Raw genomic sequence first — 214935 nt, 5'->3', positions numbered from 1 at the left:
CGCCGGCAAGGTGATCCACGCCATCCTTGACAACTACGCCACCCACAAGCACCCAAAGGTCCGGCAGTGGTTGGCTGATCATCCGCGCTGGGTCTTCCACTTCACGCCGACATCGGCGTCCTGGATCAACGCCGTCGAGGGCTTCTTCTCGGCCATCACACGCAGGCGCATCCGCCGCGGCGTCTTTCAGTCAGTCCCCGACCTGCAGGACGCCATCACCCATTACATCCGCGACCACAACAAGAAGGCCAAGCCATTCGCCTGGACCAGGCCTGCCGACACCATCCTCGGCACGCTGGCCAGGCTTCCTGCACCTTCCGTTTGAGTCGGTGCACTAGGGGAGGAACCCTTTCCGGAACGGGATGAACGTCCTCAACGAAACCCGCCCCGCAATGCCTGCCGCCAGCCGCGGCCCGGCACTGCGGCGCCGGTGGGTCCGCCGGCTGCGCTGGCCGGCGCTGGTCCTGGCCCTGCTGCTTTTGGCGCTTGGGGTGAATTGGTGGCTGCTGGTCGGGCGCTGGCTTGAATCGACCGACAACGCCTATCTCCAGGGCGATATCGCCATCCTCGCCCCACGGATCGAGGGCCATGTCGCCGCCATCCTGGTCACCGACAACCAGCGCGTCGTTGCCGGCCAGGCGCTGATCGAGCTGGACCAGGGCCTCTGGCGCGCTCGGCAGGCCGAGGCGGAGGCGACGCTCGCCGAGGCGACCGCCGGCATGGTGACGCTGCGCCAGCAGCTCGCCCAGCAGCGCGCCCAAATCGAGAATGCCGAGGCCCAGCTCGAGCAGGCCCGGGCCGAGCAGACCCGCGCCCTGGCTGAGGCCCGCCGTGCCGGGGCTCTCGTCGGCGCCGGCTGGACCAGCCGCCAGGCGAATGAACGTGCCGTCGCCGACCAGCGCAAGGCCGATTCCGCCGTCGCCGCCGCTCTTGCTCAGCTGAGCGTTGCCCATCAGCAGCTCGATGTGCTGGAGGCGATGCAGGTGCAACAGCAGGCCCGCCGCGACCAAGCTGCGGCAGCCGTCGAGCGTGCCCGGATCGACCTCGGCAACACCGTCATCCGCGCGCCCTTCGACGGCATCGTCGGCAACCGCGCGGCGCAGCTCGGGCAGTTCGTCCGCACCGGCCAGCAGCTCATCGCCGTCGCGCCGCCGCCGGAGCGGCAATGGGTGAATGCGAATTTCAAGGAAACGCAACTCCCGCGCTTCCGGCCGGGTCAGCCGGTACGGCTGACGGTCGATGCCATCCCCGGCCTCGAATTGCAGGCGCATGTCGAAAGCCTCGCCCCCGCCACCGGCGCGCTGTTCAGCCTGTTGCCGCCGGAGAATGCGACGGGCAATTTCACCAAGATCGTGCAGCGCGTGCCCGTCCGCCTTGCCCTCGATCCGGCCGAGGCGGCGCAGCTCGCCCTGTTGCGACCTGGCCTCTCCGTCGCCGCCGAGGTGGATACCCGACCCGATCCATCGGCGCCGCGCGGCGTCTGGTCGGCCGCCGCCGCCCGCTGGGGCGCCTGGCGCGTCGCGCCATGAGCAGCGGCCCGAGCCTCCGCCACCGCATCGGCTTCGGCGCCACGGTGGTCGGCCTTTTCATGGCGATCCTCGATATCCAGATCGTCTCTGCCTCCATCGCCGAAGTGCAGGCGGGACTCGCTGCCGCGCCGGACGAAGCGAGCTGGATCCAGAGCAGCTACCTCATCGCCGAGATCGTGATGATCCCGCTCTCGGGCTTCCTCTCCCGTGCCCTCTCCAGCCGAGTGCTGTTCACGCTGTCCTGCGCCGGCTTCACCCTCTTCTCCGGCGCCTGCGCCTTGGCCGATACGCTGCCCGCCATGGTCGTCGCCCGCGCGCTGCAAGGCTTCGTCGGCGGGGCGATGATCCCCGTCTGCTTCTCCACCAGCTTCCTGCTCTATCCTGGCGCCGAGCGGGTGAAGATCAGCGTGCTGATCAGCCTCACCGCGACCTTGGCGCCCACCATCGGCCCGAGCCTTGGCGGCTGGCTGACCCAGGCGCTGTCCTGGCATTGGCTCTTCCTCATCAACCTGCCGATCGGCACCGCCGTCGCCGTGACCGCCTGGCTCACACTCGACATCGACCGGCCGGAGCCCGGTCTGCTCGCCCGCTTCGACTGGTGGGGCCTGCTTTTCATGGCGAGCTTCCTCGGCTCCGCCGAATACGTGATGGAGGAGGGGCCGCGCTGGGGCTGGTTCGACGATGAGGAGATCACCCATCTCGCCCTGCTCTGCGGCCTCTGCGGCGCGCTCTTCCTCTGGCGTGCCTTCACCCGCACCGAGCCGATCATCCAGCTCCGCGCCTTCCGCAACCGCAACTTCCTGATGGGCTGCCTGCTGAGCTGCATCGTCGGCGTCGGGCTTTACGGCCTCGTCTATGTCCTGCCGCTCTTCTGCGCACGCGTCCGCGGCTACGACTCGATGCAGATCGGCGAGACGCTCTTCATAACCGGCCTCTGCATGTTCCTCTCGGCGCCGATCGCCGGGCGGCTGGCGAAGCTCATGGACCTGCGGCTGCTGCTGGTGCTCGGCATGCTGCTCTTCATCGCCTCATGCCTCTGGATCGCACAACTCACCAATCTCAGCGGCTTCTGGGAGATGGCGGTGCCGCTCGGCCTGCGCGGCACGGCGATGATCTTCATGTTCATGCCGATCAACCAGATCGCCTTCGGCACACTGCCGCCGGCCGAGATCAAAAACGCCGCAGCGCTCTACAACCTGATGCGAAACCTCGGCGGTGCGCTTGGCCTCGCGGCGATCAACACCATCGTCACCTGGCGCGGTTCCGCGCATCGCCAGCACCTGGCGGAGCAGGTGAGCTGGGCGCGGCCCAACGTCCCCGCCTGGCTCGACAACCTCGCCGCTCGCATCACACTGGCCCAGCCGGAGCTCCCGGCCGAGCTTGCCGCGTTGAAGCGTCTGCAAGGGCTCATGCAACGCGAGGCGCTGGTGCTCGCCTATAACGACGTGCTGGTCCTGATGGCGATGCTCTTCCTCCTCGCCATCCCCTGCGTCGCCATCGTAGCGAAGCCTCGGGTGGCGCCGAGTGGAGGGCATTGAGCCCTACCGCATCCGCAGCGGATTCCGCAGCAGCAGCCCGGCGCCTCGGAGAGCGATGCCGAGATGCAGCGCTTCCGGCATTGCCGCGTAGGCGGCCGCCGGCGGCAGGTAGCGCAGCAGCAGCCCGAGCGCCTGGCTGCGGCAGCCGCGCTGGGCGAGCGCCATGGCCAGCAGCAGCTCCGCCTCGCTCGGCGTCGCCCGTGGACAGAGCGGGCAGGCAATGCCGGGCATCCCGTTCGCGCTCACCGCCCGCATCAGCGCATCGAGCGGCCGCAGCGCCGCCATCGCATCCTCGGCGATGAAGGGCAGCCGCATCGCCGCGAGGGTCGGGGTGCCGGTGCGGGCAGCTAGTGCCCAACGACGCATGCCCTCCAGCAGCAGCGCCTCGGCTGGTGGCAATTCGGCGGTCTCGGTATCGGCCCAAGGCCAGGCGGGAAGGCCATGTGTCGCCATTTCGCTCTCTCCGACGCAGGAGGTAAAGCTATCGCAACTGAGAACCATTCGCAAATAAGGATTGCTGTTTACCCTAACGTGCCCGCCGGCGCAGCGGGGCAGGCGCCGTCGCCTCCGGCTCCTCGGTTTCCAGCCGTTCCGCCGCCGGTCGCCAGACGGCATCCCAGCGACCCGGCCGCCCGGCGCGGCAACGCAGAAGCTCGAGGCGCCAGCGCGGATCACCGAGCCCGGCGCTGCCGCCACCGACTCGCCAGCGCGTCGCCATGCCCGACTCGCCCACATCCTGTCGCATCAGCAGGCCAAGCCCGCCCCCCGTCGCAGCCACCTGCTGCAGCCGGCGCGCCGCCATCGGTTCCACCGAGTCGAGGCACAGGACGGCGGCCGCGATGCCGGAGCTGGCGAGGCCTTCCTCCATCGCCCAGAGCGCATCCTCCGGCCGCGCGGCCCGCACCAACAGCAGGTCGGCAGGCGAAAGGCCGAAGCGGCCGAGCCCGGACGGAAAGCCCTCCGCCGCGATCCAGAGCAGGCTGCCGCCCGCCACCGCCGCGGCCCGCGCCAGCAGCAATGTGCAGAACTCCGCCGCCGCCTCTGGCTCCTGCGCCAGCACCTCATGCAGCGCCGCCCAGGGCAGTCCGCCTCCCGGCAGTGCCGCATCGATAGCAGGGCAGAGCGCGAGGCCGCCGGCCGGGCTTTCGGCCCGTCCGGGCCGCGCCGCCAGCGCCGCGCGCAGGGCCAGGCGGTCGAGCCGGGGAAGGGGGGTGTCGTCCTGGGAATGGGTCATGTTGGGTTCGTCTTATGTTCCTGCGCGGATGCCCCCTCGGTCAATCTCCAACTGCCCGATGCGGAATCGCAATGTCGCCAGCCCCTCTTGAATCAAACCCCGGGCCGCGCGCAGATCAGCCCAACGCCAGGAGACGGAATTGCCATGAGCCCCACGCCGCCCGCCCGAATGACGGCCCGAACCGTGGACGGCCTTGCCGGCGCCATCGGCAACACGCCCCTCATCCGTCTCGGCCGTGCCAGCGCGGCAACGGGCTGCGAGATCCTTGGCAAGGCGGAATTCATGCAGCCCGGCGGCAGCGTGAAGGACCGCGCCGGTCTCGGCATCATCGAGGATGCGGAACGCCGTGGCCAGCTTATCCCCGGCGAGCCCGGCATCGTGGTCGAGGGCACCGCCGGCAATACCGGCATCGGCCTGACCCTCGTCGCCAATGCCCGCGGCTACCGCTCGATCATCGTCGTGCCGGAGACGCAGGCGAAGGAGAAGCTCGACTTCCTCCGCATGATCGGCGCCGATCTCCGCCTGATTCCGCCGAAGCCCTATCGCGACCCCGGGCACTACGTGCACACCTCGCGCCGCATCGCGGAGGAGCTGGCCGCCGAGGGTAAGCGCGTGGTCTGGGCCAACCAGTTCGGCAACCTCGCCAATGCCGCGGCGCATGAGGAAACGACAGGTCCCGAGATCTGGGAACAGACCGGCGGCCGCATCGACGCCTTCACCTGCGCCTGCGGCACCGGCGGCACGCTGGCCGGTGTCGCCCGCGCGCTGAAGGCGAAGAAGCCGGACATCCGCATCGTCCTCGCCGACCCGATGGGAAGCGGCCTTTACAGCTGGGTGAAGACCGGCGAGGTGAAGGCCGAGGGCAACTCGATCACCGAGGGCATCGGCCAGGCCTCGACCGTGCCAGGCAACCTGGAGCAGGGACGCTCCCTCATCGACGATGCTGTACAGGTGACCGACCCGGTGGCGCTGGAGCAGGTCTATGACCTGCAACTCCGTGAAGGCATCTCGGTTGGCGGTTCCGCCGGCATCAATGTCGCGGCAGCGATCGCGGTCGCGCGGCAGATGGGGCCGGGTCACACCATCGTCACTATCCTTTGCGATGGTGGAGCGCGCTATCAAAGCAAGATCTTCAACCCGGCGTTCTTGCGCGAGCGCGGCCTGCCGGTGCCAACCTGGCTCGAATAGGGGCAGACCATGGAACTCCTCGACCTCGCTCGCACCATCCGGGCGCGTGACCCGGCCCGCCCGACCTGGATCGAGGCCGTGACCTGCTATGCCGGGCTGCATGCGGTGCTGTTCCATCGCCTCGCCCATCGGTTCTACCGCATGGGCTTGCGCACGATGGCGCGCGCCGTGTCGCACACCAACCGCTTCATCACCGGCATCGAAATCCATCCCGGCGCCACAATCGGCAAGCGGCTCTTCATCGACCACGGCATGGGCGTCGTCATTGGCGAGACGGCGGAGATCGGCGACGACGTACTGATCTATCACGGCGTCACGCTCGGTGGCCTGTCCGGCCAGCCAGGCAAGCGCCATCCGACCATCGGCAACGGCGTGGCGATCGGCGCCGGTGCGCAGGTACTCGGCCCCATCCGCATCGGCGACAATGCCCGCATCGGCGCCAATGCCGTCGTCGTGGCCGAGGTCCCGGCTGGCGAGACGGTGGTCGGCATTCCCGCCCGCCCGCCGCAGGAACACCGCATCCTCGCGCCTCGCCGCGCGCCGAGCCCCGGCTACGGGCTGCTCGACGCCCCTTGCGACCCGGTGGGGGAGGAACTGGCCGAGCTGCGCGCCGAGGTTGCCATGCTGCGGAACGAGATGGCCATGCTGCGGGGCCAGCAGCGGCAGCTGAACGTGCCCGCCGCCGAATGAGGCGCGATCGCCGGAGGCTGGAACCGGCGGCGTGGCGTCCTATCTCCTCTCCCGCAACAAGGAGAGGAGAGAGTTCATGGCCAGCATCCACCGCAGCGCCAGCGCGCATTGGCAGGGCACCGGCAAGGAAGGCACTGGCAGCCTCACCACCCAGTCGGGCGTGCTGAAGGACAGCCAGTACGGCTTCAAGACCCGCTTCGAGAACGGCCCCGGCACCAACCCGGAGGAGCTGATCGCCGCCGCCCATGCCGGCTGCTTCACCATGGCGCTGGCCTTCCAGCTCTCTGGCGCCGGGCACGAGCCGCAGGCGCTCGATACCTCAGCCAAGGTCTCGCTCGAGCAGGAAGGCGCCGGCTGGAAGATCGCCGCGGTGGCGCTGACGCTGAAGGCCAAGGTTCCTGGCCTGTCTCAGGAGGAGTTCCAGAAGCTTGCCGACGCCGCCAAGGCCGGCTGCCCGGTCTCCAAGGTGCTGAACGCCAGCATCACCCTCGACGCCACTCTGGAATCCTAGGCTACACTCCCCGTCAATGACGGGGAGGATTCCATGACCGAGACAGGCGCACGCGCCCGGCGCAACACCATTGGCGACGCGCTGGGGCGTGCGGCGGGCCGTTTCCGCGACCGCCAGGCACTCCGCTATGCCGATCGCGCCTGGAGCTATGCAAGCCTGGACCAGGCCGCCTCCCGCATCGGCCGCTGCCTGCTGGCCTCAGGCCTCGCGCCGGGCGACCGCGTCGTCGCCTATGGTCGCAATTCCGATGCCTATCTGCTGCTCTGGCTCGGCTGCGCTCGGGCCGGGCTCGTGCATGTGCCGATCAACTTCGCCCTGACGCTGAAGGAGGTCGAGTACGTCCTCCGCCAGTCCGGCGCCGCGCTGCTGCTGCACCAGCCAGCGCTGGCCGCCACCGCCGAGGCCGCCCGCGCCGCCGTGCCGCAGGTCCGCGGCGGCACCATCGATGCCGGGGAGGGGCCACTCGACATCCTCGCCGCCGCACTCGACGCACGCTGGGACCGGGACGAGCCGCTGGGCGAGGCGGTGCTGGACGAGGATCTGGTCCAGATCATGTACACCTCCGGCACCACCGGCGCCCCGAAGGGCGCGATGATGTCGCATCGCGGCCTGCTCGCCGAGTACGCCAGCTGCATCATCGAGCTGGAAATGCAGCGCGACGACCGCTCGCTCGCCGCGCTGCCGCTCTATCACACGGCGCAGATGCACGCCTTCACTATGCCGCAGCTCCTCGCTGGCATCCCGACCCTGCTAATCGACGCCCCCGTCGCCGCCACCTGCCTCGAGCTGATCGAGCGCGAGCGCATAACCGCCTTCTTTGCCCCGCCGACGGTCTGGATCACGCTGCTGCAGCACCCGGATTTCGGTGCCCGCGATCTTTCCTGTCTTCGCAAGGTCTATTACGGCGCTAGCATCATGCCCGTGCCCGTGCTGCAGGAGCTGCGTGCCCGCCTCCCCGGCTCACGCCCCTACAACTGCTACGGCCAGACCGAGATCGCCCCGCTGGCGACCGTCCTCCGCCCGGAGGAGCACGAGGCCCGCCCCGGCTCCATCGGCCGCCCCGTGCTCAACGTCGACACCCGCGTCGTCGACCCGGACATGCGTGACGTAGCCCCCGGCGAGCGTGGCGAGGTCGTGCACCGCTCGCCGCAGCTCCTGCTCGGCTACTGGAACATGCCGGAGGAGACGGCGCGCGCCTTCGAGGGCGGCTGGTTCCACAGCGGCGACGTGGCGACCATCGACGAGGAGGGCTACCTAGCCATCGTTGACCGCACCAAGGACCTCATCAACACGGGTGGAGTGCTGGTGGCGAGCCGCGAGGTGGAGGAGGCTCTCTTCACCCATCCTGCCGTCGCCGAGGTCGCCGTCATCGCGGTGCCCGACCCGAAATGGATCGAGGCCGTCGCCGCCGTCGTCGTCCCGCGTGCCGATGCCCCGCCCGACATCGAGGCCGTGCTGCTCGCCCATGCGCGCGGGCTGCTTGCCCCCTACAAGCTTCCGAAGCGCATCATCATCGCCGAGTCGCTGCCGAAGAACACCGCCGGCAAGCTTCTGAAGCGCGAGCTGCGGCAGATGCATGCCGGCACGGCGAGCGGCGCCCTCGGCGCAGGGTGACGCGCGCGCGCGGCCTCGCTATGGTCGCGCGCCACGAGAGGGGACGGAGACCAGGGCATGACGCAGGCAAGGCGAACCGAGGCGCGGCTCGGCGGGCATATCCTGGCTGATGCGCTGGTGGCACAAGGCGTCAGCCACGCCTTCTGCGTGCCCGGCGAGAGCTATCTCGACCTGCTCGACGGGCTCTATGCCCAGCGCAACCGCATCCAGCTCGTCACCTGCCGGTTCGAGGCCGGTGCCGTCCATATGGCAGAAGCCTATGGCAAGCTGACTGGCAAGCCCGGCGTCGCCATCGTCACCCGTGGCCCGGGCGCCTGCCATGCCGCGATCGGCGTGCATGTCGCCTTCCAGGATTCGACGCCGCTGGTGCTGCTGATCGGCCAGATTCCCTTCGAGGAGACCGACCGGGAGAGCTTCCAGGAGGTCGATTACCGAAAGATGTTCGCGCCCCTCGCCAAGTGGGTCACGCAGATTGACGACGCCGCGCGAATCCCGGAGCTGATGGCCCATGCCTTCGATGTCGCCACCTCAGGCCGCCCCGGCCCGGTGGTGGTGGCGATTTCCGAGGAAATGCAGAAGGAGATGGTGGCGGTGCCCGATATCGGCCCCGCCCAGGTCGCCCCTGCGCATCCCTCGCCCGCCGCGATGGAGCGAATGATGGCGATGTTGGCTGGCGCGAAGCGCCCGCTCGCCGTGCTCGGCGGTGGCGGCGGCTGGACGCCGGAAGGCCGCGCCGACATCCGCGACTTCCTTCGCGCCAACGACATCCCCGTCGCGGTCAGCTTCCGCCGCCAGGGCCTCTATGACAACACGCTGCCGAATTTCGTCGGCGACCTCGGCGTCGGCGCCGATGCGACGCTGGTGGCGAAGGCGAAGGAAAGCGATCTCTTCCTCGCCATCGGCACCCGCATCGGCGAAACCGTCTCGCAGGGCTACACCCTCTTCGACATGGCCGGCGGCACGCCGATCATCCATGCCTACCCCGACCAGTCGGAGATCGGCCGCGTCTATCGCCCGGCGCTCGGCATCACCACGGACATGAACGCCTTCGCCGCCGCCGCCAAGGCCATGCCGCCCGTCGCCAGCCCGGCCTGGTCGGGCTGGCGCGCCGAGCTTCGCGCGGCGCGAGAGGCACAAGCCGAGCCCGGCGAGTACGAGGGCCCGCTCAACCTCGCCGTCGCGCTCCAGGCGCTGGAGAAGGCACTGCCGCCCGACACCATCTTCACCACCGATGCCGGCAATTTCGCCACTTGGCCGACGCGCTTCATGCATGTCTCGGAAGGCCAGGACTTCCTCGGCCCGACCAACGGTGCAATGGGCTACAGCGTGCCGGCCGCGATCGGCGCCAAAATCGTCCATCCGGGGCGGACGGTGATCTCCTTCGTCGGCGATGGCGGCTTCCTGATGACGGGCCAGGAGATCGCCACCGCCTTCCACCACTCGGTTAACCCGATCATCCTGGTCTTCAATAACCAGATGTACGGCACGATCCGCATGCACCAGGAGCGGCACTACCCGGGCCGCGTCTCCGCCACCACGCTGACCAACCCGGACTTCGCGAAATTCATCGAAAGCTTCGGCGGCCATGGCGAGGTGGTGGAGGCAACGGAAGAGCTGGTGCCCGCCGTCCAGCGCGCCATCGCCTCTGGCAAGCCGGCAGTGATCGAGGTGCGGACCAATCCGGAGCAGGTGACCAACCGCTCGACCATCGCCCAGCTCCGCGAGCAGGCGCGCAAGGCGGCGGCGAAGGCGCCCGCGGCGCAACCGGCGCGAGTGCCGGCGCCGCGGCGCGTCGGGCCGCGGACACGGTAAGGCGGTGGGGGCTTACCGCCCCACCGCATAACCCTGCATGCCTCGCGGGTTGGCACCCGCGAGGATTTGGCCATCCGCCTCGAGCCGCGCGCCGGTGAGCCGCCCTTCGGACCATTCGCCGCCCATCTCGGCGGCATGGCCGCGGGCCGTCAGCTCATCGAGCACCGCCGACGCGTAGCGCCCCTCCAGCACCAGCTTCCCCGGCCGGGCGCCACGGGGCCAGAAGCTGCTGATCCAGTGCTCGCTATGGAAGCTCGGCAGGTCGATCGCCTGCTGGATGCCGAAGCCATGGTCGAGCATCCGCGCCAGCATGATCGGCTGCCACTGGTCCTGCTGCTCGCCTCCAGGTGTGCCGAAGCTCATCCAGGGCTTGCCCTCGCGCAGCACCAGGCTCGGCGAGAGCGTCGTCCGCGGCCGCTTGCCGGGCTGGAGCCCATTCGGCAGCGTCTCGTCGAGCCAGAACATCTGGCAGCGCGAGCCGAGGCAGAAGCCGAGGCCGGGGATCGCCGGCGAACTCTGCAGCCATCCTGCCGAAGGCGTCGCGCTGACGAAATTACCCCATTGGTCGATCGCGTCGATATGGCAGGTATCCCCGCCCGAAGCGCCGAGGCGGGAGACGGTCGGTTCGCCCGTGCCCGCTGCCATGGTCAGCGCCCCGGCACGCTGCACCGCCGCCGCGTAATCCGTTCGCGGCGTCCTGCCATCCGGCGAGCCCGGCCGGAACTCGTTGTTCGCCTCACGCCCGATCAGCGTCCGTCGCGCCGAATTGTACTCCGCAGACAGCAGCGTCCCCATCGGCACATCGGTGAAATCGGGATCGCCGTAGAAGGCCTCGCGGTCGGCGAAGGCCAGCTTCATGGCCTCGGCAACGGTATGGACGAACTCCACGCCGACCGGGTCCATCCCCGCCACGTCGAACCCTTCGAGCAGGGCAAGGGTCTGCAACATCGCCGGACCCTGACTCCATGGGCCGCATTTCAGCACCGTATGCCCGCGATACTGGCCGGCGAGCGGCTGCTCCACGCTCGCCCGCCACCCGGCCATGTCCTGCCCCGTCAGCAACGCGTGATGCCGCCGGCCGGAGGTGTCGAGGGCGGCGAACTCACGGCCGAAGCGGTCGATCGCCTCGGCGACGAAGCCGCCATACCAGATGTTCCGCGCCGCCTCGATCTGCCCCTCGCGGTCGCTGCTCGCCGCCTCCGCCTCGCGTACCACCCGAGCATAGGTCTCGGCCAGTTCCGGGTTGGTGTAGAGCCCGCCAGGCGTGATCCCCCTCAGCCACAGCGCGGCCGAGGTCTTCCACTCGGCCTCGAAGAGCGGCCGCACCGTCTCGATCGTCGCGCAGATGCGCCCGACCACATGCGCCCCGCGCGCCGCATAGCCGATGGCATAGTCCAGCACGTCGCGCAGCCGCCAGGTGCCGTGGTCTCGCAGCATCAGCGCCCAGGCATCGAAGGCGCCGGGGATGGGCGCGCAGAGGAAGCCCGTCCCCGGCACGATATCGAGGCCCAACTCGTCCTTCAACTTGCCGACCGTCATAGCCGCCGGCGCCGGACCCTGGCCGCAGATCACCTGCTGCGCGCCGAGCTTCGCGCTGTGCAGGATGATGGGACAGTCGCCTCCTGGCCCATTCAGATGCGGCTCGACGATCTGCAGGGTGAAGCCCGCGGCGCAGGCGGCGTCGAAGGCATTGCCGCCCCGCTCCAGCACGGACATCCCGACCTGCGAGGCGATCCAATGCGTGGTGGCGACGGCGCCGAAGGTGCCGGCGATCTCGGGCCGCGTCGTGAACATGCTGTGGCGCTCTCCCTGGGCCATTGTGTGACGGCGAATGGACAGGCAGAGAAGGCCCGATCGGTCTGGAAGGCAAGCATGCTGGTCGGTGTGGTTGGGCCCTCCGGGGCGGGCAAGGACACGCTGATGGCGGGCGCCCGCACCGTCCTCGCCGGTGACCCGCGCTTCCACTTCATCCAGCGCAGCATCACCCGCCCCGCCGAGGCCGGCGGCGAGACTCACCGTCCGCTGAACCGCGCCGAATTCGAGGCCGAGCGCGCCGCCGGCCGCTTCGCCCTCTGGTGGGAGGCGCATGGGCTGCTTTACGGCATCCCGGCCCTGTTGCCGCCCGGCGTGGCGGTCGCCAACCTCTCCCGCACCGTCCTCGCCGAGGCCGCGCGGCGCATGCCCCTGCTGGTGCTGGAGATCACCGCCCCGCCGGCGGTACTGGCCGCCCGCCTTGCCGCCCGCGGCCGGGAGACGGAGGCTGACATCGCCGCTCGCCTCGCTCGGGAGGCCCCGCTGCCGCCCGGCCTCGATGTGGTCCGGGTGATGAATGAGGGCCCGGTGGAGCAAGGCATCACCCGGGTGGTGGCGGCCCTCCGCGCTATCCCCTGAGGGGCAGCCGCTCGGCGATCAGGAAGGGCGCGCCGGCTTTCGCCTGGGTGAACAGGCTGATGGCGCCGACCCGCCGCGGCATCGCCGGCGCCTCGCCGAGAAATTCCGTCACCACCGGCCGCACCACCGCCATCTCCTCGGCCGAGAGCCGCCGGCTGAGAGTGATGTGGAAACGCCACTCCTCCATGACGTACGGGTAGCCGTACCGCCCCAGCAGCGCCTCCTGCCGCGCACTCAGCCGGGCCCGCCGCCGCTTCGCCAGCTCTGCCTCGTCGGACGGCGCCCGGCAGGGCTCCAGCGCCTCCACGCAGGCATCGGCGAGGGGCCGAAGGGCAGGGCAGGGCGCCGTCTCCCGCAGCGCCAGGAACCCATCCAGATTCTCGACCGCGAGCGGCGGAAGGTCGAAGGGCGCGGTCCGCGCCGCAAGCGCCTCCGCCGCGGCGACCGCCTCCGCCCAGCTGACCCGCAGGCGGAAAGGCGGCTTCAGCGTCGCATGCAGGCCGTAGCCCCGCGCATCCCTGGTGACCTCGGCGATGTCGAGCCCAGGCAGCGCCGGTTGCGGGACCGGCGCCCCCGTCTCCGCATCTCGCCCGAGCCAAGCGGAGCCGAGCTGGTGCAGCGGGTCATCCGTCTCCGGCGCCCAGTAGAGGGCCAGGCGCGCCTCTGGCATCGGCTCGCCGATCATGCGACGCGCTCTCCCCCGCGCCAGACGGCGCGGACCACCGGCAGCCCCTCTACCGCCCGCACCCGCACCAGATCGGCCCGCAGCCCTGCCGCCAGCCGCCCCCGGTCCCTCAGCCGCGCCATGCATGCCGGCCCGTCGGTGATGGTGGCGACAGCCTGGGGAAGGGAGATGCCAGTGGTCGCGGCCGCAATCCACGCCGCCTCCACCATCGCCGCCGGCACATAGTCGCTGGCCAGCGCATCGACCGCACCCGCACGAATAAGGTCAGCCGCTGCTACATTGCCGGAATGGCTGCCGCCGCGGACGATGTTCGGCGCCCCGGCGATCACCGTCACGCCAAGCTCCCGTGCCGCGCAGGCTGCCTCCATCGTCACCGGAAACTCGCTGATGCGGATGCCGTCATCCGCATTGCGCGCCATCTCCGCCACGTCGTCATCGTCATGGCTGGCGAGCGGCAGGTCGCGATGGGCGATGCGGTCCAGCAGCCAGCGCCGCTGCGGCTCGCGCAGCCGGGCACGGCGCTCCAGCAACTCGGCGATGCGCGCATCCACCTCGGCATCGCTCATCTGCTTCTGCCGCTGCCGCATCGCACGGTAGCGGGGGATGTCCCGGTACTGGCCGACGCCTGGCGAGTGGTCCATCAGGCTGACCATGGCAACGAGGGGATGGTCGGCGACGCTCTCCACCGCCGGTACCATGTCGGTCGCCGGCAGCTCGCAGCGGAGATGCAGGAGATGCTCCGCCTTCAGCAGGCCGGTCGGCACCAGCGCGGCGAGGTCGGCGACACCCTCGTAGAAGGTCTGCACCCGCCCTGGATCGAAGCCGAGATCGCCGAGGCAGAGCGCGTCGAAGACGGTAGTGACGCCCGCCGCCGCGCATTGTGCATCGTGAGCCAGCAGGGCGGAGCGGCTTGGCCAGCGCGCATTCGCCCGCGGCTGCACCTGGCGCTCGAGGTTATCGGTATGGAGATCGACCACGCCGGGGATGATGTGTTCGCCGCCGCAATCCACCGCCCCCGCAAGGCTGCTGCTCCCCGGCTGCACATCGGCGATCAGCCCGTCGCGCAGCACCAGCGTGCCGGGCACCACATCCTCCGGCAGGACGAGCAGGGCATGGGTGAGGATGGTCTCGGACATCAAGCAGCGACCGGCATGGGCAGGACCTCGAACAATCGGTCCGCGACTTGGTCGCGCACCTCGGTGTCATGGAAGATGCCGATGACCGCAGTGCCCGCTTGCTTGGCAGCACGGATCAGCCCGACCACCACCGCACGGTTGCCGGCATCGAGGCTCGCCGTCGGCTCGTCGAGCAGCAGCACCGGGTAGCCGGGGACGAAGCCCCGCGCCAGGTTCACCCGCTGCTGCTCGCCCCCGGAGAAGGTCGCCGGCGGCAGCCCATGCAGCCGCGCCGGCAGGTTGAGCCGCGCCAGCAGTTCCGCCGCCCGCGCCCGCGCCGCCTCGCGCGCCACGCCCCGCGCCATCAGCGGCTCGGCGACGATGTCGAGCGTCGGCACGCGCGGGATGACGCGGAGGAACTGGCTGACATAGCCGAGCGTCTCGCACCGCACCTCGCGCACCAGACGCGCATCGGCCGCTGCGAGATCGACCTCCGCCCCACGGTGGCGGATGAGGATGCGCCCCGTCCCCGCACCGTAATTGCCGTAGAGCAGCCGCATCAGCGTCGACTTGCCGGCGCCGGAGGGCCCGGCGAGGGCCACGCATTCCCCCGCCGCCACTGCCATTTCGACACTCTCCAGCACAGGAATGCGAAGCCCGCCTTGGAGATGCAGGGTGAAGGACTTGCCGAGCCCTTCAGTGCGGATTGCCGCGCTCATGCCGCCAGCACCGAGGCGACGAGCAGCTGGGTATACTCATGCTGCGGGTCGTCGAGTACCCGGTCGGTCAGCCCCTGCTCCACCACCTGCCCCCGCCGCATGACCAGCAGCCGATGCGCCAGCAGCCGCGCTGCTGCTATGTCATGCGTCACGATCACCACGGAGAGGCCGAGATCGGCGACCAGCGCCCGGACCATATCGAGCAGCTTCGCCTGCACCGAGACATCGAGGCCCCCCGTTGGCTCGTCCATGAAGACCAGCCGCGGCCGTGTCACCAAAGTGCGCGCGATCTGCAGTCGCTGCTGCATGCCGCCCGAGAAGAGCGCCGGCATGCCGTCGATCCGTGCCGGATCGATCTCGACCCGCCGCAGCCACTCCGCTGCTTCGGCACGGATACTGCCGTAATTCCGCGCCCCCACCGCCATCAGCCGCTCGCCGATATTGCCGCCCGCCGAGACGCGCATGCGCAGCCCGTCGCGCGGATTTTGGTGGACGAAGCCCCAATCCGTCCGGTGCAGTCGGCGCAGCGCCGCTTCCTTCATTTCATGGAGGACATGAAATCCGCCCTCCGGGTCGCGGTAGCGGACCTCGCCCGCTTCCGGCCGCATCATGCCGGAGAGCACGCGCAGCAGCGTCGTCTTGCCCGAGCCTGACTCGCCGACGATGGCGACAACTTCGCCGGGAAAAATCTCGAGCGCCACGCCATCCAGCGCCGGCACCGCCCCGAAGCGGAGCGCCAGCCCCTCGGCTTCCAGCAGCGCACTCATTCCGCCGCCTCCCGCTGCGTCTGGCGCGTGGCGCAGTAGTCGGTATCGGAGCAGACGAACATCCGTCCGCCCTTGTCGTCCACGACGACCTCATCGAGATAGCTCTCCCGGCTGCCGCAGAGCGCGCAGGGCGCATCCGCCCGCGCCGGCCGGAAAGGATGGTCCTCGAAATCGAGGCTCTTCACCGCGGTATAGGGCGGCACCGCATAAATCCGCTTCTCCCGCCCTGCGCCGAAGAGCTGCAGGGCCGGCATCCGGTCCATCTTCGGGTTGTCGAAGGCGGGGATCGGCGAGGGCGACATCAGGTAGCGCCCACCGACCAGCACCGGGTAGTTGTAGCTCATCGCCACATGGCCATGGCGGGCGATGTCCTCGTAAAGCTTCACATGCATCAGTCCGTAATCGGCCAGCGCATGCATCCGCTTCGTCTCGGAGACGCGCGGCTCCAGCCGGAAGAGCGGCTCCGGCATCGGCACCTGGTAGACCAGGATCTGCCCCTCGCGCAGCCGCGTCTCCGGGATGCGATGCCGCGTCTGGATGATCGTCGCCTCGCCCGTCCGCTCCGTCGTCTCCACCCCCGCCACCTTGGCGAAGAAGCGCCGGATGGAGACGGCATTGGTCGTGTCGTCCGCCCCCTGGTCGATCACCTTCAACCGGTCGCCGGCGCCGATGACGCTGGCCGTGACGGCGATGCCGCCCGTCCCCCAGCCATAGGGCAGCGGCATCTCCCGCGCGCCGAAGGGCACCTGATGGCCCGGGACCGCTACGGCCTTCAGCAAGGCGCGGCGAATCATCCGCTTGGTGTTTTCGTCGAGATAGCCGAAATTATAGCCGAGCGCTGTCATTCGCCTCCGGCCTCCCGCCGCAGCAGCCGGATCTTCTCCAGCTCGCTCTGGAAATCGACATAATGCGGCAGCTTCAGATGCTCGACGAAGCCCGTCGCCTCCACATTGTCGCAGTGGTACAGCACGAATTCCTGGTCCTGCGCCGGTGCCTCCACCGGCTCGCCGAGCTCCGCCGCGCGCAGCGCCCGGTCGACCAGCGCCATCGTCATCGCTTTCCGCTCGCCCTGGCCGAAGACCAGCCCGTAGCCGCGGGTGAATTGCGGCGGCTCTGTCTTAGAGCCGGCGAACTGGTTCACCATCTGGCATTCCGTGACGGTGATCTCGCCGAGATCGATCGGGAAGCCGAGCTCCGGCGGCTCGAACTCCACCATCACCGCCCCCATGCGAATCTCGCCGACGAAGGGATGCGCGTTGCCGTAGCCGCGCTGCGTCGAGTAGCCGAGCGACAGCAGGAAGCCCTCGTCGCCCCGCGCCAGCGCCTGCAGCCGCAGCGGCCGCTCGGCCGGGAAGTCAAGCGGCTCCCGCGTCAGGTCGCGTGGCTCCGCCTCGGAGGGCTGCTCCGGGGCCATCAGCCCTTCCTGTGCCAGCAACCCCGTCACCCGTGGCATCGAGAGCTCACCGGCCGGAGCCTCCGGCGCCGACGCCGGCACGCCGCCCTCGGCGGCCAGGGCGAAGTCCAGCAGCCGGTGCGTGTAGTCGAAGGTGGGCCCCAGCACCTGCCCTCCCGGCAACTCCTTGTAGGTCGCGCTGATCCGCCGCCTGACGCGCATCGCCTCGGTCTCGACTGGCAGGCTCGCACCGAAGCGGGGCAGGGTGGTGCGATAGGCCCGCAGCAGGAAGGCTGCCTCGATCAGGTCGCCCCGCGCCTGCTTGATGGCGAGCGCGGCGAGCCCCCGGTCATGGCAGGCCCCCTCCGCCATCACCCGGTCCACGGCGAGGCCAAGCTGCGCCTCAATCTGGGCGAGGCTCAGCTCCGGCAGCGCCGGATCGCCTCGCCTCTCCTCGGCTAGCCAGGCATGCGCCGCCTCGATCGCCCGCTCGCCTCCCTTGACCGCCACATAGGCCATCAGCCGGCTCCCTCGATACGCGTGGTGCGTGGCAGCGCCGCCAGCCTGTCCCCGGCGCAGAGCACCAGGTCGATCCCGCGCGGAAACCGCCTCCCGTTGGCTGCCCAGGCTGCGAGGAAGCCGCCAGGCAAGCCCTCGACCGACAGGCGATGCTCCGTCCCGATGCCAGGCCCGGTGAGCCGCCAGCCCCGTCCCGTCTCCAGCCCCGCCACCTGCAGGATGAGCGTCGCCGAACGGTGCGGCTCCTCCTCGGTCCCGGCGTCCAGCGCTGCCAGCTCCGGCATCGCGCCCGCCGCCAGCAGGAAGCCCGCCGCCCCCGGCTCCGCTACCAGCGGGCAGCCGGCATGGAAGCGCAACCACTCCTCCGCCCCGGGTCCCGCATCCATCCAGACCGGCGTCTCCGCATCCGCCAGCGTCAGCAGCACCGCCGCTGCCGCCGGGGCCAGCGGCGCCGGCGCCTGCGGCAGGGCGGCGACGCGTTGGATCCGTCCAGGCCGCGCCATCGCCTCGAGCAGCGCCCGGAACCAGGCCTGCGCATCCGGCACCGGATCGGCGAAACCGGGGGTCAGGCCGCTCATCGCATCGTCGCCATGGTGAAGAACTCCACCCGCGTCGCCGCCGCCTTCGCCGCCTCGCGCGCGGCCCTGGCGGCCTGCGCCTCCGCCAGCGGCTCGATCACCACCGCCAGCAGCGCCTTGTGCCTGGCCGGGTCCTGCAGTGCCGCATCGATCACCGCCGCCAGCTCCGCCTGCCGGGCATCCCGGCCGGCAACATAGGCATGGCCGACTGGTCCATCCGCCAGCCGAACGCTGCACCGCGTCACCGTCATCTCGCCGAGATTGAACGGCGCACCATCGCCACCTTGCCGGCCGCGCGTCATCACCAGTCCGGTCTCCGGCCCGCGCAGCCTGACATGGCGGGGCAGGGCAGGGGCCTCCGCCAGCCGGGCCGCTATGGCATCCGCATCGGCACGCGCCAGCACGCCCATCCAGCGGCGCCGCGCCGCCTGCATCATCATTGCGTCATCGGACATAGGAAAAATCATAAAGTCTAGACAACTGGACGTCTACCTACCTATTGTGCTTGTAACATTACATGCCGGACAGGGCCCATGGTTGAAACTTCAATGAACAAGACAGCCACCCTCGCTCGCGGCCAGGGCGTCGCCCTCTGGCGCCAGATCGCCGGCACGATGGAACGCGAGATTGCCAGCGGCAACCTCGCGCCCGGCTCCCGCCTGCCGACCGAGGCGGAGCTCTCCGCCCGCTTCGCCGTCAACCGGCACACCGTCCGCCGCGCCATGGAGGAGCTGGAAAGCCGCGGCCTCGTCCGCATCGAGCAGGGCCGCGGCAGCTTCATCGCCGAGGATGTGCTCGACTACCCGGTCGGCTCTCGCACCCGCTTCTCGGAAACCATCCGCCGGCAGAACCGCGAGCCCCAGGGCCGCATCCTCCGCATCGAGGAACTGCCTGCCGAGGCGCATATCGCCGAGCAGCTCCGGCTCCGCCGTGGTCGCCCCGTGGTCCTCGCCGAACGGCTGAGCTTGGTCGATGGCCGCCCCATCGCCATCGGCACCCACTGGTTTTCGGCCGTCCGCTTCCCCGGCATCGCCACCCTGCTCGCCGAGGAGGCCTCCATCACCCGCGTCCTGGCCCGCCTTGGCATCGCCGATTACCGCCGCGAGGCCACCCGCATCACCGCCCGCATGCCGACGCCGGAAGAGGCCATGCTGCTTGAGCAATCCCGCAACCGCCCCGTGCTGGTGACCGAGGCGTTGAATGTCGACCCCGAGGGCCAGCCGGTCGAGGTCAGCTTCGGCTGCTACGCCTCTGGCCGCGTGCAGATCGTAGCGGAAAGCTGACATGACCGGCTGGCACATCACCGGCGGCGATGTGCTGCGCGGCGCCACCCTCGCCGCCGGCGACCTCGCCTTGGCCGGCGAGGCGATCGCCGCCACCCCGCTTCCCGGCGCCCGCCGCCTCGACGCCACCGGCCTCCTCGTACTCCCGGGCCTCGTCGACATCCATGGCGATGCGCATGAACGCAGCCTGCAACCACGGCCTGGCATCAACTTCCCGCCGGCCCTCGCATTGCGCGACACCGTCGCCCAGCTGCTCGCCTCCGGCATCACCACCGCCTTCCTCGGCGTGACCTTGTCCTGGGAGCCAGGCCTCCGCTCCCTCGCCATGTGGCGGGCCCTCATGGCCGCGCTGGACGGAGCCGGTGCGCTTCCTCTCGACCTCCGCATCCATTGCCGCTTCGAAGCCGATAATCTCTATGCAGTCGACGACGTCCTGGCCGGCATCGCGGCGGGCCGCATCCACCTGCTCGGCTTCAACGACCACACGCCCGCCATCCTTGAAAAGCTCGGCAACGCCAAGGACTTGGCGAAGTATGCCGGCCGCGCCGGTCTCACCCCCGAGGAATTTCATGCCTTGATCGAACGCATCGCCGCCCGCCGCGGCGAGATCCCGGCCGCCCGCGCCCGCCTCGCCGCGGCCGCTGCCGGCATCCCGATGCTGAGCCATGACGACGCAACGCTGGAGGACCGCGCCCTCTACCGCGCCCTCGGTGCCCGCCTCTGCGAATTTCCGATGGCCGAGGCCGTCGCCGCCGATGCCCGCGCTCATGGTGAGGCGGTGGTGATGGGTGCCCCCAACGTCGTCCGCGGCGGCAGCCATCTCGGTTGGGCCAGCGCTGCCCCGCTTGTCGAGCGCGGCCTGGTGACGATCCTTGCCAGCGATTACCACTGGCCTGCCCTGCTCGAAGCCCCTTTCGCCATGGCCCGCCGCGGTAAGCTGAGCCTCGCCGAGGCTTGGCCCCTCGTCTCCGCCAACCCGGCCACGGCGGCCGGCCTGACCGACCGCGGCGCGCTGCATCCGGGCATGCGCGGCGATGTCGTCGTGATCGATCCCGCCGGGCCGCGCGTCCTGGCCTGCTTCGTCGCGGGCGAGGCAGCGCTTCTCACCGGCGATGCTATCGCGCGTCTCCGCCAGGGTTGAGGAGGGCTTTGCCCTCCTCAAGCGATCGTAAAGCGCTCGAAGCCCTTGGATCAGGCCGTGATGCCCTTCCAGTCGACGCCGCTCTCAAAGGCAGCTGCGGCGCGGTAGATCGTGCCCTCGTCATACATCTTGCCGACCAGCATCAGCCCGATCGGCAGCCCATCAGCCAGCCCGCACGGCACCGACATGGCCGGGTGATGCGTGCAGTCGAAAGGCGCGGTATTGGGCAGCACCTCGAAGGCGCGCTGGATGATCTCGCTGGTCGGCGCATCGGCCACCGGCAGCGGCGTCGCCGCCATCGGCAGCGTCGGCATCGCCAGCAGATCGTATTGCGTCAGCACCGAGTCATAGGCCGCCCGCAAGCGCCGAACTAGGTTCTGCGCCTTGGCGTAGTAATGCCCGCGATGCCGTGTCACCATGTAATGCCCGAGCAGCATGGTGTTCTTCAGCGTCTCCGACAGCTCATCCGCCCGCCCGCGCCAATTGCTGTGCGCATCGAGCAGCGAGTTGACATAGAGCCCCTGCCAATTGAAGCCGAAGCCGTTGCCATGCATCATCTGCACGGTCGCCCCTTCGGCCGTCACCGGCAGCCAGATCGCAGCCCCCAGCCGATGCATCGGCAGCGAGACCTTCTCCACCGTCGCGCCGAGCCCGCGCAGCCGCTCTGCGGCCTCGCGCACCAACGCGTCGTTCTTCTCCTGCGATTGCGGGTGGCCGAAGCCTTCCTCGATCAGCGCCATCTTCATCCCTGCGATGCCGCCCCGCATCAGGTCGCGATAGGCCGGCACGGGTGCTGTATTGTACTGCCTGGGGTCGAGCCCGTCCGGCCCCGCCAGTACCTCCAGCAGCAGCGCATTGTCCTCGACCGTCGCCGTCATCGGCCCGGTATGGTCGATGGTCAGCTCGATCGGCATGATGCCCGTATAGGGCACCAGCCCATGCGTCGGCTTCATCCCATAGATGCCGCAGAACGAGGCCGGCATGCGGATCGACCCGCCCTGGTCGCCGCCGAGCGCCATCGGCACCTCGCCCGCCGCCACGACGGCCGCGCTGCCGGAGGAGGAGCCACCCGCCGAGTACCCCATGCGGTGCGGATTATGCACCGGCGCCGGCGCGCTGGTATGACTGCCGCCAGAGAAGCAGAAATACTCGCAGACCGTCTTGCCGGCGATGGTTCCGCCCGCATCGAGGATGCGCGTGACGACCGTCGCATCGACATCCGGCACATAGCCCTCGAGCGTCGAGGCGCCATTCATCATCGGCACGCCGGCAAGGCAGATATTGTCCTTCAGCGCGATGGTCTTGCCCTTGAGCTTGCCCGAAGACGCGCCTTCCACCGTGCTCTTCACATACCAGGCGCCGTAAGGATTCTCCTCGGCGGCCGGCCGCTTGCCCGGCGTCCTCGGCCACTTCACCTCCGGCAACTCGTCCGTCATCTGGTCGACGATGTTGTAGGCGGCAATGCTGCCTTCGAGGCTGGCGCGATGCTGCGTCAGCTCGCTCTCGGTCATGCTCATCCCGAGTTCCTCGGCAACCTTGCGCAGTTCCTCGGTGCTCGGCAGCCTCAGCGTTCCCAGCGGCATGGTCGCTCTCCTCCAGTTCAGGCGCTCGTGCCCACGAATTCCTGCACGAGGGCAGGGTCGCCGAGCGCGGCGGGCGGGATTTCCCGCGTAATGCGGCCGCGTTGGATCAGCAGGATGCGGTCCGCCAGGGCCTCGATGAAGTCGAGATTCTGCTCGACCAGCAGCACGGAGAGCCCGCGCCGCCGCAGCGCATGGATGCGCTCCACGATCGCCGCGTTGATGGAGGGCTGGATGCCCTCCGTCGGCTCGTCGAGCAGCAGCAGCCTCGGCCGTCCGCAAAGCGCCCGCGCCAGCGCCAGCAATTGCTGCTCGCCACCCGAGAGCGCACCGCCCGGCCGGTCGAGCAGTCGCCGCAACTCGGGGAACTCCTCCAGCACTTCCGCGACGACATCGCCATCCTTGCCGCCCTTGGCGACGACGGCGAAGCGCAGGTTGTCGAGGACGGAGAGGGAAGGGAAAATCTGCCGCCCCTGCGGGACATAACCGAGCCCGCGCCGCCCCCGCTCATGCGGCGGCAGGTGCTGGATGTCTCGCCCGTCGAGCAGGATGCGCCCGCCCTTGCAGGGCAGCAGGCCCATGATGGCGCGCAGCAGCGTCGTCTTGCCCATGCCGTTATGGCCCAGTATGCCGACGCAGCTCCCCGCCTCGACACCGAGGGTCGTTCCATGCAGCACGCCGATGCGTCCATAGCCGGCGACGAGGCTCTCGACCCGCATCATGCCGGCACCACGACCTGCGGCGTCGGCGGCCGCCCGAGATAGACGTCATGCACGCGCGGATCGGCGAGCACCTTGGCGGCGCAATCCTCGACCAGCACCCGCCCCTGATGAAAAACTGTGATGCCGCTGGCGATCGCCCGAATGAACTGCATGTCATGCTCGACGACGATGACGGCATGGTCACGATTCATCTCGCGGATCAGTGCGGCCGTGCCCGCCGTTTCCTCCGCGCTCATCCCCGCCGTCGGCTCGTCGAGGATGATGAGGTCCGGCTCCGGTGCCACAACCGTCGCCAGCTCGACGAGCTGCCGCTGCCCATGCGCCAGCAGTCCGACCAGCGCGCCGGAAAGCGCGCCGATGCCGAGACGTTCCAGCGCCGCCATCGCCCGCCGCCGCGCCTCCCGCTCCCCGTGCTTCCGCCGCACCGCGAGCGTCACGCCCTCAATGGCGGTAAGCCCGTCGAAGAGCGACGGAACTTGTGTCTTGATGCCGATGCCGAGCCGCGCGATCGCATGCGGCTCAAGACCGGTGATATCCCGCCCCCGCCAAAGGATGCGCCCAGCCGTCGGCCGGTACTGCCCGGTAAGGCAGCGGAAGAAGGTGCTCTTCCCCGCCCCGTTCGGCCCGATCAGGCAGCGCAGCTCCCGCTCCGACACGGCAAGGCTGACATTGTCGACAGCCACGACGCCGCCGAAGCGCATCGTCAGCCCCTCGGTTGCCAGCAAGGCGGTCATGGCGCGCGCCGCCGCAGCAGCGTGGCCATGGTCGGCTGCAAGCCGCGTGGAATGGCAAGCACCGCCACCACCAGCACCAGTCCGAGAATGAGGTTCGGATTGACCTCCGGCAGCGTTCCCGCCCAGGCCGTTAGCGCCTGCAGCAGCATCGCGCCGATGATCGGCCCGAGCAACGTCCCCACGCCCCCCACCATCACCCAGATGATCACTTGCCCCGAATAGGCCAGCGAGAACATGGTAGGGCTGACGAAGACGCAATTGGCGAAGAGCATCCCTGCCAGCCCCGCCATCAGACCGCCGATGGCGAAGATCGCCAGCTTGTGGAGCCGCACGTTGTAGCCCAGCAGCGCCGCCCGCAGCTCGTTCTCGCGGATGGCGGTCACGACCCGGCCGAAATGGCTTCTGAGGATCAGCTTGCAGGCCGCATAGCACCCCGCAAGACAGGCCACCGCGATGACGAAGATCTGCTCCGGCGTCAGCGCCGTCCCCGGGTCGCCCGGCATGTTGAGCGGCGGAGTCGAAGGGATGCCGTTGAACCCGCCGAGCGGCGCCGCGCCGATCCGCCACTCCTCGCCCGCCGTCGAATTGATGAAGTTGAACAGGATCAGCGTCACCGTCAGGGTGATGACCCCCATATAGACATCACTGACCTTGCCATAGAACATCACATAGCCCAGCGCCGCCGCTGCCAGCATTGGCACGCCAAGCGCGATGGGGATGGCATAGGTGGTGTCCGGCAGGTTCAACGCCGCCACGGCATAGGCGTAGCCCCCCAGCCCGAAGAAGGCGGCCTGTCCGAAGCAGAGGATGCCGCCGAACCCCCAGACGAGCGCAAGGCTCAAGGCCAGAAGAGCCATGGCGACATAAACCGTCGCATTGATGATGGCGAAGAGCTCCAGCACCTGCGGCAGCCACCAGGCGGCGACCCCCCCTGCCAGCAGCGCCAGCACCGCCTGGAGGAGCGTGCGACGATCCTCCATCACAGCGATCGCCGGAAGAAGCGCCCGGTGATGCCCTGCGGCAGCAGCCGCAGCAGCAAGATGGCGACGGCGAGCATCAGCACCTCGCCCAGCACCGGTGTCGTGACGAAGGTGCCGAGCGTGTTGACGCTGCCGAGCAGGCCAGCTGCCGAACTCGTCCCCGCCAGCATCGCGGCACCTCCGGTAATGACAGTGATGAAGCTTCGCGCGATATAGGCTGTGCCCATGGTGGGTACCACGCCCGACATTGGCGCGATCAGCGCCCCCGCCAGCCCCGACACCGCCGCGCCTGCCGCGAAGGACAGCGCATAGACTCGCTCCGTCGGCACGCCGAGCGCCGCCGCCATGCCGGCATTCTGCATCGTGCCCCGCGCGATCAACCCGGCCGGCGTGAAGCGCAGCACCGCCCAGACCGCGGCGAGCAGCACCATCGTCGCCGCGATCAGGAACAATCCATAGCCCGAGGTGCTGTAGGCCCCGATCTGGACGCTGCCGAGCGGCGCCGAGAAGCCCGCGACGGTATTGCCGAAGATCATCGTCACCGCCCCGATCAGCGCCAGCGACAGGCCCCATGTCGCCAGCATCGTATCCACCATCCGCCCGTAGAGCCGCCTGATCACCAGCCGCTCGACCACGACGCCGAACAGCCCGACGCAAAGCGGCGCCACCACCAGCATCGCCACCCAAAGATTGATCCCCGCCTGCACCGCGAGGATCGCGCTATAGGCGCCAAGCATCAGGAATTCGCCATGCGCCAGGTTGATCACCCGCATCATGCCGAAGACGATGGCGAGGCCGAGGCTGATGAGCAGCAGCGTGGCGATGCCGCTCAGCGCCTGGATCCCGGTGGCGAGGACGAGATCCATGGCTAGATCCTGACGTCCACCACCACCTGGCGATTGGCATTCGGCTCCTTCTGCAGGTCGCAGACCGATTGCGTATCGGCGGGCGGCGAGTTGGGGAAATGCTGCAGCACGTTGAAGCCGCGATTCTTCACCTCGGCCACATAGACATCGAGCGTGACGTGGTTGGTCTTCGGGTCGAGCATCGTCCGGCCCGGGGGGCCATCGACGCTGATGCCCGATCCCAGCGCCTCGATCACCTTCATCCGGTCGGTCGTGCCGGCGCGCTTCACGCCCTCCGCCCAGAGCCTCATTCCGGTATAGCTCCGCATGGCGAGTTCCGCCCCGAGATAAGGGGTGTTGGCGCCGAGCTTCGCCCGGAACTTCTCGAGGAAAGCCTTGTTCGCCGCGTTATCGACCTCCTGGAAATACGAGAAGGCGCAGACGATCCCATCACCCTCCTCGGGCGAAAGGAGCAGGCTCTCATTGCCGCCGCCGAAGGTGGTCGATGCCATCGGGATGCGGCTCTTCATGCCCGCCGCCGCCCACTGGCGGTAGAAGGAGACATGCGCCCCGCCGACGAGCGCAGAGACCACCATGTCTGGCTTCGCCGCCTGTATCTTCTGGATCGCCGGACCGAAATTGGTGACGTCGAGCGGGAAGAAGTCGACCGCCACCGCATCCCCGCCGCCATCGCGGAAGTACTTGGTCACTCATTTGCTGGTGATCTGACCATAATTGTAGTCGGCGGCGACAATATAGACCTTTTTGCCCCATTTCTGCATGATGTGCGGCACCAGCCGCTGCACATTCTGCGCCGGCGTCGAGCCGGTGCAGAAGCAGTTCCGGTCGCAGACTCCGCCCTCATACTGCGTGTTGTAGAAGTAGAGTGTGTTGTAGCGCTTCAGCACCGGGCGTATCGCCTCGCGCGAAGCCGATGTGATACCCGCATGCACAACTGCGGCCCTGTCCCGCGTCGCCGCCTGAGTGGCGAACTGCGTATAAAGCTGGATGTTGGACTGCGGATCGTAGTTAATCACCTGCACCGGCCGCCCCAGCAGTCCGCCTGCGGCATTGATCTCATCGGCCGCGAAGTCGATGCAGGCAATCATCGGCTTGCCGTAGATGTCGAGCCCGCCCGAGGCGTCGTGGATGCTCACCACCTTGATCGGATCGGCACCGAGTGCCGCATGGCGGAAGACGAGCGGCGCCGCGAGCCCCCCGGCCGCGGCGATGAGGGTCCTGCGCTGCATTTGTCTGTCTCCCTGGTCCCGCATCAAAGGTATTGCTTGGCGAGCAGCATGTGCACGCCCTTGTTGCCATCGACGGTCTGCGTCACCCGTAGGTCACCGATCAGCGAGCAGAGCATGTAGGCTTGGTTGCGGCTGAGGTTGGTGCGGGCGCAGATCTCCCGCACCATCTCGCGTACCGCCTGCTTCGCCGCATCGTCGAGATCCTCGTCGAGCCCGATCGAGATCAGGTGCGTCGCCGTCTCCGCGAAGGGCATCTTCAGGCTCAGATCCTTCCGCACCGTCAGCCGGAAGCTGCCCTTCAGCCCGGTCTCCAGCGCGGTGATGCAGACCTCGCCATCGCCCTGCACGCCATGCCCGTCGCCAGCGTAGAAGAGCGCGCCCTCGTTGAAGACCGGCAGATAAAGCGTCGTCCCCGCCTTCAGCTCCTTGTTGTCCATGTTGCCGCCGAAGGCGCGCGGCACGTTGGTGGAGCAGCACCCCCATTCCGGCGGCGGCGCCACGCCGATGACGCCGAAGAAAGGATCAAGCGGCAACTCCATCCCCCAGGGCAGGCGGCAGGTGCCGCGCGCCCTGTCGATGCGAGGATGGATTGTCTCGTACTCGGTGAATTCGTCGGGCAGCGTGCCGAGCAGCGGCATGATGGAGACGAAGCCCCAATCCATCCACGGCTCGGCCGAAAGGATGTCGACCTGCAGCACATCGCCCTGCGCTGCGCCGCGGACGAAGACGGGCCGGTTGACGAAATGCGCTCCCGGCCCCTGTGCCAGCCCCCCGACGGCGGCACGATAGGCCTCCGGCACCAGTGCCGCATCGGGCGGAAAAGCGGGCGTGCCGCCGGCCGGCACGGCGGTGATCGTCACCACATCGCCGGAGTCGACGGTCAGCGCCGGCGGTGTCGCCGCATCGAGCGAGCCCCAGATCAGCGCCTCGGGCGTCGCAGGAATTTCGTGTTGGGCAGGCATGGCGCAAACCTCGTGATGCCTGCGCCTAGCGACGTCAGGCCGACGGTGTCAGCCGGTGCTGCATTTCTTCTCCCACCACGATCATGGCTAAGCTCGACACGCCGCGCAAGCTACTCCGGCCCGCTCCAGGTGAAGCGTTGGAGGTCCAGTGCACAGAGCCCCGTCACCTGCCAATGCGCGGCATAGGCCCGCACCTGTGCCAGGTATCGCGGGTCATCCGGGATCGCATCGGGCCAGAAAGGCGGGTTGAAGGTGGAGATGCCGTTGATCGTCGGCACACGCCGCACCGCCGCCACCAGCATCGCCTCGGTATTGTGGTTGTAGACATTGGCGACCTCCTCGCCGAAGCGGCTCTCCCTCCGCGCCGCCGAGACGTAGAAGGCGTGGCATTCCGGCGGCGCCGGCGGCACCGCTGCCAGCCGCCCCGCTTCCAGCGGCCGGTCGAGGAAGAGCGGCGCGTAGCCATTCGCCTCCTCCGCCAGCAGCAGCCCGCAGAGCAGCGCCACGGTCAGCCGCGGCAGCCGTCGCGCCTCCGCTGAGAGCACCGTCATCGCCAACAGGATGACGGGCAGGGTGAGAAAAATCTGATAGCGCGCCACCACCCGCGCCGCCTTCGCCCCCGGCACGAGGCGGTAGACCAGCGACCACCCCGTCACGCCGCCCAGCTGCAGGCTGAGCGCCCAGGTCACCAGCACCGCGATGGCGAGCGCACGCAGCATGGCCACGCGCCCCGGCGGCGCCTCGCCCCCGCCGCGCCAGAGCCAGAGCAGCGAGGCTGCGAAGATCAGCAGCAGCAGCGGCGGCATCCCCGTCATCAGCTCCGACCAGAAGGGGAAGCCGGGCCGGAAGACACCGTTCATCGCCCGCACCAGCCAGCCCCAGAGATAGTTCGCCTCGCCCACATGGATAATGTCGAGCGGGGAGGGGACGTGCCTCAGCACATCGGCCCAAGGGTGCATCCCCGTCTCCGCCGCCTTCGGCAGGTAGAGCGAAAGGAAGGGGATTTCCGCGACTACGGCCAGCAGGCCGATGGCCGCCAACGGCAAGGCCTGCGTCCGCATGGCTCCGAGCAGCCGCCGCCGCGCCGGCCGCCCCGCCACCACCAGCCAAGCCAGCAGCATCACGCCGCCGCACCAAGCGAAGTACCAAGCCATGTAGAAGCCGGTCATCAGGCAGGCCGCGAAGCCCAGCGCGAATCCCGCCCCCCAGCCCAGCAGCGCGCCCCGCCGCCCTTCCAGCAATGCCACGACCGCCCCATGCAGCAGCAGCGCCAGGACCGGCACCAGCCCTACGCTGAACAGCTGAGCGTGGCTGCCACGGATGTAGAGGTTGTTGCTGATGGTGAAGAGCGCCGCCCCAAGCAGCGCCCAGCCAAAGGGCAGCCCGATCGCCCGCCGCCCGAGCGCATAAGCGCCGAGGAAGCCGATCAGCCTCAAGGTCATGTTGACCAGCTCGCCGCCGAGGAAGAGGTCCACCCCCGCCGCCCGGAACCCCGCCTGCAACAGGCCGAAGACGAGATAGCCGTCATTGTAGCCGAGCGTCCCCGGAACCGGAAAGAAGTAGTCCGTCCGGTCCCAGGCCGAGCGTCCCGCCAGAACATTGACCCAATGCTCGAGGATCGAGAGCTCGATCACCGCATCATGCCGGTCGCCCACCAGCAGGGTGAAGCCGTCGCCGATCTGATTTCGGAAGAAGAACCCCACCGACAGCAGCGCGACGAGGCCGATCGCCAGCCCCCGCCTCATCGCACCAGCCTCGCCTGCCAGAGGCAGAGTAGCGGCGTCACCACCAGCTCCATGCCGAGCGCCGCCAGCATCGGCCACCCCGGCACCCCGCGGACGGCCAGGCCGAAGAGGCGCCCAAGCCCGCCCAGCACGACGATCGCCGTCAGCAGCCGGAACCGTCCCGCATGCCGCGCCGGATCGCCGAGCGTGCTCCAGAACCCGAGCCCGATGCCGAGCAGTAACCCGGAGAGATAGCGGAGATGGCTGTCCTCATCCGCCCCCGACTCGGCTCCGAGCATCGCGGGTCCCGTCAGCATTCCACCGAGCCCTGCCAGCACCGGCACCAGCCCGCCCACCGCCACGGCGAGCCGGAACCAGCCCGTCCCGCTCACAGGTAGCGCCCGCGTTCCAAGATCTCGAGCGTATACTCCTTGTAGGTCATACCCAGCTCCTCGGCCCGCGCGAGCCGGCGGAGCGCGATCTCGCGCGGCGGCGTCTTCCAGGCCCGCTTGTGGGCCCGGCGCCAGACATAGCCGCGCCAGCTTTCCTCGGGATCGAGCGGCGGGCCGCCATTATGGCCGATGCGGGGGATGTCCATGCACCACCGATAGGGCGGGGCAGGGGGGATCGGCAAGGGAGAGGGGAAGGATGGCTCCGGCGGTTGGATTCGAACCAACGACCAACGGATTAACAGTCCGCTGCGCTACCGCTGCGCCACGCCGGATCAGCCAGTGGGCGGCGCCTATAGCAGGGCACCGCTGATGATGAAAGCCCCCACGAGACAAGAGCTGGAGGTCCGGGGCGGAATTGAACCGCCGTAGCAGGTTTTGCAGACCTGTGCCTGACCACTCGGCCACCGGACCGCCGAGGCAAGCCCCGTGCGCCGCGCCTCTTTGAGGCCACAGAGGCGTCAGGTCAAGCGTGCGCCGCAACACGCCCGCTTGGCGTCGAGGGGAGGCGCCCCCTATAACCCCCTCCGGCCGCAAGGACCGTCCCGGCGGGCGAGCCTTGGCGGCGGCTGGAGATTGCGCCTCATGGACTATGCGGATGCGCGCAAGCGCATGGTGGACGGACAGCTTCGCCCCAACAAGGTGACCGATCCCCGCCTGCTCGAAGCGATGCGCGACCTGCCGCGCGAGCGCTTCCTTCCCCGTGCAGCCACGGCCCGGGCCTATACCGATGAGGACATCCCGCTCCCCGGCGGTCGGGCGATGATCGAGCCGATGGTGCTGGCCCGGTTGATCCAACTCGCCGCGGTGCGGCCCGGCGACCGCGCCCTCGTGGCCGGCGCCGGCACCGGCTATGGCGCCGCCGTGCTGGCCCGGATCGGCGCCCGCGTCACCGCCCTCGAGGCCGATGCGCCATTGCTCGAGATCGCCCGCGCCGCTCTGCCGTCCTGCCTGCCGGCCGGCGCGGTGCGGCTGGAGGCGAGCGATCCCACCCAGGGCTTCGCCGCCGCTGCGCCCTATGACATCGTGCTGATCGAGGGTGAGATTCCGGAGGTTCCACCGGTTTTCACCGAGCAGCTGGCCGAAGGCGGTCGCCTGGTCGCCGTCATCGGCATCGGCCGCCGGCAGGGCAAGGCGGTGCTGGGGCAGAAGCTCGGCGGCAGCGTCAGCACCGTCACCGCCTTCGACTGCGCGACGGCTCCCCTGCCGGCCTTCGCCCGCCGCCCCGGCTTCGTCTTCTGAAGCGCGGCGTCCTCGCAACAAAAGCGTGGATGCTGTAGGACCTTGTTAATATAGCTCCGCAAGGATCAGCTTACGATGAAGTGGACTCGCCCCTTTCCGGTGCTGACCGCCGCCCTGCTCGCCCCGGCCGCCCTGGTCGCGCTGGCGCCGCAGGCCGGGGCGCAGACCTTGGCGGATGCCCTGGCCCAGGCCTATGCCAACAACCCGGCGCTACTCGCTGCCCGAGCCCAACTCCGGGCAGTGGACGAGAACGTTCCCCAGGCCCTCGCCGGATGGCGGCCGACGGTCTCCATCGCCAACAGCTTCGGCTATTCCGACGGCCGTGTCCGCGCCCTGACCACAGCGCTCGATCCGAACACCGGCGGCCCGCGCCAGGTCGGCGTCAGCACCCATAACGACCGGACGATCGCCACCAACACCGTCACCATCACCCAGCCGATTTTTCGCGGCGGCCGCACCGTCGCCTCTACCCGGCGGGCGGAGAACCAGGTGCTTGCCCAGCGCGCCCGCCTGCTGGCGACCGAGCAGCAGGTGATGCAGGACACGGTGACGGCCTATGTCGGCGTCATCCGCGACCAGGAGCTGCTGCGCCTCAACATCAACAACGAGCAGGTGCTGACCGAGCAGCTGCGAGCGACCAATGAGCGCTTCCGCGTCGGCGAGATCACCCGCACCGACGTCGCCCAGGCTGAATCGCGCCTCGCCGGCGCCCGCTCGCAGCGTGCACAGGCTGAGGGCAACCTCCAGATCTCACGCGCCACCTTCCAGCGCCTGGTCGGCCTGCCGCCCGGCACGCTGGTTGCGCCGCAGCCGCTCCGCGTGCCGCTCCGCACCGGCCAGGAGGTGGCCCAGGCCGCGGCCGCCAACAACCCGAACGTCGTCGCCGCCCTTTTTGACGAGGCCGGGGCGCGGGACAACGTCAACATCCAGACCTCCGCCCTCGCGCCAACGCTCAGTGTCAGCACCCAGGCCGGGCGGAACGACAACAACCTCACCAACCACACCCGCCAGACCTTCGCCCAGGTGACGGCCAACCTCACCGTGCCGCTCTACCAGGGCGGCGCGGAGTACGCGGCCGTCCGCCAGGCCCGGCAGAGCCAGCAGCAGGCCCGGCAGACGGTGGACGACCAGCGCCGCACCGCGGTCCAGCAGGCGACCCAGGCCTGGGAGCAGCTGCAGAGCTCGCGGGCCCAGGTCGAGAGCGTCCGCGCCCAGATCCGCGCCGCCGAGATCGCCCTCGACGGCGTCCAGCGCGAGGCGATCGTCGGCAGCCGCACCACCCTCGACGTGCTGAACGCCGAGCAGGAACTGCTGAACGCCCGCACCAGCTTGGTCCAGGCCCTCGCAACCGTCGTCCAGCAATCCTACGCGCTGGCCGCGACCATCGGCCGTCTGACCGCGAGCGATCTCGGCCTCGCCGTCGATCTCTACGACATGCGCGCCTACTACAACGAGGTGCGCAACCGCTGGATCGGCCTCGGCGACTATTCCGGCGTGGCGGAGCGCCGCTGATGGCCGAGGAGCGGCCGGCTCAGCCGGGGGGCGCCCCCGCCGACCCGAGCATGGAGGATATTCTCGCCTCCATCCGCCGCATCCTGAACGAGGACGAACCCGGCGCGGCCTCGGCTCCGGCCGCGTCATCCTCCGCCGAACCGCTGACCCTGACCGAGGAGATGCTGGTGCAGGAGCCCGCTGCTGCCGCGCCAGCTCCGCCACCGGAACCGGGTTCCGCGCCGAAGCCTGAGCCGGAGGCGCTGCCCCGGCCCGTGCTCGCCGTGCCCCCCGAACCAGAACCCGAGCCTGCCCCCGAACCCCCGCCGCCGGCCGAGGCGTTGATTGCCCCCACCGTCGCCGCCGCCGCCACCGCCGCCATCGGCACCCTGATCCGCGCCGTCTCCCAGGACCGCGGCGCCGCCGTCACCCGCGGCGGCCCGAGCATTGAGGATGTGGTGCGGGAGGAACTGCGCCCCCTGCTGAAGGACTGGCTCGACCAGCACCTTCCCGCCCTGGTCGAGCGCCTGGTCCGCGCCGAGATCGAGCGCGTCGTCGGCCGCGCCCTGGGCTGATCCGCCTCGCCCCTTGACGGCGCCCGTCCGGCAGGGGACGGATGCGCCCATGCTGGACAAGACCCTCACCCCGGGCAGCTTCGAAACCCGCCTCTATGAAGGCTGGGAGAGCTCGGGCGCCTTCGCCTGCGACCCTGCCTCGGCCGCCACGCCCTTCACCATCATGATCCCGCCGCCGAACGTCACCGGCAGCCTTCACATGGGTCATGCGCTGACCTTCACCATTCAGGACACGCTGGTCCGCTGGCGTCGGATGCAGGGGCGGGACGCGCTTTGGCAGCCCGGCACCGACCATGCCGGCATTGCCACGCAGATGGTGGTCGAGCGCCTGCTGGCGACCGAGGGCAACCAGAACCGGCGCAGCATGGGCCGCGCCGCCTTCCTCGACCGCGTATGGCAATGGAAGGCGGAGAGCGGCGGCACCATCACCAAGCAGCTCCGCCGCCTCGGAGCCAGCCTCGACTGGCCGCGCGAACGTTTCACCATGGATGAGGGCCTCTCCAAGGCTGTCCGCGAGGTCTTCGTCACCCTGCACCGCCAGGGGCTGATCTACCGCGACCGTCGCCTGGTGAATTGGGACCCGAAGCTGCAGACGGCGATCTCCGACCTCGAGGTGGAGAGCCGCGAGGTGAAGGGCAGCCTCTGGCACATCCGCTACCCCGTCGAGGGCGGCGGCGAGATCGTGGTGGCGACGACCCGGCCCGAGACGATGCTCGGCGACACCGCCGTCGCCGTCCATCCGGGGGATGCGCGCTTTGCTGCCCTCGTCGGCAAGCAGGTGATCCTGCCGCTGACGGGCCGCCGCATCCCCGTCGTCGCCGATGAGTACTCCGACCCGGAGAAGGGCACCGGCGCGGTGAAGATCACCCCCGCGCACGACTTCAACGACTTCGAGGTCGGCCGTCGGCACGCGCTGCCGATGCCCTCCGTCCTCGATGCCGAGGCGCGGATCGACCTCGCCGAGCTCCGCCCCGACCTCACCGCCGAGGCCGACCTCGCCTTCCTCGACACGCTGCAGGGCATGGACCGCTTCGCCGCCCGCAAGGCCATCGTGGCAAAGCTGGAGGAGCTCGAACTCCTCGTCCAGGTCGAGCCGCACACCCACCAGGTCCCGCATGGCGACCGCGGCGGCGTCCCGCTCGAGCCGCGCCTCACCATCCAGTGGTATGCCGACGCCGCAACCCTGGCGAAGCCCGCCATCGAGGCGGTCGAGACCGGCCGCACCCAATTCGTGCCGAAGCAATGGGAGAACACCTTCTTCGCCTGGATGCGCGACATCCAGCCCTGGTGCGTCTCCCGCCAGCTCTGGTGGGGCCACCAGATCCCCGCCTGGTACGCACCCGACGGCACAGTCTTCGTCGAGAAGACCGAGGAGGAGGCGAAGGCCGCCGCCCGCGCGAAGTACGGCGAGGACGTCCCGCTGGAGCGCGACCCGGACGTGCTCGACACCTGGTTCAGCAGCGCCCTCTGGCCCTTCTCGACGCTGGGCTGGCCCGACAAGACGCCCGAGCTCGCCCGCTACTACCCTGGCGACGTGCTGGTGACAGGCTTCGACATCATCTTCTTCTGGGTCGCCCGGATGATGATGATGGGCATCCACTTCATGGGCGATGTCCCCTTCCGCCACGTCTACATCCATGGCCTCGTCCGCGACGAGAAGGGCCAGAAGATGTCGAAGTCGAAGGGGAACGTCATGGACCCCCTGGAGCTGATCGACGCCTATGGCGCCGACGCCCTCCGCTTCACCATATGCGCGCTGACCGGCCCGGGCCGCGACGTGAAGCTCGGCCGCAAGCGCGTCGAGGACTATCGCAGCTTCGCCACCAAGCTGTGGAACGCCGCCCGCTTCTGCGAGATGAACGGCATCGCTCCTCAGTCCGGCTGGCACCCGGCCGAGGCGCGCATGCCGCTCGCCCGCTGGATCCTCGACGCCGCCAACACCGCTGTGGCGGAAGCGGATACGGCTCTCGAAGCCTACCGCTTCGACGACTACGCCGCCGCCTGTTACCGCTTCGTCTGGGGCAGCTTCTGCGACTGGTTCCTGGAGTTCGCCAAGCCCGTCTTCAACGGCCCGGACGGGCCCGAGAAGGACGAGGTGAAGGGCGCCGCGCAACACGTCCTCGGCCTGATCCTCCGCCTCCTCCACCCGGCGATGCCCTTCGTCACGGAGGAACTGTGGGACCGCTTCGGCTACGGCGCGGAATGCAGCCTGATCCGCGCCCCCTGGCCCGAAGCAGTGCCCGTCGCCGAGGCCGCCTCCGCCCGCGAGGAGCTGGATTGGATCGTCCGCCTCATCTCCGAGCTCCGCGCCGTCCGCGCCGAGGTGAACATCGCCCCCTCCATCACCACGCCACTGCTGGTGAAGGACGCCGCGCCGGAGAACCTGGCCCGCGCAGATCGCTGGATCGAGGCCGTCCGCCGCCTCGGCCGCGTCACCGAGATCGTGCCGCTCGCGGGCGAGGTGCCCAAGGGCGTCGCCCAGACCGTGCTCGGCGAGGCGACGCTGATCCTGCCGCTCGCCGGCATCATCGACCTCGCCGCCGAACGCGCCCGCCTTGCCAAGGACCGCGCCAAGGCCGAGGCCGAGGCGCGGAAGGTGGAAGCGAAGCTCGCCAACGCCGATTTCGTCGCCCGCGCCAAGGAGGAGGTGGTCGAGGAGAACCGCGAGCGCCTGGCCAATTTCCAGGCCGAGATGGCCCGCCTCGACGCAGCGATGGCCCGCATCGGCGACTAGACCCTTTCCTCGGGCGTTGGGGCCGCGGAGGGGCATCCAGCCCCTCCGGGAAGGGGACAAGTCGCATGGCCAGGATGGATCACGATCGCGGCGGCGCGATGCCGCTGCTTGCCGCCGGGCTGCTGGCGGGGGCGGCCGGCGTCGCCGCCATGACGCTCGGCGAGAAGCTGGAGCAGGCGGTGACCGGCCGCCCGAATTCTTTCGTGCCCGGCCACACGCTCGAACGCCTGCTCGGCCGCCCTGCGCGCCCGGACCGCGAGCGGCAAGGCCTCAACTGGGCGATGCATTGGGGCCAGGGCATCCTGCTCGGCATGGTCCGCGCCGTGATGGCGCGGGGCGGCGTCGGCGGCCCCTTCGGCTCCTTCCTCTTCCTCAACCTGCGCCTGCTGAACGACCAGAGCCTGGAGAACGCCACCGGCATCGGCGCGCCGCCCTGGACCTGGCCGCGCGACGAGCAGGTGGTCGACCTGCTGCACAAGGCCGTCTACGCCTTCGCCACCGGCGCCGTCGCCGACCGGCTGGTGACGGGGCGGGCCTCGCCGGGGACGGGCCTTGCCGAGCCGGAGGGCTGGCATCGCGCCGACCATGCTGCGCGTTCGGCCGCCCTGCGCCGGGCCGCCTGAGCGGACATTCCGCCCGTAGGCCATGATCGCCGGCCGCGCTGCGGCGTTCGCTCCCCATCAGGGGAGACACCGCATGCCGGCCCAACGCCTGCCACTCGCCATCGGCGTCCTCGGCTTCGCCCTGGGCGGGTTCTTCGACGGCATCCTGCTGCACCAGGTGCTTCAATGGCACCATTTCCTCAGCCTCGTCGGCGGTGAGGCTCTGCGCGACACCCGCACGCAGATTCTTTGGGACGGACTGTTCCACGTCGCCGTCTATGCCATCGCGCTGCTCGGTCTCTTCCTGCTCTGGCGGGCCCGGTCGGGGCTCGGCGAGACGCGGGGGATGCGCCTGTTCGGCTGGGCGCTGCTCGGCTTCGGCATCTGGCAGCTGGTCGATGTGGTCGGCTTCCATTGGATCGTCGGCATCCACCGCATCCGGGTGGATGTGCCGAACCCGCTGGCATGGGATATCGGCTGGCTTGCCGTCATCGGCCTCCCGCCGCTGTTGGCGGGCGCGTGGCTGCTGCGGCGCGGCGATGCGGGGCCGCCCGGCCGGGGCGGGCTGCGGGTCGCGGCGATGCTCTCTCTGGCCGTCATCGGCGCGGCGCCCGTGGCGGCGCTGCCGCCCACCGATGCCACCACGGCCCTGGTCCTGTTCCGGCCGGGTATCGGCCTCGCCGGCGCCGCCGAGGCCGTCGCGGCCGCCGATGGGCGCCTCGTCTGGGCCGATGCCTCGGGCGAGCTGGTCGCTGTCGACCTGGGCGAGGCCGGCAGCGCCTGGACGCTCTACCGCCGCGGCGCGATGCTGGTCGGCACCGGCCTGCCGGTGGCGAACTGCCTCGGCTGGTCCCGAATCTGACGGGCGCCATCTCCGCTTGCCTTATCCCGAGACTTTGCGACCCTCACGGCCAGAACCGGAGGATACGCCATGACCGAATGGGACAAGTCGAAGCTCCCGAGCCGCCACACCACGGTCGGCCCCGAGCGCGCGCCCCATCGCAGCTACTACTACGCGATGGGCCTCACCGAAGCCGAGATCGCCCAGCCCTTCGTCGGTGTCGCCACCTGCTGGAACGAGGCCGCGCCTTGCAATATCGACCTCCACCGCCAGGCGCAGAGTGTGAAGCAAGGGGTGAAGGTCGGCGGCGGCACGCCGCGCGAGTTCACCACCATCACCGTCACCGACGGCATCGCCATGGGCCATCAGGGGATGAAGTCCTCGCTCGCCTCGCGCGACGCCATCGCCGACACGGTGGAGCTGACGGTGCGCGGCCACTGCTATGACGCGCTGGTGGGGCTGGCCGGCTGCGACAAGTCGCTTCCAGGGATGATGATGGCGATGCTCCGCCTGAACATCCCGAGCGTCTTCATGTATGGCGGCTCCATCCTCCCCGGCACCTACAAGGGCCGCGACGTCACGGTGGTCGACGTCTTCGAGGCGGTCGGCCAGCACGCCGCCGGCAACCTTTCGGAGGAGGAGCTGCACGAGCTGGAATGCGTCGCCTGCCCCTCCGCCGGCGCCTGCGGCGGCCAGTTCACCGCCAACACCATGGCGACCGTCTCCGAGGCAATCGGCCTCGCGCTCCCCGGCTCCGCCGGCACACCCGCCCCCTTCGAGGAGCGCGACCGCTGGGCCGCGGAGTCGGGCCGGGCGGTGATGGAGCTGGTCCGCCACAACCTCCGCCCGCGCGACATCGTCACGCTGAAGTCACTGGAGAATGCCGCTGTCATCGTCGGCGCGACGGGCGGCAGCACCAACGCGGGCCTCCACCTGCCCGCCATCGCGCATGAGGCCGACCTCCGCTTCACCATGGACGACGTCGTCGCCATCATGCGCCGCACACCCTACATCGCCGACCTCAAGCCGGGCGGGAAATACGTCGCCTATGATGTCCACAAGGTCGGCGGCATCCCTGTCATCATCAAGGCGCTGCTCGAGGCCGGCCTGCTGCATGGGGACTGCATGACCGTCACCGGCCGGACGCTCGCCGAGAACCACGAGAGCGTCGTCTTCCCCACCGGTCAGGACGTCATCTACCCGGTGAGCCAAGCGCTCTCGCCGACCGGCGGCGTCGTCGGCTTGAAGGGCAACCTCGCCCCGGACGGCGCCATCGTGAAGGTCGCGGGGATGAAAACCCTTCGCTTCGAGGGCACTGCCCTCTGCTTCGACAGCGAGGAGGAGGCCTTCCAGGCCGTCGAGCAGCGCGCCTACAAGCCGGGCGACGTTATCGTCATCCGCTACGAGGGGCCGAAGGGCGGGCCCGGCATGCGCGAGATGCTCTCCACCACCGCCGCCATCTACGGCCAGGGCATGGGCGAAAGCGTGGCGCTGATCACCGATGGCCGCTTCAGCGGCGCCACCCGCGGCTTCTGCATCGGCCATGTCGGGCCCGAGGCGGCGGTTGGCGGCCCCATCGCCCTTCTGCGCAATGGCGACCGCATCGTCATCGACGCCGAGAATGGAACGATCGACATGCTGGTCGAGGAAGCGGAACTCACCCGCCGCCGTGCCGAGTGGAAGCCTCGCCCGACCGACTACAACTCGGGCGCCCTGTGGAAATACGCCCAGCTCGTCGGCCCGGCCCATCTCGGCGCCGTCACCCATCCGGGCGGCGCGGCCGAGACGCATTGCTACGCCGACCAATAGCGCGTGAGCCGGCCGGTGAAGCCCAGGCCTGGCAGGGGTTTCATCGGTCATGCCTCGCTTTCGTCACAGAGCCCGGGTTTCTATCGGCACCCGTCACGAGGAGTGATCGCGATGAAACGCTTCCTGCTGCCGCTGCTCCTGCTGCCGGCGCTCACCCTGCTCTCCGGCTGCGTCGTCGCGCCGGCCCGGCCCTATTATGGTCGGCCCTATTACGCGCCGCCCCCGCCCCCGCCTGCTGTTTATTACGGCCGCCCCTACGGCTATGGCCATGGCTGGCGCCGCTGGTGAGAAAGGGCAGGGGACGCTGACCCGCCGGCGCTCAATCCACCCTCGCTCTCCGGCGGCTGGCGGTAGAAGCGCCTACCGCAACTCGACCCAAACCGGCGCATGATCGCTTGGCTGGTCCTCCGACCGGGCGACCGTATCCACGCCACACCCCGTCAGCCGCTCCGCCAGCTCCGGGCTGAGCAGCGCATGGTCGATCCGCAGCCCGCGGTTCATGTTGAAGGCCGGCCCGTAATCCCAATAGGTGAAGGGCGCATCCCCCGGATGCAGCGCCCGCAGCGCATCCGTCATCCCGATATGGGTGAGGGCCCTGAACCGCGCTCGGCTCTCGGGATGCACCAACGCATCCGTCGCCGGCAGCGCCCCGGGCGAGAGGTCCGCCTCGGTCGGGCAGACGTTGAAGTCACCCAGCACCGCCACCGGCACGAATACATCGAGCCTTGCCGCCACCCAGTCCCGCAGCCGCTCCATCCAGCGCAACTTGTACTGGAAGCCGGCCTCGCCGCCCGAATTCCCGTTCGGCAGGTAGATTCCCGCCGCCTCCATTCCCGCCGCGCGGACCGAGACGAAGCGGGCATGATCATCCTCCGCCTCGCCCGGCAGCGCGTCCCCCGTCACCTCGAATTCGATGCGCCCGAGCACCGCGACGCCATTTCGCCCGCCCGGCTGCCCGATCGCCTGGATGCGATACCCGCTCCCCTCGAATTCCGCAGCCGGGAATTCCTCCGTCTTGCACTTCAGTTCCTGAAGGAAGAGCAGATCCGGCTGATGCCGCTCGAGGAAGCGCCGCACATGCGGCGCCCGGCGGCGGATCGAGTTCACGTTGAAACTGGCGAGGCGAAGCATGGCCCCACCATCGCCGGAAGCGGATCGCTTGGTAAGAGGGAAGCGGCCCTTACCCGACCGCGAAGCTGACGCCGCAGCCGCAACCCGAGACCGCCTGGGGATTGCGCACGACGAAATGCGCCCCGATCAGCGAATCGTTCCAATCCAGCTCCGATCCCGCCAGCAGGTCGAGCGAGACGCCGTCGATGAAGACCCGCACGCCGCCGGCCTCCACCACTAGGTCGTCCTCCGCAGCCGCATCCTCCAGCGCGAAACCGTACTGGAAGCCTGAGCACCCACCGGCACTCACCGAGACGCGGAGTCCTGCCTCCGGCCGTCCCTCACGGCGCGCGATCTCCGCCACCTCGGCGGCGGCGCGGGGGGTCACACGGAAACGGGGCAGGTCGGCACCATCGGGCATGGCAGTATCTCGATCAGCTTCGGCAGCCAAGATAGGGTCGCCGCAGCCTGATTTCCAACCTCGCCTCCGCCCATGCTAGGCAGCGCCATGCCGTCCGAACCCCGCGCTCCTTGGGCCGTCGATCCCCGCCACTCCCGCGGCCGGCTGCATCCCGAGCCCGCCGATGCCCGCTCCCCCTGGCAGCGCGACCGCGATCGCATCATCCACACCGGCGCCTTCCGCCGCCTGCAATACAAGACGCAGGTCTTCATTTTCCATGAAGGCGACTACTTCCGCACCCGCCTGACCCACAGCATCGAAGTCGCCCAGATCGCCCGCAGCCTGGCCCGTCGCCTCCGCCTCGACGAGGATCTGGCCGAGGCCCTGGCGCTCGCCCACGACCTCGGCCACCCGCCCTTCGGCCATGCCGGGGAGGAGGCGCTCGACAGCCAGATGCGCCCCTATGGCGGCTTCGACCACAATGCCCAGTCGCTGAAGGTCGTCACCACCCTCGAGGCCCGCTACGCCAGCTTCGACGGCCTCAACCTGTCCTGGGAGACGCTGGAAGGCCTCGCCAAGCACAACGGGCCGCTACGCCGCCCCTCGGCCTTCATCGCCGAGTACGACCGCCGCCACCCCCTCGACCTGCTGACCCATGCCTCCGCCGAGGCCCAGGTCGCCGCCCTCTCCGACGACATCGCCTACAACAACCACGACCTCGATGACGGCATCCGCGCCCGCATCCTCACCGTCGAGGAGATCGCTTCTCTTCCCCTGGTCGGCGACGCCTATCGCGAGGTGCTCGCCCTCCACCCCGGCATCGCCCGCGACCGGCTCGTGACCGAGACCGTCCGCCGGGTCATCAACCTGATGATCCAGGACGTGGTGGAGGAGGCCAGCCGCCGCATCGCCGCCCTGGCCCCGCAAAGCGCCGACGACATCCGCGCCGCGGCCGAACCGGTGATCGCCTTCTCCCGCCCCATGGCCGAGGCGAACCAGGTCATCCGCGACTTCCTCTTCACCCGCCTCTACCGCCACTGGCGGGTCAACCGGGCGATGCAGAAGTCGAAGCGGGTCAGCCAGCTCCTGTTCCAGCTCCTCCACGGCGGCCCTCAGATGCTCCCCGACGACTGGAGGGCGAGGGCAGGGGAGGCTGGCAGCCCGACCTGCGCCCGCGTCGTCTGCGACTATATCGCCGGCATGACCGACCGCTACGCGCTGGAAGAGCACCGCCGCCTGACGGACCCGAATATCCCCGGGTAACGCCGGTGTTTCCACCCAGGGCCATCGCGGGCTAAACCGCAGCGCAGCATGACCAGCACCGATATCTTCGCGGCCCTCCGCGCCCGCGCCATCGCCGCCCTGCAGGACCTCCTGCCCGAGCTGCCCGCCGAGGCCTTCGCCAAGGTGCAGATGGAGCCGCCGCGCGACCCGACGCATGGCGACATGGCGACCAATGCCGCCCTCGTCGTCGCCAAGCCCGCCCGCCAGCCTCCGCCGAAGCTCGCCGCCGCCCTGGCCGAGCGCCTCTCTGCCCTGCCCGAGGTCGAATCCGCCGCCCCCGCCGGCCCCGGCTTCGTCAACCTCCGCCTGCGCGAGTCCTTCCTCCGCGCCCAGCTCCCGGTGATCCTCGAGGCCGCCGAGGCCTATGGCGACAGCGCAATCGGCGCCGGCCGCAAGGTCGATGTCGAATACGTCTCCGCCAACCCGACCGGCCCCATGCATGTCGGCCATTGCCGCGGCGCCGTGGTGGGCGATGCGCTCGCCAACCTGCTCGACAAGGCCGGCTGGGCGGTGACGAAGGAGTACTACATCAACGATGCCGGGGCGCAGGTGCAGGCCCTCGCCTGGGCCGCCTACTGGCGTTACCTGCAGGCCCTCGGCACGATGCTGACCGAGGAGGAATACGCGGCGAACATCCCTGGCGGCCTGCAATACCGCGGTGAATACCTCATCCCCGTCGGCGAGGCGCTGAAGGCCCGCTACGGCGACGCCCTCGCCCCCGGCGCCCTCCCGGCCGACCCAGCGCTCTGGCTCGACACCGTCCGCCCCTTCACCGTCGAGGCGATGATGGCCGAGATCCGCCAGGACCTCGCCGCCCTCGGCGTCCGCCACGACGTCTTCATCAGCGAGGCGGAACTGGTCCGCGCCGGCGTCGCCGACCGCGCCATCGCAACGCTCGCCGAGCGCGGCCTGGTCTATGAAGGCGTCCTCGAACCCCCCAAGGGCAAGACCCCCGACGACTGGGAACCCCGCCCTCAGACCCTCTTCGCCTCCACCCGCTTCGGCGACGACGTGGACCGCCCGCTCCGCAAGTCGGACGGCAGCAACACCTATTTCGCCAACGACATCGGCAACCACGCGGACAAGCTGGCCCGCGGCTTCGATGAACTCGTGCATATCTGGGGCGCCGACCATGGCGGCTACGTCAAGCGGATGCAGGCCGCCGTCTCGGCCCTCTCGGCAGACCGCCCGGTCCCGCTCGACGTGGTGCTGACCCAGATCGTCAAGGTGATGAAGGGAGGCGAGCCGGTGCGGATGAGCAAGCGCGCCGGCACCTATGTGACGCTGGCCGACCTGATCGAGGAGGTCGGACGCGACGCCGTCCGCTTCACCATGCTGACCCGCAAGGCCGACGCGCAGATGGAATTCGACCTTGACAAGGTCGTCGAGCAGTCGCGCGAGAATCCGGTCTTCTACGTGCAGTACGCCCATGCCCGCTGCCGCAGCGTCCTCCGCAGCGCCGGCGACCCCGCGGACCTCGCCGAGGCCCCGCTCGATTCGCTGGCCGATCAGGCCGAACTGGCCCTGATCCGCCGCCTCGCCGCCTGGCCGCGCACCGTGGAATCCGCGGCGCTGGCCCGCGAGCCGCACCGCATCGCCTTCTTTCTCCATGACTTGGCCGGCGATTTTCACGTATTGTGGAACAGGGGACGAGAGGACACGACCCTCCGCTTCATCCGGGGGGATGAGCCGGAGGCGACGCGGGCGAGGCTCGCGCTGGTTGCCGCAACGGCGACGGTCATCCGCTCGGGCCTCAGGGTGATGGGGGTCACGCCCGTCGAGGAGATGCGGTGAGCGATATCACGGTTCCATCCTGGCGCGCCCGGCCGGCCGAGCCGGGTCCTAGTTGGCGCATGCTGGCGGTCGCCGGCGGGCTGCTCGGCACCCTGGCGGTGGGCGGCGCGGCCTATTGGGGCATCTCCCGTATGGGGCCCCGGGTTGTGCCGACCATCGAGGCGGATACGCGCCCGGTGAAGATCAAGCCGGACGCCCCCGGGGGCCTCGTCGTGCCGAACCAGGACCAGCTGGTGCTGGAGCCGCCCTCGGTCCGCCGTGCCGCAGAGCGCAACGTGACAGCATCCTCCCGCCTCGACCGCGGCCCGGAGAGCCCGGCGCTCGACCTGCTCCGCCAGCAGGCTGCCCCGCCGGCGCCCGCGCCCCAGGCTGCCGCACCCGAGCCGGCCCCGCCACCTGTCGCTCTCGCCCCGGTGCCGGCGCCAGCCCCGGTCGTTGCCGCACCGGTGGCGCCGCCCAGCCCGCCGCGCCCGCTGCCCGTCGCCGCCCCGGCCAACCCTGCTATCGCCCCGGCCGCCAATGGCCGGGCGATGGTCCAGCTTGCCGCCCTCAGCTCCGAGGAATCCGCGCGTGGCGAGTGGGAGCGCCTGCAGCAGCGCATCCCCGAACTGGCTGCCTTCCAACCGGTGATCTCCCGCTTCGACCGCGACGGGAAGCCGCCGCTCTACCGCCTCCGCGCCGGCGGCCTCGCCAATGCCGCGGCTGCCCGCGCTCTTTGCGCCGCGGTGCAGGCCAAGGCCGCGCCCTGCAACCCGGTCGGGGGCTGAACCCGGAATGACCCGGCCGCGCGCCGCCATCATCGGCCTCTCCGGCCATGCGCTGAGCGAGGAGGAACGGGCGCTGCTGCGCGCCACGCCCCCGCTCGGCGTAATCCTCTTTGCCCGCAACATCGCCGACCCCGCGCAGTTGCGCGCCCTCACCGCCTCCATCCGTGAGGAGCTGGGCGAATCCGCCCCCATCCTGGTCGACCAGGAGGGCGGCCGCGTCGCCCGCCTCCGCGCCCCGCACTGGCCCGACTTCCCGCCCGCCGCCCGCTTCGAGGGTGCTCCGGACGAGGCCGCCCGCGCCAATGCCGCGCTCCACGGCCTGATCTGCCGCGAGGCCGGCTTCGACGTGGTCTGCGCCCCGGTCCTCGACCTGCGGATGCCTGGCGCCCATGGCATCATCGGCGACCGCGCCTTCAGCGACGACCCGGAGGAGGTCGCCCGCCTCGGCCTCGCCTGGGCCGAAGGCCTCCAGCAGGCCGGCTGCATCCCCGTGGTAAAGCACATCCCCGGCCACGGCCGCGCCATGGTCGACAGCCATTACGAGCTGCCCCGCGTCACCGCCCCGCGCGAGATGCTGGTCGAGGATTGCGGCCCCTTCGCCGCCCTGGCCGACATCGCTGCCTGGGCCATGACCGCGCATATCGTCTATGAGGAGCTGGACCCGGAGCGCCCGGCAACCCTCTCGCCGCTGGTCATTGGCCAGGTGATCCGCCGCGCCATCGGCTTCCAGGGCGTGCTGGTCAGCGACGACCTTTGCATGAAGGCGCTGGAAGGCGAGCCCGGCGAGCTCGCCGCAGCCGCGATCGCCGCCGGCTGCGACATCGTCCTCCACTGCAACGGCGTGCTGGAGGACAGCGCCGCCGTCCTTGCCGGCTGCCCCACCCTTCCGGAACAGGCAGAGGTGCGGCTAGCCGAGACCCGCACCCGGGTGCTGGCCGCCCGCCAGGCGCTCGACCCCGCCAGCCTGCTCGCCCTCCGGGACGCTCGGCTCGTGGCCGCCGCGTGACCGAGGGCTTCGGCTGGCTGCCGGAGCTGGTGGCCGCGGTGCTCGCCTCGGTCCTGGCGATCACCTTGCACGAGGCGGCGCATGGCTATGCCGCGCTCGCCCTCGGCGATCCGACGGCGAAGCTGGCCGGCCGTCTCAGCCTCAACCCGATCCGCCATGTGGACCCGGTCGGCACGGTGCTGGTACCCGGCATATTGCTGCTCGGCCAGTTGCTGACCATCGGCCGGGTCGAGTTCATGTTCGGCTGGGCCAAGCCGGTGCCGGTGAATATTTGGGCGCTGCGCCACCCGCGGCAGGGGATGATGTTGGTCGCCGCCGCTGGCCCCTTGATGAATTTCGCCCTGGCGATCATCGCCGGCCTGCTGGTCCACCCGCTGGTCGCGCTCGACGGCACGGCGCCGCGCGACCTGCTCTTCGCCGGCCTCCGCTTCGTCCAGTACGCAATCCTCGCCAACCTGGTCCTCGGCCTGTTCAACCTGCTGCCCATCCCGCCGCTCGATGGCGGGCGGATCGTCGCCGGCCTGCTGCCGCGGGCGCTGGCGCTGCCCTATATGCGACTGGAGCGCTGGGGCATCCTCATCGTGCTCATCGCTGTCTTCCTGCTGCCGCGAATCGCGGAAGGCTACGACCCGGTCGGCTGGGCACTCCGCAACGTCATCGCCCAGGCCTTCGACCTCGTGCTGCTGGTCACGGGCAATGGGGGAGGGGGCGAATGACCCAGCCGGTCCTGCATCTCCGCCTCGACGGCTTCGAGGGGCCGCTTGACCTACTGCTCGACCTGGCGCGGGCGCAGAAGGTCGATCTCGAGAAGATTTCCATCATCGCCCTCGTGGACCAGTTCCTCGCCGTGCTGGAGCAGGCCCGCCGCGTCCGCCTCGAACTGGCGGCCGACTGGCTGGTGATGGCCGCCTGGCTCGCCTGGCTGAAGTCCCGCCTGCTGGTCCCACCCGACCCAACCGAGGAGGTCGATGCCGAGGCCCTCGCCGCCGCGCTGACCGACCGCCTCGCCGAGCTGGAGCGCATGCGCCTCGCCGCCGCCTGGTTGACCAATCGCGGCCAGCTCGGCCGCGAGGTCTTCGCCCGCGGCGCCGCCGAGCAGCTCCGCATCGAGGACCGCAGCGGCCTCCATGCCGACCTGCCTGCCCTGCTCCAGGCCTATGCCGCCGCCCGTCGCCGGGCGCTCGCCCGCCGCCCCTACACGCCGAAGCACCGCAAGCTCTGGACGGTGCAGGATGCGCTGGCCCGGCTCGGCCGGCTGATCGGCGCGCTGCCGGACTGGGCGGTGCTGCACCGCTTCCTACCCGAAGGCCTGACCGACCCGGTCGAGCAGCGCGCCGCGCTGGCCAGCACCCTCATCGCCGCGCTCGAGACCGCCCGCGGCGGCGCCATCGAGCTGCAGCAGGACCGCGCCTTCGGCCCCATCCTGGTCCGCCGCACCGCCCCGACCGAAGCGATCCCCGATGTCCGAGCTGCCTGAGCCCGCCGAACCCTTGGCCGAAGCCCTGCTCGAAACCACCGCCGAGCCTGTTGTGGAGGCGGACCCGGCCCTCTTCGCACATGCGCTGCGCATCGCCGAGGCGCTGATCTTCGCCAGCGACCGCCCTGTCGCGCCTGCCCGGCTGGCTCATGCCCTGCCACTTGGCATCGACCCCCGTGCCGTCATCACCGCGTTGATGGCGACAACCGCCGGCCGTCCGGTCGAGCTGGTCGAGGTCGCCGGCGGCGTCGCCTTCCGCACAGCGCCCGACCTGGCGCCGGCCATCACCAAGGTGGTCGAGGTCCCCCGTCGCCTGCCGCGCGTGGCGATGGAAACCCTCGCCATCATCGCCTACCACCAACCCGCGACCCGCGCCGAGATCGAGGAGATCCGCGGCGCCTCTCTCTCGCAATCGACGCTCGAAGCCTTGCTGGAGATGGGCCTCATCGCCCCGCGCGGCCGCAAGGAGGTCCCCGGCCGCCCGAGCCTCTGGGGCACCACCCCGCGCTTCCTCGAGCAATTCGGCCTGAAGGCGCTGACCGACCTGCCGCGCCGCGAGGAATTGGTGAACGAGCCGGCCTCGCCGCACTCGGCATGAGTCTCCGCCTCAGCGGCATCCGCCACGCCTATGGGGCAAGCGAGATCCTCCGCGGCATCGACCTCGAAGTCGCCGCCGGCGAGATTCTCTGCCTGCTTGGCCCCTCGGGTGACGGAAAGACGACGCTGCTCCGCCTCGTCGCTGGCCTCGAGCCGCTCCAGGCCGGCCGCATCGAGCTGGATGGCACCACGCTTGCCGAGCCAGGCCGAGAGCTGCCGCCCGAGGCCCGGCGGGTCGGCTTCGTCTTCCAGGACTACGCCCTCTTCCCCCACCTGACCGTCGCCGGCAACGTCGCCTTCGGCCTCGGCGCCACCCCGCGCGGCGAGCGCGCCTGGCAGGTGGCCGAGGCCCTGGCCCGGGTCGGGCTGGAGGCGATGGCCAACGCCTACCCCCACACCCTTTCCGGCGGCCAGCAGCAGCGCGTCGCGCTGGCGCGGGCGCTCGCCCCCCGTCCACGCGCCCTGCTGCTCGACGAGGCCTTCGCCAGCCTCGACGCGAGGCTCCGCGAGCAGGTGCGCGACGACACGCTGCATGTCCTGCAATCCGCCGGCATCCCCGCCCTCATCGTCACCCATGACGCGGAGGAGGCGATGTTCCTCGCCGACCGCATCGCCCTCATGCAGGAGGGGAGGGTGGCCCAGCTCGGCACGCCGCAGGAGCTTTATCTCCATCCCGCCAGCCCCTTCGTCGCCACCTTCCTCGGCGAGGTGAACCGCCTGCCTGCCCGAATCCGTGCTGGCGAGGCAAGGACCGTCCTCGGCCCGCTTCCCTGCCCCCTACCCGACGGCCCGGCCGAGCTTCTCCTTCGCCCGGAAGGCCTCCGCCTCGGCGGCGCCGAGGGCCCCGTCGCCCGCGTCGAGGCCTGCCGCCTGCTGGGCGCCACCAGCCTCGCCCATCTCACCCTGCCCGACGGGGCCGGAGGGACGCTGCATCTTCATGCCCGGCTGCCGCCCGGCCTGCCGCTCCGACGTGGAGAGGAGGTGAAGCTGGCGTTGGATCCCGAACGCGCCTTCGTATTTCCGACCCCCGCTCCCTAGATTGGCGCAGGCAGACTATCCTGCTAACGGAGGCGGCCCGCGCGACGAGGCGGAGCCGGAGACACGATGTTTGATCTAGCCTGGTCCGAGATTGCCCTGATCGGCGTGGTGGCGCTCGTCGTCATCGGCCCGAAGGACCTGCCCGAGGCCATCCGCGGCGTCGCCCGCGGCATCTCCAAGCTGCGCCGCATGGCCAGCGAGTTCCAGGGCCAGGCCGACGAGCTGGTGCGCGAGGCCAATCTCGACGAGGTGCGGCAGTCGATCAACGAGATCCGCCGCTTCAACGTCCGCGACGAATTCACGAAGGCGGTGGACAAGGACGGCACGATCCGCAAGACCTTCACCGAGGACCCGCTGAAGCCGAGCTACTCCCCGCCGCCCGAGCCCACGCCCGCGCCGGCCGCCGAGAGCTTCGGTCCGCCACCCCCGCCCGCAGCCGAGCCGCCACGCCCGGCAGCACCGGCCTTCATCCCGCCAAGCGCCGTGCCCGCCCCGACCGTGGCCGCCGCGCCGCCGGCCGCCCCCGCCTTCGTGCCGCCGGCCGAGCCGGCCCCGCCCCAACCGACCAAACAGAGCTGAGCACCCACGCCCGTGCCGCGCGACCCGGACGATACCATCGACGACAAGCCGATGCCGCTGCTCGACCACCTGATGGAGCTGCGCACGCGGCTTCTCTGGTCGGTCGGCGCCTTCGCCATCGCCTTCGCCATCTGCTACTACTTCTCCGCGCAGATCTACGGCTTCCTCGCCCGGCCGCTGGCCGACATCCTGCAGAGCCAGGGCGGCGGCGAGCGGCGGATGATCTTCACCGCCCTCTACGAGGCCTTCTTCACCTACCTGAAGGTCGCCTTCTTCGGTGCCGTCTTCTTCAGCTTCCCGATCTGGGCGACGCAGCTCTGGCTCTTCGTCGCCCCCGGCCTCTACCGCAGCGAGAAACGGGCGATCACGCCCTTCCTCGTCGCCTCGCCCTTTCTCTTCGTGATGGGCGCGGCGCTGGCCTACTACTTCATCTTCCCGCTCGCCTGGCACTTCTTTATCACCTTCGAGACGCCGCCCGGCGACGGCGCGTTGCCGATCCAGCTCGAGGCCAAGGTCAGCGAATACCTCTCGCTGGTCATGCAGATGATCCTCGCCTTCGGCATCGCCTTCCAGCTGCCGGTGCTGCTGACGCTGCTGTGCCGCGTCGGCATCCTGAGCGTCGAGACGCTGAGGAAGGGCCGCCGCTACGCCATCGTCGGCATGTTCGTGTTCGCCGCCGTGATCACTCCGCCCGACGTCATCAGCCAGATCGGCCTCGCCGTGCCTATGATCGCCCTTTACGAGATCTCGATCCTCGCCGCGACCTGGATGGGGCGGAAGAAGGACGGCGGGACGAAGACCTGACCCATGCATGACATCCGCGCCCTCCGCGCCGACCCGGCCGGGTTCGACGCCGCCATGGCCCGCCGCGGCCTCGCACCTCTCAGTGCGGAGCTGCTCGCGCTAGATGCCGCCCGCCGCGAGGACGTGACGCGCCAGCAGGAGGCGCTGACCCGCCGCAACGAGCTGGCGAAGCAGATCGGCATGCGGAAGCGCAAGGGCGAGGACACGGCGGCGCTTGAGGACGAGGCCCGCGAGCTCCGTCAATTTCTTGAAGCCTTCGAGACCCGGCGCTTCGAGATCGACGACCGGCTCGCGACGCTTCCCAATATCCTCGACGCGGACGTCCCGGATGGCCGCGACGAGTCGGACAACGTCGTCCTGCACCAGCATGGTGAGCCGCCCCGACCGAACTTCGCTCCGAAGCAGCATTTCGAGCTCGGCGAAGCCCTAGGCCTGATGGATTTCGCCGCTGCCACCAAGCTGGCCGGCGCCCGCTTCACCGTCCTCCGCGGCGCGCTCGCCCGGCTCGAGCGCGCCCTCGGCCAGTGGATGCTGACCCTCCACGCGACGGAGCACGGCTACACCGAGACCTCCGTGCCCTATCTCGTCAACCCGGCCAGCATGTACGGCACCGGCCAGCTGCCGAAGTTCGAGGAAGACCTCTTCAAGACCACGGACGGCCGCTACCTCATCCCGACCGCCGAGGTGCCGCTGACCAACCTGGTCCGCGACGAGATTGTCCCCGAAGCCGCGCTGCCCTTCCGCTATACCGCCCTCTCGCCAAGCTTCCGCTCCGAGGCCGGCAGCGCCGGGCGCGACACGCGGGGGATGCTCCGCCAGCACCAGTTCCACAAGGTCGAGATGGTCTCCGTCACCCGCCCCGAGGACAGCGCCGAGGAGCACGAGCGGATGACGCGCTGCGCCGAGCGGGTGCTGACGGAGCTTGGCCTCACCTGGCGCCGCATCGTGCTCTGCGCCGGCGATACCGGCTTCGGCGCGGCGAAGACCTATGACCTCGAGGTCTGGTTACCGGGGCAGGGGGCGTGGCGGGAGATTTCCTCCTGCTCCAACTGCCGCGACTTCCAGGCCCGGCGGATGAATGCCCGCATGAAGCCCACCGAGGGCAAGGGCAATGTCTTCCTGCACACGCTGAACGGCAGCGGCGTCGCCGTCGGCCGCGCCTTGATCGCGGTGATGGAGACCCACCAGCAAGCGGATGGTAGCATCTTGATCCCAGAGGTCTTACGCCCCTGGATGAGCGGCCAGGACCGCATCGCCTGACTCAAGGTTTCCAAAGGCCCTTCGGTCTTTGGTGGGTGGAGTTTGAGGAGGGCAAAGCCCTCCTCAACCTTCAGGCAGCCACCCCCATTCTTCCCGCCAGATCCTGGATGAACTGCCAGGCCACCCGTCCCGACCGCCCGCCGCGCGTCACCGACCACTCATTGGCCTGCCGCCTGATCTCCTCCTCGCCGACCTCAAGGCCGAGCGCCCGCGCATAGCCTTCGACCATGGCGAAGTAGGTCGGCTGGTCGCAATTGTGGAAGCCGAGCCACAGCCCGAAGCGGTCGCTGAGCGAGACCTTCTCCTCCACCGCTTCGCCCGGGTTGATGGCGGTGCTGCGCTCGTTCTCGATCATGTCGCGCGACATCAGGTGGCGCCGGTTGCTGGTCGCGTAGAACAGCACATTCGCCGGCCGCCCCTCGATCCCGCCATCGAGCACGCTCTTCAGCGCCTTGTAGTCGGCATCCTCTCGCTCGAAGGACAGGTCGTCGCAGAAGACCAGGCAGCGCCGCGCCTGCCCGCGCAGGATGTTGAGCAGCGCCGGCAGGCTACGGATATCCTCCCGCTGGATTTCGATCAGAGCGAGGCTTCCCGCACGCTCGGCCAGCGCCGCGGCATGGGCCGCCTTCACCAGCGATGACTTCCCCATCCCCCGCGCGCCCCACAGCATCACGTTGTTGGCCGGGAAGCCGCGGGCGAAGCGCAGCGTGTTCTCGAGCAGGATGCCCTTCTGCCGGTCGACGCCCTGCAGCAGCCCGATCTCGACCCGCGCCACCTTCGGCACCGGCGTCAGCCGCGCCACCGGCTCCGGATGCCATACGAAGGCATCCGCCCCGTCCAGCGAGGGCGCGGGCGGCGGCGGCGGTGCCAGGCGCTCCAGCGCTTCAGCGATGCGGGTCAGCAGGGCGGTGTCCATGGAGTGTTCCAGTACGGGGGAGGCTTGACGGGCGGGGGGCGAAAGCTAGTTTGCGCCCGCCGTCTACGGCAAGCCGGCCCAATAAGGAATTCGCCCGGGATGCTGATCTCCCCCGCCTACGCCCAGGACGCCGCCGGCGGCGCCGCCGCGCTCGTCACCCAGCTCGCGCCGCTGCTGCTGATCTTCGGCGTCTTCTACTTCCTGCTGATCCGTCCGCAGCAGAAGAAGCAGCGCGAGCACCGCGCCTTGCTCGCCTCGCTCAAGCGCGGCGACCGCGTGCTGACCGCGGGCGGCATCATCGCCAAGGTGGTCACCGTGAAGGAAGGCGTGGACGAGGTGGAGGTGGAGATCGCTCCCAATGTCCGCGTCAGCGTGCTGCGCCAGACCATCGGCGACGTGCTGAAGCCGATCGGAGCCGAGACCAAGGCGTGATCCCGCGCCGGGCACTGGCGGCGCTGCTGCTGCCGGTGCCGGCCCTGGCCGCCGAGCCCGATGCCCGCCGCGCCCTCGGCGGCACGCTGGTCCAGCTTGCCGCTGAACCCGCCGTGTCCATGCCGCTGCGCGGCGCCGCGCGTGGCCGCCAGCAATCGGTCTATGAGGGGCTGCGCCTGCCCGGTCCCCCGGTCGCCATGGTCGCCGAACGCTGGCTGGTCGGCTGGGGCAGGGAGGGCGATCGCGGCCTTTTCCTCGCCTTCGATTGGCAGGCCGAGCAGCTTTTCCTCCTGCTGTTGGTCGATGGCGGCCCGGTCCACCTCGCCCCAGGCCGCCAAGCCCGCTGGCCCGAGGCGCTGGCCGAACCCTTCGCCCGCTTCGCCCCCGGCCTCGCCCGCCATCCGGTATTCGCGGAATAGAGGAACCGTCCCGCGCCCTCGGCAGAGGTCAGGCCGGTCCTATCTTGGCATGATCCGATAACAACCGAGGAGCCACCGATGTCCGATCCCAAGACCCTGCTGCAGATGGCAGGCGCCGCGCTCGCCCCACCGAGCCTTGCCGATGCCGTGCTCGTCGTAGTCGACGCCCAGGGCGAGTACCGCACCGGCAAGCTGCCACTGGAGGGGATCGAGCCGGCGCTGGAGCGCCTCGCTACCCTCCTGCATGCGGCCCGCGCCGCCGGCACGCCGGTCATCCACATCGCGCACAAGGGCCGCCCCGGCAGCCTCTTTGACCGCGAGGCGGAAGGCGGCGCGATCGTGGCGGAGGCCGCGCCGCAGTCCGGCGAGCAGGTGATCGAGAAGCCCCTGCCGAACGCCTTCGCCCAGACCGGCCTCGGCGAGGCGCTGGCCGCGCTTGGCCGCAAGGAACTGGTCCTTGCCGGCTTCCAGACACATATGTGCATCAGCAGTACCGCCCGCGCGGCGCTCGACCTCGGCTACCGGGTGACGATCGCGGGCGATGCCGCGGCGACCCGCGCCCTGCCGGATCCGCTCGGCGGCCCCGCCCTCAGCGGCGCCGAGATCCACCGCATCGCGCTCGCCGAGCTGGCGGACCGCTTCGCCGTGGTGGTGCCGGTCTCAGCCCTGCGCTGAGACCGGGTCCCTTCCGAAGCCTCAGGCGCTCTGGCCGGACTTCAGGCCGCCATTCTTCAGCAGCGTCTCCACGACTTCCCAATCGACCAGCTTGTTGAGGAAGTTGTCGAGGTAGTTCGGGCGCACGTTGCGGAAGTCGAGATAGTAGGCGTGCTCCCACACATCGACGCCGAGGATCGGGGTGCCCTCGCCGGTAGCGACCGGGTTGGAGCCGTTCGGCGTCTTCGTCACCTTCAGCTTGCCGTCGGCGCCGACGATCAGCCAGGCCCAGCCGGAGCCGAACTGCGTCACACCGGCCTGCTTGAAGGCCTCCTTGAACTGCGCGAGGCCGCCGAGATCCTGGTCGATCTTCGCCGCCAGCGTCCCCGGCAGCTTGTCTCCGCCACCCTTCGGCGACATCACCTGCCAGAACAGGATGTGGTTCCAGTGCTGCCCCGCCTGGTTGAGCACCGGCAGCCCGTCGGCCCCGGCCTTGCCCGCCTCGGCGACGATGTCCTCGAGCGACTTGCCGGCGAGGCCCTTGCTCTCGATCAGCCCGTTGAGCGCGGTGACATAGGCGTTGTGGTGCTTGCCATGATGCAGCTCGAGCGTCTCCTGGCACATGCCCTGGGCGGCGAGCGCGCTGGTGTCGTATGGCAGCGGCGGCAGGCTGAAGGCCATTGGATCTCTCCCGTTATGGTGGGTACGGCACCCGGTAGGTCCGGGAGCTAGGTCGAGAGCTAGGCGGCGGCTTCCCGCCCGTCAAGCAAGCGGGCATGAAGCCTGTGATGCCCAGCACGCTCTCCCCGATTGGCGCCTTCGCCCGCGCGCATGACCCCGACCGCTTCCTCTGCGCGCTCTTCGCGCCGCCGGACCGGCGCGAGGCGCTCTTCACCCTGATCGCCTACAACCACGAGCTCGCCCGCGCCCGCGAGGCCGCCCGCACCCCGATGATCGCGCTGATCCGCCTGCAATGGTGGCGCGACGCGGTGGAGGAGGCGGCGACCGGCAAGCCCCCCCGCCGCCACGAGGTCGCCGAGCCCCTGCACGCCGCCATCGCCGCCGGCCTGCTCGATCCGCCCGATCTCCAGGCCATGGCCGATGCCCGCGAGGCCGAGGCGGAGGAGGAAGGCATCCCGACCGAGTCCGCCTTTGCCGCCTATCTGCGCGCCAGCGCCGGCGGCTTCGCTGTCGCCGCCGGCCGCCTGCTCGGCGCCGCCGGCCCGGCGCTCGCCGCCTTGCAGGAGGCCGGCGCCGCCTATGGCCTTGCCGGCATCCTCCGCAGCACCGTCAGCCTGGCCGGCCAGGGCCGGTGCCTCCTGCCCGCCGACCGCCTCGCCGCTGCGGGCCTTAGCGCCGAAGCGGTCATTGCCGAGCCCGCCACCGCCGCCCCCGTCATCGCCGGCCTGGCGGGGCAGGGGCTCGACAGGGCCCGCAGCCTCCGTCCCCGCCCGCCCCGCGGCGCCATCGCCGCCGCCCTGCCACTGGTGCTCGCCCGCCGCGACCTCCGCCGCCTCGCCCGCGGCCGGCCCATCCCGCCGACCCGCGGCCTCTCCGACCGCCTCGCCGTCACCGCCGGCGGCCTGCTCGGCCGCGTCTGAGTCATCGCCCGCCGAGCGCCACCAGGGTGAAGTCGTCCGCCGGCAAGAAGGCCTCCACCGCCAGCTCCGAGAGCAGGATGTCGCGCGGCGTGCCGAAGACCATGGTCGTGCTGAGGAAGCTGAGCACCCCCGCCTCCGTCGCCAGCTGGAAGGGCACCGCGATGCCAGCCTCTTCGCCCGCCCGCCGGTCCGAACTCGGCGAGGGATAGGAGATCAGCTCCTCCAGCAAAGCCGAAAGCACCGGGTCTGCCGTCTCCGCCACCTGCCGCCGGAGCCGCAGGAGCAGATGCGCCCGCCATTCCGGCAGGTTGGCGATCCGCGGCGCCAGCCCCCGCTCATGCAGGCTGAGCCGCAGCACGTTGACGGGCGGCTTCAGCAGCACTGCATCGCAGCCCGCCAGCAGCGGCCCGACCGCCGCATTCGCCGCCAGCAGGGTCCAGTGCCGGTCGATGGCGACGGCGGGGAAGGGTGCATGCCCCGCCAGCACCCGCTCCACCATCGCCCGCACCGGGCCGAGCGCCGGGTCCTCATAGCCCCGCTCCGGAAAGACCGGGGCGAAGCCCGCCGCCAGTAGCAGCAGGTTCCGCTCGCGCAGCGGCATGTCGAGCTGCTCGGCGAGGCGCAGCACCATCTCCCTGCTCGGCCTGGCCCGGCCGGTCTCGATGAAGCTCAGATGCCGCGCCGAGATCTCCGCATCCAGCGCCAAGTCGAGCTGGCTGCGCCGCCGCACCTGCCGCCACTCCTTCAGCATCCGCCCGAAATTCTCCATGCCGCCGAGGCTAGCGAGCCGCCCGCCGCGCCGCCATGACCTCCGAGGTAAGGCGGAAACAAGGCCGTGCTGCCTCGAAACCAGCACCGCCCCGCCGCGCTCCGGCCATACCTCCGGCCGTTCATGTGACGCAGGAGGAAGGCCCGTCCCCCAACCGCCATTCCTCCAGGGAGGTCGCCATGACCCGCCGGCTGATGAAGATCCTCGCCCTGCTGACCGTCACCGCCAGCCTCGGCGGCTGCGTCGCCTATACGGGCGGCTACGGCCACCGCCAGAGCGGTTACGGCTATGGCTATGGTGGCTCGCCCCGTTATGCCTATGGCGGCGGCTACAGCCGCGGCTACTACGGTGGCAGCTACCGTGGAGGCTACGGCAGCGGATATGGCAGAGGCTACGGTGGTGGCTATCGCAATGGATACGGCGGCGGCTACGGCTGGCGCTGAGGCGCCGCCCTCCTGGTTTCCCGGATCGTAGCGCGAAGCAGCTCGGTCATGCGCCGGACGGAGGTTCACCGCATCAGTGGACGCCCGCCCCGCCGCCGCCCAGACTGGCCGCACTGCCAGGAGGGACCCGGATGCGCCTCGTCGCCGCGCTACTCGTCGCCATGAGCCTTGCGATGCCTGCCAAGGCCCAGGCCTGGGCGACCAGCTGGGCCGCTTCCGTTCAGGGCCCCTATCCGACCGGCAACCCCTCCGCCCAGCCGGACCAGCGATTCGCTTTCCCTGACCCTGCCCGCGGCGCTAGCGACCAGACCCTCCGCCTCATCCTCCGCCCGAGCCTCTGGGGGAGGGAGGTCCGCCTGCGCTTCTCCAACGCCTTCGGTACCCGCCCGCTGACGCTGGACGGCGTGAGTATTGGCCTGCAACTCGGCGGCGCCGCGCTGGTCCCCGGCAGCAACCAGCCGGTCCGTTTCGCTGGCCGCGAAGCCCTCACCCTGCCCCCTGGCGAGAGCGCCTGGAGCGACCCCGTCACCCTGGCCTTCGTGCCCGAGACCGGGCCTGGGACCATGCAGGGCCGCAAGCTCGCCGTCAGCCTGCATGTCGCCGGCGAGAGCGGGCCGATGACCTGGCACGCCAAGGCGCTGCAGACCTCCTACGCGACGCCGCCCGGCGTCGGTTCGCTCGGCCATGAGGAAGGCGAGGGGGCCTTCCCCTTCAGCACGACGAGCTGGTTCTTCCTCGACGCGCTCGATGTCCGCGCCCCCGCCGGCACGCCCGTCGTGGTCTGCTTCGGCGACAGCATCACCGACGGCACCGCCAGCACCCTCAATGGCGACGACCGCTGGCCCGACATCCTCAACCGCCGCCTCGTCGCCCGCTTCGGCAACCGCGCCGCCGTGGTCAATGCCGGCATTGGCGGCAACCAGGTCGCCGGCCCCGCCGAATACTCGCCACAGAAACCCTTCCCCGGCGGCCCCGCCGCCGGCCAGCGGCTGGAGCGCGACGTGCTGACCCTCTCAGGCGTCACCACGGTGATCTGGCTGGAGGGCATCAACGATTTCAGCCGCAATGGCAATGCGAGCGTGGAGACGGTGCAGGCCGCAATACGCGACACCGTCGCCCGAATCCGCGCCCGCCTGCCGGGCGTTCGGGTGATCGGTGCAACGTTGACCCCTGCTCTCAGTACCGAGGGCCAGCCGCACGGCTTCCGCGAGCAGGACGAGAAGCGGCGCGCGCTGAACGAGTTCATCCGCCGCAGCGGGCTCTTCGACGCGGTCATCGACTTCGACGCCGCGACGCTCGACCCGGCGACCGGCGGCATCCGCCCGGAAATGGTGCCTGAGAGCACTACGGGTGGCCCCGGGGACCGCCTCCACCCCAACCGCGCCGGCTACCTGGCGATGGCCAACAGCATCGACCTCGGAGCGCTGCTGCCCGCCCTGCGCTGACGGGCGCTACGCTTGCCGCTCGGGGATGGCGACCACCAGCCCATCCAGCGCCGAGGTCACCGCGATCTGGCAGCAGAGCCGCCGCCCCTCCGGCACGCGGCCGACCTTGTCCTCGATCATATCCCGCTCATCCGGTGAGGCCTCCGGCAGCCGCCCGCGCCACGCCTCCGCCACATCGATCATGCAGGTCGCGCAGGCGAGCTGCCCGCCGCATTCCGCCGGCATGCCGGGCAGGTCGTGGCGGATCGCCAGATGCATTACCGTCGGCGCATCCCCCGCCTCCAGCGTCTCGGCACGCCCATCGGGTAGGAGGAAGGTGATCTGCGGCATTCGGGCCTCCTTGGCGCTCCCCGGCAGAGGGTGCAACCTGCCGGCCGGACCCTGGGGAGGAAAACCAGCATGGCCTACGCGCCCTTCGACCTGACAGGCAAGGTGGCGCTCGTCACCGGCGGCAATGGCGGCATCGGCCTCGGCTTGGCCGAGGCGCTGGCCCAGGCCGGCGCCGACATCGCCATCTGGGGCACCAACGAGGCGAAGAACGAGGCCGCCCGCGCCCGCCTCGCCGCCACCGGCCGCCGCGTCCTCGCGCTCCGCTGCGATGTCGGCGAGGAGGCCGAGGTAGAGGCCGCCTTCGCCGAGACGCTGGCGCAACTCGGCCGCGTCGATGGCTGCTTCGCCAATGCCGGCATCTCCGGCGGCCGCTCCGGCCCCTTCATTGAGCGCACAAAGGAGCAGTGGGACCGGGTGATCCGCGTCAACCTCACCGGCGCCTTCCTCACCTTCCGCGCCGCCGTCCGCCACATGCGCGCCCGCGCCGAATCGGGCGACAAGGGCGGCGTCCTGGTCGGCACCGCCTCGCTCGCCGCTATCGAGGGCGCGGCCCGCAACGAGCATTACGGCGCATCGAAGGGCGGCATGGTCTCGATGATCCGCGCCCTCGCGGTGGAGCAGGCCCGCCACGGCATCCGCGCCCACGCCATCCTCCCTGGCTGGATCGAGACGGACATGACCGCCCGCTCCGTCGCCGACCCGAAATTTGCCGGCAATGTCCTGCCCCGCGTGCCGATGCGCCGCTGGGGTACGGGCGAGGATTTCGGCGGCGTCGGCGTCTATTTGATGAGCGCCGCCAGCGCCTTCCACACCGGCGACAGCTTCGTCATCGACGGCGGTTACTCGATCTTCTAGGGAGACCTCGCATGCCCCGCCGCTTCATCGACATCTCCGTCCCGCTGAAGGCGGGCATCCGCTCCGACCCGCCGGAGATGCTGCCGAAGATCGAGTATGTCGATCACCACATGTCCGCCCCGCACATGGCGGCCTATATGGGCGTCCCCGTCTCCGCCCTGCCGAATGGCGAATACGCGGCCGTGGAGCGCGTCGACATCAGCACCCATAACGGCACGCATCTCGACGCGCCCTACCACTACTTCTCGCGGATGAATGAGCGCCTGGTGCCCGGCGGCGAACCCTCCTGGCGCATCGACGAGGTGCCGCTGGAATGGTGCTTCAACTCCGCCGTGAAGCTCGACTTCCGCCACATGGAGGACGGCTATGTCGTCCAGCCCGGCGATGTCGAGGCCGAGCTGAAGCGCATCGGCCATGAGCTGCGGCCGCTCGAGATCGTCGTCGTCAACACCGCCGCCGGCCTGCGCTATGGCGAGGAGGACTACATCGACCGCGGCTGTGGCATGGGCAAGGCGGCGACGCTCTGGCTGCTGGAGCGCGGCATTCGCCTCGTTGGCACCGATGCCTGGTCCTGGGATGCCCCCTTCAGCCACACGAAGCGCAAGATCGCCGAGGGCGGCGATGCCTCGCTGATCTGGGAAGGCCACCGCGCTGGCCGCGAGATCGGCTACTCGCATCTCGAGAAGTTGCACAACCTGGAAAGCCTGCCATCGGACGGCTTCCAGGTCGTCTGCTTCCCAGTCAAGGTCCATCGCGGCTCCGCCGGCTGGACCCGCGCCGTCGCCATCATCGACGACTAGCTAGAGGACGGCGATACACTCGATTTCCAGCAGGAAATTGGGCCGCGGCAGCGAGTAGACGATCGCTGTGGTCCGTGCCGGGTACTTCCCGTCCAGGAAGTGCGCGGCATAGATCCGGTTCATCTCGGCGAAGTCCTCGCGCCGGGTCAGCAGCACGTTGACCTTCGCCACGCGGTCCCATCCCGCTCCCACGACGGCCAGGATGGCGGTGATGTTCGCCATGGTTTGCGTCATCTGTGCGGTGAAGTCGCCGACTGCCAGCGTCCCATCCGCCGCATAGGCCGGGATGCCGGAGACGAAGAGCAGATTGCCGACCTTCACCGCCGGCGAGAGCGGTGCGGGCACCTTGTGCTGCCCCTCGGGAAAGATGTGCTCGAGCGGTTCCATCCTCTTACTCCACCTTGATTCCGTTGGCGCGGACCACCTCCGCATAGGTCTTGGTATAGCGCAGGATCTCCTCGCCGAACTGCGCCCCGGGCCGGGCCAGCACGGTGAAGCCCAACTCCTCCAGCCGCCCCTTCACCTCCGGTCGGTTCAACGCCTCGATCCAGGCGGTTTCCAGCCGCGCCCGTGCCGGCGCCGGCACATCGGCGCGCAGGATCAGCCCGAACCAGCTGTCGGAGAGCACCAGCGGGAATCCGAGCTCCGCCATCGTCGGCACATCGGGCAGCTCCTTCACGCGCGCCTCGGCCGAGATGGCGACGGCCCGCATCTGCCCGAGCTGCGCCGGCTGGATCACGTCCGGCAGGTTGGCGAACATGAATTGCAGCCGGTTGCCGATCAGGTCCGTCATCGCCTGCGGCGCGCCGTTATAGGGCACATGCGTCGCATTCAGCCGCGCCGCCTCGCGGAATTGCTCGCCGCCCAGATGGTTCGAGGTGCCGATGCCATAGGAGCCGAAAGCGAGGCCCGGCCCGGGCTTCCGCCCCGCCTCAAGGAAGCCGTCGAAGTTCCGCGCGACAGAGGGATGCACCACCAGCACATGCGGCACCACGGTCGCCATCACCAGCGGCGCGAAATCCGTCAGCGGCTTGTAGGGCATGCTCGGCCGGAGCGTGACATTCGCCGCGAAGCTATTGGCGATCATGATCATTGTGTGGCCATCGGGGGCCGAACGCGCCACCTCCTGCGTGCCGATCACCGTCGCTCCGCCCGGCCGGTGCTCGATCACCACCGGCTGGCCGAGAGATTGCGTGAGGAGGTTCTGCACGATGCGCACCACCGGATCCATCGTCCCGCCCGGCGTGAAGGGGATGATCACCCGCACCGGCTGGCTCGGCGCCCAGCCCTGCGCCCGCGCGGGCACGAGGGCAGGGGCGGCGAGCAACGCGGCGAGCGCGGCGCGGCGCGTCGGGGCGAAGGCGGTCATCGATGGTTCTCCTGCGGCAGGGCGCCGATGGTCGCGGCTGCCCCAGGCCCCGGCAAGGCCGCGGCATCGGGGAAACCGTCGCCACGAGACAGCGCCTGCACAAGCGGCAGGCAGGCGCCATGCCGCACCGCCACCGGCATGACCGATGCCGTCGCCCCGCGCCACATCGGCCCTGCGCCGCCCGGTTGCGCGCCCCCCGCTCCGGCGCCAGCATGCCGCGACGCAACCGGGGACCATCATGCCGCAGATCGACGCCGACCGCTTCCTCCGCGACCTCAAAGAACTTCGCCGGATCGGCGCCTACAAGACCGGCGTCCACCGCCCGACCTATTCGCCGCAGGACATGGAGAGCCGGCGCTGGCTGATGGAGCGCATGGCGGAGATCGGCCTGGAGCCGAGCATCGACGGCATCGGCAATGTCTACGGCCGCCATCGCAGCCCGGGGCCCCATCTTCTCGCCGGCAGCCATATCGAGAGCCAGAACCAGGCCGGCTGGCTCGACGGCGCGCTTGGCGTCATGGCGGCGCTCGCCTTGGCCCGCGCCGGCCTACCCGTCGACGTCGCTGCCTTCGCCGATGAGGAGGGGCATTTCGAGGGCGGCTTCCTCGGCAGCAAGTCGATCATCGGCGCCCTGCCTGAGGAGGAGATCGACCGCAGCCGCAGCCGCAATGACGGCACGCCGCTACGCGAGGCGCTGGCCGCCGCCGGCCTCGCCGGCAAGCCGCGCATGCAGCTCGAGCCCGGCCGCCACAAGGGCTTCTTCGAGATGCATATCGAGCAGGGCACGCAGCTCGAGCGCGCCGGCCGCCGCGCCGGCGTGGTCACCGGCATCGTCGCCATCTGGCAGTGGCGCATCACCATCGAGGGCATGCAGGACCATGCCGGCGGCACCACCATGGCCGAGCGCCGCGACGCCGGCCTCACCGCCGTGCGCCTGCTTTCGATGATCGACCGGGAGATGCCCAAGGCCTGCGGCGCACGCAGCACCTGGACCACCGGCCGCATCTCGGTCGAGCCCGGCGCGCCGAGCATCATCCCCGGCCGCGCCGACATCCTCTTCCAGTTCCGCGACATCGACGTGGCGACGCTCGATCGCATGGAAGCCTGCCTCCGCGCCTGCGTGCAGGAGAGCAACTGCCGTGAGCGCTGCGAGGCGATGCTGACCAACATCAGCAAGTCGCTCCCCGCCCCCTGCGACACCGCGATGATGGCCGCCCTCGACTCCGCGGCGGAGCGCCACGCCCCCGGCCTCTGGCAGCGCATGCCGAGCGGCGCTGGCCATGACGCGCAATACATCGCCCGCGTCATGCCCGTCTCGATGCTATTCACCCCCTCCATCGGCGGCATCAGCCACCACTGGGCGGAGGACACCAAGGAGGAGGACCTGGCGCTCTGCTGCCAGATCCTCGCCGACGCCGCGGAAACCTACCTGAAGGGTTAGCCCATCAGCGACACATGGGCGGCAACGATCCCCCAGCCATCCTCGGGAAAGCGCACCCATGTCTGGCTCTGCCGCCCTCGCTTCCCCGCCCGGATGAATTCCGTATTGGCCACGGCGAAGTCGTGCCCGAAGGTGGTGATCACCGTATTCTCCAGCTCCCGCGCCAGCCCGACCGGCGAGCGCCCGCTACGGAAGGCCGCGATCGCCTCCCAGCCATAGAGGCACTCCGCCGGCCCGTAGCGCAGCGTCCGACCGTCGCGGCGGAACAGCGCCTGCAGCACCGGTACGTCGTTGGTGACGAGCGCCCGCTCATACTCGGCGAAGGCCGCCCGCATCTCGGCCAGCACCTCCGGCAGATCGACCTCCATCACGCCCCCTCCTTACCTTTGAGATAGGCCCGCCACCCACCCGTCGCCGAGATATCCGGCATTCCCGCGACACCCGCCGCCTCGCAGAGGAAGCCGAGCGGCCGCGACCCGTCCGCCATCTCCACCCGCCCGAAGCCGAGCGGCGGCGGAATCTCGGCGAGGAACGGCCCCACCGAAGCGGCCGGCACCGCCCAGACCTCACCCGCCACCGCGACGCCACCTTCGCCGACCCGCACCATCCCTGGCCGTCCGCCGAGATCGTGCAGCCGATAGACCGTCGCCGTCCGCGCCTTGCCGAGGAACCGCCCGCCATGTCGGAGCAGCTGCGGATTGAGCGGCAGCCCCGCCATATGCGCCCCAATCGCCAGCAGCGGCAATTCGTCGGAGGTGAGGGCAGGGGGCTCCGGCGCCGCCGGTACCGCCCCGCCCAGCGCCCCGAGCCCAACCCCCGCCGAGGCGTGCAGCCCGGCCCCCAGCCCCGCCAGCCGCGCCTCGGAAAAGGCCGGCCCCACCAGCGTCACGCCGAAGGGCCGCCCGTCGCCGCGGAACCCCGCTGGCACCGCCAGCGCCGCGAGGTCGCAAATATTGACGAAGTTGGTATAGGTCCCGAGCCGGCTGTTCGCCGCCACCGGCTCCGCCGCGAGGTCGGCAAGCGTCGGCACCCCCGGCGCCGTCGGCAGCACCAGCGCATCCACCCGGGCGAAGAGCAGCCTCGCCAACCGCTTGGCCTCGGCGGCGGCGTGGAAATCCTCCCAGGCATCGACGGTCAGCTTGCCGAGCCCCGCTTCCAGGATACTCCGCGTCACCGGATGCACGCTCCCCGGCCGCTCGACGAGGAAGCCCCGCAGCGCCGCCGTCCGCTCCGCCACCCAAGCCCCGTCATAGAGCCGCTGCGCGATGGCGAGGAAGGGCGCGATATCCACCCTCTCCACCGTTCCGGCCCGTGCCAGCGCCGCCTCATAGAGCGCCGCATCATCCGCCGTATCGAAGACCAGCTGCCCCGGCAGTGGCGCCGCCAGCAGCCAGGCCGGCTGGGCCGCCGGAGCCGTCCGCCAGCCGAGCGGGGCCGGGCGTCCATACCGGTCCCCCTCCGCCACCCCCGCCATCACCTCGAGCACGGCAGCGGCATCCGCGACCGTCAGCGCGAAAACCGAGACGCAATCCAACGACCGGCAAGCCGGCACGACCCCCATGGTCGGCACCAGCCCGAGGCTCGGCTTCAACCCGACGATGTTGCAGGCCATGGCAGGCACCCGCCCCGACCCGGCCGTATCCGTCCCCAGCGAGAAGGCCGCGATCCCCGCCGCTACCGCCGCCGCCGAGCCGGAAGACGAACCACCCGGGATGCACTCCGCCGCCACCGGGTTGCGCGGCGTGCCATGCGGGCTCCGCGTCCCGTTCAGCCCCGTAGCGAACTGGTCGAGATTGACCTTCCCCAGCAGCACCGCACCCGCTGCCAGCAGCCGCGCCACCGCCGGCGCATCCGCCTCCGGCACATAGGCGAAATCCGGGCAGGCCGCCGTCGTCGGCAGCCCGGCGCAGTCGATATTGTCCTTCACCACGAAAGGCAGGCCGAAGAGCGGCCGCCCGCGCGGCCCCTCCGCCGCCAGCGCCTTCGCCCGCGCCAGCACCTCCTCGTCGGACACCCGCGCCAGGAACAGCGCCGGATCGTCCCACGCCGCGATCCGCGCGAGCGCCGCCTCCGTCACCGCCACCGGGCTGCCGCCCTGCGCGAAGAAGCCCGCCAGCGCCGCGAAGGTGAAAGCCGCCGGCACCATCAGCCGAACCTCAGCAGCTCGTCCGCCGCCCGTAGCAACTCCCCATCCGGCGCCTTCAGCGCCTCTAGGATGCGGAAGTGATCCGCCCCGCTCACCGGGATCAGCGCCCCCGGTGCATGCGCCTCGGCCCGCAGCTTGTGGAACGCCCGCGACTGCCGCCGCAGCTCCGGCAGCTCGCCGGTGCCATAGGCGATGGCGAGCGGCTTCCGCACCACCGGCAGCCGCATCGGCGATAGCGAGGCCAGCTCCGCCTCGGTCAGCCCGAGCTTCTCGTCGAGCTCGGTATCCCGGATCGGCGCCAGCTCAAAGATGCCGGAGATGGCGAGCCCCGCCGAGACCCGCGGATGGTCGAGTGCCATCGCCGTCAGATGCCCGCCTGCCGACCAGCCCGAGACCACGACCTTCCCCGCGATCCCATGCTCCCTCCCATGCAGGGCGAGCCAGTCCAACGAAGCCCTGATCTCACCCACGATCTGCGTCAGCGAGGCCTCCGGTCCCAGCGTGTGGCCCGGCAACGCCGCCGACCACCCGCGCTCCAGCGCCCCCGCCATGAAGGCACAGAAATCCTCCCGCCGGTTCCGCTGCCAATAGCCGCCATGGATGAAAACGAGGCAGGGCGCCGATGCCTCCTTCGCGGGGAAGAGATCCCACGCTGTCCGCTCCGTCGCCCCGTAGCCCAGGTCGAGATGCCCGGCGCGCGCCGCGCGGAACGGCGCCGCCTCGGCATTCCGCGCCGCGATCAGCGCCGGGCTGTCCTTCACCGCCGTGCTGTTGTCATAGGCCGCGCTGCGCTCGGCCTTGCTGGCGCCGGCCCAGAAGGGCGGCAGCGGATCATATGCCATGGCGGGAACCCCTAATGATGACTGCCGAGCAGCCCCGAAAGATGCCGCCTGAGCGCGTTGAACTCCACCCCCGTCGGGTCGCGCGGCCTGGGCAGGGCGATGCGCTCATCGGCGATGATCCGCCCCGGTCCCGGCGACATCACCACCACCCGGTCGGCGAGGATGATCGCCTCCTCGATCGCATGGGTGACGAAGATGATGCTGAGCTTCGCGCGCGCCCAAATCTCCAGCAGATCCTCCTGCAGCCGCTCGCGCGTCATCGCATCCAACGCACCGAAGGGCTCGTCCATCAGCACCACCTCTGCATCGTTGGCGAGCACCCGGGCGATGGCGACCCGCTGCTTCATGCCCCCAGAGAGCTGGTGCGGATAGGCTTCCGCGAAGCGCGTCAGCCCCACCATCTCGACGAAGCGCCTGGCGATCGCCGCCGCCTCCGCCTTCGGCCGCCCGCGCGCCACCGGCCCGAAGGCGATGTTCTGGCTCACCGTCAGCCAGGGAAAGAGCCCGTAATCCTGGAACACCATTCCCCGGTCCGGCCCCGGCCCACTCACCGGCTTGCCCCACATGAGCAAGGCGCCGCTGCTCACTGTCTCGAACCCCGCGATCATCCGCAGCAGGGTCGATTTCCCGCAGCCGGACGGCCCGATCAGGCAGATGAATTCTCCCTTGCCGATGCGCAGCGTCGCATCCGAGAGCGCCGTGATCGTCTCTGCCCCGAAGGCGAAGCGCTTGTCGACATGCTGGATGTCGAGGATCGGCAGCACCGTCCCCGTCGCCGCCGGCCGCTCCAGCACCTCACCCATGTTGCGGACTCCAGCGCAGCAGCCGACGCCCGAGCAGCTGCACCGCCCGGTCGGAGAGGAACCCCAGCACCCCGATCGTCACCATCCCAGAGATGACGATCTCCGTCCGCGAGAGCTGCCGCGCCTCCATGATGATGGCGCCGAGCCCCGTCTGCACCCCCGTCATCTCGCCGACGACGATCACCACCCAGGCAAACCCCAGCCCCAACCTGAGCCCCGTGAAGATCGAGGGGAGGGAGGCCGGCAGTACCACCTTCCAGAACACCGCCTGCCGCCCGACGCCGAGCATCGCCGCCGCCTCGAACAGCCGCCCCTCGACGCTCCTCACGCCGAAGACCGTATTCAGCAGGAACGGATAGAAGGCGCCGAGGAAGACCAGGAAGAAGGCGCTGCGCGGCCCGATGCCGAAGACGATCATGGCCAGCGGCAGCCAGGCGGTGACCGGGATCGGCCGCAGGATCTGCAAGGACGGGTCGAGCAGGTCCCGCACCACCGCGATGCGCCCGATCAGCATCCCCATCGGCAGCGCGACGAGCGCGGCCAGCGCGAAGCCGCCATAGACCCGCCCGAGGCTCGCCATCGCATGGGTCCACAGCGTCGCCGAATAGAGGTCGTCCCAGACCCCGCCGAAGGCGAGGTCCCACCACTGCACCGCGACGTCGGCCGGCGGCGGGATCAGGTGATAGCCCGGCCCGCTCGTCGCCACATGCCAGGCGAGCAGGCCGAGCACCGGCGCCGCCACCGCCAGCAGTGCTTGGCGCGAGGCGGTGGCGCGCACCGCCAGCGCCGTCATGCCGCAGACTTCGCCAGCTCGTCCGAGAACCTCGCGTCGAAGAAGGTGCCGAAATCCGGCAGCGCGCGGATCTGCTTCAGGCTCAGCATCTGCTCGGCATAAGTCTTCGCCCGCACCACCATCTCGGGGGTCATCTGCCAGTTCAGCTCGACATTCGGCAGGCTGACCTCCAACGCATCCCGCCGCATCCCAAGCTTCGCCACCGCAGTCTCGATGGTGACGCCGCGGTTGGCCATGCCGAATTCGCTCGCCTGCCGGTGCACCTTCAGCATGGCCCGCACGAGGTCCGGCCGCTGCGCGACGGTCTCGGGATGCGTGGCAAAGATCATGTTCAGCGAGCCCATCGGCGTCGAATAAGGATACTCGACGATCTTCCCGACGCCCGAGGAAATGGAGACACCCGGTCCCGGTTCCGCCCCGACATAGGCATCGACATCGCCACGGGCCAGCGCGATCGGCATCTCGGAGAAGGAGACCCGCACCGACTGCACGTCGCGGATCGTCATCCCCTCCATCCTGAGCCGCTCGAGGATGAAGACCTCCTGCGTCGAACCCGGCCAGATGCCGACGCGCTTGCCGCGCAGGTCGCGCAGCGTCTCGATCTCGGCCTCCTTCTTCGCCACCACTGCCATGACCCGGTCGCAGCAGGAGCCGATCACCGTCACCGGCTCCCGCGCCGCCGCGCCGAGGATGCCGGCGGCGATGCCGAAGGCACCGAAATCCACAGATTTGGTCACGACCGCATTCTTGCCCTCGGTCGGACTCTCGAAGGGGATCACCTCGATCTTCATCCCCGCCGGCTGAAACCGCTCATAGAGATAGGGCGCGATGGAATGGATCAGCCGCAGCGCCCCCATCCTCACCGTGACGCCCTGCGCGTGCAGGGCAGGTGCGGCGAGGGCGGCGGAGGCGGCGCCAAGCAGCGCGCGGCGGGCGATGGGCATGGAAGCGATCCTCCAGGAGCGGGACGTTTCGCCTGCCCATGCAACGCCCATGCCGCACCTGTGAGGCGCTTCCGTCCCGCTAACTTCCCTGCGCTGCCGCCGAAAGCGGCATCCCGCTCACCCCGCGCGCAACTCCCGGATCGGCCGCCCCGCCAGGAAGGCCTCCACCGCCTCGACGGCGCCGAGGAAGTACTGCGCGTAATTCTCCTCGGTGACGTAGCCCAGGTGCGGCGTCAGCACGGTATTGGGCGCCGCCAGCAGCGGATGCCCCGGTGGCAGCGGCTCCCGGTCGAAGACGTCGATGCCCGCCCCCGCGATTTGCCCGTCCTGCAAGGCGGTGATCAGCGCCTCCTGCTCGATCAGCGGCCCCCGGCTGGTATTGACGATGAAGGCCGAGCGCTTCATCCGCCCCAGCTCCTCCGCCCCGACGATCCCCCGCGACCGGTCCGACAGGATGAGGTGCAGGCTCACCACATCCGCCTCCTCCATCAGCTGCGCCTTCCCGACCAGCCGCGCCCCCGCCGCCTCGGCCTTCTCGGCGGTGAGGTTCTGGCTCCAGGCGATCACCTCCATCCCGAAGGCCTGCCCCACCTTGGCGACCCGGCTGCCGAGATTGCCGAGCCCCATCACCCCCAGCACCTTCCCTTCGAAGGTCGAGCCGATGCTCCCCCCCGGCGCGATCTGCCAACCACCCGAGCGCAGCGAGGCCTGCTGCTCCGGGATGCGCCGCATGAGCGAAAGGATCAGCCCCCAGGTCAGATCGACGGTCGGATGCCCGAAGCTCGGCGTGCCGCAGACCGTCACCCCGCGCTCAGCCGCCGCCTCCAGATCGACGCTCCGGTTCCGCGCCCCGGTGGTGATCAGCAGCCGCAGATTCGGCAGCCGCTCCAGCAGCGCCCGCGGGAAGGGCGTGCGCTCGCGCATGATGAGGATGGCGTCGAAGGGCAGCAGCCGCGCCACCAGCGCCTCCATCTCGGTGACGGTATCCCGGAACACCTCGATCGTCAGCGCCTCGGGCAATCGGTCCCAGGGCCCACGCGTCAGCGCCACGCCCTGATAGTCGTCGAGGATGGCAAGGCGGCTCAATCCAGGCATCACGCGTCTTCCTTATCCTTGGGCAGCAGCAGCCGCGTCGCGGCCTCGCGCAGCCGGGCGGGAAGGGGCACGCTCCGCCCCTGCTCGGCCCGTGCCACATAGACATGGACGAAATGCGCCTCCGCACTCGCCCGCTCCTCCGCATTGCGGAAGATGCCGACCTCGTAGCGGATGGAGCTGGTCCCGAGCCGCCCGCACCGCACCCCGCAGGTCACGGAATCGGGGAAGGCGATCGGCGCGAAGTAGCGGCAGCCGGTATCCACCACCAGCCCGACCTCGCTGCTGGCCTTCAGGTCGAGCACCCCCTGCTCGATCAGGAACTGCGCCACCGCCGTATCGACCCAGCTGTAATAGGTGACGTTGTTCACATGGCCATAGACGTCGTTGTCCATCCAGCGGGTCGGGATGGCGATGAACCAGCGGTAGTCGGCACGGGTGCCGATGGGCGGCCGGCTCACGCCGCGGCCCCGCCGAGTCGGCAGGCATGGATGAGGGCAGAAGGCGGCACGTCACGCTCCCCGGTTGCCCCGGCATTATGAACCGGCCAGCCGCCACGCCAATCCGGGACGCTTCGGCGTATTCGGGCTTCGCCCCTCGCCGCCGCGCCGCTATAGGTGAGGAACCGCAACCCCCCACGCCGCAGCCAGGTCCGAGAGCGCCTTGAGCAGCCAGACGCTTCCAGAAGCCTTCCGCCTCCGGGCCGGCAATTTCAACCTGCTCGTCCTGCGCCTGCTGGACCCGCGGCCGGAAGCCGTGCTGCCCGCGCTCGGCGACCAATTCCGCCGCGCCCCAGGCTTCCTCCGCTTCGCCCCCATCGTCATCGGCCTTGCCGATCTCGAGGCGGCGCCGGAGGAGGTGGATTTCCGCGGCCTCGTCGAGGGCCTCCACAAGCTGGAGATCGTGCCCATCGGCACCTCCGGCGGCAGCCAGGCGATGAAGCAGGCGGCGCAGCACGCAGGCCTTCCCCCCCTCCGCGCCGTCGGCGCCGAGGCCGAGCCGGCCCCGCCGCCCGAGGCCATCCCCGTGCCGCCCGCCGCGGCCGCGACGGAGGCCGCCCCACGCCCCGACTTCTCCGGCTCCGGCCGCGCCGCCATGCTGGTGGCGGAGCCCGTCCGCTCCGGTCAGCGCATCTATGCGCAGGGCGCCGACCTCATCGTCACCGCGACCGTGAATGCCGGTGCGGAGATCATTGCCGACGGCAACATACATGTATACGGAGCACTCCGCGGCCGCGCCGTTGCCGGCGCCGCGGACGATGCCACGGCGCGGATCTTCGCGCTGAATTTCGACCCGGAGCTCGTCGCCATCGCCGGCTTCTACGCGGTGCGCGAGGGGCTCGGCGACGCGCCCATCGGCAAGCCGACGCAAGTGCGGCTGGAGGGCGAGGAGATGCGGTTCGCACCGCTCGGGTGATGGGATGAGAATGGGGATGAGGGGGATGCGTCCATGGCGCAAGTGATCGTTGTCACCTCCGGCAAGGGAGGCGTCGGCAAGACCACGACCAGCGCCGCCGTCGCCACCGGCCTCGCGCAGCGGGGCAAGAAGACGGTGGTGATCGATTTCGACGTCGGCCTGCGAAACCTCGACCTCATCATGGGCGTCGAGCGGCGCGTGGTCTTCGACATCGTCAACGTCATCCAGGGCGAGGCCCGCCTCAACCAGGCGCTGATCCGCGACAAGCGCGTTGACACCCTGGCGATCCTCCCCGCCAGCCAGACCCGCGACAAGGACGCGCTGACCCGCGAGGGCGTCTCGACCATTATCGAGGAGCTCTCGGCCGACTTCGACTACATCCTGTGCGACAGCCCCGCCGGCATCGAGAAGGGCGCCCTCCTCGCCCTCTACTTCGCCGACCAGGCGATCGTCGTCACCAACCCCGAGGTCTCCTCGGTCCGCGACAGCGACCGCATCCTCGGCGTGCTGCAGTCGAAGTCGAAGCGCGCCGAGGAGAAGAAGGACAAGGTGAAGGAGCACCTCCTCGTCACCCGCTACGACCCCAACCGGGTCGAGCGCGGCGAGATGCTGAAGCTTGAGGATGTGCGCGAGATCCTCGCCATCCCCCTGCTCGGCGTCATCCCCGAGAACGAGAGCGTGCTGAAGGCCTCCAACACCGGCACGCCGGTCATCATGGATACCGAGAGCGTCGCCGGCCAGGCCTACAAGGACGCGGTCGGCCGCTTCCTCGGCGAGGACCTGCCGCACCGCTTCCTCGAGCCGGCCAAGAAGCCCGGCCTGTTCCAGCGCCTGTTCGGGGGGAGGGCCGCCTGATGAGCTGGCTCGATTATTTCCGCGCCACCCGCAAGGAAGAGGCGCCTCCCAGCGCCTCCGCCGCCAAGGAACGCCTGCAAATCGTGCTCGCCCATGAGCGCATCGGCCGGACGCGCGAGGATTTCCTGCCGAAGCTCCAGCAGGAGCTGGTTGCGGTCGTCGCCCGCTACGTGGCGATCGACCCGGGCAAGGTGAAGCTCGACCTCGACCGCGGCGGCGACATGTCGACGCTCGCCATCGAGATCGAGCTGCCCGCACCTTCGCCCGGCCGCCAGGCCGCCGCGAGCTGACAACGGACCTGGCGCAGCTAGCGCGCCAGGTAGAGCATCACATCCCCACCGGACATCGCCTCGGCGGGCGTGCAGTCTTGCGCCTCGCCCCGGGCCGTCAGCCGCCGCAGCCTGAACTGCCCCGCCAGCCGCCCAAGGAAATCCGCCGGCGCCGCCGACCGCACCGGGTTGAAGCAGAGCAGCACCTGCACCGCCGGATTGGCCTCGATTACCCCCTGCATCCCGGCGAAGGCTGCCTCCTCCGCGCCGCAGAGATCGAGCTTCACCACATCCGGCTTCACCCTGCCATGCCGGTCGAGCGCCCGCGTCGCCACCATCGCAATCCCCGGGCCACGCACCATACCGGGCCCGCCCCCGCCGCCCGCTAGCTCCTCCGGCAGCAGATGCGCATTCATCGGGCTGCCCTCCGGCAGGACGAAGCGCATCACCCGCCCCGATTCGGGCCCGGCCAGCGCCACCTCCTCCACCTGCGACCGCCCTTCCATGCCGTTGAGCGCGAGATTCCGCCGCAGCAGTACCGCCGAGCGCGGATGCGGCTCAAAGGCGAGGACCTTGCCCGCCGGTCCCACCAATTCCGCCGCCAGCAGGCTGAAATAGCCGTAGCAGGCCCCGCCATCGACGAAGACCTGCCCAGGCTTCAGGCGCTCGGCCAGGAAGCGCGTCGTCCACCACTCCCAGAACCCGTCCACGGCAAGATGCGGCGCATGGGTGAAGTCACCCGCATCGACCAGCATCTTATGCCGCCCGAGCGTGCGGCAAAGCAGCGTCTCCCCCGCCATCGGCACCGCCTGGGCCAGGGCACGCACCGCCGCCTCCGCCGGCCCGGCCGGTCCCGCGAGCCGCGCCACGGGCACCAGCCTCCGCCGCGGCCGCAGCCACTCCGCGACCCGAAGGAGAGGGGAATTCGAGGGGGCGGCAGTCTGGCCCTGCGACATGCGTATTCTCCGGTGACGCGCTTCGCGCCGCGCGCCCTCATGTAAAGGAGATCACGCGGCCGTGGGAACGCGTCTCGCACCCCCTGGCGCCCTATCCGTCCCTGCGTGATACCTTCGCCGCATGCCGACCCTTCCCGCCTTCGCCCCCGCCGTCGACTTCGCCCTGTCGCACGAATCCCCCTGGCCGCGGGACATCCGCGCCCATCTCGAGGTCGGCTTCTTCGAGCCGCCGCCGGCCAACGCCATCATCGGCCCCGTCGCCCCGCGCGGTGCCCCCAACGGGTTGATCCTTTACAACGGCCGCCGCGTCGCCGAATGGGGCGACACGCAGCGCGTCGACATGACCTTCTCGGTAGCGAAGTCCTACCTCGCCCTTCTCGCCGGCCTCGCCCATGGCGACGGCCTCATCCCCGACCTCGACGCGCCCGTTCGTGCCCTGGTCGATGACGGCGGCTTCGACAGCCCGCAGAACGCCGCCATCACCTGGCGCCACCTGCTGACCAACACCTCCGAATGGGAGGGTACGCTCTTCGGCAAGTCCGACCTCATCGACCGCGGCCGCAACCTCGGCGTGGAAGGGCAGGGGAAGAAGGGCTTAGCTCGCCCCCTTCACAAGCCCGGCGAATACTGGGAATACAACGACGTCCGGGTGAACCGCCTGTCGCTTGCCCTCCTTCGCCTCTTCCGCCGCCCCCTGCCGGAGGTCTTCGCCGAGCGCATCACGCGCCCGATCGGCGCCTCGCAGGACTGGCGCTGGCTCGGCTACGAGACCTCCTGGGTCGATATCGAGGGCCGCCGCATCCAGAGCGTCTCCGGCGGCGGCCATTGGGGCGGCGGCGTTTTCATCCATGCCGAGGACCAGGCGCTCATCGGCCAACTCACCCTGCAGGACGGCGTCTGGGACGGCCGCCGCCTGCTGCCCGAGGGCTGGGTTGCCCAATGCGCCACGCCCTGCGCCCTCAACCCGCATTACGGCCTGCTCTGGTGGCTGAACACCGGCCGCACCCGCTGGCCATCGGCCAGCGCGCGGAGCTGGTGCTTCTCCGGCGCCGGCGGCAACGTCACCTGGGTCGATCCGGATGCCGGGATCACCGCGGTGCTGCGCTGGGTGGATCAGACACAGCTCGATGGGTTCATGAAGGCGACCTTGGCCGCTGTCGCTTGAGGGGGTGTCGCCCCCTCAAACTCCCCTGCCAAGGACCGAGAGCTCCTTGGAACCCTTGGGTTCTGATCAGTACCGGTGATACCCGCCACGGCGCGCCATGCGCTCAGGGCTTCGGCTGCACCGCATACCGCCCCGGCCCGATCCAGGCGAGCAGCAGGAAGCCGCCGCACATCGAGAGGTTCTTAAAGAAGCTGAAGATCTGGCCCATCTGCGCCGGCCCCTCGAACTCCCAGAACCGATGCGCGATGACGCTGGTCCCGAGCGTGTAGAGGATCAGCCCGAAAGCCGCCCAGCGCGTCCACAGCCCGAGGATGACAAGCAGCGGGAACACAGTCTCCGCCAGCACCGCAACTATGCCGCCGAGATAGGGCAGTGGCGCTCCCTGCTGCGTCAACATCCCGACGATGCCTGGCCACCCCATGATCTTGAAATAGGCGCTGATCGGAAACAGCACGACCATCGCGATGCGCCCGACGAGCAGTACGGCATCGAGGTCGCCGCTCCGCGCGGTGACTGGGCTGGTGGTGGCGGACATGCGAGACTCCGTTGCAAGGACCGGCGAAGCTACCGGCACCCTCGCACCCGCCACAAGCGCTACCTCGGCGGCGACACCGCATGCTCCCGGAGGCTCGCGCCCGTCGCCGGATCGACCTCGCGCAGCAGCACGTCGTAGCTCCAGAGGTTCGCCAAGTGCCGCAGCACCTGCCGCGCCTCCTGCTCCTCCAGCAGCCGGCCGTCCTGCACCCGGTGTTCGAGGATCAGCCGCCGGTCGCCCGACAGATCGACATCCACCACCTGGATATCCGGATCCATCCAGGCTGGGTCGTACTGCTTCGCCAGCGCCCGCCGCAGCCGCCGGTAGCCGCGCTCGTCATGCATCGCATCGACCCGCAGCACCGGCTGTGCCGCATCGTCCTTCAGGTGGAAGAACTTCATCTTCCGCATGAGGTGCGGGCTGAGGAATTGCAGGATGAAGCTCTCGTCGCGAAACTCGGACCAGCCGTAGCGCAAGGTCGGCATCGGGTCCCCGCTGCCGGCGAAATCGGGGAACCACTCGCGGTCCTCCTCGGTCGGCTCGCGGCAGATGCGCTCGATATCCTCCATCATGGCGAAGCCGAGCGCATATGGGTTGATCCCCGAATAGCGCGGATCGTCGAAATCCGGCTGCATGATGACGCTGGTATGCGAATGCAGCGCCTCCAGCAGCGCCCCGTCGCTCAACCGTCCCTCCGCATGCAGCGTGTTGAGGATGCGGTGGTGCACATAAGTCGCGCACCCCTCGTTCATCATCTTGGTCTGCCGCTGCGGATGAAAATACTGTGCCACGTTGCGGACTATTCGGATCACCTCGCGCTGCCAGGGCGCCAGCCGCGGTGCCGACTTCTCAAGGAAGTAGAGGACGTTCTCCTGCGGCAGCTGCAGCATCGCCCGCCGCTTCTCGACCTCGTCGGCGCCGATCGCCTGGCTCGCCCGCTCCGGCAGCGTGCTCCACAACACGTTGTACATCCGCTCGTCATGCGCCCGGCGCTCCCGCACCCGCTGCTCCTCGGAGCGCAGGTCGATGGTCCGGCGGTGATGCCGGTGCACGCCGTAATTCATCAGCGCATGCGCCGAGTCGAGCACCCGCTCGACCGCGATCTCGCCGTACTTGTCCTCGCACTCCGCGATATAGCCTTTGGCAAATTCGAGGTAGTCGAGGATGCCCTTCGCATCCGTCCACTCGCGGAAGATGCGGTTGTTCTTGAAGAAGTGGTTATGCCCGAAAGCCGCATGCGCGATCACCAGCGCCTGCAAGGTCGCGGTGTTCTCCTCCATCACATAGGAGAGGCAGGGGTCGGAGTTGATGACGATTTCATAGGCGAGCCCACGCAGGCCCTTGCGGTACAGCGCCTCGTGCTGGGCGAATTGCTTACCGAAGGACCAGTGCCGGTAGAATAGCGGCAGGCCCGTGCTGGCATAGGCATCCAGCATCTGCTCCGCGCTGATGATCTCGATCCGGTTCGGGTAGAAGTCCAGCCCGAGGTCGCGGACCGCCACCTCCTCGCAGGCATCGTGGATGCGCATGAGCGTGGAGAAGTCCCAGTCCGCCCCCTCATAAAGGAGGCCGGGCGTGGATACGGGCGCGTTCATGCCTTCGCCTCCTCAAGCAATCCGCGCTTGGCGAAGAGCTCGCGGAAAACGGGGAAGATGTCCCGCCGGTTGCGCACCTTCTTCATCGCCATCGGCGCGCCGGCGCTGACCAGCTGCTCATAGGTCCGCCACAGATCGGTCGGACCCCGCGGGAAGCCCGGCATGCCATGCTCGCCGTCGCGCCCGACCTCGATATAGGCATAGTACTGGCAGGCCGGCAGGACCTCGTCGATCAGCAGCCGCGCCGTGCGCTGGCTGTCGCCCGCGGCATTGTCGCCATCCGAGGCCTGCGCGGCGTAGATGTTCCAATCCGTCGGCGGATAGCGGTCGGCGACCACCTTCCGCATCTCCTCCAAAGCGGTGGACACCAAGGTCCCACCTGTCTCCCGGCTATGGAAGAAGGTCTGCTCATCCACCTCCGCCGCCTCATGCGTATGGCGGATGAAGACGATGTCCACATGCTTGTAGCGCCGCTGCAGGAAGATATAGAGCAGCGTGTAGAAGCGCTTCGCCAGGTCCTTCATGTCCTCGGTCATGCTGCCCGAGACATCCATCAGGCAGAACATGACGGCCCGCGCCACCGGACGGGGGACCGGCTCGAAGCGCCGGTAGCGCACGTCGATCGGGTCGATCCAGGGGATGCGCTGGCTGCGCTTCAGCTGCACCGCCAGCTCCGCCTTCAGCGCGGCGATGCGCTCCTCGCTGCCCGGCTGGCCTTCCAGCTCGGCGATCTCCGCCTCCAGCGCCGCCACCGCCTCCGGCTTTGGCCGCTTCAATGCAATGCGCCGCGACAGGCTGTTCCGCATGGTGCGCGCCAGGGAAAGGTTCGACGGCGTCCCCGCCACCGAATACCCCGCTCGGTGCCAGGCCGGGTCCGCCCCCTCAACCAGCCGCCGCTTGGCGAGGTCGGGCAGTTCCAGGTCGTCGAGGAAGAGCGAAAGAAACTCCTCCCGCGTGAGTACGAAGCGGAAGGCATCCTCCCCCCCGCCCTCGGGCGAGCCCTCGGACCCGCCCCCGCCGCCGCCACCCTGCGGCCGCTGGATTTCGTCCCCTTCGCGGTACTCCTTGTTGCCGGGCAGCACATGGTCGCGCATGCCACCCGACCCGTGATGGAAGCTCGGCTCGCGGATACCATGGAGGGGTATCGAGACCTCGCCCCCCTCATCGGCGCTGCGGATATCCCGCTTCGCCGAGGCATCCCGCACCGCCTCCTGCACCAGTGATTTCGCCCGCCGCAGGAAGCGCTGGCGGTTGGGCAGGCTACGGCCGCTTGGGTTCAGGCGGCGGTCCAGGATCTGCATCGAGCAGGCGCCTCGCGGTCCAGTTCTGGGTCAGCCGGCCTGCTTCACGCGCATGTACCATTCAACAAGCCGGCGGACCTGTCTTTCGGTATAACCCCGGGAGACCATGCGTTGCACGAACTCCCCGTGCTTCTTCTCGCTCTCCCCGTCCTTCTTGGAGCCGAAGGAGATCACCGGCAGCAAGTCCTCCACCTGGCTGAACATGCGCCGCTCGATCACCTCACGGATCTTCTCGTAGGAGGTCCAGGAGGGGTTCCGCCCGCCCCGATTGGCCCGCGCCCGAAGGGCGAATTTCACCACTTCGTTGCGGAAGTCCTTCGGGTTGGCGATGCCGGCCGGCTTCTCGATCTTGGTGAGCTCCTGGTTCAGCAGCTCCCGGTTCATCATCTGGCCGGTATCCGGGTCCTTGAAGTCCATGTCCTCGACCCAGGCATCCGCATAGGCGACGTAGCGGTCGAAGAGGTTCTGGCCGTAGTCGTTATACGACTCGAGATAGGCCTTCTGGATCTCGTTGCCGATGAACTCGGCGTAGCGCGGCGCAAGCTCCCCCTTGATGAACTCCAGGTAGCGCTTCTCCGTCTCGTCCGGCAGCTGCTCGCGCCGGATCGTCTGCTCCAGCACATACATCAGGTGGACGGGGTCGGCCGCGATCTCGGTCGTGTCGTAGTTGAAGGCCGCCGCCAGCACCTTGAAGGCGAAGCGGGTCGAGGCCCCCTCCATGCCCTCATCGGGCCCGGCCGCATCCCGGTACTCCTGCAGGTTCTTCGCCCGCGGGTCCGTCTCCTTCAGCGACTCGCCGTCATAGACCCGCATTTTGGCGTAGACGTTGGAGTTCTCGTGCTTCTTCAGGCGCGAGAGCACCGTGAACCGCGCCAGCATCTCCAAGGTGGCCGGGGCGCAGGGCGAGGCCGAGAGCTCCGATGAGGAGACCAGCTTCTCGTAGATCTTCTGCTCTTCAGTCACCCGCAGGCAGTAGGGCACCTTGATGACGTAGATGCGGTCGATGAAGGCTTCGTTGTTCTTGTTGTTCTTAAAACTTTGCCATTCCGACTCGTTGCTATGGGCCAGGATGATGCCCTGGAAGGGCAGGGCGCCGATATTCTCGGTGCCGATGTAGTTGCCCTCCTGCGTCGCCGTCAGCAACGGGTGGAGCATCTTGATCGGCGCCTTGAACATCTCGACGAATTCCAAGACGCCCTGGTTCGCCCGGTTCAACCCGCCCGAGAAGCTGTAGGCATCCGGATCGTTCTGTCCGAACATCTCGAGCTTCCGGATATCCACCTTGCCGACCAGTGAGGAGATGTCCTGGTTGTTCTCGTCGCCGGGCTCGGTTTTGGCGATAGCGATCTGCCTGAGGCGCGAGGGCCTGACCTTCACCACCCGGAACTGTGAGATGTCTCCGCCGAAGGCATCCAGCCGCTTCAGCGCCCACGGACTCATCAGCCCAGTCAGCCGCCGCCGGGGGATGCCGTATCGGTCCTCCAGCATCGGCCCCATCCGCTCCGGGTCAAACAGCCCGAGCGGGCTCTCGAAGACCGGGCTCATCTCGTCGCCCGCCTTCAGCACGTAGATCGGCTCCGCCTCCATCAGCGCCTTCAGGCGCTCGGCGAGCGAGGACTTGCCGCCCCCCACCGGACCCAGCAGGTAGAGGATCTGCTTCCTTTCCTCCAACCCCTGGGCGGCATGACGGAAGAAGCCGACGATCCGCTCGATCGTCTCCTCCATCCCATAGAATTCCGAGAAGGCCGGGTAGACGCGGATAGTCCGGTTTAGGAAGATCCGCCCGAGCCGCACATCCTTCGCGGTATCCACGACAGTCGGCTCGCCGATCGCCTTAAGGATACGTTCGGGGGCACTCGCATAGAATCCCGAATCCTTCCGGCAGCCTTCCAAATACTCCGAGATGGACATGTCTGTTTCGCGCCGGGATTCATAGGCCCGGGCATAATCGGCGAAGATGTCCTGCATGCTGTTCATCGGCCGCCCCTGCAAGCGCTGCCAGTTAGATGGCAACGCAGACAGTGTGCGGAATGGGGGCGTCGAGTGCGGTAAACTTTTATTGCTGCGGCGCACCGCGCCGCTGTAGACTGCAAATCACGGGAAGGGGAGGGCAGGGCCCCCACCGCTCAGCACGCATTGCCTGCCGGCACCGCCAAGTCAAACCCGACAGTTGGAACCAAGCTGGCAAATCGCCGTAGATGGTCGGGTCTGTGACACTTCATGACAGGATGCCCCTGCCATGAAGTCACGTTTCATTAAGCTTTACCCGCCGCCGGCAACATTTCGATACCGAGGCGCCTTATGGCAATAACCACGGCCCGGGGCGTGCCAGGTGCCTCAGCGCGAGTGTCAGAGACCACCTAGCAATCCCCGCGCCATTTGCTAGTCCTCCGCGTTTGCTGGCACGCCGCAGGTCACCCCACCATCGATGATCATGCTCTGCCCGGTCATGAAGCTCCCCGCCGGCGAGGCGAGGAACACCGCCGCCCCCGCGATCTCGTCCGGCTCGCCGATCCGCTTCAGCGGCGTATCCCGCGTCCGCTTCTTGTAGTTGACCGGGTCCTCCCACAGCGCCCGCGCGAAATCAGTCCGCACCAGCCCAGGCGCGATGCAGTTGACGCGGATATTCTTCGGCCCCCATTCGCAGGCTAGGTTCCGTGCCAGCTGCAGGTCCGCCGCCTTGGTGATCGCATAGGTGCCGAGATTGACCGAACCCCGGTACCCACCGATCGAGGAGATGATGACGATCGCCCCGCCCCCGCGCGCCTCCATGCTCGGGATGCACATGTGCGACAGCCACATGTTCGACTTGATGTTGGTCGCCATCATCTTGTCGAAGACCTCGTCGGGGATGCCCATGGCTGGCCCGAAATGCGGGTTGATCGCCGCGTTGCAGACCAGGATATCGACCCCGCCCCAGCGCGCGATGGTCTCGTCCGCCAGCGCCTGCAGCTCCGGCTTGCGGCCGATATTGCAGGCCATGGCCACCGCCTCGCCGCCCTTGGCCTTGATGCCGTCCACCACGACCTGACAGGCATCGAGCTTGCGGGAGGAGACGACGACCTTCGCCCCATGCTCCGCAATCCGCTCGGCGATGGCCCGGCCGATGCCGCGCGACCCGCCGGTGACGATGGCGACCTTGCCGCTGAGGTCGAAGAGCGATGATCCGGGCATAGCTGTTCCTCCTGGGTTGTTGGAGGCGAGTGTCCCTGCCGCTTTCGCTATGCGTCAACCGCCCTTGAGGGTGCATCGAAGGCAATGCTTCCGATCCCCTCGCACCGCCCCCGGATCCTTCGAGTTAAACCATTGGTTTCCAATGACCTTCTGGCCTTTGGTGAGAAGGGCTCGGGAGGGGCAACGCCCCTCCCGAAAGCTGCTACAACCACCGCCAACGTCACCGAGGAGCCCCCGATGCCCGACGACCTCCCCATCGCCATCCCCCTCGACGGCGCCTCCAACCTCCGCGACCTCGGCGGCTGGCAGATGGCCGATGGCCGCCGCCTCCGCCTCGGCCACCTCTACCGCTCCGCCACCCTCGCCCACCTCACCGAGCGCGACGTGGAAACGATCGCCGGCCTCGGCCTCCGCACCGTCTGCGACCTCCGCGGCGTCGAGGAAGCCGCCCACCGCCCCTCCCGCCTGCCCGCGGGCGCCGAGCGCATCCACCTCCCCATCGAGCCGACCGTCGGCGCCTCGCTCGCCGACCTCATGCAGCGCGAGCTGAGCACCGGCGAGGATGTGGTCGACCTCCTCCGCCGCGCCTATCTCGACTACGGCACCCGCTTCATCGGCGCCTATCGCGGCCTCTTCGACCTGCTGCTCCAGCCGGAGCGCCACGCGCTGCTCTTCCACTGCTCCGCCGGCAAGGACCGCACCGGCCTCGCCGCCGCGCTGATCCTCACCGCCCTCGGCGCCAGCCGCGAGACGGTGATGGAGGACTACCGCGCCACCGACCGCATCTGGCGCCGCGACCTGGCCCTGCCGCCCGGCACGCCGAAGCCCCTGGCCGACGCCCTCTACGCCACCCATCCCGAGCTGCTGGAAGCCGCCCTGGACGCCGCCGTGGAGGCCCATGGCGGCGCCATGCCCCTGCTGCTGGAGCGCGGCCTCAGCCTCACCGCCCCACGCCTGGAGCGCCTCCGCGACCTGCTGCTGGAATGATCACGGCATGTAGCCGCCCCCGTTCACATGATAGACCTGCCCGGTAATCCAGGACGCTCCGAGCGAAGCCAAGAAGACGGCCATGTCGGCGATATCCTCAGGCCGCCCCAGACGCCCGAGCGGCAGCGCCGCCCCCATCGCCCGCACTTCCTCATCCGTATTGCCGTAGCGCGGCTGCGCCGTATCGGTCAGCCCCGGCGCGATCGCATTCACCCGGATGCCATGCGGCGCCAGCGCCAGCGCCATGGAGCGGGTGATGCCCACCACGCCGTTCTTCGTCGCGCTGTAATGCACCCCGACCGGCGTTCCCCGAACCGCGGAGGAGGCCAGGTTGACGATGCACCCCTTCACGCCTCCCGCCACCATCGCCCTGGCCGCCGCCTGCGCACAGAACACGCTGCCCTTCAGGTTGACGGCGAAGACCTGATCCCACTGGCTTTCCCCCATCTCGAGGAATTCGACCCGCGGAAAGATCCCCGCATTGTTGACCAGCACCTCGACCGTCCCGAGCGCCGCCGAGGCCGCCTCGACCAGCGCCGCGCAGGCCCTGGCCCCTGCGCCGACATCCCCCTGGACCAGCGCCGCCTTGCGCCCTGCCGCCCGCACGCCCTCGGCTACGGCCTCCGCCGCCTCCCGGTCATCGAGCCAGTTGATGGCGACGTCATGCCCCGCCGCCGCAAGGGCTAGGGCGCAAGCTCGCCCGATCCCCTGCTGCGCACCCGTCACCAATGCCACCATCTCCCCATCCTCCACCGATGCTGCGCCGCACTATGCGGCCAGCTTCACCGGCTGAGTAGGGCGCGATACCGCTCCAGCATCTGCCCGCCCTCGCTCCCGGCGCGGCCGAGCCATTCCCGCGTCTGCACCTCGCCGATGGCGCGGAGCTGCTGCTGCATCGCCGGCGCCACGCTGGCCACCTGCACGTCATGGCTCCGCAGCTTGCCGACCATCTCCACCTCCGCCTCGCGCGAATACTCGGCCCCGCGCGCCTCCGCCCGCTTCGCCGCCTCCATTACCGCCGCCCGCTGCGCCGCATCGAGCGTGGCCAGCGCCCGGCTATTCGCAAAGACCGCGTTCCGCGGCCGCATCCCGCCCACATCGGTGAAGTTGCGGGCGAAGTCCCAGGCGCTCGCATCCACCCCCGTCTGCGCCGAGGTGAAGAGCACGTTGACCACGTTGGTGGCAAAGGCCTGCGGGATCTCCGGTACCTGCACGGTGACGGGCTGCGCCCCCAGCAGCTCGGCGAAGCGGAAGGTCAGGTTGTTGAAGGCCCGCATCCGCGTCCCCTTCAGCGCCTCGACGGATTGCAGCGGCTCCCGCGTGTAGAAACCCTGTCCGGTCCAGTTGACCATGTAGAGCAGCGTCAGCCCCTGCCGCTCGAAGCGCGCGCGGATATAGGGCTCGGTCGCCCGGTGCAGCGCCCCCGCCGCCTCGACGGTATCGGCGAGGAACGGCACGCTATCCACCTCGAAGAACGGGTCCTCGTTGCCATAGGCCGAGAGCAGGATCTCGCCGAGTTGCACCTGCCCGGTCTGCACCCCGCGCTTGATCTGCGGCATCGCCAGCAGCGTCCCGTTGTGATGCGCCTGCACCGCCAGCCGCCCGCCCGTCCCCTGCTCGATATCGGCCAGGAAGGCGCGGACGTTGCGCGTATGGAAATTCGCCTCCGCATAAGGTGTCGCCATCACCCAGCGCGTCTGCGCCAGGGCGGGTGGAACCAGGGCCGATGATGCGAACAGGCCAAGCGCTGCGCCCGCGAGCGCGCTGAACAGGCTCTTCATGATGACGTTCTCCCTTCGCCGCCTATGCCGCGGCCTCGGAACGAAAGCTGTCCCGGCGCGGCCACTCCTGGCAAGGGGGCCTGGACCGCGCCGCCGCTCGGTGTAGCCTGCCGGGATGACCGTTCTCCCCGAGACCCCGAGCTTCCGCCTCGACGGCCGCCGTGCCCTCGTCACCGGCGCCGGCCGCGGCATCGGCCTCGCCGCCGCCGCCGCGCTGGCCGGGGCAGGGGCCTCGGTGACGCTCGCCGCCCGCACCGGCGATGAGGTCGAGGCCGCCGCCGAGGCTATCCGCGCCTGCGGCGGCCAGGCCGAGGCGCTGGTGCTCGACATCGCCGACACCGCCGCCGTCCAGGCCGCCATCGCCGCGCGCCCCGCCTTCCACGCCTTCGTTAACAATGCCGGCACCTCCCGCCACGCTCCCTTCCTCGAGGTAACCGAGGCCGATTTCGACACCGTGCTGGCGCTGAACCTCCGCGGCTGCTTCTTCGCGGCACAGGCCGTCGCCCGCCGCATGGCCGAGGAGCGCATCCCCGGTTCCATCATCAACATCTCCTCGCAGATGGGCCATGTCGGCGGCCCCAACCGCAGCGTCTATTGCGCCAGCAAATGGGCGATGGAGGGCTGGACCAAGGCGATGGCGATCGAGCTCGCCCCCCTCGGGATTCGCGCCAACACCATCGGCCCCACCTTCATCGAGACGCCGATGACGAAGCCCTTCTTCGAGCGCCCCGAATTTGCCGATTGGGTCCTCAGCAAGATCAAGCTCGGCCGCCTCGGCCAGGTGCAGGATCTGATGGGTCCCGTCGTCTTCCTCGCCTCCGACGCCTCGGCCCTGATGACGGGCTCGGCGATGCTCATCGATGGCGGCTGGACCGCCGAGTAAGGAAACACGTCCATGGCTCGCTGGCTCAAGCAAAGCATCTCCGCCGCTGACAAGGCCGATGCGGATACCAAGGTCCGCGGCATCGTCGAGGGCCTGCTCGCCGACATCGCGCAGCGCGGCGACGCCGCCGTCCGCGAGTACTCGGTAAAGTTCGACGGCTGGGACCGCGCCGACTACCGCCTGACCGATGCCGAGATAGAGGAGTGCCTCTCCCAGCTCACCGGCCAGGACCTCGAGGACATCCGCTTCGCCCAGGCCCAGGTCCGCAACTTCGCCGAGCACCAGAAAGCGGCGCTGAAGGACATCGAGGTCGAAACCCTCCCCGGCGTCGTCCTCGGCCACAAGAACATCCCGGTGAATTCGGTCGGCTGCTACGTCCCCGGCGGCAAGTACCCGCTACTCGCCTCCGCCCATATGTCGGTGGTGACGGCGAAGGTCGCCGGCGTCCCCCGCATCGTCACCTGCGCCCCGCCCTACAAGGGCAAGCCGGCGCCCGCCATCGTCGCCGCCCAGCACCTGGCCGGCGCCGACGTGATCTACTGCCTCGGCGGCGTCCAGGCCGTCGGCGCCATGGCGCTGGGGACGGAGAGCATCCCCGCCGTCGACATGCTGGTCGGCCCCGGAAACGCCTTCGTCGCCGAGGCCAAGCGCCAGCTCTTCGGCCGCGTCGGCATCGACCTCTTCGCCGGCCCGACCGAGACCCTCGTCATCGCCGACGAAACCGTCGATGCCGAGCTCTGCGCGACGGACCTCCTCGGCCAGGCCGAGCACGGCCCCACCAGCCCCGCCATCCTGCTGACCGACTCCGAGAAGCTCGCCCGCGAGACCATCGCCGAGGTCGAGCGCCTACTCACCATCCTCCCGACCGCCGAGATCGCCCGGCAGTCCTGGCGCGACTACGGCGAGGTCATCGTCTGCGACAGCCTCGACGAGATGGTGCGCGAGGCCGACCGCATTGCCTCCGAGCACGTGCAGGTGATGACCCGCGATGACGACCACTTCCTGCGCCACATGACCAATTACGGCGCCCTATTCCTCGGCCCCCGCACCAACGTCTCCTATGGCGACAAGGTCATCGGCACCAACCACACGCTGCCGACGCAGAAGGCGGCGCGCTACACCGGCGGCCTCTGGGTCGGGAAGTTCCTGAAGACGGTCACCTACCAGCGCGTGCTGACCGACGAGGCCAGCGCCATGATCGGCGAGGCCTGCTCCCGCCTCTGCATGCTCGAAGGCTTCGCCGGCCATGCCGAGCAGGCCAATATCCGAGTTCGCCGCTATGGCGGCCGCAACATCCCCTACGCCACGGCGGCTGAGAAGCGCTGATGGCCCTCGACCTCCTCCTCCGCAACGCCCGCCTGCCCGACGGCACCGCCACCGATATCGGCGTGAAGGACGGCCTCATCGCCGCCCTCGCGCCGAACCTCGCGGCCGATGTGGCAGAGGTGATCGACTGCGCCGGCCGCCTCGTCTCCCCCGGCTTCGTTGAGACCCACATCCATCTCGACAAGACCTGCACCATCGACCGCTGCGCCTGCGAGACCGCCCGCTTCCCGCATCACGCGATGGAACGCACCAGCGCGATCAAGCACACTTTCACCGTTGAGGACGTGACCGACCGCGCCCGCCGCACGTTGGAGAAGTGCATCGGTCACGGCACCACGCTGATGCGCACCCATGCCGAGGTGGACCCGAAGGTCGGCCTGCGCGGGTTTGAGGGCGTCAAGGCCCTGGTCGACGAGTACAAATGGGCCATCGACATCGAGATCTGCGTGATGCCGCAGGAGGGCCTGCTCAACAACCCCGGCACCGACGAGCTGATGGTGGCCGCGCTCCGCAACGGCGCCCGCGTCGTCGGCGCCGCCCCCAGTTACGACACCGACCCCGCCGGCCAGATCCGCCGTGTCTTCGAGCTGGCCCGCGAGTACGACGCCGATATCGATATGCATGTCGACAGCGGCTCCTCCGCCGCCCATCTCGACACCCGCCTAGTCTGCGACCTGACTGAGCAATACGGCTGGGGCGGCCGCGTCGCCTGCGGCCACCTGACCAAGCTCTCGGTCATGCCCCTGCCGGAGCTGGACGCGATGGCGAAGCGCATGGCCGATGCCGGCGTCGCGCTCACCGTCCTCCCCGCCACCGACGTCTATCTCGGCGGTCGCGACAAGGACCACCGCATCGAGCGCAGCGTGGCCGACGCCAACCGCCTGCACCGCCTCGGCGTCACCTGCTCCATCTCCTCCAACAACATCCTGAACGCCTTCACCCCGATGGGCGACGGCCAGCTCATTCGCATGGCGAACCTTTACGCCAACGTTACCCAGCACGCGATGCCGGACGACCTGCGCGAGACCTGGTCCATGTTCACCACCGAGTCAGCCAGGCTGATGCGCCGCCGCGACTACGGCATCACGGTCGGCAACCCGGCCGACCTCACACTGATCGACGCCCCAGACCCCGTCGCCGCGATCCGCGAGGTCGCCCCCGTCCTCGCCGCCTTCAAGCGCGGCCGCCGCAGCGCCACGCGCCAGCCCGTCACGCTGCACCGCCCCCCTCTACATTGGCCGGAGTGAGCCGCATGTCCAGCATCACCGACCGCCGCCAGCGCTTCCGCGCCGTCCTCGCCGGCCCGGCCTGCATCCATCCCGGCTCCGTCTTCGACCCGATGTCGGCCCGCATCGCCGAGGATCTCGGCTTCGAGGTTGGCATGTATGCCGGCTCCACCGCCTCGCTCACCGTGCTCGGCGCCCCCGACCTCATCGTGCTGACGCTCAGCGAATTCGCCCAGCAGGCCCGCCGCATCTGCCGCGCCGTCCGCACCCTGCCGGTGCTGGTCGATGCCGACCACGGCTACGGCAACGCGCTGAACGCCATGCGCACGGTGGAGGAGCTGGAGAATGCCGGCGTCGCCGCCATGACGCTCGAGGACACTGTCCTCCCCCGCCCCCATGGCGATGGCCGCGTCACGCTCATCTCCCTGGAAGAGGGCCTCGGCAAGGTCCGCGCCGCGCTCGCCGCCCGCGACGACCCCTCCTTCGTCATCGTCGCCCGCAGCGGCGTCGTCTCCGTCAACGGCGTGGAGGACGCCGTCGCCCGCACCAAGGCCTATACCGCGAGCGGCGCCGACGCCCTCTTCTATACGGGGATCAAGACCCGCGCCGAACTGGACGCCGTCGCCGCCGTCGCCACCCTGCCCATCATCATCGGCGGCATCGAGGGCACCGAGCTGAAGGACCGCGACTACCTCGCCGCCCGCGGCGTCCGCATCGCACTCCAGGGCCACCAGCCCATCATGGCCGCCCAACAAGCCGTCTACGCCACGCTGAAGGCGCTCCGCGAGGGCGTACAGCCCGCCGACCTGCAAGGCGTGCCAGGCGCCGACTTCATGGGCCGCGTCACCCGCGACGCCGATTACAAGCGCTGGACCAAGGAGTTCCTGGGGGGCTGAGCCCGCCACCCCCGTCCTGCCCTGCCGCCTGACCCACGCCTTCGGAGGAAAACGACAATGTCCCAACCGGAAGACAGCCCCTTCCAGACGCTGCATGAATTCGTCAAGGAGGCGAAGGGCCGCCTCAGCCCCGGCAACTGGGACTACCTCGTCGGCGCCACCGAGACCGAGACGACGATGATGCGCAACCGCGCCGCCATCGACAGCCTCGCCTTCCGCCCCCGCGTCCTGCGCGACGTCTCCAAGATCGACTTCTCCGGCCGCTTCCTCGGAAAGCCCATCACCCTGCCGGTGATGCTCGCCCCGGTCGGCGGCCTCGAGAATTTCGACCCGGAGGGCGGCGCCCCCGCCGGCCGCGCGGCAGGCGACTACGGCGTCCCCATCATGGTCTCCTCCGTCTCCATGCCTGGCCTCGAGCCGATGGCCCAGGCGGGGCAGGGGCCCAAGGTCTTCCAGCTCTATGTCCGCGGCGACTGGAACTGGATCGAGGAGGTCAGCCAGCGCGCCATCGGCGCCGGCTACGACGCCTTCTGCATGACGGTCGACACGGCGATCTACAGCCGGCGCGAGCGCGACATCGCCAAGCGCTTCGTCAAGCCCTGGCGCGTCCGCGCCACCGGCCAGCACTTCCAGGCCGCTTTGAACTGGGACGACGTGAAGCGCTGGAAGGACCGCTTCCCCGACACGCCGCTCGCCCTCAAGGGCATCGCCACCGCCGAGGATGCGCTGCTCGCCGTCGAGCACGGCGTCGAGGTGGTCTATGTCTCGAACCATGGCGGCCGCCAGCTCGACCATGGCCGCGGCTCCCTCGACGTCCTGCCCGAGGTGGTGAAGGCGGTCGGCGGCCGCGCCAAGGTCTGGGTCGATGGCGGCTTCGTCCGTGGCACCGACATCGTGAAGGCCATCATCCTCGGCGCCGAGCTGGTCGGCATGGGCCGGATGTACTGCTACGCCCTCGCGGCGGCCGGCGAGGCCGGCGTCGCCCGCATGTTCCGCATCCTGCAGGACGAGGTGCATGGCGTGCTCGGCCTGCTCGGCGTGACGAGCTTCGGCCAGCTCGACGGCAGCTACCTGCACCCCGTCGCACCGGTCGTGCAGCCGCACGTCCACAGCGCCTTCCCGCTGACCAACCTCACCGACCCGGGCTACCGCTAGACCCCGGCCGCATACCCATCCCGCTGCGGATCGGCTCCGCCCTCTGCGGTGCCGTCCCAGACGGCGATGCCATGCACCCCGGCGAAGGCGTAGCTCTGGTAGCTCCGCTTCGTCGCATAGCCCATCGCCCGCAACGCCCGCTCCGTCGCGCGCGGAATGCGGTTCGACAGGTCGATCGTCTCGCTCGTTGCCGAGAAGCGCGGCGCCATCACCGCCTCCTGCATCCCCATGCCCCAGTCGAGCAGGTTGAGCAGCACCTGCGCGACGGCGACGGTAATCCAGGCTCCGCCCGGCGCCCCGAGCGTCACGACCGGCTTCCCCTCCCGCAGCACGATCGTCGGCGTCATGGAGGAATACCGTCGCTTCCCCGGCGCGATGGAGCCCGCCCGCCCCGGCCGCGGGTCCATCCAGTTCATCGCCCCGTTCAGCATGAACCCCATCCCCGGCACGATGAGGCCCGAGGGTACGGCGAGAGTATGCGTCATCGACACCATCATCCCCTCCGCATCGACGCAGGAGACATGCGTGGTGTTCGGCGCGTCGCTCCCCGCGCGGGTGAGGCTCGCCCGCTCCCCCCGCCGGATGCGCGCCGCACACGCATCGGCATACCCGTCCGACAGCAGCCGCCCGACCGGCACATCCTGGAAGGCCGGGTCGCAGACATGCGCCTCCTTGTCGATGCCCGCGATCTTCATCGCCTCCGCCACCACCGCGACGTAGTCCGGCGTGTTGTGCCCAAGCGCCACGAGGTCGAAGCGCTCCAGGATCCGCAGCATCTCGCCGACGACGACGCCCCCCGCCGGCGGCTCCGGCAGCGCCAGCTCATACCCGCGATAGGGCACGCGCAGCGGCGCCCCCTCCGCCACTCGGAAGCCGTCGAGGTCCCCGGCGTCGATCAGCCCGCCCCGCGCCTCCATCGCCGCGACGATCGCCCGCGCGATCCGCCCCCGGTAGAACTCCTCCGCCCCACCCTCGGCCAGCACCCGGAGCGTCGCCGCCAGCTCCGGGTTGCGCACCACCTCGCCGAGCCGCTTCGGCGTCCCGTCCTCCCGCAGGTAGAGCCGCCGCCCATCCTCGGTGTAGCCAAGCTTCTCCGGATAGCTCATCCGCCCATAGGGCCGCTCGTCGAGGGTGAACATCGCCTGCACATGCGGCCGGATGATCCACCCCTCCTCGGCGAAGCCGATCGCCGCCTCGAACAGGCTGGCCCAGTCCTTCCGCCCGAGCCGCGCATGCGCCTCGGCGAAGACCCGCACCGCCCCCGGCACGGTGACGGCCTGCGCTCCGCACTCGTTCTCATACCCCCGCACGCGATAGCCGAACCCGTCCGGGCACTCGCCGAGGAAATGCTCCGCCCACATGTCCGGGCGTGCCGCCGCCGGGCAGGTCCCCAGCCCGTTGAGCACCGTATGCGTCCCGCTGGCCGGGTCGAAGACCTGCAAGGTGGCGATTCCGCCGATGCCGCACATCATCGGATCGACGACGCCCTGGGTGATCGCGCAGGCCAGCGCCGCATCCAGCGCATTGCCGCCCGCCGCCAGCATCGCCGCACCCGCCTCCACCGCCTCCGGCTGCGGCGCGACGACCATCGCGCGCGGGGAGGGGAGTCGCCGCTCCGGCCGCGTCACTTCGCCGCTCTCGGCCGGTCCCACCAGCTGCATCCTCCAGGCATTGGGGTGTGGTTCCCTGCCAGCATCCGCTGCCTGCGGTCAGCAAGGCGGAAGGCGATCTGCGCTCCGCTCCGCTCCTCCATCCGGCTCGCCTCGATCCCGACATAGCCGAGCGCCCGCACGCCCATGCTTTCCTCCCATGCCTGTTCCCGCAGCATCGCGCCGATGCCGCCTCCCGTCACATGAAACCTGCCTCGCGCTTCGTCCCATGCCACGGGATCATGTGCCGTCCGGCGTCCAGTATTGGGACGACACTACATCCATGAGGAGACAGAAGTATTCGCCCGGAAACAACCCTCACATCCTGGGCAAATATCCATTATCGACTCGGATTCCCCAAGACTTACGCCGATCATTAGCGTGGCTCAAAGAAAAGGATGGTCACCATGCGCCATGCGATATTCGGCCTCGCCCTGGCCGCGCTCCCGCTTGTCCTGAGTCTCCCTGCCGCCGCCGACAATGATGAGCCGGATATCGGCCTACCCCAGCCACCGCGCCACGAATGCCGCCCGCTCTACACCACGACACCCGCGCCCATCGGCCCCGCCAGCGCCGACCCGGAGCAGGCGACCGAAGGCTTGGTCCTGGTCGGCACGGTCTGCACCCCCGCACGCTGAGCCCGGCCCCGTGCGTGACTTCCTGCTGGCCTATCTGGCGATCCTGGTCACGCCCGGCCCAAACCTCCTGGTGATCGCCGGCGTCGCCGCGCTGCACGGAGCGCGCGGCGCCCTGCCGGCCTGCCTTGGCATCGCCCTCGGCGCCGGCACGCTGAACGCGGCCCTGGCGGCGACCCTGCAGGGCGCCCCTGCCGCCCCCGGCTGGGCCGCAGCCGGCCGCCTGGCCGCGGCCGCCCTGCTGCTCTGGGCCGCCCTCGCCATCGCCCGCAGCCGCCTACCCGAGACCGGCCATCGCATCGGCGGGGCCGAATTCACCGCCGGCTTCTGCGCCGCCGCCACCAACCCGATAACCGCCGCCTTCTTCGCTGCGCAATTCCTCGGCCCGCTCGCCCTGCTGGACGCCAAGGTGCCCCTGGTGCCGCTCGCGGTGACGGCGACCGCCCTCGCCACCTCCCTCGGGCTCGCCATCCTGCTGGCGAGGCCAGCCTGCCAGCGTCTAGCCCTTGCTTGGCACCGCCCCATCCGCCTCGCGGTCACCGCGACGCTGGTGGCGATGGCCGCCTCGGTCCTCGCCTCACTCTGAAGCCCGACAAATCCTGCCAGAGCGAACGCCGATCGGCCGAAGCCTTCGGATCGAAGGAATTCGCCCGACCGAACAGCTGGTCGAGATTCCTTGGGCGCGCCTCGGGGAACGCCATGCCGTCGCCGCCCGATACGAGAAGACTGCCCGTTCTTCTTCGCGGCGACGGTGCGTTGGCTCAAGGCCGCCAGAGGGAGAACTCCGTGCCGAAATCGGTCGTGACCAGGGCCTGGCAACGCGACGGTTCCGCCCGGCAGTCCGGGCCCGGGACGGCCGCGATCCGCCCATCCCGGCGGGCCTCGAAGACCAGCGGCACGGGGGGCTCCGACATCTTCGCGTAGGACAGCTCGACCTGGAAGCGGATGGAGTCGAAACGGTTCGGATCTGCATAGAAGATGAGGTCGCGGGGGACGGCCTCGCCGGGGTTGAGCGCCGACCGCTCGCTCGGCAGCGCAGTGGCGCCTTCGAACAGTACCCCGTGGCGCAGGATCACCTCGCCGCCCTCGGGCTCGTCGTAATACCTGGCCTGGGCGATCGTGCTGGACCCGGGAAGCTGCTCGGGCATCGCGCCCGCCGCGGAGGGCTCGCCGAAACGCGTCCTGACGCCCACCACGTTGTAGGTGAGGCCCAGGACGCGCACCTCGGCCTGGCCGACATTGGTCCTGGTGACAGTCGAGCGGATGGCGACGAGGTCCCCCCTCTGGCCGACCCTCTCCAGCGTGCTCGTGACGGACACGCTCGGTGGCGCGAGGCCCGGCGCAATCTTGGCCTCGTAGATGAAGGTGTAGACGCCCCAGGCGCCGGCCAGCACGATGGCGAGCGTCTGGACGGCGCTGTTGAGCGTCTCCATGTCGAACCTCGACCCGGTGGGTTCGTGCCCGGCCTCCTTGCTCATCAGGCATCCTCACGCGCATGACCGACCTGTAATCGCGTCGTGAGCGCCTTGGTTTATCCTGGCAACGCCGGATCCTCCGGCCGGAAGCCCACGATCACCGGATCGCGGCTCACGCTCTCGCTTGCCGCCTTCGCATGTCCGGACGGGACGTCCGAGTTGATCTCGTCGCTTCGCGCCCTGCAGTCGGGAAATGCCATGGGGATCGCCAAGTCTTTCGGCATTTCGACTGCTGTCCGACCGAGGGAATGATCCCACCTGATCGGCATCTCCCGTCCAGAAGGGAGTTCAAATAACAGTACGCACCAGTATTCGCCCGGCCCTTCATCGGTGTGAGCTTGGAATTGCCTGAACTGCAACCGGAACGGGCCCGTGAAGCCGGCTGCGCCGGTTCGCGGGCCGCTGCATTCCTCACCGCCATGGCTGGGCGCGTCAGGCCAGCGCCTTCGATGCTTTCTCGAAGGTCCCCTTGCTCAGCTTCGGCACCGCCAGCACCCGCCCCAGCTCCTGCCGCATCAGCGCCGCCCGCTGCGGCGCCTGCCGCCGCCACTGCCCAAGCGGCCCCACCATCCGCGCCGCGATCGAGCCGTTGATCGGGTCGAGCGCGATCACCGCATCCGCCAGGAACCGGTACCCCTCGCCATCCTCACGGTGAAAATGCAGCGGATTCCCCGAGGCGAAGGCTCCGATCAGCGACCGCGCCCGGTTCGGGTTGCGCAGGTCGAAATCCGCATGCCCGTAGAGCGCCCGAACCGCCGCCATCGTATCCGCTCGCGAGGACATCGCCTGGATCGAGAACCACTTGTCGAGCACCAGGTCGTCGCCTCGCCAGCGCGCATGGAAATCCGCAAGCGGCTCCTCCCGCGCGGGTCCCTCCGCATCCGCTAGCAACGAGAGCGCCGCCAGCCGATCCGTCATGTTCCCCGCCTCGCGGTATTGCGCTTCGGCCAGCCCGACATCCCCCGCCGCCACGAGATAGGCGAGGCAGGCATTGCGCAGCGCCCGCCGCCCGATGCTCCGCCCGTCTACGCGGTACTCGCCCGCCTCCGCTAGCCCGTCATAGGCCTCGCGCAGCGCATCGCCGCAGCGCCGCCCGATCTCCCGCCGCAGATGCTCGCGCACCGCATGCACCGCCGCCGGCTCGGCGACCTCCATCTGGTCGGCGAGGAAGCCCTCGCCCGGCAGCGCCAGCGCCTCGGCGGCGAAGGCCGGGTCCGCTTCCGCCCCGCGCAGCGTGTTGCGCACCGCCTCCTCCAGCGCCGCATCGAAGCCGAGCGCCTCGCCACGCAGCTGCGCCGCCACCATCCCGAGCATCAGCCCCGCGGCATATTGCTGCCCGCTCTCCCATCGGACGAAGGGGTCCGTGTCGTGCACGGCGAGGAAGCGCAGCCGCTCCGGCGCGACACCCTTCAGCTTCACCGGCGCCGAGAAGCCCCGCAGCAGGGAAGGGACCGGCGGCCCCTCCACATCCTCGAAGACGAAGCTCTGCTCGCCCTGTTCGAGCAGCACCACCCGCGTCCCCGGCTTCGCCTCGTTCTCCCCGGCCATCCGCGTCGCCACCTCGCGCCCGCCAGCATCGAGCAGCCCCATGGCGACTGGAACGGGCACCGGATGCTTCTCCGCCTGCCCCGGCGTCGCCGGCAAGCTCTGGCGCAGGGTCAGCACCCAGCGCCGCGCCTCCGCGTCATAGCGATCCTCGGCGACGAGCTCCGGCGTTCCCGCCTGGTCGTACCAGCCCATGAAGGAGGACAGGTCGATGCCCGACGCCTCCTGCATCGCCGCGACGAAATCCTCGATCGTCACCGCCTGGTTATCGCAACGCGATATGTAGAGATCCATCCCCCGGCGGAAGGCCGCCGCCCCGATCCGCGTATGGATCAGCCGCACCACCTCCGCGCCCTTCTGGTAGACGGTCGGCGTGTAGAAATTGTCGATCTCGATATAGCTGTCCGGCCGCACCGGGTGCGCCATCGGCCCCGCATCCTCCGGGAACTGCGCCGCCCGGAGCCCCCGCACGTCGCGGATGCGCTTCACCGCCCGGCTGCCCTGGTCGGCGCTGAACTCCTGGTCGCGGAAGACCGTCAGCCCCTCCTTTAGCGAGAGCTGGAACCAGTCCCGGCAGGTGACGCGGTTGCCTGTCCAGTTGTGGAAATACTCGTGTGCGATGACCGTCTCGATGCCCTGGTAGTCCCCATCCGTCGCAGTCTCCGGCCGCGCGAGAACATACTTGGTGTTGAAGACGTTGAGCCCCTTGTTCTCCATCGCCCCCATGTTGAAGTCGGAGACGGCGGCGATGTTGAACACGTCGAGGTCATACTCGAGCCCGAACACCTCCTCGTCCCAGCGCATCGAGCGGATGAGGCTGTCCATCGCATGCCCGCAGCGATCCTCGTCGCCCCGCCGCACCCAGATATTGAGCGCCACCTCCCGCCCCGACTGCGTGGTGAAGCGGTCGCTCACCGCTACCAGCTCCCCCGCGACCAAGGCGAAGAGGTAGCTCGGCTTCGGATGCGGGTCGTCCCACCGCACCCAATGCGTCCCGTCCCCGCCATCCCCCGCGCCCGCCGGATTGCCGTTCGAGAGCAGCACCGGACAGCGCGTCTTGTCGCCATGGATGGTGACGCTGTACCGCGCCATCACATCCGGCCGGTCGGGGAAGAAGGTGATCCGCCGGAACCCCTCCGCCTCGCACTGCGTGTAGAAATTCCCCCCCGAGGTATAGAGCCCCGACAACTCGGTATTCTTCTCCGGCGCGATCCGCACCAGCGTCTCCAGCACGCCCCGGTCGGGCGCATCGCCGATGGTCAGCGACCCGTCCCCGCCGAGCCTCGCCCGCCCCTCCGCCAGTGCCACCCCGTCGAGCCTCGCGTCCAGCAGCGCCAGCCCGTCGCCGTCGAGCCGGAACTCCCCCGGCCCGTTCCGCCGGAAGGCCAGCCGCGCCCGCACCAGCGTCGCCGCCGGATTCAGCCGGAATTCCAGCTCGACCGTATCGATGAGGAAGGCCGGCGGCCGGTAATCGGCCCGGCGGGTCGTCTGCGGAGCGCTATCGGGCATGGTTCTGGTCTAACTCCATCGCGGTGGGTCAGCAGATCGGGTCTACCCACGCACAATGCGAGAGGCGCGCCGCCGCACCCTTACTCCACGCGGATCTTGTTCGCCTCGATCACCTGCCGGAACTGCTCCCGATGCGTCTTCAGGAAGGCGGTGAATTCGGCCGTTCCCCGCGGCTCCGGCTGGAAGCCGATGGCGGCGAGGCGCCCGCGCACCTCATCCGTCCCCATCGCCCTCTCCGTCTCCTGCGCCAGCCTGGCGACGATCTCCGGTGGCGTCCCCGCCGGCATCATGTACCCGCCGAAGGCCCCGACATCGAAGCCCGCCGCCTCCGGGACGCTGCCGAGCGGCGCGATGCCCGGCGCCAGCGCGCTCCCCGCCCCGAGGGTGATGCCGAGCGCCCGCAGCGCCCCCTGCTTCACCAGCGGCCCCGTCGCCGCCAGCGTGTCGATGGCGAAATCCACCTGCCCCGCCACCACCGAGGTCAGCGCCGGCCCGCTCCCCTGGAAGGGCACATGCACCGTATCCATCAGCCCGGTCCTGCTCAGGAACATCAGGGTGATGAGATGCGCCGCCGCCCCGGTGCCGGATGAGGCATAGGTGAACTTCCCTGGATTGGCCTTCACCACGCGGATGAACTCCGCCGTATCCTTCGCCGGAAAGTTGTTCGTCACCGTCAGCAGATAGGGCGAGATGCCGATCATCGCGACCGGCGCGAAATCCTTCTCGGGGTCGTAGGGCGTCCGCTGCACCAGCGGCGCCGTGGTGATCGGCCCGGTCGAGGCGGCGAGGATGGTGTAGCCATCGGGCGGCGCCTTGGCGACCGCATCCGTCCCGATCATCCCGCCCGCGCCCGCCTTGTTGTCCGGCACGATGGTCTGCCCCCACTGCGCCGCGACCTGCTGCGCCGCCACGCGCGCCATCAGGTCCGTCGCCTGGCCCGGCGGCCAGGGCACGATCAGCCGCACCGGGCGGGAAGGGTAGGGGCCCTGCGACTGGGCTAGGCCAAGGCGCGGCGCGGCAAGCCCCGCACCGGCAAGCAGAAGGCTACGACGATCCACGGCAACGCTTCCCCGTTTTTGTTTTGTGAGGCGAGCATAAGTCCATCTGCGCGACTGGGCCACCTGCCAAAACATGCCGGTGGCCAGTGCGCTTCCGGATCATGCATCTCCCGCCTTCAGCGCCCCGGGATCGCAGGCGACGTATCGCAACTTGCAAAAAAGCACGATCGGTCGTATCACTGCACCATGAAATCGCAGGCGACCCGCGTCACCCTCCTCCACCACGGCCTGCGCGCGCTCAGCCTCGACGGCCTGTCAGGCGTGACCCTCGGTCGGCTTGCCGAGGCAGCCAGCCTCTCCAAGAGCGGCTTATTCGCCCATTTCCGCTCGAAGGAGCAGCTCGAACTCGCGTTGCTCGACGAAGCCGCGCGTCTGGCCCGCGCGCATGTGGTCGAGCCGGCGATGCAGGCGCCGGATGGCCTGCCCCGGCTCCGTGCCGTCGTGGAGCGCTGGCTCGGCTGGGCACCGCGCGCCGGCCTGCCCGGAGGCTGTCCCGTGGCCGCCGCCCTGTTCGAGCTGGACGACAGCACGGGCAGGGTGCGCGAACATGTGGCCGCGCTGGAGTGCGAGTGGCGCGGTCTTCTCCGCTCCCTCGTCGCCTCCGCCGTCGCGCAGGGGCAGCTGCACGCGGAGACGGAGGTGGAGCAGTTCGTTTGGGAGCTCTGCGGCATCTATCTCAGCCATCATGCCTCCGCCCGGTTCCTGCGCGATCCCGCGGCCGATGCGCGGGCTCACCAGGCCTTCGATGCCTTGCTGCGCCGCGCCGCGCCTGTCATCCGGGGCCTCCCGCAGTGAGCCGCAATGAGGCGATCCAGGCGGCGGAGCTGGCGCAGCTTCGGCGGCTGCGCCTGGCGGCGCTGGTGGAAGGGGTAACGCTCGTCCTCCTCCTGCTCATCGCGGTACCGGCGAAGCACCTGTTCGGCCTGGCTGCGGCGACGAAGGTGATGGGGCCGGTGCACGGCCTCGCCTTCGTCGGTTATGCTTGGATGCTTCTCGCCACCGTGGCCGGCGGCTCCTGGCGCCCGGGCGAGATCCTGCGCCTGATGGCGGCCGCCTTCGTGCCCTTCGGTGCCATCCTCAGCACCGGGCTGCTGCAGCGGAAGGAAGCGGCGCTGGCTGCGGCCGGCCGCAACCAGGTATGATGGACCCGACCTGGCTGAAGGCGCTGCACGTCGCGGCGGTGCTCGTCTTCGCCGGCGGACTGCTGGCACAGTCGCTCGCGGTCGCGGCTGCGTCGCAGGGCGGCGTCAGCCCCGGCCTCCTCGCCCGGTTGCGGCTGTGGGATCTGCGCGTCACCGTCCCGGCACTGCTGGCCGTCTGGGCCCTCGGTATCGCTGCGGCGCTCGGTAGCGGCTGGTTCGGGGCAGGCTGGCTGTCGGCCAAGCTGCTGCCAGTCGTCGCGCTCACCGGCCTGCATGGGGTGCAGGCCGGCGCGCTCCGCCGGGTGGCGCTCGGGGCGTGCGAACCCCACCGCAGCCTCGCCTGGGCCCCAGTGGCGGTGGTCCTGTCCTTCGCCGCTATCGCGTTGCTGGCCGTCGCCAAGCCATTCTGAGGGCCACGGCTCATGGCCCCGCCGAAGCGGGCCGTCAGTCCACCCGCATCGCGGCGCGCCGCACCACGGGTGCCCAGCGCGCCCGGTCCTCCGCGAAGAACCGCGCGAATTCCTCCGGGCTCGCGCTCGGCTCCACCTCCAGCCCGCCCTCCACCAGCCGCCGCCGGATCTCCGGATCCATGAGCGCCGCATTCAGCGCCCCATGCAGCCTGAGGATGCGCTCCGGCGCCGTCCCGCCCGTCGCCAGCAGCCCGAACCAGGTCGCCGCCTCGATCCCGGGGAAGCCCTGCTCTCCCGTCGTCGCCAGCTCCGGCATGGCGCTGCTCCGCTGCCGCCCGGCGATCGCCAGCGCCCGCACCGCCCCCGACCGGATATGCGGCTGCAACGGCGCCAGCGCATTGGTGAAGACCTGCACCCGCCCGGCGATGAGGTCGTTGAGCGCCGGCCCCGTCCCGCGATAGGGGATATGCTCCATCGGCACGTCGAGCACCTGCGCGATCATCGCCCCCGCCGCATGCCCGGTGCTCCCCACACCGGGCGAGGCATAGGACAAAGGCGGCGCCGCCCCCCGCGCCACCGCCTGCAACTCGCGCAGGTCGCGCGCCGCGACCGAAGGGTGCACGACGACAACATTCGGCCCCACCCCCATCAGCCCGACCGGCGCGAAGGCGGTGGCGACGTCATAAGGCACCCGCGCTTGCACCAGGCTGGTGATGGTGAGGCTCCCGCTCCCGCCGAGGACCAGCGTGTACCCATCCGGCGCCGCCTTGGCGACGGCCTCCGCGCCCAGCATCCCGCCCGCCCCGCCGCGGTTCTCAATGACGACCGGCTGCCCGAGCCTTGCCGCCATCCCCTCGCTGACGAGCCGCCCGACGATGTCGTTCGTCCCACCCGGCGGCCAGGGAATCACCAGCCGGATCGGCCGCTCGGGGAAGGGGCCTTCCGCGCGTGCAAGCCCGGGCGCCGCCAGCAGCCCCGCGACCAGCGCGCGCCTCCGCACAGGCCCGGTCGCCCGATTCACGGCTGCGGTGCCCGGTCTCACCTGCGCCCTTCGCCGATCGGGCTCAGTAGACGACCACCGAGCGGATGCTCTCCCCCCGCTCCATCAGCTCGAAGCCATGGTTGATCTGCTCGAGCGGCATGGTGTGGGTGATGAGGCTGTCGATGTCGATCTTCCCCTCCATGTACCAATCGACGATCTTCGGCACATCCGTCCGCCCCCGCGCCCCGCCGAAAGCCGTCCCTCGCCAGTTCCGCCCGGTGACGAGCTGGAAGGGCCGCGTGCTGATCTCCTCGCCCGCGCCCGCGACGCCGATGATGATGCTCTCCCCCCAGCCGCGATGCGTGCATTCCAGCGCCTGCCGCATCACCTTGGTGTTGCCGATGCACTCGAAGGAGAAGTCGGCACCGCCCCCCGTCAGGTCGACGATCGCTTGCACCACCTTGTCCGCGCCGATCTCGCTCGGGTTGATGAAATGCGTCATGCCAAACCTGCGCGCCATCGCCTCCCGCGCCGGGTTGAGGTCGATGCCGATGATCTTGTCGGCGCCCACCATCCGCGCGCCTTGCAGCACATTGAGCCCGATGCCGCCCAGCCCGAAGACCGCGACATTCGCCCCCGGCCAGACCTTGGCGGTGTTGATGACCGCGCCCACGCCCGTCGTCACGCCGCAGCCGATGTAGCAGATCTTGTCGAAGGGCGCGTCTTCCCGGATTTTTGCGAGCGCGATCTCCGGCAGGACGGTGAAGTTCGCGAAGGTGCTGCACCCCATGTAGTGCATCACCTGCGTCCCCTCGCAGGAGAAGCGGCTCGTACCGTCCGGCATGACACCCTTGCCCTGCGTCGCCCGGATCGCCGTGCAGAGGTTGCTCCGCTGGCTGAGGCAGGTTTTGCACTGCCGACATTCCGGCGTGTAGAGCGGGATGACATGGTCGCCCGGCTTCAGGCCGGTGACGCCGGCACCCACCTCGCGCACGATCCCCGCCCCCTCATGCCCAAGGATCGCCGGGAACAGCCCCTCCGGGTCCCGCCCGCTCAGCGTGTACTGGTCGGTATGGCAGAGCCCCGTCGCCATGACCTCGACGAGCACCTCGCCCTGCTTCGGCCCACCGATCTCGATCGTCTCGATGCTCAGCGGCTTCCCTGCCGCCCAGGCCACCGCCGCACGCGTCTTCATCAGCCTGTCCCCCTGCCGGTCTAGGCGGCACTCTGCCGCCACTCCCGGCAGGGGTCCAGAACCAGGCTCTAGTCCTTCAGCTCGGCCGGCACCTTGCCGCCATTCGCGGCGAGCTTCTGCATGACCTGCTTGTGCAGCCAGATATTCATCGCGGCGGAATCGCCCGTATCCCCGGTATAGTTGAGCTCCTTCGCCAGCTCCTTCCGGTTCTCGAGGCTGCTGTCCAGCTCCAGCAGCTTCATCAGGTCGACGATCGAATGCCGCCAGTCGAGCTTCTGCCGCTGCTGCGAGGCCAGCCCGTCGAGGATGCCCGTCACGTCGATCGGCGCCGGGCTCGCCGCCCCGGCCGATGTTGCCCCTGGGGCGGGCACGTCATCCGCCGGCCCCGGCGACTGCGCCGGCGCCGCGGCCTCCGCGGCGGGCGCCGCCTGAGCATGCCCCTTCAGCTTGTCGAGAATGCGACCGAACCAACTCATGCGGATGACCTCCTTGATGACCGAGGCCCCAACGATCCGCGCCCCATCCGGTTCACCGGACACGCAAGGTCACGGCCGCACCCCGCGCCCGATCCGCCCCGGCTCCCGCAACCTCTCGGCATAATTGGCGAAGTCGCAGAGCAGCCGCCGCGTCTGGCGCGGATCGATGATCTCCTCCGCCCAGAACGCTTCCGCCGTCCTGAGCGGACTTCGCAGCTTCTGCAGCCGCCCTTCAATCTCCGCCAGCTTCGCCGCCGGATCGTCGGCCGCCTCGATATCCGCCCGGTAGGCCGCCTCGATCCCCCCCTCCAGCGGCAGTGACCCCCAGCGCGCCGAGGGCCAGGCATAGCGCACCGAGAACCGCCCCGCCGGCTGATGGATCGCCCCCGCCACGCCGAAGGCGTTGCGCAGGATCACCGTGCACCACGGCACCCGGCTCTGGTTGATCGCCGCCATCGCGCGCACGCCCCAGCGGATCGTCGCCCGCTGCTCCGCCTCCAGCCCGATCATAAAGCCCGGACAGTCCATCAGATGCACGACCGGCAGATGGAAGGTGTCGGCCAGATCGACGAAGCGGATGATCTTGGCGCAGGCATCCGCCGTCCACGACCCCGCATAGAACATCGGATCGCCCGCGATCACCGCCACCGGCAAGCCGTTGAGCCGGGCGAGGGCCGTCACCACCGACCGCCCGAAATACCGCCCCATCTCGAAGACGCTGCCCTTGTCGAGCATGCCCTCGATCAACGGCCTGATCCGGTAGGTCTTGCGGATCTCCCGCGGGATAACCGAGAGCCATGCCTCTTCAACGCGCGCCGGATCGTCCTCGCACGCCTCCCGCACCGGCAGCTCATGCACCGAACTCGGCAGGTAGCTGAGGAACCGCCGCGCCGCCGCGAAGGCCTCCTCCTCGCTGTCGACCGCATGATCGACCGCCCCCGCCCGCGTTTGCGTCTCCCACCCCCCCAGCTCCTGCTTGGTGAACTGGCGAGGCCCCAGCGCATTCACCACCGGCGGCCCGGCGACGAACATCGCCGAGCTCTTGGTCATCACCGAGAAATGCGTCGCCGCCAGCCGCGCCGCCCCGAGCCCCGCGACGGAGCCCAGCCCCAGCCCCACCACCGGCACGAGCGAGAGGTTGTCACCCGTCAGGTGATACATCTGCTCGCCCCCGATCCCACCTGGCAGGTTCGCCCGTCCCGTGGTCTCGATGGTCTTGACCGACCCGCCGCCGCCCGAGCCCTCGATGATCCGGATGATCGGCAGCCGCAGCTCGCGGGCCATCCGCTCCGCCATGATCGGCTTCTCGCGGATCGTCGCATCCGCGCTGCCGCCCCGCACGGTGAAGTCGTCGCCGACCACCACCACCGGCCGCCCATCCACCTTTCCCCGCCCCATCACGCAATTGGACGGCGTGAACTCCTCCAGCTCTCCATCCGCACCGTACCGGGCCTTCCCCGCAATCGCCCCCACCTCATGGAAGCTCCCGGCATCCAGCATCCCGTCCACCCGCTCCCGCACCGTGAGCCGGCCCCCGGCATGCTGCCGCGCCACCTTCTCCGGCCCGCCCATTGCGCGCGCCATCGCCTCGCGCCGGGCGAGGTCCTCCAGCTCCGGCTGCCAGCTCATCCGTCCCTCCATGCCTTTCCCCGGATGCTAGCCGCGCCTATCTTCCCCGTGGAGAGGAACGGAGCACTTTCATGGCCGAGACGCTGGACGCCTGCATCGTGGGCTGGGCCCATACCCCCTTCGGCAAGCTGGAGGAGCCGGATATCGAGAGCCTGCTCGCCCGCGTCGGCCGCGCCGCCATCGAGGATGCCGGCATATCGCCCGCCGAGATCGATGCCGGCTTCCTCGGCGTCTTCGGCGAGGGCTTCACCAACCAGGGCTTCCCCAGCTCGCTGGTCCTCCAGTCCATCCCCGAGCTACGCTTCAAGCCGATCACCCGCTACGAGAACGCCTGCGCCACCGGCAGCGCCGCCATCCACGGCGCCCTCGACTTCCTTGCGGCGAAACGCGGCCGCTTCGCCCTCGTCCTCGGCGCCGAGAAGATGACCGCGACGCCCGGCCCGCAGGTCGGCGAGATCCTGCTGAACGCGAGCTACCGCAAGACCGAGCAGGACATCCGCGGCGGCTTCGCAGGCGTCTTCGGGCGCATCGCCGAGGCCTATTTCCAGCGCCATGGCGACCAGTCCGACGCCCTCGCCGCCATCGCCGCGAAGAACCACAAGAACGGCGTCGACAACCCCTGGGCGCAGATGCGCAAGGACCTCGGCTACGCCTTCTGCCGCGCGGAGTCGGACAAGAACCCCTTTGTCGCCCCGCCGCTGAAGCGCACCGATTGCAGCCTCGTCTCCGACGGCGCCGCGGCCATGATCATCACCGACAGCGAGACGGCGAAGTCGATGCAGAAGGCCGTTCGCTTCCGCGCCGCCGTGCAGGTGAACGACTACCTGCCCATCGCCGCCCGCGACATCATCCGTTTCGAGGGCCCGCGCGAGGCCTGGTCCCGCGCCCTCGACCAGGCCGGGCTCGGCGCCGCGACCGACCTCTCCTTCGTCGAGACGCATGACTGCTTCACCATCGCCGAGCTTCTCGAGTATGAGGCGATGGGCCTGACGCCGGAAGGGCAGGGGTCCCGCGCCATCCTCGAGGGCTGGACGGCGGCCGACGGCAAGCTCCCCGTCAATCGCTCCGGCGGCCTGAAGGCCAAGGGCCACCCGATCGGCGCCACCGGCGTCTCCATGCACGTCCTCACCGCCATGCAGCTCACCGGCACGGCCGGCGACCTGCAGCTGCCGAAGGCCGATATCGGCGGCGTCTTCAACATGGGCGGCGCCGCGGTCGCCAACTACGTCTCCATCCTCGAACGCGCCTGAGGATGGAAGCGGAAGACCCTATCCTCTGGGTCTACGTCACCGCGGCCGATGCGGAGGAAGCCCGCCGCATCGGCCGGACGCTGGTGGAGGAGCGCCTGGCCGCCTGCGCCAACCTCCTCCCCGGCCATGTCGCCATCTACCGCTGGGAAGGCGAGGTGAAGGAAGACCCCGAGTCAGCCTTCATTCTCAAGACCACCGCCAGCCGCTTCGAGGCGCTGCGCGCCCGCATCCGCCACCTCCACAGCTACGACCTGCCCGCCATTCTCGCCTTGCCGGCCACCACGGGCGATGCCGACTTCTTCGCCTGGATCAGGCAGCAGGCGGCCGGCTGAGCCTCAAAGCCGCCCCAGCAACTCCGTCTTCTTCGCCTGGAATTCCGCTTCGGTCAGCACACCCTGCCGATGCAGCTCCGCCAGCCGCCGGATCAGCAGGATCGGATCGCCCCCGGCCGATGCGGCGGGCGAAGCCTCCGCCGGCGCCGGACCGAGGGAAGGGCCCTGGCCAGGGGACGGAGCCAGGCCGAACGCCGGGGCAGGGACCTTGTCGCCTCCTACCTCCCGCAGGCCCTCCAGCCTGACCTCCCCCCTGTCGCCGCTAAAGGCCAGCACCTGCCCCGAGCCCTGCTGCTGCGACACCCCGCTGATCCGGTGCTCCCCGGTATCGAAGAGCCGCACCCGCCCCTCCTGCCGCACCGCCAGCCGCCGCGCCGCCGGGAAGAGGGCATAGCCCATCCCGTTCTGCGTCCCGCTCGCCGCCGGGCTGCCCAATTCCCCTGGCCACCACCTGCCCTGCACATCCGCCGGCGCTGCCGCCTCGGTAAAGACTGCCTCCGCCCCCCGCAGCACCGCCGCCAGGTCCCGGCACAGCGCATCCACCCGCGCCTTGAGCGCTTGGTTGAACATGTCGCCGACCATCACCATCCCGCCCTGCGACCACTGCCCCATGCCGCCCAGGTCCGGATGGCTGAACTGCGCCATGGTCCCGCCGCCCGCCGCCAGCGCATGCAGCAGCACCAGCGCCGCCTCCTGGCCGACGCCATGCCGCGCCGCGATCGCCGCCACCTGCCGCTCCCCGGCCCCGGTCAATTCCCGCATCGCCATCGCTCCATCCATGGCCCCGAGCCCTGCCAGAACCTTTCCCCGGCGAACAGTCACGTCCCAGCGGCGTTACGACCCTGATCCCCCCGGAGTGCCGCATGCCCCGCTGGACCCGCCTCGCCGACCCCGCCACCGATGCCGAGCTGCTCCCCGCCTGGTTCGTCCAGCGCATGCTCGGCGCGACGAAGGGCCATTTCGGCCTGCTGCTGACGACCGGCGACGTGCTGCGCGTGGCCGGCCTCCGCGCCGCCCATATCGCCGAGGACGGCACCATCCTGCTCGACCTGTTGCTCGACCATGCCGGCGTGCCGAGCCTCGCCGATGTCGCCTGGCAGTCGAAGCACTATCTTGGCGCCCCGGTCCCCGGCGCGGTGGAGGCGACGGTGAACCTCTCCCAGGTCGTCTGCGCCGTCGAGTTCACCGCCGAATCCACCCTCTCCGACAAGGTGGTCGAGCTGCGCCAGGCCGCCGAGGAAGTCGTCGAGCGCCAGGAAGTCGCATGAAGGCGGCGGGGCAGGGGTGCCGAGCCATCCTTGCTCTTCGCCAACTGTTTCCGTTATGTTCCGAATTGCCGAAGGCCGCAGCCGCAGCCAGTGGCCGGGAGGCGCCTAAAACCCTCAAATCTTAAAAATCTACCAAGGATGAATGCTGCAAGATCAACCGCTTGCGCTGCTATCCTCACCCATGACACCCGTCGATTTGAAGCGGCTTAAAGCCCTTCAACCCGGCACCAGCACCATCGCCGCCGCCTGCGCCGCAATCCCTTCCCCCCGCCCGGTGAAGCCGAGCCGCTCGGTCGTCGTCGCCTTCACGCCGACGATCCCTGGATCGACGCGCATGAGCTCCGCCAGCCGCGCCTGCATCGCCTCGCGATGCGGCCCGATCTTTGGCCGCTCGCAGAGGATCGTCACATCCACATTGGCGATGACGCCGCCCCGCGCCGCCACCCGCCCCGCGGCATGGCGGAGGAATTGCGCGCTGTCCGCGTCCTTCCACCGCATCTCGGAGGGCGGGAACCACCGCCCGATATCGCCCTCTGCCAGCGCCCCATAGATCGCGTCGCACAAGGCATGGATGCCGACATCCGCATCCGAATGCCCCTCCAGCCCGAACTCACAGGGCACGACCACGCCGCAGAGCACCATCTTCCGCCCCACTTCGGTCCGGTGCACGTCGAAACCGGTGCCGACCCGCGGCACCAGCCGCGCCTGCACCTGGCCCGCTACCCGCTCCAGATCCTCGGGGAAGGTGATCTTCACATTCGTCTCCGATCCCGCCACCAGCACCACCCTCTCGCCCGCGATCTCCAGCAGCTGCGCATCGTCCGTCGCCTCGCCACCCGCCGCCCGATGTGCCGCTAGCAAGGCCCCGAACCGGAACCCCTGCGGCGTCTGCGCCCGATACAGCCCCGCCCGCGCCACCGTCTCGAGGATGACGGCGCCGTCGCCCCGCTTCAGCGTATCCGCCACCGGCTGGGCCGGAATCGCCCCCGGCGCACTCTTCAATGCCTCAAGAACGGAAGGAATGGTCCCCCTCGGCACCACCGGCCGCGCCGCGTCATGCACCAGCACCACCTCGGGCCCCCGTCCGGCCAGCGCCTCCAGCCCGGCGCGGACGCTCGCCTGCCGCGTCGCCCCGCCTACCACCGCGGGCAGCACCGGCAACCCGTCGAGCAGCGCCGCGATTCGCGCCTCCTCCCCGGCGGCACAGACCGGCAGCAGGATATCGACCAGCCCCTCCGCCAGCAGCGCCTCCGCGGCATGGCGGATGACGGGGCGCCCCAGCAAGGGCAGATATTGCTTGGGCGCGGCGGCGCCGAAGCGCGTGCCGCTGCCGGCGGTCATCAGGAGGGCGGCGATGCTCATCGCCCGCTTCTAGCCCATAACGCTGTCGCGGCAAAAATTGGTACGTTTCTCGGCGAAGTGCCCCGGCAGGCGTTGCCGAAACAGGGCAGTTCCCCTAGTTTGCCCAAATCATGAGCATGACCATGCCCGACTCCCAGGCCCATTCGGCGGCGAATGCCCCTGAATCGGGCGGTTTGCCCCCCATCATGGTGGGTGATGTCCGCATCGACACGCCCATTTACCTCGCCCCCATGTCCGGCGTGACGGACCTGCCCTTCCGCCGCCTCGCCCGCCGCCTCGGCACGGGCATGGTGGTGAGTGAGATGATCGCCTCCCAGGCCATGGTCCGGGAGAACCGGCAGACGCTGAAGATGGCCGAGGTGGATGGCTTCGGCGCCCCCTCCGCCGTCCAGCTGGCCGGCTGCGAGCCCTCGGTCATGGCCGAGGCCGCCCGCCTCGCCGCCGACCGCGGCGCCGCCATCATCGACATCAATTTCGGCTGCCCGGTGAAGAAGGTCGCGCTCGGCCAGCAGGCCGGCAGCGCCCTGATGCGCGACGAGACCCGCGCCGCCGCCATCCTCGAGGCGGTGGTGAAGGCGGTCACGGTCCCCGTCACCCTCAAGATGCGCATGGGCTGGGACCACAGCTCGCTCAATGCTCCGAAGCTCGCCCGCATCGCCGAGGCCTGCGGCATCCGGCTGGTGACCATCCACGGCCGCACCCGCCAGATGCTCTACACCGGCAAAGCTGACTGGGCTTTCATCCGCGGGGTGAAGGAGGCCGTCTCCATCCCCGTCCTTGCCAATGGCGACATCCTGACCCCCGAGCACGCCGCCGAGGCCCTCCGCCTCTCCGGCGCCGATGGGGTGATGATCGGCCGCGGCTGCTATGGCCGCCCCTGGCTCCCCCGTCAGGTGGCCGAGTACCTCCGCACCGGCGAGACGCCGGCCGAGCCCAGCCTCGCCGAGCAGCTCGCCATCCTCCTGGAGCATTACGCGGACATGCTCTCGCACCATGGCACCCAGACCGGCCTCCGCCTCGCCCGCAAGCACATCGCCTGGTATTCCAAGGGCCTGCCGGGCTCGGCCGATTTCCGCTCGCAGGTCAACCAGGTGGAGACAGCGGAGGAGGTGATCCGGCTGATCGAGGGCTTCTACCAGCCCCTGCTCGATCTCGGGCTGGAGGCCGCCCGCGCCCGCTTCCACGCCCAGGGCCAAGGCGACGGCACGGAGCGGATCGCCGCATGAACAGCCTCGCCACCCGCGCCCGGGTCATGCCCCTGCCGGCCCGCAGCACACCGCTGCCGGACTCTGCCGCCATCCTCGCCGCCTTGCCGATGCCGGCCGTGGTGATCGATGCCGAGGACCGCTTCCGCTACGCCAACCCGGCGGCCGAGCTGTTCTTTCAGCTCTCCTTCGGCTCGCTCGCCGTGCTCCGCCTCGGCGACCTGCTGCCGCCCGACAGCCGGCTCTTCGCCCTGCTCGCCCAGGTCCGCCAGCATGAGGCGCCGGTCTCCGACCACGATCTGACGCTTGACAGCCCCCGCCTCAACCGCCGCGGCGTCGCCGCCCATGGCGCCCCGCTGCCGGAGATGCCCGGCGCCGTCGTCCTGACCCTGCAGGACGGCTCGACCGCACAGATGATGAACCGCCAGCTGAACTTCCTGGGCGCCGCCCGCGGCGCCTCCGCCATGGCGGAGATGCTCGCCCATGAGGTGAAGAACCCGCTGTCGGGCATCCGCGGCGCCGCGCAGCTCCTCGAACAGGGCGCCTCCGAGCCCGACCGCGAGCTCTGCCTGCTCATCCAGGACGAGGCCGACCGAATCCGCAACCTGGTCGACCGGATGGACATGTTCTCCGACCACCCTGTGGAGCTGGCCCCGGTCAACATCCATCAGGTGCTCGACCATGTGCGGCGCGTGGCGCAGACGGGCTTCGCTGCGCATCTCCGTATCGTCGAGGATTACGACCCCTCGCTGCCCCCGGTTTGGGGCAACCGCGACCAGCTCGTGCAGATCCTGCTGAACCTCGTCAAGAACGCCGCAGAGGCGGTCGACCCGCTTGGGGGTGAGATCATTCTCGCCACCGCCTATCACCACGGCGTCCGCATCGCCGTCCCCGGCAGCAAAGAGCGCGTGCATGTGCCGCTCCAGGTCATCGTGCGCGATAACGGCCCGGGTATCCCAGAGGCCGTCCGCGCCACGCTCTTCGAGCCCTTCGTCACCACCAAGCGGGGCGGGCAGGGGCTCGGCCTCGCGCTGGTAGCCAAGCTGGTCGCCGACCAGGGCGGGCTGATCGAATGCGACAGCCGCCCCGGCCGCACCATCTTCCGCCTTTCGCTGGCCATGCCGCCGGCGGGGCCGCGCCCCGATGCCAAGCAGATGGATCGTTCATGAGCGACAGCCGCACCATTCTCATCGCCGATGACGACCGGGCGATCCGCACGGTGCTCAGCCAGGCGCTCGGCCGCTCGGGCTACCAGGTGCGCGCCACCTCCTCCGCCTCCACGCTCTGGCGCTGGGTCGAGGACGGCGAGGGCGACCTCGTCATCACCGATGTGGTGATGCCGGACGAGAACGGCCTCGACCTCGTCCCCCGCATCAAGCGCATCCGCCCCGAGATGCGCGTCGTGGTGATGTCGGCCCAATCGACCTTCATGACGGCGCTGAAGGCCGCCCAGCGCGGCGCCTTCGAATACCTCCCCAAGCCCTTCGACCTGAAGGAGCTGCTGGCGGTGGTCGAGCGCGCGCTCGCCGCCCCCCAGGCCCCCGAGCCCGCCGAGGCGGAGGAGCCGGAGGAGCGCCTGCCCCTGGTCGGCCGCAGCCCGGCCATGCAGGAGATCTACCGCACCGTCGCCCGGCTCACGACGACGGACCTGACGGTGATGATCACCGGCGAATCGGGCACCGGCAAGGAGCTGGTCGCCCGCGCCCTGCACGATTACGGCCGCCGGCGAGGCGGGCCCTTCGTCGCCATCAACATGGCGGCCATCCCGCGCGAGCTGATTGAGAGCGAGCTCTTCGGCCATGAGCGCGGCGCCTTCACCGGCGCGCTGAACCGCGGCATCGGCCGCTTCGAGCAAGCCGCCGGCGGCACCCTCTTCCTCGACGAGATCGGCGACATGCCGCCCGAGGCGCAGACCCGCCTGCTGCGCGTGCTGCAGGAGGGCGAGTTCACCACCGTCGGCGGCCGCAACCCGATCAAGGCGAATGTCCGCATCGTCGCCGCCACCCATCGCGACCTGCGCCAGTCCATCCGCCAGGGGTTGTTCCGCGAGGACCTGTTCTACCGCCTCAACGTCGTCCCCATCCGCCTGCCGCCCTTGCGCGAGCGGATGGAGGACATCCCGCTGCTCGCCCGCCACTTCCTCGAGCGCGCCCGCGCCTCCGGCCTGCCGCTGAAGCAGCTGAGCAGCGAGGCGGTGGACCGGCTGAAGGGTCATGCCTGGCCCGGCAATGCCCGCGAGCTCGAAAACCTGATGCGCCGCCTCGCCGCCCTCTACCCGCAGGAGACGATAGACGGCGAGGCCGTCAACGCCGAGCTGTCCGAGGCGGAGCCACCCGCCGAAACCGGCCTCCGCCGCCCGGAGACGCTGGAACAGGCCGTCGAGCGCCACCTGAAGGCTTTCGTCGCTGCCCATAAGGACGGGCTGCCGGTGCGCGACCTCTATGACCGGGTGCTGGCCGAGGTGGAGCGGCCCCTGCTCCGCCTCGTCCTCGGCGCCACGCGCGGCAACCAGATCAAGGCGGCGGCGATGCTCGGCCTCAACCGCAACACCCTGCGGAAGAAGATTCGCGAGCTCGACCTGCCCGTGGTGCGCGGGCTCGGCTGATGGCTGCCGGCGAGCCGCGCCAGCGCGGCCTGCCCCGCCGCATCGCGGATGTGCTGCTGGGCCGGGGGATGACCCTCGGCCTTGCGGTCAGCGCCCTGCTGCTCGGCGTGGCCACCTTCTCCGTGCTGTCGGATGGCAGCCCGCTCGGCCCGACCAAGCCCGGCGCCGTGGTCGGGCTGGTGCTGGTCAACGCGGCGGTGCTGCTGCTGCTGATGGCCTCCCTGGCCGGGCGGCTGGTCCGCGTCTGGGCGGAGCGGCGCCGGGGCTCGGCCGGCTCGCGCCTGCATGTGCGGCTGGTGCTGCTCTTCGGCGTCGTCGCCGTGGTGCCGGCGATGCTGGTCGCCGCCTTCGCCGCCCTCTTCTTCAACCTCGGCATCGAGACCTGGTTCAGCGACCGGGTGCGGACGGCGCTGGAGGCGAGCCTCCAGGCCAGCCGCGGCTACCTCGAGGAGCACCGCAACACCATCCGCGGCGATGCGCTGGCGATGGCGGCCGACCTCTCCCGCGCCCGCGTCCTGCTGCCCGACAACGGCCTCGCCTTCGCCCGCGTCCTGGCGACCCATACCGCGCTACGGAACCTGACCGAGGCCGTGGTCTTCGACCCGGCGACCCAGCAGGTCGTCGCCCATGCCGGCTATACGACGAGCTTCACCCTCGACCCGCCGCCCGAGGATGCCATCGCCCAGGCGAGGCTCGGCGACGTCGCGGTGCTGCCGGCCGAGGACCGGGTACGGGCCGTGGTCGCGCTCGATTTCGGCCAGGGTTGGATGCTGCTGATTGGCCGGCCGCTCGATGCCACGGTGCTGGCGCACCAGCGCTCGGTCGAGAAGGCGGTCGCGGAATATGTCGAGCTCGACAGCAACCGCTCCGGCCTCCAGATCACCTTCGTCATGATCTTCGCCATCGCTGCGCTGCTGGTGCTGCTCGCGGCAGTGCTGATCGGGCTGGTGCTCGCCAACCAGCTGGCCCGGCCGATCGGGCGGCTGATCGTCGCCGCCGAGCGGGTGAGGGGGGGCGACCTCGCCACCCGTGTCGAGGAGGGCGCAGCCGACGAGGAGATCGCCAGCCTCGCCCGCGCGTTCAACCGCATGACTAACCAGCTCGCGGCGCAGCGCTCGGAACTGCTCCAGGCCTATCGCCAGATCGACGACCGGCGCCGCTTCACCGAGACGGTGCTGGCCGGCGTCTCGGCCGGCGTCATCGGCCTCGAGACGGATGGGCGCATCAACCTGCCGAACCGAAGGGCGAGCGAGCTGCTCGGCATCGAGCTCGACGCCGCCATCGGCCGGCCGATGGCCGAGGTTGTGCCGGAATTCGCGCCCCTGCTCGCCGGCGGCGCCGAGCGCACCGCCGAGATCCGCATCGGGCCCCCGAGCAACCGCCGCACCCTGCTCGCCCAGATCGGCGAGGAACGGCAGGCGGGTGGGCAGGGGGAGATCGCCGGCTTCGTCCTCACCTTCGACGACATCACCGAGCTGCTCTCGGCCCAGCGCAAGGCGGCCTGGGCCGATGTCGCGCGGCGCATCGCCCACGAGATCAAGAATCCGCTGACCCCGATCCAGCTCTCGGCCGAGCGGCTGAAGCGGCGCTACCTCAAGCAGATCAGCAACGACCCGGAGACCTTCGTTGCCTGCACCGATACGATCGTCCGCCAAGTCGGCGATATCGGTCGGATGGTGGACGAGTTCTCCGCCTTCGCCCGCATGCCCCAGCCGGTGATCCGGCCGGAGGATCTCTCCCAGGTGCTGCGCGAGGCGCTGGTGCTGCAACGGGACGCGCATCCCAGCATCCGCTACGAGGTCCAGCTGCCCGAGGGGCTGCGCGGTCCGCTGGTCGCCTGCGACCGCCGCCTGCTCGGTCAGGCGCTGACTAACTTACTGATGAACGCCGCCGACGCCGTCACCATGCGCGCCCAGGCCGAGCGGGACGCAGGCCACGACCCTGGCCAAGTCTTCGGACACATCACCGTGCGCATAGAGCAGGGCGAGGAAAGTGTCGCCATCGCGATCGAGGACGACGGAGTCGGTCTGCCCCAGGGGGACGAGCGGGACCGCCTGACCGAGCCTTATGTGACTCACAAACCGAAAGGAACCGGTCTCGGCCTTGCCATCGTGAAGAAGATCATGGAGGACCATGGAGGCAGGCTGGGGTTGGAGGACCGTCCCCGCGAGGCCGGCTCGGGACGCGGTGGTGCCCGGGCCGTTCTCACCCTGCCGTGGCGACCCGGGGCCGACCGCATGGCGGAGCGCCCGGCCGGCACGGAGACCGAGACGACTGAACCCTGGCCGGATGGCAGCATGAGGCGCGCGCATGGCGCATGAAATCCTGATCGTGGATGACGAGCCGGACATCCGGGCGCTGATCGAGGGCATCCTCTCGGACGAAGGCTACGAGACGCGGCAGGCGGCGAATTCCGACCAGGCGCTGGCGGCCTTCAAGCACCGCCGGCCGTCCATGGTGGTGCTCGACATCTGGCTGCAGAATTCGAAGCTGGACGGGCTCGGGATCCTGGCGGAGCTCCACAAGGAGGAGCCGCAGGTCCCGGTCGTCATGATCTCCGGCCATGGGACGATCGAGACGGCGGTCCGGGCGATCCAGCAGGGCGCCTACGATTTCATCGAGAAGCCCTTCAACTCCGACCGGCTGCTGCTGGTGGTCGCCCGCGCGCTGGAGGCGGCCCGGCTCCGGCGAGAGAATTCCGAGCTGCGGCTGCGCGCCGGGCCGGAGACGGAGCTGGTCGGCAGCTCGGCCAGCCTCGCCCAGCTCCGCGCCGCGATCGAGCGGGTGGCGCCCACCGGCAGCCGGGTGCTCATCGCCGGCCCGGCCGGGGCCGGGAAGGAGGTGGTGGCGCGGATGATCCATGCCCGCTCCCGCCGCGCCGACGGGCCCTTCGTTGCGCTCAACTGCGCCACGTTGAACCCCGCCCGCTTCGAGGAGGAGCTGTTCGGCATGGAGGCCGGTGCCGATGCCCAGGCCTCGCCGCGCCGCGCCGGCGTGTTGGAACGCGCCCATAACGGCACGCTCCTGTTGGACGAGGTGGCCGACATGCCGCTCGAGACCCAGGGCAAGATCGTCCGGGCGCTGCAGGAGCAGGGCTTCGAGCGCATCGGCGGCGCGACCCGGGTGAAGGTCGATGTCCGCGTCATCGCCACCACCAACCGCGACCTCCAGGGCGAGATCGCGGCCGGCCGCTTCCGCGAGGATCTCTACTACCGCCTGGCCGTGGTGCCGCTGCGCATCCCGGCGCTGCGCGAGCGACGGGAGGACGTGCCGGCGCTGGCCCGCCACTTCATGACCCGCTCCGGGGCCACCTCCGGCATGCCGCCGCGCGAGCTGGCCGAGGATGCCATGGCCGCGCTCCAGGCCTACGACTGGCCGGGCAATGTCCGGCAGCTGCGCAACCTGATCGACTGGCTGCTCATCATGGCACCGGGCGAGGCGCGCGAGCCGATCCGGGCCGAGATGCTGCCGCCCGAGGTGGGCTCGGCGGCGCCGGCCATGCTGAAGCTCGACCGCAGCTCCGAGATCATGACGCTTCCGCTGCGCGAGGCGCGCGAGCTGTTCGAGAAGCAGTATCTGGAAGCCCAGCTGCTCCGCTTCGGCGGCAATATCAGCCGCACCGCCAATTTCGTCGGCATGGAGCGGAGCGCCCTGCACCGGAAGCTGAAATTCCTCGGCGTCCATGCCGAGGACCGGGTGCCGGCCGGGCCGGCCCTGTGACATCCTGCCGGAACGGTTAGCCGGGGTCCTTCATGTCGCGCATCGCTTACGTCAACGGCCGCTATGTCGATCAGCGGCTGGCCGAGGTGAATATCGAGGACCGGGGCTACCAGTTCGGCGACGGCATCTACGAGGTGGTCCACCTTCATGCCGGCCGCTTCATTGACGAGGAGCGCCACCTCGCCCGGCTGGTGCGCTCGCTCGGCGAGATCCAGCTGCCGATGCCGATGAGCCTCCCAGCCCTCCGCCATGTCCTCGCCGAGGTCGCCCGTCGCAACCGGGTCACGGAGGGGCTGCTCTACATGCAGGTGACGCGCGGCGTGGCCCGGCGCGACCATGCCTTCCCGAGGCAACCGGTGCCGCCGGCACTGGTGGTCACGGTGAAGCGCATCGCCCCCTATCCGGCCAGCGTCGATGGCTGGGGCGCCAAGGCCATCACCCTTCCGGACCTGCGCTGGGCGCGGCGCGACATCAAGTCGATCAACCTGCTACCCAACTGCCTGGCCCGCCAGGCGGCGCGGGAGCAGGGAGCGATCGAGGCCATTCTCTACGACGAGACGACAGGGATGGTGACCGAGGGTGCCGCCACCACCTTCTGGATCGTCAATGCCGAGGGCGCCATCGTCACCCGGCAGCTTGACCATATCATCCTCCCCGGCTGCACCCGCGCCGCGCTGATGGTCGAGATGCAGGCAGCGGGGCTGCGCTTCGAGGAGCGGGAATTCAGCCTGGAGGAGGCGAGGGGAGCCCGCGAGACCTTCCTGACCTCGGCGACCTCCTTCGTGAAGCCGATCCTCGCGCTCGACGGCAAGCCGGTTGGCGACGGCAAGGTCGGGCCGGTGGTGCGGCGCCTCTTCGATCTCTTCGCTCGGCATGTGAAGGGCGATCTGAGGAACGCGGCGTGACGCGGCCACAGGGAATCCTCTGGGATTGGGACAATACCCTCGTCGATGGCTGGCTCGCCATCGCCGCCGGGCTGAACGCCGCCTTCGCCCGCTTCGGCCTGCCGCAATGGACGCTGGAGGAGGTGAAGGGCCGCGTTCGCCGCTCGCTGCGCGAGACCTTCCCCGAGATGTTCGGCGCGCACTGGGAGGAGGCGAGGGACGTCTTCTATGCCGAGGTCCGCGCCCGCCACCTCGCCGTGCTGACGCCGATGCCGGGCGCCGGCGAGGCGGTATCCGCCATTGCAGGGCTCGGCCTGCCGCAGGGCGTCATCAGCAACAAGCAGGGGCCCTTGCTGCGGGCCGAGGCGGCGCATCTCGGCTGGGCGCCGCGGTTCCGCATCCTGGTCGGTGCCGGCGACGCGGCGGTGGACAAGCCCGACCCGACGCCCTTCCGCATGGCGCTGCCGGCACTCGGCCTGCCGGCCGGCGCGGTCTGGTATGTCGGCGACACCGCCCTCGACATGGAGGCGGCGCGCCGGGCCGGCTGCACCGCCGTGCTGCTCGGCAACGCGGCGCATGACGGCGGGCCGGAGGCCGCTGCGCCGGACCTTGCCTTTCCGGACGCGATGGCGCTCACTGCCTATCTGCGAGGCGATCGCCGGGGCTGATGCCCGGGGCGGCGGCAGGCCCGGCCGTCATGCGTGGATGCGAGGGCAGGGCTGCCTTGCAAACAGCGGCCCGAGGATGGATGGTGCGGCCTCCGGCGGGGCGACCCGTCTCGGGCGCGCCGCCGATCAGAGTGGCCGTCAAAAACAAGAAGGACCCTGCCGTGGCAGCCGAGAAGTCCCAGAACGTGCAGGACGTGTTCCTGAACCACGTTCGCAAGAGCAAGACCCCCGTCACGATCTTCCTCGTGAATGGCGTCAAACTTCAGGGAATTATTACCTGGTTCGATAACTTCTCTGTCCTTCTGCGGAGGGATGGGCATACCCAATTGGTCTACAAGCATGCGATCAGCACCGTGATGCCCGGCGCGCCGATCCAGCTCTTCGATGCCACCGCAGCCGCCCGTGAAGGCGCGACGGTGAGCCGAGAAGGCAACACCTTGACCATGAACCGTGAGGCCAATCCTGTCGGCGGAGATTGAACCGGGGCTTCCAGCCCCAGCAAACGACCGGGGCGACGGCACCGAGACCGGTCCCACCCGGGCCGCCGTCATCCTGCCCTATGAGCGACAGCCGCGCGGCCTCGGGCCGCAGCACGACACCGCGCCGCGGGCGGCGGAGGCCCGGCTGGCGGAGGCCGTGGGCCTCGCCGCCAGCATCGGCGTGACCATCGTCCACCAGGCGATCCACCCGCTGCGCGAGCGCCGCCCCAGCACCTATCTGGGCGAGGGCCAGGTCGCGGCGGCGCGGCAGGCGATCGACGACCAGCGCGTAGCGCTCGTCGTGGTCGATGCCGCGCTCTCGCCGGTGCAGCAGCGCAACCTCGAGCGCGAGTGGCGCTGCAAGGTCATCGACCGGACCGGGCTGATCCTCGAGATCTTCGGCGAGCGCGCCCGCACCAAGGAGGGCGCGCTGCAGGTCGAGCTTGCGCATCTCGACTACCAGCGCACCCGCCTCGTCCGGTCCTGGACCCATCTGGAGCGGCAGCGGGGCGGCTTCGGCTTCCTCGGCGGCCCCGGCGAGTCGCAGATCGAGATCGACCGGCGGCTCATCACCGACCGGATGGTGAAGCTGAAAAAGGAGCTGGAGCAGGTGCGCCGCACCCGCGGCCTGCACCGGCGCCAGCGCGAGAAGGTGCCCTACCCGGTCATCGCCCTCGTCGGCTACACCAATGCCGGCAAGAGCACGCTGTTCAACGCGCTGACCGGCGCCGGCGTCTACGCCCAGGACCAGCTCTTCGCCACGCTCGACCCGACCATGCGCGGCATCCGCCTGCCCTCCGGCCGGCGGGCCATCCTGTCGGATACCGTCGGCTTCATCTCGGAACTGCCGACCCAGCTGGTCGAAGCCTTCCGCGCGACGCTGGAGGAGGTGGCCGCGGCCGATATCATCCTCCACGTCCGTGACGTCGCTCATCCCGACACCGCGGCGCAGCGGGCCGACGTGCTCTCCGTACTGGAGGAGATGGCGGTCGGCGCCAATGCCCCACTTGACGAGGGATGGCAGCGTCGGGTGCTGGAGGTGCTGAACAAGGCCGACCTGCTTGGCGGAGTCGGTTCCGTGCCCGGCGGCTCGGCCGATGGCGCCGTCGCCGTCTCCGCGCTGACCGGGGAGGGGCTGCCCCAGCTCCTCGAGGCGCTCGATGCCCGGCTCTCCGCGAATATGGAGACGGTGCGTTATGCCATCCCCTCGGGGGACGGGGCGCGCCTCGCCTGGCTCTACCGCCATGGCGAGGTGATCGAGCGCGCCGATACCGAAGTGGATGTCCAGGTGACCGTGCGCCTTTCGCCGACCGACCGCGCCCGCTTCGAGCAGCCCCCGCCGTGAGCGCACGGCTCGACGGCCGGGCCATGGCCGATGTCGCCGCCCTGCTCCGCCAGGCGACCCAGGCCGAGATCCTCCCGCGCTTCCGCCGCCTCGCGGCCGGCGCGGTACGGGCGAAGAGCGGGCCGCTCGACCTCGTCACCGATGCCGACGAGGCCGCCGAGCGGGTCATCGCCGCCGGTCTCCAGGCGCGCTTCCCCGGCTGCACCGTGGTCGGTGAGGAGGCGACGGCGGCCGACCCCGCCGTGCTCGGCCGGTTGGCCGGGGTGGACCTCGCCTTCGTCGTGGACCCGGTGGACGGCACCGCCAATTTCGCCGCCGGCCTGCCGGTCTTCGGCTGCATGACGGCCGCCATCATCCGCGGCGAGATCGTCGCCAGCTGGATTCATGACCCGCTCGGTGACGACACCGCCATGGCGCTGCGCGGGGAGGGCGCCTGGATCGAGGCGCCGGATGGCCACCGGGCCGCGCTCCAGGTGGCGGCACCGGCGCCGGTCGGGCGGATGGTCGCCGCGGTCTCCTGGGGCTACATGCCCGAGCCACTGAAGAGCCGCGTCGCCTCCCGCTTGCCGCGGCTGGCGGCGACGGTGAATTTCCGCTGCGCCGCGCATGAGTACCGGCTGGCGGCCGGCGGTCACGCCCATGCCCTTGTCTACAACAAGCTGATGCCCTGGGACCACGCGCCCGGCTGGCTGCTGCACCGCGAGGCGGGCGGCTATGCGGCGCGGTTCGACGGCTCGCCCTACGGACCGGAGACCATCACCGGCGGCCTGATCCTCGCCCCCGACCGGGCAAGCTGGGAAGCCCTGCGGGAGGCCTTGCTGGCTGACTAGCGCCGGCGCGGCCTGGTCTCCCGGCCGAAAACCGAGGAGAGCCTGCCATGTCCGATACCGCGCCCGCTTTGGTCATCCTGCCCCGCGCCCATGAGGTGGGCGGCTTCGAGGTCCGCCGGGCCCTGCCGGCCAGGGAGCGGCAGATGGTCGGGCCCTTCATCTTCTTTGACGAGATGGGACCTGGCGAATTCCTCGAGGGCACCGGGCTCGACGTGCGGCCGCATCCGCATATCGGCCTCTCCACCGTGACCTATCTCTTCGAGGGCTCGATCCAGCACCGCGACAGCCTCGGCTCCGACTTGGCGATCGTGCCGGGCGACGTGAACTGGATGACGGCGGGGAGGGGCATCACCCATTCCGAGCGCAGCAGCGCCGAGAGCCGGCAGGTGCGGCGGCGGATGGCCGGCATCCAGTCCTGGGTCGCACTGCCGAAGGAGGCCGAGGAGACCACGCCGGTTTTCGCTCATCACCCGGCGGCTACCCTGCCGCTGGCGGAGGAAGGTGGGCTGCGGCTCCGCCTGATCGCAGGCGAGGGCTGGGGAATGAAGGCCCCGGTCGCCGTTTCCTCGCCGCTCTTCTACGCCGATGCGGTGCTTGCGCCGGGAGCGGTGGTGCCGATGCCGGACGGCCATGAGGAGCGCGCCGCCTATGTGGTCGAGGGTGCGGTGACGGTCGGCGAGGACCGGCACGAAGCCGGCCGGATGTTGGTCTTCCACCCGCGCTCGGGCCTCGCGCTGCGCGCCGGGCCGGAGGGGGCGCGGCTATTGCTGCTCGGCGGGGCGGCGATGGACGGGCCGCGCTACGTTTTCTGGAATTTCGTCGCCTCGTCGCATGACCGCATCCAGCAGGCGAAGGAAGACTGGCGGGCCGGCCGATTCCCGAAGGTCCCTACCGACTCGGTCGAATTCATCCCCTTGCCGGAGACGGTGCGGGTGAGGGGCTAAGGCCTGCCCCGACCAGAGCATTTCTCGGTTGCGGCCACCTCAGGGGGTCGCTCCTTGGCGTTTTTGTTTAGTTCCTGAAAAGTTCTTCGCTACCTGAACGGACATCTCAAAGGCTTGCAAAACCTTGACTTTCTTATGTAAAGTTTTGACATTTTATTGTGAAAGGCTTTCCGACTGCGGCCGTTAACTGCCAAGGCCGGCTGTGAAGTCGTTTACAAGCCTTGTTTTTCCTCGGTTTTCACCGCCTGCCACTCGGCTTCCATCGCCTCAAGCGAGGCATCGGCCGGGGACAACCCGCGTTGTGCCAGCCTCGCCTCGACACCCTGAAAACGACGCTCGAACTTGGCATTGGCGCCGCGCAGGCATTCCTCCGGGTCGAGATCCAGCTTTCGCGCCAGGTTGGCGAGAACGAAAAGCAGGTCGCCTACCTCATCGGCAAGGCGCGCCGGGTCGGCGCCGGGCAGCTCGGCCCGCAACTCGGCCGCTTCCTCCTCGAGCTTGTCGAGCACCGCAGCGGCATCCGGCCAGTCGAAGCCGACCCGGGCGGCACGGCGGGTCAACTTGGCGGCCCGAGTCAGGGCAGGGAGGCCGGAAGGCACGCCCGCCAGCGTCCCGCTTTCGGCACGGGCGGCGCGCTCGGCAGCTTTCTGCACCTCCCAGGCGGCGGTCTGGGTGGCGGCGTCGCGGGCGGCGGCCTCGCCGAAGACATGCGGGTGCCGGCGGATCATCTTCTCGCTGATCGTCTCCGCCACATCGGCGAAGCCGAACCGACCGAGTTCCGAGGCCATCTGCGCGTGGTAGACGACCTGGAAGAGCAAGTCGCCCAACTCATCCTGCAGGGCCGAGAAGTCCGGCCCATGGCGGATGGCATCCGCCACCTCATAGGCTTCCTCGATCGTATAGGGCGCGATGCTGGAGAAGTCCTGGACCTGATCCCACGGGCAGCCATCCGGCGCCCGCAGCCGAGCCATGATGGCGAGGAGGCGGCCCAGGGCGGCTTCGGCGGCGGCATCAGGCTTCGGCTGGTCGGTCATGGCGCGGGCTCCTCAGTCGGTCGGAGGCTCCCGTCGCAGATGGGGGAAGGCCATGCAATGGCCGGTGGGCACGCAGGACAGGGTTTGTCCCAGGCTTTGTCCACAGCCACGATTGTTGTATAAGATATATTATGGAAAGAGAAGATCTGGGGATAAAGCTGTGGTTAAGCCTGTGGGCAGCGCGTTCGGCCAGTTGACCGTGTTTTCCGCGCAGCACGCTGTGGTGCCAATGCCTCAGTCCAGCGGGACTTCCAACACCAGCCCATCATGCGCCGGCTCGATATGCGGCGGCAGCTCCCGCTTCAGCGTCGCGTAGTCCATCGCTGTGCCCATATGCGTCAGCACCGTCCGCCGCGGCTTCAGCCGCTCCACCCATTCGAGCACCTGCGACAGGTTGGCGTGAACCTTGTGCGGCCCGCGCTGGAAGCAGCCAACCACCCAGGTATCCAGCCCCTCCAGCGCCGGCATGCTCTCCTCCGGCAGCATCACCACATCCGTCGAATAGGCGAAGCGGCCGATGCGGAGGCCGAGAGTGTCCATCACCCCATGGTCCTGGCGGAACACCTCCACCCTGAGGCCCGCCGCCTCGAAGCGCTCGCCATACTCCACCCGCCGACCTTCGAGCGCCGGCCGGTAGAAAAATGGCGGAGTCGGGCCAATGAAGGCGTAGTCGAAGCGGTCATCCAGCTTCTGCAGCGTCGTTCTTGTTCCGTACGCGTCGAGCGCCCGGCCGGTGATGCGGTTCACCTGCCGAAGATCGTCGATGCCGAGGCAGTGATCGGCATGGGCGTGGGTGAAGAGGATCGCATCCAGCCGCCCGGCGCCGACCGCCAATAGCTGCTGCCGCAGGTCCGGTCCGGCATCGATCAGCAGCCGCCCGCCAGCGGGCCCCTCGATCAGGGCGGAGGTGCGGGTGCGGCGGTTGCGTGGCTCGCTGGGGTCGCAATCGCCCCATTCGCCCCCCTCGCCCGCACCGCCGATCAGCGGCACCCCGCCGGAGCCGCCGCAGCCGAGGATGGTGACCCGCAGCACGCCTCAGGCGGCCTTGCGGAACAGTCGGCGGAAATTCGCCGTGGTCAGCGCCTCGACCTCCACCCCGCTGAGGCCACGGGCCTCGGCCAGGACGCGCGCGGTATGCGCCACATAGGCCGGCTCACAGCGCTTCCCACGCAGCGGCACCGGGGCGAGATAGGGGCTGTCCGTCTCCACGAGCAGCCGATCGGCCGGCAGTTCGGCGGCCACTGCCCGGATTTCCGGCGATTTCGGGAAGGTCAGGATACCGGAGAAGGAGACATAGCCCCCCATAGCCACCGCCTGCCGGGCCAGCTCGGCACCCGAGGAAAAGCAGTGCAGCAGGAAATCGAATTCGCCGCCCGACTCACGCTCCTCGCGCAGGATGCGGAGAATGTCCTCATCCGCCTGCCTGGCATGGATGGCCAGCGGTAGTCCGGCCAGCCGCGCCGCCCGGATATGCCGGCGGAACCCCTCCTGCTGCATCTCGCGCGGCGACTTGTCATAGAAGTAGTCGAGCCCGCTCTCGCCGATGCCGATGATGCGCGGGTGGTCGGCCAGCGCCACGATCTCCTCGACCGTCGGCAGCCCCTCCGGCTCGCCCGCATTGTGCGGATGCACGCCCACCGTGCCCCAGACATCCGGGAAGCGCTCGGCCAGCGCCTTCACCGCCGCCGCCTGGCCGACGCGGACGCCGATGGTGACCAGCAGGCCGACACCCGCCTCGCGGGCCCGGCCGACGATCCCCTCGATCTCGGCCTCGGTGAAGTAGTCGAGGTGGCAGTGGCTATCGACGAGCATCGTTCAGGCTTCGACCTTGCGGAAGAGCGGGGCCGGCGGCGGCAGCAAGATACCCTCGGCCAGCGGCACGGCGAGGGCATCGAGCCCCCTGCCCTCCGCCGGCACGCCGAGCTGGTCGAGCATCGTCGCCACGGTCCCGGGCATGAAAGGTTGCAGCACGGTGGCGAAGACCCGCAGCGCGGTATGCAGGTGCCGCAGCACCACCGCCATGCGAACGGGGTCGGTCTTCTTCAGCGCCCAGGGCGCCTGGAGGGTAATATAGCCATTCGCCGCCCGCGCCTCGGCGAGGATCGCCTCCAGCGCCAGGTGGAATTCCTGCCGCCCGATATGCGCGCCGACCCGTCCTGGCAGGCTCCCGAGTCCGGAGAGCAGCTCCGCATCGCTCTCCGCCGCTTCGGCCGGAGCCGGCAGAGCGCCGCCGCAATTCCGCTGGATCAGCGAGAGCGTCCGGTTCGCCAGGTTGCCCAGCGTATCCGCCAGCTCCCCATTCAGCCGCCCGATCAGCGCCGCGCGGGAGAAGTCGCCATCATGGCCGAAGGGCACCTCGCGCATCAGGAAATACCGTACCGGGTCGAGCCCGTACTCCTCTACGAGCTTCACCGGGTCGATGACATTGCCGAGGCTCTTCGAGATCTTTTGCCCCTCATTGGTCCACCAGCCATGGGCGAAGACCCGCCGCGGCGGCTGGAGCCCCGCCGCGACAAGGAAGGCCGGCCAGTAGATCGCATGGAAGCGGACGATGTCCTTGCCGACAAAGTGGACATCTGCCGGCCAGAACTTCCACCGCGGGGCGGCCGTGTCGGGATAGCCGGCGGCGGTGATGTAGTTGGTCAGCGCATCCAGCCAGACATACATCACATGGGCCGGGTCGCCCGGCACCGGGATGCCCCAGGTGAAGCTGGTCCGGCTGATGGAGAGGTCCTGCAGCCCGCCCTCGACGAAGCGCATCACCTCGTTCCGCCGCGAGGCCGGGGCGATGAAGTCCGGGTTCTCCCGGTAGAATTCGAGCAGCCAGCTCTGCCATTTCGACAGACGGAAGAAATAGCTCGGCTCCCGCACCCACTCGACCGGCGCACCGGTCGGGGCGAAGCGGCGCCCGTCCCGCTCCTCGATCTCGTCCGGCCCATAGAAGGCCTCGTCCCGCACTGCGTACCAGCCCTCGTAATGGCCGAGATAGATCTCGTCCCGCCGGACCAGCTCCTCCCACAGCGCCTGGCAGGCCGCCTTGTGCCGCGGCTCCGTGGTGCGGATGAAGTCGTCGTTGGAGAAGCCCATGGTCGCCGCCAGGTCGCGGAAATGCTGGCTCACCCGGTCGGTGAAGGCCTGCGGGTCCATCCCCGCATCCTGCGCCGCCTTCTCCACCTTCTGCCCGTGCTCGTCCGTGCCGGTGAGGAAGAAGACCTCATGACCCGAGAGCCTGGCCCAGCGCGCCATCACATCGGTGGCGAGCGAAGTATAGGCATGGCCGATATGCGGCCGGTCGTTCACGTAATAGATCGGGGTGGTGAAGTATGTCGTGGCCATGGCTGCGTCTTTCAGCGGAGCGAGAGCATCCCGAGGCTGCTCAGGACGGCCTGCTTGCGGTCGAGGTTCAACCGCTCCGTCTCGTCCGCGAGGCGGCCCAGCTTCTCCCACAGGGTGGACCACTCGGCAAGCGAGCGCCCTTCGGCCCACCGCAGCGCCGTGCCGTCGCGCGCTGCGCCGCGCAGCCCGGCCGCCATCGCCCGCCGCAGCAGGGCCATGAAGGTGGTGAGCGCCGCCGCATCGCGCCGCGCCGTGACCCGGTCCGCGATGTCCTGCGCCCGGCGCGGATCGAGCCGCGGCAGCCCTGCCAGCACCTCGTCGACCAGGGATTGCAGGGCGAGCCCCTCGCCCTCCGCCAGCAGCAGGGCGCGGCCGGGGCAGCCATCGGCGATGCGGGCAAGGCCGGCCCGCTCCGGCCCGCCCAGTTCCGGCAGCCAGCGGCCGAGCAGCCCCTCCATCGCCGGCGCCGGCAGCGGCGCCAGGTCGAGCCGCCGGCAGCGGCTGCGGATGGTAGGCAGCAGCCGGTCCGGCGCGCTGGTGACGAGCAGCTGCACGGTGCGCGGCGGCGGCTCCTCCAGCGTCTTCAGCAGGATATTGGGGACGACTTCGCGCTCCGCCCGCTCCAGCTCCTCGACGACGACGGCGCGCCAGCCGCCCTCGGCCGCGGTCATCGCCATGAAGCGCAGCGCGGCACGGGCATCCTCGGCGCGCAGCACCTCCTTCTTGCCGCGCTCGCCGGTATTCGGCGCCATGCTGAACAGATCGGCATGGGCACCGGCGGCGACACGACGGAAGACCGGGTGCTCCTCCGGCAGGTGCAGCGGCACCGCGCCTGCCGGAGTCCGGGGCAGCCCGGCCAGCAGCCAGCGAGCGAAGCGATAGGCGAGCGTGGCCTTCCCGACTCCGGAAGGCCCGGCGATCAGCCAGGCATGCGGCAGCCGGCCGGAGCGGGCGGCTTCCTCCAGCGTGCGCGCGGCATCGTCATGCCCGAACAGCTCGGGATTGGCGCGGGGCTCCGGCGGCGTCACGGCAGCAGGCGGGCGCGGACGGCCTTCAGGATCTCGCCGGCGACGCCCTCCGGCGTGCCGGTCGCATCCAGCAGCAGGCAGCGATTCGGCTCCGCCGCCGCGATGGCTCGGAAGCCGTCCCGCACACGGGCATGGAAGGCCGCATCCATCGCCTCGTAGCGATTGGCATCGCCGCGGGCGGCGGCGCGGGCGAGGCCCGCCTCGGGATCGATTTCCAGCACCAGCGTAAGGTCGGGCCTGAGCCCCTCCAGCGCAACCGCCGCCAGCGCGTCGAAAACATGCCGCGGCACGCCCTGCCCGAAGCATTGATAAGCGAGGGTCGAATCGGCGAAGCGATCCGACACCACCCATCTCCCGGCCTCGAGCGCCGGCCGGATGGTCCGCTCGACATGCTCCCGCCGTGCCGCGAAATGCAGCATGCACTCGGCGACGCCATCCCAAGGGTCCTGCCCCAGCAGCACGGAGCGGATCGCCTCCGCCCCCGGCGCACCGCCCGGCTCCCGCGTGCGAAGGACGTGGATGCCCTCCGCCTCGAGCGCCGCGACGAGCCGCCCCGCCTGGGTGGATTTACCCGCCCCCTCCCCGCCTTCCAGCGTGATGAAGCGGCCCCGCCCCATCAGCCGCCGATCCAGCGGCCGATCACCGCCGGGATGCGCGAGACAAGGCCGAGCCTGTCCACATCGGCGCCTGCCAGCAGCGGCAGGGAGAGGTTCGGCACCCCCTGCCCCATCACCTCCAGCCGCCCGAGCTCCTGGCCCTTGAGGACAGGCGCGGCGATCGGCGCGTCATATCGCACCTTCGCCTGCAGCCGCTGCCGCCACTGCCGCGGCAAGGTGACGACCACATCCTTGCCGCCCACCAGCGGCACCGTCCGCCGATCGCCGAGATGCACCGGCACCTCCTCGATCACATCCGCCGCGCGGAACAGCACCACATTCTCGAACTCGCGGAAGCCCCATTCCAGCAGCCGCTCACTCTCCTCGCCGCGTGCCCGCATGGTGGGCAGGCCGTTGAACACCAGGATCAGCCGCCGGTCGCCCCGCTTGGCGCTGGCGGTGAGGCCGTAGCCGGCCTCTTCGGTATGGCCAGTCTTCAACCCGTCGGCACCGGGCACGCGCGCCAGGGTCGGGTTGCGGTTCTCCTGGCTTATGCCGTTCCAGGTGAAGCTGCGCTCGTTGTAGTACTTATAGTATTCTGGGAAGTCGTTGATGATGTGCCGGGCGACCCGCGCAAGGTCGCGGCAGGTCATCCGGTGCTCCGGGTCGGGCCAGCCGGTCGCGTTGCGGAAGGTGCTGTCGGTCAGGCCGATCTGCTTCCCTTTCTCGTTCATCATCTCGGCGAATTGCTGCTCCGAGCCGGCGATGCCCTCGGCCAGGACGATGCACGCATCGTTCCCCGACTGCACGATGACGCCGCGGATCAGCGCCTCCACCGGCACCGTGCTGCCGATCTGGACGAACATCTTGCTGCCCTGCATGCGCCAGGCCCGCTCGCTGACCGGCAACTCCTGGTCCAGCTTGAGCCGTCCTTCCTTCAGCATGCTGAAGACCATGTACATGGTCATCAGCTTAGACATGGAGGATGGCGGCATACGCTCATCGGCATTCTTGTCGAGCAGCACCGCATCGGTGTCGGCATCGATGATGAGTGCCTGACGGGCGATGGTGTCGAACGGGCCGAGCGGCGTATTCGCCGGGGTCGGCGCCGGGCCGGCGGGCGCGTTGCGCGCGCCGGTGGCACCCGGCCTCTGGGCATTCCGGGGCTGGGCGAGGGCCGGCAGGCTGGCGGCGGTCAGCGCCGCGGCGACGGGCAGGACCAGGCCGCGGCGGGTGGAACCCAGGACGCCGGGCTTCGGGGCATCAGGGCGGGAGGACATGGCAGGCGGACTCCGGTGCGGTGCGCATCGCATACGCCGTTGCACCCCCGCCGCTCAAGGGCTTGTGTGCGCCCACCGAAAATCGAGCGGTTGGCGTGGCTTGCGGGACGCTCTTCCAACGTCATTCCACCAGCAGCCGCACCTCCGGCAACCCCGCCAGCAGCACTGCGCCCACCGCCCGGTCAGCCGCGGCGACATCGGGGAAGGGCCCGGCGACGACCCGGTATTGCGGCTGGCGCCCACCGCCTAAGGGCTCAACCCGCGGCCGGACGCCTGGGATGCGCGCCGCCTGCCGCTGGGCTAGGTCACGGCGGAAGAAGCTGCCGGCCTCGATCAGCAGCCGGCCAGGCTGCGCAGGGCGTGTGGTCACGATTTCCGGCAATGGATCTGGCGGCATTTCGGGCCTGGCATCGGCCAGCGTCCGGGCCACGGCGCGGACAGGGGCGGTGCGCCCGCCCGCCTCCCGTGCCCCGGCCAGCGGCGGCAGCGCCTCGGTCTCGACCGCGGCCCGGGGCGCGGCGGCGACCGCAATCGCAGGCCGCTCCGCATTCGGCAGCGCACCAGCCAGCGCCTGGCTCGGTCCGGTCTCGACCCGGATGCGCACCTGCGCCGCCCCATTCGCCGGGATGCCCAGCAACTGCGCTGCCCTCGGCGACAGGCCGATAACCCGCCCCGGCTGCGCCGGCCCCCGGTCATTCACCCGGACCTTGATCTCCCGCCCATTCTCCAGGTTCCAGACAGAGACGATCGCCGGCAGCTGCAAGGTCCGGTGCGCACCGACCAGCCGGTCCGCGTCATAGGCCTCGCCATTAGCGGTGCGCTGCCCCGGCCGGCCCCTTGGCAGCACCGCGGCGACGCCACCCTCCTCCAACCCGAAATCCTCGCGCGGATAGGACCAGACGCCGCCCATCGCATAGGGCTCGCCCAGCATGTAGCGACCGGGGAGCGTCGGCGGCGGCGCCTGGCGATCGCAGCCCGCCGCCAGCAAGGCGATGGCGAGGGCGGCTCGCCTCAAGCGACGCGGTCCGAGAGCAGCCCCACGGCCAGCGCATAGTTCACGGGCGGATTGTAGCGGCGGATCACCTGGAAATTCTTGTGGCAGAGGAAAAGCTGGGTGGTGCCGTTCCGCGGCAGGACGAGGCTGCTCTCGATCTCGGAGGCGGGCAGCGGCCCGCCATCCTGACGGCGGAAGCCCATGCGGCCCCACTCCCGCAGCGGCCGCTTGCTGTCCATCTCCGCCCGTTCCTGGTCGAAGCCGGCCGGGGCGAGCACCGCTTGGCCCCAGGGCTCCTCGTCACGCCAGCCATGGCGGGCGAGGTAGTTGCCGATGGACGCCAGCGCATCCGCACGACTGTCCCAGATGTCCCGTCTCCCGTCGCCGTCGAAATCCACCGCCAACCGCTCGAAATTGCTCGGCATGAATTGCGGCTGCCCCATCGCCCCGGCCCAGCTGCCCTTCATCCGTGCGGGTGCGACATGCCCGCCATCCAACACCCTCAGCGCCGCAATCAGCTCGGTGCGGAAATAGCTCGACCGCCGCCCATCCCAGGCCAGTGTCGCCAGCGCCTCGATCACCCCGAAGCCGCCGGTATTGGTGCCGAAATTCGTCTCCATCCCCCAGATCGCCACGATCACGCGGGGATCGACCCGGTAGCGCGTGCCGATCGCGGCCAGCAGGCTGCGGCTCTCGGCGTAATTCCGCCGCCCATTATCGATCCGTGTCTGGGAGACGATGCGGTCGCGATACTCCTCCCAGCTGAGCGACCCTTCGGGCTGGCGCCGGTCCAGCTCCAGCACCCGGTCGACCGGGCGGAGGCCGCTGAGCGCCCGCTGGATCGTGCCGGGCGAGACGCCGGCACGGCGGGCATCCCCGCGGACGCCGTCGAGGAAGGCATCGAAGGACGAGGTGGCGGCGCGGGCCGGTGCGGCGAGCGCCACCGGAATCGCAAGGAACAACCGGCGAGGGATCATGCCGCGACAGGTGCCACGGGCCATGCCCCGTCCGCAACTACCGCGTGCTCTTGGAAGCCGGGGCGATGGTGCTAGGATCGGCGGAAGCCGAGGGGAAAACGTCATGGTCGCCGTCACCGAAACAATCGCCCAATATTGCGCGACGCTCGATTTCGCCACCCTGCCGCCCGAGGTGCAGGAGCGCACACGCTTCCTGGTGCTCGATCTCGTCGGCAACATCATTCGCGGCCGGCATGATGCGGAGAGCACCCCTGCCCTGCTCGCCATGGCGCGCGCCCTCGGCCTCGCCGCCGGCGGCTCCGCCGTGTTCGGCGACAGCGCCCGCTACACCCCGGCAGGCGCCGCGATGCTGAACGGCGCACTGGCCCACAGCCTCGACTTCGACGACACCCATGCGGCGGGCACGCTGCACCCGGGCGCGCCGGTGATCCCGGCGGCGCTGGCGGCGGCCGAGATGGTCGGCGCCGATGGCCGTACCGTCCTCTCCGCCATCGTCGCCGGCTACGAGGTGACTTGCCGCCTCGCCCTGGCCCTTCCAGGCGGCGACCACTACGACCGCGGCTACCATCCGACCGCCACCTGCGGCGCCTTCGGCGCTGCCGCCGCCGCGGCGCGGGTCTTCGGGCTGGACGCCAAGGGGATGCAGGACGCCTTCGGCATCGCCCTTTCCCAGGCCGCCGGCAGCCTGCAATTCCTGGCGAACGGCGCCTGGACCAAGCGCTTCCAGGTCGGCTGGTCGGCGATGAACGGCCTCGCCGCCGCAACGCTCGCGCGCGAGGGCTTCCGTGGCGCCTCCGAGGCTTTCGAGGGCAAGGCCGGCTTCCTCCGCGCCTATGCGCCGAACCCGACGCCCGAGCGCGCCCTCCAGGGCCTCGGCCATCAGTTCGAGCTGATGAACACGGCGGTGAAGCCCTACCCCTCCTGCCGCTATGGCCATGCCTGCGTCGATGCGGCCATCGCCTTCCACAACGAGCTGGGGCTCAAGGCGGAGGATATCGAGTCCGTCACTATGGGCCTGCCGAACAAGGGCATGCTGCTGGTCGGCGCCCCCCTCGCCTACAAGCAGAACCCCCAGAACGTCGTCGACGGCCAGTTCAGCGGCCCCTTCGTCGTCGCCTGCGGCCTGGTGCACGGCCATATGGGCTGGGACAGCTATGCCCACCTGCAGGACCCGGCGGTGCGCAGCGTCCTCCCGAAGGTCAACTGCGTCGAGGACCCCGAGATCCAGGCCCTCTTCCCGGACTACATGTCCGGCAAACTGACCCTGAAGGTCCGCGGCCAGGAGCATGTCCGGGTGGTGAAGATCGCAAAGGGCGAGCCGGAGAACTTCCTCACCGAGGCGGAGCTACGGGCCAAGTTCCATGGCCTGGTCGATGCCGTGCTCGGCCGTGACCGGGCGGTGCAGCTTGCCGATGCGGTGATCGGCCTCGAGCGTGCCGCCGACGTCAACGGCATGCTGCGCCTCGGCGCGCCGATGATGGCGGCAAGGCTCGCCGGGGAGTAATCTCCGGCCCTCGAACGGGCCGGGGCTCAGTCTCCGGCCCTACTTGTCCTCGAGCTGGCCGAGGAAGGCGCGGAAGTCCTTCGCCTCGCCGAAATTGCGGTAGACGCTGGCGAAGCGGACATAGGCCACCTGGTCCACCTCCTTCAGCGTCTCCATGACGATCTCGCCGATCTGTCGCGAGGTCACTTCAGAGTCGGCCTCCGTCTCCAACCGCCGCTGGATGCCGTTGACGATGCGCTCTACCCGGTCCTCGTCGATCGGGCGCTTGCGCAGCGCCACGCGGATGGACCGCGCCAGCTTCTCCCGGTCGAAGGGCGCCCGGCGCCCATCCGTCTTCAGCACCGTCAGCTCGCGGAGCTGCACCCGCTCGAAGGTGGTGAAGCGACTGCCGCAGGCCGGGCAGGAGCGCCGGCGCCGGATGGCCGCCGCATCCTCCGCCGGGCGGCTGTCCTTCACCTGGGTATCGTCACTGCCGCAATAGGGGCATCTCATCGATAGATCGGGAAGCGCTGGCAGAGGCTGAGCACCCGCCCCTTCACGCTCTCCTCTACCGCCGAGTTGGCGGCGGCATCATTGGCCCGCGCCAGCCCGTCCAGCACCTCGCCGATCAGCTTGCCGACCTCGCGGAACTCCGCCTCGCCGAAGCCGCGCGTGGTGCCGGCCGGCGTGCCGAGGCGGACGCCGGAGGTCACCATCGGCTTCTCCGGATCGAAGGGGATGGCGTTCTTGTTGCAGGTGAGATGCGCCCGGTTGAGCGCGCCCTCCGCCGCCTTGCCGGTGAGCTTCTTCGGCCGCAGGTCGACCAGCAGCAGGTGGTTGTCCGTACCACCCGTGACGAGGTCGAGCCCCTGCGCCTTCAGCTCTTCCGCCAGCGCCGCCGCATTGGCGACGACGGCCCGGGAATAGGCGCGGAATTCTGGCTTCAGCGCCTCGCCGAAGGCGACAGCCTTGGCCGCGATCACATGCATCAACGGCCCGCCCTGCAGGCCAGGGAAGACGGCGCTGTTGAACTTCTTCGCCAGCGCCTCGTCATTGGTGAGGATCATGCCGCCACGCGGCCCGCGCAGCGTCTTGTGGGTCGTCGTCGTCGCCACATGCGCATGCGGGAAGGGCGAGGGATGCGCACCGCCCGCCACCAGCCCGGCGAAATGCGCCATGTCGACCATGAACCAGGCGCCCACCTCGTCGGCGATGGCGCGGAACGCGGCGAAGTCCCAGACCCGCGCATAGGCCGAGCCGCCGGCGATGATCAGCTTCGGCTTGTTCTCGAGCGCGATGCGGCGGACCTCCGCCATGTCGATCCGCTGGTCCTCCTGCCGCACCGTATAGGGCACCGGCTTGAACCACTTGCCGGAGAGGTTCGCCGCCGAGCCATGGGTCAGGTGCCCGCCCGCCGCCAGGTCGAGCCCCATGAAGGCATCGCCCGGCTGGAGCAGCGCCAGGAACACCGCTTGGTTGGCCTGCGCCCCGCTATGGGGCTGCACATTGGCGAAACCGCAGCCGAAGAGCTGCTTCGCCCGCTCGATCGCCAGCGTCTCCGCCACATCGACGAACTCGCAGCCGCCGTAATAGCGCCGCCCCGGATACCCTTCGGCATACTTGTTGGTCAGCACCGAGCCCTGCGCCTCGAGCACCGCCCGGGAGACGATATTCTCCGAGGCGATCAGCTCGATGCCGTCCTGCTGCCGGCCGAGCTCCTGCCCGATGGCGGCGGCCAGTTCCGGGTCGGCTTCGGCGACCGGGGCGCTGAAGAAGCGGTCCGGGATGCGATAGGCAGTGGTCTCGTTCATGGCGTCACCCGTTCGGAGCAAGCTTGGCGAGGCGCCGGGCATGCCGCCCGCCCTCGAATTCGGTGGCGAGGAAGGCCCGCAGCGCATCGAGCGCCAGCTCCGGCCCGGTGGTCCGGGCGCCGAAGCAGGCGATGTTGGCGTCGTTATGGGCCCGAGTCAGCCGCGCCTCGGTCGCGGAGTGCAGCACCGCCGCGCGGATGCCGCGATGCCGGTTGGCCGCAATCTGCACGCCGATCCCCGTCCCACAGACCAGCACGCCGAACCGCGCCTCGCCCGCCTCGACGGCGGCGGCGACGCGATGGGCGAAATCCGGGTAGTCGACGCTTTCGGTGGAATTGGTCCCGACATCGATCAGCCGGTAACCGGCCTCGGCGAGAACCTGCTGCAGCACGGACTTGAGCGGCAGGCCGGCATGGTCCCCGCCGATGGCGATGGTGAGCTGGGTCATGCGGCGTCCCCTACCACGCAATGGGGTCCGCGCGATATGGTGACCACAAGGGCTTGCGCGCAACCCTGGCCTGCAAGCATGCAGCCCCTGGGCCCGCCTTGGCGCGGGCCGCCCACCTCTTCATCGCGCTTCCGTCCCGGCTCCGGACATGGCACGGATAGGCCGACGGAGGAGCACCCCATGGTCAACAGCACCAATCCCGAGACCCTGGCGCTGCATGGCGGCAGCCACCGGGCTGACCCGACCACCGGCTCGGTCGCCGTGCCGATCCACCAGACCACGAGCTTCCAGTTTCAGGACACCGGCCATGCCGCCCGACTCTTCGGCCTGGCCGAGCTCGGCAACATCTATACCCGCATCATGAACCCGACCTGCGACGCGCTCGAGACGCGGATCGCTGCGATCGAGGGTGGCGTGGCGGCGCTCGCGGTCGGCTCCGGCCAGGCGGCGACCAGCTTCTCGGTGATGAACCTCTGCTCGGCCGGCGACAACATCGTCTCCTCGACCGATCTCTATGGCGGCACCTGGAACCTCTTCGCCAACACGCTGAAGCAGTTCGGCGTCGAGGTCCGCTTCGTCGATCCCGCCGACCCGGAGGGCTTCGCCCGCGCCACCGACGCCCGCACCCGCTGTTACTACGCCGAGGTCCTGCCGAACCCAAAGCTGCAGGTCTTCCCCATCGCCGAGGTCGCCGCCATCGGCCGCCGCCTCGGCGTGCCGCTCATCATGGACAACACCGCCGCCCCCATCATCTGCAAGCCGCTCGCCCTCGGCGCCGCGGTGGTGATGCATTCGACGACGAAGTTCATCGGCGGTCACGGCACCAGCATCGGCGGCATCGTGGTCGATGGCGGCAATTTCGACTGGGAGGCCGGGGCTGATCGCTTCCCGACGCTGAACCAGCCGGACCCGAGCTACCACGGCGCCGTTTGGAGCCAGGCCGCGAAGCCTCTCGGCCCCATCGCCTACATCCTTCGGATGCGCACCTGCCTGCTGCGCGACATGGGCGCCCCGATGTCGCCCTTCAACGCCTTCATGTTCCTTCAGGGGCTGGAGACGCTGCCGCTGCGGATGGAGCGCCACTGCGCCAATGCGCTGAAGGTCGCCGCCTACCTCTCCTCCCACCCCAAGGTAACGAAGGTCATCCACCCGAGCGTGCAGACCGGCGAGGCGAAGCGCCGCGCCGATGCCGCGCTACGCGGCGGCTATGGCAGCCTGATGGGCTTCGAGATGCAGGGCGGCGCTGAGGCCGGCGCCCGCTTCATCGACAACCTAAAGCTGCTCTACCACGTCGCCAATATCGGCGATGCCCGCTCGCTGGCCATCCATCCGGCGACGACCACCCATAGCCAGCTTTCCGCCGAGGAGCAGCTGGCGACCGGCGTGACCCCCGGCTATGTCCGCCTCTCCATCGGCATCGAGCATGTGGAGGACATCATCGCCGACCTTGCTCAGGCGCTGGAGGCGGCATGAGCATCGGCACCCCGACCGGGGCCTTCCCCGCGACGCGGATGCGGCGCAACCGGCGCGACGCCTGGACGCGCCGGCTCAACGCCGAGAACACGCTGACGGTCGACGACCTGATCTGGCCGATCTTCATCCGCGAGGGCAGCGGCCAGACCACCGACGTCGCCTCGATGCCCGGCGTGGTTCGCGTCACGCTCGACCGCCTCGCCGGTCATGTCGAGCAGGCGGCGAGCCTCGGCATCCCCGCCGTCGCCCTCTTCCCGATGACGCCGCCCGAGCTGAAGGATGCCGAGGGCACCGAGGCGCTCAACCCCGAGAACCTGATGTGCCGCGCCGCCCGCCTATTGAAGCGCGAATTCCCCGAGCTCGGCCTGGTCGGCGACGTGGCGCTCGACCCCTATACCGACCACGGCCATGACGGCGTGATCCGCGAGACGCCGACGGGCGAATACGTCCACAACGACGAGAGCGTCGCCGTCCTCGTCACCCAGGCGGTGAACCAGGCCGAGGCCGGCATCGACGTCATCGCCCCCTCGGACATGATGGACGGCCGCATCGGTACGATCCGCGCCGCGCTCGACAAGGCCGGGCTGATCGACACCCGCATCATGTCCTATGCGGCGAAGTATGCCTCCGCCTTCTACGGCCCCTTCCGCGACGCGGTCGGCAGCGGCAAGGCGCTCCGCGGCGACAAGAAGACCTACCAGATGGACCCGGCCAATACCGACGAGGCGCTGCGCGAGGTCGCGCTCGACCTAGCCGAGGGCGCGGACATGGTGATGGTCAAGCCGGGCATGCCCTATCTCGACATCGTCCGCCGGGTGAAGGACCGCTTCGGCGTCCCCACCTTCGCCTACCAGGTGAGCGGCGAATACGCGATGATTATGGCCGCCGTCCGCAATGGCTGGCTGGAGCACGAGCGGGCGATGATGGAGAGCCTGCTCGGCTTCAAGCGCGCCGGCGCCAATGGCGTGCTGACCTATTTCGCGGTGGAGGCGGCGCGGCTGCTCCGGTCGCGCTGAGTCCCTGAAGGAGGCGCAAGCGATGAACACCGACTGGCTCGGCCTAGCCGATAAGATCGCCGTCGTCACCGGCGCCGCGGGCGGCATGGGCCGCGCCATCGCCGCCGCCTTCGTCGAGGCCGGCGCCGCCGTCGCCCTGCTCGACCGCGAAAAGGACGGGCTGCTGGCGCTCGAGGGCCAGCTCACCGCCGCCGGCGGCCGCGTCGCCGCCATCCGCTGCGACACCGGCTCCGAGGCCAGCATCGCGGACGCGGCCCGCGCCTCGGCCGACAAGCTCGGCCCGGCCGATATCCTCGTCAACAATGCCGGCATACTCCGCGCCGGCCCGCTCGCCACCCTCCCGCTGGAGGAGTGGAACACGCTGCTCGCGGTGAACCTCACCGGCTACCTGCTCTGCGCCCAGGCCTTCCGCCCGCAGATGCTGGGCCGCGGCGGGTCACTGGTCCACATCGCCTCCATCGCCGCTAGCAATCCCCAACCCCGCAGCGGCGGCTACAGCCCGAGCAAGGCGGCGGTCGCCATGCTCTCTCGTCAACTGGCGCTAGAATGGGGCCCGGACGGCATCCGCAGCAATGTCGTCAGCCCAGGCCTGATCCGCACGCCGATGTCGGAGAGCTTCTATCAGGCCCCAGGCGTCAAGGAACGGCGCGAGGCGATCCTTCCGCTCCGCCGCATCGGCACGCCGCAGGACATCGCGGATGCGGTGATCTACCTCGCCAGCGCGCGTGCCTCCTACGTGACCGGCGGGGAGATTCTAGTCGATGGCGGCCTCGACCAGGCCATAATGGAACTCACCCCCCGCCCCGGATACTGACGCCCTCGAAGAAGCCAACCATCGCCCGGACGCTCAGGCTCTCGCCCGCCCGGTCATAGAAACCGCAATGCCCGCCGCCTGCGACCTGCAGCGGCAGCACCGCCGGGCAGGCCGCCCAGTCGATCTCCTCCATCACCGTGACCAGCACCAGCGGGTCATCCTCCGCCATCACCAGCAAGGTCGGCACGCGTATCCGTGGCAGGGCGGCGGCCGGCCGGTTCACCTCGCAGAAGACACCAAAGGACGGGTAGCCGAAGCGCGGCGCCGTCACCTCCGCCTCGAATTCCATGAGCGACCCGGCCCGCCGCGCCGCCTGCCGCAGCGGCTCGATAAGGTCGTTGGCCGGCACCGCCAGCACCTCCCGCCGGTAGAGCGCCAGCAGGGCACGGCCGAGCACCGGGTTGGCATCGATGGTGGCGAAGGCCGCCGCCGGGTCGAGCGGCGCCCCGATCGCGGCGGCGCCAAGGATGACGGGCAGCCCCTCCCCGCCACGCCCCAGAAGGTTCAGCACCAGCGCCCCGCCGAGCGACCAGCCGGCCAGCACTACCCCATCCGCCGTCAGCGCCTCCGGTAGCACGGCAAGCGCCTCGGCCAGATCCTCGCTGCGACCGAGATGATAGTGGCTGGTGCTGCGCGCCAGGCTCCGCGCGCTGCCGCGCAGGTTGAGCCGCACCACTGGAAAGCCCCGCCGCAGCAGCCCGGCTGCGGCCTCGCGTAGATAGGGGTCGTCCTCCGTCCCGGTCAGCCCATGCACCAGCACGGCAAGCGGCCGCCCCGGGCCGCGCTCCGGCAGATGCAGCATGGCCGCCAGCGCATCGCCATCCGCCATCGGCAGCCAGAGCCGATGCCCCGGCGTCAGCCGCGCCGGCCAGGGCCAGCGCAGCGCGCGCAAGGTCTGCAAGGTGCCGCCCAGCCAGGGCGAACGCGGGCGGAAGGGCACGGGCGATGGCGTCATGCCACCGCCAACGCGCTGCCGCCGCGACGGTTACAGGACGCCCTTGTCCCGCAGCGCCGCGATCTCCGCCGCCGTCATCCCGAGCACCCCGCCCAGCACCTCCTCCGTATGCTGTCCGAGCACCGGCGGCGGGCTGCGATAGCTGGGCGGCGTCGCCGAGAGCTTCACCGGGTTGGCGATCACCTTCACCGTCTCGCCCGAGGCGTGCGGCAGCTCCAGCACCATGTCGCGCGCCTGCACATGCGGATCGGCGAAGACCTGCTCCAGCGTGTTGATCGGCCCACAGCCGATCTTCAGCGCCTCCAGCGCCTCGATCCACTCCGCCGTCGTCTTCGACTTCATCACCGGCGTCAGCGTGTCAGTCACCAGCTGGCGGTTCTGCACCCGCTTCGGGTTGGTGGCGAAGCGCTCGTCGCTCAGCAGGTGCTCCAGCCCGTTCGCCTTGCAGAAGCGCTCGAAGGTCGGGTCGTTGCCGACGGCCAGGATGATGTAGCCATCCTTGGTCGGGTATTCCTGGTAAGGCGCGATGTTCGGGTGCTGGTTGCCGAGCCGCGGCGGATTCTCGCCGGTCGCCAGGTAGTTCATCCCTTGGTTCGCCAGCCAGGCGACATGGGTATCGAGCATGCCGATGTCGATCTGCTGCCCCTCCCCGGTCGCGTTGCGGTGGTTCACCGCGGCCAGGATGCCGATGCAGCCATAGAGCCCGGCGAAGAGATCCGCCACCGGCACGCCCACCTTCTGCGGCGTCCCCTCCGGCTCGCCGGTGAGGGACATGACGCCGCCCATCGCCTGGATCAGCGCGTCATAGCCCGGCCGCGGCGCATAAGGGCCGGTCTGGCCGAAGCCGGTAATCGAGCAGTAGATCAGCCGCGGATACTTCGCCTTCAGCTGCTCCCAGCCCAGCCCGTACTTCGCCAGCGCGCCGACCTTGAAATTCTCGACTAGGATGTCGCAATGCTCGAGCAGCCGGTGGATCACCGCCTGGCCCTCGGGCTTGGCGATGTCGAGGGTGACAGACTTCTTGTTACGGTTCACCCCGACGAAATAGGCGCTCTCCCGCGTATTGGGCACGAAGGGCGGGGCGAAGCCACGGGTATCGTCACCGGCCTCGGGCCGCTCGATCTTGAACACCTCGGCACCGAGGTCGCCCAGCATCTGCGTGCAGGTCGGTCCCGCCAGCACCCGCGTCAGGTCGAGCACCCGGAGCCCCTTCAGCGGCCCGCCATCCCGTCCGTCCTGCATTACCCTCTCCCTTGTGTCAGCGGCATGAACCTGCCCGTTGATGCACCAGCCGCGGCGCTACATCCAGCCCGGCAGGATGAAGACCAGCCAGGCGAGCAGCGGCCCGGCGACCACGACGAGGATGCTGTAGACCAGGAAACGCCGGTACACCCCCTCGCGCTCCTCCGGCCGCGCATTCGCCACCACCAGCGCACCATTGGTCGAGAAGGGCGAGACATCGACGATGGTCGACGAGATGGCCAGCGAGGCGATCATCCCCCCGACGCCAATCTGCCCCTGCTGCAGGAAGGGCACAGCCAGCGGAATGATGGCGCCCAGCACCCCCACCGAGGAGGCGAAGGCCGAGACCACGCCGCCGATATAGCAGAGCAGCAGCGCCGCCAGCAGCGGCGCGCCGAGGCTGGAGACGCCCTGCCCCACGCTGTCGATCGCCCCCGACTTCTGCAGCACGCCGACATAGGTGACGACGCCGCCGACCAGCAGGATGGTGGACCAGCCGATCTTGTCGACCGCGCCCTTCTGCTCCTCCGGGTCGAGCAGCGCGAGCGCGACGGCCACCGTCACCGCCAGCAGCCCGATATTGATGTTGAAGGCGAGTCCGCCGATGGCGAGCACCGCCAGCCCCAGCAGCGTCACGGCCTGGTGCAGGTTCAGCCCGCCCTGCTGCGGATGCGCGGGCGGCGTCAGGCTGGCATCGGCACTCGTGCCATGTCCCGCGATCGGCAGGCCGGTGACCGCCGCCCCCGCCCCATCCGTCACCGCCGCCGCCGCCCGCCGCCCGAGCAGCGCCCGACCCCCGAAGGCAAGGAACACGCCGACCGAGACGACCAGGTTGAAGCCGAGGCTCGCCAGGAACAGCATGGTCTCATGCCCCGGCAGGCCGGAGCGGGCCACGATCTGGTTGGTGATGCCGCCATAGATGCTGATCGGCGAGAAGCCGCCACCCTGCGCCCCATGGATCACCAGCAGCCCCATCATCAGCGGGCTGATCGCGTATTGCCGGGCGAATTGCAGCGCGACCGGGGCGAGGATGGCGCAGGCCGCCGGGCTCACCGCCCCCACCGCCGTCAGCGCCGCCGCCACGCCGAACATGATCCATGGGATGGCCGCGATCCGCCCGCCGACGGCGATCACCGCCCGATGGATCAGCCAATCGGCCGTCCCGTTCTTCTGGGCGATGGCGAAGAGATAGGTGATGCCCACCAGCGTGACGAAGAGATCGCCCGGAAAGCCGGCGATGATCTGCGCCGAGGTCATCCCGACCGAGAGCGTCCCGATCAGGAAGGCCATGGCGAGGCCCAGCGCCCCCATGTTGAGCGGCAGGGCGGTCGCGACGACGAACATCACGACCAGCCCCAGGATGGTGACGGTCTGCGGCGACATGGACAATGTCTCTCCCTCCGGGCCGGTCACCACCGGCCCGCCTCATCCCCTCGTTCAGCCCGGCTTGCCGCCGGCCTTCTCCTCGCCGCCCAGCAGCCGCGCGAGCGCCGAGCGCGAGGGCGCCGCGGCCGCCGCCTTCGGCGTCTGCAGCAGCGCCTCCACCGCAGCGGAGCGCGCCACATGGCCCGAATGCACGAAGCGCTCGTGGTTCGCCTCGATCTGCTCGCGGTCGTAGAGGTAGTTGACCATCACCCCGAAGCTCTCGCGCATGCCGCGGGCGGAGGTATTGCCGAGCCAGTTCACCCGCTCCAGCCGCGCGCCATTGCCGAGATGGAAGCGCGCCACCGGGTCGATGCCCGGCTTCCCCGCCGCCGGCCGGGTCAGATAGGCGGCGGCCAGGCGCAGCAGCGGGCCGCGCAACGCCTCCCGCTTAGCCTCCTCCTCCCACCACGCACCCTCCGCCAGCGTCCGGATGGCCGCCGCCGCATCCTCGGTGCCGGCCGTCGCGGTCAGCAGCGCCGCCTCCTCCGGGCGGAACAGCCCCTCCTCCGGCGGCGAGGCCATCTCCCGCTCCAGCCAGCGGCGGAAGCCGGGCACGGGCGAAAGGGTGGCGAAGGTCGCAAGCTGCGGCAGCTCCGCCTTCAGCTCCTCTACAACCTGCTTGATGAGGAAATTGCCAAAGGAGATGCCGCGCAGCCCCTCCTGGCAGTTCGAGATGGAGTAGAAGATCGCCGTATCCGCCCCCGCCGGATCGGCCGGAGGCGCATCCCGCGCCAGCAGCGGCTGCACCGCCGTTGCCAGCCCCTGCACCAGCGCCACCTCGACGAAAATCAACGGCTCGCCCGGCAGAGCGGGGTGGAAGAAGGCGAAGCACCGCCGGTCCGCATCGAGCCGGCGCCGGAGATCCTCCCAGCCCTGGATCTCATGCACCGCCTCGTAGCGGATCAGCTTCTCCAGCACCGCCGCCGGGGTCTGCCAGTCGATCCGCCGCAACTCGAGGAAACCGCGGTTGAACCAGGAGGCGAAGAGGTGCCGCAGATCGGCGTCCAGCACCCCGAGCGCCGGCTCGCCGCGGGTCAGCCCGGTCAGGTCCTCGCGCATCCGGACCAGGGCAGCGGTGCCGCCCGGCGCCATGTTCATCCGCCGCAGCAGCTCCTGTCGCGGCGGCTCGGCGGCCTCGGCCAGCCGTGCGGCGGCCTCGGGCGAGGGCTCCGCCATCCATTCCTCCGCCGCCCGGCGCAGCCGCTCCGGGTCGGGGCCGAAGCCATCGGCCAGGAAGCGGAGGAAGGCGATGCGATCCTCCCCGGCCAGCTGGACGAGGCTTTCATGCAGCTCCCGCGCCACCGCCGCCCCCGAGGCCTCGCCACGCTCCGACAGCAGGGACTCCGCCAGGCGCCGCGCCCGGTCCAGCGGCGGCAGCCCGGTCGAGGGCACATCGGCATAGTCCCGGCCGCGATCGGCGATGCCGGACCACACCCGCTCCAGCCAGGCGCGGCTGTCGGACAGGCTCAGGGCTACGGACGGCATGGAATCCCTCCTCTGGCAGGCGCTGCCTTACGCCGTATGTCCCGGCCAAGAAAGCCGGGCAAGGAGCGCCATGCCACCGCATCGAACCACCCTGGAAGCCCGCTGGCTGGCGCTGACTCGGGAAGTCCTGCCCGGCATGGCCGCCGCCGAGGGTTGGCCCATCCGCCTCGACCACTGCTTCATGCGCGTCTGCCTCGACGCCGCCATCGGCCGCCCCTGGCACGAGGCGGTGCGCCGCCCCGCCATCCGGCACCTCACCGAGCCGCAGCTCGCCGCCGCCGTGGCCATTGCGGAGCGCATCCGGGCCGAGCCCGCACTGCTGCCGGCGCTCAACCGGCAATCCCTCCGCTGGCGAGGCAAGCTCCGCTGACGCGGTGCCTTGCGGAAGCCCGACCCCGGCGCCATGGTCCCGCCACAGACCCGGAGGAACCCATGCTCGACCGGCCCATGCCGACCCCCGCCGCTCCCAGCCTCGACCCCTTCGCGCTGGCCAGGGCGCTGTCCGGCCATCACTTCATCGGCGGCGGCTACGTCCCCGGCCGCAACGGCAAGACCTTCGCCGTCGTCAACCCAGCGACCGGCGAGGAGGTGGCCCGCGCCGCCGAGGGTGACTCCGCCGATGTCGACGCCGCCGTCCAGAACGCCGCCAAGGCCCAGAAGGAATGGGCGAAGATGCCGGCCCGCAAGCGCGGCGCCCTCGTCCACCAATGCGCCGCGCTCATCAAGGAGCACCAGGAGGAGCTGGCCCGCCTCATCGCCCTCGAGACGGGCAAGGCGCTCCGCACCGAGAGCCGCGTCGAGGCCGGCGTCGTCGCCGACATCTTCGAGTTCTTCGGCGGCCTCGGCAGCGAGCTGAAGGGCGAGAGCGTCCCCTTCGCCCCGAACGTGCTGAGCGTCACCGTGCGCGAGCCGCTCGGCGTCGTCGGCGCCATTATCCCCTGGAACGTGCCGATGCTGCTGATGGCGCTGAAGGTGGCGCCCGCCCTCGTCGCCGGCAACAGCGTCGTGGTGAAGAGCGCCGAGGAGGCGCCGCTGGCCGTGCTGCGCATCTGCGAGCTGATGAACCGCGTCCTCCCCGCCGGCGTCTTCAACATGCTCTCCGGCTTCGGCCCGGACTGCGGCGCGCCGCTGGTCGAGCACCCGCTGGTCCGCAAGCTCACCTTCACCGGCAGCGTCGAGACCGGCAAGATCGTCGCCCGGGCTGCGGCCGAGAAGCTGATCCCCGTCACGCTCGAGCTCGGCGGCAAGTCGCCGATGATCGTCTTCGCCGATTGCGACTTCGACAAGACGGTCAGCGGCGCGCTCACCTCCATGCGCTTCACCCGCCAGGGCCAGAGCTGCACGGCCGCCAGCCGCATCTATGTCGAGCGCCCGATCTTCGACCGCTTCGTCCAGGCGATGAAGGATGCGGTGAACCGGATGGTCATGGGCGACCCGCTCGACGAGAAGACCGATATCGGCACCATCGTGAGCGAAGGCCAGCTCGAGAAGGTCCGTGGCTTCATCGAGGAAGGCAAGGCGACGCCCGGCGCCACCGCCCATGTCTGCTCCGCCATGCCGCAGGACCAGGCGCTGAAGAAGGGCCTCTTCATCCAGCCCGTCATCTTCACCGGCCTGACCAAGGACAGCCGCCTGGTGCGCGAGGAGATCTTCGGCCCGGTCACCGTCATCGCCCCCTTCGACGATGCAGAGTCGGTGCTGGCCGAGGCGAATGACAGCGAGTTCGGCCTCGCCGCCTCTCTCTGGACCAACAACCTGAAGGTCGGGCTCGACCTGGCGCACCGGCTGGAGGCCGGCCTCGTCCAGATCAACCAGAACCTCGTGGTCCAGGCCAACCTCTCCTATGGCGGCGTGAAGAGCAGCGGCCTCGGCAAGGAGGCCTCGCTCGAGGCGATGCTCGAGCACTTCACCCACAAGAAGACCATCATGGTGAACATGGGCTGATATCTCCCCGCGACGCCGCTGCGCGTCGCCGCGGGGGCCCTGGAGGTTCGCTCTATTCCCGCGAACCTCGCACCGCCTTCCGCGGCTTCACCGCCGCGGAAGGCGACCACGCTCGTCAGACGAACCACTGCCCCGTCGCGGCGAAGTTCGCCGTGACCTGCGCGGCGACCGCGTTCCAGTCCGTCACCTCGTCACGGTCCGGGTCACCGAAGCCGATGCCCGAGACGTACCAGTTGCCGGTGCGCTCGAAATTCCGCGTGGCCTCGGCGGCGATGGCATCCCAGTCGGCGCCCTCCCAGCCCCGCGCCTCGAATTCCTGGTTCACCGCCCCGCGGCCGAGATCGGGGTTGTCGGTGAAGATGCCATCAACGCCGATCTCGATCAGCGCCCGCGCCTCCTCGGTCATCGTCTCGACCTCACCCTGCGGCGTGAGGGAAAGGAAGCTCTCCTCCGCCCGCAGCGTGTAGGGCACCACCTCCAGCCCCGCCGCATGCGCATCCTCGACCAGCGAGGTGGTCTCGCCGGTGAGCTGCCGGGCGATCTCGGCGCGGCCGTCGCCATCGCCGTCCACCGGCGTCTCCAACTCGGTGACCGGGCGGATGTAGTCCTTGTACGGCCCGATCGCCTCGGCATAGACGCGCGCCATGGCCTGCAGCGCCTCGGCGCTCAGCAGATCCTCGTTGATCGCGCTCTCCACCGAGAGGTCGAGCCCGAGCTCGTCATAGATCGACGGGTCGGCGCCGAGCGCCGCCTTGGACGGATCGAAGTTGAAGGCAAGGTCGTATGAGCCGCCGAGCAGCTGCACCAGCGGCAGGTCGATGCCCGCCTCCGGCATGATTTCCTTCTGCAGCTCGATCAGGTTGCCGAGCTCGAAGGACTGGATGGTGACGCGCCCTGGGTCGGTGAAGCCGGCCTTCACCAGCGCCTCGACCAGGAGCTGGCTGGTGTCCTGCCGGATGAGCGTGCCGTCGAGATAGGTGCCTTCCTGGGCGAAGAAGGTCGGGTGCTTCGTCTCCGGAATTATGCCGATCTCGCGCCCCGTCCGCGCCTCCTCCTGCCGCACCAGCTCGATCACCTCGTCGAGGGTCGGGATGCGGTAGAGGTCGTCATACTCGGTGTTGTCCGGCCGCACCTCGGGGATGCGCTCGCGGGCATAGAGCGTCTTGATCTCGGCGAGGGTGAAGTCCTCGGCGAACCAGCCGGTGATCTCCTGCCCGTCGATCGTCTTGGTCGTCTCCCGGTCGGTGAATTCTGAGCGGTCGGCGACATCGGTGGTTCCGCCGAGCTCGTTCTCGTGCCGAGCGATCAGCACACCGTCCTTGGTCACGACGACGTCCGGCTCGATCACATCGGCGCCCAGCTCGATGGCCAGCCTGTAGGCTTCGAGCGTGTGCTCCGGCCGGTAGCCGCTCGCCCCGCGATGCCCGACGACCTCCGGGGCCTCGCCGTCCAGCGTGTTGAATTCGCTCATCGATATCCCTTCCCTGGTCCGCCTGGCTGCAGCCTTGGCGGCGGAGGCTAGGGGTGGGGGACAACAGCCGGATGACGCCCGGATGACAGCAAGATTATAATGTATTCAAGCCATATCGTATTGTCCCGAACCCGGCCCCGGGCGCCACGTTGCCACCGGCACCTCCCCTACCGGCAAGGCGCACCCCCGCATGACCACCCTGGGCTACAAGCTGATGGCCGAGGAGCACGCCCCGCGCGCCCTCGTCCGCAACCTCGTCGCGGCCGAGCAGGCCGGCTTCGAATTCTCCGCCATCTCCGACCACTTCTCCCCCTGGGTCGAGGAGCAGGGCCACGCCTCCTTCGCCTGGTCGGTGCTGGGTGCCATGGCCCAGGCGACCAGCCGCATCGGGCTGATGACCGCCGTCACCTGCCCGATCATGCGCTACCACCCGGCGATCATCGCCCAGGCCGCCGCCACCCTCGCCATCCTCAGCGAGGACCGCTTCGTGCTCGGCCTCGGCGCCGGCGAACGGCTGAACGAGCATGTCGTCGGCGAGGGTTGGCCCGGCGTCGGCGAGCGCCATGCCCGCATGGGCGAGGCGCTCGAGATCATCAGCGGCCTCCTCACCGGCGAACTGAGCAACTACCGCGGCCGCTACCTCCAGCTCGACCACGCCCGACTGTTCGACCGGCCGGAGCGCAAGCCGCCGGTGATCTTCGCCGTCGGTGGCCCCGAGGCCGCCCGCCTTGCCGCCCGCAAGGCGGACGGCATGATTGCCACCGAGCCGAAGCCCGAGCTGGTCGAGGCCTACCGCGAGGCGGGCGGCAACGGCCCCTGCTATGCCGAAGTCTCGCTCTGCTTCGCCGCCAGTGAGAAGGAGGGGATGGAGACCGCACACCGCTATTCCCGCTGGGCGCTGACCGGCTGGGCGGTGATGGCCGAGCTGCCGAGCGTCGAGGCCTTCGGCGCCGCCACCACGCATGTCCAGCCGGAGATGATGGCGGCCCAGGTCCCTTGCGGCCCCGACCCCTCGCGCCACCTCGAGCGGCTGGAAACCTTCCGCAAGGCCGGCTTCGACCACCTGATTCTCAGCCAGATCGGCCCGAACCAGGAGGGCTTCCTCGACTTCTTCCGCAGCGCCCTGGCGCCGGCTCTGCGCTAGACCGGTGTTGTGCCCGGGCCTGGCCCGGGCACCTCGCTACCCCAGTAAAGCCTGGGCGCAGGCGTCGAGGATGCTGTCCGTGTCCAGCCCGTATTCCCGGTAGAGATCGGGGATGTCGCCCGCCTGCCCGAAATGGTCGACGCCGAGCGGCACCACCCGCTGCCCGCGCACCGCGCCCAGCCAGGCATGCGCTGCCGGGTGGCCGTCCAGCACCGTCACCAGCGCCGCATCCGGCGCGAGCGGCGCCAGCAGCTGCTCCACCCAGCTCGGCGCCCCGAACCCGCCGCGAGCCTTCCGCCGCGCCGTCAGCCACTCCGCATGCAAGCGGTCTGGGCTGGTGATGGCGAGCAGCCCCGCCCCCGGCTCCTCCGTCCGTAACTCCTCGAAGGCCGCGACCGCCTCCGGCGCCACCGGCCCCTGATAAGCGATGGCGATGCGCGTCCCCGGCGCTGGCGGCACCACCCAATGCCCGCCGGCGACCACCGCAGCCGGGTCGAGCTTCCGCGCCGGCTGCTCCAGCCCCCGCGTCGAGAGCCGCAGCCACACCGCGCTCCCATCCGGCTTCTGCATGTGCTCGAAGCCCCAGCGCATCAGGATGCTCAGCTCATCCGCATGGGTCGGCTCGTAGCTGGCGAGCCGGTCCTGGGCAATTCCGATCAGCGGCGTGTTGATCGACTGATGCTGCCCGCCCTCCGGCGCCAGCGTCAGGCCAGATGGCGTGCTCACCAGCATGAACCGCGCATCCTGGTAGCAGGCATAGATCAGCGCATCGAGGCCGCGGTTGACGAAGGGATCGTAGACCGTCCCCACCGGCAGCAGCCGCGCCCCATAGAGCGAATGCGATAGCCCGAGCGCCCCCAGCAGCAGGAACAAGTTCTGCTCCGCGATGCCGAGCTCGATATGCTGCCCCTCCGGCGACATCCCCCAGCGCTGCGCCGAGGCGAGCTTCGCATCCCGGAACACGTCGTTCTTCAGGTGCCGGTCGAACACGCCGCGCCGGTTCACCCAGGCCCCGAGATTGGTCGAGACGGTGACATCCGGGCTGGTGGTGACGATCCGGCTGGCGATCGGCGCCGCCGCCCCCTGCCCGCGCCCCAGCTCCGCCAGTACCTCGCCGAAGGCCGCCTGGGTCGAGAGCTTCCGCCCCGCCGGAACCCGCGGCAGCGGGAATGCCTCCGGCACCGGCACCGCGGGCGAGGCCAGCCGCCGCCCTTCCTCCGCGAGCCGCTTCGCAAAGGGCACGCCCTCGATGAAGGCGCGCAGCTCCGCCTCAGGCACCTCGAGCCCGACGAAGGGCTCCCATTCCTGCCCGTCCGCGATCCCCATCTCGCGCTTGAAGCCGGCCATCTGCTCCTTGGTCATCAGCCCGGCGTGGTTGTCCTTGTGCCCGGCGAAGGGCAGGCCCATGCCCTTGATCGTGTAGGCGATGAAGCAGGTCGGCTGGTCGCCCGCCGCATCCTGCGCCCGGAAGGCCTCCAGCAGCGCCGCCACGTCATGCCCGCCGAGATTGGTCATCAGCGCGCCCAGCTCCTCGTCCGAGAGCGGGTCGATGATGGCGCGGATGCCCTCCTCGCGGCCAAGGTCGGTCAGCAGCGCCGCCCGCCAAGCGGCACCGCCCTGGAAGGTCAGCGCCGAGTAGAGGCTGTTCGGGCAATCGTCGATCCAGCGCCGGAGCGACTCGCCGCCCTCGCGGGCGAAGGCCGCCTCCAGCTTCCTGCCATATTTCAGGGTGACGACATTCCACCCCATGTCGCGGAACAGGCCCTCGATCCGCCCGAACAGCCGGTCCTGCACCACGGAATCGAGACTCTGGCGGTTGTAGTCGATGATCCACCAGACATTGCGGACATCGTGCTTCCAGCCCTCCAGCAGGGCCTCGTAGATATTGCCCTCGTCCAGCTCGGCATCGCCGACGATGGCGATGTGCCGCCCCGCCGGCACGCCCGGCCGCCCGAGCCCGTGCAGGTGAACATAGTCCTGTACCAGGCTGCCGAAGCTGGTCAGCGCCACGCCGAGCCCGACCGAGCCGGTCGAGAAATCCACCTCCGCCCCGTCCTTGACCCGCGACGGATAGGGCTGGATGCCGCCGAACTGCCGCAACGTCTCAAGCTTCGCCCGCTCCTGCCGCCCGAGCAGGTAGTTGACGGCATGGAAGACCGGCCCGGCATGCGGCTTCACCGCCAGCCGATCCTCGGGTTTCAGGATCTCGAAATAGAGCGCCGTCATGATCGAGATGACCGAAGCGCAGGAGGCCTGGTGCCCGCCTACCTTCAGCCCGTCCCGGTTCGGCCGGACATGGTTGGCATGGTGGATCATCCAGGCCGAGAGCCAGAGCAGCTTCCGCTCCATGGCATGCATCAGCCGCAGCCGCTCGCCCTCCGACTCGCGGTCGGCCCGCACCAGATTGGTGCCGTTCTCGGCCAGGATGTTCATCGGGGCCCTCCCGCAGTCTTGGACAAGCCGCATCTGGCCCTGCCTTCCCCGCCTCGGCAAGGGCGCAGGCGGTGCCAGGCTGGCGGCCAGGCGCTTGCGGTCCCGCCGGTAGCCCGGTAATCCCCTGGCCCAACCCGCGCGCGAAAGGCCTGGCGGCATCATGCGGATCACCCAGAGCCTGTTCGGCCGCAGCTCGCTGCTGCTGATGGCCCTCGGCTTCACCGCCCTGCTGGCTACCGGCGCCGGGATGGTCTGGCTGGTCGAGGCGACGCGCAGCTTCGCCGCCGGCGTCATCGCCACCCAGGATGTGCGGGTCACCGCGAGCCAGGTCTTCTCCCTGATTCAGGACGCCGAGACCGGCCAGCGCGGCTACCTGCTGACCGGCGAGGACCGCTACCTCGAACCTTACCGCCGTGCGATGGAGGCCCTGCCGCACGAGCTACCGGCGCTGGCCGCCCGCATCGCCGCGGATGGCGGAAACGTCGATGCGGTCCGGCAGCTGCAGGCGACCCTCGCCATGAAGCTAGACGAGCTCGACCGCACCATCAGCCTCGCCGCGGCGGGCGACCAGGCCGGCGCCCTCGCCCTGATGCGGACCGACCGGGGCGTGGCCGAGATGGACACCATCCGCAGCATCGTCAACGGCATCGAGACCCGCAGCATCGCTCGCGGCGAAAAGCGCAGCAAGGGCCTCGTCCGCACCGGCCGGCTGCTGCTGGCCGGCGCCGGCGCCGCCTTCCTGCTGATCCTTGGCGTCACCATCGGCGCCGTCCTGCATGCCCGCCGCTACGCCCGTGCGCTGGAAGCCGCCCAGGCCGAGGTCACCGCCGCCAATGCCTCGCTCGAAGCACGGGTCGCGGAGCGCACCGCCGCTCTCGCAGCCGCGAATGACGAGGTGCAACGTTTCGCCTATATCGTGTCGCATGACCTGCGCGCGCCCCTGGTGAACGTCATGGGCTTCACCACCGAACTCGAAGCCGCCGTCGCCCCCATCGGCGCGCTGCTCGCGGCCGCTGAACGGGAGGCGCCCGGCATCGTCACCTCCGACGCCCGCGCCGCGGTGCTCGAGGACATCCCCGAGGCCGTCGGCTTCATCCGCTCCTCCACCCAGCGCATGGACCGGCTGATCAACGCCATCCTGCGCCTCTCCCGCGAGGGCCGCCGGCTGCTGCACCCGGAGCGCGTCGACCTTCAGGCGCTGATCGCCGGGTTGGTGGCGACGCAGCAGCACCAGCTCGACGAGGCCGGCGTCAGCCTCACCCTCGCCCCCGGCCTGCCGTCGATCACCAGCGACCGCCTGGCGGTCGAGCAGATCTTCGGCAACCTGATCGACAATGCGGTGAAGTACCTCGATCCCGCCCGCCCCGGGCGCATCGTCATCCGCGGCCGCACCAGCCGGACCCATGTGGTGGTCGAGGTCGAGGATAACGGCCGGGGGATCGACCCGCGCGACCACGACCGCATCTTCGAGCTGTTCCGCCGCTCCGGCCGTCAGGACAAGCCGGGCGAAGGCATCGGCCTCGCCCATGTCCGGGCGCTCGCCCGCCGGCTCGGCGGCGATGTCGAATGCCGCTCGGCCCCCGGCCTCGGCTCCACCTTCCGCGTCACCCTGGCGCTCACTGCGCCCGCCAACACCCAGCCGCCCAGCAGCGCAGAGGACAGCCCCGCATGAACGCCGCCGCCCAGGCCGTCACCATCGTCATGGTCGAGGATGACGAAGGCCATGCCAGGCTCATCGAGAAGAACCTGAAGCGCGCCGGCGTCTTCAACGAGGTCCGCCACTTCCTCAACGGCACCGCGGCGCTCGACTTCCTGGTCGGCGACGGCCGGCCCGAGCATCGGCCGCTGCTGGTCCTGCTCGACCTCAACCTGCCGGACATGTCAGGCTTCGACATCCTGGCCAAGCTGAAGGCCGACCCGCAGCTCAAGCCCACCCCCGTCATCGTCCTCACCACGACGGATGACGAACGCGAGATCAGGCGCTGTTACGAATTGGGCTGCAGCGTCTATATTACGAAGCCCGTGAACTACGAGACCTTCGCCCAGGCTGTGCGCCAGCTCGGCCTGTTCCTCGCGGTGATCCAGGTGCCGCCCACCCCGTAATCCCCAATCCAGGGACGATGACTCCGCTGCCCCGCCGCATCCTCTACATCGACGACGAAGCCGGCCTCCGCCGCCTGGTCCAACGCGACCTGGAGCGGCACGGCTATGCCGTCGTCACCGCGGCCGACGGCCCGGCCGGGGTCGCGCTCGCGGCCGAAGGCGGGTTCGATGCCATCTGCCTCGACCACTACATGCCGGGGCAGGACGGGCTCGACACCCTCGTCGCGCTGCGCCAGCTCGCCGAGCGGCCGCCCATCATCTACGTCACCGGCTCCGACGAAGGCCGCATCGCCGTCGCCGCGCTGCGCGCCGGGGCGGCGGACTACGTCATCAAGGAGGCCGGCGGCGACTTCCTGCTGCTGCTCCGCTCGGCGATCGACAGCGCCATCGAGCGCGAGGCTTTGCGCCGCGCCCATGACGCCGCCGAGGCCGCGGTGCGCGAGGCCCGCGACCGCGCCGAGGAACTCGCCAACCAGCGCGCCATGCTGCTGCGCGAGGTGAACCACCGCGTCTCCAACAGCCTCCAGCTCATCGCCTCCCTCACCCGGCTGCAGGAAGGCGCGGTGCAGGACCCGGCCGCGCGCGACGCGCTCGCCGCCATGCGCAACCGCATCGCCGCGGTCGCCCAGGTGCATCGCCGCCTCTACACCTCGGACGATGTCCGCAGCGTCGCGCTGGACGACTATCTAGCGGGCCTGGTCGAGGAGATCGCGCGCTCGGTCGGCGGGCGCCCGATCGGCTTCGAGGCCGAGCCGATCGAGGTGCCGACCGACCGCGCCGTCTCGCTCGGTGTCATCCTCACCGAGCTCGTCACCAATGCGCTGAAATACGCCTATCCGGCGGGCGAGGAGGGCCCGATTACGGTGCGCCTGGAACGCCAGGACGACCACGGCCTGCTCGCCGTGCAGGACCGCGGCATCGGCGCCGGGGCCAAGCCCTCGGCCACCGGCACCGGCCTCGGCCGCCGCATCGTCGATAGCCTGGCGCAGAGCGTCGGCGGGATGGTGTCGCTGACCGCGGGGCCAGGCGGCACCGCGGTCTCCATCCGCTTCTCGCTGGCCTAGAAGGACACCGACAGCGACAGCGCGCCGAAGACGAATTCCTTCTTCTGCCCGACGAATTCCTTACTGCGGAAATTCTGCGTGTAGCTCAGCCGGACATTGTGCCAGAAGACCGCCCCGCCGAATTCGAGGTCGCCAACGAAGGGCCGATGATCAACCGAGCGGCTGTCCCGGTAGGTATTGCCGTCGAGGAAGATGTCCCGCGCCACCGCCCGCCCGCCGGCGCCGGCGAAGAGATACCAGCCGAAGCCTTCACCCACTGCCGCCGAGGTATCGGCGATGGTCGGGCGGATGCGCGGCGCGCCGAAGTCGCGGTCCAGCCCCTGGCCGATGCGGACGCGCCCACCGATGCCGGCATAGGTCTGCACCGTGCCTGCGGCGAGCGTCACACTCGGCAGCGTATCCACGCCGAGCCCGCCCGGCAGGGAGGCGACCGGGATGCGCCAGATGCGGTCGTAATTCAGGTTGAAGACCGGCTCGTCCCGCAGCTGGTAGCGCCAGCCGCGCGCCTCCCGGTCGCCGAGGACGGTATGCACCACGTCCTGGGTCTGCCGGGCGAGCGAACTCGGCCCCACCACGCCGACCTGCAGGCTGAAGCGGTCAAGCGTCGTCTGCGTCCGCCGGTCGAGCGAGATCTCGCCATAGAGGTAGCCCGCATAGGGCCGGTCGCGCGGATCGGGGTCGCGGCTGTGGGTATCGACCGGGGTGAACATGCTCTGGCCGAAGCCGAGGCCCCAGCGGCTGCGCGCGGGGCCGAAGAGCGTTCCCAGCGCCTCGTCCAGCGCCGCCATCGGCCCCGGCAGGTTGTCCTCGGCCGAGGCCCAGTTGAAGCGGAAGCCATTGGTGTACCAGCGGTCCGTGTTGCGGGCGTAGCTGTCGTTCTCGGAGACGATACTGACGGATCCGCGCCGGTCCGGCGCCGGAAGATCCTGTGCTGCGGCCGTGCCGGCGAGCAGGGTGAGGGCAGGCAGGGCTGCGGCAAGCGATCGCTTCATTTGTCCCATCCCAGGAGAGGCGCTAGATGTAGCCGCTCAGGCGCGGTCCGCATAGGATGGGTGGCCGAGTGGTCTATGGCAGCGGTCTTGAAAACCGCCGTGGGTTCACGCCCACCGTGGGTTCGAATCCCACCCCATCCGCCAAGCGCGCTCTATTGATCGGGCCCGAGCACGAAGCGCAGCCCCCGGTTCACCGCCACCGGAATCTCGGAGAAATGCGTCTCCCCGGAGATCTGCTCGAATCGCGCCGCGATGCCGAGGTCGCGCAGCCGGTCCGCCATCTCCCGCGCCCGCGCAGGGATGCGCAGCCTCCCGATGCTCTCCCGCCGCATCGCCGCATCCCCCGCCGCCGCCTGGAACGGCGCCAGGCGCTCCTCGAACTCCCCGGCGCCGAGCAGCGCCCGCGGCTGCCCCCGCTCCGCCGGCGGCAGCGCGGCGAATCGCTGCTGCGCCTGGCCGATCAGCTCCGCGTCGAATTGCAGCGAGGGACTGATCGCCACCCAATGGCTGAAGGCGCGCGGCCGCGTCAGCAGCGACCAGACCACGCAGAGCCCACCCAGCGAATGGCCGAACACCCCCTGCCGCGACGGGTCCAGCGGCACCCGCGCGGCGACGAAGGGCTGCAGTTCCTCCACGATGAAGCGGAGGAAGCCCTCGGCCCCGCCGGTGCGCCCCTTCTCCGGCGGCGGCGTCAGGTCGAAGGCGCGGCGCCGGTCGTCATAGGCCGCTTCGGTCGGGTAGCCGATGCCGACCAGCACCCCGTCGCGGATGCCGGTCTCGCCGGGGAAGGCCGCCTGCACCCGCAGAGCATCGCTGGCGATGCCCATCACCGCATTGGCATCGAGCAGATAGAGCGCCGGCCAGCCCCCCGCCGGCGCCGGCCCGTCCGGCTGGCGGATGAAGATGCGCCAGGGCGGCCGCCCGCCGGCCTTCGGCGCCAGGTCGAACTGCCGCACCCCCGGCATGGTCACCGGCGCCCCGTTCTGCGCCCCCGCCACCCGGCCGAACGCCGCCGCCCCGGCGAGGCCGAGCGCCGCCCGCCGCGACAGCGCCATCAGCCCTGCGCGCCCTTCGGCAACTCGCGCTCCACCAGCCGGGCCAGCAGCGCCGCCCCATAGGGGATGGCCGCGTCGTTGAAATTGTAGTGCTGATTGTGGACGGTCGCGCTGTCGCCATTGCCGACATGGAGATAGGCGCCCGGCACTCGCTCCATCATGAAGCTGAAATCTTCCGACCCCATCCCCGGCGGCTTGGTCCGGTCCACCTTCGCCTCGCCCACGATCTCGGCCGCGGCGGCGGCGAAGCGCTCGGTCTGCTCCGGCGCGTTGATGGTCGGCGCGAAGATCAGCCGGAAATCGACGCTCGCCGTCGCCCCAAGCCCCGCCGCGACGCCCTCCGCCACCCGCTTCATCCCCTCCTCGAGCAGCCCCCGCGCTCGCTCGCTGAAAAAGCGCGCCGTGCCCGAGAGCTTCGCCGTCTGCGGGATGACGTTGTAGGCATCGCCCCCGGTCACCTTGGTGATGCTCAGCACCGCCGTCTCCATCGGCGGCATGTTGCGCGCGACGATGGACTGCAGCGCCGTCGCAATATGGCAGGCGGCCAGCACCGGATCGACCCCTGCCTCCGGCCTTGCGCCATGCGAGCCCTTCCCCTCGACGGTGATATCGAAGAAGGCCCCGCCCGCCGCCGTCGGCCCGCTGCGGATGGCATATTCGCCGATCGGCAGCCCCGGCCGGTTGTGCATGGCAAAGACCTGATTGCAGGGGAAGCGCTCGAACAGCCCATCCTCCAGCATCGCCAGCGCTCCGCCGCATCCCTCCTCTCCCGGCTGGAAGATGAAGTTCACCGTTCCGTTGAAGGCCCGCGTCTCCGCCAGATACTGTGCGGCGCCGAGCAGCATGGTGGTGTGGCCGTCATGCCCGCAGGCATGCATCCGCCCTGGCGAGGTGCTGCGGTAGGGCAGGTCGTTCGCCTCCTCCATCGGCAGCGCATCCATGTCGGCGCGCAGCCCGATCGCCGCCTCGCCATTGCCCGAGCGCAGCACGCCGACCACGCCCGTGCCGCCGACGCCGCGATGCACCTCGATTCCCCATTCCTCCAGCTTGCGCGCCACCAGCTCCGCCGTGCGGCGCTCCTCCATCCCGAGCTCGGGATGGGCATGGATGTCCTGGCGGATGGCGGCGAGTTCGGCCTGGCGGCGGGCAATGGCGTCGAAGGCGGTCATGCAGGGATCCTCGCGGCTCGTTCCGTTCGAAAAGACCCCGCCACGCCGCCCCCCGCAAGGGTGCCGTGTCTGGTTTTGCTGCGGATTAATCAGGCGGCAACCGCATTGATCGACACCACGCTCTCAGACCAGCCCGACAGGACCCCGCACCTCCATGACCCCCGCTCCCTTGAGCGACGACCCGAATGGCCGCCACCGCGACCCGGTGACCGGCGCGGTCACCGAGGAGGCCCTGCTGCACTTCCTCGAGGCGGTGCTCGGCATGGCCGAGCCGGTCGGTCCGCAGATCGGCATGCTCTGCCTCGGCATCGACGGGCTGGACGCCATCACCGCCCGGCACGGCCTTGCGGTGCGCGACGCGGCGCTGCTCGGCGTCGCCGACCGGATGCATGAGCGCATCCGCGTGCAGGACCTGGTCGGGCGCGTCGATGGCGGCTTCGGCGTCTGCCTCGCCGACATCTTCCCCGCCCAGGCGGTGGCGGCCGCCGAGCGCCTGCTGCGCGCCGTCCGCGCCGCGCCGGTGCCGACGCCGATCGGCGCCCTGGCCCTCACCTGCAGCATCGGCCTGGTGCTGAGCCGCGGCGGCGAGGAGCAGGCCGCCCTCCTGATCGATCGGGCCCGCGATCTGCGCGACGCGGCCCGCCGTGCAGGCGGCGACAACCTCGTCACCTTCATCCAGGGCCGATCAGCTTAGCGGAACCAGGCCCCGCCCCGGATCACCGCCGCCAGAAATACCCCATAGACGAGGAGCCCCGCCGCCAGCGCCGCGAAGACCCAGGTGAGCGAGCCGGTAAGGTGTAACGCCACCCAGCCGCCCCCCACCGCGATCACCAGCCGGACCAGCCCCGCCAGCAGCGGCCAACCGAGCTTCCCCGCCCCCTGCGAGGCGAAGTAGAGCGACAGCCCCAGCCCGAAGAACCCATAGGCCGGCCCAACCACCCGCAGATAGGCCGCCCCCGTCTCCAGCATCCGCGGATCGTCGCCGAACAGCCCCAGCCAAGCCTCCGGCCAGGCCGCCGCCGCCAGCCCCACCGCCTCGGCGGCGATGAAGGCGAGCGCCCCGCCGGTCAGCGCGATGCGCAGCGCCCGCGCCCCCTGCCCGGCCCCGATATTCGTCCCAACCAGCGCCACCAGCGGCGCCCCGAGCCCGAAGACCAGCGGGATCAATAGGTATTCCAGCCGCGTCCCGGTCCCGTAGCCTGCCACCGCATCCGCTCCGCCGGCCCGCGCCACCACCGCCGTCGTCAGCGCGATGGTGAAGGTCGTCTGCAAGGTGCTCACCGAGGCGACGGCGCCGACGCCCAGGATGTCGCGGAACAGCAGCCAGCGCAGCCGCTCTCGGCGCAGCCTGGCGATGCTCCGCCCGGTCAGCACTGCCCAGCCGAGGATCGCGGTCGTGAGCCCCGTCCCGATCACCACCGCCCAGCCTCCGCCTGCGATGCCGAGGGCGGGGACCGGCCCATAGCCATGGATCAGCAGCGGCGAGAGCGGCACCAGCACCACGACGCCGATGACGATTGCGACCGAGGGCAGCAGCATCGCGCCGGTGCCGCGCAGCACGCTGGCGAAGGCATTGCTCAGCCAGACCAGCACCGCCCCGCCGAAGACCACGTCGGAATAGGCCAGCGCTGCCCGCAGCGACCCGCCCTCGCCACCGAGCGCGGCATAGAGCGCGGACCCGCCACCGATCAGCAGCGCCGTGAAGGCCAGGCCCAGCACCCCGTTGATGACCAGAGCATGAAGCACCAGCGCATCCGCATCCTCCCGCCGCCCGGCGCCGAGCGCCCGCGCCACGGCCGAGGCGATGCCGCCGCCCACCGCGCCGCCCGAGAGCATCTGCATCATCATGAAGCCGGGGAAGACCAGCGCCATGCCGGCCAGCGCCTCGGTGCCGAGATGGGAAACCCACCAGGTCTCGATCAGCCCGACCGAGGCCTGAGCCAGCATCACCAGCGTATTCGGCCAGACGAGGCGCAGCAGCGTCGGCACCACCCTTCCATGCAGCAGCATGCGGGTGCGCGGGCTCATCGCCGCCGCGCCGGGCGCGAGGGAGGTCGCGGCGCTCATCTCCGGTACCGCGCCGCGACCTGGCTGCGCGACAGGTTCGGCCCCATCGCCAGCCGCGCCGCGGTGAAGCGCTCCCACTCCGCCACATTCGGCAAGGGAGGGATGGTCACCGCCTCGTCCCGGTCGAGGCCGAGCAGCGCCGCATCCACCATCTCCTCGACCCCCATGACCATCTCGGCCGGGAACTGGTCGACATCGACCCCGGCGCGGCCCCAGATCTCGGTGCGCGTCGCCCCCGGCAGCACAGCCTGCACGCGGATGCCCTTGTCCCCCAGCTCCTGCCGCATCGACAGGCTGAGATTGAGCACGAAGCCCTTGGTGGCGCTGTAGACGCCGTTGAACCGCTCCGGCGCCAGGGCGAGCACCGAGGCGATGTTGACGACGGTGCCCCGGCCGCGCGCCAGGAAGCCCCGTGCCGCCGCCGCCGCGAGGCGCATCGGCGCGACGCTGTTCAGCATCACCATCCGCTCCAGCAGGTCGGGGTCGACCTCCGCCAGCGTACCCGAGGCGGCCATGCCGGCATTGTTGACCAGCATCCCGATCGCCGCATCGGCCTTCAGCCGCCCCTCCACCCGGCGCAGGCCGAGCGGGTCGGTGAGGTCGGCGACCATCACCTCCACCCGCCGCCCGGTCTCGTCGCCGAGCCGCCCGGCCAGCGCCTCGAGCCGGGCCCGGTCGCGGGCGACGAGGATCAGGTCATGCCCGCGCCGCGCCAGGCGGTCGGCATAGACGGCGCCGATGCCCGTGGAGGCACCGGTGATGAGGACGGTATCGGTGGTCATGGCGTGCTCCTGCCGCGGGCGGCGCCGCGGGCGTTGTAGACCTGGAGATGGGCGAAGGCGGCCGCGAGCAGCGGCGCGCCGAGCCCGCGCTCCCGCCCGCGGCGGATCAGGTCGCCGAGGATGTGCTCGGCCTCGACCCTCGGCGCGCCCTGCTCGATGTCGCGCATCATCGAGGCCGCCCAGCGCGATTGCGGGTCGGTCAGCGTGCGGTCGGCCTGGGCGATGGCGGGCGGGCGCGGGGCATGGCCAAGCGCGGCGGCGATGGCGCGCGCCTCGGCCAGCATCCCGCGGGCGACAGCCGGGCCATCCTCCGTCGCCATCGCCTCGCCCACCGTGCCGCGCATCAGGCAGGTGAGCGCGGCGCCCGGCGCCAGCATGCACCACTTCTCCCAGAGATCCTGGAGGATGCCCTCCGAAGCCCGCGCCGCGACCCCGCCCGCGGCGAAGGCCTCGGCCAGCCCCTGCACCTCCGGCGTGATCGCCCCGGAGCGGTCGCCGACCACCAGCGTATCTGTGGGGCTCGCATGGCGGATGGTGCCGTCCGGCTCCATCGTCGTGGCGATATAGGCGACGCCGCCCAGCACCCACGCCGCGCCGAACCGCGCATCCAGCGCATCGATATGCGCGATGCCGTTCAGCAGCGGCAGCACCAGGCTCCCCGGCCCCATCGCGGGCGCGATGGCCTCCATAGCCGGGCCGAGGTCATAGGCCTTGCAGGTCAGCAGCACGACATCGAAGGGCCCACCGATCTGCCCGGCCTGCACCACCGGCAGCCGGCGGCGTCCGACCTCGCCCCGGCTGGCGACCACCAGCCCGTCGCGCTCCAGCTGCGCCGCCCGCCCGGGGCGGACGAGAAGGCTGATATCCGCCCCCGCCTCCGCCAATCTCCACGCGTAATAGCCGCCGATGGCCCCGGCGCCGAGGGAGAGGATCCGCATCGTTGGCCCTTTTTAATGACGACCGCTATCTATCTGCCCATGATTGGCTCCGTCATCAAAACCTGTCAACCATCCGCTCCACGGAGGCTTCGCCCGCACCGCCGCTTCGGCCTATGATGTGCCGGTGAACCTGCTCGCCCCGCCTCGCGCCCGCCTGCCCATCGAGGTCGTCTTCGACCTGGTCTGTCCCTGGTGCTTCCTAGGCATCAGGCGGCTGCGGCGAACCCTGCGCTCCCGTCCGGACGTGGCGGCGGAACTGCTCTGGCGGCCCTTCCTGCTGAACCCGGACTTCGCCCCGCAGGGCGTGCCGCGGCAGGACTACCTCGTCCGCAAATTCGGCGGCGAGGACCGCGCCCGCCGCCTGCACGGCACCATCGCCGATCTCGGCCGGGCCGAGGGCATCGAATTCCGCTTTGACCGCATTCGCCGCGTGCCGCATTCGCTCGATGCCCACCGGCTGGTCCGCTGGGCCGGCCGCTTCAATGCCGCCGACGCCCTGGTCGAGGCGATCTTCGAAGCCTATTTCACCGAGGGCGCCGATATCGGCGATGCCCATGTGCTCGCCGCCATCGCCGGCCAGCAGGGGCTCGACGCGCCCCTCGCCCGCCGCTTCCTCTCGACCGTCGCCGAGGTCGAGGCGGTGCATGCGGACAACCTCCGCGCCCACCGCCTCGGCATCAACGGCGTGCCCTGCTTCGTCGTCGCCGGCCGCAGCGCCATCGCCGGCGCCCAGGAGCCCGAGGTCCTGGAACGCCTGCTTGATATCGCCCTGGTCGAGAGCTAGAGCAAACTCGAATCGGATGGAATCATCTGATCGGAGTAATTTGCTCGCCAGAACAACAAGCTAGAGCGGGCTCCGTGAGCCGGTGCGAACAGAGCCCGCTCTAGCCGGCCACCGCCACCCGCCCGTCGATCGGATATTGCGGATCGTTGTACCCCGGCGTCGAGGGATGCCCCGCCGGTACCAGCCGGTCGACCAGCGCCTCGTCCTCCACGGTGAACCGGTAGTCGAGCGCCGCCAGATAGTCCTCCAGATGCGCCTCCGTCCGCGGCCCGAGAATGCAGCCGGTGACGAGCCGGTTGTTCAGCACCCAGCCGATGGCGAAATGCACCGGCGTGGTGCCGGCGCGCTGCGCATGCTCGCGGATCACCTGCGCGATCTCGAGCGACTCAGGGCGAAGCTCCGTCTCCAGCATCCGCTTGTCCTGCCGCGCCGCCCGGCTGCCCGCCTCGGGCTCCGCGCCCGGCCGGTACTTCGCCGTCAGCACCCCGCGCGCCAGCGGCGAATAGGGAAAGACGCCGAGCCCGTAATGCGCCGCGACGGGAAGCTGCTCCACCTCCGGCTGCCGGTTCATCGCGTTGTAATAGGGCTGCGACACCACCGGCCGGTCGATCCCCGCCTCGTCGCAAAGCCGGCAGATCTCCGCGATCCGCCAGGAGCGGTAGTTGGAGACGCCGAAATGCCGGATCTTCCCCGCCCGCACCAGGTCGGCCATGGCGCGCACCGTCGTCTCCAGCGGCGTCGCACGATCCTCCTTGTGGAGGTAGAGGATGTCGATGAAGTCGGTGCCGAGCCGGCGCAGGCAGGCCTCCGCCCCCTGCATGACCCATTTGCGCGACAGCCCGCCCTCGTTCGGGCCCTTCCCGACCTTGTTGGCGATCTTCGTCGCCACCACCCAGTCATGCCGGCGCGCGGCGATGGCCTGCCCCACCACCTCCTCCGACCGCCCGCCGTTATAGGCATCCGCCGTATCGAGGAAGTTGATCCCCGCCTCGGCAGCCCGCGCGATCAGCCGCGCGCCGGTCGCCGCATCGGTCGGTCCGCCAAACATCATGGTGCCGAGGCAGAGCCGGCTGACGCTGAGGCCGCTGCGGCCGAGTGCACGGTATTCCATGAAAGCCTCCCGGGAAGCGGCCAGTCAGGCCGCCTCCGGCAGGCCCGTCAAGCGGCCGCGTAGCGCGTCAGCGCCAGATCCTCGGAGTCGATCTCCGGCCGCCGCCCGGTGACGAGGTCCGCCAACAGCCGCCCGCTGCCGCAGGCCATGGTCCAGCCCAGCGTCCCATGCCCGGTATTGAGGTGCAGGTTGCGGTACCGCGTCGGCCCGACCACCGGCGTCCCGTCCGGCGTCATCGGCCTGAGGCCGGTCCAGAATTTCGCCTGGGCTATATCGCCCCCGCGCGGGAAGAGGTCGCCCACCGAATGCGCCAGCGTCTCCCGCCGCGGCCCGCGGAGCTTGAGGTTGAACCCCGCCAGTTCCGCCGTCCCGCCGACGCGGATGCGGTCGCCGAGTCGGGTGATCGCCACCTTGTAGGTCTCGTCCATGACGGTGGAGACCGGCGCCCCCGCCTCCTCGGTGACCGGCAGGGTCAGCGAATAGCCCTTCACCGGATAGACCGGCACGAAGACGCCGAGCGGCCGCAGCAGCGCCGTCGAATAGCTCCCCAGCGCCACCACATAGGCATCCGCCGTGACCCTGCCCTGGTCGGTCACGACGCCGGTGACCCGGTCACCCTCGCTCTCGATCCTCTGGATGGTCACGCCCTGGCGGAACTCCACCCCCGCCGCCGCCGCCATCCCGGCCAGCCGCTGGGTGAAGACATGCGCATCGCCCGTCTCGTCGCCCGGCAGGCGCAGCCCGCCGACGAATTTCCCCTCGACCAGCCCGAGCGCCGGCTCCGCGCCGACGCAGCCCTTCGGGTCGAGCAGCTCATAGGGCACCTGGAAGGCATCCAGCACCGCCGTATCGCCGCCGACGGCATCGAGCTGCTTCTGCGTGCGGAAGAGCTGCAAGGTGCCCTGCATCCGCTGGTCATAGGCGATGCCGGTCTCGTCGCGCAGGTCGCGCAGGCAGTCGCGGCTGTACTCGGCGAGGCGGACCATGCGCGCCTTGTTGGTCGCATAGGCATCCTCGGTGCAGTTGGCGAGCATCCGCGCCAGCCAGGGATAGAGCCCGCCCTTCGCCTGCGGCCAGAAGACCAGCGGCCGGTGCCGCATCATCAGCCATTTCAGCGCCTTGACGGGGATGCCAGGGCCGGCCCAGGGCGCCGAATAGCCCGGCGAGACCTGCCCCGCATTGGCGAAGCTCGTCTCCATGCCGGCGGCCGGCTGGCGGTCGATCACCGTCACCTGATGGCCGGCCCGCGAGAGATACCAGGCGCTGGTCACCCCGACCACGCCGCTGCCAAGCACCACAACGCGCATCGCCGCCTCCGCCTATTTATCCACCGAGACTACGCACCGGCGTATGCGAATTTCACGCCAGACCCTCGCAGCCTTTGCCATGCGGAGCCGGAATGGCGCATGATCTGCGGCCAATTCGTAGATAATTCGATGCAAACCCTGGATGACACCGACCGCGCCATCCTCCGCCTGCTCCGCGCCGACGGCCGCATGAGCAATGCCGACCTCGCCGAGGCCGTCTCCCTCTCCCCCTCCGCCTGCCTCCGCCGCGTCCGCCTGCTGGAGCATCGCGGCATCATCCGCGGCTATACCGCGCTGATCGAGGAGGCCGCGCCGCGCGACCTGGTCGTGGTGATCGTGCAGATCACGCTCGACCGCCAGACCGACGAGCACCTGAGGCGCTTCGAGGAGGCGGTGCGCCGTTGCCCCGAGGTGCGGGAGTGCTACCTGATGACCGGCATCGCCGACTACCTCCTGCGTGTCGAAGCGCGCGACGCCGCCGATTACGAACGCATCCACAAGGAGGCGCTGTCGCGCATGCCGGGCGTCGCCCGCATCCAGTCGAGCTTCGCCATCCGCACCGTCATCCGGGGGACCGCATGATCCAGATCGCCAGCGACGCGCTCACTGCCGCCATCAAGCCCGAGGGCGCCGAGCTTTGCCGATTGCAGGATGCCGCCGGTCGCGACTTCCTCTGGGATGCCGGCCCCGCCTGGCCGCGCCATGCGCCGGTGCTCTTCCCCATCGTCGGCCGCCTCTCGGGCGATGGATTCAACCATGCCGGCCGCCGCTACCCCATGCGTCAGCACGGCTTCGCCCGCGACCGAAGCTTCACCCTGATCGACCAGGCGCCCAGCCGCTGCACCTTCCGCCTCACCGACGACGAGGCGAGCCGCACCGCCTATCCCTTCGCCTTCGCCCTCGACATCCACTACGCCGTCGCAGGCGGGTGCCTCTCGGCGGACTACCGCCTGGCCAACCCCGGCCCCGAGCCCCTGCCCGCCTCGCTCGGTGCCCATCCCGCCTTCCGCTGGCCGCTCCCCGGCGCCGAGGGTCGCCCCCACACCCTTACCTTCGAAACAGACGAGCCTGCCCCCATCCGCCGGTTGCAGGACGGCCTGTTGCTGCCCGAGCCCCAGCCGAGCCCCATCGCGGGCCGCCACCTCGCCCTCGCCTCCGCGCTCTTCGAAGCCGATGCGATGATCCTCGACCAGCCCCGCAGCCGCCGCCTCGACTACCGCGCCGAGGACGGTCCCGTCCTCCGTTTCGCCTTCACCGGCTTCCCGCAACTCGGCCTCTGGTCGAAGCCCGGGGGCGACTTCCTCTGCATCGAGCCCTGGCAAGGCTTCGCCAGCCCGCTCGGCTGGGATGGCGAGTTCGCCGCGAAGTCCGGCGTAATCATCCTCCCCCCGGGCGGCGAATTCCGCGCCGGCTGGTCGGTGGAGCTGCTGTAAGGGTGGCGCGCCCGGCGGGATTCGAACCCACGACCACACGCTTAGAAGGCGCGTGCTCTATCCAGCTGAGCTACGGGCGCAATCGGGTTCAGTGCGTCCAGTTCTCCGGACGCCCGAAGCGGAAGTTGTCCGCATAGACCTTCGCCTTGATGCGGACCGGCTTCGGCTCCTCGACCTCGTAGGGGATGCCGTTCGCCTCGGCATAGGCGATAGCATCCTCCTTGCTGTCGAAATTGAGGCTCACCTGCGCATTGGTGTCGCCCGAGCCGGCCCAGCCCATCAGCGGGTCGAGCCGCTGCCGCTCGCCCGGCTCATAGGCCAGGGTCCAGCCCTGAGAGCGCCCCCGCCCGGACTGCATGGCGGAACGCGGCATGACGAAGATGCGGGCAAGCTGCGGCATGAGGCACCCTTGTTGCAGGTATCGGGGCGAGAGGATTCGAACCTCCGACCCTCTGCTCCCAAAGCAGATGCGCTACCAGACTGCGCCACGCCCCGACTTGGGGCGGGAAACTAGGCCGTCCCCCGCCCCACGGCAACAGGAGAGGCGCGGCTACCGCATCGGCCAGGAATACATCAGCCCGCCATTGGTCCAGAGCCGGTTCAGCCCCCGCTCCAGCCCGATCGGCGTCTGCGGCCCGAGATTGCGGTCGAACAGCTCGCCGTAATTCCCGATCGCCTTGATGGCGTTGTAGGCCCAGGCCGGATCGAGCTTCAGCGAGTTGCCCAGCACCGGGTCGACGCCGAGCAGCCGCCGGACCTCCGGGTTGGGGCTGCCCTTCATCTGCTCGAGGTTGCCGCTGTTGACACCGAGCTCCTCCGCCTGGATGAGCGCCGAGAGCGTCCAGCGCACGACGTCGAACCATTCCTGGTCGTCGCGTCGCACCACCGGCCCATAGGGCTCCTTGCTGAACCGCTCCGGCAGGATCACGAAATTGGCCGGATTGGTGAACTGGCTGCGGAGCGCCGCGAGCTGAGTCGCATCCGTGCCGATGGCATCGCACCGGCCGGATTGCAGCGCCGTCGCATTGTCCTGCATCCGCTCCTGCAGCAGTGGCGTGAAGCGCAGGTTGTTGGCGCGGAACCAGTCCGTCGTCACCAGCTCGTTCGTCGTTCCCGGCGAGAGGCAGATGGTCATCCCATCCATCCCCTTCGACTCGGTAACGCCCGCGTCCTTCCGCACCATGAAGCCATGGCCGTCATAGAGGTTGACGGCGACCATGCGCAGGCCGAGCGAGGTGTCGCGCGTCATGGTCAGCGTCGTCTGGCGGATCAGCACGTCGATCTCGCCCGATTGCAGCGCGGTGAAGCGCTGCACCGCGGTCAGCGGCACGAAGCGCACCTTGGCCGGGTCGCCGAACAGCGCAGCGGCGAGGCCGCGGCAGAGATCGGCATCCATTCCGCGCCAGACGCCCTGGCTATCGGGCAAGGAGAAACCGGCAATGCCGACATTGACGCCGCAGTTGAGCACGCCGCGGGCCTTGACCGCGTCGAAGGTCTGGCCCGCCTGGGCAGCGCCGGTGAGGCCAAGCGCGAGGGCCGCGCCGGCCAGCATCCTCTTCAACATGAGTCCTGCCTCAGCGGATCGGGGAGAAGGGGGTAGGCTTCAGCACCATCGTCGTCTGCTGCTTCAGCGCGCCGAGCGGCGCCGTCGCCTTCTGGAACTCCGCCCAGCCGGGATCGGCCGCCATCGCCGCCCGCCGCTTGTCGCGGTCGCCGAGCGAGCTATAGGCCCAGGCGAAGACGGCCTGATTGATCGGCCCGCATTCGGTCACAGCGAACCACAGCAGCTGGCCGAGCAGCCGGTCCTGCACCGGCTTGCCGAGGTCGCGATAGGCGTCGATCCAGGCCTGCGCCTTGCCGGGGTGGAAGTCGTAGGTCCGATGATCGACCCACATCTCCCCACCCTCGACCTTGCGCTCGAAGGGCTGGCCGACCTTCTGCAGCGGCGAGAAGGGCACGGTCTTGAGGAGCTTCGCCTCCTGCGCCATCAGCGCGCCGCTGTCGCGCCCCTCCTTCAGGAAGCGCTGCCACTCCGGATCGGCATCCCGCCGGCCCATGCCGCGCTCGCGCTCGTCGATGTCGTCGAAGCCGCGGACGAAGAGCACCCGGTTGATCTGGCCGAATTCGACCGTGAACATGCCGATCAGCGGCGTCAGCGTGCGGGAGGAGGCCGGGCCGCCGATATCGCGGTAGAGCGCCAGCCAGGCGGGCAGCTTGCCCGGATGCATGGTGTAGATGCGTTGCTCGAGGAACATGGGCTCTTCCCTCCCGTCAGGATGGGCGGAGTGCCGCATGTCCGGGCGCCGCGGTCAATCCGGCCTCACCGCCCGGCCTCGGCCTCCGGCAGCCGCGCGCCGACCTGCCGTGCGCCCGCCTCCGTCACCTGGAACAGCACCAGGCCCGCCGGCGTCGTCGCGCCGCGCTGCATCATCCCGCGCTCGACAAGCCGCCCGGCCACCGGGTCGTCGCCCGGGGCGGGGTAGTGGTTGCGATAGGGCCTGGCGGCGCGATCGAGGCCGAGGGCCTGGCGGATCGCATCGCCTTCTTCAGGGTCGAGCGAGGGCATATGGGGCGAATGCCGCGCCCTCGCCCTGGTTCCCTCAGACCAGCGGCGCCAGCTCGTCGAGACGGCGGAGGATGCCATCGCGGTCGAGGTCCGGCACCTCCAGCAACACCCGTTCGATCCCCGCCTCGCGGTAGGCGTCCAGCTTCCCGGCCTCCGGCGGCGCCCGGAAGACGGTAATGGAAAGGCTCGCAGGGTCCCGGCCCGCCCCTTCCGCCACCCGCCGCAGCCGCTCGCGCGCCAGCTTCGGGTCGAAATCGCCCCCCGCCCGCGGGAACCATCCCTGGCAGAATGCCGCGACCCGCCTCAGCGTGTAATCCGTCTCGCCGCCGAGCAGCACCGGCGGATGCGGCCGCTGCACCGGCTTCGGGTAGCACCAGACCGGGTCGAAGTTGACGAACTCCCCATGGAAGCTCGCCTCCTCCTCCGTCCAGAGCGCCTGCATCGCCCGGATGCGCTCCTCCATCAGCCTGAAGCGCGTCGGATAGCGCGCGCCGTGATTCTCCATCTCCTCGACATTCCACCCGCCGCCGACGCCGAAGACGAAGCGCCCGCCCGAGAGCCGGTCGAGGCTGGCGACCGACTTGGCAGTGATGATCGGGTCCCGCTGCGGCACCAGGCAGACGCCGGTGCCGAGCAGCAAGGTTTTCGTCGCGGCGGCGGCAAAGCTCAGCGCGACGAAGGGATCATGCGTATGCTTGTACCGCTTCGGCAGCTCACCCCCGCCCGGAAAGGGTGAACGCCGGCTGACGGGAATGTGGGTGTGCTCGCAAAGGAAGAGCGAGTCGAACCCCCGCTCCTCCAGCGCCCGTGCCAACTCCCCGGTCTCGATCCCGTATTCGGTCGGGAAGTAGAAGACGCCCGTGCGCATCGTGCTCTCCCCTTACCGCTGCGGCATCGACGTCGGGACGATGGTCTGGATCAGGCTGCTGTCCAGCGCCTCATAAGCATGGAGGTTGATGACGTCATACAGCTCCGCCCGCGTCTGCATCCGGTCGACCAGCTTGTGGGTCCCGCCATTCTCGCGGATCGACTGGAACAGCTCCTCCATCGCCTTGTTGGCGACGCGCGCGGCGGAGACCGGCCAGATCACCATCTGGTAGCCCATCTCCTCGAATTCCTGCGCGGTGAAGAAGGGCGTGCGGCCGAACTCCGTCATGTTCGCCAGCAGCTTCACCTCCGGATAGCCCTCGGCCCGGATGCGGCGCGAGAATTCCGTGAACATCTCCCGGCTGTTCAGCGCCTCGGGGAAGATCGCATCCGCCCCGCTGTCGAGATAGAGCTTGGCCCGCGCCAGCGCCCCGTCCATCCCCTCGCTCGCCGCCGCATCGGTGCGGGCGATGATGTAGAGGTGCCGCCGCGCCTTCCGCGCCGCCGCCACCTTGGCCGCCATGTCATGCGCATCGGCCATCTTCTTGTCGTTGAGATGGCCGCATTTCTTCGGCAGTAGCTGGTCCTCGAGATGCACCGCAGCCGCCCCCGCATCCTCGAAGGTGCGAACCATGTGCATGACGTTCAGCGCCTCACCATAGCCGGTGTCGCCGTCGACCAGCAGCGGCAGCGCGGTCGCGCGGGCGATCTGGCGGATATGGAAGGCGACCTCGTCGACCGTGATCATGCCGAGATCAGGGATGCCCATGGAGAGCGTCATCGCCGCCCCCGAGAGGTAGAGCCCCTCGAACCCCGCCTTCTTCGCCAGCAGCCCCGCCATGCCGTTATGCGCCCCCGGCAGCTGCAGGATCTGCTTCCGCTCGAGCAGCCGGCCGAAGCGGTGGCCGGCGGGCTCCTCGGGATTGTCGGCACCGATGACGTAGGGCATGGGGGATTTCCTCACCGGAAGAAAACGAAGGCCGCCAGGATGAAGGTCGGGACGAGAAAGGCAACCGCCCAGCCGCGATAGCCGAAGAAGCCCGGCATCCGCACCCCCGCGCCTCGATGAAGGCTGCCGGCCCCCAGTTGAACCCGCCCCGATCGCCCCGCGTTGCCACCGGGCATTGAACGAACCCCCTCCCGGACCGATACGGGGTGGGGTTCCCCTCACCCGGCCCGGCCACTAAGGTCCGCGAAAACCCAGGAGACACGCATGGAAATGACCGGCGAGCGGCGCATCCCCGCGCCGCGCCAGCAAGTCTGGGAAGCCCTGAACGACCCGCAGGTCCTGCAGGCCTCCATCCCCGGCTGCGAATCGGTCGAGCGGGTCGGCGACGACCAGTTCCAGGCCAAGGTGGCGCTGAAGCTCGGCCCGATGTCGGCCAAGTTCGGCGGCAAGGTGAAGCTCGAGAACATTAACCCGCCGGCCGGCTACACCATCACCGGCGAGGGCAATGGCGGGGCGATGGGCTTCGCCAAGGGCGGCGCCGACGTCGCGCTAGAAGAGGTTGGCCCCTCCGAGACCCTGCTCACCTACAATGTGAAGGCCCAGGTCGGGGGCAAGATGGCCCAGCTCGGCGGGCGGCTGATCGACAGCACCGCGAAGCAGATGGCCGACCAGTTCTTCAACCGCTTCGCCGCCCACCTCACCCCGGCCCCGGAGCCGGAGCCCGCGCCCGAGCCAGCCATGGCCGAGCCCGCCGCCGCCAGCGCCGAGCGGTCCGCCGCCAGCGCCGAGCGGTCCGCCGCCAGCGCCGAGATCCGCGCCCCCGCCCTCTCCGGGACGGATACCGAGTACCTGCGCGACGCCGGCGGCCCCGGCCCCCTCACCCAGCACGGTGCCGACGGGCCGAGCGCCGCCGGCAAGCCGGTCCACCGCCCCAACCCGCGCCCGGTGGACCCGGTGGCGGTCCAGCCGCTCCGCCTGCTCGGCTCCTTCCAGCCCTTCGGCCTGCCGCTGCAATTCTGGGGCGGCTGCGCGGCGATGCTGATCATCCTGGCGCTGCTCTTCCTGTGAGCGACATCCCGGGGAGCGTCGAGGCCACCCAGCAGCTGCTCGCCGCCGGCGGCTACGTCGCCGACCGGGCGCTCTCGACCACGGTGCATCTCGCCCTGCGCATGGGCCGCCCTCTCTTCCTCGAAGGCGAGCCCGGCACCGGCAAGACCGAGATCGCCAAGGTCCTGGCCGGCGGCCTGCCCCGCCGGCTGGTCCGCCTGCAATGCTACGATGGCCTCGACCTCGGCGCCGCGGCCTATGAGTGGAACCACGCCAAGCAGCTCATCTCCATCCGCCTCGCCGAGGCGAGCGGCGAGACGACGGACCGCGAGGCGCTGGAGCGCGGCATCTACGACCGCCGCTTCCTCCAGGAGCGCCCGCTGCTCCAGGCCCTCAGCCCCGAGGGCGGCCCTGCGGTGCTGCTGATCGACGAGCTGGACCGGGCCGACGAGCCCTTCGAGGCCTTCCTGCTGGAGCTGCTGGCCGATTTCCAGCTCTCCATCCCGGAATACGGCACGGTGAAGGCCAAGGTCCCGCCCGTCGTCATCATCACCAGCAACCGCACGCGTGAGGTCCACGACGCCATCCGCCGCCGCTGCCTCTACCATTGGGTCGACTACCCCGACGCCGCCCGCGAACGCGCGATCCTTCGCATCCGCGCCCCGCATGTGCCCGAGGCACTGTCTGCCCAGGTCGTCGCCTTCGTGCAGAAGCTTCGCGGTGGCGAATACTTCAAGCTGCCCGGCGTCGCCGAGACCATCGACTGGGCCTCGGCCCTGGCCGCGCTCGACGCCACCGAGCTGGAACCGCAGGCGGTCGACGAGACGCTCGGCGTGCTGCTGAAGTACCAGGACGACATCGCCAAGCTGCGCGGCGCCGAGGCCGCGAAGCTGGTCGAGGAGTCGAAGGCCGCGTGATCGCCGCATGAGCGACATGCCCGCCAATCTCGGCCAGGCGATGCAGCTCGCCAGCGCCGGCATCGGTGCCGGCCGCGGCGCGCTGGCGGGCAACCTGCTCGCCTTCAGCCGGCTGCTGCGCCGCGCCGGCCTCCCCGTCGGTCCCGCCGAACTGCTCGCCGCCAGCGAAGCCCTGCAACTCGTCGATATCGGCGACCGCCGCCAGGTCCATGCCGCGCTCCGCGGCGTCATGGTCCACCGCCGCGACGGCTTCGAGATCTTCGACCAGGCCTTCCTGCTCTTCTTCCGCGACCCCGAAGCCGGCCGCAACGCCGCCGCAATGGCGATGCTCGACGGCTTCAGGGAGCGCGACAAGCCACCCCCTACCAGCCGCCGCCTCGCCGAGGCGATGACGCCCCCGCCGCAATCCCCCACCCCGCCCCAGCCGCCGGAAGAGCGCCCGCCGGTCGAGGTGGCGATGACGGTGAGCGAGCGCGAACGCCTGCAATCGATGGATTTCGAGGCGATGTCCGCCGCCGAGATCGCCGCCGCCAGGCAGGAGATCCGCCGCCTCGTCCTGCCGCTGGACGAGCGCCCAACCCGCCGCTTCCGCCCCGATCCCACCGGCCCGAAGACCGACCTCCGCGCGACCCTCCGCGAGAGCCTCCGCATGGGCGGCGAGATCATGAGCATCGAGCGCCGCCGCCGCGTCCACCGCCCGCCACCCCTCGTGGCGCTGTGCGACATCTCCGGCAGCATGTCGCGCTACGCCCAGGTCCTGCTCCACTTCCTCCACGCGGTGACGAATGACCGCGACCGCGTCAGCTCCTTCCTCTTCGGCACGCGCCTGACCAACGTCACCCGCCAGCTCAAGAGCCGCGACGCCGAGGTCGCCTTCGAACTCGTCTCCCACATCGTCCCCGACTGGTCCGGCGGCACCCGCATCGGCGAGAGCATCGAGCTGTTCAACCGCCTCTGGTCCCGCCGCGTGCTCGGCCAGGGCGCCGTGGTCCTGCTCATCACCGACGGCCTCGACCGCGAAGGGGCGAAGGGTCTTGCCGAGGCGACCGACCGCCTCCGCCGTTCCTGCCGCCGACTGATCTGGCTGAACCCCCTGTTGCGCTGGGAGGGCTTCCAACCCAGATCACAGGGCATCCGGGCGATGCTGCCGCATGTCGACGAATTCCGCCCGGTCCACAACCTGCAAAGCCTGCGCGCCCTGGTGGCGACGCTGAGCGGGCCGCAGCCGGCAAGGAGAAATGCCGCATGAGCGATTCCGAAGACGTGCTGGCCACCGCCGCCGCCTGGCGCGCGGCGGGCGAACCCGTGGCGATCGCCACCGTCGTCGAGACCTGGGGCAGCTCGCCCCGCCCGGCCGGCTCGCGCCTGGCCGTCAGCGCCTCCGGCCGGCTCGCCGGTAGCGTCTCCGGCGGCTGCATCGAGGGCGCCGTGGCCGATGCCGCCAAGCAGACCATGACCACCGGCACGCCCCAGCTCCTCGATTTCGGCATCTCCGACGAGCGCGCTTGGGAAGTCGGCCTCGCCTGCGGCGGCAAGCTGAAGGTCTTCGTGGAGAAGCTCTCGTGACTCCGGAGGTCCTCGCCGCCCTGGAGGCGGCGAAATCGGCCAAGCGCCCGGTCGCCCTGCTGACCCGCCTCTCGGATGGCGCCCAGCACCTCTGGCCCGATGCCGAACTCGCACCGCCCCTTGCCGAAGCCGCCGCGAGGGCGCTGGCGGAGGACGCCGCCGCCAACCTCACCCTCGACGGCGAGGCCTGGTTCATCCACCCGCACAACCCGGCCCTGCGGCTGATCGTCGTCGGCGCCGTCCATATTGCGCAGGCCCTGGTGCCCATGGCTCAGGCCGCAGGCTATGCGGTGACGGTCGTCGATCCCCGCCGCGCCTGGGCCACCGCCGAGCGCTTCCCCGGCATCACCCTGATCCACGAATGGACCGACGACGCCGTCGCCGCCCTCGCCCCCGACGCCCGCAGCGCCGTGGTGACGCTGACCCACGACCCCAAGCTCGACGACCCCGCCCTCGACGCCGCGCTGAAGTCCGACTGCTTCTACATCGGCGCCCTCGGCAGCCGCCGGACGCATGCCAAGCGCGTCGCCCGCCTCACCGAGATGGGCCACACGCCCGAGGCCATCGCCCGCATCCACGCCCCCGTCGGCCTCAACATCGAGGCGGTGACGGCGCCCGAGATCGCGCTCTCCATCCTCGCCGAGGTCGTCGCCACCCGCCGCGGCGCGGCGCTGGCGCAGCGTCCGGCGCTCGCCGCATGATCTTCGGGCCCACCCCGCTCGACGAGGCCCGCGGCGCCGTCCTCGCCCATACCGTCCGCCTGCCGGGCAAGGTGCTGAAGAAGGGCACCGTCCTCGACCAGGAGGCCGTCGCCGCCCTGCAATCCGCCGGCCATGGCAGCGTCATCGCCGCCCGGCTGGAGCCGGGTGACGTGCCGGAGAACGAGGCCGCCGACCGCCTCGCCAATGCGCTGATGGGCCCGCTCCTCGCCCGTTCCCGCGCCTCCACCGGCCGGGTCAACATCCTCGCCGATGCCGCCGGGCTGCTCGTGGTCAACGCCACAACCGTCAACCGCCTGAACTCGCTCGACGAGTCGCTGACCGTCGCCACCCTCGCCTCGCACATTCCCGTCGCGGCGAAGGAGATGCTGGCGACCATCAAGGTCATCCCCTTCGCCACCCCCGGCCCGGTGCTGGAGGTGGCGGAGCTCATCGCCCGCACCGGCCCGCCCGCCCTCTCCCTCCATCCCTTCCGCCCGCTGAAGGTCGGCCTCGTGCTGACCGAGCTGCCCGGCGTGAAGGAAAGCGTGATGGAAGGCGCCATCGAGGCGACGCGCGACCGGGTGGAGGCGCTCTGCGGCACCCTTCTGCCCCCCGAGCGCTGCCGGCACGAGACCCAGCCGATCTCCGACGCGCTCAACCGCCTGCGCCGCGCCGGCGCCGAGCTGCTGCTGGTCGCCGGCGCCTCCGCCGTGGTGGACCGCCGCGACGTCGGCCCGGCCGGCATCGTTCGCTCCGGCGGCGCGATCGACCATTTCGGCATGCCGGTCGACCCCGGCAACCTGATCTGCCTCGGCCATATCGACGACATCCCGGCCCTCGTCCTGCCCGGCTGCGCCAAGTCGCCGAAGCTCAACGGCATCGATTGGGTCCTCCAGCGCCTCTTCGCCGGCCTGCCGGTGACGCCGCGCGACGTCATGGGCATGGGCGTCGGCGGGCTGCTGAAGGAGATGGAAGCCCGCCCCCTCCCCCGCGACGCCGCGCCCCAGCCCGCCGGCCCCGCCCCCCGCCGCGGCCGCAAGCTCGCCGCGCTCGTCCTGGCCGCCGGCCGCAGCCGGCGCATGGCTCCGCTCAACAAGCTGCTGGTGCAGGACGACCAGGGCGTCCCCATGGTCGCCCGCGTCGTGGACAACGCGCTCGCCTCCCGCGCCCGCCCGGTGGTGGTGGTCACCGGCTACGAGCATGAGCGGGTCGAGGCGGCCCTCGCCGGCCGGCCCGTCCTCTTCGCCCATGCCGAGGACTATGCGGAGGGCCTTTCCGCCAGCCTCAAGGCCGGGCTCGGTGCGCTGCCGAAGGATATCGAGGGCGTCGTCATCTGCCTCGGCGACATGCCCCTCGTCGCCGGCCCGATGATCGACCGCCTGCTGGCCGCCTTCGACCCCGAGGAAGGCCGCGCCATCGTCATGCCGACCTTTCGCGGCAAGCAGGGCAACCCGATGCTCTGGGCCATGGAATTCCTGCCCGAGATGATGACCATCACCGGCGATGTCGGCGCCCGCCACCTGGCCGGCAAGCACGCCGACCGCGTCGCCGAGGTCGAGATGGCCGATGACGCCGTCCTCCGCGACTTCGACACCACCGACGCGCTCAGGAAGGCGCCGGGCTTCGAGAAGGTCAGGTAGAGCGTGATCGCCGGAGGCCGAAAGGCCGAAGGCGTGACCTACCCTTCGGCCGCGGCGCGCACCCACTCCGCCCAGGCCAGCGCCTCCCGGTCCCGCCCGAACCCGGCGACCACCTGCGCCCCGAGCGGCAACCCCTTCGGCCCCGTGCCCACCGGCACGGTGACGCAGGGCACATGCAGCAAGGTCCAGAGCGAGTTGAAGGCCGGATCGCCCGTCCAGCCGAGCCCCTCTGGCGCCTCGCCCGGCGCGCTCGGCGTCAGGATCGCATCGAATCCCGCGATCACATCGACGAACGCCGCCCGCGCCGCCGCAAAGGCCGCCCGCCCCGCCTCCAGCGCCGCCCGTCCCTGGCCACGCCCCCAGTCCAGCCGCTCCCGCAGCCCCTCCGAGAGCTGCGCCGAGGCCTGATCGACCTCCCAGGCCAGCGCCTCCGCCGACTCCCCATTCATCACCAGCGCATGCGCCTCGTATCCAGCGACGACGACGGGCGGCATCTCCACCGCCTCGACCCTGGCCCCCGCCCGCGCCGCCGCGGCCGCGACCCGCTCGATGGCCTCCCGCGTCTCCGCCGCCGCCTGGTCCACGGAGGGCCCCCAGCACAGCCCGATCCGCGGCGCCCGCCCCGGCTTCTCCTCCGGCGACCCGTAATCCCCGCCCGTCAGCCCCGCCAAGACCAGCGCCGCATGGCCCACGCTCCCGGCGATGACGCCGATCGTGTCGAGCGATTCCGACATCACCTTCATCCCCGCCCGGTGCAGCGTGCCGAAGGACGGCTTGAACCCGACGGCCCCGCAATAGGCCGCCGGCCGGATGATGCTGCCCGCCGTCTGCGTCCCGAACCCGGCATGGAAGAACCCCGCCCCCGCCCCCGCCGCCGAGCCCGAGGAGGACCCGCCCGGCGTATGCGCCGGATTGTGCGGATTGGTCGTCGCCCCCGGCCGCCGCGTGGCGAATTCCGTGGTCACGGTCTTGCCGAGGATCACCGCCCCCGCCCGCCGCGCCAGCGCGACGCAGGCCGCATCGCCCCTCGGCCGATGCCCCGCCCAGACCGCCGAGCCGTATTGCGAAGGCTGGTCCGCCGTATCCAGCACATCCTTCACCCCGATGCCGAGCCCGGCGAGCGGCCCCGCCCGCCCCGCCTTCACCGCCCGGTCGACCGCCGCCGCCTGCCGCAGCGCCAGCGCTGGGTCGAGATGGACGAAGGTCCTGACCTCCGCCTCCCTGGCCCCGATCCGCGCCAGCAGCGCCTCGGTCAGCTCGGTGGCGGAGAGGCGCCGGTCGCGGATGCGCCGCACGGCTTCAGTGGCGGGGAGTGTCGCGGGATCGGTCATGCCCCGAGCTTAGACGCAAGCCCGAAGGGCGCGACAGGCCCGGAATCGCCGGGAAAACCATCGCCCACCGCAACGCCGCTGGCGCCGGCCCCTCGCGGACCCCAGATTGTACCCAATGCCTCTCCCCATCCGCGTGGCCGAGGCGCCGAACGGCGCGCTCACCTACGCCGTCCCCCTGCCGCCCGAGCGCCTGCCCCCGGTCGCCCCGCGCCAGCTCCTCGCCGCCTGGGAGCTGGCCCGCGAGGCCGCCGACCGCCAGCAATGGGGCAAGCCCCGCCGCCTGCTCTTCCCCCGCGCCGAGGGCGAGCCGATGGAGCTCGCCATCGCCGACCGCGACGCCGCCGCCTGGGCCGAAGCCATCGACTCGGCCATCGGCCTCGACACCATCCCCGGCCTCAGCCTCTGCCTCCGCCTGCTCGCCTTGGTCGAGATCCTCGGCCGCGCCCCCTGGCTGGCCGCGCTCTTCGCGGTCACCCGCCAGGGAATCGACCTCCATCCCGCCCTGCTCTCCGCCGCGGCCGCGATGCCGCTGGACGGCGGCGCGCGGTTCGACGAAACCGGTCTGCGCCGGCTATTGTCCCGGCCGCTGCCCCAGGGTCAGTCCCCGGGTAGCGCCCCGAGCCTCGCCGCATCGCATGACGGATGACCCGATGAAACGCCTCCCCTCGATCGGCCTGCTCGCGCTCCTCGCCGCCTGCGCCGGCGGCCCCGACCCCGCCGTGGTGCCGCTCACCGGCAACGCCGCCCCCAGCCGCGCCGCCATCGCCCCCGGCCCCGGCGCCGTCCCCACCACGCCGGCTCCGGCCGCCGCGTTGCGCGACCAAGCCGCGCTCGCCGCCGCCTGCCGGGCCGATGCCGATCGCATCGTCACCTTCCGCGACCGCGGCCAGCTCATGCGCGAGGACGAGCGCGACGCCCGCATCGGCACCGATGCCAGCATCTATGCCCGCCGCGGCGAGACTGACCGCCTGGCCCGCATCTACGAGCGCGACCGCATCGCCTCCGACTGCGTGCAGGAAAACACCCGGACCGCTCCGCAGCAGAACGCCCGGCCCGCCGCCCCGCAACGCTGATGACCATCCGCGGTCTGGCGGCCTTCGGCGCGCTGGGCCGCGCCCTCTCGCATCGCGACGCGCGGCTGTTCTTCGGCGCCTCGCTGACCTCCTGGACCGGGCTCTGGGTCCACCAGATCGCCGTCGCCTGGCTCGCCTGGGAACTGACGAAGAGCGCCTTCTGGGTCGGCATGGTCGCCTTCTGCGACTTGGCGCCGGCGGTGATCTTCAGCCCCATCGCCGGTGCCGTCGCCGACCGGATGGACCGGGTGAAGCTCACCATGGCCTCCCAGGCCACTATCGCGCTCGAGGCGGCGGCCATCGGTGCCTTGCTCGCCACCGGCAACCTCTCCATCGGCCTCCTGCTAGCGCTCGAGATGGTGAAGGGCACCGCCTCCTCCTTCGCCCAACCGGCGCGGCAGAGCCTGATGCCCGGCCTCGTCCCCCGCGCCGACCTGCCCGCCGCCGTCGCCTGCAATTCGCTCTGCTACAACGTCGCCCGCTTCATCGGCCCGGCCATCGCGGGGCCCCTGATCGCGGTCGCCGGCGTCGTCCCCGCCGTCTTCCTCAACAGCCTCGCCTATCTCGCCGCGACGCTGACCATGCCCAATCTCCGCGTCGATGCCGCCCAGCGCCGCGGCGTCCCATCGGGGAGCGGCGTCCTCGCCGACACCATCGCCGGCTTCCGCTATGCCGGTCGCCACTCGGGGATCGGCCCGCTGCTGGCCTTCGCCGCCGTCGCCGCGGTGCTGATGCGCGGCGTCCAGGAGATCCTGCCCCCCTTCGTCGAGCGCCTCTTCGCCCGCGGCGCGGACGGCATGGCGATGCTCACCGCCTGCATCGGCATCGGCGCGCTCTTCGCCGGCCTCTGGGTCGCCGGCCGCGGCAAGCTGGAAGGCGCGGTGACGCTCGCCATCGCCGCCGCCGCCTGTCAGGCGCTCTTCACCATCGGCTTCGTCTCGACCAGCCTCTTCCCCTTCGCCCTGGTCTGCGCCGCGCTGATGGGCGCCAGCGCCTCCGTCCACGGCATCCTGGTGCAGACGCTCGTGCAGAACGCCGCCGATGCCTCGATGCGCGGCCGCGTGCTGAGCCTCTGGGGCATGATCACCCGCGCCTGTCCTGCGAGCGGCGCGCTGGCCCTCGGCACCGCCGGCGAGGTCTTCGGCCTCCGCTGGCCGACCGTCGCCGCGATGCTCGCCGCCCTGCTCGCCGTGGCCTGGGGCTGGCAGCGAAAGCCTGCGATGGTGGCGTCGCTGGAGACAAGAAACTGACACCGGAGGAAGACGACGCCATGGACGACCTGCCCCTGCCCCCCGGCATCACCAGCCGCTTCCTCGACGGCATCAACGGCCTTCGCATGCATATCCTCGAGGCCGGCAACCCTGAGGCGCCCTGCCTGCTGCTGCTCCACGGCTTCCCCGAGCTCGCCTTCTCCTGGCGCAAGGTGATGCTGCCGCTGGCCGAGGCCGGCTACCACGTCGTCGCCCCCGACCAGCGCGGCTATGGCCGCACCACCGGCTGGAGCGCCGATTACGACGGCGACCTCGCCCCCTTCCGCCCCTTCAACATCGTCCGCGACGCGATGGGCCTCATCGCGGCCCTCGGCCATGACGGGGTGGAGGCGGTGATCGGCCACGATTTCGGCTCCCCCATGGCCGCCTGGTGCGCCCTGCTGCGCCCCGACCTGTTCCGCCGCGTCGTGCTGATGAGCGCCCCCTTCGCCGGCCCGCCCCCGCTGCAGGAAGGTGCCAAGCCCCGCCCCGCCGCCCCCGACATCCACGCCGCGCTCGCCGCCCTGCCCCGCCCCCGCAAGCACTACCAATGGTACTACTCGACCCGCGAGGCGAATGCCGAGATGCAGCACGCCCCGCAGGGCCTGCACGCCTTCCTCCGCGCCTACTACCACGCGAAGAGCGCCGACTGGCCCGACAACCGCCCCTTCCCCCTCGCTTCATGGACCGCGGAGGAACTGGCGAAACTCCCCGGCTACTACGTCATGGATCTCGCCAAGGGCATGGCCGAGCAGGTCGCCTCCGACATGCCCTCGCCGGAGGCCATCGCCGCCAACCGCTGGCTCCCCGATGCCGAACTCGCCGTCTACGCTGCCGAGTACGCCCGCACCGGCTTCCAGGGCGGCTTCCAATGGTACCGCTGCACCACCTCGGGCCGCTTCCAGCCGGAGCACCAGCTGATGGCCGGCCGCCGCATCACGCAGCCCTCGCTCTTCATCGCCGGCGCCAGCGACTGGGGCATCTGCCAGGTGCCTGCCGCGCTGGAGCGCATGCAGCGCGAGGCCTGCACCGACATGCGCGGCTGCCACCTGATCGAGGGCGCCGGCCACTGGGTGCAGCAGGAGCAGCCGGAGCAGACCGTCACGCATCTGCTGGACTTCCTGAGGAGCAGCGGCGCGGCCAGCCCGCGGTCGCCCCGAGTGGCCACACTCGGGGCGTGAACCGCCGGCTCAATGAATACTAATCCCGTTTTGGTCTGGCGACAGTCCCGCCAAAACGGGATTAGTCTCCGTGCCGAAACGCAGGACAGCTGATCATGTTGAACACCGCGATCGTCGGCATGGGCCGCTGGGGCCGCACCCTGGTGGAGAGCGTGCAACGGAAGAACGGCGCCGGTCTCCGCTTCGTCGCCGGCACCACCGGCAGGCTGTCGAAGGCCGAAGCCTGGGCCGCCGAACAGGGCATCCGCCTCCACCCAAGCTTTGAGGCCGTCCTCGCCGACCCCGAGGTGAAGGCCGTGGCGCTGGCCACCCCGCACAAGCAGCATGCCGACCAAGTCATGGCCGCCGCCGCCGCCGGCAAGCATGTCTTCGTCGAGAAGCCCTTCACCTTGAGCAAGGCGAGCGCCGAGGCCTGCGTCGCCGCCTGCCGCCAGGCCGGCGTCGTCCTCGCCCTCGGCCATAACCGCCGCTTCCTCCCCGCGACGCTCGAGATGAAGCGCATGCTCGCCGAGGGCGAACTCGGCACCGTCCTCCACGCCGAGGGCCATATCAGCGGCCCCGGCGCCTTCGCCTGGAAGCCCGGCATGTGGCGCGCCGACCGCGAGGAGAGCCCGCTTGGCGGCATGGGCGCCATGGGCATCCACATGCTCGACATGCTGATCAACCTGATGGGCCCCATCGCCGAAGTGACCGTGCAGTCCTTCCCCCGGGTCTCGCCGCATATCGACGACACGACCGCGATGCTCGCCCGCTTCGCCTCCGGCGCCACCTGCAATTTCGCCACGCTCTCGCTGACCGCCCGCTACTGGCGCGTCGCCCTCTTCGGCACCAAGGGCCATCTCGAGATGCAGGGCCAGGACCGCCTCGTCTTCACCCCCGTCGAGGGCCAGGGCTGGGCCCGCGACTTCGACAAGACCGATATCGAGGCCGCCGAGCTGGAGGCCTTCGCCGCCGCGGTCGCCGGCGGCCCGGCCTACCCGCTGCCGGCCGAGCAGGCGATCCACGGCGTCGCCGTCTTCGAGACGATGATCGGCGCGGCGGCCTCAGGCAGCACCTATGCGGTGGCCTGAGCGGCTTGTCGCTGATGTAACGGCGCCCTAGAACGGCCCTTCCTTGAAGGAGGGGCAGCCGATGTCGAAGATCACCCGCCAGGGCAGCAACACGATTCTCTCAGGTTCCGTCGAGTACCACAATTTCGTCTACCTGGCCGGCATGACCGCCGACGACCTTTCGCTCGACGTCACCGGCCAGACGAAGCAGGTCCTCGCCAAGATCACCGCGGCGCTCGAGGCCAACGGCACCGACACCACCCGCCTGCTGACCGCGCAGATCTGGCTGAAGCACATCACCGACCGCGACGCGATGAACAAGGTCTGGGTGGAGTGGCTCGGCGATGCGGGCCGCCCGGCCCGCGCCTGTGTCGAGGCCAACATGGCCGACCCGCGCCACCTGGTCGAGATCATGGTCACCGCCTGCCGCTGAGCGGCTTGGACTCGTGCAAGGGCGGCGCCTTCCGGGGCGCCGCCCTTGTCGCGACTGTGGCTTCTCGGCCGTCACACTGTGGCTAGGCTCCTTTCTGAGACGCTGACTAGGACGATCGTCCGTTCACGGACCAGTAATCGGCGCCTCTCCATGAAAATCACCCCTAGTTTCCCGATGTTTCGCCGCTCCCGGTTGCGCGAGACATTTGCGACCGGGATAACCCCATTTGTGTCGTGAGGTTACGGCCTCGCGAGGCGAAGCGGTTCACGCGCAGGGGGGGATTGGCATGCGGGTGCATCGGATGGCAGTGGCGTGGTGCGTGGTGATCGGTGCGATGGCAGCGTCCGGCGACGCTCTGGCCACGTCGCGGGACCAGGCCCAGCAACGCCATGGCCGGGATTCGGTGCGCAAATCCGCCCCGGCAGGACAGCAGGCCCATGCCACGTCCCACCGGGCGACGAGCCGCCTCCGAACCGCCCGCCGCAGCCAGGCCCGGCTGGCCGCCACCCCCGCCGCCAACGGCGGCATCTCTTGCGTCCCCTATGCCCGCGCCGTCACCGGCATGCACGTCAGCGGCAATGGCGGCGACTGGTGGAGCAACGCCGCCGGCCTCTACGACCGCGGCCAGCGCCCGGAGCCGGGCTCAGTCATGGCCTTCCGCGCGACCGGCGGCATGACCCGTGGCCATGTCGCCGTGGTCCGCCACATCGTCGGCCCGCGCGAGGTCCGCATCGACCACGCCAATTGGGGCGGCCCCGGCATCCGCCGCGGCTCGGTCATGCAGAATATCAGCGTGATCGACGTCTCGGACGCCAATGACTGGTCCGAGGTCCGCGTCCAGTCCGGCACCAACGACAACGCCTTCGGCCGCGTCTACCCGACCTATGGCTTCATCTACAACCGCCCGGATGACGGCGTGAACACCGGCACCGCCTATGCCGGCATGCAGCTCCACCGCAGCACCCGCTACGAGCAGCTCGCCGAAATGCCGGATGGCCAGTCCTCGCGCGGCTACAGCCTGCAAGGCCTCGCCCCGCTCCGAACCGCCCAGGCCCGCACCGCGCGGTAGGCAATCGCGTCTTGCGCCCATCCGCTGGCATGTCACTGTCCAGGGGATGATGCGCTTCCGCCCCAACGGCTGATGGTCCTCGAGCTCCGGGACCTCGCCATCACCTTCCGCACCGATCGCGGCCCGCTCCGGGCCGTCGACGGCGTCTCCCTTGCCGTCGAGGCCGGCCGGACGCTCGCCATCGTCGGCGAGAGCGGCTGCGGCAAGTCCGTCACCGCCCTGGCGACGATGGGCCTGCTGCCCCCCAATGCCCGCCTCTCCGGCTCCATCCGCCTGCGCGGGCGCGAGATGGCGACCCTCGCCCAGCCCGAATGGCGCCGCCGCCGCGGCCGGGAGATCGCCATGATCTTCCAGGAGCCGATGACCAGCCTCAACCCCGCCTTCACCGCCGGCGAGCAGGTGGCCGAGGTGCTGCGCCTGCACGAGCGCCTCGGCGAGCGCGCCGCATTCGACCGCGCCGTCGCACTGCTCGACCGCGTCCGCATCCCCGACGCCGCCCGCCGCGCCCGCCAATATCCGCACCAGCTCTCGGGCGGCATGCGCCAGCGGGTGATGATCGCCATGGCGCTCGCCTGCCGCCCGCGCCTGCTGATCGCCGACGAGCCCACCACCGCCCTCGACGTGACGGTGCAGGCACAGATCCTCGCGCTCCTCGATGAGCTGAAGCGCGAGACAGGCACGGCCGTGGTGCTCATCACCCACGACCTCGGCGTCGTCGCCGACCATGCCGACGATGTCGTCGTCATGTATGCCGGCCGCGTCGCCGAGCGGGCGCCGGCCGCCCGCCTCTTCGCCCGCCCCGAGCATCCCTACACGGTCGGCCTTCTCGGCGCCGCCCCCCGCATCGAGGGCGGCCCCACCCGCCTCGCCAGCATCGAAGGCACCGTCCCCGACCTCCTCCACCCGCCCGAAGGCTGCCGCTTCGCCCCGCGCTGCCCCTTCCGCGGCGCCGACTGCACCCGCCAGCCCCCGCTCTCCGAGGTGGAACCCGGCCACGCCACCGCCTGCTGGCGCGCCCCGCTCGACCGCGTGCTCGCCGCATGACGGCACCGCTGCTCGAGCTGCGCGACCTCCGCAAGCACTTCCCCCTGCGCGACGCAATCGGCCGCCGCCGCGGCGCGGTGCGCGCGGTCGATGGCGTGTCGCTTGCCGTCCCTCGCGGCACGGTCCTCGCCATCGTCGGCGAGAGCGGCTGCGGCAAGTCGACGCTCGGCCGCCTGGCGCTGCGCCTCATCGAGCCCGATGCCGGCAGCGTCCTCTTCGAAGGCGAGGATCTCCGCGCCCTCTCCCCCGCCGCCCTCCGCGCCCGCCGCCGCGACATGCAGCTGATCTTCCAGGACCCCTTCGCCAGCCTCGACCCGCGCATGACCGTCGGCGCCGCCATCGCCGAGCCGCTCCGCCTCCACCGCATCACCCCCCGCGCCGGCGAGGCGGCCCGCGTCGCCGAGCTGCTTGAGCGCGTCGGCCTCCGCCCCGAGGCCGCCCGTCGCTGGCCGCACGAGTTCAGCGGCGGCCAGCGCCAGCGCATCGCCATCGCCCGCGCGCTCGCCAGCGGCCCCCGCCTCGTCATCGGCGACGAGCCGGTGAGCGCGCTCGACGTCTCGGTCCAGGCCCAGGTGGTGAACCTGCTGGCCGACCTCATCCGCGACCTCGGCCTCACCTTCGTCCTCATCAGCCACGACCTCGGCGTGGTGCGCCACATCGCCGACCGCGTGGCGGTGATGTATCTCGGCAGCCTGGTCGAGGAGGGCCCGGCGGACGCGCTCTTCGCCGCCCCCCGCCACCCCTACACCCGCGCCCTGCTCGCCGCCGTCCCCGGCCGTGGCATCAAGGCCCCGCCCATCGAGGGCGACGTGCCGAGCCCCATCGCCCCGCCCGCCGGCTGCCGCTTCCACACCCGCTGTCCCCACGCCGAGGCCATCTGCCGCACCGAGCCCCCCGCCCTCACCGGTGGCGCCCACCTTGCCGCCTGCCACCTGCAGGACCGCCTACCCCCCGCCCCGCCGCTGCGCGAGGCCGAGCCCGGCGGCGACCGCCTCCGCCGCCTGCAATCCTTCTTCCAGCCCGCCGGGAGCGACGCATGATCCGCCGAACCCTCCTCGCCGCCCTCGCCTCCCTGGCGCTTGCCGCCGCGGCCGAGGCGCAGACCCTCCGCATCGGCCTCCGCGAGGACCCCGACATCCTCGACCCGACGCTCGCCCGCACCTTCGTCGGCCGCATCGTCTTCGCCACGCTCTGCGACAAGCTCTTCGACATCAACGAGAAGCTTGAGATCGTCCCCCAGCTCGCCACCGGCTACGCCTGGGAAGATCCAAAAACGCTCCGCATCACCCTTCGCGAGAACGTCCGCTTCCACGACGGCGAGCCGATGGACGCCGAGGCCGTCCGCTACTCCCTCAACCGCCACATGACGCTGTCCGGCAGCTTCCGCCGCAGCGAGATCGGCGCGATGGAATCGGTCGAAGTGGTGGACCCCCGCACCATCCGCATCCGGCTGAAGGTCGCCTCCTCCCCCTTCCTTTCCCAGCTCACCGACCGCGCCGGCATGGTCGTCAGCCCGAAGGCCGCCGAGGCCGCCGGCCGCAATTTCGGCAACGCCCCCGTCTGCGCCGGCCCCTACCGCCTGGTCGAGCGCGTCGCGCAGGACCGCATCGTAGTCGAGCGCTTCGAGGGCTACTGGGACGCCGCGCGCATCCACATCCCGCGCATCACCTTCCTGCCGATCCCCGACAGCACCGTCCGCCTCGCCAACCTGCAATCCGGCGCGCTGGAGATGGTGCAGACCATCGAGCCGGACGACATGAAGGCCGTCCAGGCCAACCGCCGCCTCCGCGCCGTCGCCTATGATGAGCTCGGCTACCAGAGCATCGTCTTCAACCTCGGCAACGGGCCACGCGCCAACACACCCTTCGCCCGCGACCCGCGCATCCGCGCCGCCTTCGAGCTCGCCATCGACCGCGATGCGGTGAACCAGGTCGTCTACGAAGGCGCCTACACCCCCACCGCCCAGCCGATCCCGCCCGAGAACCCCTTCCACATCCCAACCTTCCGTCGTGAAGCGCGCGACGTGGCTCGCGCCCGCGCCCTGCTCCGCGAGGCCGGCGTCACCGCGCCCGTCCCGGTCGAGATGACGGTGCCGAACAGCCCCGACCTCCGCCAGGCCGGCGAGGTGATCCAGGCCATGGTGCAGGAGGCCGGCTTCGCCCTGAAGCTGAACACCATGGAATTCGCCTCCAGCCTGCAAGCCGCCAACCGCGGCGAGTTCGAGACCTACCTCGTCGCCTGGTCCGGCCGCGTCGATCCGGACGGCAATACCTGGACCTTCATCCACAGCCAGGGCGGCCAGAACGACGGCAAATACGCCAACCCCGAAGTCGACCGCCTGCTGGATGCGGCCCGCAGCGAGACCGATGCCGCCGCCCGCCGCGCCCTCTACGCCCGCATCTTCGAGATCGCGCTCCGCCAGGACCGCAGCCGCGTCTATCTCTGGCACCGCAAGAACATCGTCGCCCACACCGCCCGCCTCAGCGGCTTCGTCCCCGTCGCCGACGGCTTGATCCGCCCGCAAGGCCTGCGGCTGAACTGATGCCGCGCTTCCGCCCCCCTGCGGCCTTCGCCCGCGTGTCATCAGCCCTGGCCGCCCGCGGCCCGCTCATCCACGCCAGGCGCGGGCCGAGCCCACGATCTCCAGGGGCAGGACGCTAAATGCTCCCCTGGCTTCTCCGCCGCCTCGGCCAGATCGTCCCGACGCTGCTCATCCTCTCCGTGCTGATCTTCGGCCTGCAGCAGCTGATGCCCGGCGATCCGGCGCTGATCCTCGCCGGCGAGGAGCGCGGCGACCCGCAGGTGCTGGCGCAGATCCGCGCCGAGCTCTTCCTCGACCGTCCCCTGCCCGAGCAATACCTTCACTGGATCACCCGCGCCGTGCAGGGCGATTTCGGCTTCTCCTGGCGCATCCGCGAGCCGGTGGCGAAGCTCATCCTCGAGAAGCTCCCCGTCACCTTCCAGCTCGCGGTGATGGCCTTTCTCATCGCCCTCGCCATCGGCATCCCCGCCGGCGTGCTCTCCGCCGTGCGCCGCGACCGCCCGACCGACTGGCTGGTCAACGCCGTCGCCCTCTTCGGCATCTCGACGCCGAACTTCTGGCTCGGCATCATGATGATCCTGCTTTTCTCCGTGCAGCTCGGCTGGCTCCCTCCCTCCGGCTACGTGCCCCTGACCGAGGACCCGCTGCAAAGCCTGGCGACGACGATCATGCCCGCCTTCGTGCTCGGCTCCGGCATCGCCGGCGTGCTGATGCGCCACACCCGCGCGGCGATGCTCGGCGCGCTCGGCCAGGACTATGTCCGCACCGCCCGCGCCAAGGGCCTCGGGGAGCGCGCCGTCGTCGGCCGCCACGCGCTCCGCAACGCGCTGATCCCCGTGGTCACGCTCGGCACCATCGAATTCGGCCGGCTGCTCGCCGGCGCGGTGCTGACCGAGCAGATCTTCACCATCCCCGGCTTCGGCAAGCTGATCGTCGATGCCGTCTTCAACCGCGACTACCCCGTGGTGCAGGGCGTGGTGATGGCGACCGCGCTGATCTTCACCGCCCTCTCCCTCATCGCCGACCTGCTCTACATGGCCGTCAACCCACGCCTGCGCACAGCATGAGCGCCACCGCCGACAGCCCGGCGCGCCGCGCGCTCCGCCGCTTCCTCCGCCACCGCCTCGCCGTCTTCGGCCTCCTCGTCGTGGTGCTCTTCATCCTCGCCGCCCTCCTGGCCCCCTGGCTCTCCCCCGCCGACCCCTTGCAGACCTCCTGGACGGCGATCCGCAAGCCTCCCTCCGCCGCCCACTGGTTCGGCACCGACGAGAACGGCCGCGACGTGCTGGCGCGGGTGCTCTACGGCGCCCGCGCCTCGATGGCCGCTGGCGTCCTCTCCGTCTCCGTCGCCTTGCTGATCGGCGTGCCGATCGGCCTGCTCGCCGGCCTCGCCGGCGGCTGGGTCGATGCGCTGATCGCCCGCATCGCCGACGCCATGCTCTCCGTCCCCTTCCTCATCCTCGCCATCGCCCTCGCCGCATTCTTGGGCCCCGCGCTCGAGAACGCGATGCTCGCCATCGCCATCACCGCCTCGCCCATCTTCGTCCGCCTGGCGCGCGGCATGGCCCTCGACGCCCGCGCCACCGACTGGGTCGAGGCCGCCCGTGCGCTGGGCAACCCGCCCTGGCGCCTCGGCCTCGTCCATGTCCTGCCGAACATCATCCCGCCCCTGCTGGTGCAGGCGACGCTCTCCATCGCCGAGGCCATCATCGCCGAGGCCTCGCTGAGCTTCCTCGGCCTCGGCCAGCAGCCGCCCGCCCCCTCCTGGGGCAGCATGCTGAACAGCGCCCAGCGCTTCCTGACCCAGGCGCCTTGGCTGGCCATCTTCCCCGGCCTCGCCATCTTCCTCGTCGTGCTCGCCTTCAACCTGATGGGCGACGGCCTCCGCGACGCGCTCGACCCGCGCGGCGAGCGGCGCTAAAGCGCTTTCCGTTCGCCTTGGCTCACGACAAGCGCTCTGACCTTTGTTGCATCGAGCAAATTGCTCCGATCAGGTGATTCCACCTGATCGGAGTTTGTTCGAGGGCGGAAAGTCGATCGGTAGCGGCCGCTTCCGATCCGCGGCAGACCCACCCGAAAGCGACCCGGACGACCGGGTTTGACCGAATAACGGACATGCGGCTTTCGAGGCCGAACCGCGCAGGAGCAGACCTGTGCCGCTTGTCGTTCGAACGCCGGCTCGACACGAAGCGGTCCCAGCCCATGGTGAGGGCCGTGTGCCTTAATCCCCGAGCGCTACCGGGAGACAGATGCGGCACTCCAGGCCCTCGGGATGGAAGTCGAGCTTGACCGTGCCGCCGAACTTCTGCGCCAGCCCGCGCTCCAGCAACCGCGAGCCGAAGCCTTGGCGTCTGGGCGGTGTGACGGTCGGGCCGCCCCGCTCGCGCCAGTCGATGTCCACCCGCCGCGTGCCCTTGCCGCTGCGCCGTAAGGCCCAGGACACCTCGACCTGGCCTTTCGGAACGGACAGGGCACCGTACTTGGCCGCATTGGTGGCCAATTCGTGGAAGGCCAGACTGAACATCTCCACGGCGTCTGCCGCCAGCCGTACCGGTGGGCCGTCGGATCGTACGCGGCCTGATCCGGCATAGGGCGAAAGGGCGCGTTCCACGACATCCGTCAGGGAGGCGCTCCCCCATCCACCGCGGGTCAGCAGGTCGTGCGAGCCCGCCAGGGCCACCAGCCGTTGCAAAAGCATCTTCTGCACCGCTTCGGGCACCCCGCCATGGCGCATTGTCTGGGCCGCGACCGCCTGCACCGTGGCGAGGACGTTCTTCACCCGGTGGCCCATTTCAGCCAGCTGCAGGGCCCGGCGCTCCTCCTCAATCCGGCCTGCGGTGTTGTCCCGCAGGACGTTCAGTAACCCCTCGGGCTTACCATCCGTGTTCAGCAGCGGCACCATCAGCCCGCTGGCCCAGAAGCGGCTGCCGTCACGCCGGATGTGCCAGCGCTCGTTGGTCGCGCGGCCCTCCTCCATGGCGCGGCACAACTCCTTCACGAACACGCCTGCGGCACGGTCCTCGGCGGGAAAGAACACGTCGCCGGAGCGGCCGAGAATCTCCCCATGCCTGTAGCCCAGGATGGCGGTGGCGCCCTCGTTCCAGCCCGTGATCCGCCCTTCGAGGTCGAGCGTGACGATTGCGTAGCCTGAGGCGCTGTCCAGCAGGTGCCGAAGCCGCTCGGCCTCTGCCTTGAGTGTCTCGTTCTCCGCCTCGAGTTCCGCGATGCGTCCTTCCGCGTCTGCCGATGCGGAACTCCACCCCTCGCCATCCGGAAGGAGCGTCGGCGACGGCTCAGTGCGCCCCGGAGTAGCCACCCCGCCGTCATCTCGCTCGGGATTGCCCAATTGATCCGAACTCACAGTTATCCGATTCGCAACGTCACCAAAGCAGGGTTCATGCCCGTCACGGCCGAAGGTCGCTGTCGGCTGTCGTACAAGGGCGGCAGGAACCAATGCCGGTGCAACCCGGTCGGTAGATTTCGGATTCGAGTACGGTTGACCTCACGCCAAGCTGGCGGGCTGTTCGCCTGGCCGGTTGTCCCCGCGCCCGTGCGCTACCATCTCCCCTTCATCGCCCGTCGAGACCCTTCGGCGCGGGCGGCTGAGAGAGGTCAGTGCTCCCGCCGGCATCTGTCGCCCGAGAGCCTCCTTGACCGCTTCGCAATCCCCTGTCCCGACTCCCCGCAACCGCTTGCTCGCGGCTCTTCCCGTTGAGGACCTTGCGCGGCTCTGGCCGCAGCTTGAGCCGATCGAAACAGAGTAGCGCCAGATCCTGCTGGCGCCCGACCAGCCGATCACGGCGGTCTATTTCCCCGAGAGCGGCTGGTCCTCGATGCTGGCGATGCTTGCGGATGGCCGGTCCGCCGAGGTTGGCGTCGTCGGTTCCGAGGGCATGGTGGGCCTGCCCCTTCTGCTCGGCAGCAACAGCAGCCATGTCGAGGCCATGGTCCAGGCCGCCGGCACCATGCTGCGGCTCCACGCGGGCGCCTTCCGCCGGGCACTGGAGGAGAGCGCGGCCCTGCGGACGCTCCTGCTCCGCTATACCCTGGCCTTCCAGCAGCAGGTGACCCAGACCGCGGCCTGCAACGGCCACCACGCGCTGGACCAGCGCCTGGCGCGCTGGCTGCTGATGGCGCACGACCGCGCCGAGGATGACGAGTTCCCGATGACCCAGGAGTTCCTGGCGATGATGCTGTGCGTCCACCGCCCCGGTGTCACCGTGGCGGCGAGACTGTTCCAGCAGGCCGGGCTCATCCGGTACGGCCATGGGCAAATGAAGGTCACCGACCGCGAAGGGCTCGAGGCCGCCGCCTGCGAGTGCTACGGCACCGTGCGCCGCCAGTTCGAGCAGTTGCTCGGCTCTGCGAGAGGCTAGAGCAACTGTAGTGTCAGCCACCCTTCTGGAGTTTGGCGTGTCTACGTTGCACCCGGAGGCGCTTGCGAGCGGTCTTTCGGCTGCGTTTAGGTCTGATACGCACGACGGCACATCTCCTGAGTAAGTTGGAACGCCAAACCTTAGCGAGCTGGCCTCCGATCACGAACCGGCGGCACGACGCGAATCGGCTGCAAAATACGCCTTGTTGGAATCCGCGACTGTAGTGCCAGCGAAGCACAGCACCGTCCGGTTCCCTTATGCCCGCTCACGTCACCTCGTGGCCGATAACTCTGCCATCCGGCATGTCCGCTCCCGGGGGCATGCGCTGAGCATCTGCATGGCCGAACTTGGCGCGAAGCGGCAGTCAGATTGTGTTGACGCCTATGTTCGCTCTCCACCCCAATCTGCCGTTCCTGATCGGGTTCGTAACCCGGGCCCTCATCCTCGCACCCGCCGCGTCGCCAGGATGCCCGGCAGCGCCAGCCCCGCGAGGCTCACCGCCACCAGCAGCAGCATCCCCGCCCCGATCTCCCGATACGCAAACACCCCGCCCACCCCGCCGAGTAGGAACGCCGCGACCGTCGGCACATGCAGCCCAAGCTTCTCGAGATTGACCGCCGCCTCCGCCCGCCTTCGCCTTCGCAGCGCGATGTCGAGCAGGTTGCCGAGCTCGATGCCGATATCCGTCACCATCCCCGTCACATGCGTCGTGCGGATGCGCGCATTGGAGATGCGCGTCACCACCGCATTCTGCAGCCCCATCAGCGCGCTCATCCCGAGCACGAAGCCGAGCCCGCCCCAAAGCTGCGGCGCCCAGGCATCGGCGGCCGCCAGCCCCGCCAGCAGCACCGCCTCCGCCATGATGCTGAGCGCATGGATACCGGCCAGCTCCCGCCGCTGCCCCTCATTCGCCAGCAGGGTCGAGGCCGCCGCCCCGGCGACGAAGGCGCCAACCAGCCCGAGGCACACCAGAGCCCCCGCGAAGTCGCCGAGCGCCACCCGGTCTGCCAGCGTCGAGACCGCCCCGGTCATGTGCGAGGAGTAGATCCCGATCTTGTAGAAGCCGACCGTATTCAGCGCCCCCGCGGCCAGGGCGAGGCTGCAGGCGAGGCTGCGATCGGCGGCGAGCGGCCTGGCATCACCTTGCCGGATGAGCATGTGGGGTCCAGGACTGGGTTGTGACGGCAGCGACCATAAATCCTTGCCGCCTCAATCCCAAGCCTGCTACTAGGAACATCCGCCCAAGGCAAAGCCTCGGCGGCAGGCGCTTCAAGCGCTAAAATCTAAAAATCCCGCAGTTTTGCCAGACTTCTCAAGGGCTTGGCGCCAGCCCGCTTCAATAATTGAAGCACCTCACCCCGCATAGACCGCCCGCTCGAAGGCCGCAAGCAGATCGAGAACCCTCGGATCGGCGAAGGGAAAACTCTGCGTCAGGAGCACCCCGCAGCGGTCATGCATCGGGTCGATCCAGTAATAGGTATTGCCGAGCCCCGCCCAGGCCATGCTCCCCGCCGCGCGTCCCCCTTCGGGATGCGCCTCCTCGTTCAACATGAAGGCGAGGCTCCACCGCTTCCGCTGCCCGGGGAAGAACTCCGCATCATGCGAGACGGCCGCCTGCGCCGTCGCCATCGGCCCGACCAGCAACTCGCCCATCTGGTTGCGACCCAGCTCCGCGACCGTGCCCGGGTCGAGGATGCGCGCCCCGTCCAGCGCCCCGCCATTCAGCACCATGCGGCAGAAGCGGAGATAGTCGGGCGCCGTGCCGTAGAGCCCGCCGCCCCCCATGTCGAATTCCTGCTCCTCGGGGATCGGGAAGGGGATCGGCGCCAGCCGCCCATCCGCCCCGCGGCTATGCATCGCCGAAAGCCGCGCCCGCTGCGCCGAGCCGGGGCGGAAGCCGGTATCCCGCATCCCGAGCGGCCCGGTGATGCGCTCCTCGATCACCTCGCCCAGCCGCAGCCCGGTGACCGCCTCGACGGCACGCCCCGCCCAGTCGATGCCGATGCCGTAATGCCAGGCTGTGCCAGGGTCGGCGACCAGCGGCAGCTCCAAGGCCCGCAGCTTGCGCGAGGCGACGCCGGGGATGCCCTTCAGCTGCATGTAGCGGCCGATATCCGCATTCCACATCGGGTAGCTGAAGCCGCTGGTATGGGTCAGCAGCTGCCGCAGGGTGATGGCCCCGCGCGCCGGCCGCAGCATCGGCTCACCGGCTTCGGAGAACCCCTCCAGCACCTGCCGGTCGGCCAGCTCCGGCAGCACATCGGCGATCGGCCCGTCGAGGGTGAGCCGCCCCGCCTCGACCTGCTGCAAGGCGGCGACGCTGGTGATGGCCTTGGTCATGCTGGCGATCCAGCCGACCGTGTCGACCGTCATCGCCTCCCCGCCCGCCGCGGAGCGCAATCCGGCCGCGCCCTCATACAGCACCCCGGCCGCATTGCCCGCGACCGCGGCGACACCCGCCACCGCGCCGCTCTCCACGGCCTGCCGCAACAGTGTGTCGATCGCTTGCATCGCCGCATTCCCCTCCCTGGTTGCGGAGAGGCAACTCCGCGCAGAGGCTTCGGTCAATCCTGGCCGCGCTTATGCGCGATGAGCGCCATCAGCCGCCGGTCGCGCCAGGCGCTCCTCCCCTCGATCCCCTCGAGCGGCAGGGCCGCGCGCCGCTCCCCTGCGACCCGCCCGACCGTCTCGGCGTCATAGAGATACGGCGTCTGCTCCTCGGTGATGCCCCCCATCAGCGGCCCGAACCGCTCGACGTAATCGGCGACGCCGCCCGGCGCATTCAGGTCGATGGTCTCGAAAGGCCCCATGAAGGACCAGCGCAGCCCGAGCCCATCCTTCACGCAGGCATCGACATCCTCGGCCGACATCACACCGTCGCGCACCATGCGGAAGGCCTCCGCCACCAGCGCCGCCTGCAACCGGTTGAGCACGAAGCCCCGCGTCTCCTTATGCGCCGTCACCGGCACCTGCCCGACGCGCTGCATCAGCCCCCGCGTCCGCGCCACGACCGCCGGATCGGTCCAGGGCGCCCCGACCAGCTCGACCAGCGGGACGAGATAAGGCGGGTTCACCGGATGCGCGACGAGGCAGCGCCCCCGCCCCATAAGGTTCCCCGTGAACTCGCTCGCCGGAATGCCGCTGGTGGAGGAGGCCAGCACCACCTCCGGCCCGCAGAGCCTGTCGAGCTCTGCGAAGAGCTCCTGCTTCGGCCCGAGCCGCTCCGGCCCGTTCTCCTGCACATGGACAGCACCGGCCACGCACTCCGCCAGCGTCGCCGCCGCCGTGACGCGCGCCGCGATGACGGACGGCTGCTCGGTGACGAGCCCCGCCGCGTGCAGGTCGGCCAGGCTCTCGCCGATCAGCGCCAGCGCCCGCTCCGCAACCCCCGGGGCCTTGTCCCAGAGCCGGACGGGGTGGCCGGCGCGGGCGAAGACGATGGCCCAGGCGCGCCCGATCAGCCCGGCGCCCACCACTGCGATCTGCTCCATCAAAATCGTCCTTCCGTGACGTTCCGCCCGGGAAGGTGGCTTGATCCCAGCCTCCCCGATGGCGATCTAACGACCCGCCATGGCCGAACGCAACGTGACCTCCCTCCCCGCCTCCCCGCCGCTGACCACGCCGCTGGTCTGGGCCTGGGGCGGCGTGCTGCTGACCGCCACCACCTGGCTGGTCGGCATCATTGCCCTGTTCCGCAGCATCGGCGGGTTCTTCGACTGATGCTCGACCGCGCCCTCGGCGCCTGGATTGGGCTGCGCACCCGTTGGCGCGGGCTGGCGCTGCCGATCTTCGCCTCGCCGCTGCTGCCCGCCGCGCTGCTCTTCGCCATCGACGGCAACGAGCGGGGCGTGACCGGTGCCGCGCTCGGCTTCGGCGGCAGCCTGCTGGCCGCCCGCGCCCTGCGCCGCGGCCGCCAGGGCGATTCGCACCGCGCGGCCTGGCTGATGGCCGTCAGCACCGGGCTCTCCGCGCAGATGGCAGGCCATCTCGGAATCCCGATGTCGCTGATCATGGCCACCGGCGCCCTCTTCGGCACGCGGATGATGTACCAGGCGCTGCCCGAGACCGCCCCACCCCCGCCGCCGGAGCCCCCGCCGCCGCCCCCCGGCCCGATCGAGGAGAGCCGCCTGCGCCTCGCCCGCATTGAGGCGGTGGCGGCACGGCGGGGCGATGGGAAGCTCCAGGGCGTGGCTTCGGCGATGGAGGGCGTGCTGGACGACCTCACCGCCCATCCGGACCGCCTGCCCCAGGCAAGGCGCTTCCTGACCGTCCATCTCGACGGGCTGGAGCGCATCGTCGAGCGCCTGGAGGCCGGTGCCGCCCCGCCCGAGGGGCTGCCCGTCCTGCTCGATGATTTGGCAACGACGGCGCAGGAACTTCGCGGGCGGCTGACGCGTGAGGAGAGCGCGGCGCTCGACATCCAGGTGAAGGTGCTCTCCGACCGCCTGCGCGAGGAAGGATTCCGATGAGCGAAACCCAGCAGACGATGGTCGAACAGAAGACGGTTGAGCTGGAGCCGGTGCTGCCGCCGCGCGAGGCCGAGGTGACACGGCTCGCGGCGCAGCTCGACGTCGCCGACCCCGCCAGCATCCTGCGCTTCGGCCAGGAGGCGCAGAACCGCGCCACCATTGCCGCCGACGCCATGCTGGAAGGCGCCCGCAACCGCGAGGCCGGCGAGGCCGGGGTCACCCTGTCGACGCTGATCGGCACGCTGCGCGGCTTCGACATGCGCGGCCTCGGCGAGAAGACCGGCTGGCTGGCACGCCTCTTCGGCCGCGCGAAGGCCGAGACGGCGCGCGTCCTGCAGCGCTACGAGAGCATCAAGGGACAGGTCGAGGCGGTCGGCGACAAGCTCGACACCCACCGCACCCGGCTCCTCGAGGATGTCGAGAAGCTGGAGCGGCTCTATGCCGCGACTCTCGAGTGGTTCCACGCCCTCGGCGACCACATCGCCGCCGGCGAGACCGTGCTGGCGCGCGTGGAGAAGGAGGCGATCCCCGCCATGGCGAAGGCTGTGGAGGGCGGCGACTCGACGGCGGCGCAGAAGCTGCGCGACCTGCGCACCGCCCGCGACGAGCTGGAGCGCCGCGTCCACGACCTGCGCCTCACCCGCCAGGTGGCGATGCAGGCCCTTCCCTCGATCCGCCTGATCCAGGAGAACGACAAGGCCCTTGCCTCCAAGATCCAGAGCGTCATCGCCAATACCGTGCCGCTCTGGCGCCAGCAGCTGGCGCAGGCGCTCGCCATCCAGAACATGCGCGAGGCCGGGCGGACGCTGAAGGAGGCGACCGACCTCACCAACGAGCTGCTGACCGGCAATGCCGAGCGCCTGCGCCAGGGCAACCTGGAAGCGCGCCAGCAGATCGAGCGCGGCGTCTTCGACATCGAGGCGGTGAAGCGCGCCAATGCCTCGCTCGTGGCGACGATCGAGGACAGCCTGCGCATCGCCAACGAGGCCCAGGCGCAGCGTGCCAGCGCCACGAAGGAGCTGGAGAAGGCCGAAGGCGAGATCCGCCGCGTCCTGACGGCGGCCAAGGCCTCGGGCGGCTCCTCGGGGCGGCCGCTCTGAGCCGCCCCACGCCGCGCTACTGTGCCATGGTGCCGTAGAAGGCCTCGCGCACCTCGTTCGCCGCGGCGCCGCCATTGGTCGCGGTCTGCGTCATGACGATGGTGGCCAGCCGGTTCGCCGGATCGACGAAGAAGCCGGTGCCGTAGATGCCGCCCCAGCCATAGGTGCCCACTGGCTGGCGGGTCTTCGCCGCCGCCGGGTCCGTCACCACGCTGAAGCCGTAGCCGAAGTCGTAGCCCGGCCCGCGGAGGTTGACGGGCAGGCCGCCGGTCTGGCCGCGGGTCATCTCCGCCACCGTCTCCGCCTTCAGGATGCGCACGCCCTCCAGCTCGCCGCCGTTCAGCAGCATGCGGGTGAAGCGTGCATAGTCACCGAGCGTCGCCGTCGCGCCCGCGCCGCCCGAGGGATAGGCGGTGCGGCTGAAGGCGCGCTCGGGGTCGGAGACCCAGGTGCCACGGGTCAGCGGATAGGGCACCCGGTCGCCCGAGCGGATCGGGCGCAGCCCGCCTTCGGTCGGCTGCATCGCCGTCACCATGCGTGGGCGCGAGGCTTCCGGGACATGGAAGGCGAAGCTCGTCATCCGCAGCGGGCCGGCGATGCGCTCCTGGACATAGGCATCGAGCGGCTTGCCGCTGACGCGCTCGACGACGGCGCCGAGCACATCCGTCGCCAGCGAATAGGCCCAGACCGTGTTGGGCTGCGCCTGCAAGGGCGCGCGGGCCAGGCGCCGCATGTTGTCGCGCGTGGTGCGGCCCGGCGCGGCCAGCCCGTCATCCACGCCCTCCCGCGCATAGGCCTCGACCATGCCGGGGACGTTGAGGAAGCTGTAGGAGAAGCCGCCCATGTGCCGCAGCAAATCGCGGATCGTCGGCTGCCGCGCGGCGACCAGCCTGCCATTCGCCTCGCGCACGCGCAGCCCACGGAATTCCGGCAGGTGCTTTGCCAGCGGATCGTCGAGGCGAAGCTTGCCGTCCTCGACCAGCGTCATCACCGCGACGCTGGTGACGGGCTTGGTCATCGAGGCGAGGCGGAAGAGGCTTTCGGCATTCGTCCCGCCCGCATGGCCCTGGTAGAGCACCTCGCCATCGGCGCGGATGACGATGGCGGAGATGGCGGCGACCTTGCCGGCCTCCACCTGCTGGCGGAGCGCCCCGTCCAGCACCGCCTGGCGCGAGGGGGCGGCGGCGGTGGGCGCGCGGTCCTGCCCGGCGCAGGCGAGCAGCGGCAGCAGGGCGAGCGGCCAGAGATGGCGGCGCAGCGTCATGGGCGATGTTCTCCCGAGTCGTTCTTCCTTGACGGGGAAGGCTAGCGGCCGGACGCCCCAGGCGTCCATCGCCGGCCTTGACGGCGGCACCATCTATGCGGCCAAGAGACGAAAACAGGGAGGTTCCAACCATGCTCACCCGCCGTACCGTGCTCGGCACGGGGCTCGTCCTCGCCGCGCCCGCCATCGCCCAGCCGGCTTGGCCGAGCGGCCCGATCCGCCTCGTCGCGCCCTTCCCGCCGGGTGGAAGCGTCGATGCCATCTCGCGTCTGTTGCAACCGCACCTCTCGGCCGCGCTCGGCGTGCCGGTCGTCGTGGAGAACAAGGCTGGCGCCTCGGGGGCGATCGGCACGCGCGACGTGGCGCGCTCCACGCCGGACGGCAACAGCTGGGTCCTCGTCTTCGACACCCATGCGGTGAACCCGGCGCTGATCTCCAATCTCGGCTTCGACACGCAGAAGGATCTGGCGCCGGTGCTGCTGATCGGCACCTCGCCCATGGTCATCACCGCCTTCCATACGCGGCCCTGGCGAGACTTCCCCGCCCTGGTGGCGGCGGCCAAGGCGAAGCCGGAGACCATCACCTACGGCACCATCGGCAACGGCTCCCTCGCGCATCTGACGATGAAGCTGGTCGAGAAGGAGGCGGGGATCAGCCTCGTCCACGTCCCCTATCGCGGCGGCGGGCCGCTCGGCGTTGCCGCCTCCGCCGGCGAGGTGGATCTGCCGACCGCGACGGGCACGATCTTCGTCCCCCAGCTCGAGGCCAAGGCGATCCGCCCGCTGGCCAGCACCGGGGCGAAGCGCTCCACCGTCGCCCCCGACGCGCCGACGCTCACGGAACTCGGGGTGAAGGTGACGGCGGAGGCCTTCTGGGGCGTGCTCGGCCCGGTGGCGACGCCGGCGCCGATCCGCGCCCGCTTCGAGGCCGCGCTGCGCGAGGCGCTGAAGGTGCCGGCGGTGCGCGAGCGGCTGACGGGCACGCTCGGCGTCGATGTGCACCCCAAAGGACCTGCCGACTTCGCCGCCTTCCTCGACCGGCAGATCGAGACCTGGCGCCGCGTCGTCCGCGAGAACGGCATCCGGCCGGATTGATGCGGCGCCGCTCGCTCCTCCACCCTAGGTCACCAAATAGGCCGGGTCGTGAAAGAGCGTGGGATCGCCGCCAACCGGAGCGGTCTCCGCTCGATCATGCTCGCGGAAGCCGCTCCAGCCTGTTGTTCGGACGGCCCAATCACCCCGCCCGGGTGAGCCCGGCCGTCCGGGGTTTGCTCTCGCCCCGCTTGACCGCGGCCGCGCGGCGCGGTCCCATCGGTTTATCAAGTGGGAGAGAACGCGATGCGCGCCTGGGCCGTGGTCGAGACGGGACAACCGTTGCAGGAAATCGAGATGCCGACGCCCGAGCCCAAGGGCGCCGAGGTGCTGCTCGAGGTGACGCATGCCGGCGTCTGCCATTCCGACCTGCATATCTGGGAGGGCGAATACGACCTCGGCAGCCGCGGCAAGATGCGGCTAACCGATCGCGGCGTGAAGCTGCCGCTCGCCATGGGCCATGAGATCGTCGGGCGCGTCGTGAAGCTCGGGCCGGAGGCCGAGGGCCAGGGCAGCAAGGTCGGCGACATCCGCGTCGTCTACCCCTGGGTCGGCTGCGGCAAATGCGCCATCTGCCAGCGCGACGAGGAGAATATGTGCCTCAACGGGCGCAGCCTCGGCGTCTATCAGAATGGCGGCTATGCGACGCATGTCCTGGCGACACACGTGAAGCACCTGATCGACATCGAGGGCGTCGACCCCTCGCTCGCCGCGACCTATGCCTGCTCCGGCGTCACCGTCTATTCGGCAGTCAACAAGCTGATGCCGCTGGAGCCTGACGAGCCGGTGGTGCTGGTCGGCGCCGGCGGGCTCGGGCTGAACGCCATCGCCATCCTGAAGGCGCTCGGCCATCGCCGCATCTGCGTGGTCGACGTCGCTGAGGACAAGCTGGCCGCCGCCAAGAAGCAGGGCGCGAGCGACACGGTGCTCGCCTCGGGCGAGGACACGACGCAGCGCATCATCGAGGCCTGCGGCGGGCCGGTGGCCGGCGTCGTCGACCTGGTGAACGGCACCCAGACCGCGCGCTTCGCCTTCGACGCGCTGCGCAAGGGCGGCAAGCTGGTGCAGGTCGGGCTGTTCGGCGGCGAGATGAACATCCCGCTGCCGCTCATGCCGATCAAGGCGCTGACCGTCCAGGGCAGCTATGTCGGCAACGTCAAGGAGTTGCGGGCGCTCATCGACATCGCCAAGAAGGGCCAGATCCCACCGATCCCGGTCGAGAACCAGCCGCAGCGCAATGCCGACGCCGTGCTGCACCGTCTGAAGGAGGGCAAGATCACCGGCCGCGTGGTGCTCGTCGCCGGGTAAGGCAACCTCACCCTTCCTCCGGGATATCCCAATTCTCGCCCCAGCGGTCGAGGAAGGTGATGTCCCGGAGCGGGCCGCGCCCGACCGGCCCGAAGCGGCCCATCGGATAGCCGATGGGCAGGATCGCATAGGAATGCACGCCGGGCGGCAGGCCGAGCGCCGCCTCCGCCTCCTTCTCGTAAAGCAGGTGCCTCGTCGTCAGGGTCGCACCGAGCCCAAGCTCCCGCGCCGCCAGCAGCATGTTCTGCACCGCCGGATAGATCGAGGCGCCGGACCAGCGGGTCGGCTTCTCCTCCGCGAGGCAGGCGACGATCCAAACCGGCGCCTCGTGGAAATGATCGGTCAGATACTCGACGGCGGCATGCTGCCGGGCATAGCGCTCGGCCGTGGTCCCGGGCGGCGGCGCGATGCTGCTGTAGCGCGGCGCGATCACCTCGTCATAGGCGCGCTTGTACCAGACCTGCACCGCCTTCTTGATCTCCAAGTCCTTCACCACAAGGAAGCGCCAGCGCTGGATGTTGCCGCCATTCGCCGCCGAGGCGCCGGCACGGAGGATCTTGGCGATCAGCGCATCCGGCACCGGGTTCGGCCTCAGCCGGCGCATGGCGCGGGTGCTGTGCAGGATCTCGAAGAGTTCGGTCATGGGCAGGCTCCTCCAGCAGAGGCAAGCCTGTCATGGCGCGCTCACAGCGGCCAGGGGCCGCCAGTGACCGGCTCGCCCGGCGGATCTTCCACGGCGGGGATGGTGGCGATCGCCCGCTCATGCTCGCCCGGTCGGCCGCGATACTCTTCGGGCGCCTCCCCCGGCGGATAGGCCCCGACCACCAGCAGGTCGGCGCTCGCGCCGAGATTGCGGTGCCCTGTGCCGGCCGGCAGCACCACCACATCAGCCGCCCCGAGATCGAGCGCCTGGCCGCCCTCCCCGCCCAGCATCACCCGTACCCGACCGCGGGCGATCGCCAGCGCCTCATGCGCATTCGGATGGTAGTGGTGGTAGGGGTAGATGCCATTGCGCCAAGCCGGCGGCCAGCCATTCCGGGTAAAGAGCGCCTCCACCGCCTCCGGCTCGCCGGGTGGGACGGCGCCGCGGTACAGCAGCACGGGCAGGCGCGGATTGTTGGGGATGGTCCCGTCATCGGCGAAGACCAGCAATTCCGGGCTCATCGGCACCTCCTCCTCGCTGCCCTGAAAACGCATCGTCACGGAAACCCGTTCCAATGCGCCGAAGCCGGGATAAGCTTCCACGCCTGAGGGAGGGACTGACATGTCAGGACTGATCAGGCTGCGGAGCTTCATCCAGGCCATGACGCGGCTGGCCGATACCGGTACCGACGAGCGCAGATGGCTGGACGAGGGTGCCGACCTGCTGCGCGGCCTCGTCGCCCAGGATGACTGGCTGCCGGCCGAGATGGCCGAGGCCGGCCCGACCTACCGGCAGTACCTGCTGCATTGCGACCCGGCCGAGCGTTTCTGCGTCGTCAGCTTCGTCTGGGGGCCGGGCCAGCGGACGCCTGTCCACAACCACACCGTTTGGGGCTTGGTCGGCATGCTGCGCGGCGAGGAGGTCTCGACCGAGATGCGACCCGGCGCCCCCATGCGCCCCGGCCAGGTGGACCGGCTGCGGCCGGGCGAGGTGGTGGCCGTCTCGGCCGATACTTACGACATCCATGTGGTGGAGAACGCCTTCGCCGACCGCGTGAGCATCAGCATCCATTGCTATGGCGGCAATATCGGCGCGATCCCGCGCAGCGTATTCGACCCGACGACGGGCGCGGCGCGGCCCTTCACCTCCGGCTACCACAACAGGGCGGTGCCAAATCTCTGGGACCGTAGCCGCGAGCTGGCCGCTTGAGGCGGTTGGCGCGGCGCCCGCCTCTGGGTATCACCCCGGCATGACCGAACTGCCCGAAGGACAGGCCATGACCGAAACACTGCCGGACCGCCTGGCGACCGACCCCCGCAGCCCCTTCCATGATGCCGAGCTGCTCTCCCGCGGCATCGGCATCCGCTTCAACGGGGCGGAGAAGACCAATGTGGAGGAATACTGCGTCAGCGAGGGCTGGGTTCGGGTCGCGGTCGGCAAGACGCTCGACCGCAAGGGCAACCCGATGACCATCAAGCTGAAGGGTACGGTCGAGCCCTATCTCAAGGAAGGCTGAGAAGGAGGGGCCGCATGGCCCCTTCCCGCCTTACAGCTTCACCTTCAGCCAGTTGCCGATCTCGCCGACGATGCCGCGGCGGAAGGCCAGAACGCAGATGACGAAGATCACGCCCTGGATCACCGTCACCCAGGCGCCGAGCTCGGCCAGGTAGTTCTGCATCGTCACGATCACCGCCGCGCCTACGACCGGGCCGAAGACCGTGCCGAGGCCGCCCACCAGCGTCATCAGCACCACCTCGCCCGACATCGACCAGTGCACGTCGGTCAGCGTGGCGATGCCGAAGACGATCGACTTGGTCGCCCCCGCCACGCCGGCGAGCCCGGCGGAGAGGATGAAGGCGAGCAGCTTGTAGTCGTCCGTCCGGTAGCCGAGCGAGATCGCCCGCGGCTCGTTCTCGCGGATCGACTTCAGCACCATCCCGTAGGGCGAGTGGATGATGCGGTGGATCATCAGGAAGCCGAGCAGGAAGATGCCGGCGACCACCCAGTAGAGCGTCAGGTCCCGGTCGAGCGGGACGACGCCGAACAGGCTGCCGCGCGGGATGGCCTGGATGCCGTCCTCGCCCCCGGTGAAGGGCAGCTGCACGCAGAGGAAGTAGATCATCTGCGCCAGCGCCAGGGTGATCATGGCGAAGTAGATGCCCTGGCGGCGGATCGCCACCCAGCCCGCGACGGCGCCGAGCAGCGCCGCCGTCGCGCCGCCGGTGATGATGGCGAGCTCCGGCGTCAGCCCCCAGACCTTCGCCGCATGGCCGGCGAGATACCCGCCCATGCCGAAATAGGCGGCGTGGCCGAAGGAGAGCAGCCCGACATAGCCGATCAGCAGGTTGAAGGCGCAGGCGAAGAGGGCGAAGCAGAGCAGCTTCATCAGGAAGACGGGGTAGAGCAGGAAGGGCCCGATGGCGAGCACGGCCAGCATCACCCCGAGCGCCCCAAACTGCGCCCGTGAGAAGCCCCAGATGCCGTGATCCTCGGCCGCGGGGGCCGGGATCGAATTGGCGGTGATGGCGGTGGAATCGGCCATGTCAGGCCCTCCCGAACAGGCCGGCGGGCCGTGCCAGCAGCACGATCGCCATGATGACGAAGATGACGGTTGCCGAGGCCTCCGGGTAGAAGACCTTGGTCAGCCCCTCGACGATTCCGAGGCCGAAGCCGGTGATGATGGACCCCAGGATGGAGCCCATCCCGCCGATCACCACCACGGCGAAGACGACGATGATGAGGTTGGTGCCCATCTGCGGGTTCACCGAATAGATCGGCGCCGCCAGCACCCCGCCGATGGCGGCGAGCGCCACGCCGAAGCCGTAGGTCAGCGTCACCATGCGGGGGACGTTGACGCCGAAGGCCTGGACCAGCGGCGCATTCTCCGTCGCCGCGCGGAGATAGGCGCCGAGCCGCGTCTTCTCGATCAGCAGCCAGGTGGCGAGGCAGAGGATGAGGGCCGCGATCACCACCCAGCCGCGATAGATCGGCAGGAACATGAAGCCGAGGTCCCAGGCACCCTGAAGCTCGGGCGGGATGCGGTAGGGCAGGCCGGAGGAGCCGAACTGGTTGCGGAACACGCCCTCGATGATAAGGCCGAGGCCGAAGGTCAGCAGCAGCCCGTAGAGGTGGTCGAGCTTGTAGAGCCGGCTGATCATCAGCCGCTCCAGCACCACGCCGGTGAAGCCGACGATGATGGGCACCAGCAGGAGCGCCCACCAGTAGTTCAGCCCGGCCCATTCGAGCAGCATCCAGGCCGCGAAGGCGCCCATCATGAACTGCGCGCCATGGGTGAAATTAATGATGTTGAGCAGCCCGAATATCACCGCCAGCCCCAGCGACATCATCGCATAGAAGGCGCCGTTGATGAGGCCGAGCAGCAGCTGCCCGAAGAGCAGCGGTGCGGGGATGCCGAAGATGTCTTCCATGCGGCGTGGGAGTCCTTAAGTTCGAACGAAGGGGCAGCCGCCTTCGGCGAGCGGGCGGGCGGCCTCCTCGGCCGGGGTGGTGGCAACCAGTTTATGCACGTCGAAGGGGCCACGGCTCTCGGCCGGGGACTTCACCTGGAAAAGATAACCGGGCGTCAGCTTGCGTCCATCCTCGCGGATGCGCCCCGGCCCGAAGGCATCGTCATCGGTCGGCATCGCCTTCATGCGGTTGACGACCTCGAGGCCCGAGGCGCGGGCGCGCTCGATGCCGAGATCCTTCACGGCCTTCAAATAGTGCAGCGTCACGCCGTAGCAGCCGGCGCAGGAGGCATGGACCACGGCGCCCTGCCGCTTGCCCTTCACCCGCTCGGCGAAGGCGCGGGTGCGGTCGTTGAGGTCCCAATAGAAGCTCTCGGTCATCAGCAGCCCCTGCGCCTCGGGCAGGCCGAGGGCGATGCTGTCGACGACCGTCATCAGCAGGCAGGCGAGCTTCACTCCGCTCCGCAGCAGGCCGAATTCCCGCGCCTGCTTGATGCAGTTGATGAGGTCCGCCCCGGCATTGGCGAGGCCGATGACCTTGGCGCGCGAGCTCTGCGCCTGGAGCAGGAAGGAGGAGAAATCCGTCGTCGCCGGGAAAGGGTAGCGCGCGGCGCCCAGCACCTTGCCGCCCGCCGCCTCGACGAAGCGCGAGATATCGGCCTGCAGCGCATGGCCGAAGGCATAGTCGGCGGTGATGAAGAACCAGCTATCGGCGCCCTGCTTCACCAGCGCATCGCCGGTGCCCTTGGCCAGCATGTAGGTGTCGTAGGTGAACTGGATGCTGTTCGGGCTGCATTGCGCGCCGGTGAAGACGGTGGAGCCCACGCCGGAGCCGAGCACCACCTTGTTCTTCTCCCGCGCGATGCCGGAGACAGCCAGCGCCACGGCGCTGTTCGGCAGATCGATGATGGCCTCGACGCCCTCGCGGTCGAACCATTGCCGGGCGATATTGGCGCCGACATCCGGCTTGTTTTGATGGTCGCCGACGATCACCTCGACCGCCATGCCGGTCGCGGCGGAGAACTCCTCCGCCGCCTGCCGGGCGCCGGCGAAGCTGCCCGGCCCCGTCAGGTCGCGATAGGGGCCGGACATGTCGGTGAGGACACCGAGGCGCAAGGCCCCTCCCTGCGCCCTCGCCCGGCCGCCGGCCAAGGCGAGGCCGCTGCCGGCCAGCAACACGTCGCGGCGGTGCAGCGGCATCGCCTTCAGCTCCGCACGAGGGAGCAACCACCCTCGTTAATCGGGCGGAAGGCTTCCTCGGCCGGGGTGGTCTGGAGCAGCTTGTAGTAGTCCCACGGCGCCTTGCTCTCGGCGGGCGACTTCACCTCGAACAGGTAGGAGGGGCAGAGCTTCCGCCCATCCGCGCGGATGCTGCCCGGGCCGAAGGCATCGTCGTCGCAGGGCATCGCCTTCATGCGGTTGACGACATCGACGCCCGAGGCCTTGGACGCGGCGACGCCCATGTCGGCCACCGCCTTCAGGTAGTGCAGCGTGCAGGAGTAGTTGGCGATGGAGGCCATGTTGGGCTTCACATCCTTCAGCCGCGGCCGCAGCCGCTCCGACACCGCGCGGGTGCGGTCGTTGAGGTCCCAGTAGAAGCTCTCGGTCAGCACCAGCCCCTGTGCGGTGCGGAGGCCGATCGCATGGACATCGGGAAGGAACATCAGCAGCGCCGCCAGCTTCACCCCGCCGCGGGTGATGCCGAACTCGGCCGCCTGCTTGATGCTGTTGATGGTGTCCGCGCCGGCATTGGCGAAGCCGATGACCTTGGCGCGCGAGGCCTGTGCCTGCAGCAGGAAGGAGGAGAAGTCCGAGGTCGCCGGGAAAGGATACTTGACGCTGCCGTTTACCTTGCCGCCCGCGGCCCTGATGAAGGTCGTCGTGTCCCGCTCCAGCGCGTGGCCGAAGGCGTAGTCGGCGGTGATGAAGAACCAACTGTCGCCGCCCGCCTTCACCATGGCGCCGCCGGTGGACTTCGCCAGCATGTAGGTGTCATACATCCAGTGCACCGTGTTCGGGCTGCACTGGGCACCGGTGAGGTCGGAGGTCGCCGAGCCGGTGTTGATATAGGCCTTGTTCTTCTCGCGGGCGACGTTGTTGACCGCGAGCCCGACCGAGGAGGTCGGCACGTCGATGATGAGGTCGACGCCCTGGTCGTACCATTGCCGTGCGATATTGGCGCCGACATCGGGCTTGTTCTGGTGGTCGGCGGAGATGACCTCGACGGCGAAGCCCTTGTCGCCGAATTCCTGCACCGCCTGCTTCGTGCATTCGATGCCGTAGGGGCCGGAGATGTCGCGGTAGACGCCCGACTGGTCGTTCAGTACGCCGATGCGGATGGTGTTGGCGGCTTGCGCCCGGCCGAGGCGCGGCAGGGCGGGCATCAGCGTGGCGCCGACCGTGGCGGTCAGCAGGCTGCGGCGGGTCGGGGTCATCGCTTTCTCTCGCTTCCTTGTCAGCTACGCACCAGCGGGCAGCCGCCTTCGTTCAACGGGCGGAAGGCCTCGCCGGCCGGGGTGGATTGCAGGACCTTGTAGTAGTCCCAGGGGCGCTTCGACTCCGCCGGGGACTTCACCTCAAGCAGGTAGGAGGGGCAAATCTTCCGCCCATCGGCGCGGATGGACCCTGCCCCGAAGGCATCATCCTCCGTCGGCATCGCCTTCATCCGGTTGACCACCTCGGTGCCCGAGGCCTTGGCGGCCGCCACGCCCATTGCCTGCACCGCGCGTAGGTAGTGCAGCGTTGCCGAGTAGCAGCCGGCATGGATCTGGTTGGGGTAGAGGTTCGGCATCTTCGGCAGCACGCGCTGGGTGAAGGCGCGGGTGCGGTCGTTGAGGTCCCAGTAGAAGCTCTCGGTACAGACCAGCCCCTGCCCCGTCTCGAGCCCGATGGAATGGACGTCGGTGATGAACATCAGCATGGCGGCGAGCTTGGTGCCGCGCTTGGTAATGCCAAACTCCGCCGCCTGCTTTACGCAGTTGATGGTGTCCGACCCCGCATTGGCGAAGCCGATCACCTTGGCCCGCGAACTCTGCGCCTGGACGAGGAACGAAGAAAAGTCCGTCGTAGAAGGGAAAGGCGTTCGCACCGCGCCGAGAACGCGGCCGCCCGAGGCCTTGACGAAATTGCTGGTATCCCGCTCCAGCGCATGGCCGAAGGCATAGTCGGCAGTGATGAAGAACCAGGTATCGCCACCCGCCTTCACCATGGCGCCGCCGGTCGATTTCGACAGCATGTAGGTGTCGTAGGACCAATGGACCATGGTCGGTGCGCATTGCGCCCCGGTCAGGTCCGAGGTGGCCGAGCCGCAGTTGATGTTCACCTTATTCTTTTCGCGGGCGACATTGTTCACCGCGAGGCCGACCGAGCTGGTCGGCACGTCGAGGATCATGTCGATGCCCTGGTCGTACCACTGCCGTGCCAAGTTCACCCCGACATCCGGCTTGTTCTGATGATCGGCGAAGATCAGCTCGACATTGAAGCCCTGCTGGCCGAACTCGGCGATCGCCTGCTGCGCGCAGGCGACGGAGCCGGGGCCAGTATTGTCCTTGTAGGTGCCGGACATGTCGTTCAGCACGCCGATACGGATTGTATTCGCCGCCTGGGCGCGCGTCAGCCGCGGCAGCGATGTCGCCGCCGCGGCCATGGCGCCGGTTGCGAGCAGGCTTCTCCTCGTGATCGTCATGTCCGTCTCCCTGTTGGCGGGGCCGGGCGATGCATGGCCGCCCGGTCTCCCATGGTCCTTGTCCTAGCTGCGGACGAGCGGGCAGCTGCCTTCGTTGACGGGGCGGAAGGCCTCCTCCGCCGGCGTCGTCTGCAGCAGCTTGTAGTAGTCCCAGGCGCCCTTGCTCTCGCCCGGCGCCTTCACCTCAAAGAGATGGGCCGGGTGCAGCTTGCGCCCGTCCTCGCGGATGCGGCCCGCGCCGAAGCAGTCGTCATCCGTCGGCATCGCCTTCATGCGGGCGACGGTCGCCGCGCCGTCCTGCTTCGCCTGCGCCGCACCCATATCGGCCGCGGTCTTCAGGTAGTGCAGCACCGCGCTGTAGCAGCCGGCATGCGACATGGCAGGCATCGAACCAGCGAGATGCGGCTTCACCCGATTGGTGAAGGCGCGAGTGCGGTCGTTGAGATCCCAGTAGAAGGTCTCGGTCAGCACGAGCCCCTGCGCCGCCTGCAGGCCGAGCGCATGCACGTCATTCAGGAACATCAGCAGCACGGCGATCTTGGTGCCGCGGCGCGTGATGCCGAACTCGGCCGCCTGCTTCACCGTGTTGACCGTATCCGTACCCGCATTGGCCAGGCCGATGACCTTGGCGCGCGAGGACTGCGCCTGCACCAGGAAGGAGGAGTAGTCGGTGTTGCTCAGCGGATGCCGCACGCCGCCGACGACGCGCCCGCCGGCTGACTTGACGAAATTGGTGGTGTCCCGCTCCAGCGCATGGCCGAAGGCATAGTCCGCCGTGAGGAAGAACCAGGTATCGCCGCCCGCCTTCACCATGGCGCCGCCGGTGGACTTCGCCAGCATGTAGGTGTCGTAGGTCCAGTGGACCGTGTTCGGCGAGCATTGCGCGCCGGTCAGGTCCGCCGTCGCCGAGGTCGAGTTGAGGTAGACCTTGTTCTTCTCGCGCACCACGCCGGCAACCGCGAGGCCGACCGCGCTATTCGGCACATCGACGATGACGTCGACGCCGTCGCGGTCCATCCATTGCCGCGCGATGTTGCTGCCGACATCAGGCTTGTTCTGGTGGTCGCCGACGACGACCTCGACATTGAAGCCGCGGCTGCCGAAATCCTGGATCGCCTGGCGCACGCAGGCAACCGAGGTCGGGCCGGAGATGTCGCGGTAGACGCCCGACTGGTCGTTCAGCACGCCGATCTTCAGCGTCGGCGTCCCTTGGGCATGGCCCGCCCGGGCAAAGGCGAAGGGGGCAACAGCGGCGCCGGTCAGCAGAGTGCGGCGGTCAAGCGACATAATGGTCGGGCTCCTGGGAGACGGGATCAGACACCGAGATATTCGTGCAGCCGGCCGAGCGAGGCGTTCAGCTCGTCGTTGCGGACCATGTCGACGACGCGACCGTGCTCCATCACGTAGTGGCGGTCAGCCACGGTCTGGGCGAAGCGGAAATTCTGCTCGACCAGCAGCACGGTGAAGCCACGCGCCTTGATCTCGCGGATCATGGCGCCGATCTGCTGGACGATGACCGGGGCCAGCCCTTCGGTCGGCTCGTCGAGCAGCAGCAGGTTGGCTCCGGTGCGGAGAATGCGGGCGACGGCCAGCATCTGCTGCTCGCCGCCCGAGAGCTTCGTGCCCTGGCTGTTCGCCCGCTCCTTCAGGTTTGGGAAAAGCTTGTAGATCGTGCCCAGGTCGAGCCCGCCCGGCTTCACCACGGGCGGCAGCATTAGGTTCTCGGTGACGTTGAGGCTGGCGAAGATACCGCGCTCCTCCGGACAATAGCCGATGCCAGCGCGGCCGATGACGTCGGAGCGGAGGTTGATCGTCTCCCGCCCCTCGAAGCGGATGCTGCCCGCACGCCGGCCGGTGAGGCCCATGATCGAGCGCAGGGTCGACGTCTTGCCGGCGCCGTTGCGGCCGAGCAGCGTCACCACCTCGCCCGGGTTCACGTCGATGTCGACGCCGTGCAGGACGTGGCTCTCGCCATACCAGGCCTCGAGCTTGCGGACCTCGAGCAGCGGCGAGCCGGCGCTGCCGGGACGGGCGCGTTCCAGGGTCTCAGCCATGGGCCATCGCTCCTTCCGGGGAAGCTTCGGTGCCGAGATAGGCGGCGACCACATCGGGGTTGCGGGAGACCTCGGCATAGTCGCCCTCGGCGAGGACGCTACCGCGCGCGAGTACGGTGATGCGGTCGCAGAGGCCGGAGACGACCTTCAGGTTGTGCTCGACCAGCAGCACGGTGCGGCCCGCAGAGACGCGCTTCACCAGCGCCACGATGCGGTCCACATCCTCATGCGTCATGCCGGCCGTGGGCTCGTCGAGCAGCATCATCGCCGGGTCCATGGCCATCGTAGTCGCGATCTCGAGGGCGCGCTTGCGGCCATAGGGCAGCTCGCCCGCCTGCAGCCGCGCATAGCCGGTCAGGCCGACATCCTCGAGCAGCGCCATGGCGCGGTCATCGAACTGCCGCAGCAGCCCTTCCGAGCGCCAGAAGTCGAAGCTGCCGCCGCGCTGCCGCTGAAGCGCAACCCGCACATTCTCCAACACCGAGAGATGCGGGAAGACGGCCGAGATCTGGAAGCTCCGCACCAGGCCGAGGCGCGCGACCTCGGCCGGCTTCATGCCGGTGATGTCGCGGCCGTCGTAGCGGATCGTCCCGCGCGTCGGCTGGAGGAATTTGGTCAGGAGGTTGAAGCAGGTGGTCTTGCCGGCACCGTTCGGCCCGATCAGGCCATGGATGCTGCCGCGCCGGACCTTCAGGGAGACGCCGTTGACGGCGACGAACCCCCGGAATTCCTTCGTCAGCCCCTCGGTTTCCAGGATGGAATCTGTCACCCGGATCGTTCTCCCCGTTGCGTCTCTAATGGCGCCGTCGTTGCGGCTAGGTATGGCCGCGCCGCGCGCCGGATGCAAGGGAGGCTGCGGCTTTCGGCCCGTTCCGATTTCGTTATCAGGTTTTGGTTCAGCCGCGGAGCCGGAGCGCGAGCGGCGGATCGTCCGTGGCGATGGCATCCATCCCGAGCGCGAAGCCGCGTCGGATGCTTGCCTCGTCATTGGTGCCCCAGGCGCTGACCCCGAGCCCGGCGGCGCGAAGTGCGGCGACCGAGTCCTCCTCCCAATCCGCGATGGTGAGTCCGAGCTCCTCCGCATGGCAGGCGCGGGCGAGGGCGATGGCGCCCTCCGGCCCCATGCCGTGCCAGGGCCGGCTGCCCATCAGCAGCACCAGCCGGTAAAATCCGCCGGCCGCCACCGCGGCGGCGACGGTCATCGGCTCGAAGCTCATGAGCACGGTACGGGCGCGCATCCTGGCGGCATCGAGCACCGCGAGGCAGGCGGGGACGATGCCCGGATAGGGGCGCCCCATGCCATCCGCCTTGATTTCGAGCCGCAGGATTCGCCCCGCCTCACGGGTCAGCGCCACGACCTCGGCGAGGCTGGGCACCCCCTCCCCGCCCGTACCTTTGAGTCGGACGCGGCGCAGCTCGGCCATGGTCTGGGCACGGACCGGGCCGGTGCCGTCGGTCGTGCGATCGAGCGTTGCGTCATGGATGACGGCGACCTCGCCATCCGCGGTGAGGTGGACGTCGATCTCCAGCTGCTCGGCCGGCAGGGCGAGAGCATGGCGGAAAGCGAGCAGGCTGTTCTCCGGCCAGAGGATCGCCCCGCCGCGATGGCTGGCGATCTCGGTCCCTACGCGTCCAGCAGCCATACCGAGAAGAGCCCCTCCGCATCCGTCCAGTGCCGGCTTATGCGCCAGCCGGCCGAAGCGGCCAAGCCGGCAAGCCGCTCCGGCCGGTACTTGTGGCTGCTCTCGGTATGGATAGTCTCGCCCGCCTCGAAGCGGATGCTGCGCCCGGCCAGCCGCACCACCTGCGCCCGCTCGGCGACGAGATGCATCTCGATCCGCTCCAGCACCGCATTCCAGACGGCGCGATGCCGGAAGGCACCGGTGTCGAAATCCGCCCCGGCCTCGCGGTTCAGCCGGTGCAACAGGTTGAGGTCGAAGGCGGCGGTGACGCCCGCGGCATCGTCATAGGCGGCCTCCAGCACCGCCGGCGCCTTCACCAAATCGGCGCCCAGCAGTAGCCGAGCCCCCGTGCCCAAAGTCGTCCTCGCCCGGCGCAGGAACTCGACCGCCCCCGCCGGCTCGAAATTGCCGATCGTGGAGCCCGGGAAGAAGCCAAGCCGCGGCGCGGCGCCGAGCCGCCGCGGCAGGGCAAAGGCCTGGGTGAAATCGGCGACGACCGGCAGCACCGGCAGGCCGGGCCGGGCGATCGCTACCCGGCTCGCCGCCTCCTCCAGCCATTCCGGCGCGATGTCGACCGGCACATAGGCGGCAGGCCGGTCGAGACCCGCGAGCAGCAGCGCCGCCTTGGCGCCATCGCCGGGTCCGAATTCGACCACGGCGCGGCCAGGCCCGACCGCCTCGGCGATGGAAGCGGCCTGTTCGGTCAGGATCCGCACCTCCGTCCGCGTCGGGTAGTATTCCGGCAGGCGGGTGATGGCCTCGAAGAGCCGGCAGCCCTCGGCGTCGTAGAGCCACTTGCAAGGCAGCGTCTTGCGCGGAGCAGAAAGGCCAGCCAGCGCATCGGCGATGAGGGCCGCGCGCTGCCCGGCCGCAGCATCCATCGCCGCGCTCATGCCGCGTCCTCCGCGAGGCGGAGGCCGGTGAATTGCCAGCGGGCATCGGGCGGGAAGAAGTTGCGGTAGCCGGGCCTGGCATGGCCGGGCGGCGTGGCGAGCGAGCCACCGCGCAGCACCATCTGGCCGATCATGAACTTGCCGTTGTACTCGCCGACCGCACCCGCCCAGGGGCGGAAACCGGGATAGGGACGATAGGCGCTGCCGGTCCACTGCCAGGCGGAATCGCGCGCCTGGAACAGGCCGGGCAGGTCCTGCGCCGCCTCCCACTCCGCCTCGGTCGGCAGCCGGCGGCCGGCCCAACGGGCATAAGCCTCCGCTTCGTACCAGGAAACGTGCCGAACCGGCGCGGCGGGATCGAGCGGCCGCAGCCCGCCCAGGGTGAACTGGCTCCACCCGCCCTCGCGTCGATGCCAGTGGAAGGGCGCCTGCCACTCCTCGGCCTGCGCCCGCGCCCAGCCCTCGCTCATCCAGAGCGTCGCGCTGCGGTAGCCGCCATCGGCCATGAAATCGAGCCATTCGCCATTGGTTACCAGCCGATCGGCGATGCGGTAGGGCTCCAGCCAGACCTTGTGGCGCGGCGTTTCGTTGTCGAAAGCGAAGCCCGGGCCGGCGCTGCCGACCTCGCGGATACCGTCCGTCCCGTCGAGCATCCGGGCGGGGCCGGCGGCGATGGCAGGCTCCCGCCACTGCGGATCATAGGCCGGCAGCAGCGGGTTCTGAGCGAGGGCATGCAGGATGTCGGTCAGCAGCAACTCCTGGTGCTGCTGCTCGTGCTGCAGGCCAAGCTCGACCAGCGGCAGCGCCCCGTCCGGCGGACTCTCCAGCAGCCGGGCCATCGCGGCATCGACCTGGGCGCGATAGGCACCGACCTCGGCGGCGGAGGGCCTGGTGAGCATCCCACGCTTCGGCCGGGCATGGCGCGGACCGGCAGCCTCATAATAGGAGTTGAAAAGAAAGGCGAACTCCTCACGGAACCGGCGGTAGCCCGGCAAGTTGGGCAGAAGCAGGAAGGTTTCGAAGAACCAGGTGACATGCGCCCGATGCCACTTCGCCGGGCTGGCATCGGGCATCGACTGGATCGTCTGGTCCTCGGGCGAGAGCGGCGCGGCGAGGGCCTCGGTATGACCACGAACGGCGCCGTAGCGTCTGGCCAGGGCGGAGACGCGGGTATCGAGGATGGTCATCGGCGTTCCAGCTTCCTTATCCCGCGAGACGCAGCCGGAACGGCTGAAGGGGTCTGCCGGTTCCGCTGAGATGGGTGCCGCTTCGCGCATGCCCAGCCGAAGGTTACCAGAAGCATAACCGCACTCCATGACGTTTTATCGAGCCGCCGCCTCCCAGGCATGGTGCAGCGCCGCGGCAAGGCCGTGGGCGAAACGCGGCGCATCGGTCAACGGCGAGGCCGTAACCCGCTCGCGCAGCCCTTCGCGTAGCGCCGCAAGTGGCGGCAAATTCCGCGCCCGGCAGATAGCCTGTGCGACATAAGCCTCCACATCCGCCACCGCCCAGTCGCCGAGGCCGACATTACTCAGATGACTGAGCGCGTGCCTGGCGCAGAAACTGTCCCCCGCCATGGCGACAACGGGCACGCCCATCCACAATGCCTCGCAGACCGTCAGGCCACCGGTATATGGGAAAGGATCGAGCGCGATGTCGATCCCGCCATAGGCGGCCATGAGTTCGCGATGCGGCACGCCACCTTCCAGCGCGACCCGCGCCATCGGCAGCCGGGCCGCGGCGAGGCGTGCGGCGGTTCGCGCCCGCGTCTCCGGCTCGCTGAGGCTGTGGGTGCGCAGCACCAGCCGCGCCTCCGGCAGCGCCGCCATGATCCGCGCCCAGGCGGCGAGCACCGGCGCCGTCAGCTTGGCGAGGTTATTGAAGCACCCGAAGGTGACGGCCCCATTCGCAACCGCCGGCAGCGGCGCGACCGGCGGCGCATAGGGCGGCGGCAGGTAGCAGACATAGCCATCCGGCAGGCGCAGCAGGCGCTCGGTGTAATGCGGCTCGAAGCCGGGCGGGGTCTCCCAGCGATCAGTCAGCATCCAGTCGCAGCCATCGAGGCCGAGCGTCGAGAACTGCGCGCCGACCCATTTCACCTGCACCGGCGCCGGCCGATGCCGCAGCACGAAGGGCCGACCGCCTTCGCCATAGCCTCCCAGCTCGACGAGGATGTCGATGCCGTCCTCGGCGATCTGCGCGGCGATCGCGGCATCATCCAGCGGGCCGACTTCGTGCCAGCGGGTGCAGCGGGCGCGGAAGCGCGCAGCGAGCGGGTCTGTCCGCGGCTTCAGCGAATAGGCGGTGAGTTCGAACTCCGCCTCGGGCAAGGCCTCCAACCCGGCCAAGGTCAGCCAGCCCACCGGGTGCTGGCCGAGGCCACCGGAGAGCAGGCCGAGACGAAGCCGGCCGCCCCCCACCCGGCGCCGGGCCACGATCGGCGCCGCCGGCGGCAGGGCTACGTTGATCGCCTCGGCTGCCTTGCGAAGGTTGGCAGCGGTGCCGGCCACCGGGTGATAGGGCAGCACGGCGATGCGGTTGACCAGCGCCGCCACCCCTCCCCTGGGCAGCGAGGCATCGGCCGCGGCAAGTGCCGCCTCCTGCTCGCCGATAGTGTTCAGCGCCAGGGCTTGGTTCAGCAGCAGCGTCGGGTGCGGGCCGAAATCGGCGATGGCGGCGGTGAGGATGTCGAGCATCGCCGAAAGGCGATTGGCCTTCCACAGCACCGTCGCCAATCGGTTACGCAAATCGATATCCGCAGGCCGAGCGGCGATGGCCGCGCGCAGCGTCGTCTCCGCCTCCGCCGTCCGCTCCGCGCCGGCCAGAGCATGAGCGAGGAGCGCCAGGACATCCGCCGACCCGGGCGCCAGCAGATGGGCGGTGCGCAACTCGGCGAGGGCGGCAGCGGGACGTCCAGCTGCCTCATTCAACCAGGCGGCGGCGAGGGGCCAGCCGGCAGCAAAGGGTTCGGCCTCGGCCCGCGCGGCGATTTCGGCCAGGGCCGCCTCGGGATCCTGGCTCGCCAGGCTTGCTTCCGCGAAAAGCCGGGCGGCGGCGGCATGGCTCGGACGGGCTGCAAGTACCCTGGCAGCCTCCGCGACAGCCGCTTCGCTCAGCCCTTCGGCAAGGTCGAGCCGAGCAAGCGCGAGGGCAAGCTCAGGCTCCCCCAGGTCGATGCAACGGGCCGCGGCGAGCAGCGCACGGGCCTCGGCACCGTCGCCGGCTTCCACCGCAAGGGCGGCCAGGGCGGCATGGGCCGGGACGTGGTGCGGGTCACGCGCGAGGGCGGCACGGAAGAGCGCCATCGCGCCGGCACCATCACCGCGCAGGCCGGCGATAGTGCCAAGGCGGAAGGCCGGCTCCGCCTGGTCGGGCAGTGCCGCCATGGCGGTTCGCAGATGCGGCTCCGCCTCGGCAAGGCGCCCAAGGGCATGAAGCGCAAGGCCGAGGTTGAGCCGGGCCCAGGCGCCTTGCATGGGGTCGTCGAGCGCGGCCGAGAGCGGGGCGAGCGCGGCCTCCGGCATGCCTGCCCGCAGCGCCTCCAGCCCGGTGCGATAGTCGAGCGCAGCCATCAGTGAGGCGCCGGGCGGGCGAGGATCAACATGCCCTCGACCGTGTGATCGGATTCGAGGCGCAGCGCCTCATCACGCTGTTCGACGAGGACGAGACCCGCCTCCGCGAGGCAGCGGGTGACATAGTCGGGCGCATGGGAATAGCGGCCCGAGGGACCGAGGCGCCAGGACCCCTCGCCCGGCGCCGCGCGCTCCAGGCTGAAGAGCAACACACCTTCCGGCGCCAGGGTCTGGCGACAAAGACGCAGAACCTCCTCCAGCGCGCCGAGGTAGATGAAGACATCGGCGGCGACGATCAGCGCCTGGGGCGGCAATCCCTCGCGCAGCGCGGCGACGATGTCGGCCTGGCGGAGTTCCGCATAGAGATGCTTGGCGGCAGCCTGCTCAAGCATGCCGCGGGAGAGGTCGATCCCGGTCAGCGCCCCCCCCAGCAGATCGGCAATCGCAACGCCGACCAGGCCGGTGCCGCATCCGAGGTCGAGGACGGGGCCGAGCTTTGCCTCACCGGCGGCGACGGCGGGGCAGTGCCGCTCCACCATCCGCCGCACCAGGCCGGGAACGCGGTAGCCGAGGCTGATGAGCGACTGTTCGAAGCGCGGCGCATAGCCGTCGAAGAGCGCGGTGATATAGCTTTCCGTCGCGCGCTCCGTTCCTTCCCCCGCCGCGGCGGCGAGATGGGCGAAATAGCCATTCTCAGGCGACAGCCGCGCAGCCGCGGTGAAATGCGGCGCTGCCTCCGCCAGGCGCCCGGTGGCGACCAGCGCGTGGGCCAGGATGCTATGCAGCGAGGCATCGACGACGCCCTCGGCCAGGCCGGCATCGGCAAAGGCGATGGCATTGGCAGAATCACCGGCCAGCAATGCGTTCTGTGCCTGCAATGCCACGATGCGAGGCCATCCGGGCGCGCTGCTGCGGCACTGTGCGAACTGCTCGGCCGCGGCGTCGTGCCGTCCACCCAGCATGAAGGCCTGACCGAGGCGGGCGCGCAGGCCGGCATCGGCAGGATTGGCGCTTATCTTGGCTTTGCACGTGCCGTGACGCTCGCGTGCCATCATGGCGGGCGGCAGACGATGAGCAGCAATCGCTCGATGAGATCGGCTGAGACATTCTGTGCTGTCCCGGCCAGCGGCGAGGTAGCAGAAAACTGCGCGCGCCAGAGCTCGCGGCGCACCAGCACGAGAGCGTCGCTGAAGGTTGGTAGCGACTTGCGGTACCAGCGCACACACTCGACCAGCGGTCCACGCTCGGCGGCGAGTTGGTTGGCCCACAGCGTCACGAGTGAGAACAGGGCGAACAGCGCGGGCGTGGTGCGGAGGATGGCCAGGTCGGACCATTGGC

At 70.0% G+C, this 214935-nt stretch carries 219 protein-coding genes, 5 tRNA genes and 1 pseudogene; 109 read left to right on the top strand and 116 right to left on the bottom strand.

Annotated features, from left to right (window positions below; all coding sequences use genetic code 11):
* From EP26_RS03090 to EP26_RS03080, 3 genes are all read left to right on the top strand, one after another.
* Positions 1 to 325, top strand: a 325-nt coding sequence (locus tag EP26_RS03090) for an IS630 family transposase (RefSeq protein ID WP_043335572.1), incomplete at its 5' end; no start/stop codon positions are given.
* 67 nt (positions 326 to 392) lie between these two features.
* Positions 393 to 1529 (top strand): HlyD family secretion protein, encoded by a 1137-nt coding sequence (locus EP26_RS03085; protein ID WP_245624275.1) that lies wholly within the window; start codon positions 393 to 395, stop codon positions 1527 to 1529.
* The gene (locus tag EP26_RS03080) at positions 1526 to 3067 is read left to right on the top strand and encodes a DHA2 family efflux MFS transporter permease subunit (RefSeq protein ID WP_043335569.1); all 1542 of its coding nucleotides are present in this window, start codon (positions 1526 to 1528) and stop codon (positions 3065 to 3067) included. Before EP26_RS03085 ends, EP26_RS03080 begins: the two co-directional genes overlap by 4 nt.
* Positions 3068 to 3070: 3 nt before the next feature.
* Here the strand turns inward: EP26_RS03080 and EP26_RS03075 are convergent, their stop codons facing one another.
* Entirely contained in the window at positions 3071 to 3520 is a 450-nt protein-coding gene (locus tag EP26_RS03075; protein WP_043335567.1) for a hypothetical protein, read from the bottom strand.
* A gap of 73 nt (positions 3521 to 3593) precedes the next feature.
* The gene (locus EP26_RS03070) at positions 3594 to 4301 is read right to left on the bottom strand and encodes an ImuA family protein (RefSeq protein ID WP_052388732.1); all 708 of its coding nucleotides are present in this window, start codon (positions 4299 to 4301) and stop codon (positions 3594 to 3596) included.
* A 144-nt stretch (positions 4302 to 4445) separates the two neighbouring features.
* On the opposite strand from EP26_RS03070, the gene EP26_RS03065 reads away from it, so the two are divergent.
* The 5 genes from EP26_RS03065 to EP26_RS03045 all read left to right on the top strand — a co-directional run bounded on the left by EP26_RS03065 (position 4446) and on the right by EP26_RS03045 (position 10116).
* Positions 4446 to 5489: a cysteine synthase A gene (locus EP26_RS03065; RefSeq protein ID WP_408735088.1), complete on the top strand. Its 1044-nt coding sequence runs from the start codon at positions 4446 to 4448 to the stop codon at positions 5487 to 5489.
* 9 nt (positions 5490 to 5498) lie between these two features.
* The gene (gene cysE, locus EP26_RS03060; RefSeq protein WP_052388731.1) at positions 5499 to 6179 is read left to right on the top strand and encodes a serine O-acetyltransferase; all 681 of its coding nucleotides are present in this window, start codon (positions 5499 to 5501) and stop codon (positions 6177 to 6179) included.
* A gap of 76 nt (positions 6180 to 6255) precedes the next feature.
* The gene (locus EP26_RS03055) at positions 6256 to 6690 is read left to right on the top strand and encodes an OsmC family protein (protein WP_043335561.1); all 435 of its coding nucleotides are present in this window, start codon (positions 6256 to 6258) and stop codon (positions 6688 to 6690) included.
* Positions 6691 to 6723: 33 nt separating this feature from the next.
* Complete coding sequence (locus tag EP26_RS03050) at positions 6724 to 8304, top strand: fatty acyl-CoA synthetase (protein ID WP_043335559.1); 1581 nt, start codon at positions 6724 to 6726, stop codon at positions 8302 to 8304.
* 57 nt (positions 8305 to 8361) lie between these two features.
* Positions 8362 to 10116: a thiamine pyrophosphate-dependent enzyme gene (locus EP26_RS03045; RefSeq protein ID WP_084112282.1), complete on the top strand. Its 1755-nt coding sequence runs from the start codon at positions 8362 to 8364 to the stop codon at positions 10114 to 10116.
* A gap of 12 nt (positions 10117 to 10128) precedes the next feature.
* Here the strand turns inward: EP26_RS03045 and EP26_RS03040 are convergent, their stop codons facing one another.
* Positions 10129 to 11910 (bottom strand): gamma-glutamyltransferase family protein, encoded by a 1782-nt coding sequence (locus tag EP26_RS03040; protein ID WP_043335556.1) that lies wholly within the window; start codon positions 11908 to 11910, stop codon positions 10129 to 10131.
* Between the two features lie 78 nt (positions 11911 to 11988).
* Here EP26_RS03040 and phnN point away from each other — a divergent pair, with 78 nt between their 5' ends.
* Positions 11989 to 12507 carry a phosphonate metabolism protein/1,5-bisphosphokinase (PRPP-forming) PhnN gene (gene phnN, locus EP26_RS03035; RefSeq protein ID WP_043335553.1) on the top strand — a complete coding sequence of 173 codons (519 nt, stop codon included), beginning with the start codon at positions 11989 to 11991 and terminating at the stop codon, positions 12505 to 12507.
* Here phnN and EP26_RS03030 read toward each other — a convergent pair.
* The 8 genes from EP26_RS03030 to phnG are packed head-to-tail and all read right to left on the bottom strand — an operon-like array spanning position 12497 to position 18738.
* The gene (locus EP26_RS03030) at positions 12497 to 13192 is read right to left on the bottom strand and encodes a DUF1045 domain-containing protein (RefSeq protein WP_169747355.1); all 696 of its coding nucleotides are present in this window, start codon (positions 13190 to 13192) and stop codon (positions 12497 to 12499) included. The genes phnN and EP26_RS03030 overlap by 11 nt on opposite strands.
* A complete protein-coding gene (locus EP26_RS03025; protein WP_043335552.1) occupies positions 13189 to 14328 on the bottom strand; it encodes an alpha-D-ribose 1-methylphosphonate 5-triphosphate diphosphatase in 1140 nt (379 codons plus the stop codon). The genes EP26_RS03030 and EP26_RS03025 overlap by 4 nt, the downstream gene beginning before the upstream one ends.
* On the bottom strand, positions 14328 to 15026 hold the full coding sequence (phnL, locus tag EP26_RS03020) for a phosphonate C-P lyase system protein PhnL (protein ID WP_043335550.1): 699 nt from the start codon (positions 15024 to 15026) through the stop codon (positions 14328 to 14330). Before phnL ends, EP26_RS03025 begins: the two co-directional genes overlap by 1 nt.
* Positions 15023 to 15793 carry a phosphonate C-P lyase system protein PhnK gene (gene phnK, locus EP26_RS03015; protein WP_043335543.1) on the bottom strand — a complete coding sequence of 257 codons (771 nt, stop codon included), beginning with the start codon at positions 15791 to 15793 and terminating at the stop codon, positions 15023 to 15025. The genes phnL and phnK overlap by 4 nt, the downstream gene beginning before the upstream one ends.
* On the bottom strand, positions 15790 to 16638 hold the full coding sequence (locus EP26_RS03010) for an alpha-D-ribose 1-methylphosphonate 5-phosphate C-P-lyase PhnJ (protein ID WP_043335540.1): 849 nt from the start codon (positions 16636 to 16638) through the stop codon (positions 15790 to 15792). Before EP26_RS03010 ends, phnK begins: the two co-directional genes overlap by 4 nt.
* A complete protein-coding gene (locus tag EP26_RS03005; RefSeq protein ID WP_043335537.1) occupies positions 16635 to 17705 on the bottom strand; it encodes a carbon-phosphorus lyase complex subunit PhnI in 1071 nt (356 codons plus the stop codon). The genes EP26_RS03010 and EP26_RS03005 overlap by 4 nt, the downstream gene beginning before the upstream one ends.
* Complete coding sequence (phnH, locus tag EP26_RS03000) at positions 17705 to 18283, bottom strand: phosphonate C-P lyase system protein PhnH (RefSeq protein ID WP_043335535.1); 579 nt, start codon at positions 18281 to 18283, stop codon at positions 17705 to 17707. Before phnH ends, EP26_RS03005 begins: the two co-directional genes overlap by 1 nt.
* Positions 18280 to 18738 (bottom strand): phosphonate C-P lyase system protein PhnG, encoded by a 459-nt coding sequence (gene phnG / locus EP26_RS02995; RefSeq protein WP_084112281.1) that lies wholly within the window; start codon positions 18736 to 18738, stop codon positions 18280 to 18282. The genes phnH and phnG overlap by 4 nt, the downstream gene beginning before the upstream one ends.
* A gap of 93 nt (positions 18739 to 18831) precedes the next feature.
* Here phnG and phnF point away from each other — a divergent pair, with 93 nt between their 5' ends.
* Together phnF and EP26_RS02985 are read left to right on the top strand one after the other, a co-directional pair.
* On the top strand, positions 18832 to 19566 hold the full coding sequence (gene phnF, locus EP26_RS02990) for a phosphonate metabolism transcriptional regulator PhnF (protein ID WP_043335533.1): 735 nt from the start codon (positions 18832 to 18834) through the stop codon (positions 19564 to 19566).
* A gap of 1 nt (position 19567) precedes the next feature.
* On the top strand, positions 19568 to 20707 hold the full coding sequence (locus tag EP26_RS02985) for an alpha-D-ribose 1-methylphosphonate 5-triphosphate diphosphatase (RefSeq protein WP_052388730.1): 1140 nt from the start codon (positions 19568 to 19570) through the stop codon (positions 20705 to 20707).
* A 50-nt stretch (positions 20708 to 20757) separates the two neighbouring features.
* Here EP26_RS02985 and EP26_RS02980 read toward each other — a convergent pair whose 3' ends face one another.
* The 12 genes and pseudogenes from EP26_RS02980 to EP26_RS02925 all read right to left on the bottom strand — a co-directional run bounded on the left by EP26_RS02980 (position 20758) and on the right by EP26_RS02925 (position 30367).
* Positions 20758 to 22290: an amidase gene (locus EP26_RS02980; RefSeq protein ID WP_043335531.1), complete on the bottom strand. Its 1533-nt coding sequence runs from the start codon at positions 22288 to 22290 to the stop codon at positions 20758 to 20760.
* Between the two features lie 17 nt (positions 22291 to 22307).
* The gene (locus tag EP26_RS02975) at positions 22308 to 23009 is read right to left on the bottom strand and encodes an ABC transporter ATP-binding protein (protein ID WP_043335530.1); all 702 of its coding nucleotides are present in this window, start codon (positions 23007 to 23009) and stop codon (positions 22308 to 22310) included.
* On the bottom strand, positions 23006 to 23743 hold the full coding sequence (locus EP26_RS02970) for an ABC transporter ATP-binding protein (protein ID WP_043335528.1): 738 nt from the start codon (positions 23741 to 23743) through the stop codon (positions 23006 to 23008). Before EP26_RS02970 ends, EP26_RS02975 begins: the two co-directional genes overlap by 4 nt.
* Positions 23740 to 24723, bottom strand: a complete 984-nt coding sequence (locus tag EP26_RS02965; RefSeq protein ID WP_157033389.1) for a branched-chain amino acid ABC transporter permease — start codon at positions 24721 to 24723, stop codon at positions 23740 to 23742. The genes EP26_RS02970 and EP26_RS02965 overlap by 4 nt, the downstream gene beginning before the upstream one ends.
* Complete coding sequence (locus tag EP26_RS02960; RefSeq protein ID WP_043335526.1) at positions 24723 to 25589, bottom strand: ABC transporter permease subunit; 867 nt, start codon at positions 25587 to 25589, stop codon at positions 24723 to 24725. Before EP26_RS02960 ends, EP26_RS02965 begins: the two co-directional genes overlap by 1 nt.
* 2 nt (positions 25590 to 25591) lie before the next feature.
* Positions 25592 to 26818 (bottom strand): annotated as a pseudogene (locus tag EP26_RS02955) (urea ABC transporter substrate-binding protein).
* A gap of 23 nt (positions 26819 to 26841) precedes the next feature.
* Positions 26842 to 27780 carry an acetamidase/formamidase family protein gene (locus tag EP26_RS02950; protein ID WP_043335523.1) on the bottom strand — a complete coding sequence of 313 codons (939 nt, stop codon included), beginning with the start codon at positions 27778 to 27780 and terminating at the stop codon, positions 26842 to 26844.
* A gap of 110 nt (positions 27781 to 27890) precedes the next feature.
* A complete protein-coding gene (locus tag EP26_RS02945) occupies positions 27891 to 29525 on the bottom strand; it encodes a hypothetical protein (protein ID WP_052388729.1) in 1635 nt (544 codons plus the stop codon).
* Positions 29522 to 29896, bottom strand: a complete 375-nt coding sequence (locus tag EP26_RS02940; protein WP_043335520.1) for a DUF4345 domain-containing protein — start codon at positions 29894 to 29896, stop codon at positions 29522 to 29524. Before EP26_RS02940 ends, EP26_RS02945 begins: the two co-directional genes overlap by 4 nt.
* Positions 29893 to 30102 (bottom strand): hypothetical protein, encoded by a 210-nt coding sequence (locus tag EP26_RS02935; RefSeq protein ID WP_043335516.1) that lies wholly within the window; start codon positions 30100 to 30102, stop codon positions 29893 to 29895. The genes EP26_RS02940 and EP26_RS02935 overlap by 4 nt, the downstream gene beginning before the upstream one ends.
* Positions 30103 to 30153: 51 nt before the next feature.
* A tRNA-Asn gene (locus tag EP26_RS02930) sits at positions 30154 to 30228 on the bottom strand.
* 65 nt (positions 30229 to 30293) lie between these two features.
* Positions 30294 to 30367, bottom strand: a tRNA-Cys gene (locus tag EP26_RS02925).
* A gap of 171 nt (positions 30368 to 30538) precedes the next feature.
* On the opposite strand from EP26_RS02925, the gene EP26_RS02920 reads away from it, so the two are divergent.
* The 8 genes from EP26_RS02920 (at position 30539) to EP26_RS36160 (ending at position 39535) form a co-directional block, all read left to right on the top strand.
* A complete protein-coding gene (locus EP26_RS02920; protein WP_043335512.1) occupies positions 30539 to 31195 on the top strand; it encodes a protein-L-isoaspartate O-methyltransferase family protein in 657 nt (218 codons plus the stop codon).
* 75 nt (positions 31196 to 31270) lie between these two features.
* Positions 31271 to 32707, top strand: a complete 1437-nt coding sequence (locus EP26_RS02915) for a TolC family outer membrane protein (protein WP_052388728.1) — start codon at positions 31271 to 31273, stop codon at positions 32705 to 32707.
* Positions 32707 to 33261, top strand: coding sequence for a DUF2497 domain-containing protein (locus tag EP26_RS02910; protein ID WP_052388727.1), 555 nt, complete (start codon positions 32707 to 32709; stop codon positions 33259 to 33261). Before EP26_RS02915 ends, EP26_RS02910 begins: the two co-directional genes overlap by 1 nt.
* A gap of 49 nt (positions 33262 to 33310) precedes the next feature.
* Complete coding sequence (locus tag EP26_RS02905) at positions 33311 to 35995, top strand: valine--tRNA ligase (RefSeq protein WP_043335510.1); 2685 nt, start codon at positions 33311 to 33313, stop codon at positions 35993 to 35995.
* Between the two features lie 74 nt (positions 35996 to 36069).
* A complete protein-coding gene (locus EP26_RS02900; protein WP_211259360.1) occupies positions 36070 to 36618 on the top strand; it encodes a hypothetical protein in 549 nt (182 codons plus the stop codon).
* Positions 36619 to 36691: 73 nt separating this feature from the next.
* The gene (locus EP26_RS02895) at positions 36692 to 37459 is read left to right on the top strand and encodes a DUF2243 domain-containing protein (protein ID WP_043335508.1); all 768 of its coding nucleotides are present in this window, start codon (positions 36692 to 36694) and stop codon (positions 37457 to 37459) included.
* Between the two features lie 69 nt (positions 37460 to 37528).
* Positions 37529 to 39247, top strand: coding sequence for a dihydroxy-acid dehydratase (gene ilvD, locus EP26_RS02890; protein ID WP_043335506.1), 1719 nt, complete (start codon positions 37529 to 37531; stop codon positions 39245 to 39247).
* A 111-nt stretch (positions 39248 to 39358) separates the two neighbouring features.
* Positions 39359 to 39535 carry a hypothetical protein gene (locus tag EP26_RS36160; RefSeq protein ID WP_169747354.1) on the top strand — a complete coding sequence of 59 codons (177 nt, stop codon included), beginning with the start codon at positions 39359 to 39361 and terminating at the stop codon, positions 39533 to 39535.
* Between the two features lie 72 nt (positions 39536 to 39607).
* Here EP26_RS36160 and xth read toward each other — a convergent pair whose 3' ends face one another.
* Both xth and erpA read right to left on the bottom strand, forming a co-directional pair.
* Positions 39608 to 40378: an exodeoxyribonuclease III gene (gene xth / locus EP26_RS02885; RefSeq protein ID WP_043335504.1), complete on the bottom strand. Its 771-nt coding sequence runs from the start codon at positions 40376 to 40378 to the stop codon at positions 39608 to 39610.
* Positions 40379 to 40427: 49 nt separating this feature from the next.
* A complete protein-coding gene (gene erpA, locus EP26_RS02880; RefSeq protein ID WP_043335502.1) occupies positions 40428 to 40778 on the bottom strand; it encodes an iron-sulfur cluster insertion protein ErpA in 351 nt (116 codons plus the stop codon).
* A gap of 87 nt (positions 40779 to 40865) precedes the next feature.
* Here erpA and EP26_RS02875 point away from each other — a divergent pair, with 87 nt between their 5' ends.
* The 11 genes from EP26_RS02875 to serS all read left to right on the top strand — a co-directional run bounded on the left by EP26_RS02875 (position 40866) and on the right by serS (position 51363).
* Positions 40866 to 42020 (top strand): deoxyguanosinetriphosphate triphosphohydrolase, encoded by a 1155-nt coding sequence (locus EP26_RS02875; RefSeq protein WP_052388726.1) that lies wholly within the window; start codon positions 40866 to 40868, stop codon positions 42018 to 42020.
* Between the two features lie 48 nt (positions 42021 to 42068).
* The gene (locus EP26_RS02870; protein ID WP_052388725.1) at positions 42069 to 43835 is read left to right on the top strand and encodes an arginine--tRNA ligase; all 1767 of its coding nucleotides are present in this window, start codon (positions 42069 to 42071) and stop codon (positions 43833 to 43835) included.
* On the top strand, positions 43832 to 44602 hold the full coding sequence (locus tag EP26_RS02865; protein WP_052388724.1) for an SPOR domain-containing protein: 771 nt from the start codon (positions 43832 to 43834) through the stop codon (positions 44600 to 44602). Before EP26_RS02870 ends, EP26_RS02865 begins: the two co-directional genes overlap by 4 nt.
* Positions 44603 to 44609: 7 nt before the next feature.
* Positions 44610 to 45608, top strand: coding sequence for a beta-N-acetylhexosaminidase (gene nagZ / locus EP26_RS02860; protein WP_043335497.1), 999 nt, complete (start codon positions 44610 to 44612; stop codon positions 45606 to 45608).
* Positions 45605 to 46324: a site-2 protease family protein gene (locus tag EP26_RS02855; RefSeq protein WP_052388723.1), complete on the top strand. Its 720-nt coding sequence runs from the start codon at positions 45605 to 45607 to the stop codon at positions 46322 to 46324. Before nagZ ends, EP26_RS02855 begins: the two co-directional genes overlap by 4 nt.
* Complete coding sequence (locus EP26_RS02850) at positions 46321 to 47085, top strand: segregation and condensation protein A (RefSeq protein WP_052388722.1); 765 nt, start codon at positions 46321 to 46323, stop codon at positions 47083 to 47085. Before EP26_RS02855 ends, EP26_RS02850 begins: the two co-directional genes overlap by 4 nt.
* Positions 47069 to 47683 carry an SMC-Scp complex subunit ScpB gene (gene scpB, locus EP26_RS02845; RefSeq protein WP_084112280.1) on the top strand — a complete coding sequence of 205 codons (615 nt, stop codon included), beginning with the start codon at positions 47069 to 47071 and terminating at the stop codon, positions 47681 to 47683. The genes EP26_RS02850 and scpB overlap by 17 nt, the downstream gene beginning before the upstream one ends.
* Positions 47680 to 48720, top strand: coding sequence for an ABC transporter ATP-binding protein (locus tag EP26_RS02840; protein WP_052388721.1), 1041 nt, complete (start codon positions 47680 to 47682; stop codon positions 48718 to 48720). Before scpB ends, EP26_RS02840 begins: the two co-directional genes overlap by 4 nt.
* A 66-nt stretch (positions 48721 to 48786) precedes the next feature.
* The gene (tatB, locus tag EP26_RS02835; RefSeq protein WP_052388720.1) at positions 48787 to 49299 is read left to right on the top strand and encodes a Sec-independent protein translocase protein TatB; all 513 of its coding nucleotides are present in this window, start codon (positions 48787 to 48789) and stop codon (positions 49297 to 49299) included.
* Positions 49300 to 49311: 12 nt separating this feature from the next.
* Positions 49312 to 50103: a twin-arginine translocase subunit TatC gene (gene tatC, locus EP26_RS02830; protein WP_043335490.1), complete on the top strand. Its 792-nt coding sequence runs from the start codon at positions 49312 to 49314 to the stop codon at positions 50101 to 50103.
* 3 nt (positions 50104 to 50106) lie between these two features.
* The gene (gene serS, locus EP26_RS02825) at positions 50107 to 51363 is read left to right on the top strand and encodes a serine--tRNA ligase (protein ID WP_043335488.1); all 1257 of its coding nucleotides are present in this window, start codon (positions 50107 to 50109) and stop codon (positions 51361 to 51363) included.
* Positions 51364 to 51433: 70 nt separating this feature from the next.
* Here serS and EP26_RS02820 read toward each other — a convergent pair whose 3' ends face one another.
* The gene (locus tag EP26_RS02820) at positions 51434 to 52279 is read right to left on the bottom strand and encodes an ATP-binding protein (protein ID WP_043335487.1); all 846 of its coding nucleotides are present in this window, start codon (positions 52277 to 52279) and stop codon (positions 51434 to 51436) included.
* A gap of 99 nt (positions 52280 to 52378) precedes the next feature.
* Here EP26_RS02820 and yajC point away from each other — a divergent pair, with 99 nt between their 5' ends.
* The 3 genes from yajC to EP26_RS02805 all read left to right on the top strand — a co-directional run bounded on the left by yajC (position 52379) and on the right by EP26_RS02805 (position 53805).
* Positions 52379 to 52711 (top strand): preprotein translocase subunit YajC, encoded by a 333-nt coding sequence (gene yajC, locus EP26_RS02815; protein ID WP_043335484.1) that lies wholly within the window; start codon positions 52379 to 52381, stop codon positions 52709 to 52711.
* Positions 52708 to 53130 carry a hypothetical protein gene (locus tag EP26_RS02810; protein WP_043335481.1) on the top strand — a complete coding sequence of 141 codons (423 nt, stop codon included), beginning with the start codon at positions 52708 to 52710 and terminating at the stop codon, positions 53128 to 53130. Before yajC ends, EP26_RS02810 begins: the two co-directional genes overlap by 4 nt.
* A gap of 78 nt (positions 53131 to 53208) precedes the next feature.
* Positions 53209 to 53805 (top strand): cysteine hydrolase family protein, encoded by a 597-nt coding sequence (locus EP26_RS02805; RefSeq protein WP_043335479.1) that lies wholly within the window; start codon positions 53209 to 53211, stop codon positions 53803 to 53805.
* A gap of 21 nt (positions 53806 to 53826) precedes the next feature.
* On the opposite strand, the gene EP26_RS02800 is transcribed toward EP26_RS02805, so the two are convergent.
* Positions 53827 to 54465: a superoxide dismutase gene (locus tag EP26_RS02800; RefSeq protein WP_043335476.1), complete on the bottom strand. Its 639-nt coding sequence runs from the start codon at positions 54463 to 54465 to the stop codon at positions 53827 to 53829.
* Between the two features lie 107 nt (positions 54466 to 54572).
* Between EP26_RS02800 and EP26_RS02795 the strand changes: the two genes are divergently transcribed.
* A complete protein-coding gene (locus tag EP26_RS02795; protein ID WP_052388743.1) occupies positions 54573 to 55385 on the top strand; it encodes a squalene/phytoene synthase family protein in 813 nt (270 codons plus the stop codon).
* Position 55386: 1 nt separating this feature from the next.
* Here EP26_RS02795 and EP26_RS02790 read toward each other — a convergent pair whose 3' ends face one another.
* Positions 55387 to 56154 carry a helix-turn-helix domain-containing protein gene (locus EP26_RS02790; RefSeq protein ID WP_043335473.1) on the bottom strand — a complete coding sequence of 256 codons (768 nt, stop codon included), beginning with the start codon at positions 56152 to 56154 and terminating at the stop codon, positions 55387 to 55389.
* Positions 56155 to 56333: 179 nt separating this feature from the next.
* On the opposite strand from EP26_RS02790, the gene EP26_RS02785 reads away from it, so the two are divergent.
* Entirely contained in the window at positions 56334 to 56597 is a 264-nt protein-coding gene (locus tag EP26_RS02785) for a hypothetical protein (RefSeq protein WP_043335471.1), read from the top strand.
* 131 nt (positions 56598 to 56728) lie between these two features.
* On the top strand, positions 56729 to 58042 hold the full coding sequence (locus EP26_RS02780; protein ID WP_043335468.1) for a GDSL-type esterase/lipase family protein: 1314 nt from the start codon (positions 56729 to 56731) through the stop codon (positions 58040 to 58042).
* 6 nt (positions 58043 to 58048) lie between these two features.
* On the opposite strand, the gene EP26_RS02775 is transcribed toward EP26_RS02780, so the two are convergent.
* Positions 58049 to 58372 carry a 2Fe-2S iron-sulfur cluster-binding protein gene (locus EP26_RS02775; RefSeq protein WP_043335467.1) on the bottom strand — a complete coding sequence of 108 codons (324 nt, stop codon included), beginning with the start codon at positions 58370 to 58372 and terminating at the stop codon, positions 58049 to 58051.
* A gap of 69 nt (positions 58373 to 58441) precedes the next feature.
* On the opposite strand from EP26_RS02775, the gene EP26_RS02770 reads away from it, so the two are divergent.
* Together EP26_RS02770 and EP26_RS02765 are read left to right on the top strand one after the other, a co-directional pair.
* Positions 58442 to 59227, top strand: coding sequence for an SDR family NAD(P)-dependent oxidoreductase (locus EP26_RS02770; RefSeq protein ID WP_043335465.1), 786 nt, complete (start codon positions 58442 to 58444; stop codon positions 59225 to 59227).
* An 11-nt stretch (positions 59228 to 59238) separates the two neighbouring features.
* Positions 59239 to 60027, top strand: a complete 789-nt coding sequence (locus EP26_RS02765) for a cyclase family protein (RefSeq protein WP_043335463.1) — start codon at positions 59239 to 59241, stop codon at positions 60025 to 60027.
* Here EP26_RS02765 and EP26_RS02760 read toward each other — a convergent pair whose 3' ends face one another.
* From EP26_RS02760 to EP26_RS36155, 3 genes are read right to left on the bottom strand one after another with little or no spacing between them, the layout of a single operon-like run.
* Complete coding sequence (locus tag EP26_RS02760; RefSeq protein WP_043335461.1) at positions 60028 to 60414, bottom strand: RidA family protein; 387 nt, start codon at positions 60412 to 60414, stop codon at positions 60028 to 60030. It abuts the gene before it with no gap.
* Positions 60415 to 60418: 4 nt separating this feature from the next.
* On the bottom strand, positions 60419 to 61396 hold the full coding sequence (locus EP26_RS02755; protein ID WP_043335458.1) for a Bug family tripartite tricarboxylate transporter substrate binding protein: 978 nt from the start codon (positions 61394 to 61396) through the stop codon (positions 60419 to 60421).
* Positions 61393 to 61563, bottom strand: a complete 171-nt coding sequence (locus EP26_RS36155; protein ID WP_169747353.1) for a hypothetical protein — start codon at positions 61561 to 61563, stop codon at positions 61393 to 61395. The genes EP26_RS02755 and EP26_RS36155 overlap by 4 nt, the downstream gene beginning before the upstream one ends.
* A gap of 71 nt (positions 61564 to 61634) precedes the next feature.
* Here EP26_RS36155 and EP26_RS02750 point away from each other — a divergent pair, with 71 nt between their 5' ends.
* Positions 61635 to 62837 carry a Zn-dependent hydrolase gene (locus tag EP26_RS02750; protein WP_043335680.1) on the top strand — a complete coding sequence of 401 codons (1203 nt, stop codon included), beginning with the start codon at positions 61635 to 61637 and terminating at the stop codon, positions 62835 to 62837.
* Here EP26_RS02750 and hpxZ read toward each other — a convergent pair.
* The 8 genes from hpxZ to EP26_RS02710 form a co-directional block, all read right to left on the bottom strand.
* Complete coding sequence (hpxZ, locus tag EP26_RS02745) at positions 62834 to 63205, bottom strand: oxalurate catabolism protein HpxZ (protein ID WP_043335455.1); 372 nt, start codon at positions 63203 to 63205, stop codon at positions 62834 to 62836. The two genes, EP26_RS02750 and hpxZ, sit on opposite strands and share 4 nt — an antisense overlap.
* Positions 63205 to 64983 (bottom strand): allophanate hydrolase, encoded by a 1779-nt coding sequence (atzF, locus tag EP26_RS02740; RefSeq protein WP_211259359.1) that lies wholly within the window; start codon positions 64981 to 64983, stop codon positions 63205 to 63207. The genes hpxZ and atzF overlap by 1 nt, the downstream gene beginning before the upstream one ends.
* On the bottom strand, positions 64983 to 65825 hold the full coding sequence (locus EP26_RS02735) for an alpha/beta hydrolase (RefSeq protein ID WP_052388719.1): 843 nt from the start codon (positions 65823 to 65825) through the stop codon (positions 64983 to 64985). The genes atzF and EP26_RS02735 overlap by 1 nt, the downstream gene beginning before the upstream one ends.
* A gap of 11 nt (positions 65826 to 65836) precedes the next feature.
* Positions 65837 to 66628 (bottom strand): ABC transporter ATP-binding protein, encoded by a 792-nt coding sequence (locus EP26_RS02730; protein WP_052388718.1) that lies wholly within the window; start codon positions 66626 to 66628, stop codon positions 65837 to 65839.
* Positions 66621 to 67421, bottom strand: coding sequence for an ABC transporter permease (locus tag EP26_RS02725; RefSeq protein ID WP_052388717.1), 801 nt, complete (start codon positions 67419 to 67421; stop codon positions 66621 to 66623). The genes EP26_RS02730 and EP26_RS02725 overlap by 8 nt, the downstream gene beginning before the upstream one ends.
* Complete coding sequence (locus EP26_RS02720) at positions 67418 to 68365, bottom strand: ABC transporter substrate-binding protein (protein ID WP_043335449.1); 948 nt, start codon at positions 68363 to 68365, stop codon at positions 67418 to 67420. Before EP26_RS02720 ends, EP26_RS02725 begins: the two co-directional genes overlap by 4 nt.
* A gap of 117 nt (positions 68366 to 68482) precedes the next feature.
* The gene (locus tag EP26_RS02715; RefSeq protein ID WP_043335446.1) at positions 68483 to 69460 is read right to left on the bottom strand and encodes a D-2-hydroxyacid dehydrogenase family protein; all 978 of its coding nucleotides are present in this window, start codon (positions 69458 to 69460) and stop codon (positions 68483 to 68485) included.
* Entirely contained in the window at positions 69460 to 69918 is a 459-nt protein-coding gene (locus EP26_RS02710) for an acyl-CoA thioesterase (RefSeq protein ID WP_043335444.1), read from the bottom strand. The genes EP26_RS02715 and EP26_RS02710 overlap by 1 nt, the downstream gene beginning before the upstream one ends.
* Positions 69919 to 70120: 202 nt before the next feature.
* Here EP26_RS02710 and minC point away from each other — a divergent pair, with 202 nt between their 5' ends.
* Genes minC through minE form a run of 3 tightly spaced genes read left to right on the top strand, consistent with a single transcriptional unit; the run spans position 70121 to position 72018 of the window.
* Positions 70121 to 70873 carry a septum site-determining protein MinC gene (gene minC, locus EP26_RS02705; protein WP_043335441.1) on the top strand — a complete coding sequence of 251 codons (753 nt, stop codon included), beginning with the start codon at positions 70121 to 70123 and terminating at the stop codon, positions 70871 to 70873.
* A gap of 33 nt (positions 70874 to 70906) precedes the next feature.
* Complete coding sequence (minD, locus tag EP26_RS02700) at positions 70907 to 71728, top strand: septum site-determining protein MinD (RefSeq protein ID WP_043335438.1); 822 nt, start codon at positions 70907 to 70909, stop codon at positions 71726 to 71728.
* A complete protein-coding gene (gene minE, locus EP26_RS02695) occupies positions 71728 to 72018 on the top strand; it encodes a cell division topological specificity factor MinE (RefSeq protein WP_043335435.1) in 291 nt (96 codons plus the stop codon). The genes minD and minE overlap by 1 nt, the downstream gene beginning before the upstream one ends.
* A 17-nt stretch (positions 72019 to 72035) precedes the next feature.
* Here the strand turns inward: minE and EP26_RS02690 are convergent, their stop codons facing one another.
* Positions 72036 to 72953, bottom strand: coding sequence for an FkbM family methyltransferase (locus EP26_RS02690; RefSeq protein ID WP_052388716.1), 918 nt, complete (start codon positions 72951 to 72953; stop codon positions 72036 to 72038).
* A gap of 121 nt (positions 72954 to 73074) precedes the next feature.
* Here EP26_RS02690 and EP26_RS02685 point away from each other — a divergent pair, with 121 nt between their 5' ends.
* Entirely contained in the window at positions 73075 to 74118 is a 1044-nt protein-coding gene (locus tag EP26_RS02685) for a serine hydrolase domain-containing protein (RefSeq protein ID WP_052388715.1), read from the top strand.
* A 103-nt stretch (positions 74119 to 74221) separates the two neighbouring features.
* On the opposite strand, the gene EP26_RS02680 is transcribed toward EP26_RS02685, so the two are convergent.
* The 5 genes from EP26_RS02680 to EP26_RS02660 all read right to left on the bottom strand — a co-directional run bounded on the left by EP26_RS02680 (position 74222) and on the right by EP26_RS02660 (position 80723).
* Positions 74222 to 74653 carry a DoxX family protein gene (locus EP26_RS02680; protein WP_052388714.1) on the bottom strand — a complete coding sequence of 144 codons (432 nt, stop codon included), beginning with the start codon at positions 74651 to 74653 and terminating at the stop codon, positions 74222 to 74224.
* A 59-nt stretch (positions 74654 to 74712) separates the two neighbouring features.
* The gene (locus EP26_RS02675; RefSeq protein WP_043335433.1) at positions 74713 to 76248 is read right to left on the bottom strand and encodes a SpoVR family protein; all 1536 of its coding nucleotides are present in this window, start codon (positions 76246 to 76248) and stop codon (positions 74713 to 74715) included.
* The gene (locus EP26_RS02670) at positions 76245 to 77549 is read right to left on the bottom strand and encodes a YeaH/YhbH family protein (RefSeq protein ID WP_043335432.1); all 1305 of its coding nucleotides are present in this window, start codon (positions 77547 to 77549) and stop codon (positions 76245 to 76247) included. The genes EP26_RS02675 and EP26_RS02670 overlap by 4 nt, the downstream gene beginning before the upstream one ends.
* 30 nt (positions 77550 to 77579) lie before the next feature.
* Positions 77580 to 79526 carry a PrkA family serine protein kinase gene (locus tag EP26_RS02665; RefSeq protein WP_043335428.1) on the bottom strand — a complete coding sequence of 649 codons (1947 nt, stop codon included), beginning with the start codon at positions 79524 to 79526 and terminating at the stop codon, positions 77580 to 77582.
* A 405-nt stretch (positions 79527 to 79931) separates the two neighbouring features.
* Complete coding sequence (locus EP26_RS02660) at positions 79932 to 80723, bottom strand: SDR family NAD(P)-dependent oxidoreductase (RefSeq protein ID WP_043335426.1); 792 nt, start codon at positions 80721 to 80723, stop codon at positions 79932 to 79934.
* A gap of 237 nt (positions 80724 to 80960) precedes the next feature.
* On the opposite strand from EP26_RS02660, the gene EP26_RS02655 reads away from it, so the two are divergent.
* Positions 80961 to 81710, top strand: a complete 750-nt coding sequence (locus tag EP26_RS02655) for a tyrosine-protein phosphatase (protein WP_043335423.1) — start codon at positions 80961 to 80963, stop codon at positions 81708 to 81710.
* On the opposite strand, the gene EP26_RS02650 is transcribed toward EP26_RS02655, so the two are convergent.
* Complete coding sequence (locus tag EP26_RS02650; protein ID WP_043335421.1) at positions 81711 to 82448, bottom strand: SDR family NAD(P)-dependent oxidoreductase; 738 nt, start codon at positions 82446 to 82448, stop codon at positions 81711 to 81713.
* A gap of 44 nt (positions 82449 to 82492) precedes the next feature.
* A complete protein-coding gene (locus EP26_RS02645) occupies positions 82493 to 83491 on the bottom strand; it encodes a TRAP transporter substrate-binding protein (RefSeq protein ID WP_043335419.1) in 999 nt (332 codons plus the stop codon).
* A 115-nt stretch (positions 83492 to 83606) separates the two neighbouring features.
* Here EP26_RS02645 and EP26_RS02640 point away from each other — a divergent pair, with 115 nt between their 5' ends.
* The 5 genes from EP26_RS02640 to EP26_RS02620 are packed head-to-tail and all read left to right on the top strand — an operon-like array spanning position 83607 to position 88977.
* Complete coding sequence (locus EP26_RS02640) at positions 83607 to 84374, top strand: SDR family NAD(P)-dependent oxidoreductase (RefSeq protein WP_043335417.1); 768 nt, start codon at positions 83607 to 83609, stop codon at positions 84372 to 84374.
* A gap of 12 nt (positions 84375 to 84386) precedes the next feature.
* Positions 84387 to 85700 (top strand): histidinol dehydrogenase, encoded by a 1314-nt coding sequence (gene hisD / locus EP26_RS02635; RefSeq protein WP_043335414.1) that lies wholly within the window; start codon positions 84387 to 84389, stop codon positions 85698 to 85700.
* On the top strand, positions 85700 to 86947 hold the full coding sequence (locus tag EP26_RS02630; protein ID WP_043335411.1) for an amidohydrolase family protein: 1248 nt from the start codon (positions 85700 to 85702) through the stop codon (positions 86945 to 86947). Before hisD ends, EP26_RS02630 begins: the two co-directional genes overlap by 1 nt.
* Positions 86948 to 86952: 5 nt before the next feature.
* The gene (locus tag EP26_RS02625; RefSeq protein ID WP_043335410.1) at positions 86953 to 87822 is read left to right on the top strand and encodes an isocitrate lyase/PEP mutase family protein; all 870 of its coding nucleotides are present in this window, start codon (positions 86953 to 86955) and stop codon (positions 87820 to 87822) included.
* A gap of 57 nt (positions 87823 to 87879) precedes the next feature.
* Positions 87880 to 88977, top strand: a complete 1098-nt coding sequence (locus tag EP26_RS02620) for an alpha-hydroxy acid oxidase (RefSeq protein ID WP_052388713.1) — start codon at positions 87880 to 87882, stop codon at positions 88975 to 88977.
* Here EP26_RS02620 and EP26_RS02615 read toward each other — a convergent pair.
* Together EP26_RS02615 and EP26_RS02610 are read right to left on the bottom strand one after the other, a co-directional pair.
* Positions 88974 to 90629 carry a gamma-glutamyltransferase family protein gene (locus EP26_RS02615; RefSeq protein WP_245624274.1) on the bottom strand — a complete coding sequence of 552 codons (1656 nt, stop codon included), beginning with the start codon at positions 90627 to 90629 and terminating at the stop codon, positions 88974 to 88976. The two genes, EP26_RS02620 and EP26_RS02615, sit on opposite strands and share 4 nt — an antisense overlap.
* The gene (locus EP26_RS02610; RefSeq protein ID WP_157033388.1) at positions 90602 to 90829 is read right to left on the bottom strand and encodes a hypothetical protein; all 228 of its coding nucleotides are present in this window, start codon (positions 90827 to 90829) and stop codon (positions 90602 to 90604) included. The genes EP26_RS02615 and EP26_RS02610 overlap by 28 nt, the downstream gene beginning before the upstream one ends.
* A 204-nt stretch (positions 90830 to 91033) precedes the next feature.
* Between EP26_RS02610 and EP26_RS02605 the strand changes: the two genes are divergently transcribed.
* Both EP26_RS02605 and EP26_RS02600 read left to right on the top strand, forming a co-directional pair.
* The gene (locus tag EP26_RS02605; RefSeq protein ID WP_043335403.1) at positions 91034 to 91264 is read left to right on the top strand and encodes a hypothetical protein; all 231 of its coding nucleotides are present in this window, start codon (positions 91034 to 91036) and stop codon (positions 91262 to 91264) included.
* A gap of 10 nt (positions 91265 to 91274) precedes the next feature.
* Entirely contained in the window at positions 91275 to 91847 is a 573-nt protein-coding gene (locus tag EP26_RS02600) for a hypothetical protein (RefSeq protein WP_043335401.1), read from the top strand.
* 175 nt (positions 91848 to 92022) lie between these two features.
* On the opposite strand, the gene EP26_RS02595 is transcribed toward EP26_RS02600, so the two are convergent.
* The 3 genes from EP26_RS02595 to EP26_RS02585 form a co-directional block, all read right to left on the bottom strand.
* Positions 92023 to 92739, bottom strand: coding sequence for a hypothetical protein (locus EP26_RS02595; protein ID WP_052388712.1), 717 nt, complete (start codon positions 92737 to 92739; stop codon positions 92023 to 92025).
* A 429-nt stretch (positions 92740 to 93168) separates the two neighbouring features.
* Positions 93169 to 95790: an aminopeptidase N gene (pepN, locus tag EP26_RS02590; RefSeq protein WP_043335399.1), complete on the bottom strand. Its 2622-nt coding sequence runs from the start codon at positions 95788 to 95790 to the stop codon at positions 93169 to 93171.
* A gap of 80 nt (positions 95791 to 95870) precedes the next feature.
* Positions 95871 to 96848, bottom strand: a complete 978-nt coding sequence (locus EP26_RS02585) for a Bug family tripartite tricarboxylate transporter substrate binding protein (protein ID WP_043335396.1) — start codon at positions 96846 to 96848, stop codon at positions 95871 to 95873.
* 186 nt (positions 96849 to 97034) lie between these two features.
* Between EP26_RS02585 and EP26_RS02580 the strand changes: the two genes are divergently transcribed.
* The 3 genes from EP26_RS02580 to EP26_RS02570 are packed head-to-tail and all read left to right on the top strand — an operon-like array spanning position 97035 to position 98400.
* Positions 97035 to 97643 (top strand): TetR/AcrR family transcriptional regulator, encoded by a 609-nt coding sequence (locus EP26_RS02580; RefSeq protein WP_043335393.1) that lies wholly within the window; start codon positions 97035 to 97037, stop codon positions 97641 to 97643.
* Positions 97640 to 97990, top strand: a complete 351-nt coding sequence (locus EP26_RS02575) for a DUF3817 domain-containing protein (protein WP_245624273.1) — start codon at positions 97640 to 97642, stop codon at positions 97988 to 97990. Before EP26_RS02580 ends, EP26_RS02575 begins: the two co-directional genes overlap by 4 nt.
* Positions 97987 to 98400, top strand: coding sequence for a CopD family protein (locus EP26_RS02570; RefSeq protein WP_211259358.1), 414 nt, complete (start codon positions 97987 to 97989; stop codon positions 98398 to 98400). Before EP26_RS02575 ends, EP26_RS02570 begins: the two co-directional genes overlap by 4 nt.
* 34 nt (positions 98401 to 98434) lie before the next feature.
* Here EP26_RS02570 and EP26_RS02565 read toward each other — a convergent pair whose 3' ends face one another.
* The 4 genes from EP26_RS02565 to EP26_RS02550 all read right to left on the bottom strand — a co-directional run bounded on the left by EP26_RS02565 (position 98435) and on the right by EP26_RS02550 (position 102682).
* Positions 98435 to 99400 (bottom strand): Bug family tripartite tricarboxylate transporter substrate binding protein, encoded by a 966-nt coding sequence (locus tag EP26_RS02565; protein ID WP_043335652.1) that lies wholly within the window; start codon positions 99398 to 99400, stop codon positions 98435 to 98437.
* A 64-nt stretch (positions 99401 to 99464) separates the two neighbouring features.
* Positions 99465 to 100577: an S-(hydroxymethyl)glutathione dehydrogenase/class III alcohol dehydrogenase gene (locus tag EP26_RS02560; protein WP_043335390.1), complete on the bottom strand. Its 1113-nt coding sequence runs from the start codon at positions 100575 to 100577 to the stop codon at positions 99465 to 99467.
* Positions 100578 to 100645: 68 nt separating this feature from the next.
* Positions 100646 to 101053, bottom strand: a complete 408-nt coding sequence (locus EP26_RS02555) for a DUF3597 domain-containing protein (RefSeq protein ID WP_043335650.1) — start codon at positions 101051 to 101053, stop codon at positions 100646 to 100648.
* A 69-nt stretch (positions 101054 to 101122) separates the two neighbouring features.
* Positions 101123 to 102682, bottom strand: coding sequence for an acyl-CoA carboxylase subunit beta (locus EP26_RS02550; protein ID WP_043335387.1), 1560 nt, complete (start codon positions 102680 to 102682; stop codon positions 101123 to 101125).
* A 71-nt stretch (positions 102683 to 102753) separates the two neighbouring features.
* Here EP26_RS02550 and EP26_RS02545 point away from each other — a divergent pair, with 71 nt between their 5' ends.
* Both EP26_RS02545 and cutA read left to right on the top strand, forming a co-directional pair.
* Positions 102754 to 103932 (top strand): acetyl-CoA acetyltransferase, encoded by a 1179-nt coding sequence (locus tag EP26_RS02545; RefSeq protein WP_157033386.1) that lies wholly within the window; start codon positions 102754 to 102756, stop codon positions 103930 to 103932.
* Positions 103933 to 103934: 2 nt separating this feature from the next.
* A complete protein-coding gene (gene cutA / locus EP26_RS02540; protein WP_043335385.1) occupies positions 103935 to 104264 on the top strand; it encodes a divalent-cation tolerance protein CutA in 330 nt (109 codons plus the stop codon).
* Between the two features lie 3 nt (positions 104265 to 104267).
* Here the strand turns inward: cutA and EP26_RS02535 are convergent, their stop codons facing one another.
* Entirely contained in the window at positions 104268 to 105026 is a 759-nt protein-coding gene (locus EP26_RS02535) for an SHOCT domain-containing protein (RefSeq protein WP_043335646.1), read from the bottom strand.
* Between the two features lie 101 nt (positions 105027 to 105127).
* Between EP26_RS02535 and EP26_RS02530 the strand changes: the two genes are divergently transcribed.
* Complete coding sequence (locus tag EP26_RS02530) at positions 105128 to 105532, top strand: hypothetical protein (protein ID WP_043335384.1); 405 nt, start codon at positions 105128 to 105130, stop codon at positions 105530 to 105532.
* A 216-nt stretch (positions 105533 to 105748) separates the two neighbouring features.
* Here EP26_RS02530 and EP26_RS02525 read toward each other — a convergent pair whose 3' ends face one another.
* Positions 105749 to 106894: a bifunctional 2-C-methyl-D-erythritol 4-phosphate cytidylyltransferase/2-C-methyl-D-erythritol 2,4-cyclodiphosphate synthase gene (locus EP26_RS02525; RefSeq protein WP_043335382.1), complete on the bottom strand. Its 1146-nt coding sequence runs from the start codon at positions 106892 to 106894 to the stop codon at positions 105749 to 105751.
* A 122-nt stretch (positions 106895 to 107016) separates the two neighbouring features.
* Between EP26_RS02525 and dusB the strand changes: the two genes are divergently transcribed.
* From dusB to EP26_RS02470, 11 genes are all read left to right on the top strand, one after another.
* A complete protein-coding gene (dusB, locus tag EP26_RS02520) occupies positions 107017 to 108120 on the top strand; it encodes a tRNA dihydrouridine synthase DusB (protein WP_084112286.1) in 1104 nt (367 codons plus the stop codon).
* A complete protein-coding gene (locus EP26_RS02515) occupies positions 108117 to 109268 on the top strand; it encodes a two-component system sensor histidine kinase NtrB (protein WP_043335380.1) in 1152 nt (383 codons plus the stop codon). The genes dusB and EP26_RS02515 overlap by 4 nt, the downstream gene beginning before the upstream one ends.
* A complete protein-coding gene (gene ntrC / locus EP26_RS02510; protein ID WP_043335378.1) occupies positions 109265 to 110704 on the top strand; it encodes a nitrogen regulation protein NR(I) in 1440 nt (479 codons plus the stop codon). The genes EP26_RS02515 and ntrC overlap by 4 nt, the downstream gene beginning before the upstream one ends.
* Positions 110704 to 113025: a sensor histidine kinase NtrY-like gene (locus EP26_RS02505; RefSeq protein ID WP_084112274.1), complete on the top strand. Its 2322-nt coding sequence runs from the start codon at positions 110704 to 110706 to the stop codon at positions 113023 to 113025. Before ntrC ends, EP26_RS02505 begins: the two co-directional genes overlap by 1 nt.
* Positions 113015 to 114424 carry a nitrogen assimilation response regulator NtrX gene (gene ntrX / locus EP26_RS02500; protein ID WP_043335376.1) on the top strand — a complete coding sequence of 470 codons (1410 nt, stop codon included), beginning with the start codon at positions 113015 to 113017 and terminating at the stop codon, positions 114422 to 114424. The genes EP26_RS02505 and ntrX overlap by 11 nt, the downstream gene beginning before the upstream one ends.
* A gap of 32 nt (positions 114425 to 114456) precedes the next feature.
* Positions 114457 to 115329 (top strand): D-amino-acid transaminase, encoded by an 873-nt coding sequence (locus EP26_RS02495; protein WP_043335374.1) that lies wholly within the window; start codon positions 114457 to 114459, stop codon positions 115327 to 115329.
* Positions 115326 to 115976 carry an HAD family hydrolase gene (locus EP26_RS02490; protein ID WP_043335371.1) on the top strand — a complete coding sequence of 217 codons (651 nt, stop codon included), beginning with the start codon at positions 115326 to 115328 and terminating at the stop codon, positions 115974 to 115976. The genes EP26_RS02495 and EP26_RS02490 overlap by 4 nt, the downstream gene beginning before the upstream one ends.
* A 161-nt stretch (positions 115977 to 116137) precedes the next feature.
* The gene (gene hfq, locus EP26_RS02485; RefSeq protein WP_043335638.1) at positions 116138 to 116455 is read left to right on the top strand and encodes an RNA chaperone Hfq; all 318 of its coding nucleotides are present in this window, start codon (positions 116138 to 116140) and stop codon (positions 116453 to 116455) included.
* Positions 116451 to 117800 carry a GTPase HflX gene (gene hflX, locus EP26_RS02480; RefSeq protein ID WP_052388739.1) on the top strand — a complete coding sequence of 450 codons (1350 nt, stop codon included), beginning with the start codon at positions 116451 to 116453 and terminating at the stop codon, positions 117798 to 117800. Before hfq ends, hflX begins: the two co-directional genes overlap by 5 nt.
* 23 nt (positions 117801 to 117823) lie before the next feature.
* Positions 117824 to 118630 (top strand): inositol monophosphatase family protein, encoded by an 807-nt coding sequence (locus EP26_RS02475; RefSeq protein ID WP_043335633.1) that lies wholly within the window; start codon positions 117824 to 117826, stop codon positions 118628 to 118630.
* A gap of 47 nt (positions 118631 to 118677) precedes the next feature.
* Positions 118678 to 119574 carry a pirin family protein gene (locus EP26_RS02470; protein ID WP_043335368.1) on the top strand — a complete coding sequence of 299 codons (897 nt, stop codon included), beginning with the start codon at positions 118678 to 118680 and terminating at the stop codon, positions 119572 to 119574.
* A 212-nt stretch (positions 119575 to 119786) separates the two neighbouring features.
* Here EP26_RS02470 and mazG read toward each other — a convergent pair whose 3' ends face one another.
* The 9 genes from mazG to EP26_RS02425 form a co-directional block, all read right to left on the bottom strand.
* Positions 119787 to 120608, bottom strand: coding sequence for a nucleoside triphosphate pyrophosphohydrolase (mazG, locus tag EP26_RS02465; protein ID WP_043335367.1), 822 nt, complete (start codon positions 120606 to 120608; stop codon positions 119787 to 119789).
* A 234-nt stretch (positions 120609 to 120842) separates the two neighbouring features.
* Positions 120843 to 121637, bottom strand: a complete 795-nt coding sequence (locus EP26_RS02460) for an MBL fold metallo-hydrolase (RefSeq protein ID WP_043335631.1) — start codon at positions 121635 to 121637, stop codon at positions 120843 to 120845.
* 6 nt (positions 121638 to 121643) lie between these two features.
* Positions 121644 to 122420, bottom strand: a complete 777-nt coding sequence (locus EP26_RS02455) for a TatD family hydrolase (protein WP_043335365.1) — start codon at positions 122418 to 122420, stop codon at positions 121644 to 121646.
* Between the two features lie 3 nt (positions 122421 to 122423).
* Complete coding sequence (metG, locus tag EP26_RS02450; protein ID WP_043335364.1) at positions 122424 to 123944, bottom strand: methionine--tRNA ligase; 1521 nt, start codon at positions 123942 to 123944, stop codon at positions 122424 to 122426.
* Positions 123945 to 123955: 11 nt separating this feature from the next.
* On the bottom strand, positions 123956 to 124972 hold the full coding sequence (locus EP26_RS02445) for a DNA polymerase III subunit delta' (RefSeq protein ID WP_043335361.1): 1017 nt from the start codon (positions 124970 to 124972) through the stop codon (positions 123956 to 123958).
* Positions 124969 to 125589, bottom strand: coding sequence for a dTMP kinase (tmk, locus tag EP26_RS02440; RefSeq protein ID WP_043335359.1), 621 nt, complete (start codon positions 125587 to 125589; stop codon positions 124969 to 124971). Before tmk ends, EP26_RS02445 begins: the two co-directional genes overlap by 4 nt.
* Positions 125589 to 126848: a D-alanyl-D-alanine carboxypeptidase family protein gene (locus EP26_RS02435; RefSeq protein WP_052388709.1), complete on the bottom strand. Its 1260-nt coding sequence runs from the start codon at positions 126846 to 126848 to the stop codon at positions 125589 to 125591. Before EP26_RS02435 ends, tmk begins: the two co-directional genes overlap by 1 nt.
* 121 nt (positions 126849 to 126969) lie before the next feature.
* Positions 126970 to 127863 carry an SPOR domain-containing protein gene (locus tag EP26_RS02430; protein ID WP_052388708.1) on the bottom strand — a complete coding sequence of 298 codons (894 nt, stop codon included), beginning with the start codon at positions 127861 to 127863 and terminating at the stop codon, positions 126970 to 126972.
* Positions 127860 to 128804, bottom strand: coding sequence for a lytic murein transglycosylase (locus EP26_RS02425; RefSeq protein ID WP_245624271.1), 945 nt, complete (start codon positions 128802 to 128804; stop codon positions 127860 to 127862). The genes EP26_RS02430 and EP26_RS02425 overlap by 4 nt, the downstream gene beginning before the upstream one ends.
* 118 nt (positions 128805 to 128922) lie before the next feature.
* Between EP26_RS02425 and EP26_RS02420 the strand changes: the two genes are divergently transcribed.
* Positions 128923 to 130323, top strand: coding sequence for an MmgE/PrpD family protein (locus EP26_RS02420; RefSeq protein ID WP_043335355.1), 1401 nt, complete (start codon positions 128923 to 128925; stop codon positions 130321 to 130323).
* A 39-nt stretch (positions 130324 to 130362) separates the two neighbouring features.
* Here EP26_RS02420 and nrdR read toward each other — a convergent pair whose 3' ends face one another.
* From nrdR to rpiB, 3 genes are read right to left on the bottom strand one after another with little or no spacing between them, the layout of a single operon-like run.
* Complete coding sequence (gene nrdR / locus EP26_RS02415) at positions 130363 to 130815, bottom strand: transcriptional regulator NrdR (protein ID WP_043335353.1); 453 nt, start codon at positions 130813 to 130815, stop codon at positions 130363 to 130365.
* On the bottom strand, positions 130812 to 132113 hold the full coding sequence (gene glyA, locus EP26_RS02410; protein ID WP_043335351.1) for a serine hydroxymethyltransferase: 1302 nt from the start codon (positions 132111 to 132113) through the stop codon (positions 130812 to 130814). The genes nrdR and glyA overlap by 4 nt, the downstream gene beginning before the upstream one ends.
* A gap of 4 nt (positions 132114 to 132117) precedes the next feature.
* Positions 132118 to 132561 carry a ribose 5-phosphate isomerase B gene (gene rpiB, locus EP26_RS02405; RefSeq protein ID WP_043335348.1) on the bottom strand — a complete coding sequence of 148 codons (444 nt, stop codon included), beginning with the start codon at positions 132559 to 132561 and terminating at the stop codon, positions 132118 to 132120.
* Between the two features lie 180 nt (positions 132562 to 132741).
* Between rpiB and EP26_RS02400 the strand changes: the two genes are divergently transcribed.
* Genes EP26_RS02400 through EP26_RS02390 form a run of 3 tightly spaced genes read left to right on the top strand, consistent with a single transcriptional unit; the run spans position 132742 to position 135864 of the window.
* A complete protein-coding gene (locus EP26_RS02400) occupies positions 132742 to 134034 on the top strand; it encodes an O-acetylhomoserine aminocarboxypropyltransferase/cysteine synthase family protein (RefSeq protein ID WP_043335346.1) in 1293 nt (430 codons plus the stop codon).
* Complete coding sequence (gene hemB, locus EP26_RS02395; RefSeq protein ID WP_043335344.1) at positions 134031 to 135050, top strand: porphobilinogen synthase; 1020 nt, start codon at positions 134031 to 134033, stop codon at positions 135048 to 135050. The genes EP26_RS02400 and hemB overlap by 4 nt, the downstream gene beginning before the upstream one ends.
* 22 nt (positions 135051 to 135072) lie before the next feature.
* Positions 135073 to 135864, top strand: a complete 792-nt coding sequence (locus tag EP26_RS02390) for an SDR family NAD(P)-dependent oxidoreductase (RefSeq protein WP_043335343.1) — start codon at positions 135073 to 135075, stop codon at positions 135862 to 135864.
* Here EP26_RS02390 and EP26_RS02385 read toward each other — a convergent pair.
* From EP26_RS02385 to EP26_RS02370, 4 genes are read right to left on the bottom strand one after another with little or no spacing between them, the layout of a single operon-like run.
* Positions 135842 to 136819 carry a YheT family hydrolase gene (locus EP26_RS02385; RefSeq protein ID WP_052388707.1) on the bottom strand — a complete coding sequence of 326 codons (978 nt, stop codon included), beginning with the start codon at positions 136817 to 136819 and terminating at the stop codon, positions 135842 to 135844. The genes EP26_RS02390 and EP26_RS02385 overlap by 23 nt on opposite strands.
* 30 nt (positions 136820 to 136849) lie before the next feature.
* The gene (locus tag EP26_RS02380) at positions 136850 to 138061 is read right to left on the bottom strand and encodes a CaiB/BaiF CoA transferase family protein (RefSeq protein WP_043335340.1); all 1212 of its coding nucleotides are present in this window, start codon (positions 138059 to 138061) and stop codon (positions 136850 to 136852) included.
* Positions 138062 to 138118: 57 nt separating this feature from the next.
* A complete protein-coding gene (locus EP26_RS02375) occupies positions 138119 to 139444 on the bottom strand; it encodes an SLC13 family permease (RefSeq protein WP_043335338.1) in 1326 nt (441 codons plus the stop codon).
* Between the two features lie 54 nt (positions 139445 to 139498).
* Complete coding sequence (locus EP26_RS02370; RefSeq protein WP_052388706.1) at positions 139499 to 140971, bottom strand: malonyl-CoA decarboxylase; 1473 nt, start codon at positions 140969 to 140971, stop codon at positions 139499 to 139501.
* Between the two features lie 70 nt (positions 140972 to 141041).
* Between EP26_RS02370 and EP26_RS02365 the strand changes: the two genes are divergently transcribed.
* Both EP26_RS02365 and EP26_RS02360 read left to right on the top strand, forming a co-directional pair.
* Positions 141042 to 141341: a hypothetical protein gene (locus tag EP26_RS02365; RefSeq protein WP_043335335.1), complete on the top strand. Its 300-nt coding sequence runs from the start codon at positions 141042 to 141044 to the stop codon at positions 141339 to 141341.
* 62 nt (positions 141342 to 141403) lie between these two features.
* Positions 141404 to 142915, top strand: coding sequence for an aldehyde dehydrogenase family protein (locus tag EP26_RS02360; RefSeq protein WP_084112273.1), 1512 nt, complete (start codon positions 141404 to 141406; stop codon positions 142913 to 142915).
* 115 nt (positions 142916 to 143030) lie between these two features.
* Here the strand turns inward: EP26_RS02360 and EP26_RS02355 are convergent, their stop codons facing one another.
* Positions 143031 to 144386 carry a glycerophosphodiester phosphodiesterase family protein gene (locus EP26_RS02355; RefSeq protein ID WP_052388705.1) on the bottom strand — a complete coding sequence of 452 codons (1356 nt, stop codon included), beginning with the start codon at positions 144384 to 144386 and terminating at the stop codon, positions 143031 to 143033.
* Between the two features lie 190 nt (positions 144387 to 144576).
* Between EP26_RS02355 and EP26_RS02350 the strand changes: the two genes are divergently transcribed.
* Positions 144577 to 145530, top strand: a complete 954-nt coding sequence (locus EP26_RS02350) for a TIGR03557 family F420-dependent LLM class oxidoreductase (RefSeq protein ID WP_043335333.1) — start codon at positions 144577 to 144579, stop codon at positions 145528 to 145530.
* A gap of 36 nt (positions 145531 to 145566) precedes the next feature.
* On the opposite strand, the gene EP26_RS02345 is transcribed toward EP26_RS02350, so the two are convergent.
* Complete coding sequence (locus EP26_RS02345) at positions 145567 to 147963, bottom strand: 1-deoxy-D-xylulose-5-phosphate synthase N-terminal domain-containing protein (protein ID WP_043335331.1); 2397 nt, start codon at positions 147961 to 147963, stop codon at positions 145567 to 145569.
* Positions 147964 to 148123: 160 nt separating this feature from the next.
* Here EP26_RS02345 and EP26_RS02340 point away from each other — a divergent pair, with 160 nt between their 5' ends.
* The 3 genes from EP26_RS02340 to EP26_RS02330 are packed head-to-tail and all read left to right on the top strand — an operon-like array spanning position 148124 to position 151130.
* A complete protein-coding gene (locus EP26_RS02340) occupies positions 148124 to 149635 on the top strand; it encodes a sensor histidine kinase (RefSeq protein WP_043335329.1) in 1512 nt (503 codons plus the stop codon).
* Positions 149632 to 150066, top strand: a complete 435-nt coding sequence (locus EP26_RS02335; protein WP_043335327.1) for a response regulator — start codon at positions 149632 to 149634, stop codon at positions 150064 to 150066. The genes EP26_RS02340 and EP26_RS02335 overlap by 4 nt, the downstream gene beginning before the upstream one ends.
* Before the next feature lie 17 nt (positions 150067 to 150083).
* On the top strand, positions 150084 to 151130 hold the full coding sequence (locus EP26_RS02330) for a sensor histidine kinase (RefSeq protein ID WP_043335325.1): 1047 nt from the start codon (positions 150084 to 150086) through the stop codon (positions 151128 to 151130).
* On the opposite strand, the gene EP26_RS02325 is transcribed toward EP26_RS02330, so the two are convergent.
* Positions 151127 to 152122 (bottom strand): lipid A deacylase LpxR family protein, encoded by a 996-nt coding sequence (locus EP26_RS02325; RefSeq protein WP_052388704.1) that lies wholly within the window; start codon positions 152120 to 152122, stop codon positions 151127 to 151129. The two genes, EP26_RS02330 and EP26_RS02325, sit on opposite strands and share 4 nt — an antisense overlap.
* A gap of 54 nt (positions 152123 to 152176) precedes the next feature.
* On the opposite strand from EP26_RS02325, the gene EP26_RS02320 reads away from it, so the two are divergent.
* Positions 152177 to 152266, top strand: a tRNA-Ser gene (locus tag EP26_RS02320).
* An 8-nt stretch (positions 152267 to 152274) separates the two neighbouring features.
* Here EP26_RS02320 and EP26_RS02315 read toward each other — a convergent pair.
* Together EP26_RS02315 and EP26_RS02310 are read right to left on the bottom strand one after the other, a co-directional pair.
* Entirely contained in the window at positions 152275 to 153177 is a 903-nt protein-coding gene (locus EP26_RS02315) for an alpha/beta hydrolase (RefSeq protein ID WP_211259356.1), read from the bottom strand.
* Entirely contained in the window at positions 153177 to 154346 is a 1170-nt protein-coding gene (locus tag EP26_RS02310; RefSeq protein WP_043335321.1) for a M20 aminoacylase family protein, read from the bottom strand. The genes EP26_RS02315 and EP26_RS02310 overlap by 1 nt, the downstream gene beginning before the upstream one ends.
* Before the next feature lie 154 nt (positions 154347 to 154500).
* On the opposite strand from EP26_RS02310, the gene EP26_RS31620 reads away from it, so the two are divergent.
* A complete protein-coding gene (locus tag EP26_RS31620; RefSeq protein ID WP_052388703.1) occupies positions 154501 to 155040 on the top strand; it encodes a GGDEF domain-containing protein in 540 nt (179 codons plus the stop codon).
* Here EP26_RS31620 and EP26_RS02300 read toward each other — a convergent pair.
* From EP26_RS02300 to EP26_RS02290, 3 genes are read right to left on the bottom strand one after another with little or no spacing between them, the layout of a single operon-like run.
* Entirely contained in the window at positions 155037 to 156413 is a 1377-nt protein-coding gene (locus tag EP26_RS02300) for an MATE family efflux transporter (RefSeq protein ID WP_043335319.1), read from the bottom strand. The two genes, EP26_RS31620 and EP26_RS02300, sit on opposite strands and share 4 nt — an antisense overlap.
* Entirely contained in the window at positions 156410 to 157195 is a 786-nt protein-coding gene (locus tag EP26_RS02295) for an SDR family NAD(P)-dependent oxidoreductase (protein WP_043335316.1), read from the bottom strand. Before EP26_RS02295 ends, EP26_RS02300 begins: the two co-directional genes overlap by 4 nt.
* A complete protein-coding gene (locus tag EP26_RS02290; protein WP_043335311.1) occupies positions 157192 to 158133 on the bottom strand; it encodes a ketopantoate reductase family protein in 942 nt (313 codons plus the stop codon). Before EP26_RS02290 ends, EP26_RS02295 begins: the two co-directional genes overlap by 4 nt.
* A gap of 124 nt (positions 158134 to 158257) precedes the next feature.
* Between EP26_RS02290 and EP26_RS02285 the strand changes: the two genes are divergently transcribed.
* Complete coding sequence (locus EP26_RS02285; protein WP_211259355.1) at positions 158258 to 158917, top strand: DsbA family oxidoreductase; 660 nt, start codon at positions 158258 to 158260, stop codon at positions 158915 to 158917.
* Between the two features lie 100 nt (positions 158918 to 159017).
* Here the strand turns inward: EP26_RS02285 and EP26_RS02280 are convergent, their stop codons facing one another.
* Both EP26_RS02280 and EP26_RS02275 read right to left on the bottom strand, forming a co-directional pair.
* Entirely contained in the window at positions 159018 to 160028 is a 1011-nt protein-coding gene (locus tag EP26_RS02280) for an aldo/keto reductase (RefSeq protein WP_043335308.1), read from the bottom strand.
* A 47-nt stretch (positions 160029 to 160075) separates the two neighbouring features.
* Positions 160076 to 161335, bottom strand: a complete 1260-nt coding sequence (locus tag EP26_RS02275; RefSeq protein WP_043335304.1) for a D-amino acid dehydrogenase — start codon at positions 161333 to 161335, stop codon at positions 160076 to 160078.
* A 129-nt stretch (positions 161336 to 161464) separates the two neighbouring features.
* Here EP26_RS02275 and EP26_RS02270 point away from each other — a divergent pair, with 129 nt between their 5' ends.
* Complete coding sequence (locus EP26_RS02270; protein ID WP_043335605.1) at positions 161465 to 161917, top strand: Lrp/AsnC family transcriptional regulator; 453 nt, start codon at positions 161465 to 161467, stop codon at positions 161915 to 161917.
* Positions 161914 to 162768, top strand: coding sequence for an aldose 1-epimerase family protein (locus tag EP26_RS02265; RefSeq protein ID WP_043335302.1), 855 nt, complete (start codon positions 161914 to 161916; stop codon positions 162766 to 162768). Before EP26_RS02270 ends, EP26_RS02265 begins: the two co-directional genes overlap by 4 nt.
* A 3-nt stretch (positions 162769 to 162771) precedes the next feature.
* Here EP26_RS02265 and EP26_RS02260 read toward each other — a convergent pair.
* The 9 genes from EP26_RS02260 to EP26_RS34615 all read right to left on the bottom strand — a co-directional run bounded on the left by EP26_RS02260 (position 162772) and on the right by EP26_RS34615 (position 167326).
* Positions 162772 to 162848, bottom strand: a tRNA-Arg gene (locus EP26_RS02260).
* An 8-nt stretch (positions 162849 to 162856) separates the two neighbouring features.
* Positions 162857 to 163168: an ETC complex I subunit gene (locus EP26_RS02255; RefSeq protein ID WP_043335299.1), complete on the bottom strand. Its 312-nt coding sequence runs from the start codon at positions 163166 to 163168 to the stop codon at positions 162857 to 162859.
* A gap of 21 nt (positions 163169 to 163189) precedes the next feature.
* A tRNA-Pro gene (locus EP26_RS02250) sits at positions 163190 to 163263 on the bottom strand.
* Between the two features lie 55 nt (positions 163264 to 163318).
* Positions 163319 to 164332: an amino acid ABC transporter substrate-binding protein gene (locus tag EP26_RS02245; RefSeq protein ID WP_043335298.1), complete on the bottom strand. Its 1014-nt coding sequence runs from the start codon at positions 164330 to 164332 to the stop codon at positions 163319 to 163321.
* 10 nt (positions 164333 to 164342) lie between these two features.
* The gene (locus EP26_RS31615) at positions 164343 to 165023 is read right to left on the bottom strand and encodes an NIPSNAP family protein (RefSeq protein ID WP_052388702.1); all 681 of its coding nucleotides are present in this window, start codon (positions 165021 to 165023) and stop codon (positions 164343 to 164345) included.
* Between the two features lie 65 nt (positions 165024 to 165088).
* Positions 165089 to 165334: a hypothetical protein gene (locus EP26_RS02235; protein ID WP_043335295.1), complete on the bottom strand. Its 246-nt coding sequence runs from the start codon at positions 165332 to 165334 to the stop codon at positions 165089 to 165091.
* A gap of 34 nt (positions 165335 to 165368) precedes the next feature.
* A complete protein-coding gene (locus tag EP26_RS02230) occupies positions 165369 to 166202 on the bottom strand; it encodes an LLM class F420-dependent oxidoreductase (protein WP_043335292.1) in 834 nt (277 codons plus the stop codon).
* 12 nt (positions 166203 to 166214) lie between these two features.
* Positions 166215 to 167150 (bottom strand): methylisocitrate lyase, encoded by a 936-nt coding sequence (gene prpB / locus EP26_RS02225; RefSeq protein WP_043335291.1) that lies wholly within the window; start codon positions 167148 to 167150, stop codon positions 166215 to 166217.
* An 11-nt stretch (positions 167151 to 167161) separates the two neighbouring features.
* Complete coding sequence (locus EP26_RS34615) at positions 167162 to 167326, bottom strand: sodium:proton antiporter (RefSeq protein WP_157033385.1); 165 nt, start codon at positions 167324 to 167326, stop codon at positions 167162 to 167164.
* Between the two features lie 88 nt (positions 167327 to 167414).
* Here EP26_RS34615 and EP26_RS02220 point away from each other — a divergent pair, with 88 nt between their 5' ends.
* From EP26_RS02220 to EP26_RS02195, 6 genes are read left to right on the top strand one after another with little or no spacing between them, the layout of a single operon-like run.
* Positions 167415 to 168218, top strand: a complete 804-nt coding sequence (locus tag EP26_RS02220; RefSeq protein WP_043335290.1) for an SRPBCC family protein — start codon at positions 167415 to 167417, stop codon at positions 168216 to 168218.
* On the top strand, positions 168215 to 169114 hold the full coding sequence (locus EP26_RS02215) for an AAA family ATPase (RefSeq protein WP_043335287.1): 900 nt from the start codon (positions 168215 to 168217) through the stop codon (positions 169112 to 169114). Before EP26_RS02220 ends, EP26_RS02215 begins: the two co-directional genes overlap by 4 nt.
* A gap of 7 nt (positions 169115 to 169121) precedes the next feature.
* Positions 169122 to 170363: a VWA domain-containing protein gene (locus EP26_RS02210; protein WP_342669080.1), complete on the top strand. Its 1242-nt coding sequence runs from the start codon at positions 169122 to 169124 to the stop codon at positions 170361 to 170363.
* Complete coding sequence (locus EP26_RS02205) at positions 170360 to 170680, top strand: XdhC family protein (protein WP_043335283.1); 321 nt, start codon at positions 170360 to 170362, stop codon at positions 170678 to 170680. The genes EP26_RS02210 and EP26_RS02205 overlap by 4 nt, the downstream gene beginning before the upstream one ends.
* Positions 170677 to 171381, top strand: coding sequence for an XdhC family protein (locus EP26_RS02200; protein WP_043335280.1), 705 nt, complete (start codon positions 170677 to 170679; stop codon positions 171379 to 171381). The genes EP26_RS02205 and EP26_RS02200 overlap by 4 nt, the downstream gene beginning before the upstream one ends.
* Positions 171378 to 173021: an NTP transferase domain-containing protein gene (locus EP26_RS02195; RefSeq protein ID WP_043335278.1), complete on the top strand. Its 1644-nt coding sequence runs from the start codon at positions 171378 to 171380 to the stop codon at positions 173019 to 173021. Before EP26_RS02200 ends, EP26_RS02195 begins: the two co-directional genes overlap by 4 nt.
* A gap of 38 nt (positions 173022 to 173059) precedes the next feature.
* Here the strand turns inward: EP26_RS02195 and EP26_RS02190 are convergent, their stop codons facing one another.
* Positions 173060 to 174352, bottom strand: a complete 1293-nt coding sequence (locus tag EP26_RS02190; protein ID WP_043335276.1) for an amidase — start codon at positions 174350 to 174352, stop codon at positions 173060 to 173062.
* Positions 174353 to 174467: 115 nt separating this feature from the next.
* On the opposite strand from EP26_RS02190, the gene EP26_RS31610 reads away from it, so the two are divergent.
* The 12 genes from EP26_RS31610 (at position 174468) to EP26_RS02130 (ending at position 185914) form a co-directional block, all read left to right on the top strand.
* Complete coding sequence (locus EP26_RS31610) at positions 174468 to 174998, top strand: hypothetical protein (RefSeq protein WP_211259354.1); 531 nt, start codon at positions 174468 to 174470, stop codon at positions 174996 to 174998.
* Positions 174999 to 175002: 4 nt separating this feature from the next.
* On the top strand, positions 175003 to 175425 hold the full coding sequence (locus EP26_RS02180) for a hypothetical protein (protein WP_043335273.1): 423 nt from the start codon (positions 175003 to 175005) through the stop codon (positions 175423 to 175425).
* A complete protein-coding gene (locus EP26_RS02175; protein WP_084112271.1) occupies positions 175425 to 176675 on the top strand; it encodes an MFS transporter in 1251 nt (416 codons plus the stop codon). Before EP26_RS02180 ends, EP26_RS02175 begins: the two co-directional genes overlap by 1 nt.
* Before the next feature lie 20 nt (positions 176676 to 176695).
* Positions 176696 to 177856, top strand: a complete 1161-nt coding sequence (locus tag EP26_RS02170) for an alpha/beta fold hydrolase (RefSeq protein WP_052388701.1) — start codon at positions 176696 to 176698, stop codon at positions 177854 to 177856.
* 95 nt (positions 177857 to 177951) lie between these two features.
* Complete coding sequence (locus tag EP26_RS02165; protein WP_043335272.1) at positions 177952 to 178926, top strand: Gfo/Idh/MocA family protein; 975 nt, start codon at positions 177952 to 177954, stop codon at positions 178924 to 178926.
* 61 nt (positions 178927 to 178987) lie between these two features.
* Positions 178988 to 179338 carry a RidA family protein gene (locus tag EP26_RS02160; protein ID WP_043335269.1) on the top strand — a complete coding sequence of 117 codons (351 nt, stop codon included), beginning with the start codon at positions 178988 to 178990 and terminating at the stop codon, positions 179336 to 179338.
* A gap of 286 nt (positions 179339 to 179624) precedes the next feature.
* A complete protein-coding gene (locus EP26_RS02155; RefSeq protein ID WP_084112269.1) occupies positions 179625 to 180407 on the top strand; it encodes a CHAP domain-containing protein in 783 nt (260 codons plus the stop codon).
* A gap of 72 nt (positions 180408 to 180479) precedes the next feature.
* Positions 180480 to 181451 carry an ABC transporter ATP-binding protein gene (locus tag EP26_RS02150; RefSeq protein WP_043335267.1) on the top strand — a complete coding sequence of 324 codons (972 nt, stop codon included), beginning with the start codon at positions 180480 to 180482 and terminating at the stop codon, positions 181449 to 181451.
* Entirely contained in the window at positions 181448 to 182491 is a 1044-nt protein-coding gene (locus tag EP26_RS02145; protein ID WP_043335264.1) for an ABC transporter ATP-binding protein, read from the top strand. Before EP26_RS02150 ends, EP26_RS02145 begins: the two co-directional genes overlap by 4 nt.
* On the top strand, positions 182488 to 183993 hold the full coding sequence (locus EP26_RS02140; protein WP_043335262.1) for an ABC transporter substrate-binding protein: 1506 nt from the start codon (positions 182488 to 182490) through the stop codon (positions 183991 to 183993). The genes EP26_RS02145 and EP26_RS02140 overlap by 4 nt, the downstream gene beginning before the upstream one ends.
* 119 nt (positions 183994 to 184112) lie before the next feature.
* Entirely contained in the window at positions 184113 to 185060 is a 948-nt protein-coding gene (locus tag EP26_RS02135; RefSeq protein WP_043335259.1) for an ABC transporter permease, read from the top strand.
* Positions 185057 to 185914, top strand: a complete 858-nt coding sequence (locus tag EP26_RS02130) for an ABC transporter permease (RefSeq protein WP_043335257.1) — start codon at positions 185057 to 185059, stop codon at positions 185912 to 185914. The genes EP26_RS02135 and EP26_RS02130 overlap by 4 nt, the downstream gene beginning before the upstream one ends.
* Positions 185915 to 186214: 300 nt before the next feature.
* Here the strand turns inward: EP26_RS02130 and EP26_RS02125 are convergent, their stop codons facing one another.
* Positions 186215 to 187339, bottom strand: coding sequence for a sensor histidine kinase (locus tag EP26_RS02125; RefSeq protein WP_245624270.1), 1125 nt, complete (start codon positions 187337 to 187339; stop codon positions 186215 to 186217).
* 424 nt (positions 187340 to 187763) lie between these two features.
* Here EP26_RS02125 and EP26_RS02120 point away from each other — a divergent pair, with 424 nt between their 5' ends.
* On the top strand, positions 187764 to 188369 hold the full coding sequence (locus tag EP26_RS02120; protein WP_245624277.1) for a Crp/Fnr family transcriptional regulator: 606 nt from the start codon (positions 187764 to 187766) through the stop codon (positions 188367 to 188369).
* A gap of 438 nt (positions 188370 to 188807) precedes the next feature.
* On the opposite strand, the gene EP26_RS02115 is transcribed toward EP26_RS02120, so the two are convergent.
* The 3 genes from EP26_RS02115 to EP26_RS02105 all read right to left on the bottom strand — a co-directional run bounded on the left by EP26_RS02115 (position 188808) and on the right by EP26_RS02105 (position 191860).
* Positions 188808 to 189527 (bottom strand): YoaK family protein, encoded by a 720-nt coding sequence (locus tag EP26_RS02115; protein ID WP_043335254.1) that lies wholly within the window; start codon positions 189525 to 189527, stop codon positions 188808 to 188810.
* A gap of 195 nt (positions 189528 to 189722) precedes the next feature.
* Positions 189723 to 190880, bottom strand: a complete 1158-nt coding sequence (locus tag EP26_RS02110) for a serine hydrolase domain-containing protein (protein ID WP_043335253.1) — start codon at positions 190878 to 190880, stop codon at positions 189723 to 189725.
* Positions 190881 to 190933: 53 nt separating this feature from the next.
* Positions 190934 to 191860, bottom strand: a complete 927-nt coding sequence (locus EP26_RS02105) for a 3-hydroxyacyl-CoA dehydrogenase (RefSeq protein ID WP_043335252.1) — start codon at positions 191858 to 191860, stop codon at positions 190934 to 190936.
* Between the two features lie 79 nt (positions 191861 to 191939).
* Between EP26_RS02105 and EP26_RS34610 the strand changes: the two genes are divergently transcribed.
* Genes EP26_RS34610 through EP26_RS02095 form a run of 3 tightly spaced genes read left to right on the top strand, consistent with a single transcriptional unit; the run spans position 191940 to position 193938 of the window.
* Positions 191940 to 192089 carry a hypothetical protein gene (locus EP26_RS34610; protein ID WP_157033384.1) on the top strand — a complete coding sequence of 50 codons (150 nt, stop codon included), beginning with the start codon at positions 191940 to 191942 and terminating at the stop codon, positions 192087 to 192089.
* A complete protein-coding gene (locus EP26_RS34605; RefSeq protein WP_043335250.1) occupies positions 192089 to 192838 on the top strand; it encodes a hypothetical protein in 750 nt (249 codons plus the stop codon). The genes EP26_RS34610 and EP26_RS34605 overlap by 1 nt, the downstream gene beginning before the upstream one ends.
* Positions 192835 to 193938 (top strand): toxic anion resistance protein, encoded by a 1104-nt coding sequence (locus EP26_RS02095; RefSeq protein ID WP_084112266.1) that lies wholly within the window; start codon positions 192835 to 192837, stop codon positions 193936 to 193938. The genes EP26_RS34605 and EP26_RS02095 overlap by 4 nt, the downstream gene beginning before the upstream one ends.
* A 16-nt stretch (positions 193939 to 193954) precedes the next feature.
* Here EP26_RS02095 and EP26_RS02090 read toward each other — a convergent pair whose 3' ends face one another.
* Positions 193955 to 195202: a serine hydrolase domain-containing protein gene (locus EP26_RS02090; protein WP_052388699.1), complete on the bottom strand. Its 1248-nt coding sequence runs from the start codon at positions 195200 to 195202 to the stop codon at positions 193955 to 193957.
* A gap of 131 nt (positions 195203 to 195333) precedes the next feature.
* On the opposite strand from EP26_RS02090, the gene EP26_RS02085 reads away from it, so the two are divergent.
* Positions 195334 to 196296, top strand: coding sequence for a Bug family tripartite tricarboxylate transporter substrate binding protein (locus EP26_RS02085; RefSeq protein ID WP_043335243.1), 963 nt, complete (start codon positions 195334 to 195336; stop codon positions 196294 to 196296).
* A 243-nt stretch (positions 196297 to 196539) separates the two neighbouring features.
* Positions 196540 to 197601: an alcohol dehydrogenase gene (locus tag EP26_RS02080; protein WP_043335241.1), complete on the top strand. Its 1062-nt coding sequence runs from the start codon at positions 196540 to 196542 to the stop codon at positions 197599 to 197601.
* A gap of 7 nt (positions 197602 to 197608) precedes the next feature.
* Here EP26_RS02080 and EP26_RS31605 read toward each other — a convergent pair whose 3' ends face one another.
* Positions 197609 to 198244 carry a nitroreductase family protein gene (locus EP26_RS31605; RefSeq protein WP_052388698.1) on the bottom strand — a complete coding sequence of 212 codons (636 nt, stop codon included), beginning with the start codon at positions 198242 to 198244 and terminating at the stop codon, positions 197609 to 197611.
* Between the two features lie 41 nt (positions 198245 to 198285).
* Entirely contained in the window at positions 198286 to 198804 is a 519-nt protein-coding gene (locus tag EP26_RS02070) for a cupin (protein WP_211259353.1), read from the bottom strand.
* 61 nt (positions 198805 to 198865) lie between these two features.
* On the opposite strand from EP26_RS02070, the gene EP26_RS02065 reads away from it, so the two are divergent.
* Positions 198866 to 199453 carry a cysteine dioxygenase family protein gene (locus EP26_RS02065; protein ID WP_043335239.1) on the top strand — a complete coding sequence of 196 codons (588 nt, stop codon included), beginning with the start codon at positions 198866 to 198868 and terminating at the stop codon, positions 199451 to 199453.
* 67 nt (positions 199454 to 199520) lie between these two features.
* Positions 199521 to 199760, top strand: coding sequence for a DUF3297 family protein (locus tag EP26_RS02060; RefSeq protein ID WP_043335237.1), 240 nt, complete (start codon positions 199521 to 199523; stop codon positions 199758 to 199760).
* Positions 199761 to 199790: 30 nt separating this feature from the next.
* Here the strand turns inward: EP26_RS02060 and EP26_RS02055 are convergent, their stop codons facing one another.
* The 14 genes from EP26_RS02055 to EP26_RS36150 form a co-directional block, all read right to left on the bottom strand.
* Positions 199791 to 200786 (bottom strand): branched-chain amino acid ABC transporter permease, encoded by a 996-nt coding sequence (locus EP26_RS02055; RefSeq protein ID WP_043335234.1) that lies wholly within the window; start codon positions 200784 to 200786, stop codon positions 199791 to 199793.
* Between the two features lies 1 nt (position 200787).
* The gene (locus EP26_RS02050) at positions 200788 to 201672 is read right to left on the bottom strand and encodes a branched-chain amino acid ABC transporter permease (RefSeq protein WP_043335232.1); all 885 of its coding nucleotides are present in this window, start codon (positions 201670 to 201672) and stop codon (positions 200788 to 200790) included.
* 15 nt (positions 201673 to 201687) lie between these two features.
* The gene (locus EP26_RS02045; protein ID WP_043335580.1) at positions 201688 to 202911 is read right to left on the bottom strand and encodes an ABC transporter substrate-binding protein; all 1224 of its coding nucleotides are present in this window, start codon (positions 202909 to 202911) and stop codon (positions 201688 to 201690) included.
* Between the two features lie 5 nt (positions 202912 to 202916).
* Positions 202917 to 204146, bottom strand: a complete 1230-nt coding sequence (locus EP26_RS02040; RefSeq protein ID WP_043335230.1) for an ABC transporter substrate-binding protein — start codon at positions 204144 to 204146, stop codon at positions 202917 to 202919.
* A 20-nt stretch (positions 204147 to 204166) separates the two neighbouring features.
* Positions 204167 to 205396, bottom strand: a complete 1230-nt coding sequence (locus tag EP26_RS02035) for an ABC transporter substrate-binding protein (protein WP_043335228.1) — start codon at positions 205394 to 205396, stop codon at positions 204167 to 204169.
* 63 nt (positions 205397 to 205459) lie between these two features.
* Complete coding sequence (locus tag EP26_RS02030) at positions 205460 to 206683, bottom strand: ABC transporter substrate-binding protein (protein WP_043335226.1); 1224 nt, start codon at positions 206681 to 206683, stop codon at positions 205460 to 205462.
* A gap of 26 nt (positions 206684 to 206709) precedes the next feature.
* The gene (locus EP26_RS02025) at positions 206710 to 207450 is read right to left on the bottom strand and encodes an ABC transporter ATP-binding protein (RefSeq protein WP_043335224.1); all 741 of its coding nucleotides are present in this window, start codon (positions 207448 to 207450) and stop codon (positions 206710 to 206712) included.
* Positions 207443 to 208219 (bottom strand): ABC transporter ATP-binding protein, encoded by a 777-nt coding sequence (locus tag EP26_RS02020; RefSeq protein ID WP_043335222.1) that lies wholly within the window; start codon positions 208217 to 208219, stop codon positions 207443 to 207445. The genes EP26_RS02025 and EP26_RS02020 overlap by 8 nt, the downstream gene beginning before the upstream one ends.
* Positions 208220 to 208346: 127 nt before the next feature.
* Positions 208347 to 209093 (bottom strand): glycerophosphodiester phosphodiesterase, encoded by a 747-nt coding sequence (locus EP26_RS31600; RefSeq protein WP_052388697.1) that lies wholly within the window; start codon positions 209091 to 209093, stop codon positions 208347 to 208349.
* Positions 209075 to 210025 carry an L-histidine N(alpha)-methyltransferase gene (gene egtD / locus EP26_RS02010; protein ID WP_043335219.1) on the bottom strand — a complete coding sequence of 317 codons (951 nt, stop codon included), beginning with the start codon at positions 210023 to 210025 and terminating at the stop codon, positions 209075 to 209077. Before egtD ends, EP26_RS31600 begins: the two co-directional genes overlap by 19 nt.
* Positions 210022 to 211212 carry an ergothioneine biosynthesis protein EgtB gene (gene egtB / locus EP26_RS02005; protein ID WP_043335216.1) on the bottom strand — a complete coding sequence of 397 codons (1191 nt, stop codon included), beginning with the start codon at positions 211210 to 211212 and terminating at the stop codon, positions 210022 to 210024. Before egtB ends, egtD begins: the two co-directional genes overlap by 4 nt.
* A gap of 135 nt (positions 211213 to 211347) precedes the next feature.
* The gene (locus EP26_RS02000) at positions 211348 to 213597 is read right to left on the bottom strand and encodes a tetratricopeptide repeat protein (protein WP_052388696.1); all 2250 of its coding nucleotides are present in this window, start codon (positions 213595 to 213597) and stop codon (positions 211348 to 211350) included.
* A complete protein-coding gene (locus tag EP26_RS31595) occupies positions 213597 to 214481 on the bottom strand; it encodes a methyltransferase domain-containing protein (protein WP_169747352.1) in 885 nt (294 codons plus the stop codon). The genes EP26_RS02000 and EP26_RS31595 overlap by 1 nt, the downstream gene beginning before the upstream one ends.
* Positions 214482 to 214648: 167 nt before the next feature.
* A partial coding sequence (locus EP26_RS36150; RefSeq protein ID WP_043335212.1) for a hypothetical protein occupies positions 214649 to 214935 on the bottom strand: 287 nt, incomplete at its 5' end.

This window comes from Belnapia moabensis DSM 16746, from assembly GCF_000745835.1.
In the GTDB taxonomy this organism is placed as follows: Bacteria; Pseudomonadota; Alphaproteobacteria; order Acetobacterales; family Acetobacteraceae; genus Belnapia; species Belnapia moabensis.
This window is presented reverse-complemented; position numbering and strand designations above follow the sequence as displayed.

Coding starts and splice junctions, on each gene's coding strand:
- EP26_RS03085 (WP_245624275.1), top strand. CDS start 393: ATGCCTGCCGCCAGCCGCGGCCCGGCACTGCGGCGCCGGTGGGTCCGC.
- EP26_RS03080 (WP_043335569.1), top strand. CDS start 1,526: ATGAGCAGCGGCCCGAGCCTCCGCCACCGCATCGGCTTCGGCGCCACG.
- EP26_RS03075 (WP_043335567.1), bottom strand. CDS start 3,520: ATGGCGACACATGGCCTTCCCGCCTGGCCTTGGGCCGATACCGAGACC.
- EP26_RS03070 (WP_052388732.1), bottom strand. CDS start 4,301: ATGACCCATTCCCAGGACGACACCCCCCTTCCCCGGCTCGACCGCCTG.
- EP26_RS03065 (WP_408735088.1), top strand. CDS start 4,446: ATGAGCCCCACGCCGCCCGCCCGAATGACGGCCCGAACCGTGGACGGC.
- cysE (WP_052388731.1), top strand. CDS start 5,499: ATGGAACTCCTCGACCTCGCTCGCACCATCCGGGCGCGTGACCCGGCC.
- EP26_RS03055 (WP_043335561.1), top strand. CDS start 6,256: ATGGCCAGCATCCACCGCAGCGCCAGCGCGCATTGGCAGGGCACCGGC.
- EP26_RS03050 (WP_043335559.1), top strand. CDS start 6,724: ATGACCGAGACAGGCGCACGCGCCCGGCGCAACACCATTGGCGACGCG.
- EP26_RS03045 (WP_084112282.1), top strand. CDS start 8,362: ATGACGCAGGCAAGGCGAACCGAGGCGCGGCTCGGCGGGCATATCCTG.
- EP26_RS03040 (WP_043335556.1), bottom strand. CDS start 11,910: ATGTTCACGACGCGGCCCGAGATCGCCGGCACCTTCGGCGCCGTCGCC.
- phnN (WP_043335553.1), top strand. CDS start 11,989: ATGCTGGTCGGTGTGGTTGGGCCCTCCGGGGCGGGCAAGGACACGCTG.
- EP26_RS03030 (WP_169747355.1), bottom strand. CDS start 13,192: ATGATCGGCGAGCCGATGCCAGAGGCGCGCCTGGCCCTCTACTGGGCG.
- EP26_RS03025 (WP_043335552.1), bottom strand. CDS start 14,328: ATGTCCGAGACCATCCTCACCCATGCCCTGCTCGTCCTGCCGGAGGAT.
- phnL (WP_043335550.1), bottom strand. CDS start 15,026: ATGAGCGCGGCAATCCGCACTGAAGGGCTCGGCAAGTCCTTCACCCTG.
- phnK (WP_043335543.1), bottom strand. CDS start 15,793: ATGAGTGCGCTGCTGGAAGCCGAGGGGCTGGCGCTCCGCTTCGGGGCG.
- EP26_RS03010 (WP_043335540.1), bottom strand. CDS start 16,638: ATGACAGCGCTCGGCTATAATTTCGGCTATCTCGACGAAAACACCAAG.
- EP26_RS03005 (WP_043335537.1), bottom strand. CDS start 17,705: ATGGCCTATGTGGCGGTCAAGGGAGGCGAGCGGGCGATCGAGGCGGCG.
- phnH (WP_043335535.1), bottom strand. CDS start 18,283: ATGAGCGGCCTGACCCCCGGTTTCGCCGATCCGGTGCCGGATGCGCAG.
- phnG (WP_084112281.1), bottom strand. CDS start 18,738: ATGTCCGATGACGCAATGATGATGCAGGCGGCGCGGCGCCGCTGGATG.
- phnF (WP_043335533.1), top strand. CDS start 18,832: ATGAACAAGACAGCCACCCTCGCTCGCGGCCAGGGCGTCGCCCTCTGG.
- EP26_RS02985 (WP_052388730.1), top strand. CDS start 19,568: ATGACCGGCTGGCACATCACCGGCGGCGATGTGCTGCGCGGCGCCACC.
- EP26_RS02980 (WP_043335531.1), bottom strand. CDS start 22,290: ATGCCGCTGGGAACGCTGAGGCTGCCGAGCACCGAGGAACTGCGCAAG.
- EP26_RS02975 (WP_043335530.1), bottom strand. CDS start 23,009: ATGATGCGGGTCGAGAGCCTCGTCGCCGGCTATGGACGCATCGGCGTG.
- EP26_RS02970 (WP_043335528.1), bottom strand. CDS start 23,743: ATGACCGCCTTGCTGGCAACCGAGGGGCTGACGATGCGCTTCGGCGGC.
- EP26_RS02965 (WP_157033389.1), bottom strand. CDS start 24,723: ATGGAGGATCGTCGCACGCTCCTCCAGGCGGTGCTGGCGCTGCTGGCA.
- EP26_RS02960 (WP_043335526.1), bottom strand. CDS start 25,589: ATGGATCTCGTCCTCGCCACCGGGATCCAGGCGCTGAGCGGCATCGCC.
- EP26_RS02950 (WP_043335523.1), bottom strand. CDS start 27,780: ATGCCTGCCCAACACGAAATTCCTGCGACGCCCGAGGCGCTGATCTGG.
- EP26_RS02945 (WP_052388729.1), bottom strand. CDS start 29,525: ATGAGGCGGGGGCTGGCGATCGGCCTCGTCGCGCTGCTGTCGGTGGGG.
- EP26_RS02935 (WP_043335516.1), bottom strand. CDS start 30,102: ATGGACATCCCCCGCATCGGCCATAATGGCGGCCCGCCGCTCGATCCC.
- EP26_RS02920 (WP_043335512.1), top strand. CDS start 30,539: ATGGACTATGCGGATGCGCGCAAGCGCATGGTGGACGGACAGCTTCGC.
- EP26_RS02915 (WP_052388728.1), top strand. CDS start 31,271: ATGAAGTGGACTCGCCCCTTTCCGGTGCTGACCGCCGCCCTGCTCGCC.
- EP26_RS02910 (WP_052388727.1), top strand. CDS start 32,707: ATGGCCGAGGAGCGGCCGGCTCAGCCGGGGGGCGCCCCCGCCGACCCG.
- EP26_RS02905 (WP_043335510.1), top strand. CDS start 33,311: ATGCTGGACAAGACCCTCACCCCGGGCAGCTTCGAAACCCGCCTCTAT.
- EP26_RS02900 (WP_211259360.1), top strand. CDS start 36,070: ATGGATCACGATCGCGGCGGCGCGATGCCGCTGCTTGCCGCCGGGCTG.
- EP26_RS02895 (WP_043335508.1), top strand. CDS start 36,692: ATGCCGGCCCAACGCCTGCCACTCGCCATCGGCGTCCTCGGCTTCGCC.
- ilvD (WP_043335506.1), top strand. CDS start 37,529: ATGACCGAATGGGACAAGTCGAAGCTCCCGAGCCGCCACACCACGGTC.
- EP26_RS36160 (WP_169747354.1), top strand. CDS start 39,359: ATGAAACGCTTCCTGCTGCCGCTGCTCCTGCTGCCGGCGCTCACCCTG.
- xth (WP_043335504.1), bottom strand. CDS start 40,378: ATGCTTCGCCTCGCCAGTTTCAACGTGAACTCGATCCGCCGCCGGGCG.
- erpA (WP_043335502.1), bottom strand. CDS start 40,778: ATGCCCGATGGTGCCGACCTGCCCCGTTTCCGTGTGACCCCCCGCGCC.
- EP26_RS02875 (WP_052388726.1), top strand. CDS start 40,866: ATGCCGTCCGAACCCCGCGCTCCTTGGGCCGTCGATCCCCGCCACTCC.
- EP26_RS02870 (WP_052388725.1), top strand. CDS start 42,069: ATGACCAGCACCGATATCTTCGCGGCCCTCCGCGCCCGCGCCATCGCC.
- nagZ (WP_043335497.1), top strand. CDS start 44,610: ATGACCCGGCCGCGCGCCGCCATCATCGGCCTCTCCGGCCATGCGCTG.
- EP26_RS02850 (WP_052388722.1), top strand. CDS start 46,321: ATGACCCAGCCGGTCCTGCATCTCCGCCTCGACGGCTTCGAGGGGCCG.
- scpB (WP_084112280.1), top strand. CDS start 47,069: ATGTCCGAGCTGCCTGAGCCCGCCGAACCCTTGGCCGAAGCCCTGCTC.
- EP26_RS02840 (WP_052388721.1), top strand. CDS start 47,680: ATGAGTCTCCGCCTCAGCGGCATCCGCCACGCCTATGGGGCAAGCGAG.
- tatB (WP_052388720.1), top strand. CDS start 48,787: ATGTTTGATCTAGCCTGGTCCGAGATTGCCCTGATCGGCGTGGTGGCG.
- serS (WP_043335488.1), top strand. CDS start 50,107: ATGCATGACATCCGCGCCCTCCGCGCCGACCCGGCCGGGTTCGACGCC.
- EP26_RS02820 (WP_043335487.1), bottom strand. CDS start 52,279: ATGGACACCGCCCTGCTGACCCGCATCGCTGAAGCGCTGGAGCGCCTG.
- yajC (WP_043335484.1), top strand. CDS start 52,379: ATGCTGATCTCCCCCGCCTACGCCCAGGACGCCGCCGGCGGCGCCGCC.
- EP26_RS02805 (WP_043335479.1), top strand. CDS start 53,209: ATGTCCGATCCCAAGACCCTGCTGCAGATGGCAGGCGCCGCGCTCGCC.
- EP26_RS02800 (WP_043335476.1), bottom strand. CDS start 54,465: ATGGCCTTCAGCCTGCCGCCGCTGCCATACGACACCAGCGCGCTCGCC.
- EP26_RS02795 (WP_052388743.1), top strand. CDS start 54,573: ATGCCCAGCACGCTCTCCCCGATTGGCGCCTTCGCCCGCGCGCATGAC.
- EP26_RS02790 (WP_043335473.1), bottom strand. CDS start 56,154: ATGGAGAATTTCGGGCGGATGCTGAAGGAGTGGCGGCAGGTGCGGCGG.
- EP26_RS02785 (WP_043335471.1), top strand. CDS start 56,334: ATGACCCGCCGGCTGATGAAGATCCTCGCCCTGCTGACCGTCACCGCC.
- EP26_RS02780 (WP_043335468.1), top strand. CDS start 56,729: ATGCGCCTCGTCGCCGCGCTACTCGTCGCCATGAGCCTTGCGATGCCT.
- EP26_RS02775 (WP_043335467.1), bottom strand. CDS start 58,372: ATGCCGCAGATCACCTTCCTCCTACCCGATGGGCGTGCCGAGACGCTG.
- EP26_RS02770 (WP_043335465.1), top strand. CDS start 58,442: ATGGCCTACGCGCCCTTCGACCTGACAGGCAAGGTGGCGCTCGTCACC.
- EP26_RS02765 (WP_043335463.1), top strand. CDS start 59,239: ATGCCCCGCCGCTTCATCGACATCTCCGTCCCGCTGAAGGCGGGCATC.
- EP26_RS02760 (WP_043335461.1), bottom strand. CDS start 60,414: ATGGAACCGCTCGAGCACATCTTTCCCGAGGGGCAGCACAAGGTGCCC.
- EP26_RS02755 (WP_043335458.1), bottom strand. CDS start 61,396: ATGACCGCCTTCGCCCCGACGCGCCGCGCCGCGCTCGCCGCGTTGCTC.
- EP26_RS36155 (WP_169747353.1), bottom strand. CDS start 61,563: ATGTGGCGCGGGGCGACGGCATCGGTCATGCCGGTGGCGGTGCGGCAT.
- EP26_RS02750 (WP_043335680.1), top strand. CDS start 61,635: ATGCCGCAGATCGACGCCGACCGCTTCCTCCGCGACCTCAAAGAACTT.
- hpxZ (WP_043335455.1), bottom strand. CDS start 63,205: ATGGAGGTCGATCTGCCGGAGGTGCTGGCCGAGATGCGGGCGGCCTTC.
- atzF (WP_211259359.1), bottom strand. CDS start 64,983: ATGGTGCCGGCGGCTTTCACCTTCGCGGCGCTGGCGGGCTTCTTCGCG.
- EP26_RS02735 (WP_052388719.1), bottom strand. CDS start 65,825: ATGGCATATGATCCGCTGCCGCCCTTCTGGGCCGGCGCCAGCAAGGCC.
- EP26_RS02730 (WP_052388718.1), bottom strand. CDS start 66,628: ATGGGTGAGGTGCTGGAGCGGCCGGCGGCGACGGGGACGGTGCTGCCG.
- EP26_RS02725 (WP_052388717.1), bottom strand. CDS start 67,421: ATGACGGCGCTGGCGGTGCGCGCCACCGCCTCGCGCCAAGCACTGCTG.
- EP26_RS02720 (WP_043335449.1), bottom strand. CDS start 68,365: ATGCCCATCGCCCGCCGCGCGCTGCTTGGCGCCGCCTCCGCCGCCCTC.
- EP26_RS02715 (WP_043335446.1), bottom strand. CDS start 69,460: ATGCCTGGATTGAGCCGCCTTGCCATCCTCGACGACTATCAGGGCGTG.
- minD (WP_043335438.1), top strand. CDS start 70,907: ATGGCGCAAGTGATCGTTGTCACCTCCGGCAAGGGAGGCGTCGGCAAG.
- minE (WP_043335435.1), top strand. CDS start 71,728: ATGAGCTGGCTCGATTATTTCCGCGCCACCCGCAAGGAAGAGGCGCCT.
- EP26_RS02690 (WP_052388716.1), bottom strand. CDS start 72,953: ATGTCGCAGGGCCAGACTGCCGCCCCCTCGAATTCCCCTCTCCTTCGG.
- EP26_RS02685 (WP_052388715.1), top strand. CDS start 73,075: ATGCCGACCCTTCCCGCCTTCGCCCCCGCCGTCGACTTCGCCCTGTCG.
- EP26_RS02680 (WP_052388714.1), bottom strand. CDS start 74,653: ATGTCCGCCACCACCAGCCCAGTCACCGCGCGGAGCGGCGACCTCGAT.
- EP26_RS02675 (WP_043335433.1), bottom strand. CDS start 76,248: ATGAACGCGCCCGTATCCACGCCCGGCCTCCTTTATGAGGGGGCGGAC.
- EP26_RS02670 (WP_043335432.1), bottom strand. CDS start 77,549: ATGCAGATCCTGGACCGCCGCCTGAACCCAAGCGGCCGTAGCCTGCCC.
- EP26_RS02665 (WP_043335428.1), bottom strand. CDS start 79,526: ATGAACAGCATGCAGGACATCTTCGCCGATTATGCCCGGGCCTATGAA.
- EP26_RS02660 (WP_043335426.1), bottom strand. CDS start 80,723: ATGCCCGGATCATCGCTCTTCGACCTCAGCGGCAAGGTCGCCATCGTC.
- EP26_RS02655 (WP_043335423.1), top strand. CDS start 80,961: ATGCCCGACGACCTCCCCATCGCCATCCCCCTCGACGGCGCCTCCAAC.
- EP26_RS02650 (WP_043335421.1), bottom strand. CDS start 82,448: ATGGTGGCATTGGTGACGGGTGCGCAGCAGGGGATCGGGCGAGCTTGC.
- EP26_RS02645 (WP_043335419.1), bottom strand. CDS start 83,491: ATGAAGAGCCTGTTCAGCGCGCTCGCGGGCGCAGCGCTTGGCCTGTTC.
- EP26_RS02640 (WP_043335417.1), top strand. CDS start 83,607: ATGACCGTTCTCCCCGAGACCCCGAGCTTCCGCCTCGACGGCCGCCGT.
- hisD (WP_043335414.1), top strand. CDS start 84,387: ATGGCTCGCTGGCTCAAGCAAAGCATCTCCGCCGCTGACAAGGCCGAT.
- EP26_RS02630 (WP_043335411.1), top strand. CDS start 85,700: ATGGCCCTCGACCTCCTCCTCCGCAACGCCCGCCTGCCCGACGGCACC.
- EP26_RS02625 (WP_043335410.1), top strand. CDS start 86,953: ATGTCCAGCATCACCGACCGCCGCCAGCGCTTCCGCGCCGTCCTCGCC.
- EP26_RS02620 (WP_052388713.1), top strand. CDS start 87,880: ATGTCCCAACCGGAAGACAGCCCCTTCCAGACGCTGCATGAATTCGTC.
- EP26_RS02605 (WP_043335403.1), top strand. CDS start 91,034: ATGCGCCATGCGATATTCGGCCTCGCCCTGGCCGCGCTCCCGCTTGTC.
- EP26_RS02595 (WP_052388712.1), bottom strand. CDS start 92,739: ATGAGCAAGGAGGCCGGGCACGAACCCACCGGGTCGAGGTTCGACATG.
- pepN (WP_043335399.1), bottom strand. CDS start 95,790: ATGCCCGATAGCGCTCCGCAGACGACCCGCCGGGCCGATTACCGGCCG.
- EP26_RS02580 (WP_043335393.1), top strand. CDS start 97,035: ATGAAATCGCAGGCGACCCGCGTCACCCTCCTCCACCACGGCCTGCGC.
- EP26_RS02570 (WP_211259358.1), top strand. CDS start 97,987: ATGATGGACCCGACCTGGCTGAAGGCGCTGCACGTCGCGGCGGTGCTC.
- EP26_RS02560 (WP_043335390.1), bottom strand. CDS start 100,577: ATGAAGACGCGTGCGGCGGTGGCCTGGGCGGCAGGGAAGCCGCTGAGC.
- EP26_RS02555 (WP_043335650.1), bottom strand. CDS start 101,053: ATGAGTTGGTTCGGTCGCATTCTCGACAAGCTGAAGGGGCATGCTCAG.
- EP26_RS02550 (WP_043335387.1), bottom strand. CDS start 102,682: ATGAGCTGGCAGCCGGAGCTGGAGGACCTCGCCCGGCGCGAGGCGATG.
- EP26_RS02545 (WP_157033386.1), top strand. CDS start 102,754: ATGGCCGAGACGCTGGACGCCTGCATCGTGGGCTGGGCCCATACCCCC.
- cutA (WP_043335385.1), top strand. CDS start 103,935: ATGGAAGCGGAAGACCCTATCCTCTGGGTCTACGTCACCGCGGCCGAT.
- EP26_RS02535 (WP_043335646.1), bottom strand. CDS start 105,026: ATGCGGGAATTGACCGGGGCCGGGGAGCGGCAGGTGGCGGCGATCGCG.
- EP26_RS02530 (WP_043335384.1), top strand. CDS start 105,128: ATGCCCCGCTGGACCCGCCTCGCCGACCCCGCCACCGATGCCGAGCTG.
- EP26_RS02525 (WP_043335382.1), bottom strand. CDS start 106,894: ATGAGCATCGCCGCCCTCCTGATGACCGCCGGCAGCGGCACGCGCTTC.
- dusB (WP_084112286.1), top strand. CDS start 107,017: ATGCCCGACTCCCAGGCCCATTCGGCGGCGAATGCCCCTGAATCGGGC.
- EP26_RS02515 (WP_043335380.1), top strand. CDS start 108,117: ATGAACAGCCTCGCCACCCGCGCCCGGGTCATGCCCCTGCCGGCCCGC.
- ntrC (WP_043335378.1), top strand. CDS start 109,265: ATGAGCGACAGCCGCACCATTCTCATCGCCGATGACGACCGGGCGATC.
- EP26_RS02505 (WP_084112274.1), top strand. CDS start 110,704: ATGGCTGCCGGCGAGCCGCGCCAGCGCGGCCTGCCCCGCCGCATCGCG.
- ntrX (WP_043335376.1), top strand. CDS start 113,015: ATGGCGCATGAAATCCTGATCGTGGATGACGAGCCGGACATCCGGGCG.
- EP26_RS02495 (WP_043335374.1), top strand. CDS start 114,457: ATGTCGCGCATCGCTTACGTCAACGGCCGCTATGTCGATCAGCGGCTG.
- EP26_RS02475 (WP_043335633.1), top strand. CDS start 117,824: ATGGCCGATGTCGCCGCCCTGCTCCGCCAGGCGACCCAGGCCGAGATC.
- EP26_RS02470 (WP_043335368.1), top strand. CDS start 118,678: ATGTCCGATACCGCGCCCGCTTTGGTCATCCTGCCCCGCGCCCATGAG.
- mazG (WP_043335367.1), bottom strand. CDS start 120,608: ATGACCGACCAGCCGAAGCCTGATGCCGCCGCCGAAGCCGCCCTGGGC.
- EP26_RS02455 (WP_043335365.1), bottom strand. CDS start 122,420: ATGCTCGTCGATAGCCACTGCCACCTCGACTACTTCACCGAGGCCGAG.
- metG (WP_043335364.1), bottom strand. CDS start 123,944: ATGGCCACGACATACTTCACCACCCCGATCTATTACGTGAACGACCGG.
- tmk (WP_043335359.1), bottom strand. CDS start 125,589: ATGGGGCGGGGCCGCTTCATCACGCTGGAAGGCGGGGAGGGGGCGGGT.
- EP26_RS02435 (WP_052388709.1), bottom strand. CDS start 126,848: ATGTCCTCCCGCCCTGATGCCCCGAAGCCCGGCGTCCTGGGTTCCACC.
- EP26_RS02420 (WP_043335355.1), top strand. CDS start 128,923: ATGGTCGCCGTCACCGAAACAATCGCCCAATATTGCGCGACGCTCGAT.
- nrdR (WP_043335353.1), bottom strand. CDS start 130,815: ATGAGATGCCCCTATTGCGGCAGTGACGATACCCAGGTGAAGGACAGC.
- glyA (WP_043335351.1), bottom strand. CDS start 132,113: ATGAACGAGACCACTGCCTATCGCATCCCGGACCGCTTCTTCAGCGCC.
- rpiB (WP_043335348.1), bottom strand. CDS start 132,561: ATGACCCAGCTCACCATCGCCATCGGCGGGGACCATGCCGGCCTGCCG.
- EP26_RS02400 (WP_043335346.1), top strand. CDS start 132,742: ATGGTCAACAGCACCAATCCCGAGACCCTGGCGCTGCATGGCGGCAGC.
- hemB (WP_043335344.1), top strand. CDS start 134,031: ATGAGCATCGGCACCCCGACCGGGGCCTTCCCCGCGACGCGGATGCGG.
- EP26_RS02390 (WP_043335343.1), top strand. CDS start 135,073: ATGAACACCGACTGGCTCGGCCTAGCCGATAAGATCGCCGTCGTCACC.
- EP26_RS02385 (WP_052388707.1), bottom strand. CDS start 136,819: ATGACGCCATCGCCCGTGCCCTTCCGCCCGCGTTCGCCCTGGCTGGGC.
- EP26_RS02380 (WP_043335340.1), bottom strand. CDS start 138,061: ATGCAGGACGGACGGGATGGCGGGCCGCTGAAGGGGCTCCGGGTGCTC.
- EP26_RS02375 (WP_043335338.1), bottom strand. CDS start 139,444: ATGTCGCCGCAGACCGTCACCATCCTGGGGCTGGTCGTGATGTTCGTC.
- EP26_RS02370 (WP_052388706.1), bottom strand. CDS start 140,971: ATGCCGTCCGTAGCCCTGAGCCTGTCCGACAGCCGCGCCTGGCTGGAG.
- EP26_RS02365 (WP_043335335.1), top strand. CDS start 141,042: ATGCCACCGCATCGAACCACCCTGGAAGCCCGCTGGCTGGCGCTGACT.
- EP26_RS02360 (WP_084112273.1), top strand. CDS start 141,404: ATGCTCGACCGGCCCATGCCGACCCCCGCCGCTCCCAGCCTCGACCCC.
- EP26_RS02355 (WP_052388705.1), bottom strand. CDS start 144,386: ATGAGCGAATTCAACACGCTGGACGGCGAGGCCCCGGAGGTCGTCGGG.
- EP26_RS02350 (WP_043335333.1), top strand. CDS start 144,577: ATGACCACCCTGGGCTACAAGCTGATGGCCGAGGAGCACGCCCCGCGC.
- EP26_RS02345 (WP_043335331.1), bottom strand. CDS start 147,963: ATGAACATCCTGGCCGAGAACGGCACCAATCTGGTGCGGGCCGACCGC.
- EP26_RS02340 (WP_043335329.1), top strand. CDS start 148,124: ATGCGGATCACCCAGAGCCTGTTCGGCCGCAGCTCGCTGCTGCTGATG.
- EP26_RS02335 (WP_043335327.1), top strand. CDS start 149,632: ATGAACGCCGCCGCCCAGGCCGTCACCATCGTCATGGTCGAGGATGAC.
- EP26_RS02330 (WP_043335325.1), top strand. CDS start 150,084: ATGACTCCGCTGCCCCGCCGCATCCTCTACATCGACGACGAAGCCGGC.
- EP26_RS02325 (WP_052388704.1), bottom strand. CDS start 152,122: ATGAAGCGATCGCTTGCCGCAGCCCTGCCTGCCCTCACCCTGCTCGCC.
- EP26_RS02315 (WP_211259356.1), bottom strand. CDS start 153,177: ATGGCGCTGTCGCGGCGGGCGGCGCTCGGCCTCGCCGGGGCGGCGGCG.
- EP26_RS02310 (WP_043335321.1), bottom strand. CDS start 154,346: ATGACCGCCTTCGACGCCATTGCCCGCCGCCAGGCCGAACTCGCCGCC.
- EP26_RS31620 (WP_052388703.1), top strand. CDS start 154,501: ATGACCCCCGCTCCCTTGAGCGACGACCCGAATGGCCGCCACCGCGAC.
- EP26_RS02300 (WP_043335319.1), bottom strand. CDS start 156,413: ATGAGCGCCGCGACCTCCCTCGCGCCCGGCGCGGCGGCGATGAGCCCG.
- EP26_RS02295 (WP_043335316.1), bottom strand. CDS start 157,195: ATGACCACCGATACCGTCCTCATCACCGGTGCCTCCACGGGCATCGGC.
- EP26_RS02290 (WP_043335311.1), bottom strand. CDS start 158,133: ATGCGGATCCTCTCCCTCGGCGCCGGGGCCATCGGCGGCTATTACGCG.
- EP26_RS02280 (WP_043335308.1), bottom strand. CDS start 160,028: ATGGAATACCGTGCACTCGGCCGCAGCGGCCTCAGCGTCAGCCGGCTC.
- EP26_RS02275 (WP_043335304.1), bottom strand. CDS start 161,335: ATGCGCGTTGTGGTGCTTGGCAGCGGCGTGGTCGGGGTGACCAGCGCC.
- EP26_RS02270 (WP_043335605.1), top strand. CDS start 161,465: ATGCAAACCCTGGATGACACCGACCGCGCCATCCTCCGCCTGCTCCGC.
- EP26_RS02265 (WP_043335302.1), top strand. CDS start 161,914: ATGATCCAGATCGCCAGCGACGCGCTCACTGCCGCCATCAAGCCCGAG.
- EP26_RS02255 (WP_043335299.1), bottom strand. CDS start 163,168: ATGCCGCAGCTTGCCCGCATCTTCGTCATGCCGCGTTCCGCCATGCAG.
- EP26_RS02245 (WP_043335298.1), bottom strand. CDS start 164,332: ATGTTGAAGAGGATGCTGGCCGGCGCGGCCCTCGCGCTTGGCCTCACC.
- EP26_RS31615 (WP_052388702.1), bottom strand. CDS start 165,023: ATGTTCCTCGAGCAACGCATCTACACCATGCATCCGGGCAAGCTGCCC.
- EP26_RS02235 (WP_043335295.1), bottom strand. CDS start 165,334: ATGCCCTCGCTCGACCCTGAAGAAGGCGATGCGATCCGCCAGGCCCTC.
- EP26_RS02230 (WP_043335292.1), bottom strand. CDS start 166,202: ATGCGCACGGGCGTCTTCTACTTCCCGACCGAATACGGGATCGAGACC.
- prpB (WP_043335291.1), bottom strand. CDS start 167,150: ATGCCCTACGTCATCGGTGCCGACAATCCCGAGGAGCCCGCCGGCCAC.
- EP26_RS34615 (WP_157033385.1), bottom strand. CDS start 167,326: ATGCCCGGTGGCAACGCGGGGCGATCGGGGCGGGTTCAACTGGGGGCC.
- EP26_RS02220 (WP_043335290.1), top strand. CDS start 167,415: ATGGAAATGACCGGCGAGCGGCGCATCCCCGCGCCGCGCCAGCAAGTC.
- EP26_RS02210 (WP_342669080.1), top strand. CDS start 169,122: ATGAGCGACATGCCCGCCAATCTCGGCCAGGCGATGCAGCTCGCCAGC.
- EP26_RS02205 (WP_043335283.1), top strand. CDS start 170,360: ATGAGCGATTCCGAAGACGTGCTGGCCACCGCCGCCGCCTGGCGCGCG.
- EP26_RS02195 (WP_043335278.1), top strand. CDS start 171,378: ATGATCTTCGGGCCCACCCCGCTCGACGAGGCCCGCGGCGCCGTCCTC.
- EP26_RS02190 (WP_043335276.1), bottom strand. CDS start 174,352: ATGACCGATCCCGCGACACTCCCCGCCACTGAAGCCGTGCGGCGCATC.
- EP26_RS31610 (WP_211259354.1), top strand. CDS start 174,468: ATGCCTCTCCCCATCCGCGTGGCCGAGGCGCCGAACGGCGCGCTCACC.
- EP26_RS02180 (WP_043335273.1), top strand. CDS start 175,003: ATGAAACGCCTCCCCTCGATCGGCCTGCTCGCGCTCCTCGCCGCCTGC.
- EP26_RS02175 (WP_084112271.1), top strand. CDS start 175,425: ATGACCATCCGCGGTCTGGCGGCCTTCGGCGCGCTGGGCCGCGCCCTC.
- EP26_RS02170 (WP_052388701.1), top strand. CDS start 176,696: ATGGACGACCTGCCCCTGCCCCCCGGCATCACCAGCCGCTTCCTCGAC.
- EP26_RS02165 (WP_043335272.1), top strand. CDS start 177,952: ATGTTGAACACCGCGATCGTCGGCATGGGCCGCTGGGGCCGCACCCTG.
- EP26_RS02160 (WP_043335269.1), top strand. CDS start 178,988: ATGTCGAAGATCACCCGCCAGGGCAGCAACACGATTCTCTCAGGTTCC.
- EP26_RS02155 (WP_084112269.1), top strand. CDS start 179,625: ATGCGGGTGCATCGGATGGCAGTGGCGTGGTGCGTGGTGATCGGTGCG.
- EP26_RS02150 (WP_043335267.1), top strand. CDS start 180,480: ATGGTCCTCGAGCTCCGGGACCTCGCCATCACCTTCCGCACCGATCGC.
- EP26_RS02145 (WP_043335264.1), top strand. CDS start 181,448: ATGACGGCACCGCTGCTCGAGCTGCGCGACCTCCGCAAGCACTTCCCC.
- EP26_RS02140 (WP_043335262.1), top strand. CDS start 182,488: ATGATCCGCCGAACCCTCCTCGCCGCCCTCGCCTCCCTGGCGCTTGCC.
- EP26_RS02135 (WP_043335259.1), top strand. CDS start 184,113: ATGCTCCCCTGGCTTCTCCGCCGCCTCGGCCAGATCGTCCCGACGCTG.
- EP26_RS02130 (WP_043335257.1), top strand. CDS start 185,057: ATGAGCGCCACCGCCGACAGCCCGGCGCGCCGCGCGCTCCGCCGCTTC.
- EP26_RS02115 (WP_043335254.1), bottom strand. CDS start 189,527: ATGCTCATCCGGCAAGGTGATGCCAGGCCGCTCGCCGCCGATCGCAGC.
- EP26_RS02110 (WP_043335253.1), bottom strand. CDS start 190,880: ATGCAAGCGATCGACACACTGTTGCGGCAGGCCGTGGAGAGCGGCGCG.
- EP26_RS02105 (WP_043335252.1), bottom strand. CDS start 191,860: ATGGAGCAGATCGCAGTGGTGGGCGCCGGGCTGATCGGGCGCGCCTGG.
- EP26_RS34610 (WP_157033384.1), top strand. CDS start 191,940: ATGGCCGAACGCAACGTGACCTCCCTCCCCGCCTCCCCGCCGCTGACC.
- EP26_RS34605 (WP_043335250.1), top strand. CDS start 192,089: ATGCTCGACCGCGCCCTCGGCGCCTGGATTGGGCTGCGCACCCGTTGG.
- EP26_RS02095 (WP_084112266.1), top strand. CDS start 192,835: ATGAGCGAAACCCAGCAGACGATGGTCGAACAGAAGACGGTTGAGCTG.
- EP26_RS02090 (WP_052388699.1), bottom strand. CDS start 195,202: ATGACGCTGCGCCGCCATCTCTGGCCGCTCGCCCTGCTGCCGCTGCTC.
- EP26_RS02085 (WP_043335243.1), top strand. CDS start 195,334: ATGCTCACCCGCCGTACCGTGCTCGGCACGGGGCTCGTCCTCGCCGCG.
- EP26_RS02080 (WP_043335241.1), top strand. CDS start 196,540: ATGCGCGCCTGGGCCGTGGTCGAGACGGGACAACCGTTGCAGGAAATC.
- EP26_RS31605 (WP_052388698.1), bottom strand. CDS start 198,244: ATGACCGAACTCTTCGAGATCCTGCACAGCACCCGCGCCATGCGCCGG.
- EP26_RS02065 (WP_043335239.1), top strand. CDS start 198,866: ATGTCAGGACTGATCAGGCTGCGGAGCTTCATCCAGGCCATGACGCGG.
- EP26_RS02060 (WP_043335237.1), top strand. CDS start 199,521: ATGACCGAAACACTGCCGGACCGCCTGGCGACCGACCCCCGCAGCCCC.
- EP26_RS02055 (WP_043335234.1), bottom strand. CDS start 200,786: ATGGCCGATTCCACCGCCATCACCGCCAATTCGATCCCGGCCCCCGCG.
- EP26_RS02050 (WP_043335232.1), bottom strand. CDS start 201,672: ATGGAAGACATCTTCGGCATCCCCGCACCGCTGCTCTTCGGGCAGCTG.
- EP26_RS02045 (WP_043335580.1), bottom strand. CDS start 202,911: ATGCCGCTGCACCGCCGCGACGTGTTGCTGGCCGGCAGCGGCCTCGCC.
- EP26_RS02040 (WP_043335230.1), bottom strand. CDS start 204,146: ATGACCCCGACCCGCCGCAGCCTGCTGACCGCCACGGTCGGCGCCACG.
- EP26_RS02035 (WP_043335228.1), bottom strand. CDS start 205,396: ATGACGATCACGAGGAGAAGCCTGCTCGCAACCGGCGCCATGGCCGCG.
- EP26_RS02030 (WP_043335226.1), bottom strand. CDS start 206,683: ATGTCGCTTGACCGCCGCACTCTGCTGACCGGCGCCGCTGTTGCCCCC.
- EP26_RS02025 (WP_043335224.1), bottom strand. CDS start 207,450: ATGGCTGAGACCCTGGAACGCGCCCGTCCCGGCAGCGCCGGCTCGCCG.
- EP26_RS31600 (WP_052388697.1), bottom strand. CDS start 209,093: ATGGCTGCTGGACGCGTAGGGACCGAGATCGCCAGCCATCGCGGCGGG.
- egtD (WP_043335219.1), bottom strand. CDS start 210,025: ATGAGCGCGGCGATGGATGCTGCGGCCGGGCAGCGCGCGGCCCTCATC.
- egtB (WP_043335216.1), bottom strand. CDS start 211,212: ATGACCATCCTCGATACCCGCGTCTCCGCCCTGGCCAGACGCTACGGC.
- EP26_RS02000 (WP_052388696.1), bottom strand. CDS start 213,597: ATGGCTGCGCTCGACTATCGCACCGGGCTGGAGGCGCTGCGGGCAGGC.